The sequence below is a fragment of the Ignavibacteriales bacterium genome, from assembly GCA_016700155.1.
Classification (GTDB): Bacteria; Bacteroidota; Ignavibacteria; order Ignavibacteriales; family Ignavibacteriaceae.
The window spans coordinates 1326442-1557127 of the sequence record CP065001.1; the positions used below are offsets into that span (position 1 = coordinate 1326442).

Genomic DNA, 230686 nt, shown 5'->3' on the forward strand with positions numbered 1-230686 from the left:
TTTTGATCTGCAGCACTATATGAACCAGAACCAGATTATTGTAGTCAGAGTTGCGCCCCCGGGCAATCTGGCTGAATCAAATAATCCTGATCCTTTTCTTGCTGAATATCTCAAAGATATAGTTACTGTTGTTGAACAATATCAACCTACCAAAATAGTCTTTGACGAGCTTACACCTTTTATAGGGTTTAATGATGTAAATCTGCTCCAGGAAGTTTTCCTTCAAGCAACAGAGAGCATTGAAGAAGCATCGATTACAAGTTTATTTATTATTGGCGATCCTGCAACGCAAGGAGCCAGAACAATTACAGATGCTCTCGCTGCATATTCAACCGGTGTAATCTATCTTCAGAAAAAAGAAGATTCGCACAGACGTACACAAGGCGGCAGGATGATCATTACTCCGAACGTTGGTCATACCGAAGGTCAATTCAAAGCAGATTATCACATAGAACCATACAAAGGAGTTACAGTAGATTTTGAAGACAATAAAGATGTTGTAACCTCACCAAAAAAATATTCACGAACCGGCGATACACGTTATCGTTCTTTAAGTGAGATGGAGATTTCCAAGGAGGATATCTTTTTTTCAAATCTTTATACAATTAATGACTTCAGCCTGATTGTGAATAACCAGATTGCTCTTTTCAAAAGTACTGGTCAAGTATTCACAATGGTTTCATTTAGGCTTGATATGAGCGCGGAAACCAAAGGTATACTTACCCTGAATCAGCTTCAGAATGCAATAAGATTATCAACCGACAGAAAAGATAAGATCTGCGCAATGAAAAATAAAATTGTTGTTCTTATGACTAAAGAAGATCAAAAAGGACTAAACAGTTTACTTGCAAAGATTCGCAGCAACCTACCCGGAACAGATCCGGTTTACCTCAACAAAGCAATGCAATATATCTCTGTGTTTGCTGCAATTGTAAATGACAAAATTGAAAATGCGGATGATATGTTCCAGCAGCTTCTTGTTGATGAATCACAGGAAAAAGATCAGCCCGGATATTATTAACGGAAGATAGATGATCAAAAAAATAATCATCCTGTCTCTCTTAATTTATTCTATCCTTTTACCGCAGACTAATTCTGATGCGTTACGTCGTGAAGCACTTGACCATATGAAATTTGAAAGATATGGTGAAGCTATTGATCTGCTTAACAGGTACATTTCTGCAAACCCACGAAAAACCGACGGATATACATTTAGAGCTTTCTGTTATGAAAAGAGAGGTCTATATGAATCTGCTGTTTACGATCTGAGAACTGCTAACAAAATTAATTCGTCCGATAAATCAATTAATGAAAATCTATCCAGGGTCACTGAAACATGGTATGCATTGCTTCATAACAGGATAGCAGGATACAAGCGTGAAATAGCGATTGATCCTTCAATAGCCTCCAACTATCTTGAAATCGGCAAAGCATATAAAAATCTTGGTAACTGGTCGGAGGCTGAAGTCTGGTATGATAAGTACCTGACAATGGAACACGCATCATCAGATGAAATTCTTCGTTACTGTGAAATTCTGGCAGCATTAAATAAAATATCCAAGGGTGAACCAATTCTTAAAAAATACTGTGAACTAAATCCGGATGATCATAGACTGTGGTCGAGATATGGATATTTCACTCTGTGGCTTGGTAAAAATAAAATTGCAATTGATGCTTTTGAAAACTCTCTTAAATTCCGTCCATATTTTAAAGAGGCACTCGATGGACTTGCGCAGGCAAATGGTAAGGGCTTTACATACCTGGTCAATGATACAACAAAAAGAAATTACAGCACTGCCTCCAATAAAGGATATGCGATTGACAACTATATCCGGCGTTTGAAAAATAATCCAAACGATAATGCAACAAGAATATTGTTGATAAAAGAATTACTCCATGCAAACAGGTTTAATGAAGCTGAATCAGAACTTAAAGAACTTGGGAAGGATAAAAACTTCAAGAAAGAATTTGAACAGTTAGGTGCTGATCTGAAATTAAAGAAATCAACTTATTATAAAAATCATATCTCAGATTTAAAAGAAAAGTATGAAAGCAATAAGGAAGAGAAAGTTCTTCTTAAGCTTACGGCGGCATTTGTAAATATGAATGATTATTCATCCGCAAAAAAATATTATGAGGATTTTCTTTCAGCTTACCCGAATTCTGAAGCCGTTAGGTATCAGTTTGCAGTTCACTCAGGATGGTTTATGGATTACTGCACAGCAGGTGAGCAGATAGCAATACTCAACAGTCTTTTTCCTGAAAATACTGATTACAAATTGTTGAAATTAAAGTACTCTATTTGGACAGATCAATTCTCCAGCGATTTAATTACTGTTATAAATGAAATTCAGGATAAACAAATAAGTAATTCTGAATTTGAAGTGATTGCCGCGAATATTCTTGTAAAATTAGAAAAACCTGATCAGGCAGAACATTATATCCGGTTGGCAGAAAAAAATAACCCGCAGGATCCCCAGTTGGAACTTCTTAAAGGTCACCTTGAAAATTTAAGATCCAAAATTGAAGACAGAAATCTTTTTTCACTACTTGAAGAAGCACGGACAGCGGCTTTCCATAGGAATTGCATTAAAGCGATCGATCTTTATAAAAAATATCTTACCGCCCAGCCGGATGAATTGAATATCTTGCGGGAATTATCATCCTCATACGAATGTGACGGAAATTATAATAAAGCAATTTCAATTTATACTCAGATACTTGATAAAGAATTTTCTTTCACCGATGCACTTCAGCGAGCAAAACTTTATCTATGGAGCAGGGATTCTGTTTCTGCTTTAAGGGAATTCAAAAAACTTTATGCTGAAAATCCGGATAACAATGAAGTTAAACTGTTGCTTGGGGATGCATACTTAGCAAACGGTCTTGAACTAAATGCAAAAAACATTTATTCCGAAATGTTATTGCAAAATCCAGGTTCTTACATAATTAAAAAGAGAATGAATTGGCTTTCACCCGATGATGATTCTAATTCAAATAAATTTTTTACCAATTTAATGTTAATACCCGAAGCAAATTTTTTTAGTGATAATATAAGTCTGAGATACAAGACCCAGGGAATCGGTTTGCAGGTAGGATTAACGAAATTTATTGCAGCAGGAATTTCATTTTACAACGGAGATTTAAGATCTGATTCGGGTGATACAGATTTTAATATTATCAAAGGCACAGTTTATCTTAAATTAAATCGAATTGTTTCAGCTACAGCCGGTTTCGGCAGGACAAGATTTGAAAACGAATTTAACAGCAATATAACAGAAGTCTCTTTACGTGCTGAAGATGAAATGAAGTACACAATAATTGCATCATTTAATTCTTCTGATGCCAGCCACATTATGTACTCTCCGTTTCTTGTCGACGAAAGATTGAACGCAAAGAACTATTCTTTGAACGCAAAATATTTTGCGACAACAAATACTTTTCTTGCCGGAAGATTTATGTATAATTCTCTTTCAGATTCCAATGATGGATATCATCTTGATCTGAAGCTCGGTGAAAATTTTAACAACAGAATTTCCGCAGGGTATGTATATTCGTTTATTGATTATAAAAATAGATCGCTGCTTTACTGGAGTCCGGAAAATTTTGAAGCTCATAGTTTATGGGCTGACTGGAAATTTATTTCAAACAAAGAAACAGAAGCAGTGATCGGCGGAAAAGTCGGAATAATACCAGAGAATGATTTTATCCTGAGAGAAATTTCCGGTTCATTGAGCCATAAATTTTTCGATAAACTAACACTTCGACTCAGAGCTTCAGCAGGAAGCACAGTCAGACAGGAAACCGGTTATAGTTCAGTATCGTTTGGAATATCCGCGTTCTGGTCATTCTGATAGCATCTCTAAAATATGAGGGTGATTCAGCTATAGGATAACTATTGTTAATCGATCAACTTGGATTTAAGTGTTGTTGTTCTACATTGATACAAAATAATGAGCGTATCCAATAGTGCTACAAGTCGTTTTAGTTTTAGTTGAATCTAAAATCAAATAATGATGTTTTTGGTGGCATTATTATTGAAATTTTGCAAAAAAACGCAATTTCATGAAATCGAAAAATAAAGATCGTTTGCGGCGGACTGTTTTAGTTTTTAATAATAAAAGTGAACAGAACTCTGATAATAACTACAGCAGAAAGTATCTTCGCCGGATTATAGTTAGTGGGATGCTTTCATTAATACTATTGATGATTGTTATCTACACCTTACCTCAAACTGTACTTTCCGTCAGCTCATTATTTGAATATGCAACAATTGTTGCGTTAGTAATTTTCCTTTTCATTTTGCTGATAAGATATTTTGCCATTCTTGCAATGGCGTATCTTTATCTGAATGAATACACATTCAAATCAAAAAATGGTTTTCAACCTTTCGTTTCAATAATAATTCCTGTTTACAATGAAGAAAAAGTGATCAGGGAATCAATAAGATCATTACTAGAATTGAATTATTCCAACTATGAAATAATTATCGTTAATGATGGTTCAACAGATAACACAAAAGCAGTGGCAGAAGAACTGGTTGGTTTCAGGAAAGGGAAATTATCAGAAATTAAAATCTCCTTGATAAACAAACCAAACGGCGGTAAAGCAACTGCACTTAACTACGGTATAAAAGTCTCGGACGCTGAATATGTTTTGTGTATGGATGGTGATTCACAACTTTCACCGGATTCAATAAAGATGGCAATACGCCATTTTACAAATCCTGAAATTGGTGCTGTTGCCGGCAACGTTAAAGTTTTGAACAGAAGAAAATTCATTACAGACCTTCAGGCACTGGAGTATATCGAAGGTTTGAATATGGCAAGAAGCGCACAGAGTTTTGTTAAACTTGTTAATATTATTCCCGGTCCGATCGGGTTATTCCGCAAAAAAGCCATTCAGCAGGCAGGTTATTATTCCAGCGACACATTTGCTGAAGATGCAGATCTTACACTAAAGATTTTAGCAAACGGCTGGAAAATTTATTATGAACCTAAATCCATTTCATATACCGAAGCACCTGAAAAAATTCAGCAGCTGCTGAAGCAAAGGTACCGATGGACAAGAGGGATAATTCAGTCAATCAAAAAACATAAAAGATTGATGATCAATCCGACGATTAACTTCGGCGATACAGTAATTTTATGGATGATGTTTTATGAAGCGCTTATCTGGCCGGCAATGAATATCGCAGCAAATTTATTTTTCATTGTAGCCGCTGTGTTCTTTGGTTTTTCATCATTAATATTTTTCTGGTGGGCGGGGCTCGCACTTCTTGACCTGATAACTGCACTATACTGTGTTGCCGTTGAAAAAGAAGAAATCAGATTAATTGGTTACGCAATAATTTACAGGATGTTCTTTATCCTTATCATCGATATTTGTAAAGCTATGTCAACTATAGAAGAGTTCCTTGGTATAAGAATGGGCTGGGGAAAACTTGAACGCCTGGGGACAGCAAAAATTTAAAACTATTTTTATTCCGAAAGGTTTTTATGGAACTGATACCGATACTCTCAACAATAATACTGGTCGCAACCATCAGCACATTTCTGCTTGCGATAGGTGCTTACGTACTTTATAAGATCAGGGAAAGAAGGGGAGAACAATTTCAGACCGTTCCTCCGTCACAAGTAAAAGCTGAGCTTGTAACACCTGATGATGCGAACCTTCCTCAAAGTATTTATGTCGAGCAGCCTGCATACAGTGAGGGCTCACAAATGCATCAGCCGCTGTTCTTAAATTTTGAAGCAGACAGGGAACAGAAGCGTTCACCAAAATCAGTTCAGTTCGATGAAACAGGTTTTGAAACTGTTAAACCCAGAAGAAGTACTTCATATTCGAGATCATCACAAAATAAAAATACAGAAACAAAATTTCTTAAATATACTTCCGAAGGTTATGTATCAACAAAGGAAGATAAAGTTACCGGTGCAATGAAGTGGAGGTAATCACCAAAAAAAAAGGCGGAGTCAGCCATGGACTGATTTTACTTTTCGGTCTTACCATTCTTATTGCTTCAATCCTGATCTATCTCTTCATATTAAAAGGTGTATACGGCAGATTCTCAGCAAATGAACTAATTCCTGACACGGCTGTTTTGAAAAATGCTCTCTTTGGAGAGAAACCTAAAATTGCAGTTCTGTATTCACGATATACTGAGAATATGCTTCCGGCAGGCAGCACCTGGCTTAATGATAACATAATCACCTGGCGTAAATTTTTAAACAATACCCGTTATGATTATGATGTTATTTCAGATACTGATCTTGAAACAGGTGACATTTCACACTACAGCCTATTAGTTCTTCCGGGTTCAAAATCACTAAGTGACAGAGAAATTATTCGCATTAAAAAATTTATTGATGCCGGCGGAAGTATCTTTGCAACAAGCGGTATTGCATCATATTCAAATGACGGCAAATGGCGAGGCTGGGAATTTTTATCTGAAATATTTGGAATAAAATATTCGAAAGAAATTTCTAATGACGCAGCAACCAAAATTCATACATTGCGAGGAGGACTTAATTTAACCGCAAATATTCCAACCGGATTTCCTCTAAGAGTTGCGACCTGGGATCTGCCCATCGCTGCCGAAGTTTTAGACCCAAGATCAACACAAGTAAGTTTCTGGTATAACTATAAACTCGAAGGGGGATTATCACGCGAAGAAATTAAGCACAGTGCCGGAATTGTCAGCGGAACTTATGGCAGCGGAAGATTTGTATGGATGGGTTTTGAAATTAACTCAGTAATCGGAGTGCAGGAAGATTACGTTTACTTTGATCGGTTGTTTAACAATTCAATTAATTGGCTGACATATCAACCAATAGCTTACATAAAAGACTGGCCTGCTGATTTTAAAAGCGCCGCGATGATTACTCCTATGACTGGATCTGACCTGCAGAATACGGAGAATCTGTTAGAAGTACTTTCATCCGAAAAGGTAAAAGCATCTTTCATTGTTGATCCTTCTCTTTTAGCAGTTCAACAGAAATTAAATATTAATCTTAAAGCATATGGTGATATTTCAGCTCTGGTGGATATAGGTTACAGACCAACTGTAACTGACACATCATATAAACTAAATTCCTTACAACTTCAGCAGCAGAAATTAAAAAGTGCACAAAGCAGTCTTGAAAATTATTTTAAAACCGAAGTAAATGGATTCCTTCCTTACTACGGAACTTATGATAATAACACGATACAGGCAGCAGTTAATAATAATTACCAGTTTATTTTTGTCGATTCATTAACCGACCGTTCAGTGCCCAAAACATTACTCGCCGATGGCAAGAGAATAATTGTCTTCACTAAAACCGCGAGAGATGATTATGAAGTTATAAGAGACTATGGATTAACTGAAAAAGAATTTCAATTCTATACTTACCAGGAAGATATTGACAGAGTTTTATTTGAAGGAGGTTTATATATTTTTAAACCTCACAGCGAATATCAATGCAGACCTGAGAACGTAGAAGTTATACGCGATGTAATAAAAGAACTTAAAAGAAAAAATTTCTGGATTGCTACGGCATCAGAAATAGGAAATTGGTATAAGAGTAAAGACAGGGTAGAATTACGCGTTGACAAGAGAGGCAAAACCCGCGTTGTATTAAACGTTTCAAATTCGGGATCAGAAACACTGAATGATCTTGTCGTTGAAGTCGATCTTAATGATAACGCTGAACAAATCTCACTTGATGCAGAAATCATCGGGACCAAACCGGCAAAATTAAAACACTCGCCTGGAAGCAGAATAATTCAGCTTTATGTAGATGAATTAAAACCGGATGAATCACGCACATATTATATAGATTATAACAAACCGAATGTTTAATCAGATGAAAACATTCTTCAAAATATCAATCATAGTACTCTTTGCCTGCGTATCATCTTTCACCCAGGTAACAAAAAATAAAATTGCGCTGGTGATGAGCGATGAATCAAATCGTGTTTCCGCTATTAACCAAAAGAAAATTACAGATCAGGTAACCACGTGGGAATTGTTGTTGATGAAAAACAATATTGATTATGAAGTGTTTTCACAGGACGAAATTATTAATGCGGATCCGGAGAACTTTGATTTTCTTATTGTTGCAACTGACTTGACCTTTTCAGAAGAGCAATGGGACGCGCTAAAAAGTTTTGCTTCAGTTTCCGGTGGAATTTATTTTTCATCAAAGATCACAGTTGATGATAAAGATATAAAATTGAACTTTGTTCAATGTATAAAACAGTTGACCGGACTCGCAATTTCTGAATATAAAAATTCAAAAAAATTATCTGCGAGACAGGTTTTCACAGGAAGTAACAGATTGACAAAAGACATTAATGATGGTGAATCAATACTGCTTTCATTGTCAGATGAACTTTATTTATCAGATGAAGGAAATTCAAATTCATATCATATCGGTTATCTAGATAATCCGGAATCAAATGTATCAGCGTCTTCTATTGTGTATGGCTATCATGAAAACTTTAAATACGTATGGACCGGGTTTGATATTACACAAATAATTGGTGGTGTTACTGATTTAATTCTATTCGGCAGATTCTTTAATAATTGTGTCGACTGGTTTTATGAAAACAATTTCACACAGGCAGGAAAAACTTCCGGAATTTCAAAATATCAGCTTTCATTTTCTCCGGTTATCAATGGAAGAATTGATCAGACAGAAAAAATATTATCTGTTCTAAGCGACTCCAAAATAACCGCAGATTTTTTAGTTACTGAAACTGCAGTTGATGATTCAGTGCTCTTAAGCAATTTTATAGGATATGGGAATTTTGGGCTACTTATTCCTGATCTGAATAGTTCAATAGAAAATTTATCAGTGTTATTAAATACACTTGAAAAAAATACCGGCAAAAAAGTTGATTATATAAGCACATATTCTGTAAAAAATGTCATCGCATATAGTGAGCAACTCATTGAATCCGGTATTAATTCTGTATTCATTTCTGAAGGTGAAACCAGATTCACTCCATATTTTTTAGAGGAATCAAGAAATCTTTTGATAATTCCTGAATCCTATTGGCTGGATGTGAGCGAAGGTCAACTTAATAATATTCTAAATAAAGCAGGAAGCGTAAGTGGAAGTTATCATGACGGCTTTATGAATCTCCCAATGAACTTAGATTTATGCGATGAATCGACTATCAAAAATCTCAGAAAATATTTATCCGAATTATTTCAACAGAATTCTGGTAAATCTCATTCTATTCTATCAACGAATATAAGCTTAGTCAATGAATGGTACCGGTTAAAAAATGATGTCAACGTTAAAATCATAAGTGAAAGCAACTCCGAAATAAATATAGAACTAATCAATAAAAATGATTCTGGAGTAGATGATGTATTTTTTCTTATCTCAACAAAATCACTAACAAGCGAACCAATGCTTTATGAAGGCAATCGCGTGAGCAACCTGAACTTTGAATACAATAAATTGAAACAGGAATTAAGAATTTTTGTAGACCATCTTGATGCATATGAGACGAGAAGAATACGTGTTTCATTAAATGAAAATCTTTAATTTATATACGAAGTAATAATCCTTTAAATGTTAGCTGTGGAAACGATAAAAAATCCTTTTAGTAATGTACTTGGAAATATCAAAGACTCATTTATAGTTCTTGATATGAAGGGAAATATTTTATCGTTCAATAAAAGTGCAGCTTCATTATTCTTTCTGCCGGAAACACCGGGAAATTTTCTGGACTACTTAAATCCTGAAACTGCTGAAGATATAAATTCACTGCTGCTTAATATTAAAGAACAAAAGGATCTCCCGATTTCAGCATCATTGCATATGCATTTAAAGTCGGGCTCTGAATTCAATTGTACTGCAATTCTAAATCTTTATTCTGAAGAATCGGAAGATTTTGTGTTGTGTACCTTTTTGCCTGAAGAAAATATAATTCAGTTTAAGAATCGCTCCGAATTAAAAATTAAGACTGAAAATATTCTTTCCCTGATTTCTAATAAAGAAGTGCTTTCAATTCTTGATGAAATAAGAACCCATTTCCCGTTCACATTTGTCGGAAGAGAGAAGATACGCAGGCAGATAGATAAACTGGACGAATACGTTGTCATTAAAGATAAAACAGGAATCATTCTTCTTGCTAACAAAAAATACCTGAATAATTTATCCCTGAATGCAAAGCAGGTAGAAGGAAAGAATGAAAACTTTTTTATCCCGTCATACCTTAACACTTTGTACGAATCTGTGAACAGGTATGTGGTAGACTCGGGAAATTGTTTTACAACAGAAGGAATACCATACCCGGTTTTTCAGCAGGAAGGTTACCAGAATATTTTAATTCCGTTGAGTGATTCCGGTAACCGGGTTGCGGCAATAATATCTCTGACACAGGAAATAAAACCGGAAGCCGGAAGCGGAAACAAGTCAGCAACCTCCCAGGTACAAACTGCACTTGATGAAATTCCTTTGGCAGTACTTGTGACTGACAGGACGGGAATGATAAGAAATGTAAATGCTGATTTTTGTAATTTATTCTCGATTAACGTATCAAATATTACTAAAGAAACCCTCGCAACTTTAATTTCAAAGCGGTTTCATGATAGTTTTGCGGAATTTGTAAACGGTACTGAATTTGAAATAACATTTAATTACAAGTTCAGATCCGTAAACGCAGACAGCGAAGAAAAGATATTTATAAAGAATGTTAAAATTAAACGACAGAAAAATAATTCAGGAGAAGAGGCTTTCTGGTTCTTCTTTTCAGAAGCTGACCGGGAAGATGATCTGGAAAAATTAATAAAGAGAAGAGGAAGAATGTTTGAAGTATTAATTCAAAAAAACCCTGAACCGGTTTTTGTTTATGACAAAGAAAACCTGCGCTTTCTTGAAGTGAATGATGCGGCACTTCAGCTTTATGGTTATTCGCGTGAAGAATTTCTTCAAATGGATCTTACCGACCTTTATACGCATGAAGATATTCAGACATTACTTGATTCTTCCAGCAGCGCGATGAAAGAAGGAGTCTTTCACGGACCTTTCAGGCATAAAAAGAAAGACGGCACTTCAGTATTTGTTGAAATCAGTAAAACTTCATTTTCATTTTCCGGTAAAGATGCGCACTTCAATATAATCCGCGACGTTACCAGGCGTCTTGATCTTGAACTTCAATCACAGTTATTTAAATCAGCTTTTGATAATTCCAACGATCTTATTTTTATCACTGACTCTACAGGCTTCATTACATTTACTAACCAGGCGGTTACCAGACAATTAGGTTATACAAAGGATGACCTTCTAAAAAGTTCCTTCACTGCCATAGTCATTAATGATGAAAGAGGTACAGTCAATAAACAGATATTTCAGGCAGGGCTGAAGAAAACGGAAACGATTTCGGCAAACCTAAAATCAAAAAAAGGGGATTCTGTTGAAATAATACTTGCCGCCACTCCGGTTTTTAACTATCGGAATGAAATTGAATCATACAATATTGTAGGCAGTAAGATTCAGGAGTTTAAGACAGGTTCTGCTGATGAAATAAAATCAGTTTCACCGGAAAGCGGCATTGCTACAGATTCAGTTTTTCTTTCAAGTCTTTTTCATGAAATACTTACTCCGATGAATGTGATACTTGGATTTGTCCGTGAGTTAACTGAAAGCATGGAAGTAATGACTCCTGAGCAAAAGGAAGCTGCGGAGATTATCGATCAGAACAGAAGCAGTTTATTAAGTACAATGAACCTGATAATTGAGTACACAAATATTCAGCGGAACAATTTTGAATTTAATCCCGAAGAATTAAGTATAACTCAGATCATCGACGGGCTTCAGCAGGAACTTTCAGCTATTACACAATCAAGAGGAATTGAACTGGCGTTCGGTAAAATATCTAACTCATTAAAGTTTACAAACGACAAACAGAAGTTCCAGATATTGTTGTCACTCCTCGTTAAAATTGTTACAAGATTAAGTAAAGAGAAGAAAATTTATCTGTCAGCCTATCAGCACAATGAGGATTCGTTTATTGTGGTTGTAAAGGATAACTACTCGGAAATTTCTGATGTACTGAGTCAATCATTAAGCTCTCTTTTCCAGGGAGAAGAAAGTCTCATCATAAAAGATTTCGGAATACCCAAACTAAATTCACGTCTTGCAAAAATATTGTTAACCATGCTCGGCGGAAAATTCGCAGCATTTGAAAGCGACACAGAGAACTATGAATGTGGTTTTACATTCCCTCTGTTACATACTGCGGCAGTTCTTCCCGCTAAAGATGAAAAACCTGTTAAGGTAAAAGACGCTGTTGCTGATGAACCTGTTCAGTTTGATGAATCGTTCGATACTAAAAATTACCGCAGCAACATTTCAACAAAACATTCGGATGACCTTAATACTGAAGAGAAAGAATTCAGCGAAACAATTGTCGGGACAATTGAAAAAGACAATAAGTACAACAAGTTGTCTACTGTTGACCTTTCACAATTAAGCTGTCTTTACATTGAAGACCAGGTTGATTCACAAATCCTGTTCAAAGTTCAGTTGAAAGAATTAAGAGAAATTAAATTTGCAGTTAGTTTTGAAGAAGCGCTGCCTCTTCTTGACCAGCATCATTTTGATTTTATCGTTATGGATATAAATCTTCAGGGCGAATACAACGGTCTGGATGCTTTAAAGATAATCCATAAAATGCCTCAGTACGAAACCATACCCATTATTGCTGTCACGGCTTATGTATTACCCGGCGATAGGGAAAAATTTATCACTGTTGGTTTTAATGATTTTATCTCCAAACCGATTTTCAGAGATAAAATGCTGGAATCACTGGAGAAGATTTTTTAATCCCGGTTTCAGTTTCTTTCTAAAAATTTCCAGAAAAAACTTTTAGCAGATATTGACTATTCATATCTGCTTCTTTACATTTCACCATACAAATGTATGGTATTGTTAAGAGCAAGATAAAGATTAAGGCTAAGAGTAATATTTCAATAAAATCGTGATAAAAACGTTAATCTTTTTTTTAATCTTAGCTTAACTCTGCCAGCGTAATTTAACCGGAGTTTCAATTATGAAAAAAGAACTGACAGAAGTTCAAAGTAAAATCCTTGATTATCTTATCGATCAGAAAGTATCGAAAGGTATGCCGCCTACACTTGCAGAGATTGCTATAAAGTTCGGCTATAAAAACCGTGCAACGGCTCAGCAGCATTTGCAGGCAATAGAAAGAAAAGGATACATAAAAAAGAGTCCTAAAATATCGAGAGGTATTGAACTTAACTTAGAAGATAAGTTTTTCATTCCCCGTCCTGTCCTTGGTGAAGTTGCGGCGGGCAATCCGCTTACAATTTATCCGGACGCAATTGATACTATCGAACTGCCGACCATTGCAAGGATGCCCAAAGATTCTTTCCTGTTAAGAGTTAAAGGCGACAGCTTAAAAGATGCATACATTTTCAGCGGAGATATTGTTATTGTTAATCCAAATCTTGAAGCAAAGGACGGGCAGATTGTAGTTGCAATACTTGATGATGCCGCGGTAGTGAAAAGATTTTATAAAAAGAAAAATGAAATAGAATTAGTTTCAGAAAATCCTGAATACAAACCGATTGTAATTGATAAGAAGTATGCGTCATTCAAAGTAGTAGGTACTGTTGTAGGTGTTTACAGGAGTATGGGAAAAAAGGCAGGGTGAAATTTATTAATTGAAAAAGAAATCTCAGAGTTTTATTCTGTTTTCAACATTCAAAACAAAAGGTTAAAAATGAAAAAGAACATTTTAATTTTTCCGGTTATGGTTCTCTTAATTCTGATCGGCGGACAAAAATTATTTGCGCAATGTTCGGATGCCGGTGTTTGTTCAATCAGCGGGCATCATTCCGAAGAAGAAAGCACAACACCGCTTACAATTTCTGCTTCATATAAATTTGGAAGCAGCGGCAAAGATGAAGATGTAAAATTCCATTCCTTACAACTTGGAGCTGGTTATAACCTTTTTGACAACAGTTCGGTTCAGCTTTCACTTCCGTATAACATACAATCGGGTCCTGCCGGTAATGTAAGCGGAATAGGGGATTTGATTTTAAGCTGGACTCAAAAATTATTTTATGACGGCACTTCATCTCTTGATGCTTCTGTAGGAGTTAAACTGGCATTGGGTGATGATAACAAAGATAATCTTCCGCAGGTTTACCAAAGCAGTCTTGGCACAAACGATTTATTAATTGCTCTTAACTATACTTATGACAAAATAAGTATCGGCGCCGGTTATCAGCTTGCAGGCGGAAGAAACAATAACCTGCTTAAACTTGAAAGAGGCGATGACATTCTTTTGCGCGGCGCTTATGAGTTATCATTTGAAAAATTCCGTGTTGTTCCCCAATTACTTTTTATAAAACGGTTATCCAAATCAAGTATAGTAAATTTTCTTTCAATGGCACCGGCTGAAAGTTATATAGATGTTGAAAAGAGTGATCAGTCGCAGCTTAATCTGCTTACAATGATTGAATATTCCGTAAATGAAAACTATTCATTGTTTGCTGATGTTGCTGTTCCCTTCCTTAAAAGGGAAGTTAATGTTGATGGACTAACCCGTGCATTCAGTGCCTCAGTCGGGATTAAGTTATTAATTGAATAAACAGTAAAATATTTTTGATGCTTCATAGTTGAGTTAATGATTGAACTAAAATGTTAGAAAATGATTTTTCACCTGAACCGGATTTTTCTTTCAACCGTAATATTTCTTCACTGCCGGTAAAGCTTTACAGGGATATTCCAAGGCAGCAGAACGGTATTCCATTCGATATTTACAACTATGAATTTCTTTTTAGTGATGCTGAAACAGTTCGCTTAATACGGAACGGTTTAACTATAGGATGCTTTTATATAGAATCTCCCGGAATGCGCTCGTTATTAAAAAGACTTGATGTTGAAACTTTTGAAATGCTTACCGCCGCAAGTTCAATCATTCGTCCCGGTGTTGCGGAAAGCGGAATGATGCAGGAATTTATTGCGCGTCACAAAGATCCTTCAAGAAGAAAATATCTTCTTCCTGAAATGGAAAAAGTTCTTGGAGAAACTTATGGTGTGATGATCTACCAGGAAGATGTAATTAAAGTTGCTTACCACATTGCCGGCTTAACTCTTGATGAAGCGGATGTTCTGCGCAGGGCAATGAGCGGTAAAATGCGCTCGCATGAAGCGATGAAATTAATAGTACAAAGATTTTTTCAATCCTGCGAAGCTAAAAAAATACCTGCTGAAATATCAAAAGAACTTTGGCGGCAGATAGAATCATTTGCAGGTTATTCATTCTGCAAAGCTCACAGCGCAAGCTTCGCGCTTCTTTCTTTCCAGGTCGCTTATTTAAAGGCGCATTATCCGGCAGAGTTTCTGGCTTGTGTATTAAACAACGGCGGAGGTTTTTATTCAAGAGCAGTTTATATACAGGAAGCAAAACGTATCGGGATAAATATTCTTCTTCCCTGTGTTAATGAAAGTGAAAAAGAATACAGGGGCAAGGACAGGGAAATACGCATAGGACTAATGGCTGTAAAACACTTTTCCTATTCATCGGTAGAACAAATAGTCATGCAGAGGAAGGAATTCGGCAGGTTCGTTTCGCTCGCCGATTTTATTGTAAGGGCAAGGATAGGAATAAAAGAAACACAACTTCTTATCAAATGCGGGGCAATGGATTGTTTTGGAGAAACACGTCACACTCTTTTAAGGCTGACGGATATTTACTTCAACAAACTTAAAATGCTTGAAGAAGGTTACAATGATCTTTTCAGTTATGAGTCATTTGAACTTGAAGAGATTGTAAAAACAAAAAAAGATTTTTCGCTTGAAGAAAAATGTATTGCCGAGTATGAAGCCTTCGAGTATATGGTGACAAAACATCCGCTTGAGTTCTTTACCGAATGGGATAAAAAATTATCCTTAACTCATTCAGACCAGATGAAAAAGTATCCCGGCAAAAAAGTTAAGATGATAGGATGGTATATGTCATCAAAAAGGATAAGAACAAAAAAAGGTGATATAATGAAGTTCCTTTCCTTAGAAGATATGACAGGTACTTTTGAGGCGGTTATCTTTCCGCGCGCTTACAATAAGGTCGCCGAAAAAACTCTTTCAATGGGTCCTTATATAGTTGAAGGAAGAATCGATTCTCAAAACACCAGCAACATAATAGTAGAAGACCTTCAGATACTTGCCCACGAAACAGTTAAACTTGAAGCACAGAATGACAGCGCTGAAAAGTATTATACACCGGATGATGAAGGTCTGAGAGAAACAGACATTTATTTTGCAACATCTTTAAATGCGGAAAAACTAAGAACGGCTTATGCAGGGTAAGACAGAAAATGTTTTTTGTAAACAGCAGGAACCTTGACCAGGTTCATATTATTCAGGATTAAAAAAAATGTTCCCTCTTCACATGCATTCAAGTTATTCACTGCTCGAAGGTGTCATCACAATTGATGAGATACTAAGTAAAGCAGTTGAGTACGGATTAAAATCCGTTGCGCTTACAGATACGAACGGAATGTATGGACTGGTTTCTTTCTATAAAAAAGCAATGGAGAAAAAAATAAAGCCAATACTTGGCGCTTATATCGATCAGCCGGAGGCAGATAGTCATCCTGAATTTATTTCAGGATCAAAGGATGTAAAAAAAAACTATAAAGGCAGCCTGAGCCAGGTTCAGCATGACCTTCAATCAGTTTGTAATGACACTTCAGGTAGCACAAAAAGAATTTACGCTATCTTTCTCGCAAAAAATTTTAACGGTTATTCAGATATATGCAGAATTATAACTGCAAGAAAGCTGAAGGAAAATTTTTCTTTGTTCGAAGTTCTGCAGGATGAAATGCCTGATGTTTTTATCCTGACAAGTTCAATCGAACTTTTGCGGAACATTCCAAACTATAAAAATATTTTCGCTGAACTCATCATAACAAAAAAGAACAGGCTTAAAGCAAGGAGTCTGTATGACTTTGCAGTAGAAAAAAAAATCAGGTATGTGATCTCAAACCCTGTTTACTTTTCTGAACCAGAAGATTGCCAGCTTCATAAAGTTGTTACAGCAATAAAAAACAGAAGCACCGTTGATAACCTTTCTGATGATGACATTGTTGATGAAGAATTTTATTTCAAACATCCGGCAACATTCAGTCATCTTAAAGATAAACTGCCCGAAGCTTTTGCGAATATGGAATTTATAGCCGAACACTGCAATGTGGATCTTGGTCTTGGTAAACATAAAATCCCATCCTTCCCTGGTACTACAAAACAGTCTGCTTATTCGCTGCTGGTGGACGAGACTTATGAAGGGCTTGAAAGAAGATACGGGAAAACAGATGAGAGCGTTAAACACAGGCTAAATGAAGAACTGCATGTTATAAATGAGCTGGGACTTTCTGATTACTTTCTTGTCGTTTATGATATTTACCAGGAAGCAAAAAGAAGAAAGATGATGACGCTTACCAGGGGTTCGGCGGCGAACAGCCTTGTATGTTACTGCCTTGGTTTAACCGAAGTCGATCCGGTTAAGTATGATTTTTATTTTACAAGATTTCTTAACAAGAGCCGTTCCTCATTGCCTGATGTTGATATTGATTTTAGCTGGAAGGAACGTGATGAAATTGTTCAGTACATTTTTAATAAGTACGGCTACAGTAAAGTAGCATTCATATCAACTCATGTTACAATGAAAGCACGTTCTGCTTTCAGGGAAACAGCAAAAGTATATGGCTTTTCTGACAGGGAAATTTCGAAGTTAAGCAAGTTCATCCCATGGACTGATGCAAGAAACCTGCCTGATATTTCGCAGCGATTTCCTGAGGCACGTTCGCTTAATTTTAAAAATGAACCCTGGAAAAGTATAATTAACATTGCATCACGGCTTGCAAATTTTCCGCGTCATCTCAGTATTCATCCCGGCGGAATAGTTATCTCGCCATCGGCGATTACAACTTTTACTGCGCTTGAGTATGCTAAGAATAAAGGTGTCGGTTTAATAATAACCCAGCCTGATATGTACGGAGTTGAAGATCTTGGACTTGTAAAAATTGACCTGCTTAGTCAAAGATCATTAGGTGTGCTGAGAGATACAATTCAGCAGGTAGGGGAGAGCAGTTATTTTCTTTCAGCAGAAAAGCATCTTTATAATTAGAGGAGTTAACAGATGCAGAAACAATCAAACTGTTTTGGTGAGATAATTATTTCAGCTTAGTGCTTTTAGTTCTTTAGTTAATTCTTCTTTGAGAAAAGAAAATTTATTTGCCAGGTAATACTTTCTTTCTTTTTCATCAAGGATCGAACCAAGAGTTACTTTGTACTCCGGTTCTTTGAAATTATTTATAACATTTAATGAAGAAGATAATTTTTCTTTATCGGCTGGCAGGATTATGCCGCGCATAAGCAAAAACTCAATATCGAATGCATCACGGATTAGTTTTCGGGATGTGAGAGCTTCAATTTTATTTTTCATCATTTGGTTAAGTGTTAATGCTTTTAACTGAACCTGTTTATTTGTAAATCTTGAGAAAGCTATTTTGCGTTCCCACTCAAAGTCAGTTTGTTCTTTCCTGATTTCAATTTTCAGACTTCGGTTTATGCGTGAAGATTTAACTTCAAAAAGGATAGTATTCTTTTTGTTAGCTGAATCAGTCAGGATGTAATAATCATTCAATAATATTCTGCAGGAACTATATATCTTCTTAGGATCACTTTTAGAATCCAGCCAGAAATCGAGATCAGTTGAATACCTGTTAAGGTTATGACAAAGGCGAAGCATCGTGCCTCCTCCGAAGTAAAGTGAGTCAAGCACTCTTATACTGTTTAACAATTCAAGTACTTCAATTTCGAGTATTTCTAAATCTTGTAAGAGACGCATAGCTTCTCCCAATATTTAATAGTTCTTGGATTTGTGTTTTTTAAGAATGTATCAACTTCAGTACGATTAAGTTTACGAAAGTCTATTGCATTAAAATCACAATCATATTTGCCGATGGACGATAGATAAACAACATCGGCAAAAGCCTTTGCCGGGGATGCTATGAAAAAGTTTTCATTTAAAATAAAACCCGAATAAAATTCTTTGCTCACAATGAAATACCTAAACGCAGTTTCATTCACTTTTAATAATCGGCTTCTTTTTAATGCAACTGATTCAATAACATTTTGCTGCTGTTGAGTCGAAATATTATAATACATCAATGCAGTACTGAGTGATATATAAGACGGTGTTTGAAGAAGGTTTGCTGTCTGGAAAATCTCTATTTCATCAAGCTGTTTAAATTTTTCAGGAGTTATATAAAAGTTTTTTTTTATCCTGAGTAAAAGTCCTTGTTTAACATAACGATTTGCGGAAACTTTAGCGGAGTCTTTTTCAACAGATAAAATCCTTGAGATATCCTCAATGCTCAGTATCTTTTTTTCGCTCTTATTTAATTCATTTATTCTCATAGTCTAAATATAGATAATTGACAGTAGTGCTAACTTACTATATTTAGTATAAATATTCAATTTATGGTGTACTTATGCCCAAATATAACATAGGAACAGCAGGCTGGTCATATAAAGACTGGGTTCCGAACTTCTATCCTAAAAATCAGTCAGGTGGTTTTGACTGGCTGCAGTTTTATTCACATTACTTTAATTGTGTTGAAGTAAACTCGACTTACTATACTTATATCAGCCCAAAAATTGTTCATGGTTGGATAAACAAAGTACAGGATTCAGATGACTTTATCTTTCATATAAAACTTCATCAGGATTTTACTCACAAAAGAAAGTATGATGAACAAAGTATCAGTGCGGTTAGATTTAATCTTGAACTGTTAAAGAAATCTGAAAGACTTGGCGGATTATTGATACAGTTTCCTTATTCATTTTCGTTTGATGGAAATTCTGTACAGCATATTCAAAAACTGAAAAATATTTTTTCGGATATAAGCTGTTTTGTTGAAGTCCGTCATTCAAGCTGGAATAATAAAAGAGCGCTGGAATTCTTTGAAGAAGCTGACATAACATTTTGCACAATCGATCAGCCGCAGATTGGAAAGGCGATTGAGTTTGAACCGATAATAACGAATGATAAAGCATATATCCGGTTTCATGGGAGGAATGTTGAAGCATGGAAAAAATCCCTTGCAAATTTCGGGAAAGAGCAGAGTTATGAAGAACAAAGTTCGCGTTATAAATATTTATACTCACCAGGTGAGCTGGTTGAAATAGTGCAGAAGATAAAGTCGTTAAGCGAAAAAGTAAAAGAAGTAAATGTGATAATGAATAATCATCCGCAAGGTGATGCGATAGCAAATGCGTTTGAGTTGATACATCTGCTTGAAGAGAAAGATAAAGTCGTAATGCCACCAACTATAATTAAGGCGTACCCAAGGCTGGAAGAAGTTATGGTGAATTAAAAAAATAATCCCCTCCTCTTTGAGGAGGGGTGTTCCGATGAAATCGGAACGGGGTGGTGTAGTTATATGAAGCAAAACAAAGAAAAAATATTTAACAAAAAAGAAATTAAACCTAAAAGAAAAGAACTGAGGAATAATCTAACTTTTGCTGAAGTTATTTTTTGGCAAAATGTAAAAAACAAGCAGGTCGCTGGAAAAAAATTTAGAAGACAAACAAGTGTTGGTAATTATATTGTAGACTTTTATTGTTCTGAAGAAAAATTAGTAGTAGAACTTGATGGGGAAGTTCATTTTAATGAGGATGCTGTTAAATATGATAATGAAAGAACTAAGTTTCTTGAGTCAGTAGGATTGAAGGTTATTAGATTTGAGAACCTTGAAGTTTTGTCTGATATCGATGACGTTTTAAAGAGAGTTGCAGCATGCTTCAAGCAAAACACACCACCACCCCTGCTTTTGTCTTCGACAAAAGATTCCCCTCCTCAAAGAGGAGGGGATTGAAGAGTTTTTTATGCGAACAATATTTCATCTTGACCTTGACGCATTCTTTATTTCCGTAGAGAGAATTCTCGACCCCAAACTTAACGGCAAGCCTGTTGTAGTCGGTGGAGATCCTAAATACGGACGCGGTGTTGTTGCCGCCTGTTCTTATGAAGCACGTGCTTATGGGCTGCATTCTGCAATGCCTATTCGGCAGGCGTATAAACTCTGTCCGCATGCTATTTACATGCACGGACATGGTGATGAGTACACACATTTTTCTAAAGCCGTAAAAAATATTCTTGAACAGTATTCACCTCTGATTGAGCAGGCATCTATTGATGAGTTCTATTTGGATTTCACCGGCTGTCAGAAAATCTATGGGTCTATGTTTGCATTCGCATCGTTCATTCAATCTGAAATATGGAAAAAACTTTCACTGCCTTGTTCAATTGGAATTGGCAGTAACAAAACAATCGCAAAGATTGGTTCTGACTGCATGAAGCCGCAGGGTATTACATATATATTACCCGGGCTTGAAAAAGAGTTCCTTTCACCAATGCCTGTTGAAACAATTCCAGGAGTCGGTAAAGTACTTGCCAAAGATCTGCACAGCAAAGGATTCAGAACAATTGGTGATATATCTAAAACTCCGTCTGATTATTTCTCCGCAGCTTACGGAAAATACGGAGTTGATCTCTGGCGAAAAGCCAATGGTGAAGGAACGGAATATCTGACTATAGAAAGAGAACGAAAAAGTATTTCACGCGAAAATACTTTTGGTGAAGATATTATGAATATCGAAAAGATCAGAACATCTCTATTTTATCTTACAGGAAAAGTTTGTCACAGTCTTCGTAATAAAGAATTAATGGCATCAACAATAACAATCAAGTTGAGATATACAGATTTTGAGACAATGACAAGATCAAAAACAATAAAGATTACAGATGATGATAAAGTTATTTTTGAAATTGCCTGGGACCTAATGAAGAAAGCACATACACGAAGGGTTGGTGTAAGGTTAATTGGTGTTGGCGTAACTAACCTTACAACTTTTAGCGAACAGGAATACCTGTTTGAAGATTATGAAATGAAGAGAAAAAAAATGTTAAGAGCGGTTACGGGAGTAAGAGATAAATACGGATATAAATCGCTTTTATTTGCTGACGGAATGAAATTAAAATCTGAATAATCTCATCCGGGAGGCCAGTTCATTTTTCTGCCGCCAAGAAGATGCATATGCAAATGATACACATCCTGTCCGCCGTTTTTGCCACAGTTAATTACAAGTCTGAAACCTTCTTCAGAAATTCCCAGGTCTGAGGCAATTTTATTTGCAGCATCAAACAATTCACCAAGTAATTTGGAATGTTCGCTTCCTTTTAAGTCACTAACTTTAGGTATTTCAATTTTAGGAATTATAAGTATATGATGCGGTGCCTGAGGATTTATATCTTTAAAAGCTAGCACAGAATCAGATTCGAAAACGATTGCAGCAGGGATTTCTTTCCTGATGATTTTAGAAAAAATTGTCTCACTCATTTTCATTCACCTTTTTCGATGTCATACTTTTTCATTTTGTTATAGAGATGGCTTCTTTGAATATCAAGTATTTCAGCCGTCTTACTTATGTTCCAGTTATTAGCTTCAAGCTGTTTCAGGATAAAAGCTTTTTCCGCTTTCTCTTTAAATTCCTGGAACGAGTTGTTGATATCGATCAAATCGCCGATTGAATTTTTACTTGCAGAATACAAAAACTCTATATCTCTTTTTGTTATTTCAGACTTACCAACGATTATGATAATTCTTTCAACAGCATTACGGAGTTCACGGACGTTGCCTGTCCATTGCAAAGATTGTAAAAACTTAAATGCGTCTTCGGAAAACTTAACTGATGGCTTTTTGTGTTTTGAAACTATGTCATTTGCAAAATGCTCGATCAGGATTGGAATATCTTCCACTCTTTCTTTTAGGGGAGGAATATGGATCGGGATAACATTCAATCTGTGATAAAGGTCCTCCCTGAAATTTCCTTTTTCAATTTCGTCTTTGAGATTTTTATTAGTGGCAGAAATAATTCTTACATCAACTTCAATTTTTTTACCGCCGCCGACTCTTTCAATTTTTCCATCTTCAATAGCACGCAATACTTTTGCCTGAGCCTGTAAACTCATATCACCAATTTCATCAAGGAAGATTGTCCCTTTGTTAGCTAACTCAAATTTGCCAATGCGCTGCTGCACCGCACCTGTGAATGATCCTTTTTCATGACCGAATAATTCAGATTCAATTAATTCATTTGGAATAGCAGCGCAGTTAACTTCAATAAGTGGTTTTGCTTTTCGTTCACTCTTATTGTGAATGGCTCTGGCAACTAGTTCCTTACCTGTTCCGTTGTCTCCGGTTATTAAAACTCTTGTATCAAGAGGAGCGACCTTATCAACCATTTCAAGTATGTTTTGAATTGCTTTACTCTTTCCAAGAATTTTATTGTCGCCATGCAAAGATTTTTTATACTCGCGGTTTTCAGTAAGCAGGTTCGATTGCTCTACAGCATTACGGATACTGATTAAAAGTTTATCACGATCAATTGGTTTTTCAATAAAATCGAATGCACCAAGACGTGTAGCTTTAATTGCATTCTCTAAGCTTGCATGAGCTGAGATAATGATAACAGATAAAGTAGGTTTAATTTCTTTCACCTTGTTTAGCACTTCAAAGCCGGTCATTTCGGGCATCTGAATATCAAGCAGCAGAGCAGAGAAATCAGTTGCATTTACTTTTTCAATTCCCGCGGAAGCACTTGTTGAGTAATCTACATTATAGTCTTCATACTCAAGAATCATTTTAATGCTTTCGCATATCTGAAGTTCATCGTCTATTATAAGGATAGAATTCATTGTGTTGGTCTTATATAAAAAAGTGTTGGTTGAATTAATATGTGAGAAGGACGGACTTTATCATTTTCTTTTAACATTGAGCCAAACAGTTGTCCGAGTTTGTTGGTCTGCATATCACGCAAATCGATTGATGATTGTACTTTAAATTCCGCTTCAAAAACTTCCACAAAATAACCAATTAGATTTCCTAAATCAAAAATGGTTGAACCGTTCATCAAATAAGCTGAACCGAAAAAATGCGCACATTTATCCTTGTCTCCATATTCATTTTGCGGCGAATCAAAATAAAGATAACGGGGAAGTTTTTCGTTTTTTTCTAGAAAAGTTTTTTCATCCGCGGAAATGAGCGGATAATTCACAATGCTGCCGACTAAAGGTATCTGTATTGGAACTTCACGGTAGGGGACACAAGCAAATGCTAATGCTAACAATGCCTCCTGTGTATCACCGCAATTTTGTCTGACAGAAAAAACAAATATTGAATCAACGATCTGTAAATCACCTTTATCAGTGTTGCTTTCGAATGATGCTATATATTCGGAAATACTGTTAACATTTATTGAAAGTTTGCTTTGCTGGGGAAATATATCCATCGCCATAGAAAATATTGAAGCAACTAAAACAAACTTAAGAACGATTTTTTCAGGTGATTTTTGGAACAACTTTTTCAGAGATTTTTAGTAGCGAAAAAAAATAATAATTTGATATTAAAATAAATATTTACTTATGAAGTTATATAACCCGTTCAGTAAAAAGTATTCTCATCTTAAATAGTATGTCTGTAAAAAAAATAGTTAAACTTTTTCTAATCAATGTACTTATAGTAGTGCTAATGTTTATTCTTGCTGAGCTAAGTGTAAGGGTATTTCTGCCACAAATAAAATTGCCGGGGACTGAATCTACGCTTCTTCAAGACAGTATTTATTTTGATTCACAAGGGTTAAGAAAAAATGCAGTTGGTAAAAGCATGGGCGTTTTGAAGCAAACAACTGCAGTCAGAACCTGGAAGTATGTAAAAAATAATAATTCGAATAGAAGGACATTATTCCTTGGGGATTCAGTAACAATGGGGATAGGTATTGAGAATGATTCAACTTTTTGTGGATTAATAAATAACGCTGATACAAGTATCAGGGTATTTAATCCTGCGTTGATTGGTTATTCTGTTTATGATTATAAAAATATTGTACGAAAAATTCTGGTTGATGATGGAAATCAGAATAAGATTAGTGAAGTAATAGTTTGCTGGTGCCTTAATGATATTTATTCAAACGAAATAATTCAAAATGTTCCTCAGGCTACAGATGAAACATTATTGGGCAGGGTTTTAATATTCTTTAGAAGCAATTCGTACTTATACCAGTTTGTCAAAAATCTTTTTAGAGATAGATCGAAGGAATATTATTTGTTCGATGATAACTTTTATTCGAATAACAATAAAACGTTTCTGAAAGGATTAAAAGATCTTGATGAGATTATAACTTTGCTGAATTCAACCAATGTAAAATTAAAAGTTTTACTGCTGCCTTATGAGTTTCAGATAAGAGATAACAATTATCGAGAACTAAATAAACCTCAACATTTATTAAGTGAGTTTTTAAAATCCAGGGATGTAGAATTTTATGATATTGCCAAAGCTTTTGATGGTAATGATGAAAATATTTCTGACTATTATTTATATGGAGATGGGCTTCACTTTTCTGAAACAGGGCATAGAATCGTTGCTAATTACATTTTGAAAGAAATACTATACTAATCAATTATGTCTGAATTACACCCGGATTAAACTTAGGCATTTCAGGATTATTATTCGCAACTTCCAAGCACATTGATATCCATTCACGGGTAAAAGCAGGATCAATTATTTCATCAATCCAAAGTCGCGCGGAAGCATAAACCGGATTACTTTTTTCATCATAAGATTTAAGAATATCAGTGAGCAGTTTCTTTTTTTCTTCATCACTGAATTTATGTCCGCTCTTTTCTTCCTGTTTTAGTTTGATATCCATTAAAACACTGCTTGCCTGAGAGCCGCCCATTACAGAAATTTTTGCATTAGGATACGCAAATATAAATCTTGGATCATAAGCCTTACCGCACATTGCGTAATTGCCGGCACCAAAACTATTACCAACAATAATTGTTATCTTGGGAACAACAGAGTTCGCAACTGCATTAACCATCTTTGCGCCGTCCTTAATTATACCGCCTTGTTCTGCTTTGCTGCCTACCATGAACCCGGTAACGTCCTGTAAAAATATCAACGGGATTTTTTTCTGGTTGCAGTTCATAATAAACCGTGCAGCCTTATCTGCCGAATCAGAATAAATAACTCCACCGACCTGCATCTCGCCTTCCTCAGTTTTTACAACTGAACGCTGGTTTGCTACAATTCCAACAGCCCATCCATCTATCCTTGCGTAAGCAGTAATTATGGTTTTACCGTAACCGGATTTGTATTCGTCAAGTTCAGATTTATCAACCAAGCAGGATAACAAATCATAAGTATCGTATTGTTTTAAAGTATCCTCCGGCAGGATACCATAAATCTCTTTTGGTGAATGAAGAGGCTGACTGCTTTCAATTCTATCAAATCCTGCTTTATTATTTGTTCCGAATTTTTCTACAAGACTTCTTATCTGCTTTATACACTCTTCATCATTTTTCATGACGTAATCTGTAACACCGGAAATGTTGGATTGAACTTTTGCACCGCCGAGTGATTCATTGTCAATTACTTCACCAATTGCCGCTCTAACTAAATGTGAACCTGCAAGAAAAACAGAACCCTCACCTTCAACAATTAAGGCTTCATCACTCATTATCGGAAGGTAAGCTCCACCCGCAACACAAGGTCCCATTATAGCGGCAATCTGAGGAATTCCCATCGAGGACATTTTTGCATTATTGCGGAAAACTCGTCCAAAGTGTTCTTTGTCCGGGAAGATTTCATCCTGTAACGGAAGGAATACTCCGGCACTATCAACGAGATAAATTATCGGAAGATTGTTCTCCATTGCAATTTCCTGTGCACGAAGATTTTTTTTAGCGGTAACAGGAAACCACGCACCGGCTTTTACTGTTGCATCGTTAGCAACTATGACACAAAGTCTGTTGTGAATTCTTCCAATCCCATAAACTGTTCCTGATGAAGGTGCGCCTCCGTATTCACCGTACATTCCATATGCTGCAAATGTGCTTAGCTCATAAAATGATTTCGGATTATCAACTAATGAATTGATTCTTTCTCTTGCTGTTAGCTTACCTTTAGCTTTGTGTTTTTCAATTGCTTTCTGTCCGCCGCCGAGTTTTATTTTATCTTTTTCTGCTGAGAGTTTCCGCAAGAGTTCTTTTTGATAGTCATCCCGTTTGTGAAAGGATTCGGTTTCAGGATTTATTGAGCCAACTTTTTTCATATTGATAGATTTATTTCTTTGAAAAAGGTGAAAATAGTTACACGGAGAACCACTGAGAAAGCACAGAGAAACACGGAGATTAAGATTCTTTCAATAAATCCCGTGCAATTACTATTCTTTGAATTTCAGATGTACCCTCGCCGATGGTTAAAAGTTTTACATCACGATAAAATTTTTCAACAGGATATTCTTTTATGAAACCATATCCTCCGAAAATCTGTACAGCATCGTTTGCTGCTTTTTCGGCAATCTCACTCGCAAATAGTTTCGCTTCTGCTGCTTCTTTGGTATTCGGGATTCCGTTGTCTTTCATCCACGCTGCGCGATGTGTAAGTAATCTTGCGGCTTCAATATTGGTTGACATTTCTGCAAGCTTAAATTGAATTGCCTGAAAATGTGAAAGATGTTTTCCGAATTGTTGCCTCTCTTTTGAGTATTTGACTGAAGCATCAAGACAGCCCTGTGCAAGTCCGACGCTTAATGCGGCTATTGAAATTCTTCCACCCTCAAGTACTTTCATTGAGTTAATAAATCCCATTCCTTCATCACCGCAAAGGTTTGATAAAGGTACTTTACAATTTTCAAATGCGAGTTGTGTTGTATCGCTTGCACGCATTCCAAGTTTATTCTCTTTCTTGCCTATGATAAATCCCGGCATTCCCTTGTCTAAAATAAATGCTGAAATTCCTTTCTTACTTGCTTCCTTATTTGTGATTGCCATAACAACAGCTACTTCACCTACTGTACCATGAGTAGTAAACTGTTTGCTGCCATTTAAAATCCAGTTGCTACCATCTTTTACCGCGACGCTTTTTAACCCGGCTGCATCACTTCCTGAATATGATTCAGTTAATCCCCAGGCACCAATTTTTTTTCCGCTTGCGAGATCAGGAAGATATTTTTTCTTTTGTTCTTCACTGCCAAATAAATTTATGTGGTTGGTGCATAGTCCGTTGTGTGCTGCAACAGACAACGAAACTGAAGGATCAACTTTTGCTAACTCTTCAACAATTATAGCATACTCCATATAGCCAAGTCCGGCACCACCGTATTCTTCAGGAACAAGTATTCCCATGAAACCCAATTCGCCAAGTTTTTTCATTATCTCCATAGGGAATTTTTGTGATTCATCATACTCCATTATATATGGTCTGATGTGTTGTTCTGCGAAGTCACGGATTGTATTTTTTATTTCCAACTGGCTGTCAGTCAATTCGGAAATAAATTGAGTTGCTGTAATTTCCATTACATTCCTTTCCGGTTTATAAATAATTATTAATTGTCCCTCAGTAGAATCAGAAGGAAGATAGCACTGTTAACGGCGAACTAAATATGATTTTTAAAATTATCGACGATTTCTTCTGCTATATGGTAAGGGGAAAGATTTCCCAGAACTACTTTTTCTAATGATGAATTTAAGGAATTTTCTCCAACTTCACGCCACAACTTTTCACGAATTATTTCTTCAACAATTTCTTTTATTCTTATACGAGCCCGTTCTTCACGTTTCAATTGAAATTTACCCGATTCAATTAAATAATTGTTATGACGTTTTATCTCTGCAGCGATTTCATCAATGCCTTTATTCTCTAAAGCGATTGATTTAATTATTTCAGGCATCCAGGATTTTTCATCATGATCGCGCATCATTAAAATTGTTTTTAAAGTAGTAACTGCCTGCTGTGCTGAGGGTCTGTCACTCTTATTGACAACAAAAAAATCAGCAATCTCCATTAACCCCGCTTTCATTGCCTGAACTGCGTCACCGGATTCCGGAACAAGTACAACAATAGTTGTGTCAGCAGCATTTGCAATATCAAGTTCAGACTGACCAACACCAACTGTTTCAAAAATAATTATATCGAATCCGGCAGCGTCGAGTACATCAGCGGCATCAACAGCTTTTTTACTTAACCCGCCAAGGCTTCCGCGTGTTGCCATACTTCGGATAAAGACCCCCGGGTCCTGACCAATTTCTGACATTCGTACACGATCACCAAGCAATGCGCCGCCTGTAAATGGACTTGTGGGATCAACAGCAATTATTCCTACGGTTTTATTTTCACCACGGTATAATTTTGTAAGCTGATTTGTGATTGTACTTTTTCCAGCGCCGGGTGGTCCGGTTATTCCTATTCGATAGGCGTTACCAATCTTATGATAAATTTGTTTTAGAAGTTCAGCGGATTTTCTGTTTGAAGTTTCAACTACTGTTATAGCTCGCGCAACTGTTCGACGATTGTTGGATATAAGGTTATCAATAAATGTATTACTAATCATTGGATCTGTTACAAACACATTTCTAATTTAATTGAGTGCGGAAAAAATCAACTGTTTTTTGGAGTCCTTCTTCAACTTTAATTGATGGGCGCCAGTTTAGTTCTTTGTAAATTTTATCTGCGCTGATCACGCTTCGCATCTGCTCACCCGGTGCGGCAGGTCCGTGCTTTTCTGAAAAATTTGCGCCGGAGATAAGATTAATCTTTGAATAAAGTTCATTCACATCCGTTTCAATTCCGGTTCCTATGTTGTAAATAGAATTATTGTTATTGCTTAATGAAATTATATTCGCTCTAACAACATCACCAACAAAAACATAATCACGAGTTTGCTTTCCGGTTCCATTAATTGTCGGCTGATCTTTCTTTAATAAACGCGAAGCAAAGATTGCAACTACACCAGCCTCTCCGAAAGGATTTTGTCGGGGTCCATAAACATTTGAATAGCGGAGTATATTATAGTTCAATCCGTACTGTGCGTGATAAAAATAAATATATTTTTCTACTGCAAGCTTTGAAATACCATAGGGTGACAGAGGATTAGTTGGATGATTTTCATCAGCAGGGAAGTATGATTGTTCACCATAAACTGCTCCTCCCGTTGAGGCAAAAATTATTTTCTTAACTCCGGTTGAAATGCAGTTCTGTAAAAGATTAATTGTCCCGATGATATTGCAATCCGCATCGAATGAAGGATCAGCGACTGATCTTCTTACATCCATCTGCGCAGCGTGGTGATTTATCAGGTCAAATTTTTCATTATTAAATAATTCGGAAAGATCTTTATCGCGGATATCTGCTTTTACAAATTTTGCTTTGGGATTAATATTCTTTTCAAACCCGGTTATCAGGTTATCCAGGATAACTACATCGTGTCCTTCGTTAATATAACCGTCTGCAATTTGGGAAGCGATGAAACCGGCTCCCCCAGTAACTAAAATTTTCATTTATTCCTTATATAAATTTTGTGCGCTAATATATTCCATTACTTTTTGCGGGACAAGAAAATTAATGGGCAGATTTTTCTTCACCCTGTCCCTTATTTCTGAAGCGGAGATTTCAATCTGTGGTGTATCAAGCAACACAGCGTTTGAAAAATATTTGTCCGGATTTAGAGGATGTGATTTAATTTTCCTATCCATCACTACAAGCTTCGCAAGGTTTAGGATCTCATCGGGATCTTTCCAGGTACTAAATTCTATTAAGTTGTCATAACCTATAATCATTTCAATGATATTGGTTGAGCGCTTCAATTCACGTATAGTATCAATTGTATACGAAATACCACTTCTGTTAAGTTCAATTTCAGATACTTCAAAATGCTTAATACCATTGACAGCAAGTCTTAACATTTCTAAACGGTGTTGTGCTGATGAAATTTTCTTCCCTGTTTTATGAGGTGAGATCAGGTTAGGTACAAAAATAATTTTAGAAAGGTTTCTTACTTCGTATACAAATTGAGCAGTTATTAAATGACCGAGGTGAACGGGATCGAATGTTCCGCCGTAAACTCCAATTACACTCACCTTAACAATTCCTTGTATTCAATAAAAAGATTAGTAAACCTTTCGTGCATTTCCTGGCTGCAGTAAGTCCAGCTCTCTCTTCTTGATAAATCTTTATACAGAAGTTTAAAATCATCAAGGGTTAACACATTGATAAAATTTTTCATCATAAAAATGAAGTACCGGGAAGGTTCGACTCTTCTAAGCAGGTTATCAACGGTTAATGATTCTTTCTGGAAATCACCAAAAAAATCCCTGTTAAAATTATTAAAGCCAAGAAGTGAAATAGTCCCGTCATCTCCAGTGCCTACAACAAGGGTTTCGTCGTCTTTTGATAGTAGTCCGAATATTTTCTGAATATGCGAAAGGGAGATTCCAATAGTGTGTGAAAAGATCATAAGGTTCTTCGGTGTAAAGGAAAAATATTTTTCAGATAATACTTTCAGGCAGGATTCGGGATCATTCATATCGCTGTATAGTGTAGTGATATTTGCTTTTAGGATTTCGGACGGGACATAATTCTTGTCAGCATTATCAAAACATAATGTAAGGTTTAACCGAGGATTTAGAGTATAAAGGTTTTGAAAGTTTGTTGTGAACAATGTGCTGTTAAGCGCAAGACTGTCAAACTCACGCAGAAAGGAGTAGTTCCTCTGCTTTTGAGGATTGAAAATCGGTTCCTTTGAAAACAAAAATATTGATGAATTTCTTTTCATATAACTTTTATATCCCCCGCTGGTTTTCCTAACAGATTTCCTATAAAGTTTCTGTAATGTAAAACTTCCTGTTCATAATAAATTTTACTTGAACCATGAGAATTTTTAAGCTGCATTTTTCTAAAAGCCAGAGTGGTTGCAGCTTTAATATAAATGGTTCTTATATTTTCATCAACCCATCCGCGTTTGCGCCTTAATGATGAGTTAAGAATGCTAAGATGATCTATGGGTATTATACCATTATTAACTTCTTCTATAAGCTCTGTAAATAAAACTTTTTTCTCACTCATAACGGATAGTGAAAATACCACTGTGAATATTATCACTGTAAATCCCATGAAGAGAAATCCAAGCAATGCTGTTGATTCAAAACTTACGCTGAAGTTCCAGGCAAAATGTATAAACATTGCAGAAAATAATCCGGCAACTCCAAGTGCAAATTTTGAACCGGTAGTTTTAAATTTTGCGTAACCCAGGAAAGCACCGAATGTGGCTGTTGCTACGCAATGCATAACGGCTGAAAACAGTGTTCTTATTACAACAATCACTATCCAGTTTGCGACAGATGTGCCGTACGAAACAAAGTAGAAGAAGTTTTCAGTCATCCCGAAACCTAATCCAATTGCACCGCCGTAAACAATTCCATCTGTCATATTATCAAATTTAATATTTCTTATCGTCAGGAAAAGAAAGAATCCTTTTGTTATCTCTTCAACCAGCGGGGCAATAATAATTGTTTCGGTGCGAGCAAGTAAATCTTTATTTGACAAAAAATAAGAAACTAAAGATGAAAGAATGCTGCTGCCGATTACCGCAAGAATAATTGCGCCAAGCGCACCCCATAAAAAATTCAGCAGAACCAACCCGATTGGTTCACGGTCATACCTGTCAACAGCCCATATGATTGAGAGATAAAGTAACATAGGCACAACCGCAGCAACCGCTGATGCAAAGATTAACATTGCACCACTTCAACAGTTTGAAATATTTTTTTTATCAGCATATTTTAATATTGGAAGAGGTTGGAAAATATCAAAATTAAATTTATGGATGACATCGACCAATCAATCATCATTTTTCTTTTAGCCAGGATAACATTTCCTTAATGCGCGGGCGTTTTCCGTAAGACAATATACCTATCCTGAAAATCTTTGCGGAAATTGTTATCGTCACATAAATCGAAATGAACAGTACAAGTGATGTAAGAAAAAACTCGTAGTAATCAATTTCAGATATATTCAATCGAAGCATCATAATTGACGGCGTTGTTAACGGGAAATAGGAAAGTATTCTTATTATCAATGTATCAGGATTCTGTATTGCTGTTATTGCAAACACGATCGGAAGAATGAGTATCAAACTTATATAACTTGTTATCTGCTGCGCTTCCTGCTCAGTTGTAACCACTGAACCGATGCCAACAAAAATTGCGGTGTAAAAAACAAATCCCAGCAGAAAATAATAAAGCATTGGCAGAATATTGGTAAAGGCTTCAAAAGGTATTAAGGTGCTGCCTGCTAATATAGTCCCGATAACAGCCCATAAGAGCAGCTGAGTCAATCCCAGCATGCTGAGTCCTAATATTTTTCCAGCTAACAGTTCATCGGCGGTTGTACTCGAAATTAGTATCTCAATAAGTTTGTTTGATTTTTCTTCTACAAGACTTCTGATTAACATACCGCCTGAATAAAGTATCATCATCATAAGCAGCATAATAAATACGAATGATGAAAAAAATATGATGAGAAAATCGGATTGAGTTTCATTCCCGGCTTCATCAATTTTGATTGAAGAGAATTCAATATCCTTCGAGATATTTGATTTTTCTTCATCGGGTATTCCATACTTCTCAAGTGAGTAACTTATTCTTGTTTCATTAAATGCGTGTTCCAACCTGCGTATATCCCTGTTGCTTGCTGTGGATTTACTTCTGAATTCACCACGCACAGAATCAGTTCCACCGTTAATAATTAAAATGTATCCGTCGAGATAATCGGATATCACTTTCATATCAGCAGATGCTTTTAGATTTTCTTCTGTCCTGTTTTGCTGAGTAAGATCAATAAAAATATAATTTGGCTGACCGTTCTTTAAAATATAACCGTCAATTTTTGCAAGCATTCTTGTGTAAAAAATTTCAGAAGTATCAACTATGCCAATAGCCTTTGAAGTGTTTTCCTCCTGTTCGGCAAGTATCGATGGCAGAATTGAAAATAATATTATTATGCCGGGAGTGATGATCAGTGAGATGATGAACGCTCTTGTTTTTATTTTTTCCAAGAATTCCCAGCGGGCAATTGTTAATATCTTTCTCATTTAACCTCACCGGTTTTTGCCCTGTTGACCACATCAATAAATATCTGGTTCAGTGTCGGTTCAAGAATTGAGAAGTGAGTGATCGAGATTCTGTTAACGAGCAATTTCAGAAATTCTGATGGAGCTACTTCAGACTCTAATTTTATTTCCGCGTAGTTGCTGTAAACATCCAATTGTTTGATACCGGGAAGCGATCTTATTAGTTCAGGGTTGCCTTCAAAACCAATCTTAACATGATTCTCTGCAAAACTCTTTTTAATGCTTGCCAGACTTCCACTGCAGACATCTTTCCCTTTATCTATAAGGAGAATTTCAGAACATAATTTTTCGGCAGTATCCATCTGATGTGTTGAGAGAATAATGATCATTCCGGAACTAATGAATGAAAGCAGCAGATCCTTTATTTGCTGCTGATTGATTGGGTCAAATCCGCTGAAAGGTTCATCAAGTATTAAAAGCTGCGGATTGTGTATCACTGAACAAATGAATTGAATCTTCTGTTGGTTTCCTTTTGAGAGTTCCTCAATTCTTTTGTCTTTTAATCCTGAGATGTTCAATTGTTGAAGCCATTCCTTTGCCCGTTGAATTGAAGCATTCGCCGATAGTCCCTTCAATTGCGCAAAGTATTTTATTACATCTATGACTTTACTTTTTTTATAAAGCCCGCGTTCCTCCGGTAAATATCCGACTACATTATAAAAATGAGGTGAGACGTCTTTTCCGTCAAATCGAATTGAACCGGAAGTGGGTTTTATAATATTCAGTATTGCTCGGATTGTTGTTGTTTTACCGGCACCATTTGGTCCGATTAATCCAAAAATTTTTCCTCTGTCAACAGTAAATGAAATATCCCGGACAGCAACAAGGTCTTTATATTCTTTCCTAAGATTTTGAACAGTCAGCATTAAGTAGTTTAAGATTCGATAGCTTTTTAAAATTTTAATATTGAATAACTCGCTGGCAAATCTAACTAATTATAAAGAATTAAACGAGAATTGAGTTGAGAATCGCGTGTCAGCAATTTACTCTGTCTGCCGGTTCCTCAAAAATTATTTTTCCAGCCACAAGTAGGATGAAAAGAAATCGTCAAATTATATCATATGAAAATATTTAAGAACAAATAGGGAGCGAAGGATCGATGCAGATGAATAAGTTATTATTATTGATGATTATTTTTTCAGTCCAGGTGTTTAGTCAGAACTATAGCATGAAGATAAATCTCAGTGATGGCTCATCAGTTGACGTCAGTGTGGATGAAATAAAAAAGATAAGTTTTGTTATACCGACAGCCGTAGGTGATGACTCTCAAAAAGAAAAAATAAATTCTTTCCGATTAAATCAGAACTATCCTAATCCGTTTAATCCTTCAACAACAATTACCTACCAGATTCCGGATTACTCAAATGTAAAAGTGAATATCTATGACCTGAGCGGACAGCTTATTAAAGAATTAATCAATGAACCTCAAGGTAAAGGCGAATACAAAGTTGTTTGGGATGGAACAAATCAAAATAATTTTGCTGCAGCCAGCGGAGTTTACATCTATTTAGTAAGAAGCAATGATCGTCAGATTTCCAAACAAATGATCTTATTAAAGTAACCTGATTAAGAAGAGAGAAGAAATTGAAAAAAAATATTCTAACCATTATAACGCTATTTGTTTTTTCGTCTGTAACACTGCCACAATATTTAAAAGTAGAGAAACAAAACGGGGAAACACTTGAATACACTTTATCGGATATTGACAGTATTACCTTCAACATAGAAAGTCTTGAAAAACTAAGTACTCTAAACCAGATATTATCTTTTGACAAACTTATCATTCACAATTCCGGAGTAATAAACGAAATAGCAATTTCTGATATTGTTAACATTGCTTTCAATGATACAGGCACAGTTATTTATTTTCAGACGACGGGTGGGTTAAGTCAGTATAACATTTCAGAAGTCGATAGTATCACATTCAGCGGTATTTCTGATTCTACAGTTTACATAGTTTATAATGAATCGGGTGTCGGTGTTACAAATCCATTAGCAAGTCTTGGAGTTTTAATTGAAGTACAGGGATCAGATGTTGTTGTTAATTCAACAGCCGGGATAAGTGATATTAACTATGTTTTATCAGGTATGACTTCGGATGGTATGTTTAAAATTTACTCGGACAAAAAACTTAATCTTCATTTGAACAACGTTCAGATAACTAATAATGACGGACCTGCAATCAATATTCAGTCTAGTAAAAAAATAACAGTAGATATTGTCGAAGGCACAAACAATATTCTTACAGATGGAGTTGTCTATTCTACTCCACCCGATTCTGAAGATCAGGACGCAGCTTTTTTCAGTGAAGGACAATTAATTTTTACGGGTAACGGAATCCTTGAAATAAATGCAAACGGTACGGATCAGCACGGAATTAAGAGCGATGATTATATAGAAATTAATAGTGGCAGTATTAAGATAAATCATTCTGTAAAAGATGGAGTAAATGTCAATGATGGTTTTTATATGTTCGGTGGTAGTCTTGATATAACTGCCACCGGTGATGGAATAGATGCCGACGAAAACTTTATAGAAATTTATGATGGCTCAGTTACAGTACTAAGTTCTTCTCAGGATGTAAGCGCATTAAAAGCTGATAGTCTGATATCCATTTCAGGAGGTCTTATCGATATTACTGTTCAGGGTAATCAGTCTAAAGGATTAAATTCAAACCGAAATATTGAAATTAGCGGAGGCAATTTTCAGATCAATACTTCTGGTGGCGTAGTTCTTGAACCTTCTGGATTCGGTTTTAACCCTTCGTATTGTACCGCGATAAATGCTGATTCACTTGTTCGAATTGATTCTTGTACTGTAACGATCAGTACAAGCGGGGGAGGATCAAGAGGAATTTCTTGCGATGGACTAGTTATTATTGAATCAGGAACAATGAGTATAGTTTCAACGGGGAACGGAGCTACCTATACTAATTCAACAGGTCAGACAGATGCCTACACCGGACCTTGTATAAATTCTGATGGCAGGATTTATATATCGGGAGGTGAAACTTCATTGTCACATTCCGGAAGAGGTGGAAAAGGAATTTATTGCGACGCTCAAATAATTGTAGGATCAGTTGACTTACAGCCAACACTGAATGTTACAACAACTGGTCAATCCATCACAATTAGTAATGGAAATTATGCAGAAGCAAAAGCTATCTCAGCCGATAGTCTGATTAAAATTTACAATGGAAATATCACAATTTCCTCTGCGGATGATGGGATCAAATCAAAGACATACGTAGATATAAATGGCGGTACACTGAATATCAATAATTCCAAAGAAGGAATTGAAGCTCCGAATATTTTTGTTAATGGCGGAGAAGTAAGAGTTAATGCAACAGATGATGGATTTAACGCAACCTACGGCAATGGTGGTGAATTTGATGATGGAAGTAACCTAACTTTCAACAATGGTTATGTATATGTAAGTTCGACGCAGGGTGATGCCATAGACAGTAATGGCGATGTTAATTTTAACGGAGGGGTAATTATCGTGCACGGACCTCAATCATCACCTGAAGTCGGAATGGATTATAATGGAACTTGTAAGGTCACAGGTGGTTTTGTTGTAATCTCGGGGACAAACTCTAACATGACACAAGCTCCGGGAAACACTTCAACACAGCGTTCTGTTCTTTTAAGAACGTCACAGAGTCTTAATGCAGGAACACTTTTCCATCTCGAAGATACAAACGGGAATACTCTTTTAACCTTTGCACCAAACCGAAGATATTACTCAATAGTATTTTCTGATTCTGCATTAACAAATGGTACATCTTACAGAGTTTATACGGGTGGAAGTTCAACCGGAACATTAAAGGATGGATTGTATACCGGGGGTACTTATTCAGGTGGAACACTTCGTACTACATTTACGCTCAATAATATTGTGCAGACGGTCACATTTTAAAATTTAACCAATCAACCTTATTCAATAATACTGATGCCGGGTAAAAATAATTATCCGTCATTTTTTAAGAATCTTCATTTTGAAGCATCTGTATTAAGGAGTTATCACTTTTCAAATTAGATCTCTTGCAGATCGAATAGGTGACGTATTTAAGCGGCTGACGTAACTAAAACGAACAAGATTTCAATTATTAGATAAATTCTTAATATTTACGTTCGTTTGTTAAATTTTGGGGAACATCTCATACTCTTCTTACTTCTTTCATACATCAAAAAAGTTGTTTATCTTTGTAAGGATTGATATATTTCAGCTTGTTTTTGAAACTTTTTGTGACAAATGATGATAATCAAGATCAGCAGTCTCAGTGACGGTGAACATAACTTTGAATTTATTGAGAAGTCAGAAAATGTTGGTCTTACAAATCCATTTGAGGGTGATACCCGCATAGTTCTGAAGTTAAGGAAAACTCATTCCCAGGTTATTATTGACAATGAGCTTTCAATTAACTGTGGTTTTGAATGCGACAGGTGTGGTACTGAGTTCAAGCAGAACATTGTAACCAACTACCAGATAGTTTATTTGTTTGGAAAAGAGCCTGTTGAAAGTGATGCGGTCAATGTAATTTATCTGCCAGTTGATGCAGATAAAATCGATCTTAAACCTGAGATAATTGATTACGCTACACTTGCTGTACCTATGAAAAAATTATGCCGGGAAGATTGTAAAGGACTTTGTTACAAATGCGGAAAGAACCTGAATGCAGGTGAATGCGGCTGCTCTGAAAACACAACAGATATCAGGTGGCAGCCATTAGCAGATTTGAAAGATAAATTAAATAAAAAATAAATAACGGAACTACAATGCCAAATCCAAAACGTAAGTGGTCTAAAAGCAGAAGAGACAAAAGAAGAACACATTACAAAGCAACTGTACCTGCATTAAGCACCTGCTCTCATTGCGGTGAAATGAAATTATCTCATCGTGCCTGTCCTTCTTGCGGTTACTACAACGAACGATCAATGTTTTTACCGAAAAGCTAACTCATTAGTTTTTATTAATGAGCAATTCCGATCCATTACCCGGAAAATGCAGAATAGTGGTTGATGCTATGGGGGGCGATTTCGCCCCTCAGAATGCTGTTTTAGGCGCACTACAAGCATTTGAGGAACGAAAAGATTTTGAATTGACTTTAGTAGGTGATGAAAAAAAAATTTTGCAAGTGATCAAATCCAACAACCTCAACCAATCGGGAATAAATCTACATCGCACCTCTGAAATAATTGAAATGTCAGACAATCCTACCACAGCAATTAAGAAAAAGACAGATTCATCAATCGTTATCGGTGCTACACTTGTAAGAGATAAAAAAGCAGATGCCTTCGTTAGTGCCGGCAATACGGGTGCGATGATGGCTGCTTCAACATTGATAATCGGAAGGATTGCTGGTGTGGGCAGACCTACAATTGGGGCCTTGATGCCGAATGAGTCCGGGGTTTGTGCACTGTTTGATGTTGGTGCAAGTGTTGATTCAAAACCAAGACACTTACTTGAATATGCAGTGATGGGATCAATTTATGTCAAAGAACTTTTTGGCATTCAAAATCCGAAAGTCGGTGTGTTAAGTGTTGGTGAAGAAGACAGCAAGGGAAGCGAAGTTTCGCTTGCAGCGCTTGAACTTATACGCAAAACCAACCTCAATTGTATTGGTAATGTTGAGGGAAGGGATATTCTAAAAGGTACAGCACACGTGATCGTCTGTGATGGCTATGTAGGGAACATCCTTTTAAAATTCGGTGAAGGCGTGCTTAATCTCCTTAAGTATAAATTTAAAGACTATGCTTCACGCGGTTTTATTAATAAATTGAAAATCGGATTGATGAGAAATTCATTAAGAAGCATGCTAAAGGATTTCGATTACCAGGAATTTGGTGGTGTACCATTGCTTGGAGTTAACGGAATAAGTATTATTGGACATGGATCCAGTACACCTAAAGCCATAAAAAATATGGTAATCCGTGCCCAGGAAATGTATGCTAAGAGCCTTGTACAAAAGATAGAAAATTCAATTAAACAGTATTCGAGTCTATAAATTCCGGAATAATAAATGTCAAAGAAAAATAAATACAGTGCAGTGATTACAGGATTGGGAATGTACGTCCCGGAAAAAATTCTTGATAATGCCTATTTCGAAAAAATAATTGAAACAACTGATGAGTGGATAACAACCAGAACCGGTATTAAAGAAAGACGTGTTCTTGAAAACGGTGCAACGAGTGATCTCGCAATTCGTGCAGCCGAAGATTTACTAAAAACCACCAACATTAACGCTGATGAAATTGATGTTATAATAGTTGCGACTGTTACACCGGATATGTTCTTCCCGGCAACCGCGTGCCTTGTGCAGGATAAAATCGGGGCTAAAAATGCCTGGGGTTTTGATTTATCCGCAGCTTGTTCAGGATTTTTATTCGCATATCAGACGGGATGCTCATTAGTTGAATCAGGTGCCTATAAAAAAGTTATGGTGATAGGCGCAGACAAAATGAGTGCGATTGTTGATTACACTGACCGGAATAATTGTATTCTTTTTGGTGATGGTGCTGCAGCCATACTTCTTGAAGCAAGCGAAGATCTGTCAATTGGATTACAGGACTCACTTCTGAAAGTAGACGGAAGCGGCAGAGAAAGTCTCTATATGAAAGGTGGCGGAAGTCTGAATCCTTCTTCCTATAAAACAGTTGATAATAAAATGCATTACCTTTACCAGGATGGTAAAGCAGTTTTCAAAGTTGCAGTAAAAGGAATGGCGGATATTTCTTACGAGATAATGAAGAAAAATAATCTGACTTCTGATGATGTTGCCTATCTTGTTCCGCATCAGGCAAACCTGAGAATCATTTCTGCAACTGCTGAACGTATGGGAATTGAAAAAGAAAAAGTTATGATCAATATTGATAAGTACGGAAACACAACTGCCGCAACTATCCCGCTGTGTCTTGTTGAGTATTACAGGCAAGGTAAAATCAAAAAAGGTGATAAACTGATTCTTGCTGCCTTTGGCGCGGGATTCACTTGGGGATCGAGTTATCTTGTCTGGGGAATTTAATTTTTAAAAATTACTTTATACTTTATTGCTGATGAATAAAATTGGTTTTCTATTTCCGGGTCAGGGTTCCCAGTATGTTGGAATGGCAAAAGACCTGTACGAAAATTCCGTTGAAGCAAAAGAGATGATTAAAACCGCTGATGATGCACTGGAGATTAATTTATCTCATATCATATTCAACGGACCGGAAGAACATCTTAAGCAAACGGAATTTACCCAACCCGCAATATTTCTTCACAGTGTGGTCCTCTCAAGTATTATAAGAACAATTAGTCCATTCGCCGCAGCCGGACATTCTCTTGGTGAGTATTCTGCCTTAGTTGCAGCAGGGTCAATTCAGTTTTATGAAGCAATAAAATTAGTTCGTGAACGGGGAAAAGCGATGCAACAATCCGGCATTGATAATCCAGGTACAATGGCTGCAGTTGTTGGTTTAGAACAAGTTAAAGTTGAAGAGTTCTGTAAACAAGCTTCTGCCGAGGGTGTAGTGCAATGCGCAAATTTTAATTCGCCGGGACAGATTGTAATATCTGGTTCTGTTACCGGAGTTCATAAAGCAATGGAAATTTGTAAATCAAACGGCGCAAAAATGGTTAAGGAACTTGTAGTCAGCGGTGCGTTCCATTCACCTTTGATGAGTTCCGCAAAAGAAAAATTAAAAGAAGCACTGGACGCGACCAATTTTTATAACAGTAAATTTCCTGTTTATGCTAATGTTACCGCACAACCGGTTAACGACAAGGAAGAAATAAAAAAACTTTTGTACCAGCAGGTTACCTCGCCGGTTAGATGGGAAGAAACAATTCAGAATATGGTAAAAGATGGTATTACTGAATTTATCGAAATCGGTCCCGGTAAAGTTTTGCAGGGACTAGTAAAAAGAATAACCCCGGAAATTCCTTACTCCGGTATTGATAAATTTGCAGATGTGGAGAAGTTCCTTTGAACTCAAATGGTAAAGCAAAATATGTTAACGGATTAAAAATAGATCCAACGATTTTTACATTCACTTTTTCATGTAAATGTAATGGTGAATGCTGCCACTACGGTGTTTATACTGATTTGGATGAATCCAAAATGATTCTAGGAATAAAAGATAAAATCATTCCATTGATGGATGAAACTCAGTCAAAAAATACCGCAGACTGGTTTGAAGTTCCGGAAGAGGATTCGGATTTTCCTTCAGGCATAGCTGTCGGCACCAATATTATTAATAAAAAGTGTTCTTTCCTGGATAAAGATGGTTTGTGTACACTTCAAAAACTTGCCGGACTTGAGGGCAATCACAAATGGGATTATAAGCCTCAGTACTGTATACTTTTCCCATTAACTATTTTTGAAAACTCGCTTACTATAGATGATGAACACATAGACCGTCTTCATACCTGCAATAAAAATCCAAATACAACACAATCAATTTTTGATGCATGTCGTGAAGAAATAAGACACTTTTTTGGTGAAGAAGGATTTGCTGAGATTGAAGAATACAGGAAAGAATTCCTATCAGAACATTTTGCGGGAGTAGAAAAAAATGATAAGTAATCAGGATAACTCACATAATAAAAGGGCAATTGTTACAGGCGGAACAAGAGGGATAGGCAGAGCTATTGTGAAAGAACTTGCCTCAAGAAGCTGCTGCGGCGTATTGTTTTCAGATGTCGCGTTTGTTTACAATAGCTGCGATGAATGCGCAGATGAGTTAATGGCTGAAGTTGATTATCCCGGAATAAAAATACACGCGTTCAAAGCGGACGCTTCATCACTTACGGATGCGCAGGCATCAGTCGATGCAGCCATTGAAAAACTTGGGGGTGTTGATATACTTGTTAATAATGCCGGAATAACACGTGACAATTTACTTCTTAGAATGAGTGAAAAAGATTTTGATGATGTTATTAATGCAAATCTTAAAAGTGTATTCAACTACACCAAAGCAGTATTAAAACCAATGATTGCTCAGAGATATGGAAGAATAGTAAATATAGCTTCTGTCGTTGCTCTTATAGGAAATCCCGGACAGGCAAATTATGTAGCATCAAAGGCAGGTGTAATAGGGTTTACTAAATCAATGGCACGTGAACTTGCATCAAGAGGAATAACCGTTAACGCAATCGCTCCCGGTTTTATTGAAACAGATATGACCGGCAAACTAACTGACGAACAAAAACAAAAGCTTGTTCAGAATGTGCCGATGGGAAGAATGGGTAAACCCGAAGATATAGCGAAAGTAGTCGCATTTCTGTGCAGCAAAGACGCCGACTATATAACGGGACAGGTAATAGCTGTCGATGGCGGCATGACGATGTAACCATTTATTTTATATGGTAGGATGTGAAATTTTCTTAAATTTAAAACAGTAAATAATAACTCAATAAATAATTAACTAAAGGATAGGAGAATAAAATGGACGTTGAAGCTAAAGTTAAAGAGATTATAATAGACAAGTTAGGTGTTGAAGAATCTCAGATTACACCCGAAGCTTCTTTTACGAATGATTTAGGTGCAGATTCGCTTGATATAGTAGAACTAGTTATGGGATTTGAAAGTGCTTTCCAGGTATCAATTCCTGATGAAGATGCAGAGAAAATTGGAACAGTTGGAGACGCTATAAAATATCTAAAAGAAAAATTAAGCTGATTTTTTAATGTGCGGGTTTTTCCCGCACAAACAGCTTAATACCAATTTATTTCACTGAAAATTTCTCAGGAGTTTTGAATGAAGAGGCGAAGGGTAGTTGTAACCGGGATGGGTGCAATTACTCCTATTGGAATCGGAGTAGATCAGTTCTGGGAAGCAATGATGCAGGGGAAAACAGGTGCTAATTTAATTACAAAGTTCGACGCATCAGGCTTTGATACAAAATTTGCTTGCGAAGTAAAAAACTTTGATCCCCTAAACTACATAGATAAAAAAACTATTCGGCGAATGGATTTATTTACGCAATACTCCATTGCATCCGCTGAAATGGCTATTTCCCAATCCGGAATTAATCTTGAAAAAATCGATAATGAAAGATTCGGAGTAATTTACGGCAGTGGTATTGGAGGAATGGACACGCTTCAAAATCAGCATTGGATATATTTTGAATCTAAAGACCCGGGTAAAATAAGTCCGTTCTTCGTTCCAATGATGATCTCAGATATAGCTGCGGGACAGATATCAATCAAGTACAAACTTAAAGGTCCCAATTATGCAACTACATCGGCTTGCGCCACATCTTCGCATGCGATTGCAGACGCGTACATATTAATAGAAAGAGGCAGTGCCGACCTGATGATATGCGGAGGTTCAGAAGCTGCGATCACTGAAATGTCCATTGGCGGTTTCAATGCGATGAAAGCGCTTTCAACATGGAATGACAGGTATGCGGAAGCTTCAAGACCATTTGATATTGACAGAAACGGTTTTGTTATGGGCGAAGGTTCTGGTACACTCATACTTGAAGAATATGAACATGCTGTAAACAGAGGTGCAACAATATTTGCTGAAATTTCAGGAATCGGGCTTACCGGTGATGCACACCATATAACAGCCCCGGCTCCCGGCGGCGAAGGTGCGGTAAGATCAATGAAAGAAGCTTTGAGAGATGCGGGTATCAGCATAACCGATGTTGATTATATAAACGCACACGGCACATCAACTCCGCACAACGATATTAACGAGACTATGGCAATCAAAACTTTGTTTGGTGATCATGCAAATAAGTTAGTTGTCAGTTCAACAAAATCAATGACAGGTCACCTGCTTGGTGCTGCCGGCGGTGTTGAAGCAATTGCAACTGTGCTTGCTATAAAAAATGATATTGTCCCGCCAACAATAAATCTTACAAAAAATGATCCCCAGTGTGATCTGTTTTATAGCCCCGTAAAACCGACCAGCCGAAAAATAAATTATGCTATAAGCAATACATTTGGTTTTGGCGGACACAACGCTTCACTTTTATTCAAAAAGTTTGAGGAATAGTTTTGGCTGGATTCTTCTCCTGGTTGTTAAAAATAATCAAGCAACGGGAAGAAACAATCCGTTCAAAAAATATTTCAAGATTTTTAACTTCTCAGAAATTTGATGACCTTGAAAAATCAGCAGGCATAATTGTAAAAGACAAATCCTTTTACATACAGGCACTAATGCACAGGTCGTATCTTGAACAGAGTTCAGAGTATCTTGTATCAAACGAAAGACTTGAATTTTTAGGTGACTCAGTATTAAATCTTGCAGTGGCAGAATATCTGTTCAAATCGTTCCCTGAACAGAACGAAGGATTTCTAACAAAAGTAAGAGCAAAATTAGTTAACAGGGTCGCGCTTGCAGATGCTGCCGATGGAATAAATCTTTCCAGGTTTCTGCTGATAAGTAAAAATCTTTCCACCACTTTTTCTAACGGATCAAAAACTATTCTTGCCGACGCTTTCGAAGCATTGATCGGCGCAATTTATCTTGATGGCGGTCTCGATGCTGCCAAAGAATTCGTAAACCGTACTCTTATTATTCCAAATTCAAAAGCCGGTGACCATTTGATTGATGAAAACTTCAAAAGTCAGCTGCTTGAATATGCCCAGGCAAACAGGCTGGATAATCCAACTTATATAGTTGTGAAGGAAGAAGGTCCGCAGCACGACAGAATATTTACAATCAAAGTAATAATTGGTGACACTGAATATGGTACAGGTCAGGGCAAGAATAAAAAAAGCGCCGAACAGAACGCAGCACAAAGAGCATTAAAGAAAATTAATCAGCAGTTATCCTGATATTTTTAAGGAACACCACTGTAATTACCCTTCAAATTTTAGACTTCTTTTATAAAATAATTAGTTAAATTTGGTAACGAAAAATAGTTCTGTTTAAAATTATAATTTTTGTAGAGAGAGAAGACATATGCGTATCCCTGAACATCCTGATAAGTTTGTTGACAGACACATTGGACCGAATGATGATGAAGCTTTGGAGATGATTAAAGCAATTGGATTAGATTCAGTTGAAAGATTAATAAGCGAGACTATCCCGCCGCAGATAAGACTTGAAAAAAAATTAACCCTTGATGAACCACTCACAGAGTCACAATTCCTGGAAAAACTAAAATCTGTAGCTTCAAAAAATAAAATTTTTAAATCGTATATAGGTATGGGATATCATCCAACAATACTTCCTCTGGTAATTCAACGCAACCTGCTGGAAAACCCGGGATGGTATACTCAGTATACACCTTACCAGGCTGAAATTGCCCAGGGAAGACTTGAAGCATTGATTAATTTTCAAACTATGGTTATTGATCTTACAGGGTTACCTGTTGCCAATGCATCTTTGCTGGATGAAGGAACTGCAGCGGCTGAAGCAATGTCAATGTTCTATGCTTTAAGAAGTGTTAAAACTGCTAACAAGTTTTTTGTTTCCGAACTATGTTTTCCTCAAACAATTGATGTTCTGAAAACAAGATCTGCACCTCTTGGTATTGAGATTATGGTTGGTGACCACCAAAAATTAAAACTTACAGAAGATATTTTCGGAATACTTGTACAATACCCTGCCTGTAACGGGGAAGTTTATAACTACTCAGAACTTTTTTCGCAGGCAAAAGACAAAAAAATATTCAAAGCTGTTGCGGCAGATTTATTTAGTTTAACATTATTTACTTCTGCAGGTGAAATAGGTGCTGATGTAGCAGTTGGAACTTCACAACGGTTTGGTGTTCCAATGGGATATGGCGGACCACACGCAGCGTTTTTTGCAACAACAGATGAATTTAAAAGACATTTACCCGGAAGGATAATCGGGATATCAATTGATCAGCAGGGTAATCCCGCATACAGAATGGCTCTTCAAACACGCGAGCAGCATATCCGCCGTGAGAAAGCAACAAGTAACATTTGTACAGCACAGGTTCTGCTTGCAATCATATCTGCAATGTATGCAGTGTATCATGGTCCAAAAGGAATTAAAGCAATTGCTGAGAGAATACACTTATTCACAAAGTATCTTGACCATGCGATAATAAAACTTGGTTATAATCAGCAGAATAAAAATTATTTTGATACTCTTTCAATTTCATTTAATGATAATTCAAAACATTTGGTAAGTGAAATAAAATCACTTTCTGAAAAACATCAGATTAATTTCCGGTTTAGCCCTGACAATTCAATTAATATTTCGCTCAATGAATGTACTGAACTAAGTGATGTTATTGAAATTGTAAAGATCTTTGCGATTGTTGCCGGCAAAGAAATTAATGAAGACCTGCTTGTCAAAGAGTTTTTAAAAATAGGGATTGACATCCCATCTGCTTTTAAACGTAAAAGCAGTTACTTGAAACACCAGGTGTTCAACACATATCAGTCAGAAACTGAAATGATGCGTTACCTAAAAAGTTTAGAGAATAAGGATCTCTCACTTGTTCATTCAATGATACCATTAGGATCATGCACAATGAAACTTAATGCGGCAACTGAAATGATAGGTATAACGTGGCCTGAATTCTCAAACATTCACCCGTTTGCACCTGCTGAACAGGCTGAAGGCTATCATCAGTTATTTGCGGAACTCGAATCATCACTTGCGGAGATCACCGGTTTTGATGCAGTTTCACTACAGCCTAATGCAGGAGCGCAGGGTGAGTATGCGGGCTTACTTGTAATCCGCGAGTATCATATTCATAATGGTGATCATAACAGAAATGTTGTGCTTATCCCATCCTCTGCTCATGGCACTAACCCGGCAAGTGCGGTAATGGCAGGGATGAAGGTAGTCGTTGTAAATTGTGATAAGTATGGAAATGTTTCACTCGATGATCTGAAACTTAAGGCTGAACAAAATAAAGCGGTGCTTGCTGCTTTAATGATTACCTATCCTTCAACTCATGGTGTATTTGAACACAAGATAGTCGAAATTTGCGACATCATTCATGATAACGGAGGATTGGTATATATGGATGGCGCAAATCTAAATGCTCAGGTTGGATTAACAAGCCCCGGATTTATCGGAGCGGATGTTTGTCATCTTAATCTGCATAAAACATTTTGTATACCTCACGGCGGCGGTGGTCCGGGTATGGGACCTATTGCAGTCGCCCCGCATCTCACAAAATATTTACCTGGTCACTCAGTAATTAATATTAATCGTGATAAAAGTATCCCAGCAGTTTCTGCTGCACCCTGGGGCAGTGCAAACATATTAGTTATATCATATGCTTACATAAAAATGATGGGTGCTGTTGGACTAACAAAAGCTTCCGTTACAGCTATACTGAACGCAAACTATATTAAGGCAAAATTAGAATCACACTATGATGTTTTATATGCGGCTAAATCAGGGCACGTTGCTCACGAATTAATTTTTGATATGAGGAAATTTAAAACATCAGCTAATATTGAAGTGGAAGATATTGCTAAACGTTTGATGGATTATGGATATCACGCGCCAACTGTTTCTTTTCCTGTTCCGGGTACATTGATGGTTGAACCTACAGAGAGCGAATCGAAATCAGAACTTGACAAATTCATAAGTGCGATGATTTCCATCAGGGAGGAAATAAAGGAAATAGAATCCGGAATGTCTGATAGCCATGACAATGTTCTTAAAAATGCGCCTCATACTATTCAAACATTATTATCTTCAGATTGGAAACATACCTACTCACGTGAGAAAGCAGCTTTTCCTCTTCCCTGGACGAGAAACAATAAATTCTGGCCATCAGTTGGTCGTGTAAATAATGCATACGGTGACCGTAATCTTGTTTGCAGCTGCAACCCAATCTCTGATTACGCTGAAGAAATTGTATCCTAATATTAATCTGCCGTTAACTTTAGCGGCAGAAACATTTCTCAAACAATTTTCAAAATTGAACTCAATGATTAAATATCTGATGATATACATATTCCTGTTGAGCAATTTTTATACTGCAGCTCAGACGGATTCATCGATGATTAATTTTAAGCCCGCAGTAATAAAGGTTGATTCAATTCAGATCTTAGGGAATAAAATAACCGAACCCGATATAATACTAAGAGAAATGACTTTCAGAACAGGCGATACGATTTCGTATGATCAGCTAAAATATAACCGTGAGCGAATTTACAGTCTTGGAATATTTACTCATGTTGAGCTTAGTCTAACGGAAAGTGATAGCATAAATACATTGATCATTAGCGTTGAAGAAAGCTGGTACATTTATCCCATTCCGTTTGTTGAGCTTGAAGATAAAGACTGGAACAAAATCTCTTATGGTGTTTATCTTGTTGTGAAAAACTTCAGAGGTATGAATGAATCGATCAGCAGTCGTGCTGCACTTGGTTATGATCCTTCACTGAATTTAAGTTATACCAAACCTTATCTGATAAGAGAACATGAGATTTATTTCAGTTCAATCGTATCCTATGTTCACGCCCAGAATAAAAGTAATACTGCTGAATTGCTTTATGGCGGACAATTCGATCAGAAATTTATAAGTGCATCTGTTACTTTTGGAAAAAGGATGATGTTGTTTCACAGGGCAGGTATTAATTTATCATTCGACTATGTTGAAACACCTGGTTATGTAAGTATGATTTCTGCATCGGACGATAGAATAGATCATATCATCTCGCTAGGGTTTAACTATAACTATGATACAAGAGATCTTGCCCAGTTTCCTCGTAACGGAATTTTTGCTTCATTCGATTTTAAAACAAAAGGACTTGGTCTTGACGGCATAAATTATCAGGTGTTAAATGTCGATTTCCGTGAATACAGAAAATTATTTGATGAAGTTGGTGCAAAGTGGCGTTTCACATCGAGGATTACTTTGGGGAATAACATTCCATTTTATGACAGATCATTTCTTGGATTAGGTGAGAGGATAAGAGGATACTATAATAATGAACAGGAAGGTCATGAATATTACCTTGGATCGGTTGAAATCAATTATCCGTTAATTAAAGAATTGAATATTAATCTTGACTTTATTCCCGTTATTCCAAAACAACTTTTGACTTACCGTATCGCTTTATTCCTGGGTCTGTTTGCTGACACAGGCACTACCAGGTTACATGGTGAGGCATTGAGTTTAAAAAAATTAAATTCCGGTTATGGTACCGGTTTAACTCTGCTTGTTCTGCCTTATAATATATTAAGGATTGAACATGCGTTTGATGAATATGGAAATAATCAATGGGTATTGGATCTTGGAATTTCTTTCTGAAATAGAATTGTATTACTCACCAAATGTTATTGGTGAAAAAGTCAAAATTATTGGAGAAGAAGTAAGGCATATTTCAAAAGTGATGCGGCATAAGCCCGGTGATAAATTGTACACTACGGATGGCAAAGGATTTTTATATGAGGGTACAATTGAGAAAATCTCAAAAGATGAAATCGAGATCAATATTATTTCAAAGAAATATTTTGAAAATGTACTTGAGAATATTTGGTTTTGTCTGCCGAAAATAAAAAGTCAAGATCGTATTGAATTTGCGATTGAAAAATGTACAGAACTCGGCATAACAAATTTTATTTTCTACAATGCTGAGCGGGAAATAAAATCAAATCTTAAAAGAACTCGAATCGAGAAAGTAGCAATGTCAGCAATGAAACAATCCCTTCGATTGCATTTGCCCAAAATTGAAGAAGTAAATTCCATAACTGACCTTAATAAATTCAATCATAATTTAATTGTACTTGAACAGAAAAGTCCTTCCCGATTATCCGATTTAAAAATAATATCAGGTTCACAATTTTACTTTCTCTTTGGACCCGAAGGAGGCTTTTCTGAAAAAGAAACTTCCCTTATTTGTTCTGAAAATCATTATTCTCTTGGTCTCAGTCGTTTGAGAACTGAAACTGCGGCTGTATCTTGTGCTTCCATTATTCAAATGTTAATTTAAAACAAATTAAAATTAACCTTCAGAATATTTGAATGGTTCGGATTAGTTACTACGTATTTGCTGCTGTCTGTATGCTGGTATTAGCCGGATGCAGTAGTTCACCAAGATTCACATCTGAAGATAAAGATACTAATCATCAACCTCGTTATAGAAACGAACCTGAAGAATCTGGTTCAGATACAAGAACAAATAATAATCCCAAGGTTATTGAATCCACGACTGAGATCGCGTCATTTTATGCACATAAATTTCATGGAAAAAAAACTGCAAACGGTGAAACATATGATATGTATGCAATGACAGCGGCTCATATCAGCTATCCATTCAATACAGAAATTCGTGTTACAAATCTTTCCAACAACAAGCAAGTGATTTTAAGAATCAATGATAGAAAGCCGGATACAAATGGCAGGGCAGTTGACTTATCTTATCGCGCCGCTGAATTATTAGGAATGATTGATCAGGGAATTGCACAAGTCAGGGTGGAAGTACTAAAATGGGGGCAATAACCTGATTGTTTGTGTTCTTGTTGCAATTAAAACTTATTTCAATTCTTAAATAAAATCCGTGTAATGACTTTAAAAAAAACAACCCAGTGTTGGGGAAACACTGGGCGCGATCCATTTGCATCAAAGGGCAGGGGAGAACCCTTTGAAAGGATCATATAAAAAATTGTTTAGGATTGTTGGAAAGATAACAGCATTAGAAACAGAAGTCAATACTGTTTATAATTGAACGAAAATTTATTTTGAAATCACTGCGGTAGAAATACTTTTCCACCATTCATTTTTGATAATACCATATTTTGCTTTTTGCTTATTATCGAGCAGCTTTTCAACTTCTTCTTTCGCAGAATTTAATGAACTTTCACTTCTGTTGTTGAAGTATGAATGTAATATGTCCTTAACTTTTGTTACTTGTTCATTATTCAACAAAACTTTTTGTTCGAGTTTTGTAGTCAGGTTATCGACAACACTCTGTTGAGTTGAGTTTTGAGATTGACCAGAGATAGTTGCCGAACTCAAAATCATCAGAGCGAAAATAATTAGTGCTGTCAGATTTGTTTTGTTAACCTTTGTCATTTTTTTCTCCTATAATTAGAGAATCTATTTTAAAACTAATACCAGTTCGAGTTAATGTCAATGAAACAATATAGAATTATTATAAGAACTATTGTTTCTGCAAAATTTACATAACAACTCTCAGACCAGTTTTATAATTACTGCTATTTGACTATTTTTGCGCAGTAATTTTATTTAACAGGCAAAGACTAGTTGGAAGAAAAGGCTGAAAGACAGATAATATCATATTTAGAAAAACTGAAAGCACTAAACTATACAGTCGATGATTATAAAAAAGGGCAGTATAATTTTTATTCATTTCTCTATGATGGTGATAGAAAAGCTAAACTGACAGTCTATTATGGCAAGAATGGAATAAAAACTTTTCTTCAGGGCGATACTAGCCAGTCATTCACAAACTCAATTAATAGTATTATTGGTCTTGAAAATCCTGTAGCCCCCTCAACTGAGTTTAATGAGCCTGATGAGTACATTGGAACAGATGAATCAGGTAAGGGTGATTACTTTGGTCCTCTTGTAGTTGCCGGAGTATATCTCGACAAAGAAAATCAGAAGAAGCTTAGAGAAATAGGAGTTCGTGATAGTAAAGAAATTTCTGATAGTCAGATTAAGATTTTAGCAGCAAGAATCAATCGCATCATCAAGGATAATTATAATATAATCCTGATTACTCCGAATACATATAATAAACTTCACCTTCAAATGAAAAATGTAAACAGAATTCTTGGATGGGCACACGCTAAAGTAATTGAAAATATTTTAGAAAAAACTCAGGTACCAGAAGCAATAAGTGATAAGTTTGGTGATGAAAAACTTATTCTAAGTTCTTTACAGACCAAAGGAAAAAGTATAAAACTTTCACAATTTACCAGGGCAGAACGGTACGTAGCCGTTGCTGCTGCTTCTGTCTTAGCCAGAAAAAAATTTATAGATTGGTTTTCTTCATCAAAAGAAAAATATAATTTTGAACTGCCAAAAGGCGCTTCAAGTGAAGTTATAAAAAAAGGAAAAGAATTTGTCACAAGAATGGGAAAAGAAAAATTAAATGAAATTGCAAAAATTCATTTTAAAACAACGAAGCAAATATTAAACTAATTATCAGAGGTTCAAATATAAGATGTCAAACAGATCGAAAATAAAAAGAATTGGTGTATTGACTGGAGGCGGTGACTGCCCGGGTTTAAATGCGGTAATAAGAGGCGTGACCAAACCAGCAGAAGATTATGGTATGTCCGTATATGGAATCATAGACGGCTTTGAAGGATTAGTCGAAGGTAAAGCAAAAGAATTAACCAATGAAGATGTTTCAGGTATTTTGGCAAGAGGCGGCACGATACTCGGTTCTTCAAATAAGGGTGATCCATACCATTGGCCTGTTTCAAGAGATGGAAAAATAGAAATCTTTGATAAATCCAAGGAAGCGTTAAGAAATTATCAAGCCTGGGGACTCGATGCTCTGATTGCTATCGGCGGTGATGGAACAATGCATATCTGTGACAAACTTTCTGCCCTTGGTATGAATGTAATTGGAGTACCGAAAACAATTGATAACGATCTTGAAGCAACGGATCAAACATTCGGACATGACTCAGCAGTATATGTTGTTTCAATGGCATTGGATCGGTTACATACAACAGCGTCATCACATCACCGTGTTATTGTCGTGGAAGTAATGGGAAGATATGCCGGTTGGATTGCGTTGAATGGGGGTCTATCCGGAGGTGCGGATATAATTCTGATTCCCGAATTTCCATTTTCATGGGAAAAAGTTTATGATAAAATTTTACAGCGGGAATTACAGGGAAAAAAATTCAGCCTGGTTTGTGTTGCTGAAGGTGCAAAACCAATGGATGGTCAAATGGTAACTAAAGGAGAAGATATAAAGAGGACCGATCCGGTAAGACTTGGTGGTATTGGTGAACTGGTTGCAAAGAAAATTGAAGACAATACAGGAAGAGAAACACGTGTTACCGTGTTAGGGCATTTACAGAGAGGTGGAAGCCCAACTCCATATGACAGGATTCTTTCAACTAAGTTTGGTGCATTTGCTATTGAACTTGCGGCAAAGAAAAAATTCGGGCATATGGTTGCTTTGAAGGGTAGTGAAGTAAAGAATGTTCTGATCAAAGATGCAATTTCAAAGCAAAAATTAGTTAGCGTAGATAATCAGGCTGTTAAAGCAGCAAGAGCGATAGGAATTTCATTCGGAACTGAATAATTATATTGCAAAAATAAAATTGCATTATTGCTTTTAGAGCCTGATGCTCATATATTTGGAAGCGTTTTTTGAAAATGTTCCGGGGTCGTAGTTCAGTTGGTTAGAACGCCTGCCTGTCACGCAGGAGGTCGCGAGTTCGAGTCTCGTCGGCCCCGCCAGATAAAGCCCTGTAAGTTAAGCACTTACGGGGTTTTTGTTTTTTAAATTTTATGCCATTTTTGACCAGAGTACGTGAGTCTTCAACGAATAGCCTTAAAATATGTTGAAGTCTTCCTTCCTAAAAATCCTTAATTTTTTAATCTATGTATTTGGTTTTTTTGTCGCCAGAAAAACTCACAATATATCTTGAAGCCTGACGTGATGCTGGACCGAAATTTATAACAATCATGAATTGCGTGAATGGTTGTTAAGCCACACACGTAATAACAGGTAATAAACTTTCAAAGTAACTCAAAGATATAATGGTCCATCCGGTCCAACGGGTAATCCCAGCCACATCCAGATGACCAGAAGCAGCGTCCAGAATATAGTCAGAAGTATTGTGTAGGGAAGCATCGTTGAAATAATAGTTCCTATTCCATATTTCTCATCATACTTTTGTGCGAAGGCAACTATCAATGCAAAATAGCTCATCATCGGCGTGATAAGGTTTGTTACTGAATCACCGATACGGAATGCAGCTTGCGTCAAGGCCGGATGATATCCAAGCAACATAAACATCGGAATAAAAACAGGCGCCATAATTGCCCACTTTGCAGATGCACTTCCCATAAACATATTTATAAATGCCGCAAGTATAACAAATGCAACTATAAGTGGAATTCCTGTCAGTCCTATATTTTTTAGAAAGTCGGCACCTTCAATCGCAAAGATTAAACCAAGGTTACTATACCGGAAAAAATAAACGAACTGAGCCGCAAAAAATACCAGCACTATGTAAGTTGCCATCGTCCCCATCGACTTGATAATATGTTTCATCAGGTCTTTATCATTCTTGATTGATTTTACTACCCAGCCGTAAACTAGTCCGGGGATAAAAAAAAGAAGAAGTATTCCTGTGATTATTCCATCAAAAAAAGGTGAATGAAGGACTTCTTTAGTTTCAGGATTTCTGAATAGTCCATTTTCAGGAATTATCGATAACGCAAGTAGAATGGTGAGGACTAAAGCGGAGACACCAGCCCACCTTAATCCTTTTTTTTCGGACGGTGAGATCTGGTCAAGAGGGAGTTTTTCAGCATTGCCGGTATAAGTTTTTAGTCTCGGTTCAACAATTTTTTCCGTCACCCACGTACCGACTATAACTACAACAAAAGCGGAAACAAACATAAAATAAATATTGACGGCAGCATTAATTTTAATTTCCGGATTAATTATCTGTGCTGCTGATTGTGAAAGTCCCGCAAGAATTGGTTCTACAGAACCGATCATAAGATTAGCACCAAACCCACCGCTTACACCGCAGAATGCAGCCGCAAGTCCAGCCATTGGATGTCTGCCTAAAGCATAAAAAACCAGAGCACCTAATGGGATAAGGATAACATAACCCGCTTCTGAAGCAAGATGTGAAAGGATACCAGCGAGTACAAGTGTTCCTGTAATTAATTTTTTAGGTGCATTGAGTACAAGTGCGCGTATGAGAGAAGTGAACAACCCGGAACCTTCTGCAACGCCGATGCCGATCATTACAGCAAGTACATAACCGAGTGGAGGAAAGTTCACAAAGTTTGCTGTAATGTTTGTATAAATCCATCGCAGACCATCTTCACTAAGCAGACTGTTCACCGAAATTATGGAATCATTAGCGGGATGTGTAACCTGCCAGTTAAGTGTTTTACCTAACCAGGATAGTGCTGCAACCAGCACCGCAAGCAGTCCAAACAATGACGCCGGATGAGGAAGTTTATTCCCGACAATTTCTATATAATCAAGTGATTTGTTAAATAACCTGCCTGCAAGCGATCCGGTTTTCAATACATCCTCCTGAAAATTTATTGCGCAAGATAATGCATTTAGTCAATTGCAAAAAGAAATTTATTACTCCTTTTCCCGCTATTTAAAAACAAAAAGGCTGCTCATCACAAGCAGCCTCTTTAGAGGAAACGAACAATTTTATTTCATAAGTATCATCTTTTTTGTGGCAGAGAAAGAATTGCCGTCTTTACTTGCTGCATTCATTGTGTAATAGTAAACACCGCTGGAAAGTCCTGAAGCATTAAAATTAATTTCATGTACACCGGCAGAAAATTCTGTATTTACAATTTCAGAAATCTTTTGTCCGATAGTATTAAAAAGATTTATACTGACATCAGCATCAGCAGGCAACAGGAATTTTATTTTTGTAGAAGGGTTAAACGGGTTTGGATGATTCTGACTTAATTCAAATCTATCAGGAAGTCCGACATTAATTGAAACAACATTCAAATACATATAACTTCCATCAAAATCGGTTTGCTTTAACCTGTAATAGTAAACACCGGTTTCAACTGATTCATCAAAGAAAGTATACGTAGATGGAGAAGTAGTTGTGCCGTTACCCTGTATAAACTTAAGCTCAGAAAAATTTTCATTGTCTGAACTTCTTTCAATTGTAAAACCTTGATTATTAGTTTCAGTGGCTGTGACCCAGTTAAGCCTTACGCCTCCAAAAACTTTTTCAGCGGTAAAAGAAGCAAGTTCAACCGGTACTCCGTCAAGGATTGTAAAATTCACATTTGAAATATCAAAGAAAATATTTCCAACTGCTTCTACTTTAATTCTTGCCTGGCTTGTTGGCAGATTGGGAAGTGTAATCGCTTCCGACCCGTCATTTGGCGTGTTTGCAAGAACAACGAAATCGAATGTCTGTCCGCCATTTGTAGAAAGTAAAATCCTTACATTAGCACAATTGACCGGAGCAATGTTTGTACTTGAAACATCCCAGGTTATTGTTTGAACAGTGTTTCCTTCCCAGCTTACATTTGTGTTGGGTGATGTTACCACAAATGGTCCGGCTGTTCCATCAACATTAAATTGAAGCTGAGCATAATTAACTCCACCACCTCCGGCTCTGCCATCGCGGGCAACCAATCTGAAAGTCAAAGTACGTGCATATGATGGAAGTATCTCTCCTATAACTGTTGAGTTATTTAAAAGATTTTGCAGACGTGGAAAATATCTTGTGGGAGATGCAGTCGGGTTCCACACTCTGAATATAGGCGCATTGCCTGAAGGTGCCGGCGGTGCGCCTGCAGGACCAAGATCAAACTGTTCCCATGAGTAAGTAAGCGGATCACTATTCGGATCGGTTGCAGAGCCTGTCAATGAAAACGGAGTGCTTTTGGGAATTGTAAATCCACCGGTGGGAACGGAAACAGTAGGCGCATCATTACCTGTTGCAGTTGTTACAGGACATCCGTTGCCGAGTCCTGAATTTGTGTATGCAACTATCTCATCAAAATTAATTACATGAAAATAAGGATCACTATTACTCTGGAGATTTTGTGAACCGCAAATACCGGCATAAGCCATGATTGTTGAACCGCTTCCGGGTTCATAAGCGGTTGCTGCATTTCTGTTTCCACCTGAGCAGCTGCCCGCGTTGCCGTTGAATGAATGATTACCTGCAAATTGATGTCCCATTTCGTGAGCTACGTAATCAATATCAAATGGATCACCAACCGGAGAGCCGGAACCGGTAACACCGCGTGCCTTTAATCCCGCTCTGCATATTACGCCGAGTGATGCAACACCACCGCCGCCTGTACTAAACACATGTCCAAAATCGTAATTAGCTGTGCCAATATAATTATCAATTGTCGTCTGGTTTTGACCAAGCATTGTACTGCCGTTGTTATTTGTATACGGATCAGTGGACGCATTAGTAAAAATGAGTGTATCATTATTCGCGACTAAAACCATGCGAACGGCGACTTCTGTTTCATAAACTCCATTGACTCTGTTAACACTTGTAACGACAGCGGCTAATCCTAACGGAACTGTTCCGCCATGAAATGCGGTGTATTCACCAGTAGCAGCTACAGCGACTCTGTAAGTCCTTAGCTGAGGTCCGGTAGGTGTATCTATGTGCAAATGATTTAATGCTTCCAGTTCGGTTCTTACGTTGTCATCAATTTCAAGTGAACAATCAAAGTCTGTTCCTTCTTTTACAAAGTTCTTTGTAAAGTATGAAATGTAGTTTATCACATCGCCTTTATTATGGGGGTCAATAAAAACTCTTCCATTGGGTGAAAGTATCTGTGCATGAAAACCATGCGGCGTAACATCGAATCTTACGCTGGCAAGCTGATCATCTATTCCCTGACCTGCATAAGTTTTTATTTCAGGATATTTATCGGAAAGTTCAGGTGCCATTACAGGCGACTCAACAATTTTAAACTTTTGAAGACTTCCATCAGGCATTGGCAAAAAGATTACTGTTCTTGAAGAATTGATCTGAACTGAAAATTCCATCGGCACTGTTTTTAGAAATTCTTTCATTGATGCAACATCAAGCCTCGCAGTTCGATATGATTGCGGGATTATCAGTCTTTCACCGGTAAGTGAAATATCGGATTCATCAATAAACTGCCAGAAATTACCCTGCCTGTTTTGAGCGAAAGAATATACTGCTAACACAAGAAACAGAACTATAAACAATTTGCTGAATTGATTCATAACTACCTTGTAATAAGTTTATAAATGATTTTAGTTGCAGCAGAGTGGAAAATGTTGGAATGAAATTTTCATTTCAATTCTCATTTTAATCTAAAAACAATAGAGGAGAGTTCCAAAAAAAATTATTTCGGGACAATTTTATTGTCGACATACTTTCTGACTCGATCAACATAATCTGTTTCTATACCATCAACACCAAATTCAATTGCTTCCTGTATGGCTGATTCACTCTCAACACCCCATGCTATTACTTTATACCCATTGGACTGTGCATCCTGTACAAAAGATTTCGATAGAAAAAATCTGTGCGGCTGAAGGTAATCCGCATCAATATCAAAAATACTTCCGAAGGAGATTCCGGTGTCAACAATTAATCCAAGCCATGGAATTCTTAAAGCATAGACATAACACAGTTGTATTTCCGGCGCTATTTTTCTTAGTCTTTTAATCACATTCGGATTAAATGATTTCAAAATTGTCTGATCCTCAAGTCCGCTTCCTCTTATCATATTAACGACTCTCTGCTCGATTCCCGGATGATCGTCATCATCTGCTTTTAATTCGATAATGATTTTTATCGAATCATTGAGCAAAGCAAGCACTTCTTTAAGAGTCGGGATTCTTTCACCGGAAAAATTTTCATCGAACCAGTTCCCCGCATCAAGTTTCATTAATTCTTTATATGTTAACTCATCAACTTCTCCTTTTCCGTCAGTTGTCCTGTCAACAGACTCATCATGTAAAACGACTAACACACCGTCTTTAGTTTGACGCAAATCAATTTCAATTGCATCTGCACCTGATTCAATCGCCATTTTAAAAGCTGTGATCGTGTTTTCGGGGGCATACCCTGCTGCACCGAGGTGAGCAATTACTAACGGTTGAGCATGAAGTAATACTTCAAGACAAAGAAAAAGAAATATTATCTTATTCATTATTTGAATGAAAACTGTTTCTGATATTTGAATATAATAATCAGGTATACGTAAAAAAATAAAAATTTCTTGATTAACTAATCAGCATTAAGCATATTCATAGCCGTTCTCAACAATTAACAAAACCTTTAGGAGGGTGCTATGTTAAAGTTCGCGGGTGTATTTTGTTTATTTGTTATTATGATCTCAGCCACTGTTACAGCACAACAATGGAGTGCTGAACAGACTGACGTCTGGAAAGGTGTTCAGGCTTACTGGGACGCAGGAACTTCCGGAAATGTTTCTGCTATGATGGAATACTGGGATGATTCTTATTACGGCTGGTCCTATAACAACGAAGCTCCCGGTGTTAAAGCTGATATCACAAAAGCAATGAGCTACTGGTTAAAAAAAGGAAAGGAACAGTTTCATGTTCTTACTCCTGCCAGGATTTGGGTGAATGGTGATTTTGCCTATGTGCATTACTACTACTCACAGGTAATTGAACAAGCTGACGGAACACCAATGACAGAAAAAGGTAGATGGACTGATATACTTATGAAAAAAGGAGGGAAGTGGGTGCTGGTCGGGGATCACGGCGGAGAGATTGATGACGATTAATTAATTTAGTAAGGAAGGCAGTCACTAACGGCTGCCTTCCATTACTTGCAACAATCCTACTTTAACTTAAATTCAGGTATTCTTCCCGGTGTCCACGGTGCATCATACTTTTCAAGATCATCTTCAAGATTATTTATATCAACTGAATGAATCCTTTTAATTCTGTCGAGTACCGGAGGAAATTCTTCTGTTAAAATTTTATAAGCATTTTTTTCATTCATTGTAATAGGGGACGTTGACCTGTTGTGAACATAAACAAGTATTCCAAGTCTTTCATTGAATGTCGGAGGTGAAGGCGGTGTTTCTTCAGCGCTGGGTCTGTCTGAGTCACGTCTGAATAAGAGGCTGATATCTTTCAGTTCTTTCTCTATATTTTGAGCACGAAGCATCAGGTCAGGCGGGGCGAGTGGTGTACTCAACAATGCTATTTTAATTGCTTCAATTCTTTTCAGCAGATCATTTAAGAAATTCTCACTACCTCTTACAGTACGTAACATTTCATTAGCCTGTTTCTGGAATGCAACAAGTTCTTCTCTTTGTGCAATCGGAAGCGTGGTATTCATAAGCGGTTTTACTTTAAACTCAACGGGACTATCAAGTTCCTTTATTCCTTCTCTGCTTACAAGCGATAGTGATACTCTGTATTTGCCGGGCAGAACAAGCGTACTACTTCTTTGGTCAGCAGTGGGATTAAATTTGTCTCTGTCATTTACAGGATTAACTGAATGATAACTTAAATCCCAAACAATCCTGTTGATTCCTTTGGAAGCAGATTTTGTGAGTTTTCTTACAACACTTCCATTTTCATCTGTAATTGTTAAGATAACGTACGGTGCCTTTTCTTCCTTTTCCAAACGTAGTTCTTCATCAGTCGGCTGATAAATAGGTTCACCTTTTTTGAAAAGTTCTTTCTCTTTATCCTTTCTTATCTTGTTCAATGTTTTTGGAACATCCTTCAGATAAAATGAAATAACCGCACCAAACTCTGGATTAGATGCTTTGTAATAAGTATCTCCCTGACCGTAACGACCGCCCGATTGAATATATGTCAACGCATCTTTCACAGGAAAAAGATGAGCATCTTTTTTTGTCATACTTTCATTCAGATCCCGCAAAGGAGAATAATTATCAAGTATATAAAATCCTCTTCCGAATGTTGCCAGCACAAGATCATGTTCGCGTTTTTGTATTGCAATATCCTTAACTGAAATTGTAGGAATACCGTTCTTCAACTGTGTCCATATTTTTCCGCCGTCAGTGGTAAAGAAAATTCCAAATTCTGTTCCTGCAAAAAGTAAATCAGGATTAATAAAATCCTGTTCAATTGTATGAACGCTTCCATTCAACGGAAGATTTCCGGAGATGGAAGTCCATGATTTGCCTTTGTCATCACTTCGTAACACATAAGGTTTGAAATCATCTCTCTTTAAATTATTGAATGACGCAAACACAATATTTTCATTGAACTTTGAAGGAGCGATATCACTTACATATGTGAACTCTGGTACACCGGGAAAATCAGAAATTTTTCTCCAGGTTTTTGCGTCTTCGGAAACCTGTATCAGTCCGTCATCCGTTCCTGCATACAAAAGATTTTCTTTAACGGGAGACTCGCTTAAAGAAATTATCGTCCCGAAAAGAGAAGTCGATTTATCTTTGGCAACTGCATCAATACTCCAGAATTTTCCCATCACCTGCCACGTATTTCTATCAAGCTGACGTGTAAGGTCATCACTTATTCTTGTCCAGCTATCACCTCTGTCCTCACTTCTGAAAACAAAGTTAGCGGCAACATAAACTCTTTTATTATTGTGCGGGCTAATCAAGAGGGGAGTATCCCAATTCCATTTATATGTCAGTTCACCTTTTAATGGTTCAGGACGAATATCAATTGCTTCACCACTCTTGCGGTCATAACGTACCATGTTTCCGTACTGTGCTTCAGCATAAACTATGTTAGGATTCTCGGGATCGACAGCAGTCCAAAACCCGTCACCACCATTTGTAACGAACCAGTCATTATTAACAATTCCATCGGAACTGATTGTTTGTGAAGGTCCGCCCATGCTGTTATTATCCTGCGTACCGCCGTAGACATAATAGAATGGATAGCTGTTATCAACATTAACCCTGTAAAACTGGGTGATGGGAAGATTCTCTTTAAAATCGAAACTGGCACCGCAATCAAACGATTCATAAATGCCGCCGTCACCTCCAATCATGAAATGATCGGGGTTACCGGGATTAATCCACATAGCGTGATCATCAACATGCCTGTTCTTTGAGTTGATGGGCTTCCATGTTTTACCGGCATCAAGTGAAACTTTTGATACAACCTCTAACGAATAAATCTTATCCACATTTTTAGGGTCGCACACAATTTCATTAAAGTATTGTCCGGAAGAAGTATAATCACTCATCTTTTCCCATGTAGCACCACGGTTCACCGATCTGAAAAAACCACCTTTATCTTCAGCCGCTTCAAGAATAATATAAAGGACATCCGGATTAACAGGAGAGACAACTATATCCATTCCGCCTAAATCAACTTTAGGTAAACCGCTCATTATCTTATCCCAGTTCTCACCACCATCAACAGATTTATAAACTGCAGTTTCGGGTCCGCCGCCGATTTTTGTGAATACATGTCTTCTTCGTTGTTCAGAAGTTGCGTACATCACGTCAGGATTTCTTGGATCGAATGCGAGGTTGTTAACCCCGGTATGCTCACTGATATCTAAAACCTTTTTCCATGTTTTTCCGCCGTCAACAGTTTTGTATAATCCTCTCTCACCACCGGGTCCCCATGCCGAGCCTTCAGCAGCGACAAAAACTATATTCGAATTTCTTGGGTCAATAATAATTTCACCAATCTGCCGGGATTCTTTTAATCCCATATTTTTCCATGACTTTCCGCCATCAACAGATTTATAAACACCGTCACCATACCCTAAGGCTCTCTGATGATTATTTTCACCAGTACCAGCCCAGACAACAAACGGGTTGTTAGGATCAAGTGCCAGGCAGCCGATTGAGTAAGATCCGTGATTATCAAATATCGGTTCGAAGGTAGTGCCTGCATTATTTGTTTTCCAGATGTTACCGCTTGCAACAGCAACGTAATACTCACTGAAATTATTCGGATTAACAGCAAAGTCTGCAATTCTGCCTGAACAGAAAGCAGGACCTATGTTCCGCCATTTCAATCCGCCTACCAGATCTGAAAGCGATGAATCTTTTTTCTCATCATCATTTTGAGCAAATGAAATTGAACCGGCAGCAACTACCAGTAAAAACAGTATCGGAAATATTTTTTTCATAATTACCCGGGAAATATTAAATGTGAAATTAATTAAGTGCATTTTTATGTATGAATTTTTGATTGTTTATTTTTTTGCAAATCTAATGATGATTCACAAATCATACTATAAAAAAATGATTTATGGTTATGATTACCTCAATTTTTCTTCATTCAATATTGGATAAAGTAAAAGGGACAAACTTATATGACTTCACTTAAACCGGGCGATCTGGTTTTATTCTCTCATACAAGGTTTTTTGACAAACTCGTGAGGTGGTTCACAAACTCCGAGTTTTCTCATGCCGGAATCGTATATGAAATAGGAGAAAAATATATTTTAGTAGGAGAAGCGTGGGGAACCGGTTTTGATATACGCAAAAGAAGAGTAAAGGAAATATACTCCTGTCGCGTCCGAAGATCTTCAATTGATCTTGTTGATGTGTTGCCTGTGATTAAAAAGTATGTCGGTTCACCTTATGATAAACTGAACATTTTTGGATTAGTGTTTTATAAATACTTTAGGATAAAGTTTTTTGAAACATCCGCTAATAATCTTACCTGCAGTGAGGCTTCGGCAAGATTTTTTTATGACTCAAGTAACAAAGGAATTAATTTCGAAAAGGAATTCAGCAAACCATATGATTACATAACCCCCGCTGATCTTAGTCTGTCAAACCAGCTTTACGACCTTGACATTCACCTTTGATTATTGAATATCCCAGATGCTTGCATCGACTTTTAACTGTGAAAGTTTTTTCCCTGCATCCATGAAAATTGAAACGGGCACTGAAACTACCAGTTCAATACCATTGGAGTCAGCGTATTTTGAGAGTGCTTTTAATGTAATATCTTTTCCTTCAGACGTGAGTGTTGCGGACGTCTCAACTTCAACAATATAATTTTTACCGCTTTTAACTGCTGTTGCATCGGGCAGATATGGTTCATTTAAACCGTTGAGAATAATAGGCTCAACCTTTTCAGATTCTGAAAGCATGGATTTAATATTGGAAAAGTAATTATTCTTAAGGCGTTCTAACACCTTTTGAAGTAGTTCATCATGTTCATTCATTTTTACCTCTCAAAAGACTGGTTGATTAAACACAAGCCGAATATAAAAATTGGCTGCAAAAAAATCTTTCAGAATTTAAACTTTAAAAAAAGCCGGATGATAAATCACCCGGCTCCCAAATTCCCTGTTGCTAATGTATCAGAATTGCATAGCCTTACTTGAAGGGACAAGGAATTTGATGGGTAAAATTTTTCAGATTAAAATGCCACCAAAGTTAATTGCTATGTTCATGATATTTACTCATTAGTACGTTTTCCACCAAACCAACAAGTGCTTTTTTCTCAAATGGCTTAGAGAGGTAATAATCAAATCCTTCAGCCAGAAGTCTTGATTCATCTCCTGACATAGCAAATGCAGTAATTGCAACTATTGGAACATCACGGTAATTATCATTAAGCCTGATACGCTTTGCAGCCTCTATCCCATTTATTCCGGCACCTAGATTTATATCCATCAAGATAAGTGAGTATTGCTGGCTAATGGACATTTCCACGGCTGCTAATCCGCTTGCAGCATGATCAAGTTTACAAACATTTCTTAGATAAATAGTCGTCAGTTCTTTATTGAGAACGTCATCTTCGACAAGGAGGATTATTTCATTTTGAGTTGAAGTCTTAACCTGCTGTTTTTCAAGTACTAGCATTTCCATATTCATTACGCTCATTTTTCGTTTGACACACTTTATTATCGGATTTTTTGTCCAAAAGTTGAGCAAATGAATGAAAATTTAGTGAATCAAAAGGAAGGGGAGGCGGGCAAAATAAAATAGGGGAGACTAATTGATGAAATTTGCAATCTTTCTCAATAGCTGGTCCTTTGTTACCGGTTTAGATATATAATCATCCATCCCTGCATTTATTATCTTTCTCTTATCATCTTCCATAGCATATGCTGTTACAGCTATGATTGGAATGTTTTTATAAAGCTGATCCTCTTTTAACTGCATCGCAAGTTCAACACCGTCGAATGGTCGTTGAAGATTAATATCCATAAGAATAAGATCGATCTGATTGGACTGAAGCATGTTTACGGCATCTTCTTTGTTTTTTGCGCCAAGAACTTTGTACACATCAAATAGCAGCACTTCAACAAGTTCATAAGCATCAATAAGATCTTCTACATAGAGGATATTTTTTCGTTCTGTTAATTGCATAAAAAAATCAATTTATTGATAAAGTGGAATTTTGATTGTAACAGTAGTACCTAGATTCTTCTTACTCTGTATTGAAATTTGTCCTTCCATGAGTTCAATATATCGCTTAGTCAGTGCCAGACCAAGTCCGCTGCCTTCATATTTTCTGTTCCATCCCATGTTTTCCTGGCTGAATGTTTCGAAAAGATGTTTTTGATATTCTTCACTCATACCTATTCCTTCATCCGCAATTTTACAGATACCGAATTGATGATTCCGTTCAATAGTAATTTTTATTGTACCCTTATCACTATACTTGATTGCATTGTTTAAAACATTGGTAAGTACTCCATTTAAACAATACTCATCTGCACGCACATAAAAATCAGGATCGGGCAAATCACTTTTTACAGATAAACCTTTATCGTCAGCGAGTATTTTACAGATGTTCAGAGTATCAACTACTGATTTACCGATAAAAATCCTGGTTAGATTAACCGAAAATTCATTGGCTTCAATACGTGAAAGATCAAGGATAGCCGAGATTGTTGTTAAAAGCCGCTTACCTGCTTCTTCAACATAAGTAAAATATTTTTGAATGTTTGCCGCACTCTTTGAAAAAAATATCTCCTTCAAAACATAATTGAACCCGAGTATTGCATTCAAAGGGGTTCTTATTTCATGAGACATTGCTGCGAGAAAACCTGACTTCAGCCTGTTGGCTTCTTCAGCTTTTTCTTTTGCTTTGATTAATTCCGCCTCAGCTTTTTTTCGTTCGGTTATATCCCGCGTAGTTCCCTGGATGCCGGCAGGTTTTCCTTTTTCATCTTTAAGCAACGATGCATGAATTTCTACCGGTACTAAGTTTCCGTTTTTGTGAAAAAGTTCGCTTTCAAGAATAACACCTCTGTTAAAATCATTAGCTTGAACAGTTCTGATTATAATATCTTTTAATCTATCAAGCTGCTGCTTAGTTGTTAACTGCGCCAGACTGGTGTTGATGTGTTCTTCAGGAGTGTAACCCAGTGTTGTGGTGATGGCAGGATTTACATATCTGATGAACAAGTCCATATCCATTTGCCACATAATATCAAGTGTATTATCCGCAATAAACCTGTATTTCTTCTCACTTTCATCAATGGCTTTTTGTGCCTGTTTGAAATCAGTCATATCCCTGGCTATAGCGTAAAATACTTTTTTACCCGGTGATGAAGTCCCATTCCACATAAACCATTTGTAATTTCCATCTTTGCAGACGATCCTGTTTTCCAAAGAAAACTTTTCAAGTCCGTTTGAAATATGTTCAAGTAGTTGCCTGGTCGCCTGTTTATCATCTTCATAAACAAGTTCAATTAACTGTCTGGATAAAAGCTCAGTAATACTATAACCGGTTACGATTTCCCATGCAGGATTTAATTGCAGCAGTCTTCCGTTGAAGTCCGAAATACAAATCAGATCATAAGTAAGGTTAAAGATTCTGTCCCGTTCTTCCTTCGATTTTTTATGAAGCCGGTGAGATTCTGCCTCGCGAAGTTCACGTTCAATTGCAGTGATTAGTCTTGTAAGATTACCTTTCATTATATAGTCGTTTGCACCTGCCCGCATCATGGAAACGGCAAGTTCTTCTCCAATGGTTCCGGAAACAATAATGAAAGGAGTGTCAATACCGGCGTTCCGTGTGATCTTAAGTGCTTCACTGCCGCTGAAATGAGGCATTGCATAATCCGAAATGATTATATCCCATTCAACGCGATTTAGTTCTCTTCTAAAATCATCTTCAGTCTGCACTTGTGTATGCTCAAAATTTAACCCGGATTTTTTCAACGTCCGCATCAAGAGCAGTGCATCATCTTCGGAATCTTCAACAAGCAGTAGTTTAATATGTTCTTTCATTATTCCTGATTTCTTTTTACAGGAGGATTTTCATTTAACAGCAGCCAGTAGAGTCCAAGATTCTGAACAGCTTCAACAAATTTATTAAAGTCGACGGGCTTTCTGATATAACTGTTAGCACCAAGTCCATAGCTGGAAAGTATATCCTGTTCTTCTTTGGATGACGTGAGTATAACAACAGGCAGTAAGCGTGTGCTCTCGTTTGACCTGATTCTTTTTAGTGTTTCAAGCCCATCCATTTTGGGAAGTTTTAAATCAAGCAAAACCACGGTAGGCAGTTCATACATATCTCGATTTTCATATTTGTTTTTTGCGAACAGGTAATCGAGCGCCTCTACTCCATCTCCCGCGACGACAAGTTCATTTTTGATGTTGTTCTTTGCCAATGCCCGTTTCGTTAAAACGATATCATCAGGGTTATCTTCAACTAAAAGTATTATTCTTTTTTCCATGGTTCCTCCATGTTGTGCCCCTGTTATTCAGTGAATTGTTTAATAAGTCAATAGTTGTCAGAGCAATTAGAGCGGTCAGAACGCTTATAACTTTATTTACCTGTAAGGTGAGACTTGTTGTGAATGAGAAGAAGCTTTACAGATATGACTCAATATCCATAGCAGCCTGATTGACTATCAGTAACTTAAATAAAATTTCAAATAGCAATAATTATCAGCTAACAACCAATAGAAATTAAATTAAAAAAAAATAAAATTTCAAGTGGGTTTCCATTCAAAGAGAAAAATAAAAAGTACTTCCGCTTCCCTCAGCGCTTTCTGCCCAGATTTTACCTCCGTGTTTTGAAATTATCCTGTGACAAGTTGCCAGGCCGATACCTGTTCCGGGAAATTCATTTAAAGTATGTAATCTTTGAAAAGCGCCAAACAGCCTGTGAGCAAATTTCATATCGAATCCGGCTCCGTTATCTTTGACAAAAAATACTTTTTCTGATTCCTTTAATAATGAACCAAATTCAATTTCAGGAGAGGGAGTTTGTGCAGAATATTTAAATGCATTTCCCAATAGGTTTGTTATCACCAATTCCATTAATCTTGGATCGGCATTTACCTTAAGGTCTTCTTCAATATGAACCTTATAAACTTTTTCTTTATAGTCATTCTGAAGTTCATCAGCTATATGTCGTGCAATTTTACTTAAATCTACTTTTGAACGAACCAGTTCATGTCTTGATACTTTTGAGAGATTCAACAGGTCATCTATTAAGTGAGCCATACGCTGACTTGCGTTTCTGATTCTTCCAAGATAATCTCTTCCCGTTTCATCAAGGATATCATGATAGTCTTCAAATAAAGCCTGGCTGAAACCATCCAGACTTCTTAATGGTGATCGTAAATCATGCGATACTGAATAACTGAATGATTCAAGTTCTTTGTTAACGGATTGTAATTGAATCGTCCGTTCCTCAACCCTGTTCTCAAGTTCTTCGTTCATCTGGATAATTTTTTGTTCATTTAATTTTTGCAATGTAACATCGTTAGCAAGTACCAGTCTTGCTTTCTGCCCGATGTACTCAAGTTGATGTGAATAAATTTCAACAAAAATCTCTGTCTGATCTTTCTTTCGATGTTTCCAGATACCTGCATAACGTGGTCGCTCCTGATTGGAAGAAATGTATTCAGCCAGTCTTTCCCATTCATCCTGCGGACGAATATCCTTTATTGTCATGTTTAGAAATTCTTCCTTTGAATAACCATAATATTCAATTGCTGCATTGTTAACCTGGAGGAACTTTAAACTCTCTTCGGCAAAAATCCACATAGGGAGGGGGTTTGACTCAAATAAAAATTTATACCTGCTTTCGGATTCCTTTAAGTCTTCTTCAGCTTTTAATCGTTTTGTAATATCTCGAAGGATTACGGTGAAATATTTTTTATTACCAACTTCTACCTGTGAAATGGAGGCTTCGATTGGAAAGATTTCTCCGGATGATTTTAATCCATAAATTTTTCCAAGACTCCCCATTGTCCTGTTTGTAACACCGGTCATTCCGAATTTATTTATGTGATGAAAATGTTCGAGCCTGTAGTTTGGTGGTATCAGCATTTCAAGTGATTTGCCAATAACATCATTTTGGTTGTAGCCAAAGATGTCTTCTGCCGTACTGTTGAACAGAGTTATTTTCTGCTCCTCATCCACTGTGATAATAGCATCCATAGCTGAACTGATAATCGACGCAAATTTCTGCTGACTTTCAAGCAGTTGATGTTCTGCAAGTTTACGTTGAGTAATGTTTTGCGTAATAGTCATTCCGCCATAAATAAATCCATGCGAATCGTGCAGTGGTTTTATCTGGATTGTATAAGTAAAATATCCATAGATAAATTCCCTGAAGATCGTTTCGCCATTGAGAGCTCTTTTGTAAAGAGGTATAAGGAGGTTGCGCGTTTCTTCATCAAGAACTTCATACAAAGTTTTACCTTCGAAATCCTCCCGCTTCAGACCAAGACGCGACATCTCAGTACCGTCAGCAATAATAAACCGAAGATCCTTATCGAACAGGTACAGGTTTGTCTCAGGAATATTCGCTGCCAATGACCTGTAATGATTTTCTGATTGTTTTATTTTTTCTTCAGAAATTTTTCTTTCAGAAATATCCCGAACGATGCTGTGATAAAATTTTTTATCACCTTCTTTCAATAAACCCATTGAAACCTCTACAGGAAAGGCGGTGCCGTCTTTTCGCTGATGAGTAGTTTCAAATACAATTCCTTCCGCACTCTCTGCGAGTGCAATCTGGATGTCAAGTTGCTGAGCAGTCAACGGAGTTCTTAACTGCCGGATATTTAGTTTAATAATTTCATCGTATGAATATCCATAGACATCTAGAGCTTTCTTATTTGCCTCAATAATTTGTCCGTTCACATCCCAGAAAAATATGATGTCATTCGCCCTCTGGAATATCATTTCATAATGTTTTTGATATGAAGTTCCGCTTAACGAATTGTTCTCATCTTTGTTTTCATTTTTACTTTTTTTGTTAAACACTCCGAGTATTGTAAATAAGCAGATTGTGAGTAATACAGCGAACGCAAGAGACTGAAAAGTATCTTGGGATACAACTGTGATAAAAAAAGTTAGCGGATAGAATTTAATATCCATAGTTCATTCTTATTGTATTGGGTTGAGTTGTATCTGCTGGTTATAAACTATCTGAATTCAAAATTAAAATCAGAAGAAAAAATCAAACATTCAATTTTTTAAAGCAGCAGATTATTTTTATTGAAGGAGGGAAGGAAGGTTTTTAAAAGCCTTCCTTCGTGCTCTTAGTGTGCATTTATGAGGGTTATTCTATGAAGTCCGGGATACGATCCAGCATAACAAATCCAAGCGGTGTAAGCCACATATTTGATTTGACTATGTTTTCACGTACAAGTTCTTCTCTTTCTTCTGGAGAGAGCGTTTTCACAAAATCTTTAAATTTTAAAGCAACTATATCATAAGGTAAAACAGAAAATCCGTGTATTCCTTCCATCCAGTTTTTTACTTTGATGAAGACCGGGCTTGCATAAGTAATGTTATTTTCAGTTGAATACATACGTAACCTATAATTGAAATTAATCTTAATTCTAAGGCATATTACTTAAACGGGTAATAGCCACTATTATTATCGGATAAAAATCAGAAGAGTTTAGAGGTGTAAATTATTGCTGATTCTGAATAATCAGAAAATCATAATTTGGGGAATGAACGAACAGGAATGGGTTTCAATTTCCGTGTGTGTTGTACCGAGAACTTATAATACCCGAAAGGAAGCTTTTTATAAATGAAGGGCGGTTGAGGAACAAAAATAATTATTCTGTTCAGAATAGAAGAAATACCGGAATATATTTTAATCATAGTTTTATCTGCAAAATTCTTTATGGATATGGTAAGCGTTCATGAAACCTAATTTTCCCGCTTCAATAAAATCTGATTTACTTCCTTCTTCATCACCGTTTGTGCGCTTTAACATTGCCCTGTTGTTAAACGCTTCTGCGAGCTTAGGATTTAATTCAATCGCACGGTCATAGTCTATCTCAGCTCCGGCTATATCATTCAACAAAAGTTTTGTATTTCCTCTTTTGTAAAATGCTTCTGCAAATTTAGGATTGAATTCAATCGCCATATTAAATTCCTGTATGGCACCTTTAAGATCTTTTAATAATTTTTTGCAGTTACCGCGGCTGTAGTGTTCCAACGCCTTTTGATAAGTTACGTTGCCTTTTTTTCCAGTTTGCATGTACAAATCTCCTTTGTGAAAATTGATAACTCTCATTTTACCCCTGGAATAAGTTGTTGATACACTGTAAATTATTTTGAAGCTGAATTAATATTACAACTGGCGTGCCGTATCAATTATTTCCTTTTTGAAAGACATTTTAAGCCTTGTGGAATCAGTTTGGCTCAAGTTAAGACAGGGTATGTAGGGGGTTGCAAATTGAGGCTATTCTGCATTTTTCAAAAGAAAACCGGTAGTTTTTTGATCTTCTACCGGTTCTTAATCGAATTTTAAATAACCAGCTGCTACTTCATCAAACTCATTTTTTTAGTGAAAGTTTTATTCCCAACCTGGAGTTTGTAAAAATATATTCCACTCGGCAAGGAATTATTTACATGATAAACGAGTTGATGAGCACCTGCTTCCTGCCATTCATTAAGAAGAGTTTCTATTTCTTCACCGAGTGAATTATAAACTTTTAAAGTAACATAATCTCCCTGAGGGAGTTCCCAATTGATTGTAGTAGCAGGATTGAAAGGATTAGGATAATTCTGCGATAGTTTAAATTCTCCCGGTAAAGTGGTGACAAGAATTTCATTTGAATATGTAAATGTTCCATCGTAGTCAATTTGTTTAAGCCGATATTTATACACTGTAGAACTGTTAACAAAAAAATCTTCGTATAAGTAGTTGCTTGCCGTTGTACTGTTTCCTTTCCCGCTTATCAATGCAACTGAAGCCCATTCACTACTCTTATTCAATTCCAATCTCTGCAACTCAAATCCGGCATTATTAATTTCCGAAGCAGTAGTCCAGCAAAGAGTGATTTTATTTTTTTCATTCACAGCATAGAATGAAACAAGTTCAACCGGCACAACATTATCTACATCAGATAACGAAGCGAATGTACCGATACCAAGCTTTGCACACTTAAGAAAGTATGGAAAATTAAAATACTGGATCCTGTCACCCGTAGTATGATAACGAGGATTAAAATCTCCGTAGTAATTTTCAATTAATAAAATTGCCTGGTAACTTCTGTTCCAAAATGACGAATGATCACTTGCTGTTAGCCCGGGATTAATTGTTGATTGAACAAGTCCCATCCCGTAAGTATTATTAATTTCTATCATCTTATTTGAAAGTGTCATCGAGGCAGTACGTGTATGAATCTCAGCAACGTTATCATTGTTTCCATCGTAAGCTACCATATCAAAATTCAAAACTCCCTGAATATCCTCCGCATTTCTCCAGGCTGAATCTGCGTATGCTTTACTGCCGATCAACCCCTGTTCTTCTTCATCCCAGAGAGCAAAGATAATTGTGTACTTGGTTGAAACATCATTCATCACTCTTGCGGCTTCAAGCACCAGAGCGGTTCCGCTTGCATTATCATCAGCACCGGGTGCAATAGCTCCATTCGGCATTGAATCAAAGTGCCCGCAAATAATATACTTTTTATCAGGATATGTAGAGCCGGTTTTAACTGCATAAATGTTCTTACCCGTCACTGAAAATGACTGTTCATAAGTCACTAAGCCATAGCCCTGCAGTTTTTCTTTAATGTGTTGTGCTGCAAGATTATTTCCCGGATAATTTTTGTGCCTGGATACAATTGTTTGTGTCACTCCACCTACGATTACAGGAACTTCTCCTGAAAGTTCATTCACAAATTTAGTCAATGAATCAATGTTCACACGATTTATTATTGCCTCAACATCAGGATCAACCTGGGCAATTAAGGAATGACTTAGAAATAAAAATAAAAATAGACTGTAGAGTTGTTTCATAATTCACCTCTGAAGTTTGGAAACGGTATGACGAATCTATGATGTTGCATACAACTATCATTGATTTGATGAATTTTGCGACTGGTAAAAACCAATCCCCTTTATTTATCCGCCTGCATGACAATTAGTGCATAGCAGGTCTTCTATTTGCTCTCCTACATCAACCGGATGCTGGAATTTTAATCCTTTCAGATCTACACGTGTGTTGCCGAAGTTGTCTGTCTGCGAGATGATGGTATGACAACTGTTACAATCATTTGATATAACTTTTCCATCATCACTAACGTGATTACCGTCATGACAACGGAAACAGCCCGGTGTATAAACGTGTGAGATATTATCTGGAAAATGTTTCCAGTCAGCATTCATATAGGGAAAATAATTTCTTGAATATATTTTTTTTACCTGCTCGATATTCGATTCAATTTCATTTTTTCTGTCGCGATAGATCTTCGGATAGTTCGTCATATAGAAGTTATTAATTCCATAACTGATGCTGTCTAAAGCCGCCGTCTTTGTTGTATATCCTTTTTCAAGCGATTGCACAGAAATACTTTTAATAAACGGCAGACTCTTACTCATTTTCCCCTGAGATAAAAATAAGTTAACCATCTTATCAGGCTGGTGATAAATATGAGATGGTCTGTTATGACAATCTATACAATCCATTGTTCTAAGATTATCTGCATTAAAATTCTTCTCATCAAAGTTAACATCCTTTTGCCGGAAAATAGTTTCCTTGCCTTCTTTAGATGTTACCTTTACCCATGGAATTTCAAGCCTGCGTTCATCAGTATAAATGTATGAAATGATATTATCAGGATTAACATGCCAGTGAATGCCTTCTATCGAACCAAGCTCACTTCTGCCGCCGCCGATTTTAATCAGCATACTCAGATTTGATTCGGTATTATCTTCATCCGATAAATAATAAGTGTGATCGACTTTTTTCTCATTGTAAAAGTGTGATGGATTATGACACTGTTCACAAGTTCCTTCTGCGGGTCTTAATTCTTTTACTGGCGTAGGTATTGGTCTGGAATATTTGTTGAACAGAACTGAATAAACCTGGTATGCCCCGGAGAATTTTGATTTAACATACCAGCTTGTTCCCGAACCTATGTGACAGCCAACGCATCCGACCCTGGAATGCGGTGAATCAAGATATGCGGTGTATTCAGGCTCCATCACAGCGTGGCACACAGTTCCGCAGAACTCATCTGTTTCAGTATATTCATACGCTTTAAAACTTCCGAAGGCTGAGAACATCATCAAAATGATTGTGCCTAATGAGAATGTAACAAACATTGCCCGCTTTTTGGGATCGTTCAAATCAAGAACAGGTAATCTTTTTTCTCTTACCTTGCCGGATTTTTCTCTTTTACGTTCCCGGTAAATTCCAAAGGCAATAAGAAGCAGACCAAAAATTAAAATTGAGGGGATAATTATATAAGTGAGAATACCCATATAAGGATTCTCTTCCGAGCTGAAAAAGTCCAGAACAAACAGGAAGAGAATTAAACCAAAACTGATTAAAGAAATTCCGGCGCCGGTAAGAGTTATTGGATTGTAAACATAATGAGGAAATCTGTTTCGCATTTTATTCTCACTAAATAAGGAAAATATATTTTACTAACTCAGACCTGTTAACTGTTGTCTTCTTGTTCCGTATCGGTTGAAGTTTTTTGTCTCTCTTCAGCTTTTTGCTTTTTTATTCTTTCAAGTTCAAGCGGATGTTCTTCAACCATTTCCTCTTCGGTAATTGTTCCTTTAAACCAGGCAAGGCTCATTGGATATATATCAGGATTAAAAATCACAAAATAGAAATGCCAGACAACTATGGCGAGAAAAGCTAACCACGCTTCATAGTAGTGAATTGTTCGTGCAATATCCCAGTCAAGTTTTGAGAAGACACCGATATAATCAATGTAAACCCACATCAACAGACCTGTAAGAGTCATTACAATGGTTCCCCATATCAATGCCCAGTATTCAGCCTTTTCTATATAACTGAAACGGTCAAGCTTTGGTTTTGTTTTTGAAATTCCAAGATTATACTTGGCTACGCCTATAGCATCAATAAGGTCCTGGTATTTTGGGAAAAGATCTTTAATTAATTGTCTTCCTCTTTGAGTAAAAGCCACGTAATAAATATGATAGAGAGAAATTATAACCATAGCAACTGCAGCAATTCTGTGAATCCAGCTCCTGTATTCGACTGCATCAGTGGATATATCACGAATATGACTTACCCACCATGATTCAGGGTAACGAAGCATAAATCCGGTTATCACAAGAATTATAAAGCTAAGTGCCATTGTACCATGTTGTATTCTTTCGCTCAGGTTCATCCTTAAATACAATGAATGTCCATGATGCTCTTCTCTTATCTTACCGCGTTGTTTTAATTTTTTGATCTTTGCTTTTTTAATAAAGTCGAGAAGATTATGGACAAACATTCCGCCTAACACTGAGATCAAAAGAAAAATATATGTCGTAGATATCCAGTAAAGTATCGGTTCATCATCTTCTTCAAGTGTAACGTGGATAGTACCTTCCGTGAAAGTCGTATTCGCACCAGGGTGACAAGAACCGCACGTTTTTACCAGGTTATCTTTATGAACCATAGAGGTCGGGTCAGAAGAAGGTTTTATGTTATGAACGCCGTGACAACTTCCGCAGTTTGCAACAGCAGCAGAGCCGCCGGTCAATGCAAGTCCGTGATATGATTCAGAGAAAGTTTTATACCTGTTTGCTGAAAGTCCGTATTTCTCGGAGAGTTTTACTGATTCGTGGCAGGGCGAACAAATTTCTTTAGAAACATTTTGGAAGGCTACGGGCGCGTTAGGATCATCAGTCTTAAGAATGTTATGCTCACCATGACAGTTTGTACAGGAAGGTGCATCATTATTTCCTTTAAGAACAAACTGACCGTGAATACTTTCATAATACTCTTCTTTAATGGAACTATGACATTTACCACATGTCTCAGGAATGTTCAGCTTATAAACTGTCGAACGTGAATCAGTTCCCTTAATGATCTTATGTGAATCGTGACAATCGGTGCAGCTTGCGGCGTCACCATTTTTGTTATTATGTAACGCAAAGCCGTGAACACTTTTGTCGTAAGCATGAATAAATCCGGCAGACGGCGTGGTCCTTTTTCGTACATCATCGTCATCAAGGTGACACGATAAGCACAATTTTTCCTGTGCAATCTTCTTATCAACCTTGTTGTCGCCAAAAGATGATTTTGTAATTGCAGAGCTGTGACATGTTATACAACTTGGTGCGCCTGTATCACCATTTTTGAAAGCCTCAGAATGATTGGAAAGGCTGTAATGCTCGGAAGCATCCTTATGACATTTGCCGCATGATACTTCAATATTCTGCCTGTTCCATTTACTTTTTGGATTATCAACACGGACTACATCATGAATACCATGACAATTTTTACACGAAGTATCCGGGGTCTTTCCGGTTCCTTTTGATTTGATGATTTGCGGGTGAAACGAATGTTGTGTTAAAGCTTTTTGATGGCAGCCTGAACAGTCTATCTCTTTAATGTTTTCAGCGTGAGGAAGATTTTCAGGATCAAATCCTTTATGACAAGATACACAATTGAGTTTGGCGTGTACAGATGATTTGAGAGCGTCTTCTTTAACGAACAGTGAAATCTCTTTGCCGTTTTTCTCCATCGTTAGTTCATTGTCACTGTGACACATCAGGCAATCATCATTGGATTGTGCTGTTGCAAGAGGAGAGTAAACTAAGCATAAAAGAAAGATCAGGAATACAAAAGGATGATTTGCAATTTTAAACAAATTGTTTCCGGATTGACTTATCAGGTTTGCCTTCATAAAGAGTAAATATTTTTGAAAGGTAATTCTCGTTTAGTTTTTCTATTTCTTTAATGATACAAGCCAACTGACAAGAGCTTTAAGTTCTTCGTCTGTTCCCTTAAAAGCTGTCTTGTGATCTTTACCATCTAATTTTTCTGCTTTCTTTAAGTACTTAGTCAGAAAATCCGCAGTCCTGTTTGAACCTGTTACTGATAAATCAACAGCATCTTTTTTCTTTGAAGTTAATTCAACTGAGTTTACAGAATGACAGCTACCGCATTTTTTTTCAACAAATATTTTTTGACCTTCTGGTTCAGTATTCTGAGCATATGAATACGCGAATCCAAATAACAACACTATCGAAACAACAAACAGTAAGTACATCATCAGATTTTTCATTTTTCAAAACTCCATTTCGGTTTGTCTTTAATACGAATTCGCCTCACAATTACAAAGACAATACCACCTTTTAACCGAAAATATCGCTGATAATATCAACAATTTTTGAGTGAGCTTCTCATCTTTGAGAAGCTAAAAGTTATTATTTCGCAAGATTTAGAATGAAACCGCACCAATTGTTAGTCGGTTATCTGCAATATCCACTTGGAGTTGGGAATCAAGATAGATAAAAATTTATTAAATGTCCTTTAATTTTTTTTATCAAGAGGAACGTCAGACGGATGGAGTCAGTTTGCTTTCAAGTGTAGATAGTTTGGAACTGACTTCATTAAGATCGAATGGTTTATAAAATATAGAATCAACGAAATGACGGATGGATGATTCAGCTTCCTTGCTCTGAGGTTTAAACACATAGGTAAGTATAATCTTCATCGCCGGAGTTATCTTTTTTATTTCCTCTAGAAGATTTTTGGTTTTATCGGAAGGCTCCATATCCAGGATAACTGCATCACAATCAATGAGTGACTTCACGGCACTCACATCATTTGTTACACTTACTTTGTACTTGTCCTGCAAATACATCAGTATACTGTAACACATGCTGAAATCGGGACTATAAAAAACTATTTTCATAACTATTTAAGTAATTTTTCTATATGGCTATGATGAGCCGGTACGGATTTATTCCATTTATGTGCCAACATACTATCCTTAATCAGATTTAGTATTTATTAGCAAAGAGCGAAAAAATCGAAGTGAAATAATTAGAAAGGGGTTATATCGAAAGATGAAACACGTTTTCCATTCTCGTTTCTGAAAATAAAGAGGAGATTATTTATAATCTTTGAGAATAGGGCAAAAAAAAGTGTTTAGAAATTAAGCTTTTATATCAAGCTCTTTTAATTTTCTATATAAGGTAGAAAGACCTACCTGAAGTACTTCAGCAGCTTTTTCTTTGTTGTAATCATTTCCCGCTAAAGCTTTTAAAATGATCTCCCGTTCAAACTTCTTTGTAGATTCTTCCAATGAACCGCTAAGATTGAAGTCAACGGATTCAGCATTCGGACGGAATATCTGGGGAAGATCTTTAAGTGTAATGAATTCTTCTTTGCAGAATATTACTGCCCGTTCAATTATGTTTTCAAGTTCTCGGACTTCACCACGCCAGTCATAATTTATCAGTGCGCGCATCGCCTCACTGTCAATACCTTTAACATTCTTTTTCAAGTCTGTTCTGTATTTGTTCAGGAAGTGATCAGCCAGAAGCGGAATATCTTCTTCACGTTCTTTAAGAGAGGGTAGATTAATATCTATTACGTTTAACCTGTAGTACAGGTCTTCACGGAATCTTCCTGCCTTTACTTCTTCTTTCAGATCCCGGTTTGTTGTAGCAATAAATCTTACATTAACAGGAAGCGATAGAGTTGTACCAACAGGAGTGTATTCTTTTTCCTGCAATGCTCTGAGTAATTTTACCTGTAACTGTGGAGGCATCTCACTTATCTCATCGAGGAATAAAGTACCGCCGTCTGCGGCTTTCATATAACCTTCTTTGTCAGTGATTGCACCGGTGAATGCGCCTTTTTTATGTCCGAATAATTCGCTCTCAATCAGGTTCTCTGAAATAGCACCGCAGTTAACAGCAATGAATGGTTTGTTTTTTCTTCTGCTTTTAAAGTGTAAAGCGCGGGCAACAAGTTCTTTTCCTGTACCGCTGTTCCCGCTTATCAATACTGTTGAATCAGTTTCAGCAACCGTTTGAATCATATCATAAATTTTTTGTATAGCGGTACTTTTACCTACAATATTCTCAAAATCAAAATTGCGTTGTATTTCTTTTTTCAGAATCCTGTTCTCAAGAACAAGATCTTTAACTTCGAATAACCTCTTAACTTTAATTATCAGTTCATCAAATTCAACCGGTTTAAGTATATAGTCGCTTGCACCATTTCTTAATGCAGATATAGCCGTATCTAAAGAACCGAACGCTGTGATTATGATTATGGATGTCTGAATATTCAGCTTCTTGATTTCCTGTAACAGTTCAAGCCCTTTCATTTCAGGCATCTCAAGATCGGTTATAACAAGATCAAATGTCTCTTCGAGTATTTTATCGTAAGCTACTCTTCCGTTCTCAGCTTCCTGAACGTAATAACCTTCCTTCTTTAATATGAAGGAAAGTGATTCACGTATTATATCTTCATCATCAACAACTAAAATTCTTTCTGCCATTATTTTCCCTTTATGGATGTATTGGTAATGTAATGATAAAAGTCGTTCCTTTGTTCATTTGGCTTTTAACTTTTATATCTCCCTGGAAACTTTTTACAATTCCGTAACTGACCCAGAGTCCCAGCCCGGTTCCTTTACCTTCTTTTTTCGTAGTGAAGAATGGTTCAAATACTTTTGCATAATTTTCTTCACTTATACCTTTGCCTGAATCCGAAAAAGTTATTATTACAGTATCTTCAGAAGGATTAATATCTGACCTGGATGAGATACAATGTTTCCGTGCTTCATCAACTTCGGAAATTGCGTCAACGGCGTTTAGGAGAATGTTCACAAAGACCTGCTGTATCTGGTCGGCGATGAGAGGGAGGAGCGGGATCTTTTCATCAAGTTCGAGTTTAAATTCTATATCTTTTGCTTTTGTTCCAACCCTGGTTATCTCAACTGCTTCAATAATATTTTGATTGATGTCGGTCAGTCTTAATTCATAGTTAGATGGTCGGGAAAAATCAACAAGGTCACGTATGATCTTTGAAATCCTTGTGATCTGGCTTTTTACCAATCCAAGTTTTTCATTTATAAAAGGGTCCTGAGTTGAGCGCTGCGCAACCTGTACAAGGGCAGAAATTGATGCAAGCGGATTACCGACTTCGTGAGCAATACCTGCTGCGAGTGTTCCTATACTTTCCATTTTTTGTGTATGGATCAACTGTTTTTCCAAAACCCTTTTTTCGCTAAGGTCTCGGTGAACGCCGAAAAATCCTGTTACTTTTCCTTCACGATCAACGATAGGGGAGATAAGCAGTTGTGTATAGAACGGTTCACCATTCTTCTTTTTATTTTCAACCTCACCAACCCAGACTTTGCCGTCAGTGATTGTCTGCCACATTTTAGACCAGTATCGTTTGGAATTTTTTCCGCTGCCGAAGATACTTGGTTTTTGTCCAAGCAGTTCCTCCTTATTGAATCCGCTGACATGGCAGAACGAAGGATTAACATAAATCATTTTCCCTTCAAGGTCTGTTATCTGGAGCGGATTAACGGTATTCTCGGACACATAGTAAAACCTGAGAAGATCGTCTTCTTTTTTCCATTCTTCTGTTAAATCATGCGCGGTAAGAAAAACAAAATTTGCTTTAGCACTATTTTCCGGAGCTATGAAGAGTAGTTCAACATCATAAAGTGAATTGCCGTTAGTGAACTTTGAAGTTATTCTTTCACTCTTTCCGGTTTCAATACATTTGTTGAATGAGTTTAAAGTTTTATCCTTGTAAGAAGTTTCAAGCAAATCAGAAAATGGTTTTGCACCTTTTCCATTTAACCCAAATTTTGTTGAAGCTGATTGATTCGCTTTTAAGATTTCGCCATCTGATGATATAACGAAAAAGTAATCGACAAAACTATCAAATAGTCTGAAATCGAAATTGTATGTAGGTTGATTCATCCGGTTATACGGCAATTTTAAAAATTATCGTTACAAAAATACTAATTGGGATTTAGTTAAGAAAGTTATAAGATAAAACAGAAAACAAACCTGGTAAAGAAAAAGTTCTATTTATTTGAATTTATTATAAATATCCTTTTGCTTTCATCAATTCTGCGCAAAGAATCGCACCGCCGGCAGCGCCTCTGACTGTGTTATGCGAAAGTATTACAAACTTGTAATCAAGCAGTGTGTCTTTCCTTAATCTGCCGATGGAAACAGCCATGCCTTTATCAATGTTCCTGTGAATACGCGGCTGCGGATATTTTTCATTTTCAAAATAGTAAATAGGATTTAACGGCGCTAAAGGTAAACCAAGAACCTGCGGTTCAGCTTTAAACTTTTTCCACACATCAATTATTTCTTTTTCCGATGTTTGTTTTGTCAACTTAACCTGCACACATTCTGTATGTCCGTCAATAACCTGCACTCTGTTACATTGAGCACTAACTTTTAAATCCAAATCTTTTATTGACGTTGAATTAAGTGAGCCGAAAATTTTTCTTGGCTCTGCTTCCACTTTCGGTTCTTCACCTCCGATAAATGGAATTACATTATCAATACAATCAAGACTCGCAACGCCGGGATAGCCCGCGCCGGAAAGTGCCTGCATCGTTACTACATTCACAGCTTCCAAACCGAAATTGTCCAGCAGAGGTTTAAGAGCAATGACCAATCCAATCACAGAACAGTTGGGATTAGTCACAATACAGCCGCCGTTAAACTTTTGAATTTTTATAAGTTCAAGATGATCACCATTAACTTCGGGGACGAGCAACGGAACATCTATATCCATACGATGATTTTTTGAATTTGATACAACAATGTAACCGGCATTCGCAAAGGCAGTTTCCACTTCACCGGCTACTGAAGAATCAAGTCCGGAAAAAACTAACTTACTTTTTAAATTTGGTTCGCATGCTTTTACTACTAATTCTGAAACTGAATCCGGAATAGATGATGATAAAAACCAGTTCACGGCTTCTTTATATTTCTTACCTGCTGATTTTTCTGAAGCTGCGACTTCGGCAACTTCAAACCAGGGATGATTCGATAACAATTCAATAAACTTTTGACCGACACTTCCTGTTGCACCTAACACACCGACCTGAATTTTTGTATTTGTACTCATCTTTCCTGTTTTCTAATTTAAAAGTGATTTAATTTCGGATGTGAAAGTACAAATTTTTTAAATAAAGAGTAAGATGAAGAATTGCACAAGGCTGAAGTTAAGGCTAAGGCTGAGTGTTACTAAAGAAAGATGTCATCTTTTATTATTAGCTCTTAATCAAAAGGAATTTTATGAAAATAGGTTTAGTTCAGTATTCACCGGTGTGGGAAAATAAAAGCGCAAATCAGGAAAAAATTAATTCGCTCATCAAAAAGTGTAACGCAAAGTTTGATGTAATCGTTCTTCCTGAAATGACACTTACAGGTTTTACAATGAACAGCAAAAAAATGGCAGAGGTAAGCGAAGGAGACAGCTTCAAATATTTTTCTGATATGGCTGTAAAGAATAGTTGTGATGTGCTTGCTGGAATAATCGAAGTTGAAAATGATAAGTACTTTAACACGTTACTTCATATAACAAGTGATGGTATGCTAAAAAATCATTACAGAAAAATTCATCCGTTCTCATACTCAGATGAGAACCTTCACTATGAAAAAGGCAACACAACTGTGGTGACTAAAGTTCAGGAATTTAATACAGGATTGTCGATCTGTTATGACCTAAGGTTCCCCGAGCTATACAGACAATATGGAAAAGCACGGACAGAATTAATCGTTAACATTGCAAACTGGCCTGTGACAAGAATTGAACACTGGCGGACTTTACTTAAAGCCAGAGCAATAGAAAATCAATGTTATGTCGTGGGAGTTAACAGAGTTGGCGATGATCCCAAACTACATTACAACGGTTACTCAAGTGTTTTTGATCCTATGGGGAATGAACTACTCTCAGTTGAAAATGAAGAAGGAGTGTTTGTTGCCGAACTAAGTTTAGAAAAGGTAAAAGAAGTAAGAACTAAGTTTCCGTTTTTGGATGATATGAGATTGATTTAAGTATTCTTTGCGACTTAGCGTCTTTGCGTGAAGTCCTAAATTTTTTTTGTCTTAACCATCAACAAATGGAATGTCACCCCAACTGCAATTCCAAATAAGAGCAACTTTATATACAGCTCATCAGTAAGAAAAATTGCAGACAAAGAAATAGAAATCCACAACAAAGCGATATTTATAATTTTGGATTGAACTGTTAGCCCGGTTTTATTCTGGTAATTGTCTATATAACCGCCAAGCACTTTATGATTTCGAAGCCATTCATTTGCACGAGGTGAACTTTTAACAAAACAAATCGATGCAAGAATCAGGAAAATTGTCGTCGGCAGAAGCGGCAGAAAAATTCCGATTACCCCAATAGCAACCAGCAAAAAGCCTGCGGCAATGTATAGGTATTTAGCAACAGGAGAAACTACTTGAGTATATTCTTTTTGTTCTGACAACAATTTTTCCTTTGTAATTTTTTTCCTGATCGGTAACCCAAAAATAAAATTTTAAGTTAATATCACAAATTGAATTAGTTTATATTTGTATAAAAAAGATTTACCACAATCCGAATCTTAACGATATGATATCCATCAAAAGAAAAGTAAGCTTTTATGACTGCGATCCTGCAGGAATAATTTTCTATTCAAAAATATTTGACTATTGCCATTCAGCTTATGAAGAACTCATTAATAGTTTTAAGCTAAATGAAAGCTATTGGAATAATGAAGAATATATTGTCCCCATAATTAAAAGTGAAGCAACATATTCCAAAGCAATTAAGTATGGTGATGTGATTACAATTGAGCTAAATGTGACGCAAATAAAATCATCATCATTTGAACTTGAATATATCTGCAAAAATGAAAACGGGGAAGTAACCAACACTGTGATGACCGTTCACGTCTTTGTTGATAGAAAGAACTGGAAAAAGATTAATATCCCTGAAGTAATAAATAAAAAATTAAACGCTGTTTGAATTATAAAATGTAGGGGCGCATATTTTGCGCCCTGAAAATATTCAAAACGTCCCGATTATTTTTTCAGCCGCTTCTTCACCTGAGTTAATAGCACCTTCCATAAAACCCTGCCAGTCTGCGAGATGTTCACCGGCAAAATAAACTCGATCGTGGTTTTTATTTAGCTCAGCTCTTACTTCAAGCCATTGATGTTTATTGTAAATAGCATAAGCGCCCTGAGTAAAAGCATCAGAACCCCAATAGTAGCTTACGAGATTTTCCGCATATTTTTTCACATCACCGAATGCGGGTTGTAAAGCAGCACAAATCTCATCAATCTTTTTGTCTTGTTTCATCTTTGATAGAACATAAGCTCTGTCCCCAACTGCGTAGGATGTAAGTATTCCTTTTGTGCCGGTTTGATTTTTTGTTGAATGAAAAAAATAATGAGGTAGTGTATCAGTTATCATATCAAGTGATTCATTCTTCCAGAATCGCTCTTTAAAAAGTACAGATGATTTTATTATCCTTGAATACTGAAGTTCGTTTAATGCTTCGAGATAATTCTTAGATAACAATGGCTGCCAATCAATTTTTAATAACGCGTATGTTGGTATCGTGCATATCACATTGTCGCCTTCGTATGATGCGCCGTTATCACAGTGGACAAATACTTTCCCGCTTTTCTGTTCAACCTTTATTGCTTTGGTTTTAAGAATAATATTTTCATTACCGACTGCTTCAGCAAGCTTAAATATTATTTGACTGTTACCACCCTTGATATGAAAATCCATTTCATTCTTTTCACTTGATTCAGCATACTCAGCTATACCTGCATAAGCAGAGACCTGTCGTATTGTTTCGCCAAAATCTGTGCTGTCGAGAAGTTCTTTGAGTTCAAGATCTTTTTCGTTTATCCCGTTGTTTACAAGATATCTCCACCAATCAAGTTTGTCAAAATCTTTTTTGAGTTGTGAATCTTCAGGAAGATCATTGAAAGACTTTAGTAATGCTTCATATTTCTTATTCCACTCAGGAGAAAAATCCCATTCACCTGATTTTTTGTATTCACTATTCATGATCAAATCAGTTTCAAACTGGTGATTCTGTAGTTCCAATCCGAACTCTTTGCATAATTCTATTAATCTTGTGTGAGACATTCCAACCCATTCTGCACCAAGCTCGCAAGTCAGGTTTTCATCGGGAAAACTGTGAGTGAAGATTCTTCCGCCGATCCTGTTTCTTGCTTCGATCAGCGTAACATTTATTCCATTTTGTTTAAGCTTGTATGCGGCGGCAAGTCCCGATATTCCGGCTCCGATAATGATTACATTTTTAGATTTAATGTTCGCGAATGAAAATCGCGGAAGAATTATAGAACCGGCTGCAGCAACACCTGTAGTTTTAATGAAGTCTCGTCTCTTCATATCACTCCTTGATTGAAATGAAAAATATTTTTAACTGAAGGTTATAACTCTGAAGGATTGTGGAAGGAATTTAGTGAAAATTATTCAACAGTAAACATCGCACGGATTTTTTCTTTTTCGATTTTACTGAGTGGAGACTTTGGCAACTCATCAATGAAGATAAACTTTTTCGGAATTTTGAATGACGCAAGATTTTCTTTTAGAAAAATTTTCAATTCAGATTCAGAAAGACTAAAATTATTCTTTAATACAACTGCTGCACACACAACTTGTCCCCACTTCTCATCAGCAATTCCTACAACCGATGTTTCACTAACATATTCATTTGAGAGTATAACATTTTCTACTTCAAAAGTATTTACATTCTCACCACCTGTAACTATAATATCTGATCTGCGTGAAGTGATGAACAAAAATCCTTCATCATCCAGGTAGCCAAAATCACCAGTGTGATACAAGCCATCAACCAGAAGTTGTGATGTGAGTTCAGGATTATTTAAATATCCTGGCATAACGGAGTCAGATTTAATATGAATTTCACCTTCATTGTTACTACTTAATTCCTTTCCTGATTCATCAACAATTCTGATCTTGACATCATCAAATATTTTTCCGGATGAATTTATTTTTTCCGGATAATCATTAACGGAGAAACCTGCAACCATAGCGGAAGTTTCGGTTGAACCGTAAACCTTTGATACTTTCCATCCTTTATTTATAGCTTCCGTCATTAGTGATGATGAAGATGGTCCGCCGCCGATCAAACAATTTTTGATTGATGAAAATTCAAAATCAATTTTTAATAATTCTGAAAGTTGTGCGGCAACAAGTGAAATCAATGTCGGATGAAATTTTTCAATACTAACTGAAATTGACTTAGCATCAATATCTTCAGGGAGAATAACTGGAATTCCAAAAATCAACGAACGTGTTAAGATTGAAAATCCGCCAATGTGAAAGAAGGGAAGTGAGGCAAGCCATTTATCCGATTCAGTATGTTTGAGCAATTGATCAGAAGCCAGAGCACCTGCAAATAAATTTCTGAAACTAAGCTGAACTGCTTTAGGTTTACTTGAACTTCCTGATGTGAAAATGATAACAGCAATTTCTTCTTCGCCAGGAGTATTATGTTCTACTAATTCATGTTTATTAAAATCTTTTGAGGGGACAGAAATCGTTCTTATGGATTTTGCATTTAATCCGTTAAAAAGATTATCGGTTATTAAAAGACGACTATTCAGAAAATCAAGCTTAGCAAATAATTCAGAGTTAAGCTGTTTTGTACTTAATGGAACAGGCACTGCACCAACTCTCCACAATGAAATCACCGTTACAATAAAGTTGATATTGTTATCAAGCAAGATCGGGACCAATTCACCTTTTGAAACCCCGGAAGATTTTAGAGTATGTGCATACCTGTTTAATGAAAGTTCGAGTTCAAATGGAGTTAGAGAATTTTCATTGTTGATGAGAACCGGAGTGTTTTTATCGTAAATCGAAGAAGTGAAAAGGAGATTCTTAATACTTTTCATTATTTCTTCAAACTTATAAATCCATTTCTTATCGGAAGAATAAATTGTTCTATGTCTTCTTCAAAATATTCGCCGACACTTAAACCGTGGGCAACATCATCTTCAATACAAGCTGCAGCGAATGTTGCAAAAGCTCTCCCCACTGCTGATTCAAATGATGATGAGATTACGCATTTAATTCCTGATCGTTTTGCGTTATCAATTATCTGTAATGTCGGAATCAATCCGCCTATCATCATTGGTTTAAGGATAAGCACATCTGCAGTTCCGTTGATGATTATATCAAGCGCATCATCATTTGTTCTTAATGACTCATCAACTGCCAGGGGAATTTTAGTAAACGATTTTAGCTCTGACATTTCATCGTTACCAGCAACCGGTTGCTCAGCATATTCAATATCAAATTCTTCAAGCCTGTTAAGAAAAACTTTTGCGCCTTCAACATTCCATTTTCCATTTGAGTCAATTCGTAATGAGATTATATTCCCGAATTCTTCACGCAGTTTTTTTATAAGGTTATAATCGTCTTCAAAATTATCACGACCTGATTTTACTTTTACAGTTGAATATCCTTTAGCTAAAAATGATTTGACTTCATCAAGGGCTTCCTCAGTGCTTACCATCCCAAGTACTGCATTCACTTTTACAATATCTTTTGGATTCACGCTAAGTAATTCCGAAAGATGCATGTTCATTTCAGAACAAACGAGTGAAAGCAATGCCTGTTCTACACCATGCCTTAAAGCAGGGAAGTGGTGAAGTGGTTTTAAACTTTCTTCTATGCTGTTTAGCGGATCGAGTTTGTCAATCTTAACATGCAATTCACTCTTTGATAATGCGAGTTCGGCTTCTTCATAAGTTTCAGAACTAAATTCAGGAAAGGGTGCACAATCACCAACACCCGATTTACCATTTTCGCTTGTAAGACTTACAATGAATCCTTTTCGCGAATTAAAACTAATGCCTGATGTAGCAAATGTTTTTTTCAATTTAAATTCATAAGGAAGATAACTTAGCTCGAGTTTTTTCATATTGCCAATCCTATAGAAAACAGAACTCCGTACATTGCTGAAAATTTAGCGGTGAGTTCAAGTGTTTTGTTTAACTGTGTCCCGTTAAGAGTGTATAACATTCTCGTAAGAATAAATGCCAGCGGAATTAATATATATGTTAAAAAAATCCAGTAACCAAAATTATATTGTGCGTACAGCACGAGCGGAACTAAAAATGAAATAACATTAAAAAAGATAAACTCATAAATCGAAAAAGTTTTACCAAGTTTTACCGCAAGTGTATTTTTTCCCGCTGCTCTATCTTCGTCTATATCTCTGAAATTATTTACAACGAGAATGTTAGTGATCAATGCGCCAACAGGAACCGAAGTCATCACAGCGATAAATGATATTTCATTTGTATGCAAATAAAATGTGCCGACAGTTCCAACCAACCCAAAGAATATAAACGATGCGATGTCACCAAGCCCTTTATAAGCCAGCGGGAACGGTCCTGCTGTATATGCTATACCAGCAATGATTGAGAGTATCCCGATAATCAATATCAGTATCCCTGAAGTAAATACTAAATAAAGTCCAAGAAGAAAAGCTAAACCGAACACAACTGCAATTCCGGTTTTCATTTCATTAATTGAAATTAAACCACTTGCTAAAACTCTTGCCGGACCTTTACGTTTGTCGGTATCAGCGCCTTTATAAAAATCGAACAGATCATTTGTAAAATTTGTTCCGACCTGAATCAGTATTGAGCAGAGAAGTGCGATTGCAGATAGATGCCATTCAAATTTATTTTGATTAATTGCTAATGCAGATCCAACCATCACAGGAACAAATGCTGCTAACAAAGTTTTTGGTCTGCTTGCTAAAATCCAGGAGTTAAATTTTGATGTTACAACCTTTACCATAATTAATAGAGATTAGACCATAGGTTATTTAGCGGTCGCAAATTGCGACTACATTTAAACTTATAATCATAAATTTATTTTAATGTTTATTAAAATCTAATAGAACACTGATTTAACTGATCAGACTGATTAAAACTGTCTGCAAAAATCAGTTCCATCTGCATTATCTGTGTTCTATTTCTTCTACGGCAGCTTCGGAAATTTTTTGAAATCCGGTTTACGTTTTTCAAGGTAAGCTTTCTTTCCTTCCTGTGCTTCCTCACTCATATAATATAAAAGTGTTGCGTTGCCCGCAAGTTCCTGTATTCCTTGCTGTCCGTCAAGCTCAGCATTGAATGCGGACTTTAAAATTCTTAGTGACATTGGACTATGCTGCAATATTTGTTTAGCCCATTCAACACCTTCTTCTTCAAGTTGTTCAACAGGAACAACTTTGTTTACCAATCCCATAGCCTCGGCTTCCAGTGCATTATATTGTTTGCAGAGATACCAGATTTCCCTGGCTTTTTTCTGACCAACAATTCTTGCAAGATAACTTGAACCGAATCCGCCATCAAAGCTGCCTACCTTTGGACCGGTTTGACCGAAGATTGCATTATCTGCGGCAATTGTAAGATCACAAACAACATGAAGAACGTGTCCGCCGCCTATTGCATAACCGGCAACAAGAGCTATAACAGGTTTGGGAATACTTCGAATTAATTTTTGAAGATCAAGAACATTTAATCTTGGAACGCCATCATCTTTACCAACATAACCTTTATCACCACGAATTCTTTGATCACCGCCTGAACAGAAAGCGTACTTACCATCTTTAGCTGGTCCTTTTCCTGTTAAAAGTATTACACCTATTTTCTGATCCTCACGAGCATCAACAAATGCGTCAATCATTTCCTTAACAGTTTCAGGGCGGAATGCATTTCTTACTTCGGGTCTGTTGATTGTTACTTTAGCAATCCCTTCCATCTTTTCATATATGATGTCGTTATAGTCTCTGACATTTTTCCAGTTGAATGACATATTCTTAATTCATCCTTTTATTAAAAAATCCTAAAGCAAAATATTGAAAACTTTTGTGAATTAGAATGTAATTGGAGATTTATTAATGATTGAGATATAAGATTCTGTACCTTCAAGATGCACATTATGTCCAACACCACTCACAATACTATGAACAGCATTTGACAGTATTTTAGCCATCTCAAAATTTATTTCAGTGAATTTTTTATCTAACTCACCGGTAATGAGCAAGGTTGGAACTATGATATCTTTTAACTGCTCGTACACGTGAGGCATTACACCTGTCCCAAATCCTTTGAGGGAATTTGCAAGTCCTGTTTTATTGTTTAATAATTTTCTTTCACGAATCTCATTTAGTTTGTGAGCAGGTAATTTTTTTTGGGTCCCGAAAATTTCGAGGTTCATCCATTTATCAACAAAATATTCAATCGGATTAGTTAAAATAAATTGAGCAAGATTATTATCTGATTCAACGCGTTGTGTTCTTTCTACTTCATCTTTAATTCCAGGAGAAGTACTCTCAAGAATTAGCGCTTTTACTTTCTCGGGATACTTAACGGAAAAAGTCAAAGCAGCTCTTCCGCCCATTGAATAACCGAGTAAACATACTTTCCTGTCAGTGAAGTGATTTATAACATCAAGAATTTGTTTCGAGATTGCATCCGCAGTATAGAGAGAAATATCGTCAGGGGAGTCACTTTTGCCGTGACCAATTAAGTCTACCGCAATTGTAAAAAATTCCGGTGATAAATTTTCAATCAATTCAGTCCAATCGAGTGATGAACCGGTAAATCCGTGAAGAAGTACTAAAATATTTGTGTCGGAATTTAAATTGCCCTTTACATAAACATTTATGTTAACACCGGAAGAATTAATCAGCATTTTTCAAACTCATTTCAGCCTGAGCAATTTTTCTAAACTCCACTCTTGACTTAAGTGATTTTTTTGAATCTGTTTTTACTTCAAGAACAACCTGCAACTTCGACTTAACAGCTTGCTTAAACCATTTCACTAATTGTGCTGAGGATCTTATGTGAGCGTACTTAACTCCAAATGACCGAACAATTGATTTATAATCCAGGTTTTGCGCGGTTATAAAATACTCTTCGAAATGCTTGCGGCTTTTTGATATTGGGAGCGCCCGAAATAGACCTCCGCCGTTATTGTTAATCAACACGACTATAAACGGAGTTTTTACTTTTTTAAGATTGACTAAAGAATTGATATCGTAATAAAAAGAAAGATCGCCGGTTATTAGTACTGTCGGTTGTTTTGAATCAAGGGCAACACCGATTGCGGTTGATGTAATACCATCTATACCGCTGGCGCCGCGGTTGTTGTAAACCCTGATATCTTTATCAGTCTTTGAACCAAAAGTATCGAGGTCTCGCACCGGCGTACTGTTTGAGATAAACAAGTTTGATTTGTCAGGCAAATTATTTATCACTTCAGTCAGCACTCTTACTTCATTTGAAAAATCTTTTAATGAAAAATATTTTGTCTTTAATTTTTCAGACTGCTTATCAAGTTGAAGTAATTTTTCATTTCTTTTATCGATTTGACGGATGGATTTTTCTTTACTCAACTCGTGAATAAATTTTTCAAGAAAAATTTCAGGAGGACATTGAAGAATTTTATGTGCAGTTCCCTGCGGGTCGAACCTGTCACCAAATTCATTGATGATATATCTTTTTGAATTTACAGATGCAAAAAAATCTTCAATCACCTTTGAAGTTGGCGTCCTGCCTAATTGTATAATCAGATCAGGATTAATTTTGTTTATTAACTCAGGTGAACTAAGAATTGTGTTATAGTTGGTAATCACATTTGATTTATTGTGAACACCAAACCGCAATTGTGAACAGCCATCAGAGAGTATAGGGTAGCCTGTAAGTTGTGAAAAAGCTGCCGTTAATCTTCGAAGCCTGTATCTTGGTTCACCGGGACCAAAAATTATCATTCCATACGGAGTGTGCATTATTTCTTTAAGAAGATTTCTTTCCCAAAGGTCAAATGTTTTTGATTTATTCCTTGTAATGATTGGTTTTTGAGCGAAGGTAAAAATAGATTTAACCTGACTATCGGAAATACTATCAGTAAAAGATTTTGGCTCAAGTGGTTTTTCAAAAGGGAAGTTAATATGAACTGGTCCGCGATCCGTAAATAATCCTATACCTAAAGCCTTTCTGACTTTACTCAGGAAAGAAAGTATATCCTTATTTTTAGTCGATGGTAAACCCGCATCAAAAAAAAATCTTATGTGATTTGCATAAATATTATTCTGATTGATTGTCTGGTTTGCACCGGTATTAACAAGATAATCAGGTCGGTCTGCAGAACAAATAACAAGCGGGATTCTTTGTTGAAAGGCTTCAATAATTGCAGGATAAAATTCGGCAACAGCAGTACCGGAAGTACATACCAATGCTACTGCGGTCCCGGAAGACTTGGCAAGTCCAAGTGCGATAAATGCAGAATTTCTTTCATCAACATTAATAAATGTTTTTATTTTTTTGTTTGAAGCGAAAGCAAGAGTAAGTGGAGTACTTCTTGAACCGGGAGAGATACAACAATATTTAATTCCAGCAGCAGCGAGAGTTTCTACAAAAGCTTCACACCATAAATAGTTCCGGTTAACTTTTTGCATTTCAGGAAAAGACGGAGAGAATGGATTTTAACTTTATTTCTGTTTCAGAGTATTCTTCGTCGGGATTACTGTCAGGTACAATTCCGGCACCAGAATATGCAAGCACCCGGCTGCCAATGCTTAACCCTGAACGAATTCCCACAACAAGTTCAACTGAGTTATTAAAATTGAACCAGCCGATTATACCTGAATACAAACCTCTCTGATCAGTTTCAAGGTCTTCAATAATATTTAAAGCCGTTTCTTTCGGAACGCCACAAACAGCAGGAGTGGGAAAAAGATCTTTAACCAATCCGAAAATATTTGATGCTGATGAATTGTGACACGTTATTCTTGTATAAAGGTGCTGAATATTTTTCAACTTGCGAACTGTAAGCTGTTCAACTGCAGGGACTGATCCTGAATAAGTCTTTAATGAATTGATGATATGCTCGGTGACCAGATTATGTTCACGAAGGTTTTTATCGCTCTTCAATAAATCGGATTCAAGCTGTTTATCCTCGGCATCATCTTTACCACGCACTGATGAGCCGGCAAGAGCACCTGTTGTAAATTCATTGTCATTCAGTTTCAATAGTAATTCAGGTGATGCGCCGAAGAATGCTGATTTATTATTCCGGTAAATAAAAATATAACAACCGTCATTAGACAACCGTAGTTTATCTTTTACAAATCCTAATGACGGCTCATCTGTAAGCTGTAATTCAACCCTTCTTGATATCACTGCTTTCTTAAGTGACCCATCTTCCAGTTTATCTATGAGCTGCTGAACAATGGTCTTCCATTTTTTTTTATCTTTAGGTGTATTACCTGAAACGGCTTTAATTGTAACTGAACTAGTTTCGTCATCCTTAGTCTTTAAAATGATTTCCAGCTTAGACTTTAGTTTCTTTACAACTCTGTCTTCCGATGAAGTTGAAGGTACAAGTGAATTGAAAATCAGAAATACTTTTTCTGACTGCTTGAAAAAAATAATTTCCGGCAGAAACCATGTTGAATCATTAAAATCTTTCCAGTCATTATCTGAATGCTCAACTGTGAATTTCATTGCACCGACAAATAAAGGAAATTGCATCCCGTTATAGTCAGACTGATTTGAAATAAATTTTTCCCGCCAGCCTTTTAGTTTTTTTTCAGTGGCAGCAAATCTGCCGTCACCATTCTCAGCAACAGTTAGAATTTCATCAAGCGCAAGAAATGAAAACTTTTCAACCGGATTATTATAATAAAATGATCTTGGAAATAATTTTGAAAGCGAATCGATTTTCTTTTCAAAGTCAAAACCCGGAATTGGTATGATGAAATTAATCAACACCTGTCCATCGGGTGCATCTTTTATTTTTGATTTGGAACCGGCAAGAAAATTATTTAAAGAAGAAATTATTTCTGTTGATATGTCCTGCATTGAATATTCTGATATTTTTTTCTCAAATATAATTTTTATTAAAAAAGATTCAAATGAAGAATATTTTAAGTTTGATAATAAACTCTCTAAAAATGGATGTCAGTTTCCACAGTCTCCAATAATCTTAAGTAACTTTCATATCTTTCTGTGCTGATAAGCCCATCATCCACTGCTGTTATAACGGCACAACCGGGTTCGTGGCTGTGAGTACAGGTATTAAATCTGCAATTATTGCTGAACTTTGTGAACTCAATATAATAATGACCAAGGTTTTCTTTACTCACACCAAAAGGTTCAATTTCGCGAATGCCCGGAGTATCTATAACATAAGTATCAATATCTGTTTTAAGCATCGTTGCGGTTACTGTGGTATGCGTCCCTTTAACAGTGAATGTTGAAACATTACCTGTCGCAAGATTAAAACCCGGAAATACAATATTAAGCAGCGATGATTTTCCAACACCTGAATGACCAAAGAACAAACTGACTTTTGATTTGATTTCAGATTTTAGCTGATCTATTCCAATATTGGATGTTACGCTCGTAAGAAAAACCCGGTAGCCAATGCCTGTATAAAGATCAATCCAGAAATCCATTTGTTCATCACGAATTAAATCGGATTTGTTGATGATGATACTTGCAGGTATCTGTGAACTTTCTGCAAGAACAAGAAACCTGTCTACAACCTTGTTGTTAAATACCGGTTCATCGACGCTTGTAACAACAAACAACTCATCGATGTTAGAAGCGATAATCTGTTCAAGTCTTTCACCTCTTACACCTGCGCCTTTCAGTTTTGGGGCTTTACGAGATAAATAATTATTCCTAGGATTAATTGAAGTGATAACTCCTGTGTTGTCATTGTTTAATTGAATTTCAACTCTGTCTCCAACAACAACAATATCCGTGTTATAGAGTTTATCTTTTTTGTGAAGTAGATCTTTTTTGAATTTTCCCGGCAGTGAACAGCGTAGATTTTCCCCCTCATCACTTATGAAGTAATAATCCTTACTCTCAATTCTGCAGATTGTGCCTTTGATTTCTTTCTCCTGAAAATAAAAAACGCCATAAAAATATGGCGCTTAATTAATAATATCAAACTTCAAATTTATTGTCTAGAACCTGTATGTAAACGACAGCATAAGATGATCGTTTGTAAGCTTTTGGAAGGTACGTGATTGAATTTCTCCGTTAGGTCCGCTGTAATTATCTCCGAAATCTTCCCACCAACCATGTGCATAACCTATATCAATCCCGATCATTTCACTGGTAAGAAATCCTAATCCGGCAGTGAGATATTTTTTATCAAATGTTGATGGATCTTCTTTATAAGCAGATGGAATGGTGAAGTAACCGCCTCTTAGTCTTAAGCCGATAACCGGAATGGTATATTCCGCACCGACATTATACGCGAGTACGGTACCGAGCTGATCTTTTATTAACTTATTTTGATTTGCGAAGTAACTATCTGAAATTCCTTGCGGGTTATCGAATTCAAGTTCTGAATAATTTGTCAAAGACACCTCAGCATTTGCAACAAGTCCTGCCAGGTTAATCGAAAAACCTGCTGAGAAAGTAAATGGAGTGATGATATCGAATTCAACTTCGTCTGAGTAATCTTCCGGGTTTAATTCATAAAAAGTAGTCGCAAATTCACTGCTGCCGTTTACAGTAAACTTCTCTTTAACAGTATAATATTTGGGGAATTGTATAGTTGCACCGAATCTGGCAAAATCATGAAATTGATAAAGCATTCCAAGTTTGAAATCCCACCCGGAAAGTTCCCAGTCAAGGACGCGATTCAGTTCAAATGTTTTAAAACCCATTGTTTCAGGATAACCGGGAGCTGTTTCAACATTAGCATAAATCCCTATGTTATCATCCTCGAAATAATCATTAACGGAATTATAATCGCCGCTTATGATACTTAGGTTTCCACCAATAAAAAAGTTTTTTTGAATTTCTATTGCACCCGAAAATGTCCAGTTATCAACTGAGCCTTCGGTTAATATATCCCCGCTCTGGTTTAACCTTCCATTGATTACAGATACATACCCGCTGTCATCACTTAGAAAAAGATCATAAGGAATGTTGGTGTTCTCAAGATCCTGGATTAGAGAGTTATTGTTGGGATTGAACCCGTCGAATTTAAGTGCTGATGTAAAATCTTTGGTGCGGTGATAAGAAAGTCCAAATACCAGACTTCCTCTCATCGTTGGAAAGGGGAAAGCAAAACTAAGTCTGTTCAATTGTGTAGTGCTGTTTGAATAGTCGGACTTATTATTAAAAAATGTTGCCTCATTATTTACAATGTTGTGTTCGATTCCGCCTGAAAACTCAAGTCGTTTTATTAAACCGAATCCGGCAGGATTAAAAAATGATGCAGAAGCATCATCACTTATTGCTATATAACTGTTACCCATACCTAAAGCTCTTGCGTTTGAGCCGAGACCATTAATTCCTAAACGGAGAGCATCATTAATATTTTGTCCGAATGAATACGATGCAATTATGATGCTTAGAATTACAATCCATAATTTTGAGTTTTGTGTGAACATTATCTTCTTTTCCCGTCTGAATTTCTATTTCCGTCATTATTCCTGGTTGAATTCTGGGAACTTCCGGAATTATTTGTTCGGTTTGTATTATCAGTTTGAATTGTTCTGTCCGTATTTCCTGAATTTGAATTTCCATTTGAGGACTGAGAACTACCATCCCTGGTAGGAGGAGGAGTTGTTAAGACTTCATTGGGATTTCTTGAATTTCCTGAAACCCTTCCGCCTCCATCATTTCGCAGAGTATTTATTGCGGGATTCTTGTCTCTGTCAATGGTTCTTTCTTTTGTTGGGGGAGTAATACTTAACCACCAAGGATAGTTATAAAAGTAATCATAATGTCCGTAGTATTGACCATCGTAATAATTATCATATGATACTTCTGAATTACTTTCATCCGGAAAATCCATATCAGGTTCCCACACAACAGTGTAACATCCTGTAACAGGAATTAAGAATAAAAATACAATCAGAATTAATGCTTGCTTTTTCATAATTATCTCCTGCGGTCGCGTGAACCGCTGTTCTGACTTCCGTTATTTCTTGGAGGATTAGTATTAGTTCTCGGTGGAGTATTATTCTGTCTTGGAGGATTATACTGCTGTCTCGGAGGATTTGTATTCCTGTTCGTTCCGACGTTTGGTGATTTAGTATTTCCTCTTGTATCACGGTTTACACCAGGGCTCTTTCTTTTTTCCGGTGTTTTAAATTTTTGATTATCTCTTCCGGTATTTTGATTACCATTATTTCTCTTCACATCACGCTGTTCGGTTTTCTTTCTATCTAAAACCCTTGGAGGCGTAACCTTTCTTTCTTTATCTAATGACTCTCGTTTATTTCTATCAGTAGTAACTTTACGATCTTTGTTCCGCGTTGTTGTTAATACATCTCGTGTAGTCCTTGTTCTATTTATAGCATCTCTGTCTTTTAGATCACGATCTCTCTCATTTAATGCTGTCCTGTTTTTATCTCTGATAGATGTTGGGTTTCGCATAAGATCTCTATCCCGTGATCCTCTGTTACCATCAACAAGTGAACGATTGTTATCTCTTGTAAGATTTCCACGCGTCACAAAACTATTTCTCAACCCATCGTTGTTTCTTAATCTGTATTGATCGCGTGTCCTGTCCCTGTAAATCCCTCCGTTGTTATCCCAATGGGAATAGTAATATCCTGGATAATAGTTATACCATGGGTAGTAGTATACATAAACAGGAGAATAATAGAAGGGTGAGCACCAACCAGGATACCAAACCGACCAATAAAAAGGATCCCAGCAAAACGGATCATAGTAGGAATATCCCCAATATGCACCAACATAAACTGATGGATGATAACCCCAATAATATCTTCTGTATGTCGGGTAACCGCCGAAGTAATAATTATTTTCAACTACAGTTTCTGAATCTTCATACTCGGTTTGCTCATCACCATAATATGAAGTGTCATCTTCTGTATCATCGCTGTAAACTGTTTGATCATCATTCCAGTCCCTTCGGTACACATCATCCTGGTAATCTCTGGTTGCCAGTTGTGTGTAACAGCCAGTAAATGTCAGGATAACCAACGGTAGCACTACTAAAACTATTTGTCTCAAATCCTTCATTTTGATTTCCTCCATAAAAACTGGTTTAAATTCTGCAAAAATCACGCCTGATAAAATATAGAAATGAATGCCTGGGGAGAATTGATTTTTGCTTTGTGTACACTAAAATGAACTTCATTGTACAATCGAGTTAACAGATTTTTTAATATCTGGTCAGAAAATACTCTTGATATACTCAATTCGTAGCGATCTGTCCGCACTGCTCGGTTTCCATTTTTTATTATCAAGAAGGTCTCTTAGATCAAATCCGAGAGTAAAGCCCTCACCGACTGACCATCTTACTCCGATATTTAAATAGCCATTTCCTTTTCCATAATAAATATTGGAGTTATCATTCAGTGAAAAATTATAATCTGCAACCAATGAAAAAACTGGACCGAGTGTTTTTTCAATACCTGCAAAAAAGTTCAGATAGTTATCACCATCTTTATTTTCAAGAGAATAGTTCACTGTGCCATGAATACTCATATAACCAAGTAAATCAAAATTCTTACTTACTGCTCCAAAAAATCCAGGTGATTTTATCGCGTAACGGTTATCATCGCTGAAGTATTCGCCTTTTCCCTGTGAATCAAATCCTAAAGTGATTGCCGGAATTGTTGTTGATTCATTTAAAACACGGACTCGTAAATTTACTCCGGGAAGTTTGTACCATCGTGGTGAACCTGCGCCGATTATGTTTGCGCCGCCGTATGAAATTCCGAAACTAATATTTGTGAAAACTCCTACTTCCATTTTCGAAACTACAACACCTTCCGGCAGCACATCGGTAGTAATACCGACAAAACCTTTTTCAAGAATTCCTGCGGTCGGCATATCAACAAGTGAGCGATACTCAAACTTTGCAGTCTCACCGGCTGAGCCTTGTGCAAATCCTTTGCATGAAATTAAAACAATGAATAATGAAGGAAGGATTATCAGCTTTTTCATAAATCCTCTGTAATGTAAATATGAATTTTCATCCGCAGCAAAAATACAAATTATTTTTGATGATGTTCATCTATCATCAAAGTTAAATTCGGTTGAACCGGTACTCTTACTTCACTTGGGAGTAGTGCTTTCTCCGGCTTTATAAGTACAACGACCATTCCGGGAGTGTCTTTCGCTTTCAGTTTCAGCATACCTGATTCAGATTTCATATCAACTATATCTACCAATTCTTTTCCTGAAGTGATTTCAAAGGTCGCATTTATTTTTCTGAATGGGGCTTTCATACCAAATCCATTAATCGGATATACTTCAATCAGAACCGTTGATGAATTATCAGCAAAGAGTTGCTCTGGTGTTACCCTAATTTCAACTTCGTAAATGTTTGTCACATACATCATTACGAAAACAGTTAGTAGTATCAAAACCGGTACAAGAATGTAGATAATAGTTTTCCTCATTTAGTGTAATTTATATTTCATTACTTTGACGTGAGCCCGTTTTCTTTACCGACATCATCAAAGCAGTTACAATCTTAAAAATTATTTCGTCCGGTACTCCGTCAAAGTGTGATGATTTGAATCTCATATCACATTGATCGTTTACATAATCAATTACAACAAACTTGTTACTGTTTGTCAAAACAATTTCCGTTGAAAAAAAATCCAGTTGACTAATTCCTGCAATTGTTTTTGTAATCGAAATCAGTTTCCTCAGACTTAAGTTTTTGGTTTCCTCAGGCGTTATGACCTGATAAATATGACTAATATCATCCCACCATACCGGTATTGCCTTACCAAAAGCCCAGAAAGATCTGAACCATGCACGTTTATCATTCAGAATTTTGGGTATGATTTTTTCCTGAAGAATATACTTATCACTTTTATGATTGATGCGTTCCTGAAGAACTTCTTTTAGAGATTCAGCACCTGTAACAACTCCAACACCACCGCCTGTGGTGTTGCAAGGCTTGATTATAAACGGTCGCCCGAGTATTGCGAGATCCTGGACTGATAACAGAATATTTTCCTTGTGGTTGTACGGAGGGATAATTATAGAATGCGGAACTTCGAGTCCGCTAGTTATAAATTCCAGATGCATACTGGCTTTGTCAATCGAGTGCTGCACATTTTTATAAGGATTAAAAATTCTTATCTTTTTTTTAGAAAGCAATCGGGCGAGTTCCTCAAATTCTTCAGCAACATCGGATGCACGATCGAGATAAGAGTGGAATAATAATTTCCTGGACTTTACCTTTTCAGTTACTTCTTCAATATTGTGATAACGAATGATATATGTAGACAGCCCTTCATTCTGTAATACGTGTTCAATGAGGCTAACGAAATCCTCATCATATTCCCATACATATGAAATGGCAAGATCGAATATGTCCATAGTATTTTACAATTTTTACAAAGATATTGTTTGCTATATTTGCAAGCAAGAAATCAAAATGAATAAACATTCAGATATTAATTTAATCAATGACTTAAGTAAGTTCAGGATATTATGTACAGAACTCTGATTTTAATATTGGCACTTTTTATCGCGGGTTGTGCCTCGGAAAGTAAAATAGGTAAAAGTGAAGATACCGGATCAAATGAAAAGGTTATTTCCGCAGGCGACTCAAAGAAAAAAGCTCTGGAACATTTTATTGCCGGTTCTACTGCTGAAACTAAAGGTGATTATGCAACCGCAATTCTAGAATTTCAGGATGCACTACGCTTGGATCCTGATGCTGGCATTCATTACGCTCTTGCAAAAAATTATTTATACCTGAACAGATTGCCGCTTGCTCTTCAGCATTCCAAAAAATCAGTTGAAATGGATTCAACCCCAGTTGAGTATTATGAATTACTTGCGGATATTTTCTCAGTAACAAGACAATATGATTCTGCGGCAGTAGTACTTGAAAAATTAATTAGTAAAGATTCGTTAAGATTCAATTCTTATTACAAGCTTGCACGCATTTATGAAACTTCAAAACCATTGCAGGCAATAACAATCTATGAAAGACTTTCTGCTATTGTTGGACCCGAGTGGAGTATCCTTGTCCGTGTTGCAGAACTTTATGAACAGCTTGGCAGGAATGAAGATGCTATAAGAACTATTGAAGAATTGTTGGAAATTGATCCTGCAAATATCCCGCTTCAAAAACTACTTTCTGAGTTGTACCAAAGAGTTAAACGCTATGATGAAGCCATCGCGGTAATTGAAGAAATTCTTGAATTAACTCCTGATGATCTGGATGCCCGTGAAAGAAAAGCACAAATATTTATTGAGCAGGGTAATTGGAATGCAGCAGCGGATGAATATTCTTATTTCCTTAGTAACAAAGATATTCCACTCGAATCAAAAATAAGGATTGGTTCGGCTTACTTTGCACGTTCGCTTAATGACAGCACATTAACACCCACAACCAAAAAGTTTTTTGAAACGATTGATAAAGATACAACCGACTGGCAGGTGAAAATGTTTCTCGGTGCCATTGCCATAAACGAAAAAAATGATTCCAGCGCAATCAAATATTTTGAAGAAGTTACACAACTTGCTAACTGGAATGTTGAAGGATGGATAAGACTTGGCGGACTTTATTTTGATAACGGAAAATATAAAGAAGCCGCAAAGTTAATGCACGAAGCAATTCTTCAATTTCCTGATGAGTTTGCAATCAACTTAATATTGGGATTATCACTGGCTCAGGATAATCAGCACGAGCAGGCACTTGAACATCTTAAAAAATCTGTTGATCTGAACCCGCAGGATTTGAATGCTCTCTCAGCTTATGCTTACACATTAAGCCAGCTTAAACAAAATGAAGATGCTATAAGTTATCTTAAAAAAGCACTGTTAATCAGTCCGGATGATGTAAACATATTAGGTACACTGGGCTTGATATACAATTCACTTGAGATGTGGAATGAGTGTGACAGCACTTACTCAAGAGCGCTTGAAATAGATTCTATGAACGCGTTGGTAAATAACAATTATGCATATTCACTTTCAGAAAGAGGAGTGAATCTTGAAGCTGCATTAAGTATGGTCAAGATCTCAATCGAAGCTGAACCAGACAACACTTCTTACCTTGATACTATAGGCTGGGTTTACTATAAACTTGGAAATTACGAACAGGCAAAACATTATCTTGAAAAAGCTATTGAAATAGGAGGTGAAAGACCTGTGATGCTCGATCATCTCGGAGATGTTCTGTTCAAGATGGGACAGCGCGAATACGCTTTGGAACTATGGCAGAAGGCTTATGATCTTGATACAAGTAACCAGGAAATCAAAACAAAAATTGAAAAAGGTGAAATTTGAAAAAGTACTTTGTAATTCTTATTGCTTTACTCAACACAATAATTTTATTTGATGGATGTGTTCCTTCAAAACCAACTGAGGAAGTTGAGATTCTTTCATCTGAAAGATTAATCAATAAACTTGAAGTGAACAGAAGACGTATAAAAAATTTTGAAGGTACCGGTACCTTGACGGTTAAATCGAACCAGTTAGATAACCCAGCTTCATTTCGTGTGGTACTTCAAAAGCCTGATTCAATCTATCTTTCTATAATGGGTCCGTTCGGGATTGAACTCGCTCAGGCATTAGTGACAAATGATAATTTTATCTTTTATGATGTACTTCAGAATACATCCTATGAAGGCAAACCTGATGATGACGTGTTGAGAACCATATTTAAAATTAATCTTGGCTTTAATGAATTGATGGACTCTTTCATCGGTTCAGTTAATCTGACAGAAAATCTTTATAAAAATCCGGACGATTATGAAGTTGTATATGATAAGTACCTGCTTACCTATGTCGACAGGGAAAGAGAGAAGGTGAGTAAGTATGAAGTTGATGTGAGGGAACTCGCTATCACAAACTACAAAATAACTGATCTTAAGGGTGAAGTATTATTAGAGGGTCAATATTCCAAATTCAATACTCTCGAAACAGTAGCTATTCCATATCATATTATCGTTCAGAATAAAACAGAAAACCAGCGCGTTACTATCGATTATAAAAATGTCAGAACTAACGGGAATGATATCTATATTGATTTCAAACTACCCGGTGATGTGACAAGGATTAAATGGTAATAAGAATTAAATATATTCTCCCGGTTTTACTCCCTGCGCTGTTTATCATCTATTCACAGGAAGAGATAAAAGAAAAACAGGATGAACTTTCCGATATTAAAAATGAGATTGTTCAGCTTGAAAATGAATTGAAACAAAAAAATAAAAAAGAAAAAGAGTCTTACACTGTTCTTGAGAAATACAACCGCCAGAGTTTTCTAATTAACAAAGTAATTTCCCAATTGAGAAGTGAAGAACAACTCAAATCATCGCAGATATATTTTACTGAATCTGAAATCGACAGCCTGACTGATGCAATTAAAAGACTTCAGGAAAACTATTCACATTATGTCGTTTCAGTTTATAAATACGGACAGCCGAATGAATTACTAAGCCTGATTGATGCTGAATCCTTTAACCAGGCTTTACTCAGATTGAAATACCTTCGCGAATTTTCAAAACGGCGCCAGAATGATTTAACAAATTTTAACGAGAGCAAAGAACAATTAATCGCAGCTAAAGCAAAACTTGAACAGGAGAAAAGAGAAAAGACGGAACTGGTTTCAAAGAAAGTTGATGAAGAAAAGAATCTATCCGCTAAGCTTACAGAGCGAAAAAAAATTCTTGCAGCTATCAGGACAGACAAGAATGAATTGAAAAAAGAGATAGAAGCTAAAAAACAGGCAGAAGTAAAAATTAAAAATCTTATCACCAAACTGATAGAAGATGCCGAACGTAGAAAACGGGAAGAGCAAAGACTTCTGGCAGAAAAAAATAAAAACCTAAAACCCGGCGATAAAAAAGAAACAAATATTAAAAACGAAAATGATTCATCATCCGATTTTAATATTGATACAAAGGGGCTTTCATCTTTTGCAGCATTAAGAGGTAAACTGAACTGGCCGATAATGAACGGAAAAGTTTTCAGAAAGTTTGGTGAAAGCCGGAACCAAAAACTTAATACAGTTACTCTCAACTATGGGATCGACATTAAAGCATCTACCGATCTGAATGTAAAGGCAGTTGCGGAAGGTGTTGTTTCAGCCATTGACTGGATTCCGGGTTACGGAAGTGTTATAATCATCACGCATAAGGATGAGTTCAGGACAGTTTACAGCCACCTCTCAGAAATTTTTGTCAATGAGGGTGACAAAGTAAAACAGGGTACTTTAATTGCAAAAGTTGGTGAGAGTTTGGACGGAAATGTATTGCATTTCGAAATCTGGAATTCACGGGTTTATCAGAATCCGGAAACGTGGCTTGCAAGAAAATAATCTTCTGATAAAATATTGAAGAACCCGTTTAAAAATAGGGAAGGGGAAAAGAAAAATTTAATAAAGAATTTTTCTTCACTGACACTTCTGCAGATATCAAACTATCTTATCCCTATGGTCACATTGCCGTATATTGTAAGAGTTCTTGGTCCGGAAAAATTTGGACTCGTTAATTTTGCTACAGCGTTTTCGGCTTACTTCGCACTAATTACTGATTATGGATTTACACTTTCCGCTACTAAAGATATTTCAGTTAACAGAAATGATAAAGCAAAGCTTAATGAGATATATTCTTCTGTGCTTGGTGTAAAAATTTATTTGTTCCTGCTTTCGGCAATCTTTTTCCTTGTTATCCTTCTTACGTTTGAAATATTTTATAAAGATCTATTACTCTACATCCTTGCTTTTGCTACAGTTATTGGCTCAACATTTTTTCCTGTTTGGTTTTTCCAGGGCATTGAAAAAATGAAATATATATTATTCATTAATATTTCAGTAAGAGCATTGTTTACAGGTTTGATATTCGTTCTAATCAGATCAGAAAATGACTATATGATGCTTACCGCAATAAACTCATCAACTCAAATTGTAATCGCGGTGGTCGGATTATTTATAGTGCACAGAACTTTTTCAGTCAAATTCAGTTTCCCATCTTACTCCGAAATGAAATACCAATTAAAAAGCGGCTGGAGTATTTTCTTATCGCAGGTTTCAATTAACTTATACACAACTTCAAATGCATTTATACTTGGATTGTTTACCAACAATACTGTAGTTGGATATTATACCGCTGCTGACAAAATCCGATCTGCACTTCAGGCAATGATGAACCCGTTATTGCAAACTGTATTCCCTTACGTCAATCATCTATTATCCGTTTCACAGGAAGCCTTCATCAACTTCAATAAAAAAATACTCCGCATCGCACTTGTCGGCGGAATTTCAATTTCATTGACCCTGTTTTTTTTCGCCGGTCAACTGGTGGATATAATTTTGGGTGAAGGTTACAATCAATCTGTACTTGTACTTAAGATTATTGCATGGCTGCCATTCCTGATTACATTCAGTAATGTTACCGGTGTGCAGACAATGCTACCTTTGAAACGAGAAAAAGCATTTGCTGTTATTCTGTTAGTTGCGGGAATATTGAATGTGATGGTTTCTTTTATTCTGGTTCCGGTTTATTTTGAAGTTGGAACATCGGTTTCTGTCGTGATAACCGAAACTTTTGTCACAGCATCTTTCTTATTCTATTTGATCAAAAGAAAAATCAAGATTATATGAATTGCGATTATCTTATAGTAGGCGCGGGTTTTGCCGGATCGGTATTAGCTGAAAGGATCGCATCGCAGCTTGACAAAAAAGTAATCATCGTGGAAAAACGTAACCATATCGGCGGTAACGCGTTTGATGAATATGATGAATATGGTATTCTTGTTCATAGATACGGTCCTCATCTTTTTCACACCAACAGCAAAGAAGTTTTTGATTACCTCTCTCAGTTCACTGAGTGGCGAAAATACGAACACATGGTCCTGGCAAGAACAGGAAATGAGTTTTATCCGATACCAATAAACAGAATTACAATAAATAAGTTTTATGAATTGAATCTGAAAAATGAAACTGAAACTGAAGGATTCTTTAGCAGGATTAAAGAGAGCAGGTTTCCCATAAAAAATTCTGAAGACATTATAGTGAACCAGGTCGGACAGGAATTGTTTGAAAAATTTTTTAAACATTACACATTCAAACAATGGAATTTGTATCCGGAGGATTTATCACCGACAGTATGCGGAAGAATACCTGTTAGAACTAATGACGATTGCAGATATTTCACTGACAAGTTTCAGTTTATGCCGCTTGAGGGTTATACAAAAATGTTTGAAAGGATGCTTGCTCACAAAAACATTGAGGTTGTTCTTAATACAGATTACAAATCCATTCTTGATTCAATTCACTTTAATAAAATGATCTATACCGGACCCGCTGATTATTTTTTCAATTATGAATTCGGAAAGCTGCCTTACAGATCGATCAGGTTTGAATATGAAAATCACAAAACCGGTTCATTCCAGCCTGTCGCGCAGGTTAACTATGTAGACGCACAGCCGCCATACACAAGAGTTGTTGAGCATAACAAATTGAGTGGTCAAACGACTGAATCTACAACTGTCTCGTTTGAATTTCCCACGGCTGACGGCGATCCTTATTACCCGGTTCCGACGAACAGTAACAGGGAAGTTTATAAAAGAATTAAGGTTGAAGTTGATAAACTTACAAACGTAATTTTTATCGGCAGGCTTGCTGAATATCAATACTTCAATATGGACCAGGTTGTCGCTGCAGCTTTGAACAAATTCATAGAAATATCGAAACAATGAAAAAAAAAGTTGCCGCTGTTGTTGTAACATTTAATAGACTTGAACTGCTTAAAGAATGTATCTCAAGCATTCGAAAACAAACATATGCAGTAAATGAAATTATAGTTGTAAATAATTCAAGTACAGATGGAACAAATGAATGGTTAACTACCCAAAACGACTTAACTGTAATAACACAGGAAAACAGCGGCAGTGCCGGCGGACAATTTACCGGAATCAAAACTGCTTATGAAAATGGGAATGAATTTGTTTGGTGTATTGATACAGATATTGTCTTTGAAAGTGACGCTCTGGAAAAGATGTTTGGCAGTGATCTCACTGAAGAAGTAAGTACAGGATTCATCAGTAGTACAATTTATTTTACCGATGGAAATCTTGCTTACCCGAACATTCCCGAACTCGTTGAACCTTACAGTTTATTGAATTCGATAACTTCGGAAAAACCGGTACCGGTTCTTTCAGCATCATTCGGCTCTTTGCTTATCCGGAAGGATGTGATAAAAAAAGCTGGTTATCCTTGCAGAGATTTTTTTATCTGGGGTGATGATGCAGAGTACACTTTGAGGATAATAAAACAAGGCTACAAAGGGTTTATGATTGTTAACAGCAAGGCAACCCATTACTGCGGTACAAACAATCCAAAACCATATCTCAATCTTAAAACTTCGGACATCAAGTTTCAGTTTGGTGTTAGAAATATGGTTTGTGTTGCAATACTCCGGAATAGTATTACTCATTCTTCAAGGTTAAGAGGTTATTTAAGCGGATTGTTATTTGTCATCAGATTATACAGAGACCAATTATTTCACTCAGGAAAACCTTCACTGAAATACCTTTACAATTTTCTGATTCTTTATTTGAAAGGAATTTTTTTCAAACCCAAGATAGAATTCCCTGAGAAATAAAATGAATCTTAAAACTAAAAACTGGTTTGAAAGAAAAAGACAGGATCTCGATTTATTTTATATCAAACTACGCGCGTACATTTTTCAAATCTCTTATTCTTTTTTCGTAAAAATATTCCTGGTAAAAAACAGTGAAAGTAAGTCGGCAAATATTCTTATCGTCAATACAGAAAAACTTGGGGACCTGGTTTTATCTCTTCAGTTTATCAGTAATGTTGTATCAGTTGAAAATGGTAAAAATGTTTTTCTGCTGACCGATATTAAATTCAATAACGGATATTTTTCTGAAAACAAACCATTTAAGACCTTCGCAGTTGATACGAAAAAATACAAACGGTCACTTACTTACCGTATAGTTATTCTTAATTCATTAAGAAAATTTAATTTCAAAAAAGTACTGAATATCAGTCCTTCCCGCGGCATACTCAACGATGAAATTACCCTGAACTGCCTTGCACGATTTACTACAGGTGTGGTTAGTTTTTCGAAATACCTGCCTAGTCCAATTCTTAAACAAAATAATGCGAGGTATAATTTTGTTTTGCATTCCGATGAAATTAATGAAAGCACAAGATTGCATTTACTCTTTCAGAGTGTTTATGGATCAGTATATTCAAAGCAGAATAGTTTTACGGAATTAATTTCGTGTAAAGAAACCCAGCTTGATTTAGCTGACAAATTCATTCTTATAGCTCCGTCCTCGTCAGAGAGTATCAGAAACTGGTCAACAGAAAAATTTAAAATGTTAGCAAATAAACTTGCAGAAAAATCCCGGGTCATACTGTTAGGGACAGAAGAGCAGACATCAATTATTAATTTTATTTCGGATGGAAATAGGATTAAAGGGTATGCCGGTAACTTTTCATTTGCTGAATGTGTTTACCTCATTAAGAATTCTTCTCTGTTCATCGGTCTTGATTCAGGATTTACACACATCGCGCAGTTATTTGGAAAACCCTATGTTGCTATTATCGGCGGTGGTAACTTTAACAGATTTTTCCCTTATACTGAAAGTGAAAACTCTTCTTGCGAATACTTCCAACTTGATTGTTTTAATTGCGAATGGAATTGTTCTTATATACAACCGTACTGTCTCTCACTTGTAGAGGTTGAGCAGGTTTATAAAAATTGCATTGAGTTAATGGAAAGAAACTAACGTGAACATTTTATTTATATCACCAGATTTCAATTATGCCTGTGGTGTGAGTAAGCATGTTTACATTCTGATAAAAAGACTTTGCAATAACCCGCAATACAAAATCTTTTTTATTACAAATTCAGGTGACTCGCTTGACAGGTTAACAGCGATTAATAATCTGAAATTTTCCAGGATGAATTTCAAAAAAGATCATTCAAATCCGTTTCTGCTTATAAAAAATTTAGTAAGCCTTTTCCTTTTTTGCAGACGCAATAAGATCGAATTGATCCACACTCATCATCGATACCCCGAATTAATTTCTGTTTTGGCTGCTAAGTTGCTGCGTATAAAAACTATAACCACAGTCCACAGTTTTGTTGCCGGTATGAATAATATCAGCTTCAGGTCGGATAAAATTATTGCTGTAAGCAGGTCAATTGAAGATCACTTAATTAAGAATTTCCCTCACTCCCGAAACAAAATCGTAACTCTCTACAATTGTATAGATGAATCTTTTTATAGTGATGTAGAATACCATCCCGACGATTTAAGGAGGTCTTTAAAGTATGATAGCAGCGATAAAATAATTCTGTTCGCAGGAAGAATAAGCAGGATAAAAGGAAGTGATGTGCTCATCAAAGCATTTAATAAGATTGACAAATCATTAAACGCAAAACTTATTTTGATTGGAACAATTACAGATAACGATCTGGATGTCGAGCTAAGAAATAACGAATCAATTAAAATTCTTAGCCCTCAAAGAGATTTGAGACATTATTTCAAAATTGCTGACGTAGTTGTTCTTCCTTCAATTGAAGATCCTTTCCCTTATGTGATGATTGAAGCCGGGGCTATGAAAAAAGTGTTCATCGGATCAAGGACGGGCGGAATAGGGGAATTCATAGATGATAATGTAAATGGTATTCTTGTCACGCCTGGCAGTAGTGATGATTTATCGTCAAAGCTTGAAAATGTTCTAAAAAATTTACCTTCGATATCGAAAATGGGAGAAGAGCTATTTCAAAAAGTTAAATCCAGTTGTGATTGTGAAAAATATTTTTCAGAACTATCCGGCATTTATAATACTCTTATTAAAGAAGGTTAAATGCGTTTTGCAATCTGATATCAGGAAATATAATTTGTTCGGGGTTACATTTTCTAACCTGGATTATAACAGTATTGTCAGGTTAACTGAAGATTCAATTAGTAATGATGAAAAGATTTCAATCGGGTATGTTAACCCACATACAGTAAGATACGCTTCAAAAAATAATATTCTGAAAGAGAACATAAATTCATTCACATATAATCATATAGACGGGAAGGGGATGGAGATTGCCTGCAGAATATTTTTCCCGCACGATGACTTTAAAAGATTAAACTGGACTGATGAGGCAAAAAAATATTTAAAACAGTCGGAAGAAAGCGAATGGAAAATATTTTTTTTAGGCTCGGATGAGCAGACAATTACTACAGCAATTAAAAAAATAAAATCTGATTTCCCTGAACTGAAAATTGCAGGACACCTGAACGGGTTTGAAGATATTAATGATTCAACTGTTAAAAAAATAAATGAAAGTACGGCAAATATATTGTGGGTGGGTCTTGGTTCACTTCGCCAGGAAAAATGGATAGTTGATAATATTAACAGTCTTAATTGTAATGTTATTCAATCCGTTGGTGATTTGTTCGGAAGTCTTGCCGGGAAACGTTTCCGGGGTCCGGTGCTATTTCAAAAACTCGGACTTGAATGGATGTTCAGATTGATTCAGCATCCGATCAAATATTTTGACAGGTACGCAATCGGAGTTCCCGTATTTTTCTTTATGATCTTAAAACAAATTCTTAGCCGTAATGATAAATCCATTTCAAATGACTGATGGGCAAGAGATGCTTTTTTTTATTATAATTATGCAGGCACCTTTACAATATTAAGAAGGTTCGTCAATGGTTGAAATTCATCATCAAACAATTATTTGAGATTAGATGAATAAAAAAATAAAGCACTTTGTCTTAATCTCTTTGTTATTCCTAACCGGATATAAACTGCCCGCACAGGTGATTGATCCTGAAAAAGTCAGGACTAATTCATCGGGATTAGAATTTAATTTCGTAAATACTTTAGAGGCATTACTCAGGAATGATGATGGAACTTATACGCTGGAATTTCCTGAAGGAATAAATGAAGACTCACCGGGTAAACCTGTTTTTCCGCAACGAAGTTTTATTGTTGCGATTCCTCCTTATTCAAAACTAAATGTGAATCTTAATTCAAAAGTCGAAAAGGAAATTGAAAACATAAATTTCCAGGTTAGTCCTGCAATCAGACTTAATCCTGATTCATCATTATCGCTGGTTAAGAATGATTTGGAGTTAAAATACTTTTCCGGTGATCTTTATCCCGAACAGGAAGTTGAAGTCATAGATTATTTCTGGCTAAGGAATTTTTATTGCGCTGTTGTTCAGTTAAATCCATACCGGCTTAACTGGAAAAATAAATCTTTGACAGTTATTGAATCGGGGAAAGCCGAATTGAGTTTTTCTGATATCAAACCCTTCATAAAAAATGTTGAACCTATGAGCATCTTTGAAAAGGATTTGAACTCAGTCATTCTGAATTATGAACAGGCATTGGACTTCAGGAGTAAAGTGAAACCTACCGATAGTCAAACCGATTCGTATAGCTGGATTGATTACAGTAAAACACATTATAAACTGGCTATAATTAATGATGGCATTTATAGAATAACTTATAATGATCTTATTTCTTACGGTATAAATCCGTCTTCAGTCAACCCATTGACTATAAAGCTTTTTGAAAAAGGTGAACAGATACCTTTAAGAGTTTTCGGTGAAGCAGATCAGTCATTCGATCCTGATGATTACATAGAGTTCTGGTCGACAAAAAATTACAGCGGTGATGATTATCATTCAATTGTAAATACGGGTCAGGAATACCTTAACTACATGAACCGTTATACAGATACAACATTTGCCTGGCTTGTATGGGGCGGCGATAATGGTTTACGGTTGAATGAGACTGCGGGAATTCTTGCAGCTGTTACTGATACTATTACCAGCCATCTTGCAAAACTTCATTTCGAAGATGAGCAGCGTATATGGTATTACGATGCCGAACTTCCAAGGACTCAGTTACCTTTCTGGCAGGAACATAAAGTGTGGACATGGCTTACACTGAGTAATAACCAGGTTCAACAAATAAATTTTCAGGCGACCGATTTTGTACCATCAACATCGGTAAAGACTTCAGTAAGATTGATAAGTAATGCTGGCAATATTGTTATACAAACGCATAAACATGGTTCAAGTATTAATTCAACGTCTGTACAGGATTCAGTAACTTTTGATTACAGGGCTACCGTTAACTTCAATTCAGTTTTTTCATCATCTCAACTTCAACAAGGGAATAATGCCTTCAGGGTTTTCGGACTGGCAACTTCTGCGTTATTTCACAGGTCACTTATCGACTGGATTGAAATTGACTACCACAGGCAGAATATAGCAGTTAATGATTCCCTGACTATTATTATCCCTGATTCGATTCCAACCGGCATCAGAAATGTTAAACTCACAAATATTACTTCACCGGATACTTCAATCCTGATCTATAAGGTAATGCCGGATATAAAAAGGATCAGTTCATTTTCTTTGATTGGTAATGAACTGGTCTTTAGTGATACTGTTACGGGCGGTGATAAATATTTCATTATGAAAACATCCGGTGTAAGAACACCAATCTTTAAATATCAAAAGCAATTTGTTAATCTTCCCGATCCTTCAAGAGGTGCTGATTATATATTGATAAGTAATAGAGTTCTTGCGGCTTCCATGCAGCAATATGTTCAGTTCATTGATCAGCAGTATGATGTAAGAACTTCTTTAATTTATATCGATGACATTTATGATGAATTTTCTTTCGGTGAAAACAACGCGGAATCTATCAAAGAATTTTTAATAACGGCGAATCAAAACTGGACTTCACCATCTCCGACTTATCTCGTTCTTGCCGGTGATGCAAATTATGATTATAAAGAAAAATGGAATCCTGCTCCTTCTCCGCGTAAGCAGAATCTTGTTCCATCTTATGGTTTCCCGGTAAGCGATAATTGGTATGCGTGCTGGGATTCGACAAACATAAATATTCCACAAATGTATGTCAGCAGAATCTCCGCGAATAATGACAGTGAAATACTGAACTTCTTACAAAAGCATCAGAATTATGTAGGAAGAAGGTTTGATGACTATAACAAACGCTTCACATTTTACAGCGGCGGTGATCCGTCAAATATTTCGGAACTAGCCCAGATCAAAGCAGCGAATGATTCACTGTTAAATAATATCGTGCGTCCTTCACCTGTTGGCGGAAAAGGAATTCACTTTTACAAAACCGTAAGTCCGCCGACTAACTTTGGTCCATACACAGTTGAAGAGATACGTAATGCTGTTGACAGCAGCGGATTGTTTATCTCTTACATCGGGCACAGTGGAACAAGAACTTGGGACAATGGAATCACGGAAGTTGAAGACATAAAGAACGCTTTCATAGACCGCAATCCGTTGATTTCGGACTTCGGATGTTCTACAGGTAAATTTGCTGAGCCTGATGTTGATGCGTTTGGTGAGTTGTTTGTTTTTCAGTCAGCTAACGGACAGGCGATAAGTTATCTCGGCAACTCAAGTCTTGGTTATGTTTCAACTTCATTACGTTATCCGGGTTTGTTCTACAAACTTCTTCTGGTCGACTCGGTAACAAACATCAGCAAAGCACACTTCCAGGGAAAAATAAATCAGCTTAACCTTTATGGATTTAATGAAGTGAACAGGGTGTTTAATTATTGTAATCTTTTGTTCACCGACCCGCTGATAGAATTTGCGATTCCTGTTAAACCGAATTTTGTGTTAGCGGGCAATTCTGTGGTCTTAAACAATTCTCAGTTGAATGATCTTAATGATTCAATTTTTGTTTCTGTCAGGATAAAGAATTGGGGCAGGGTAGTTTTAGATTCACTTACAGTATCCGCAGAGAATAAATTTGGTGATTCCGTAATCTTCACGTCAACATTCAAAATTGCTTCGCCGGTGCTTGAGTCAGAAACAGGATTTTATGTAACAACTAACGCACTGCTCGGTCAGCATTCGCTTACAATCAGGCTCGACCCCGATAACAACATCGATGAAATATATGAAGATGATAATGAAGCAATAGTTGAATTCACAATTTATTCAACTTCATTAAGAGCGGTGGAGAGTGAACATTTTTATACGACAGGTAAAGACACTATTAAACTTCTTAATCCAACTTATGAAAATATTTCCGGCATAAGTGATCTGATTTTTTCTATAGCAGATAACGAACAGTTTAACAGCGCAAGTGAATACCAGGTTTCCCTGACAGATCTGTTTACTAAAGTACCGCTCCAAAGTCTCGTTGATGATCAGCGATACTGGTACAGAGCAAGACTTAATGCCAGCCAGGTTGAATGGTCATCAGCATTTTCGTTTAAGAATATTAGTCATCAATACGATTGGTTCGTTGACAGATCACACAAGAGCCAGGACTTTTCATTTAAGAATGTTGAATTTGACAGCGTTAGTAATTCCTGGAAAATAAATGAGTCGACGAATCAATTAAAAATAACTTCCGCCGGTTCTAATGACGGAAAATTTGCGTCAATGTTATTTAATAGTGAAGAACGTTTACCCAATACATTCTTCTGGGGAATGGTTAGTGCAGAGATTGATTCAATCACACTCGAACCGACAAACATCAGGTATTTTGCTGCGCCTAATACTATAACGCAAAACGCTGATTCTATCATTGCTTACATTGCGTCATTACCGGATGGAAAATTATTAGCGCTTGCAATAAGTGATGATGCTGCACAAACAGTGCTGGGATTTAGCGGCGGTACTGCTGTCAGGCAGGCAATCGAAACACTTGGCAGTTTGTACATTGATAGTGTCAGGTACAGAGAATCGTGGTGCTTACTTGGTGTTAAGGGCGCACCGATGGGATCGGTACCTGAATCATATAAAAAACTTTTCCAGGGACCCGCAATTATTGATACATCCCAGTTGGTTGTTAATGAAACGGGACATATAGTATTTCCATCTATTACCAAAAGCACATTTTGGTTTGATATATTTAAAAAAGATTCCCTGCCCACCGGCTCATCTGTTGAGTACATCCCGCTCGGTATAACCTCCGCGAAAGATGTCGATACATTATCAGCGATTGCATTTCCCGGGGATAGTGCTTCAATCAGTTTTATTGACGCATCGGTTTATCCTGAAGTAAAAATGCTTGTGAAATTATCAGCTAATGAATTGAAAGAATCACCCGGAATTATTTCACTCGGTGTAAACTTTCAGTCGGTGCCCGAACTGGCTGTAAACTACCAGGTTGTAAATACAAATAAAGACAGCCTTGTGCAGGGAGAATCCATATCGATTAATTATGACATTTATAATGTCGGAGATTCTCCGGCTGACTCTTTCAATGTTCGGCTGCTGGTTATAAAACCTGATAACAGTTCAATTACAATTTCAGATAGTATGGTAACTGTTCTTGACCAGGATCAGAAAATAAATTTTTCTGGAACTTATCTTAGCAATATTGCAGATGGTTTTGGAGATATGTTATTCCGAATCCTTTTAGATAGTGAAAGCAAAATTCCGGAACTTTATAAGGATAATAATTTATTCGAAAAAGGGTTTTATGTTATACGTGATACGCTCACTTCGATAAGTGAATCAGCAGTTTCGGTTACATTTGACGGAAAAGAAATTTATGACGGTGATTATGTTTCTTCAAAGCCTGAGATTATAATTAATCTTAACTACCCGGTTTGGTTCCCGTTAGAAGATACTACATCGCTTCTGATTTTCCTGGATACTGAAGAAATAACTTTTTCAAGACTTGATACTGATTATGATACTGTAAACCGTATTGCTCAGTATAAATTCAATCCTGCAATTGTGACCGGTGAAAACAGGTTGAGGATTTTTGCAAAAGATGTGAGGGGAATTCCCGGATCGACACCAATCTTTGAGAGATATTTTTCAGTATCTGATCAACTCAAAATTGAAAATGCGTATAACTATCCTAATCCTTTCTCCGAGTCAACTTATTTTACTTTTACACTTCCATCGGTACCTGAAGAATTGAAAATAATTATCTATACAGTTGCCGGAAGAAAAATTCGGGAAATGACTTTTACATCACAACAATTAATTCCAGGATTCAATTCGCTTTTCTGGGATGGTAAAGATCAGGATGGCGACATACTTGCTAATGGAGTTTACTTTGCAAAACTAATTCTGACAACACCTGATAAAAATTATCATATAACTCAAAAACTTTCGGTTATAAGATGAAATTAGTTTGCAGGATATCAATAGCGGTTTCAGTATTATTAATCACGCTGACAAATGTAAGCAACGGACAAAACTCATTCTCCAAAATAAAAAATAATAAACCGCTGCCGGTTGAACTGGTTTATTTCTATGCTACGGTAATCAGTAACGGTGTTCAGCTTAATTTTGGCACTGCTACTGAAACCAATAATTATGGCTTTGATGTAGAACGATCTGATTCAGCTTTTAACTTTTCGGCGATCGGTTTTGTGGAAGGCAACGGAAATAGTAATTCCCCGAAACACTATCAGTACATTGACACACTTGTTGAAATGACTGGTGTAGTCCATTACCGACTGAAGCAGATTGATTTTACAGGTTCGTTTGAATATTCTGATACTGTTGTGGTTGATTTCATTTCATCGGTAGAATTAATTGATGATGAAATCCCGGGAGAATTTTATCTATCGAATGCTTATCCCAATCCATTTAATCACCAGACGAAGATTGAATTTTCAATTCCTTATGTATCAACAATTACGCTTGAGGTGTTTAATTCTTCAGGAGAAATTGTCAATAGGGTTTTGACAGATTCATTCCCGGCAGGTACATACTCAACTACTATTGATTTAAAGGAAGCTGTATCAGGAATGTATTTTGTAAGGTTAAGTTCAGATAATCATTCTTCAGTAATAAAAGTTATTCTACTCAAGTAAATGATTTTAACAGATCATTTTATATTTTGCATTTAAGTTTTATCAACATACATAAGGCAGAAAATGAAAAAAATAGTTGTGCTACTATTCGCTGTTTTGTTTTCATTGGACACTTTTGCTCAGTTTAATCAGTATCCCAAACAGGATGAAGGACATTTAACAGGCGGACTCGGTTTAATGTGGATTGATGGTAAACCGCATTATCGTTTTAGCTTCAGACCTGAAATATCCTTTGCTAATTTCGGTGTAGGTCTTGATCTTAATCTTGATTTCGATTCAGATGGAAAATTAAGAAAAGAAAATTTTAACGAAACCTCGGACTATCTGAGTCTTATAAGATATGCCAGGTATGGTGTAAAGAATGATCCTGTCTATGTAAAAGTCGGTGCGCTGGACTATCATACTCTTGGACATGGAAGTATAATGTACCTCTATAATAACAGTCCTTCCTTTGATACAAGAAAAATAGGAATGGTATTGGATATCGATTTCGGACAGTTTGGTTTCGAATCGATCTACAGTCAGTTTGCAGAAGCAGGAATTTTGGGACTGAGAGGTTATGTTCGTCCTTTGCAGTTTACAGAACTTGGGATGATACCCGTAATAGGCGGAGTTGAAGTCGGAGCGACAGTAGTTTCCGATCTGCATGAAAATGCCGGTGTGGTGAGAGGATTTTATAATCCAATTACAAAAAAGTTTGAAACTACACAGGATGAAGGCTCAATGACTATAATCGGGTTTGATATTGGTTTCCCGCTTGTCAGAACCGATATACTTGATCTTACATTGTATGCAGACTATGCAAAGATACTCAATTTCGGTAGCGGTGTTGCAACAGGTATTAAAGCTGAATTAAGTGGTTTAGGACTTGTATCGCTTTTTGCAAAACTTGAGAGAAGGTTTAACAATAAACAGTATATCCCATCTTACTTCAATTCATTTTATGAGATTGAAAGATTTAAAGCAGACTCAACTTCCGGTGGTGCATTCTCAAGCAAAGCTGCTCAGTTAACAAACCTTACTGAGACAGCAAATGGATTTTACGGAGAACTCGGCGTTGATGTTTTAGGATTGTTCAATATCATAGGCAGTTATCAAAGACTTGATAAATATCCCACCAGCGGAATACTTCATCTTGGAACCGAGATCGCACCTGAAGAAGCACCTTTCGTTGCACGTGCGGGTTATGACAAAATAAATATTAAGGATGAAGTCGACTTGTTCAAACTTGATGACCGTTCTTACCTTTTTTTCGAGTTGGGATATAAACCATATCCGTTTATGCTTGTCTCATTGGTTTATCACTGGACGTTTACACCTGTCCGAGATGCTGATGATAACATTCTTGAATATGAACCGCAGAAAAGAATTGAGCCAAGAATATCATTTATTTACCCGTTTAGTTTTTGATCGACAATTAAGTTTTCAATCACGGAGGAAAATTCAGAGTAATACTGAGTTTTCCTCTTCCATTAAAAAACTGCCTTAAATATTTTTCTCCAGCATCTCTTTCAATTCATCCACTGAATGAAAAACATAATCGCTTTTGTGTTTAATAACTTCCGATTTGGAATAACTATCCCATAATACCGAAGCAATACTAACCCCAGCAGCGCGTGCAGCTTTAATATCGGAAACGGCATCGCCGATCATTAAAACATCATCAGGATTTAAATTATACTCTACAACAAATTTATTAATACCTTCAGGAGAAGGTTTATGCTCCGCAACATCGTCACCTGTTACTATCATATTGAAATAATTTATTATTCCAAGCTGACTTAATGTAATGATTGCAGAATCACGACCCTTACCGGTGTAAATGGAGATCGGAATATTTTTTTGCTTTATTGATTCAAGCACTTCCTTAATGCCGGGATACAAATCAGCCATATGATGATTATCCCTGTAAAAAGAATAGTATTCCTCGCGGGCTGTGTTATAATTATCACCGCACCAGTCTTTGAGTATTACATCCTCTGTCGGACCGAACAATGCAATGATCTCTTTCGGAGTAAGATTTTTCCCGAGATATTTATTTGTGATAAAATTGAAAGAAGCGAATATCAGTTCATTTGTTGATGTGAGCGTTCCATCTATATCAAAAATTATCCCCTTAAATTTCGGCATAAATCCTCAGTATGATTTTAAATTCATTTTTTAAGATTGAAACAATAAATTATTCCATCAGAATTTGATGTAACAAAAACATCATCGTAAAAGTGAAATACCTGGTTTAATCTTGAGTTCCCGGTAAACATTATTTTCTTTTGATTATATGATTTATCCACCAGAAGCAGAGTACCATTTTTTAATGGGAGTAAAATATTTTCATTCCATACTTTAATCTCTAATGGTGTTGTATCAAACCCGTTTTTCAGATCAAGTTCTTTTATAAGCTTCCCATCAGCCGAGGAAATGATATTAAGTTTGTCACGGAATGATTTAATATATACTTGTTTTTTATCCTGGCTGATTCCAGCAGATTCCCATGCACTAAATTCCTTTTTCCAGTTTAATGTGCCGAGAAGTAAATCAATTGCATAAACATTTTTATCAGGCGATGTTATAAATACATTTTTTCCGTCACTCACCGGTGTGCATCTGGCAGGCGCAAAATAAAAATTATTTCCGGACGACCATTTCCAGTTTAAGATTCCGCTTCTGCTGTCTACACAATAAAGATTGGAATCCCAGCTCCCGAAAATAATCCTGTTGTTAATAACCATCGGTTCAGATTCAATCATGTCAGTGGCTGAACTGTTCTGCCATAACAACTCAAATGAATAAATATTGTAGCAGTAAACATTGCCGTTAACTGTTCCCAAAATCACTACCCGGATTTTTCCTTCCGGTACTTCTATGGACGCACTTGTTAAGCGTGAAGTTATCGGTTCTCCAACTCCGATTGTAAGGAAAACATCTCCCGTATTAGCGTTAAGTGAAATGAGATCTCCTTCCAAAGTGCCGGTTACAAGCAGATCACCTTCTTTAACAAGATTGTTGATCGAGCTGCCGCCTATTTTAGTTTTCCATTTTACTTGCCCTGATCTTGTCAGGCAGGTTATTTCTCCGTCAGGTGTTGAAGCAAATATCAGATCATCCTTAACTACAAGAGAATTATTAATCGAGTTATTCAAATCATATTTCCACATCAGTTGGCTCTCCCAGCTAACGAAATCAATTGAATCTATCACATTGAATGAAGCGGGAGAATTTATTGACTGGTTTATAATTGTGTTTTCTTTCCCCGATTTGAACGATTCTATTAATTGCAGAGTATCATCAGAAGTGTCCAGAATAAAATAACTCCACTCCTTATTCTTCGAAGTGAAGCCTTTTGCATTAATCGTTATTACACTATTTACTGTTGTTGCTTTCGTTTCATCACCTTCAGAAGATAAAATGAACAAGACATTTTTATTCAATAGTGCATTTGTCACCTTGAACCAGTTGTCGACAGTCTGATTCAATGGTTGATTCAGAAAAAGTATAACAGGAATATTATCGGGAAAAGTATCGCTGAGCGATTTTAACCACTCGAGGTCTTCACGTCTGAAATGCCCGCCCTCACCGCGCCGTTCAATTGCGGAAGTCATTCCTATAAATACAGCATCATTTTGTTTTAAATAAAACTTATCATCATTAAATATATTTTTGAAAATTTCTGAATTACCATTTAGCCAGTTATAGTCGTTGGTGCCGGGGATAAAATAAAATTTTTTCTCTATTGTATCAGTGACAGCTTTAAGAGACAAAAATTGTTCTTCACTACTGTTCAAAGAAATGTTCCCGGTGACTATGATATTCTCTATATCATTTCGTTGAGATATATTCGAAAGAATTTCCCGGAACTTCATATCGTTACTCTCTGAGCCTGCCTGCGGGTCAAATATCCACGCGGTTTTATTCTGCGAATAGATTGTTGCGGCAAAAGAGAGAAAGAATAACAGAAGATAAAATTTTTTCATAAAGTATTTAGCATTAATTTCACTGATCAAAATTAACGATTTTAATTCAAACTTAAATCCATTTAGATGAACAGATTGAGGAAGAAGACAATTGAGTTATCCTAAAATATTTTTGAAAAAGAACGAAGACCGAAGAATCAGATCGGGTCATTTATGGATTTTCAGCAACGAGATCGAAAAAACAGATGGCAATCCTGAAAGCGGAGATATTGTTTCAGTATATGATCATCGTGATGAAATAGTTGCGCAGGGATTTTACAATAAAAATTCTCTCATATCAGTCCGGATCCTCAGCCGCAATATCATCGATGATCTTCAAAAACTGTTTGCAGATAGATTAGCTAATGCTTATAAGTTGAGAAAATCTTTTTATCCTTCAAGAGATTCATTCAGATTAGTATTCAGTGAAAGTGATTATTTGCCGGGACTGATTATCGACAAATACAATAAGACATTTGTGCTGCAGGTTTATTCTGCCGGGATGGAGAAAAATATACAGTTAATTATCCGGATACTTAAAGATGAATACAGCGCAGAAAATATCTTCGCAATGAATGAAGAACATTTCAGGGTAATGGAAGGATTATCAACTGATAACACGATTTATTATGGTAAGATTGATAATGAAATAATCGAGGATGGATCAATAAAATATAAAGTTGATTTTGCAAGTGGTCACAAAACCGGATTTTATTTTGATCAGTCGGATAACAGATTTTTTATAGAAAAAATATGTAAAGAAAAATCTGTACTGGATGCTTTCTGTAATTCAGGAGGATTTGGACTGCACTCACTTAAAAGCGGTGCGGACAGAGTGACTTTTGTTGACTCGTCTGCAGCAGCGATAGAATTGGTTAAAGTCAATCTTGAACTGAATATGTTCACTGATAAATATGATCTTGTAACCAGTGATGTGTTTGACTACTTATCAGACTGCATAAATGGAAATAAAAATTTTGATGTGGTTATGATCGATCCGCCGGCATTCGCCAAGAACAAAAAAAATATTAACCAGGCTAAAAAAGGATATGAAAAGCTTAACAGGCTGGCGTTAACATTAATTAACAATTATGGTTTTCTGGTAACATCATCTTGTTCTTATCATCTGCCGGAGAGTGAATTTATATCAATAATAAACTCAGCAGCTGTTAAAACAGGGAGAGAAATTCAATTAATTCATTTCAACAGGGCATCCTTTGATCATCCGGCTTTACCTGCTATGCATGAAACTTCGTACCTTAAGTTTGCTATTTTCATGGTCAGGTAAAAAGTTTGACACTAAATTTCTTGAAATAATACCGCAACATTTTTAAGTTTGCACGCGTCTAAAAACATTACTTTAATCGTGATCTTAATTAAAAATTAAGGAGAGAAATAATCTTGGACATCACCGTTTTGAATGAAAAAATAAAGCAGGAAAGCGCGTTCATTGACCTGTTGATGAATGAAATCGGCAAAGTGATTGTCGGACAAAAGGCAATGGTAGAAAGACTTGTAATTGGATTACTCGGCAACGGTCATATACTATTGGAAGGCGTTCCAGGGCTTGCCAAAACCCTTGCAATAAAAACACTCGCTTCATCAATGAAAGCAGGATTTCAAAGAATCCAATTTACTCCTGATCTTCTGCCTGCCGATCTTATAGGCACGATGATTTATAATCAGAAAGAGGGAAACTTTTTCATACGGAAAGGTCCCATCTTTTCAAACTTTATACTTGCAGATGAAATCAACCGTGCGCCTGCCAAAGTACAAAGCGCATTGCTTGAAGCTATGCAGGAACGACAGGTAACTATTGGTGAGCAGACATTTAAACTGGATGAACCGTTTCTTGTTCTTGCTACACAAAATCCTATTGAGCAGGAAGGAACTTATCCTTTACCCGAAGCACAGGTTGACAGGTTTATGTTGAAAGTGAAAATAACATATCCGTCAAGAGAAGAAGAATTAAAAATTGTAAGACAGAATATTAATGACGAAGCAGCGGAGGTTAAACCCGTAATAACTCCGGCTGATATAATCAACGGAAGAAAATTAGTCGGTGAAGTTTACATCGATGAAAAAATTGAAAAGTATATCCTGGATATTGTATTTGCTACGCGTAGCCCAAAAACATTCGGACTTCAAAATCTTACGAACATTATAAGTTATGGTGCATCACCCCGTGCAAGTATAAATCTTGCACTTGGCGCAAAAGCCATGGCATTTATTAAACGGCGCGGTTATGTTATTCCTGAAGATGTTCGTTCGATATGTTATGATGTACTCCGTCACCGTATCGCAGTCACTTATGAAGCTGAAGCAGAAGAAATAACAACTGAGAATGTTATCAGCGAAATCCTGAACAAGATAGAAGTACCGTAAGATGATAGGCAAAGAACTTCTTAAACAGGTCAGGCAAATTGAGATACGTACCAGAGGACTTGTTAACCAGGTTTTTTCGGGTGAGTACCATTCTGTCTTCAAAGGAAGAGGAATGGAATTTTCGGAAGTACGTGAATATCAGTTCGGTGATGATATAAGAAATATTGACTGGAATGTTACCGCACGCTTCGGGCATCCTTTCATAAAAATATTTGAAGAGGAACGTGAGCTTACTGTGATTTTAATGGTTGATCTCAGCGGCTCACTTATCTTTGGAAGTATCGAAAAAACCAAGCAAAGAATTGCTGCTGAGCTGAGTGCGATTCTTGCTTTTTCTGCTTTAAAGAACAATGACAAAGTCGGGCTGATTTTGTTCACCGATAAAATCGAAAAGTTTGTGCCTCCAAGAAAAGGGAAGAAACATGTGCTCAGAATTATACGTGAAGTACTCTCATTCAGACCTGAAGGGAAAACCACAAATCTAAAAAGCGCACTTGAATACATGAATAATGCTGTCAAAAAGAAAAGCATCGTCTTTCTTCTTTCAGATTTTATGGATAGCGGTTATGATAAGATTTTAAGTGTCGTTGGTAAAAAGCATGACCTTATTGGTGTCGTCATCAATGACAAACGTGAAAAATATATACCCAAACTAGGACTTGTAAAATTTGTAGATGCTGAAACAGGTGAACAACGCTGGATAGATACAAGCAGCCGGAATTTCCAGATCTCGATGGAAGAATTACGTAAACGAAATGAACAGTCAATGAAATCTTTGTTTATGAAAACAAGACTCGATAGTATTATTGTTCAGACAGGTGAAGATTATGTAAAACCTCTTGTTCAGTTTTTTAAAATGCGTGAGAGAAGATGGTGAAAATAGTTTCAGTACTTCTTCTTCTTTTCATATCTGCGTCTGTACTGACAGGTCAGACCGCCAAAGTTACAGCCAAAGTTGACACAACTGACTATCTTGTTGGTGATCTGATAAATCTGTCAATAAAAGTTGAAACCGCAAAAAATTTTCTAGTGAATCCTCCTGCAATTAAAGATACACTTGAAGGACTTGAAGTATTAAGTCAATCCCAATCCGAAATTGAGGAAAGCGCGAATAATAAAGTTATCATTTACAACTATACTTTGGCTGGATATGATTCTCTGCAGGTGGACATCAAGCCGATAGAAATTATACTTCAGGATAAGAACGATACGACAAAAATTTATGCTTACTCCAACGCACTTTCTCTTAATGTAAACCGTGTTGAAGTAGATAAATCAAAAGAGATAAAGGATATTAAAGAGCCGATAAGAATTCCCCTTGATTGGAAAATATTGTTGTTGTGGGCAGCAGGTATCATTCTTCTGCTTGCGATTGGCTTTTATTTGTTTAAAAAGTTCCGTAAGAAAAAATTAAATGAAGTTGAAGTTACTCCCGTTGTTGTACTTCCGCCGGATGTAGTAGCATTAAGTGAGTTAGATAATCTTGGACAAAAAAAATTATGGCAGAGCGGTTTCATTAAAGAATATCACTCGGAAATAACCGGAATTATCAGAAAATATTTTGAAGGCAGATTTAAATTTCCAGCGCTTGAATTATCTACCACGGAAGTTATGAATGCCTTGGACCATATCCGTGCCGGGAAAAAAATAGTTGAAGTGACTTCTGATTTTCTTAGTAATGCCGACCTGGTAAAATTCGCAAAATATAAACCGATGAACGAGATAAATGAAGAAATGATGAAGCAGGCATATCAGATTGTGGAAGTAACCAAAATTGTAACTCAACCTGAGGAAGAACACTCAAATGTTTAGTGATGTTACATTTGCATATCCATGGGTTCTTTATCTTTTGCTGATAATACCGCTGATGCTGTTCTGGTATTTCTTTAAAGGTAAAAAAAATGAACCTTCAATAACGTTCTCTTCAATCAATATTATCCGCACTGAAAAAACTACAATAAGAGAGAAGCTCAGACATCTGCCAATAATTTTACGCGGAATTATAGTAGCACTTGTTATAATTGCTTTAGCCAGACCTCAGACATTTTCATCGGGTGAAAATATTTACAGCGAAGGAATTGATATTGCAATGGTGCTGGATATTTCCGGCAGTATGCTTGCAGAAGATCTAAAACCAAACAGGCTTGAAGCGGCTAAAGGTGTAATCGATAAATTTGTCCAGGGCAGAACTACTGACAGAATCGGTCTGGTTATTTTTGCCAGGGAAGCATTTACGCAATGTCCGCTCACAGTCGATTATTCGGTGCTTCGGGGACTTTTAGGTGATATTAAAAGCGGAATGGTTGAAGATGGTACGGCAATAGGCAATGCAATTGCAAACGGTGTAAACAGGCTTAAAGAAAGCGAAGCTAAAAGCAGAATAATTATTTTATTGACTGATGGTGTTAACAACAGCGGCGAAGTTGATCCGATTTCTGCTGCACAGATAGCCCAGACGTACGGTATCAGGATTTATACTATTGGAGTCGGAACAAGAGGTGAAGCACCATATCCTGTTCAAACTCCATTTGGAATAAGATACCAGATGGTTCCTGTTGAGATTGATGAAGATGTATTGAAAAAAATTTCTACTTCAACTGATGGTCAGTATTTCAGAGCGACGAATAACAGGACCCTTGCTGAGATTTATGATAAGATAAATCAGCTTGAAAAAACGAGGGTCGAAATTACATCTTACAGAAACGCTAAAGAACTTTTTTATCCATGGCTTGGTGCGGGAATTCTTCTTTTATTATTTGAAGCTGGACTCGCAAGAACTTTACTAAAAAAATTACCTTAGAGATATGTTTAGATTTGCACATCCGGAATATTTAAATGCTCTTTATCTTTTACCAGTATTGATCCTGCTGTACTGGTATCTGCAAATAGCCCGGAACAGATTAATAAAAAATTTCGCTGATGAAAAACTGCATAAGACTCTTCTGCCTTCGTTCAGTTCATTGAAACGTCACACCAAATTTGGATTGGTAATGCTTGCTTTGCTTTTCTTAATAACGGCTATTTCAAACCCGCAGGTAGGCAGCAGACTGCAGGAAGTAAAGCAGACAGGAATAGATGTGATCATTTGCCTGGATGTATCATACAGTATGATGGCTGAGGATATAAAACCTAACAGGATGGAGAAAGCAAAATTTCAAATAGCGAACCTGATAAAAAAATTGAAAGGGGACAGAATAGGGCTGATAGTTTTTTCAGGTGCAGCTTATGTCCAGATTCCTTTAACAACAGATTACTCTGCGGCTAATCTATTCTTGTCAGCGGTTGATGTCAGTTCTGTACCGCAGCAGGGCACTTCGATCAGTTCGGCGATTGCACTCGCGACAAAATCATTTGACCAAAAAACAGAAACTGAAAAAGCAATCATTGTTATAACTGATGGAGAAGATCACGAAGGTGATATCGAAGCGGCTTTGTCAGAAGCTGTTACTGCGGGAATAAAAATATTTACCATTGGTTTAGGTTCAACAACAGGTGTACCCATTCCTGTGTATGACAGGAATGGTCAGTCTGCCGGATTTAAAACAGATAACAGCGGAAATACTGTCCTGACAAAACTGAACGAAAGTATTTTACAGGACATCGCCTCAAAAGCTAATGGTGTTTATTACAGAGGTACAAATTATGATGATAACCTTGACCAGATTTACGATAAACTATCGTCACTGGAAAAATCTGAGTTCGGTACAAAAAAAGTGACTGATTACGAAGACAGGTTTTATTATTTTTTAATACCTGCTCTCTTACTGTTGGTGATGGAATTTTTTATTTCAGAAAGAAAATCTGCTATGTTCGGAAAACTTAGCAGTGTGGTTTTCAACAGTTCAAAGGTTGGCAAGAATGAAAATGTATAAGCTATTATTTTTCTCTGTTGTAATTATTTTATTCGGTTGTACGATAAGCATTCACGCTCAGTCTCTCAGAACACTTAATAATGATGGTGTGGATAATTATAAAGAGGGTAAGTACACTGATGCCGAAGTGAATTTTAAGAAAGGTCATGAGAAGGAACCCGGTTATGTAACCACATTTAATCTTGGTGACGCATATTACAAACAGAAACGATATGACGAAGCAATCAAATCATACGAGAATGCTTTAACACAGCACGACGATAAAGAATTTAAATCGAAAGTTCATCATAATATCGGTAATTCATATTTACAGTCTCAAAAGTACAAAGAAAGCATTCAGGCTTATAAAGAGGCGCTCAAGCTTAATCCTGACGATAATGAAACTAAGTATAATTTATCCTATGCATTATCGATGTTAAATGATCAGCAGAATAAGCAGCAACAAAAAGATGATCAGAATAAAAATGATCAGAACAAAGATCAGCAGAAAGATCAGGACAATAAAAACCAGGATCAGCAGAAACAGAACAATGAAAACAAAGGACAGAATGATCAAAACAGACCTGATCAGAATCAAACAACAAAGCAGGATAATCTTAAACAGCCTCAGCAGAATAAAATATCAAAAGCTGAAGCTGAGCGTATATTGAATGCTCTGAAAAACAGCGAACAGGATCTGCAGAAGAAATTAAGAAAGCAGAAAGGCACCCCTGTTAAAACGGAAAAAGACTGGTGATATGCTTCAGCAAACCGTAAAAATATTTTTTTTAATTCTGGTAATTAGTTTTTCTTCAATTGCCCAATCCTTTGAAGCAAGTGTAAATAATACAAAAGTTGGAGCAGGCGACAGATTCCAGGTATCATTTACATTTTCCGGTGAAGATATTAACAGCCTTAAAAATTTTTCTCCGCCGGATTTTAGCGGGTTTATGGTTTTATCCGGACCAAATCAATCAACCAGTATGCAGATCATTAACGGTGCTGTATCTGCATCAAAAACTTTATCTTATATTTTGCAACCTAAGAGTGAAGGTAACTTCACGATTGAATCCGCCTCAATTGATTTCAAAGGATCAATACTTAAAACGAAGCCGATAAAAATTGAAGTAGCAAAAGGCACAGTCAAGCAGGATAATTCCAGTAACAAATCTTCGGTTTCTAATGAAGAGATTGCAAAAAATTTATTCATAAGGGCTACAATTGACAAATCACGCGCGTATGTTGGTGAACAGGTTACAGTTGTTTATAAGCTTTACACACGACTGAATATTGCTGCTCAAATGTCAGTTTCAAAAATTCCACAGTACCGGGGATTCTGGGCTGAAGAACTTGAAACATCAAACAATCTTTCATATTCGATAGAAGTTCTGGACGGCAGGCAATTCCGGGTTGCCGTGCTCAAACGTGTGGCGTTGTTTCCATCTCAATCAGGTGAGCTATCAGTAACACCATTCCAGTTGACCGTTCCTGTTCAAATACAAAAAGAAAGAAGATCGAATAATATTTTCGATGACTTCTTCAGTGATCCTTTTGGAAGAAATGAAATCGTAAATGTTGAGGTGAAATCGAATACACTTAATGTAAAAGTGAATCCGCTTCCCGAAGATGGAAAACCTGAATCATTCAACGGAGCAGTCGGCAACTTTACTTTGAATGCTAAGCTGGATAAACAGGAGACGAAAGCAAATGAACCCGTTGCACTAAAAATAAGTATTGCCGGCACCGGCAACATAAGTCTTATTGAACTTAACGAGTTAAATCTGCCGCCGGGAATTGAAAAGTATGATCCGCAATCAGATGAACAAATAAATCGCTCAGCGAAAGTCGGCGGTAAAAAAAATCTTGAATATTTACTTGTCCCGCGCGCAGTTGGAAAAAAAGAGATACCTGCAATTGAGTTTTCATTCTTTAATCCTTCTGATGAAAAATACGTTACTCTTTCCGCTGGGGGGTTTAATCTGAATGTGTTGGAAGGTGAAGGCGGCGAGATTTACACATCCACATCCAAAGAAGGTATAAAAATGCTTGGAAGGGATATTCGTTTTATAAAGACAGATACCGGTTCAATATCAAAAGGCAGCGGGATACTTTTGCATCAAACAGGATTTTTATTGGCAGTATTTTTCCCGATGATCATTGCGGTTGGAGCGATTTCCTGGAAAGTAAGGAAAGATAAATTGTCCGGTGATGTTCGCAGGTTGAAGTTTGTTCAGGCTGAAAAGATTGCAAAGTCTCGTTTGAAGAATGCAAAAAAACTCCTTGAAACAAAACAGCAGCAGAGTTTCTATAATGAAATTTCTCAAGCGCTGTTTGGCTACCTGGAAGATAAACTGCAAATTCCTAAATCCGAATTTACTCTTGAGCGTGCTGTTGAGGAACTTGAATTGAAAAAGTTAAATCCGGAATTGATAAACGATATGAAAACATCGATAGAAAAATGTGAATACGTGAGATTTGCTCCAAGAAGTAATGGTCAGGCTGAAATGAACGAAATGTATTCACGATTATCCAACGTTATAATCGGAATAGAAAAAACTCTTTCATCGAAATGATAATGAAAAGATTAACAATCATATTACTGATATTACTTGCAGTTAATCTGTTGATGGTAAGTGATTCAAGCGCTGTTCAGCAAGTTGATGCTGAATCATCTTTAAAAAAAGCAAATGAACTGTACATAAATAAAAATTATGATTCAGCCATAAGCGAGTATGAAAAATTAGTATCTGAAGGATTTGAAAGTGTTGAGTTGTTTTATAATCTTGGAAATGCATACTACAGGTCAGGCAGATATGGTTATGCTGTTTTGAATTATGAACGTGCATTAAAATTATCTCCGGCAGACGAAGATGTAATTCATAACATCGCACTGGTTAACTCACAATTAGTTGATAAAGTTGACACGCTTCCAAAGTTTTTTCTGTTTCAATGGTGGGAAAGTTTACTTGCTGTATTTTCATTAAGCGGCTGGACGACCATTGCTTATATACTCCTAATTTTGGTTTTATTAGCTGCTATAGGGTACTTTTTTTCAATCACTTTGGTTCAACAAAAAATATCAGTTGTATCAGGCATTGTTTCGATTATTTTACTTCTTTTATCTGTTTCGATATTAATAGTCAGGCTTAACAGGGAAGTCAATTTAAAAGCAGGTGTAGTTGTTGAACAGGCAGTCACAGTAAAATTAGCTCCTGATGAAAAAAGTAACGATGGTTTTATAATCCACGAAGGATTGAAAGTAAAAGTTGAAGACCGGATAGATGACTGGCTGAAGATCAGGCTTGAGGACGGAAAAATCGGCTGGATTCCGGGGGATAAAGTCCGGGTCATTTAAATAGGGCTCAAAAATTCCTTTGCGCATCGGCAATATTTTTTTAGATTGAACTATCAATAATTGGAAAATGTTACGCAACTAACTGTTAGCAAATAATTTTAATCAAATAAAAAATAAAGGAACAAAAATGAAACTACTCACATTATGCTTTGTACTTCTTGCAGGGACTCTGTTGTTTGCACAGTCGAAAGAAAGTAACTGCTGCTCTGACGATAAAAAAGACGGAGTTACTAAAAAGATGTGTGAAGTACCTGAAACCACATCAAAAGTTGAAGTAAAAAAGGAAGTGACCACAACATCAACAGCTCCTGCAACTACAGTTGATAAATCACAAACTGTTGAAGTAAGCAAACAAGTTGGTAAACAGGAAAAAGTTCTTGTCGACGAACAAAAGAAAAAAGATTGCTGTACAGTTGAGAAGAAAGACAAAGTAAAAGAAAAAGAGAAAGAATAATTTTATTCATTTGTTGTTAGTCCCGGTTGTTTAAAATAACCGGGATTTTTTTTGCCCGGACCCTTATTTGATTGAAAAACTATTACTCTTAATTTTAAGTATGGATTCCAAAAAATATAATAATACCAAACTCGCAATAGGAATATCAAAAAGTATTGTAGTATTTGTACTGATTTTTTTATTCGTGTTTCTTGATTACAGTCTTAAACTTGACAACTACCTTTTTCAAACATTTGAAAATCCCTATCTGCGATTCATCATTTTTATTTTGATAATCGGGTTTGCGGGTTCAATACTTTTTTCTCCGCTGAGTTATTACTCCGGTTTTTATCTTGAGCATAAGTATAACCTATCAAACCAGAATATCTGGAAGTGGATCCTGGAAAATCTTAAGGGATTAGTTGTATCGTTGGCAGTTGGAATTCCGGTGTTGTTGATCTTTTACTATTCACTTGAAAAATTTAATACTGACTGGTGGCTGCCGTTTTCCATCGCAATGTTTTTTATATCTGTTGTATTAGCCAGGATTGCGCCGATAGTCATCCTTCCTTTATTCTACAAAATTATTCCAATTGAAAATGATGAACTTAAATTCAGAATCTCTGAGCTATCAAAGGACGCGGGTCTGAAAATAGACAATGTTTACAAGTTTGATATGAGTAAGAATACAAGGAAAGCGAATGCTGCTTTTACAGGTATAGGTAAATCAAAGAGGATAATATTAGGCGACACATTGCTTGAAAAGTACTCGAATGATGAGATCGAAACTGTACTGGCTCATGAAATGGGACATTACAAAAAGAAACACATTGTGAAAGGTATTTTCTTCAACACTGCTTTAAGTTTTATAACATTTTTTGTCATTGCGAAATTATATGAACATTCTATCGCCCTGTTCGGATTTAATTCCTTAACACAAATTGGAGCATTGCCACTCCTTACTTTATGGGCTATGGTTGTGGGATTATTCCTTACACCTCTTGGAAATATTCTTTCAAGGAAATATGAATATGAAGCTGATGAATATGCAGTAACTGCAACCAGCAAAGCTGATGATTTTATCTCCACTTTAAACAAACTGAGCGAACAAAACCTTGGTGATAAGCAACCTCATCCTTTTGTTGAATGGTTTTTCTACAGTCATCCTTCTATTGAAAAGAGAATCAAAGCAATAAAAGAATTTGCAGGTACGAACAATTATCGAAACACAGAGTTAGCAGGTAAAAGTTGACAACTTATATCAGAATATTTTTTATAGTTTTATTCACAATTATCTGTTCAGTATTTGCGATAATATTTGCTCTGGCAGATAAAAGTTATCGCTCATATTTCTGGCTTTCAAAAATATTCTCAGGTGGAGTTTTATGGATCAGCGGAATCAAACTTAACGTAACAGGAATTGAGAATTTCCAGCCTGAAGGAACATATATTCTTGTCTCTAATCATAGCAGCCAGTTTGATATACCCGCAATGCAGTATGCAATACCAGTCAGAATGAGTATTGTGTTTAAACAGGAACTCGTAAAAATTCCGTTGTTCGGGTGGCAGTTGTATTTAGGACCTTACGTAATGATAAACAGAAAAAAAGCTGATGAAGCTGTAAAGAGTATCGAGCGCGCAAAGTTTCTGATGAAAGAAAAAAAAGTTTCAATCCTGTTATTTGCTGAAGGAACAAGAAGCAGGGATGGCGAAATTCAGCCGTTCAAACGCGGCGCTTTTTATCTTGCATCAAGAGTCGGGCAGCCTATAATTCCTGTCACAATTTCAGGCGCACAAAAAATATTGCCTAAGGGCTCATTAAGAATTAATCCGGGAACATTGTCGATACACTTTGATAAACCGATCTATACAACCGGAAAGGAATCAAGGCAGGAAGAATTAAATCTTATGCAGCAGGTAAGAGAAGTGGTTTTAAAAAATTATCAGTCGGTGGTATAATATGTCAGTAACAAGAAAAGATGTTGAGCATATTGCTAAACTTGCAAAATTAAAATTTGATGATTCAGAAATTGAAAAACTTACTTCTGAAATGAATAATATTCTTCTTTATATGGAAAAGCTTAATGAAGTTGATACAAGCTCTGTTGAACCGCTTTCTCATCCTGTTGAAATGAACAATGTTTTTCGTGAAGATATTAAAGGAAAGAGCTTATCAGCAGAAGAAGCACTTAAGAATGCTCCATCAAAAGATGATAAATATTTTCACGTTCCTAAAGTAATCGGCTGAATCACTTGTGCTGAAATAAATTAATTTACAGGTAAGTTCCGGTATGGAAAAACAAATGGTTGTAGGAATAATTCCTGCCCGCTTTGCATCTACAAGACTTCTTGGCAAACCTCTTGCGGATATTGGCGGTAAACCTATGATTCAGCACACATACGAAAGTTCGCTCAAATCAAAGCTGCTTAATAAAGTTATTATTGCTGTAGATGATACGAAGGTTGAAGAAGCGGCTAAAAATTTCGGCGCTAACGTTTTAATGACACCAAAAGATATTCCCACAGGCTCCGACAGACTCGCATATGTAATTAAAGATATTCCCGAAGCAAAAATTATTGTGAACATACAAGGTGATGAACCATTTATTAATGGGACAATGATTGACCAGGCAATTGAGCCGTTGTTATTTGACAGATCGATCAGTATTTCAACATTGGCAAAAAAAATTGAAACTGTTGAAGAGCTTAAATCTCCGTCAATCCCTAAAGTTGTTTTTGATTATAATAACTTTGCAATGTATTTCTCACGCTCTCCAATTCCTTTTGTACGTGATGCCCGTTCATATCTAGAACGGATACAAAAAACAGATATATATAAACATATAGGACTATATGTTTACAGACGTGAAGCATTACTTAAATTCACAAGACTTGAAGCCACTGACCTGGAACAGACAGAGAAACTTGAACAGTTGAGAATGCTCGAAAACGGGATGAAGATAAAAATTGTAGTAACAGAATTTGATACACTCTCAGTTGACACGCCTGATGATCTTTCACGGGCAAGAAAATATTATTCACAATTAAAGAAGACAAAATGATGTCAAGTATCTCACGGATAAAACTGACAAATATTCCGACCCCGCTTCAGCAGGTAACATTTGAGAATCAAAAATTTTTTATCAAACGGGATGATCTTACCGGAATTGAGCTAAGCGGCAACAAAGTAAGAAAACTTGAATACCTGTTATCTCAGGCAAAAAAAGAAAAAGCAGAATATATTTTTACCTGCGGAGGTGAACAGTCAAATCACGCACGCGCAACTGTAATTGCTGCCTCTCAATTAGGACTTAAAACAAAATTATTCTTATGGGGAAAAGCTGCTAAATCTTTTTCAGGCAATTCTTTCTTTTATAAGTATTTCAATGCTGAAATAAAATTTCTTGACAGGAAAGAATATGAAAATGTTAATGAGATAATGACTGCTGAAAGAAATAAGTATGTAAAAGAAGGAAAGAATGTTTTTGTCATTCCCGAAGGCGGGTCCACCTCAATTGGAATTATGGGCTATATGGATTTTGTCGATGAATTACAGAAACAGATTGATCTATCCAGAATCAAGGGAATTGTTTTAGCAGCTGGCAGCGGCGGCACTGCAGCGGGTATTATTGCTGGTTTTACGCACAAAAAAATTAAAGCAAAAGTATACGCAGTCAATGTCTTGTACTCCAAAGAGGAAATCAGAAAAAAAATTCTAATGCTTGCTGAAGCGTGTCTGCTTGAAAATAATATAATGACAAAAATTAATCCCGAGCAGCTCGTGGTTGTTGACGGGTATTCAAAAGAGGGATATAAAAATATTACTCGCAAAAAATTATCATTGATTAAAAAGTTTGCTCTTGAAACAGGAATCATACTTGATCCTGCATACACAGGCAAAGCTTTCAACGCATACTATGATTTATTCATTAGTCAGCATAAGTGCGGCGGAAATATTTTTCTGCATACAGGTGGAATATGGGGAGTAATGAGTAAAAGCAAAGAATACCTATCAATCAAATAAACTCTAAATGGAAATTTTCTGATGAAGAAAGAAAAATATTCAGTAGGTGTTGATCTTGGCGGAACTAATATCAAGATAGGAATCGTTTCTAATTCCGGCAGAATAATTTCCAAAACATCGTTGAAGACAGAAGCAGATAAAGGTCCGGTTCACATTATAAACCAGATAATTGCGGGTATTGATTCAGTACTTGAAAACCGGGATATGAAAATTAAAGGAATAGGGATTGGATTTCCCGGCACAGTATCTAATAAAAGCGGATTAGTACAAAGCCCTCCGAATCTTCCCGGCTGGGGCAAAGTTGATATCAGGAAAAAGATTGAGAAAAAGTTTAATAAGAAAGTTGTCCTCGAAAATGACGCAAACGCTGCTGCGATTGGCGAGCTTATTTTTGGTGCAGGCAGAAAATATGATTCATTTATTATGGTGACACTTGGAACAGGTGTTGGCGGCGGAATAGTTATCAATAAAAAAATATTTCATGGGGAGTCGGGAGCTGCCGGAGAACTTGGTCACGTTATAATAGATAGTAATGGTGCTTCCTGCAATTGCGGGTCCACCGGATGTGTGGAAGCTTATGCCGGTAATAACTATTTGAAGAACAGAGTTAAGGAAGAACTGCCGGCAAACAATGACTCAAAACTCTGGGAAATTATCGGGAGCGATCTTCAAAACGTTTCTCCAAAAAATATTCAAAGGGCTGCGGAGGAAAATGATAAGTATGCATCCGGCGTCATTACTGATCTTGGTGTTTATATCGGGACAGCTCTAACTTCTGTCAGTAATATTCTTGATATAACCACGTTCATTATTGGCGGCGGAATATCCGGATTTGGTACTCCTTTATTATCATCGATAAAGGATACAATCGTAAGTAAAGTTCTTTTCCCTAAACGTAAAAGAATAAAAATTATTCCTGCGCGATTAAAGAATGATGCGGGTATAAAAGGTGCATCAGCACTGGTGTTCTATAAGTCCTGAAAAGTTTTGTCATATTAAATAAAGCGGGATATTTATATTTTCGTATATGAAAATAATCGTTCCTCTTGTTATTCTGTTTTTTAACCTTCAACTGTTTGCGCAGGATGTTGACTCGCTGAAACTTGTCGACTCACTTTTCACTTCTTTAAATGATTCTCTTAATGTTGTTGATTCTCTCAAATCAAAGAAATCGGATGTTGATACAATAATTTATGTCAGTTCGGAGGATTCACTCATCTTCAATGTGAAAAACAAAAAGATGAATATTTATGGGAACGGCGAACTTAAGTATAAAGAGACGGATTTGAAGAGCGCTTCAATGTTAGTTGACTTCAACACAAGTACAATTGAAGCTATAGGTGTTGAGAGTGATTCAGCTGAAGGGAAATATGACGGCACTCCCGTGCTGGTCGAAAAAGGCGAAACATACGAAGGCTTCAGGATGAAGTATAACTTCAAGACACAGCAGGGATTTATTTCATCGGCAGGAACTGAAGATGATGGGACGAAATATTCCGGTGCCAAAATTAAAAAGATGGATAAGGAAACATATTTTATTGAAGATGGAATTTATACTACCTGTACAGAGGATTGTCCGCATTATCATTTTTCTGCAAAGCATATGAAGGTGATTAATAAGGAACAGATAATTGCTGAGTGGATATGGATAAACTTTGGAGGTGTTCCATTTCCAGTACCCATACCGTTTGCGGTTTTCCCGATTGAGAAGGGAAGAAGAAGCGGAATAATTCCTCCGGCATTCGGTGATGATGGAACTTATGGAAGATACTTTTCCCGTTTTGGATATTTTTGGGCGATCAGTGATTATATGGATCTGAACCTGACCGCAGACTATTATACCCGCGGCAGTTACAATCTTAACAGCCGTTTCCGGTATGCACAACGATATAGTTATACAGGAAATCTTGAAACAGGTTACTCATTCTTTAAGACCGGCGAAAGTACTGATGAAAATAAAGATGAACGGACAGACTGGAGAATAAGGTGGAATCATAATCAAAGTATTACACCTACTTTACGGTTTGATGCCAATCTTGAATTCATTTCAGGAAATTATTTAAGAAGAAACGTAACTGATTTTAATGAACTTCTTAGGAATGATATTTTTTCAAATGCAACCGTATTTAAGTCCTGGGAAGAATCAGGAATAAGTTTATCGGGAAGTTACAGCCGGACTCAATCACTCGAAAGCGGAAATATTAATGAAGTACTTCCAAGTATTTCTTTCAGCAAATCGCAGATGTATCCGTTTCAACGAAAAGGCGGTTCGGGAGAAAAAAAATGGTATGAAACTTTTGGAGTCAGTTATAACTCGCAACTTCAGAATAACCGGGTAAAGACAGATGGTGACCTACGTATAAGAGGCGGTATTCAGCATAACATCTCAACAAGCTTTGCCCCTAAAATCGGTTATTTTAGTTTTACACCAAGTTTCAGATACCAGGAAAAATGGTACAACAAGATGGTTGAGAAAAGTGTCACAGGTATTGATACCGCGGGAAGAGACGTTGTAACAACCGATGATGTTTATAAAATTAATATGGTAAGAACATTCGGATTGGGATTAAGCGCGTCGACAAAAATTTATGGTATGTTCCAGCCTAATTCGCTTGGCGTAAGTGCGATCAGGCACACAATAAGCCCGACAATTTCATATAACTACACTCCTGATTTCTCGACACCATTCTGGGATTATTACTCTTCTTATGTAAATTCAAAGGGCGAGGAAGTTAAGTACAGTAAGTTTGAACGTGAAATTTTCGGCGGTGCTTCAAACCAGGAACAGCAGAATATTTCGTTTTCTGTCTCAAACATATTTGAAATGAAAACCGCTGTTGATCCTACAGATACAACATCCAGAGAAAATAAAATTCAACTGCTGAATCTTAATGCCTCTGTCGGTTATAACTTTGCCGCCGACAGTCTGAAATTTTCTGACATCAGTTTAAATTACAGAACACAAATCGGGCAGTACTTAAGTTTTTCCGGTTCCTCAACTTATACACTTTACGATTACAGTGAAGAAAGCAATAGGATCAATAAATTTCTTATCAACCAGGGAAAAGGATTGCTAAGACTTACGAATTTTAATTTTTCAATTTCGACAAGTCTTTCAGGAGACAGGCTCACTTCGGGTGACGGAAGTGATTATGTACCTCAGCAGCAGAATGATCAATATCAATTGGGTAATACAGGGAATGTTTACCAGGGTATTTACAACGAGAAGGATGCTGACTTCTCCATACCATGGGATATTTCACTTAACTATAACTATTCAGTCAACAAGCCAACACCGCTAAAGATGACAAAATTTTCAGGGCTAAGCGGAAGTGTTAATTTCAATATTACAAAGAACTGGAAATTCTCATTCGCCGGCAGTTATGATCTTGAAAGAAAAGAATTTGCAGCACCACAAATAAAAATATCTCGTGATCTTCATTGCTGGTTAATGAATTTTACGTGGCAGCCGCTTGGAATTTACCGGGGCTATAGGTTCGAAATAAGAGTCAAAGCTCCGCAGCTACAAGATCTGAAAGTAACCAAGCGCGATGAATTTTTTGATGGAAGATAATCCTTCGAATGAAGACTTATATAATCGACGGTAATAATCTGATTGGCAAAAGCAAGCAGCTTGCAAATCTTCAAAAGAAAGACGGGGAGGCATCCAGGGAAAAACTTGTAAACATCATCAACAATTATTTTCATGATAAAAATCATAAAGTGTTTATTCATTTTGATGGATTTGAATCATCGCCTTTAAATTCAACCAAATCAAAAATTGTATACTCGGATTCAAAAGAAGCTGACCATAAAATAAAAGAACAGATCGAGCACACCCAAAACAAAAAAAATGTTATAGTTGTTACATCGGATTCAAATCTTCAACAGTTTGCAAAGGTTTGCAGATGTGAATATTTGTCCAGCGAAAACTTTTTGCAAAGTATTTATGCGGATAAAACCGATGATGAGGAAACCCGCCGGAAAGAAATTGATGATAATGATGAGTTCAAAAGATTATTCGGTGTTTAGGCTAAGTCCCGTTTTATAAAGCTTTTTAACTATACCTGTATCCAATCACCTTATTTTTATTTTGAAGACCGGATTGATATTCTGATCAAAGAAAGTAAGTAACTATTTGCTATGAAAATATCTGTTTGATGTGACTACTTGCTGACTGAGAATGTGATAAAAACTTTAACTAATACATCTCCGAAATATTTAAAACTTATGTTGTAAACTTGAAAATATTTAATATTTTAGGACAGAAATTCTTACGCTTCTTGACGGGGAATTTACCCCAAACACTAAAACATAAAAATTATATCAAATTATTTTCCTGCGGTACATGTTTACTGCCAAGCCGTAAAAAAATAAGGGAGACGGATAAATCAAAAATCAATTTTATAACAAGAAAAATTTTATTTAACTCTAATTTCAATTCATAAAAAAAAGAGAGGTAAAATGAAGATGCCGCGTACTATTTTATTTCAGTGTTTATCATTTTTGTTGATAACTGCTGTACTACTATGCGGAGATGCATTCGCACAGTACATCGATGATCCTAACATTGATAATGTTCCTGTTTGGATGCTCGATGAATATGTCCCTACATCATTTGAACTTGATGTTATAACCACTCCTGATGGTTATGATAATTTTGATATCGGTACCGCTTTTGCAGAACCGCACATATCAACTAATCCCCTGAATCCTCTTCAGTTTTTCGGAGCCTACAATACAAACACCGCATACAGATCTAATAACGGACATGACTGGACTACCTCTACTCCTCCTTTCGGTGTTTCAGCAAACGGAGATCCTGTAACTGCTTATGATAGTCTTGGGAATTTATATTATGAAACAATGTTCGGCGGTATAACAGGTTGTAAAGTTATCAGGTCAACAGATAACGGTGCTACCTGGGGTGCTTCAGTAACTGCTATAAACGGTAATGATAAAAACTGGATTGCCGCTGATCAGTCAGCAGGTCCTTACTCAAATTACGTTTACACCACAATGACAAACAGCGGATCTGGTAATTTTGCGCGCAGTACAAATTTTGGAACATCATTCACTAATACCGCAACCTTTGCAACTCAAACATTACCGGGAATGATGGTTGCCGTTGGTCCGAATACAGTCGGCGGTGATGTACCCGGCGGATGTGTTTATGTAGTTACTCACTCCGGTACAAATGCAGCCGGTATTTATACGTTCTATCGTTCAACAAACGGCGGACTTAATTTTACTCAGCAATCACAGCATCAGTTTTCAAATCTGATAGGAACCCAGATAAGTGGAAGATCAACAGTGCAGGGAATGAGATGCCGTCCTTATCCTTTCATCGCTGCTGATAATAGTTATGGTCCATACCGCGGAAGATTGTACCTGGTTTATGCTTCAAATAATCCAGCCGGCGACGGAAACAGATCTGATATTTTTTTACGTTATTCTACAGACCAGGGCGCAACATGGTCAAGTGCGACTGTAGTTAATGATGATCCAAATTCACAGAATAATTTCCAGTTCCACCCTGCAATCTGGTGTGACAAACAAAACGGAAGATTATATGTGAAATTTTATGACACAAGAAATGTTCCTACCCGCGATAGTATGGATGTTTACGCTACTTACACTGATGATGGTGGTCAGACATTTGCACCAAATCAGAGAGTTACAAACAGGCATTTCAGAATTAATTTAAGCGGTGGCTCAGGACCAAACTACCAGGGTGATTATGATGCTATAACTTCTTCAGGCAATCAGGCTCTGGCTATGTGGACAGATTTCCGCAACGGCGGATACGGTAGCTTTGTAGGATATTTCCCTGACTTTGCAATGCTGATGTCGCATTCTGCTGATACAGTCTATGTTGACAATGACAGTACTATGTTTACCGTTAATGTACCTGGCGTAAAATTATACGATGATGTTGCGAACTTTACGGCTGTAGTTACACCTACACCAGCTTCAGGTACAATTACCGTTACACCTGTTGGATCAGGATCGCTTTCAACTTTTCCGGGTGCGGTTCAATTCTGGGCGAGAACATCCGGCAGCGTAACTCCCGGTAACTATACAATAACATTTACCGGAGCCGGTCCGCAAGGTATTCCTGTTCATAGAAGAACTGTAACACTACACGTTTCAAATGTAATACCTGTTGAGATGGTATCGTTTAATGCTTCTATCTCAAATGAATCTGTGGATCTTAGCTGGGTTACAGCAACTGAATTAAATAACAGAGGATTTGAGGTTGAACGTTCGATTGAAAATAATTCAAAACGAACTGAGTATGAAAAGATTGGATTTGTTGATGGTTACGGAACAACCGCATCACAACAGGTTTATTCGTTTTCAGATAAGCAGGTATCACAACCCGGAAGATATTTCTACAGGCTTAAACAAGTTGATTACGATGGTTCATTTGAATACTCAACTGAACTAGCTGTTGATGTTAATAAACCGCTGGTCTTTAATTTAGATCAGAATTACCCGAATCCGTTTAACCCGTCAACTACAATAAAATACTCTGTTCCTGTAACTGAACATGTAACAATAAAAGTATTTGATATTCTCGGCAATGAAGTAACCACACTCGTTAATGAGCAGAAAGAAGCCGCGACTTATGAAATAACATTTGATGCTAGCCAGCTTTCAAGCGGTGTATACTTCTATAAGATTAATGCCGGAAGTTTCAGCGATACAAAAAAACTTATGCTGATGAAGTAGGTTAACGTCAAACGTCAGACGTGAGAAGTCAGACGGTTGTAAAATTCAATTAGTATTAAGGCGATCAGTTTGATCGCCTTTTTTATTTCCCACTCGCAAATCAATTTATAAAAGATTAAGTTACAACCAGTGGTTAAAAACCGACGGGTAACTTTATGAAACCAAATAAGTTTCTTCTTCTTTTCCTCTCCCTGTACATTGTAAATTGTACATTATACATTACCCACGCTACAACACGCTATGTAAGCAAAACCGGCAGCAGCACACCGCCATACATAAGCTGGGAAACTGCTGCGGACAGCATACAGAAGTGCATTAACATCTCTCAGTTTGGTGATACTATTTATGTTGCAAATGGTGTTTACAAAGAGCAGGTAATTATGATACCTGGCTTGTCACTTATTGGTGCGGGGATGGATAGTTGTGTGATTGATACGAGAGAACTTGTTACAAATTCTCAATATCGCGCTGTAGAGGTTAGGGATAGCTGTCACTTCAAAGGATTTCATATTATTCCATATTATAATTCCGATATGGCATATGGCATATACGGAGTAGGTAGTAATTTTATTACAGAAAACAAAGTAACAAATGGCATAGGTGGAATATATTCAGGGTTGTATTCAACAGTCTATAAAAATGTCATAATAGATAACCGGGTAGAAATTTATGTCTTCAATTCTAATGCAATTGTTCGTCAAAACTACATTACTCAAAATAATTATCAGGGAGGTTCGGGTATTCATATTGAGGGATTTAATTATTCATTCACCCCTATAATTGATTCAAACTATATAGAAACAAACGAAATTGGGATTCGAGGGATTGACCAACTGGGAGGTGCAAGACCTATAATTGCACACAATACAATTGTAATGAGACACGGTCAGTGGGGAATAAGTTTATACGTATCTGACTCAGCAAAGGTTTACAATAATCTTATATATGCAGAAAGTGGAGTAGAAGGAATACGTATTAACGGAGTGCCATACATTGACCTTCAGAATAACTTTGTAACCGGAAACCTCGGTACAGGAATAGTAATAGGACCTGCACCCAATGTAGCAAAGCACAATGTTGTAATCGGTACAAACACAGGTATTGCAAAATATTCAACAGAACCCAATCCGTTAATTCAATACAATAATGTATGGAACACCAACACAATAAATTATTCTAACTTTACACCTGACAGCACCAACTTATCATTTGACCCGATGGTAGTTAATGATGACACAACACAAGGCGAGCTGGATTTCCATTTGCAGAAATATTCTCCATTGATAGACGCGGGTGCCCCAAATATGAAAGACAAAGACAGCAGCAGGATAGACATCGGTTTATATGGAGGATTGTATGGAGAAGTTTATAACTACCAGGATTTAGCACCACGTCCACCAAGAAATGTACTTGCACTATTTGATTCAGGAACGATAACAGTTAGGTGGAACAGGAACACTGAAGCGGACTTTAACGAGTATAAGCTTTTCAGGGATACAGTCGCAGACTTTACAGCAGACAGCACAACACTTGTGTTAAACCTTACCGATACAGCCTATTCACATCTTACTCCACCAAATGTTGAGACTTATTATTACAAACTAACAGCAGTTGATAACCAGGGAAATGAATCAGGGGTAAGTGAAGAGATTGCAGTAAAACTCACGGCAATAGATGACAATCCCACAATTGTAAGTGACTACCGGCTTTATCAGAACTATCCAAACCCGTTTAACCCATCAACAATTATTGCATATAAATTGAAAGAATCAGGTTATGTAAAGTTATATGTCTATGATATCAAAGGAGAGTTAGTGAGAGTGTTGGTAAACCAGTGGCAGGAAAGAGGTTATTATGAAGTTGTGTTTCACCCAAACACAGAAGAGAGGCAAAGAGCGAACGGTTACAAAATGCTGGTTGGAAAAACATACAGTGATATAGCAACAGGAGTTTATATATACCAGATAATGGTAAAAAGTGAAAACAACATTCCTGTGTTTAGTGATACAGGAAAAATGATGCTCTTAAAGTAAAACTGTATTCAGTAAGTGAAAATTTTAGGCGATCAGTAATGATCGCCTTTTTTATTTTATCATCGAATATAAGTCAGGTATTTTATAAGTTTAGTATTAACAAAGGTATTATTATTAAAATTGTTCCTGTTGGATTCATTTTTATTCAGAGGTAGTAATGAAAAAACTAAGTTTAATTTTTTTAGTTGCGGTTTGTTTTCAGTTCACACTCGCCCAGCATAAAACTGAAATAAGAGAAATCAGTGATGACGGCAAATTCACTAATAGTTATATCAAAGGTCAATCCGGTGAAGTGATACAGACATCTACACGCTTAGCTGCACCATTTGGAACAGCGCCTGACTGGCAGGCACAACGTGACCGTCAGATAGGCGGACTTGCCTGGGGCGATTATGATGGTGATGGCGATCTTGATCTTGCGGCAGGCTGTTATTTCAGTAACTCATTCCCTCCAATTAATGATTATGAAACAATGATATTCAGAAACGACGGCGGAGTGCTTGATACTTTACCGGCATGGATTTCAACTGATGAACGATCAACAACAGACGTGAAGTTTGCTGATGTGAACAAAGATGGTTTGGTTGATCTTCTTGCCGCTAACGGTAATGAAGGTTATGTGCCGTCAGTCATTTATATGAATTCTCAAACGGGACTTGAAACAACGCCTTCATGGATTTCAAATGATGCTGCATGGACGGTTGGTGCTGCATTTCATGATGTCGACGGAGATGGTGATCTTGATCTGGCTTTTGCCAACCAGGGTAATTCTGTAATTCCAACCAAGCCGATTCAGATTTTCTTCAACAACAATGGTGTTCTTTCAAATACGCCGGGCTATTCTTCTGCGGATGAAATGATAACTAATACCGTAGCATTTGCTGATATGGATAATAACTCAGTCAGAGATAGTATGATGACATTAATTACATCTGTTCCATCGAGTGTCCTTCATCTACAATTAACGAACATTGTAAAAATTGATTCGATAAGAATTAACGGTGTGATCACCACAAACTATTGTTATGATGCACTTAATGGCTGGGTGTCATTCGGGATGAATATTGATCCCGGTGATATGATTGAAATGCGATTCAAATATATGACTAAAGGCGATATGGCAGCCTGCAAGTGGGTTAACTATCAAAGCGGAATCTACTTTAACAGCAATGGTGTTATGTCAACGCTTCCGGGATGGACAGTCGGAAATACTATTTCACAGAAAGGATGTGCCTGGGCTGATTATGATAACGACGGATATCTTGATCTTGCATTAGGCGGAAGCGGCAATTCAACTGTCATATATAAAAACATAAATGGCGTTATGAGTTCATCACCTGTTTGGAGTTCAGCAAGTACAAGTACATCATCTCAGGATTTGATTTGGGGTGACGTAAACAGGGATGGATTTCCTGATCTGGCTGTTGTTCATTTCGGGAACCGAAGAACAGAAATCTTTATGAACGACAATGGTGTAATTGAAACCACTCCGTCCTGGACTTATATAGCATCGTCATCATCAAATGCGATTGCGTTTGGTGATGTGAATGGGGACGGCTTTTTAGATCTTGCTATCGGTACTGCAAGAGAACCCGTTATGGTTTTTATTAATACATCAGTAATCCCCGTTGAACTGACATCATTTTCCTTGGAAGTAAATGGAAGTGATGTAACTTTGCATTGGCAGACATCATCCGAGATAAATAATTCAGGATTTGAAATTGAAAGAAAAAATTTGTCATCGGATCGATGGGATAGAATTGGTTTTGTAAATGGATACGGTACTACAACTCAAGTTCACAACTACAGTTATCCTGACTTGGAATTGCAGCAGGGGAAATATCAATACAGGTTGAAACAAATCGATCTTGATGGCACATTCAAATATTCACATACAGTAAACGTTGAAATAGCTCCGGTGAATATTTTTAAGCTTCAACAGAATTATCCCAATCCTTTTAATCCTTCAACAATAATTTCATATTCAATACCTTCAGTGGCAACGAGGGAAGCCTCATCTCTGCGGGTTGTTCTGAGAGTCTTCGATATACTTGGAAGAGAAGTTGCTGAATTAGTCAATGAGGAAAAATCATCAGGACAATATGAAGCAGTGTTTAACGCTGAAGGATTATCAAGCGGAATTTATATGTACTCACTTGCCGTTCAATCTAACGGTGAGACTTTATTCCGTCAATCAAAACAAATGATACTGATTAAATAGTAATTTCAGTAAGTTTGGATAGAGCATCGGCGGATTTATTTCCGCCGGTAATATTTTTAATAATTTTCCGGGGTAACTAATGAAAAAATTTTTCCTTTTCGTAATCCTGCTTTTTTCATTTTCTTCAATACACTTCACATTTGCTCAAAACATTGTCGATGAAATCTTTAAAGACAAAACCGAAATATATTTCAACTTTAATGTCGCGGATAAATGGGAAATAAACTCTCTCACAAAAGTTATTTCAATTGATGAAGTAAATGGTGCAGAAGTTTATGCGTATGCCAACCGCAAAGAGTTTACTGAATTCCTTAAGCTTAATTATAATTACAAAATCCTTCCGCATCCGGGAACACTAATAAACCCGGAAATGAGTGATGACATTGATGAGATAGCTGAGTGGGATTCATACCCGACATATGACGCATACGTCAATATGATGAATATGTTTTCGATCAACTATCCCGGCATCTGCAAAATCGTTGATGCAGGAACTACCATACAGGGAAGGAAAATACTATTTGCTGTTATATCTGATAACGTAATGATTCACGAAGCTGAACCTCAGTTTATGTTTTCTTCCAGTATGCATGGCGATGAAACTACAGGATATGTATTGATGCTCAGGTTAATAGATTCTCTTCTCAGTACTTATTCAACTGATGCAAGAATTAATAATCTTGTTAACAATCTGGAAATCTGGATAAACCCACTTGGAAATCCCGATGGAACATACAGAACAGGCAATTCAACAGTGAATGGCGCGACGCGCTATAACGCAAACAATATCGATATCAATCGTAATTTTCCTGACCCTGCTGATGGACCGCATCCTGATGGAAATGCATGGCAGCCGGAAACAATCGCGATGATGAATCTTGCTTATGCAAATAACTTTGTACTTTCCGCAAATTTTCATGGCGGTACTGAAGTAGTGAACTACCCCTGGGATACATGGGCAAGACTTCACGCTGATGATAGCTGGTGGCAGTATATATCACATCTGTACGCAGACACATGTCAGGCAAACAGTCCTTCAAATTATATGAACGGATATAATGATGGAATCACAAATGGTTATGCCTGGTATAGGATTACAGGGGGGAGACAGGACTTCTTTACATATTTTGCAAACGGAAGAGAACTGACAGTTGAAATTTCCGATACCAAATTATTATCACCTTCTTTACTTCCGGCACATTGGAACTACAACAGAAAATCATTTCTTAGATATATGGAACATTCTCTGCATGGCATCAGAGGTTTAATTACGGATACAACAGGAAATCCTTTGAAAGCAAAGATCACTGTACTCAGTCACGATATGGACAGCTCATTTGTTTATTCCGATTCATTGACAGGTGTTTATACAAGAATGATCTTCGCGGGTACATATAACCTGAAAATAACAGCGCCCGGTTATTATGATCAGATAATTAACGGTGTTACTGTTCAAAATTTAACACCGACTATCCTGGATATCGAACTTGTTCCTACTTCAGTTGTTCCTGTTGAACTGAGTTCCTTTTCTGCTGAGATTGCTGATCATTCCGTAGTTCTTAAGTGGTCAACTAGTTCTGAACTAAACAATGCCGGATTTGAACTTCAGCGAAACAGTGATGATACTGAATGGGATGTGATTTCATTTATTAATGGTGCCGGCACAACAACTGAAATACAGAATTATACTTTTGCAGATGAAAATCTTTCTTCCGGAAAGTATCAATACAGGTTAAGGCAAATAGATTTTAGCGGCTCATATACCTTTTCAGAAGTTATTGAAATTGAAATTTTATCTCCTGATAAATTTTCTCTACATCAAAACTATCCTAATCCATTTAACCCTGCAACAAAGATCAAGTATAGTCTGGATGAGAATGACAATATGTCTTTATCAAATCAATGGGTAAGTCTGAAGGTATATGATATTTTAGGAAATGAAATTGCTACACTTGTAAACGAAGAAAAACCTGCTGGTGTTTATGAGGTTGAATTTAATTCCACAGCAAACATGGCGAGTGGTTTTTATATTTATCGTTTAGTTGTGAATGGAAATAGTTTTACCCGTAAAATGATGCTGCTGAAATAACCAAAAAAAAATCTTTTTATATCATAATATTTTTTTTAATTTGAGGTGTAGTGATGATTCACTCACCTCATTTTTTTACCATTACAGAATCTGAACATGAAAATAACTGCTACAATCATATGTGTTTTTGTTTCTTTTGTATTCTATGCGTTCTCAGGACTTTATGAAAACGCAAGAATCGGCGGTACCCAGTTAAACGGCAACGGCTGCGTGTGTCACAATCTGTATGAAAGCCCGCTTGTCCACGTGTGGATTGATGGTCCTGATACACTTGCTGCCGGTCAAACCGGGATTTATCGCATGTATATGTATGGCGGACCTGCAGAAGCCGGTGGTTATAATGTTGCAGGAAGATTTGGTGTGATGGGTCTTTTGGATACACTCTCTGTCTGGGATTACCGCGAGCCAGGCGAATTGACCCAGGCTTTTCCGCTTCCGTTTCCAACTACTCAGGATACAATCTTCTGGGAGTTTGCATATACTGCCTCTGATTCATCATCGACAGATACTTTATACTCCTGCGGCTTAAGTTTAGTATGGGATGCTGTTCCTGATTCAAATGATAAGTGGGCATTTGGTCCAAAGTTTCCTTTGACAATAACTGAAGGTAATACACCGGTTGAATTAGCATCATTCACATTAACACAAACAAAAAATGGAAATACACTTGAATGGTTGACTGCAAGCGAAATCAACAACAGCGGATTTGAAATTCAGCGGGCGACAAGTGAACAAAATTTTGAACTGAATAATTATTCCACTATCGGGTTCGTAAAGGGTAACGGGACAACAACAAATCCGAACTCGTATTCTTTCTTTGATGATGCACACGGTAATTTTTCTTACAGGTTAAAGCAAATCGATCTTGATGGTAAGTATACTTATTCAAAAGTTATTACAGTTGAATCAGCTTCAACAGTTGATGCGTTTGAATTGGATCAGAATTTTCCTAATCCGTTTAATCCAACCACAAAAATATTAGTCAATATGAGTATGAAGACTCAGGCTTCATTGAATATATATAATGCTAATGGCGAATTTATAAAAAATCTTTTTGATGGAATTTTGGAAGAGGGTCGACACGAATTTGTTTTCAATGCTGAAAATCTTGCGAGCGGGATATATTATTACTCGCTCGAAAGTTCAGGTAAGAGAATAACAAAAAAAATGCTGCTGCTTAAATAATTAAAAAGCAGTGTGAAAGATTAAAATAAAACTTGAAGGTCTGTCAACCGGATTATCGACACCAGCAGAAAATCCCCAGCTAACTTCTTCCTCGATTTGTTTATTATGTGATGCAACCAACCTTACGGCGTTAATAGCGCTTGCAATTCTGTTCACAAGCATAGCACCTACGATAAATCTCAAATTGTTATAAGCCTGTTCACTTGAAACCCAAAGCCCCCTGTAAGTTCTCCTGTTGTCATTTGTTTTCCAGTCCCATGCCGAAGCAGGGCTCGTTAACATATCACTGAAATTTCTTTCAAGTGCTTTTTCACGATTGTATTGCTCAACACTGATATACTCGCTGATTGTAGCAAAATAATCTTCATCCTTGCCGGCTGTGTTTACTCCACCGTTGGAGGCAGCAAATGAAACATAACGGTCTTTCTGCCAATTGCCGTAACTATTCATTCCGATGTAAGTCAGCCATAGCCCGCCTTCCGCAATTGTAAAATATTTACCGCTTGAGTAAGAGCCTGAGTACAGTTCACCCATCCCGGGCAGAAGAAGAGAATAAATTATTGCGAGTCCGGCACTTTTCTTTACTTTAACATCAGTCGCCACCAGTGGTTGATTGTCAGCATTAACAGTTGATTTTAATTCTTGTTCAAGCTGAAGTCTTGATAACGTAGCATCTGATTGTGCAATAGTGAATGAGTAAGAAAGCAAAAATAAAACAGCAAATATTTTCATTTTTTTAATTTCAATTTTAGAATTAAGAAGCTAATAAGTCAATTGAATTTTTCGTATCCATTATGTTACAGGAACATAAATCTCCGTCTAAGGAGTTAAGTCTAACAGTAATAAGTTTGTTTTCAAAAATATTTTTCGCCGGGTGTGCAACCCTGATATAGTTTGAAGTGAACCCTTTTATTAAGCCGTCATTGCAGGATTCAAATAAAACTGTTTGATCTGTTCCGATCATACTTTTATAAAATTCATGCTTTTTCTTGATGCCTAATATCCTAAGCCTGTTATTCCTTTCGCGCCGCTCAGCCACATCTACTTTTCCACTCATCGAAATAGCTTTTGTATCCGGTCTTTCTGAGTACGTAAAAACATGAAGATATGATACAGGAAGATCTTTTAAGAAATTATATGTTGTCATGAAATCATTTTCATCTTCACCGGGAAAACCAACAATAACATCAACGCCGATTCCGGCATCGGGAATTTTATTTTTTACTCGTTCAATAACATGTTGATAATCCGAAGTGGTGTATCTTCGCTGCATTAACTTAAGAATTTTAGGACTGCCGCTCTGCAGAGGGATATGAAAATGATTACATAATTTTTCAGAATCTGAAGTAAGATCAATGATCTCTTCATTCAACAAATTTGGTTCAATAGAACTTATCCTTATCCTGAAATCACCATCAACCTGAACAAATTTTTCGAGGAGTTTTATAAGCGGGTAATTAATGGAATTACCGTAGTCACCGACATTAACACCTGTGAGAATTATTTCTTTGTATCCGGCATCAACAAGATTTTTTAATTCATCAACTGCTTTTTCAGGATTCATACTTCTGCTGATACCTCGCGCTAATGGTATCGTGCAAAAAGAACATTTATAATCACAGCCATCCTGAATTTTAAAGTAAGCTCTAGTACGGGAATCTGCATCGCCTGAATGCGCAATCCCAAACTCATTTATGCCTTTTATTTCATTTACATAAATGCAGGCAAGGTCTTTCTTCTCAAAATCTTTGATGAAGGAAAACAACTGGAACTTTTCATTACTGCCCAGGACGGCATCAACACCTTTTATCGATGATATTTCCCCCGGTCGCAATTGTGCATAACAACCGGTTACAATAATGTATGCATCCGGATTTTTTCGTTCGATCCTTCTAACAATCTGGCGGCATTCTTTTTCAGCGTTCTCAGTCACAGTACATGTATTCAGAACATATACATCCGCAGAATCGTTAAAATCTACTACGTCAAATCCGTGCTTGAGAAAGTCATCACCGATTGACGATGTTTCTGCAAAGTTTAATTTACATCCAAGTGTATGTAATGCGACTTTTCGTTTCATTTGATTTAAATAAAAAGAAAGCGGGCACATATCCGCTTTCTTAACTTAACATTAGTGTAATTAGTTGTTCTTTTCAGCCTGAGAAGAACTTTCTTCAGTTACCTCAAAGATAGGGAAGTCTGAAGTGTCAACTGTTCCGGTTTCTGAATTAAGTATTTCCTGAACAGAAATTTTATCAAGCTTATGATTATTCAGATAAGTCTTGATTTCATCTTCAGATTTTTCCTTCAATGCTGCTGTTGCACTAAGAACAATTTTTTTGTTTTCCTTATCGAATTCAATAACCTTTAAAGGTATTACTGAATCAACAGGGAAATGGTTGGCAACATTTTTTATTTTCGATGTAGAAAGTTGAGTAGCGGGAACAAATCCGTCAACACTGCCGGGTAATTCCGCAATCAATCCTTTTTCGATTATTCTAACAACCTTTCCATCTGTTGTTGCTCCGAGTGAATACTGCTTTTCAAAACCATCCCACGGATTATCAGTAACTTGTTTATGTCCGAGAGATATTTTTCTTTGTTCAACATCAACACCCAGAACGATAACTTCAAGCTTTTCACCTTTCTTAACAACTTCGCCGGGATGACGGATTTTCTTTGTCCATGAAAGGTCAGAGATATGTACAAGACCATCAACACCTGGCTCAAGTTCAACGAACACACCAAAATTGGTAAGGTTTCTTGCGATACCGGTATGTCTGGAACCCACAGGATATTTCTGCATTAAAGTTTCCCATGGATCCGGTTCAAGTTGTTTGATTCCGAGAGAAATTTTCTTTTCATCTTTATCAAGCGAAAGGATTACTGCTTCAACAATTTGTCCCATTGCAACAATTTGTGACGGGTGCTTGATATGCTGGGTCCAGCTCATTTCAGAATTGTGAATGAGCCCTTCAATACCTTTTTCAATTTCGATGAAAGCGCCATAGTCAGTAAGAGAAACAACACGTCCCGATACTTTATCACCGATTTTGTATTTGTTATCAATATCTTCCCAGGGATGCGGAAGAAGTTTTTTGAGTGAGAGGGAAATTCTCTTCTTCTCTTCGTCAAAGTCTGTAACAACTACTTTTATTGTCTGATCTAATTTCACTACTTCATTCGGATGATTAATTCGTCCCCAGCTTAAATCGGTAATATGAACCAAGCCATCAACACCGCCTAAGTCGACGAACACACCGAAGTCCGTAATTGCTTTTACGATACCTTCAAGTATCTGTCCTTTTTCAAGTCCATGTAAAATTGCATGTCTTTGATCTGAGATTTCTTCTTCGACGAGAACTTTATGTGATACGACAACATTTTCGGTTGGTATGTTAACTTTAACAACTTTGAAATCCATTGTCTGACCGACAAATGCATCAAAATCTCTGATTGGTCTGATATCGATTTGTGAACCGGGTAGAAACGCTTCCATTCCGATAAGGTCAACGACCATTCCGCCTTTAATTCTTTTAAGAATTTTACCTTGAATGATTTCACCGGTTTCGTGTGCTTTAACAACTCGGTCCCAGATTCTAAGGAAGTCTGCACGTTGTTTGCTGAGAACCAGGTTTCCTTCCTGATCTTCTACGCTTTCAAGTACGACTTCAATTTCTTTTCCGACTTTTATTTCTTCATTTTCATGAAATTCGCCTTTAGGAATAGATCCTTCTGACTTGAATCCAACGTCAAGGATTACATTATCTCCCTGTATACGAACTATTTTGCCTTTAATCAGTTCACCTTCTTTAACATCTCTGAAAGAATCTGAATAAAGGTTTGCGAGAGCTAAGAATTCTTCACGTGAATATTCTTCGTCATTGAACTTACGTGCTTTTTCGTAGTCATCGTTTGTCACAACTTTTTTAATCGTTTCGGACATCGGTCCTCCTGAATTTTTTTGCATCATCAGTGTATTAGCCGCTTACAAAGATGCTGCAGGTTTTTAGTTTAACATATTAATTAATTGCGGCTTAAGTGTTTTCTAACTTTAGTTCCATTCCTTTTTTTGAGGCTGCTTCTTTTACTTTTTCGATAATGATATTTACCTGTTCTTCAATAGTCACATAAGAAGTATCGACTTCAACAGCGTCAGCCGGTTTTATCAAAGGGCTTACTTCTCTCGTGGAATCGATCTTATCCCTGTGAAGCAGATTTTCTTTTATTGTTTCAACGGGTACGGACATTCCTTTATCAATAAACTCAAGTGATCTTCTTTTCGTTCTTTCATCAATTGTGGCAGTTAAAAAGATTTTTACATCAGCATCAGGAAAAACCACGCTGCCGATATCTCTTCCTTCCATGACCACACTCTGGTCACCGTGACCCATTTGTCTTTGCTTTTCAACTAATGCTTTTCTTACACCCTGGATTTTACTTACATCACTAACTTTTGAATTTATCTCAGGTGTGCGTATTTCATTAGTAACATCTTCACCATTAATTGAAACTCTTGTTGAACCTTCAATATATTTCAGAACAATCAAAGCTTTTTCGGCTAACAATTCTATTTCTTTTTGATCAGAAAGAACATTCTGCTTCATTGCTAAATAAGTTACCGCACGGTACATGGCTCCGGTGTCGATATACAAAAATCCCAGTTTTTGAGCAACAAGTCTGGCTGACGTACTTTTTCCGGAACCGGCAGGACCGTCAATAGCAATGACTAACTTTTTTAACATAGGACTTCAAAAATATGGATTATTCTTCCAACTTCCTAAATTATTCTTGGGGGGATTCTCCCATGAATAGTCTGATAATCAAGCTAAAATAAAGGTAATCAGGGGTTAACTATTTTACCGCCGAGTTCAGTAATAATAGCCAATTGAAATTCATCAGGGATTCCATTTTGATTTGTATCGGGAAACGCAGGGATTTCAGATGATTCATCTGTGGATTTTTTTTCTGTTTCAACGACTTTAAAAGATATTTTCCTGCCAAAATATTCCTGTGCTTTAGCTGAAAGAAAATCATTATGCTGTGAGAGTGTGATAGTGGCATGTGGTTGTCCTGATTCAACTACGAGTAAATTTCCTTCAAGTTTTACAGGTCTGAAATCTCTTACTAATGGTCCTACCGTCCAATTGCGCTCAGCAGAAACGGCATCGACATAGTTTTTCCAGTTTGCGACAATTCTATCAAAACTGAAAACTGGTTGAGAAGCGGAAATATTCTGTTCAACAGCTTCCTGAACTAGTTCTTTTTGTCCTTCAATTTTTTTAGAAGATTTTTTCGAATCTGATGTGTGTTTAATTTTTATTTTAGGTTCGCTAACCTGATTAGCTGTCGGTTCTACTGTAACCTGCTTTTTTTTTTGCTCTACTTCAGGAAGGTTTGATAACAAATCAGATATCGTAGAAGTTCGTTCAAGCGAAATAAGATGACTAAGAGCAATCTCAACTTTTAATTTATGGTTTTGAGAAAATCTTATTTCCTGAAGTACCTTATTCAGATAATTAAGAAGGCGCAGTATGTCGCTCTCAGAATATCTGTCAATATATTCAAGGTACCGCATTTTGTAAACTTCAGCGGATTCAACAAGGTCGGATTTATGCGTTAATACAACTGTCAGAATGTTTCTGAAATGTTCAATCAACCCATCAATCAAATCAGAAAAACTCCACCCTTTTTCGTATACATAATTTGTCACATCAAAAACTACATTGAAGTTTTTATCTAGAACTGCATCGCTTATCTTGAAAAAAATATCCTCGTCAATAAGGTTTAACATCTCCGATGCAGATTCAGCATCGATTTTATTTCCGCAAAACGCTACAACCTGATCGAAATAACTTTCTGCATCTCTTAAAGCTCCATCAGCTTTTTTCGCAATGATCGTCAGCGTTTTATCATCGATCACTATTTTTTCTGAATCCGCAATTTTTTTCAATAACTCTTTTGTTGTATTGAGTTGAATCCGCCGGAAATCAAACCGCTGACATCTTGAGATAATTGTTAAAGGTACTTTCTGAATATCCGTTGTCGCAAAAATAAAAATTGTGTGAGCAGGCGGTTCTTCCAATGTTTTGAGGAAAGCATTGAATGATTCCTTTGTTAGCATGTGAACTTCATCAATGATGTACACTTTATATTTGCCTTTTGTTGGTGCGTACTTCACCGACTCACGTAAACTTCTTATTTCATCAATACCACGATTGGACGCGCCATCAATTTCAATTATATCAAACGATTGTGAGTTTTTGATCGACCTGCACATCTCGCATTCGTTACAAGGTTCGCTGTCTTTTGGGTTAAGACAGTTTAAAGCTTTTGCAAGAAGTCTTGCAGTTGTAGTTTTTCCGACACCTCTTGGTCCGGTAAATAAATAGGCATGCGCAATACGGCTATTTTTAATTGCATTTTTTAATGTTGATGTAATATGTTCCTGTCCAACAACTTCACCAAAAGTTGAAGGTCTCCATTTACGTGCTGTTACCTGAAACTCCATTTAGTCTCTTTCAATTAAAAATATTTTCAGAAAGATATATACACATTTCATTTAAGTACCTGCTGTCAATTTCGTTGAATGAATCATACTGGTTACTATCAAGATCAAGTACTCCAAGTAATTTACCGTTTTTTAAAAGCGGGATGACAATCTCAGATTTTGAGTCAACATCACAAAAAATATGTCCCGGAAATTTATTTACATCAGGGACGATTATTGTTTTTAGATCCTCTGCAGCTTTGCCGCACACTCCTTTACCAATTTCTATAGTAGTGCAGGCGACTTTTCCCTGGAATGGACCAAGATACAATTGTCTGCCGTCAAAAAGATAAAAACCCACCCAACTGATTTTTTCAAACGACTGCTTCAAAATTGCCGTGAAGTTTGAAAGATTGGAGATAAAATTTTCCTCACTATTAACCAGTGATTTTATCTGCGGCAGCAAAGCTGAATATTGCTCCTCAAGTGACGAATCTTTATTAACTAAGATTGCTTCAGCCACTTACTTTTTCCTTTTGGAATTTTGTTTTAGTTCTGCTTTCTTGTTCCATTTTTGCTTCGGGAAAACGTAAACTAACGCATCTTCCATTTTCTCAATCGGAATTATCTTTAATCCTTCTTTAACCTGCTCGGATATTTCCTTCAGATCAACCTCATTATCTTTAGGGATAAGAACGGTGCCTATTCCATTCCTCTTAGCTGCTAAAAGTTTTTCATTTAAACCACCGATAGGGAGGATGTTTCCACGTAAAGTAATTTCACCAGTCATCGCTACATCATTTGAAGCAGGTTTTCCGCTTACTGCAGATAACATTGCCATTGCCATTGTAATCCCCGCAGATGGACCATCCTTTGGTATTGCACCTTCAGGAAGATGTATGTGGATTTCTTTCCCCTTAAAGAAATCAGGATTCAATCCTAAGCCTTTTGCTGTTGAACGAATGTAGCTAAGTGCGGCTTGTGCTGATTCTTTCATTACGTTTCCAAGCTGACCGGTAAGATTTAATTTACCGCCCCCATTCATAATAGTTACATCAACTGTTAGAATTTCACCGCCGACACTTGTCCATGCCAAACCTGTGACACTTCCGACTTTCAGTTCTTTGTTATGTTTTAGATGACGATACCTTGGGTTCTTCAAATATTCATCCACCAGGGATTCATCAACAACATATTTTGTTTTCTTTTTATGTTTTCCGTTCTGGGATTCTTTTATAACAATATCACGAGCAAGTTTTCTGCATACCGAGGCAAGTTCTCTTTCCAAATTTCTTACGCCGGCTTCACGTGTGTACTCTGTAATTATTTTTTTTATTGATTCATCCCTGAAGACAACATTTTTTTTATCAAGACCGTGTGCTTCAAGCTGTTTCGGTACAATGTGTCTTTTCGCTATCTCGATTTTGTCATACTCAAGATAGCCGGATAGTTCGATGATCTCCATTCTATCCTGTAGCGGCAGGGGAATATTATAACGGACATTTGCGGTAGTGATAAACATTACCTGCGACAGATCATAATCAACTTCAAGATAATGATCATTAAAAGTATGGTTCTGTTCAGGATCAAGAACTTCGAGCATAGCAGACGATGGATCGCCTCTGAAGTCCATACTCATTTTATCGATCTCATCGAGAAGCATAACAGGATTTATTGTTCCTGCTTTCTTCATTGACTGAATTATTTTTCCCGGCATTGAACCGATGTATGTTCTTCTGTGTCCGCGTATTTCAGCTTCATCTCTAACTCCGCCTAAACTGATTCTTACAAACTTTCTCCCGAGTGCCCGGGCGATCGATTTGCCTAGTGAAGTTTTTCCAACTCCGGGAGGTCCTACAAAACAAAGTATCTGACCGCGCATTTGTTTTACAAGATTAAGAACAGCAATGTGTTCAATTATTCTTTCTTTTGGTTTTTCAAGTCCGAAATGATCTTCATCCAGAATCTTTTGCACGTGCTTTATTTTAAGGTCATCCTTTGTTCGCTTTGACCATGGTACTTCTGTAAGCCAATCAAGATAATTTCTGATCACAGTTGATTCAGGCGACATTGGCGGAGTTTTTTTAAGTTTATTGAACTCTTCAATCGCTTTATTCTCAGCATCCTTAGGCATCTTTGCTTTTTTTATCTGATCACGGATCTTTGCAAACTCAGGGGAGACATCATCTTCATCGCCTAATTCATCCTGAAGAATTTTTATTTGCTCCTGGATAATAAATTTTCGCTGTGTCTTTGCAATATTCTCCTGAACTTTATTGTCAATTTCCTTTTCGATTTTCAGAATATCGATTTCTGAATTAAGGATTTTTATTATTTCATAATACTGTTCCTTGAGCGAATACTTTTGAAGAATAGTCTGTTTCACGTCTATCGATTGGTTGATGTTGGCGGCAACATAAAATAGTTTCCGGTCAACTTCTTCAATATTTTCATACGCTGTTATGGTTTCATTCGGGATGTTTCGGCTTATCTTCACATAACTCTTAAAAAGCTGGGACATTTGCCGTTCAAGCGCGTGCATTTCATGATCATTGATTGTTTCAGTTAAAAGTATTTCAATCTTTGCTTCAAAAAATTCTTTCCTTTCAGTAAACTCCTTTATTCTGCCTTGTAACATTCCGTCAACAAGTATTTTCATCAGCCCATTCGGAAGTTTTAATATCTGAACTATCTTTGCGATTGTTCCTTCTATATAAATATCATCTTTTTTCGGATCGTCTATATTTGATTTTTTTTGAGTTGAAAGAAAAATAAACTTCGTTTTCTCTAGTGCGTAGTTAGCCGCGCGAATGGATTGTTCCCTTCCTACAAGTACCGGAAAAATCATATAAGGAAAGATTACGATATCCCTTAAAGGAAGAACGGGGAGTACTTCGGGAATACTGTCAACTACTGTATTTTCTGTATGGTTAGTAACTACTGTTTCACTAAAATTATCCAATAAGAACTCCTTTTTATAATTCAATTTTGCTGTTGAAAATATACCAAATAAAGATTGGGCATTCAAGGAACTGAAGCGTGAGTTGATTTTGATAAAAAGAATTATTCTTCAATGTGAAGATAAACACAGGTTAATTTTTTCGTTGATAATCTGAGTGATTATATTTGACCATTAAAAAGGGAAAATTATGATTGAAGATATAATTCAGATTTCAAAAGCAGCGGGGGAGATAATCAGGGATGGATTTGGAAAGAATGTCGGAATTGATTTCAAAACTAATGAATCAAACTTAGTCACTGAAACTGATAAAGCCTCAGAAAAACTTATTAAAGAATTCATTGAAAGAAAATATCCAACTCACAGTATACTTGCTGAGGAAAGCGGAAGGCTCGATAAATCAGGTGAGTATGTCTGGGTAGTTGATCCCCTCGATGGTACGACAAACTTTGCGCATAAGTTCCCGATTTTTTCTGTATCGATAGGTGTACAAAAAAATGGTAGAACAGTTGCAGGTGTTGTTTATGATGTTATGCAGGATAACATTTATGCAGCGGAAATCGGTGGTGGTGCATTCATTAATGGAATAAAAATTTCTGTAAGCGAAACGAAATCACTTGGCAGAAGTTTACTTGTTACGGGATTTCCTTATAACATTTCAGATAATCCGGAAAATGCTTTTCAAAAGTTTGCTGCGTTAACAAAAGCATCACGTGGAATGCGAAGACTTGGTTCCGCAGCAATAGATTTTTGTTACGTTGCAAGGGGAGTGTTTGATGGATTCTGGGAAGTATTTCTCAATCCATGGGATATCTGTGCAGGCAAATTAATACTTGAAGAAGCCGGTGGCATTGTTACTGATTTTATCGGCACAGAAATTAATATCGACTCAAAAAGAATTTTAGCAAGCAACGGAAAAATTCACGGGCAAATGGTCGAGATACTTTCAGCTAATTAGTTCAGTTATCAGCGTACATCGATTCGATCAGATGTTTGTAATGCTCTTCAACAAATTTTCTCTTGACGCTAAGTTTTGGAGTAATCTCTCCAGTTTCAATCGAGAATGGTTTGTCAAGCAGTACAAACTTTCTGACTTTTTCATAATTAGCCACTTGCTTTTGCAGAGCAAGCATTTCTTTCTGAACAAGGTCATATATCTGCTTATTGTTTGCTAACTCATTTACATTTTTGTACGGTATTTTATGTGAATCAGCAAATTCCTTTATCGCTTCAAAGTCAGGTACAATCAATGCGCTAAGGTACATTCTTCTGTCACCGATCAGTATAAACTGATCTATATATTTACTGGCAAGAAAAATATTTTCTATTTGTGTCGGGGCAATATATTTTCCTGTAGAAGTTTTAAATAGATGTTTTTTTCTGTCAGTAATTCTTAAAAAACCTTCCGAATCGAATTCACCGATATCACCCGTGTGCAGCCAGCCATTCTTAATCGTTTCATCAGTTTCTTTTTTATTTTTATAATAACCTTGCATGATATTCGGACCGCGTGCTAATATCTCACCATCGGGTGCAATTTTAATTTCTATGTCGGGGAATGCAACTCCTACTGTTCCAAATTTATAACTATCAATTCTGTTTGCGGAAATAACCGGGGCAGATTCTGTTAAACCGTAACCCTCAAGAATAAGTATTCCTATTGCTTCAAAAAATTCTCCGAGTTCTTTTGATAATGGTGCTCCTCCGGAAATAAAGAAACGTAATTTCCCACCTGTTTTTTCTTTGATCTTTTTAAAGACAAGTTTATCTGCAAGTTTATTTTTGAAATTTAAAGTGACGGGAATGCTACCGCTCCTTCTTGCTTTTGCATAGGCCTTTCCCGTTTCGATTGCCCAGTTAAATATTTTTTGTTTTTTCTCCGGTTGGGATTCAACATTCTTTATAATCTTTGAATGGATTCGTTCAAATAATCTCGGAACTGTTGTGAGAATTGTTGGCTTAATCTCAAGCAGATTTTGAGAAACAGTTTCAATACTCTCCGCGTAACAAATCATTCCGCCGGATGAGAACGCTGTATAGTATCCTCCCATTCTTTCGAAGATATGACATAAGGGCAGGAAGGAAAGAAAAATATCATCTTTATTAATCGGATATGCTTTTAAGGCGGAATTAACATTCGATAAAATATTTTTGTGTGTTAGCATCACGCCTTTGGGTTCACCTGTAGTTCCTGAAGTGTAAATGATAGTGCATAAATCATTTTCCTTAACCTGGCTTATGCTTTCAGAAAGATGATGCGAGTGATGCTGTTTATAAATTTTTCCCATCTCCTGTACATCGGTAAATGTATATAGAGATGATTCTTCAGTCAACATATCCTTTTCATTTAAAAGGATTATGTGATTAAGATATTTCAGTTTGTCTTTAGTCTTTAAAACTTTATTCAACTGAAGTTTATTCGAAAGGATTATCGCTTTGGATTCAGAATTATTAAGAATGAACTCAATTGAATCAGCAGTTAAGGACGGGTATAACGGAACATCGATAGCGCCTAACGCAAGGATTGCCATATCGGTATAAACCCACTCCGGTCTATTCTCGGATAGAATCGCTACTTTATCACCACGCTTAATACCAAGTGCAGCGAGTCCATAAGCCAGCAGTTCGGTTTGTTCACCGAACTCATTATAAGTGATTCCCTGATATTCGTTATTAACTTTTCTTTGCATCAGGAATCTCGGATTATCTTTTCCATATTCCTGTGTTAGAAAAACAAACAGTTCAGGTATAGTTTTGCAAGCCTTTAATAACGCCATTCCCTCTCCTTTGTTGTGCGCTACAACTAAAATTTTCGGACTTATTATAACAATATTTTGTGATTTGGAAAAACAGTTATTTATTAGTCAATGTTCAAACTGTTGATGAATTAAACACTGGTTTATCCAGTCCGGTTTTAGGAATTTGGCTATTCTGCTGGTGTAAGTCATTCCTTAAACTTAAAATTGAATCTCAAAGTCAAATGCCGTAATTTTTCAACCACAATTTTTAATTTTAAGGATATCAAATGTCAAACGCTTATTTCAAAGTACCCCAGCCGATTAATGAACAAGTAAAATCTTATAAACCAGGTTCGCCGGAAAGGGAAGAATTAAAAAAGAAATTAGTTGAATTAAAATCCAAACAAATAGAAGTACCGCTTATTATCGGCGGCGAAGAAGTTAGAACAGGCAACACCGAAAAAATGGTTATCCCTCATAATCATAGTCACGTTCTTGGTGTTTATCATAAAGCAGGGAAGAAAGAAGTTGATATGGCAGTCGAAGCCGCGCTTGAAGCCCGCAAAACCTGGTCAGAAATGCCGTGGGAACATCGGGTATCAATATTCTTAAAAATTGCTGAACTCTTAGCCGGACCCTGGCGCGCAACAATCAATGCTGCAACAATGCTTGGTCAATCTAAAACTGTTTACCAGGCAGAGATTGATTCTGCCGCAGAACTAATAGACTTCTACCGCTTCAACAGTTTTTATATGGCTCAGCTTATGCAAGATCAGCCATACTCAGGCAGCGGAATGTGGAACCGTTTGGAATACCGTCCGCTTGAAGGATTTATTTTCTCAGTAACACCATTCAACTTTACGTCAATAGCCGGTAACCTTCCTACAGCACCGGCAATTGTAGGAAATGTTAGTTTGTGGAAGCCCGCATCAAGTGCAGTTTATTCCGCTTACTGGCTGATGAAATTATTTGAAGAAGCAGGATTACCAAAAGGAGTTATTAACTTTGTTCCCGGTTCAGGCGGACAGGTTGGAACACCGGCATTCACAAATACGAATCTTGCCGGAGTTCATTTTACTGGTTCGACAGAAGTTTTTCAAAATATGTGGAAGACAATTTCAGATAACTTAAAGAATATGAAATACTATCCCCGTATTGTTGGAGAAACAGGTGGTAAGGATTTTATATTCGTTCATAACTCAGCAGATGTTGATGCACTTGTAGTTGCAGCACTTCGCGGCGCATTTGAATACCAGGGACAAAAATGTTCAGCAGCGTCAAGAATGTATGTACCCAAATCACTTTGGAAAGAATTCAAAGAAAAATATGTCGCTGAGATCAACAAAATAAAAATGGGTGATATAGAAGACTTTACAAACTTTATGGGTGCTGTAATTGACAAAGGTGCTTTCAAATCAATTACTGAGTATATCAAATACGCAAAAGAGTCAAAGGATGCAGAGATCATTACAGGTGGAAATTTTGATGATTCAAAAGGATATTTTATTGAACCGACAACGATTGTAACAACTAACCCTAAATTCAAATCGATGGAAGAAGAAATTTTCGGTCCTGTTCTTACAATATATGTTTATGAAGATGATAAGCTTGATGAAACATTAACTCTTTGCGATGAAACTTCTCCTTATGCTTTAACAGGAGCTATCTTTGCACAGGATAGACATGCAATTGTTAAAATGTCAAACAGGCTCAGAAATGCTTCGGGTAATTTTTATATAAATGATAAACCAACCGGCGCAGTTGTCGGTCAACAGCCGTTTGGCGGCGGCAGAGCATCTGGTACAAATGATAAAGCCGGAAGTGCGATGAACCTGATGAGATGGATGACAGCAAGGACAATAAAAGAAACGTTCGATCCTCCGAAAGATTGGCGTTATCCGTTTATGAGTGAAAAATAGAAATTGAATTTTTATCTCTTAGTTATATTATAATTAGGATTATTTTTTTGATATTCTTTACAAAGTGGTTGAAACATTAACTTTAATAAATCAATGGATGCTAAATGAAAATACATGAGTATCAGGCTAAAGAAACACTTAAGAAATTTGGTGTTCCTGTTCAGGATGGAATTGCTGTTAAAAACATGATTGAATTTGATGAAGCAATTTCTCAGTTACAATCACGGGGAATTAATCAGTTTGTTGTTAAGTCACAGATTCACGCCGGAGGCAGGGGAAAAGGTAAAGTTTATAATTTCAGAGAACGCGATAATCTTGTTTTAGAAGGCGGAATTAAGTTTACAACATCACCTGAAAAAGCCGCTGAGTATGCTGAGAAAATCCTTGGAAATATATTAGTAACTCATCAATCAGGACCCGAAGGAAAAGTAGTAAAAACTCTTTTCATTGCCGAAGGGTTAGACTATAAAAAAGAATTATATCTTGGAATATTATTAGACCGATCTGTATCTAAGAATGTAATTATGGCTTCAACAGAAGGCGGTGTTGAGATTGAAAAAGTTGCCGAGGAAACTCCTGAAAAAATAATTAAAGAATGGATTGAACCCGGTATAGGACTTCAATCCTTTCAGGCACGTAAATTAGCTTTTGCACTCGGACTTGAAGGAAACGCTTTTAAAAGTTTTATTCCCTTTATAAAAACACTTTACAAAGCTTATGAAGCGACAGATGCATCACTTCTTGAAATTAATCCATTGGTAATTACAAATGATGATAAAGTGGTTGCTCTTGATGCTAAAATGAATTTTGATGACAATGCACTTTTCAGGCATCCTGAAATTATGGAATACAGGGATCTAGACGAAGAAGATCCATTGGAAGTTAAAGCCTCAAAATTCAATCTTAACTATATAAAACTTGATGGCAATGTGGGCTGTATGGTTAACGGTGCCGGACTTGCGATGGGAACTATGGATATTATAAAACTTGCAGGCGGTGAACCAGCTAACTTTCTTGATGTTGGCGGCGGTGCAAATAAAGAAACTGTTGCAAATGGTTTTAAGATCATACTTTCAGATCCAAATGTAAAAGCTATACTCATAAATATTTTTGGCGGAATAGTAAGATGTGACAGAGTTGCTCAAGGCGTTATTGATGCCGCCACGGAAATGCATGTTCATGTTCCTATTGTTGTAAGACTGGAAGGTACAAATGCGGGAGAAGCAGGGGTTCTGCTTCGCGAATCAGGTTTGAATTTTGAAGTAGCAACCAGCCTTAAAGATGCGGCTGAAAAAGTGACAGCAGTTCTCAATAATTGACAGAAGGTAAATATTTCGTTTAAAAAAAGCTCTGTTTTGACTTATTTTCGAACAGGGCTTTATTTTTATCAGATAATTCATCCGGCATAATAATTTCCCTTTTAAAATCAACTTGCATTTCTGTTTTATTAGTTATAGATTTTTTTCGGTTAAACTTAAACACGGAGACTGAATGGCATACTTCGATTCTGATTTCACACAAGATGAAAATCTTTTTGAAAAAAAGAAAAATATTGATGATGAAATCAGAAAATGCAGGGAGACAATAGAGAAGGGGAACATATACAATTCCTTACAAATGGTTGAAGAAATGATTCAGTTGTGCCTCGAGAATGAGAGGTCAATGGATGGATTATTTTTCGCCGAATGTCTAATCGAACTTTCCCCTTACAATTCTGAATACTGGCTGCGCAAAGGTGTCTTTCTGAATTCACTTTTTAGATTCGATGATGCTGTGCAAAGTTTTGAAAAAGCTTTATCACTTAATCCAGGGGATACTGAAGTTCTTATTGAAAAAGCTGCCGCTGAAGAAAGTCTTGGAATGATTGAATCCGCTGAAGAATCACTAAAGAAAGCGCTAGATATTGAACCTGATAATGAAGAAGCAATATTCAGTCTGGGACTATTAAATCAACGTGAAGAAAAATTTAATGAAGCAATAACATTTTTTCTGAAAGCTATTGAAATAGATCAGGAATATTCCGAAGCATTGTATGAAATCGGATTCTGCTATGAAAATATCGGTAAGTATGAAGAGGCATTGCAATCTTACGATAAATATCTTGAGTTAGAACCCTACAGCGCAAACGGCTGGTATAACAGAGGTATCGTGCTTGTTAAACTTAATCATCTGGAAAAAGCTATTGATAGTTATGACCTTGCAACCGCGCTTAGAGATGATTTCTCAAGTGCCTGGTTTAACAAGGGCAATGCACTTGCAGATCTTGGAAGATTCAAACAGGCAATTGAATGTTTTAAGAAAGCACATGAAGAAGACCAGTTTGATGAATCAGCATGTTTTAATATTGCCAACATTTATGAAGAACTCGGTGATATCCCAAATGCAGTTAAATACTATACTGATGCGATAAAAATTAATAACGAGTACTATGAAGCATTCCTTGCAAGAGGTTTCTGCCACGATACCGCGGGCAAATATCATCTCGCACTCAAGGATTTTAATAAAGCAATTTCTCTTTCACAGGACAGTGCGGAAGCCTGGTATGCAAAAGCTGATCTTGAATATTCACTTGGTCAACTAAAAGATGCCGCTGAAAGTTACCGCGCAGCTTTAAAAATTGAGCCTGATAACTATGAGGTTTGGTGTAATCTTGCAGAAACACTTTTGGAATTGGGTGACTGGCTTGACTCTTTAGGCGCGTTTGAACATTGTATAAGAATAAATCCTGGTGATGCTAACTCCTATTACGGTAAAGCTAAAATAAATTTTATTTTAAGCAGGACGCAGGAAGCTGTTGATTGTTTAAAAACAGCATTCATACTTGACCCCGGGAAAAAATCAGAGTTTGCAGCCGAGTACCCGGAGATTAAATCATCAAAATTATTTAAAAAATTACTCGGCGAAATTTAATTCTGTCATTCTTCACTTATCAAAATAGTGGGTATTACCCGGTTCGTAATTAATTCAAATGCGGATATGACAAAGAACTCCAATCATTCCAATACAAAACTGCTTGGCTTACTTGGGCACCCAATAAGACAATCCTATTCACCCTTTATTCACAACGTAGCTTCGGAATTGCTCAACCTTGATTACATATATCTTCCGTTTGATGTTCCAACTTCAAACCTGAAAAATGCTATTAAGGGAATGATAGCTCTTGGTATAAGAGGATTTAATATCACGATTCCGCACAAGGAAAATATTCTGCCTCATCTGAATAATCTTTCTGAGGAAGCATCTCTTATCGGCTCGGTTAATACTATTGTGAATGAGTTAGGAAAACTTAACGGTTACAATACGGATGTTCATGGAATACTGGAAAGTTTATCGCCTTACAAAGATGAAATAACCGGAAGTCAGGTTACCATTATAGGAAGCGGAGGTTCTGCCAGGGCTGTTCTATATACTTTGATTAGACATCTGAAACCCAAAAAAATATTTTTAATCAACAGAACTGAACAGAGAGCTGAACATCTTAAAAATTATTTTCGTGATAAGATGAAATATACATCCATAAGATGTGCTGAGTTTTACCCGCCTTCAATGGTTGATGTATTGAATTCCTCCAAACTGGTTGTGAACGCTACTCCGGTTGGTATGATTCCAAAATCAGATGATACAATCACTACACTTGGTGAATCGTTTACGAAAGGTCAAATTGTTTTTGACCTTGTTTACAATCCGACACAAACAAAGTTATTGAAACTGGCTTCAGGCGAAGGCGCCGTAACACTGGATGGATTAAAGATGCTTATTCACCAGGCAGCAAAATCGTTTGAATTGTGGACAGGTGAGAAGATGCCCATCGAGCAGGTTTATAAGTCATTGCAGCTTTATCTTGCCAACTGAAACTTAAGTAAGATGTGATAAAGCCTGTTTAAATCTTATCATCGCTTCCTTAATATTTTCCATCGATGTAGCATAAGACAAACGCAGGAACCCATCAGCACCAAATGCGCTTCCTGGGACAGCAGCAATTTTGGCTTCATATAAAATGTGCATAGCAAAATCAAAGGAATGTTCAATCTTCAGCACCGAAGTTTTCTTACCAAAATAGGCTGAGACATTAGGAAATAAAAAGAATGCACCTTCAGGTTTGTAACAGGTAATTCCGGGTATTGAAAGCAGCTGATCATACATGTAATCTCTTCTTATTTTGAATTCATCAAGCATTTCATTGATAACGTATTGAGGACCTGCGAGCGCTTCAATAGCTGCAGTCTGTGATACCGAAGAAGCATTGGAAGTGGAATGACTTTGAATTTTATTAATGCCTTCAATAATGTGTTCATCACCGGCGGTAAACCCGATTCTCCATCCTGTCATTGAATACGCTTTTGAAACTCCGTTAACAAGCATAGTTTTTTCTTTCATCTTTTTGCTGGTGGAAGGGAAACTGACAAATTCAAATTTATCGTAAACTAATTTTTCATATATCTCATCAGCGATAACTAATATTTTTTTATCATCAATTACTTCAGCAAGTTCATGTAGTTCTGTTTTACTATAAGCAGATCCTGTCGGATTGGAAGGATTACAGAGTATAAATATTTTTGTTTTAGAAGTTATTGTTTTTTCTAATTCGCCAGGAGTTAACTTAAATCCATTCTTTTCAGATGTTGAAGGGAAAACTGAAATCCCATTTGCCATGCTCACCATATCCGGATACGAAACCCAGTAAGGCGAGGGGATTATAACTTCATCACCCTCATTTACAGATGCCATAATTGTATTGAACACACTTTGTTTGGCACCGTTACTCACGATGATCTCTTTCAGATTGTAATCAAGATTGTTATCTCTTTTCAGCTTCGCTTGAATGGCTTTTCTTAATTCAATAGTTCCGGCGTTTATTGTGTACTTGGTGTGGTTTTCATCGATCGCTTTTTTAGCTGCTTCTTTTATGTTATGTGGTGTAGGGAAATCCGGTTCACCGACACTAAGATCGATAACATTTATCCCCTCTGCGCGCATTCTTTTGGCTTCAGCAGCAACCTGCATTGTTGGTGAAACAGTGATTCGATTTATTCTTTCAGATACCAAGATTTACTCCTTTACTTTATTAGATATAGCTTACCACACTTTGTTGAAAATAAGATAACACAATCCGGGAAATTGAAATCGGCTCGCGGAGAACTCTGGCAAATATAATACAACAGTAACGAGATAGAAATAAGTTAGAAAAATATTTTGTAAAAAAGTTCGGGAAGAAATTGTTGATAAGGTAACTTCAATAAAAAGATCACTGTGTAGTAGAATTATTAATTAGAAACTGTTGAATGATGCATTTTATGAAACAGGCTAGTTGAACACACAATTAATCAGGTGTAAAAAATCTTACACTTATTCAGGAATATTTAATGAAAACATTTTTTATTCGTTAATTATGGTGAAAAATTTTACACGTGATAAAAAAAATATTTAAAGAGAATAAAAAAGTTTGGCAAGTATAAAATTGAATTAGTATGTTTCAACCGGCAATTCTACACCCCACCTTGAACTGACTAAATCATAGTAGAATTGCTAACCCCCAGCCCGGAGTGTTCCTGCCCGTCGCTCCGGGCATTTTTATTTTAAACAATCTCTTCGAATAGCATTAATCCAATTGGTTATTGGTTTGGTTTGATCGTCTTTGAAGTGAAGCTAAAGAGGAATGTCTTACTGAATTCGTTTCAGCATCTAAAACACATTGACAAAAAATTAATTCTACCAAAAGAGGTTATTGATGATCAGTACTTATGATTCCACCACTTTAATAATTCGGGTTTAGGATTTTTAGTTTCAGCATAATAAACAGCACAACGGAAAACATATAACAGGCATCGGTCCTGTACAACGCCTGCAAACTTGTTGGACTTATCGTACAGCTTTTGCGGATCTTTTCCTTTTAGATCACTGACTGATTTTATCCCGATGTCAATTAAATTCTGTGCGATTGATTTTCCAACACCGGGGATTTCCATAAGAGTCTTTACTATCGTATTTGATTGAGCTTGCATTTCACAAATTGAAAAAATTATATCTGTCTAAAGTGAGACTCATCTTAACAATTAATAGCAACGCTAGATGAGTCTCACTTTTAGCAAATAACTGATGGCTCATTTAAGCAAAATCATTTTTTTAGTTTCTGAAAAACTACTGCTCTGAATTCTATAAAAATATATTCCGCTCGGCAAGTTGTCTGCATCGAAATTTCCAATATATTCTTAAATCATAAACCAAGATATGATTTCCAATTTTCAAAATGATAAACTTTAATAGCAAGAATAAATATTAGTAACAATATCTTTCCAATTAGATATTCTGTTAACACCCAGTATAGAAAAGCATTATTTGATTCCTTATGCTTGGCTGCAATTCTGATCCAGTCCTTTTTAAAACGTATACCTAGTAATACTGATGTACTGAAATGAATTGAATGCAACCATTTTGCAATCTCTGGAATTTTTGGTGATATCCTCATATGATCAATAAATTTCAATCCAAACTTATTCTTAGATGGAAACTTTATATTGTAATGCGGGATTAGTTCCAGATCTGCATCAAACTCCTTGTTCTGTACATATGCAACAATATTATAAAAGAATAGGTACCATAGAAAGAAGAATAAGATTATAAAAACAAACACAGGAAATAGTAAATATCTAAGGGGTTGATAACCATATCCAAATGATACTCCGTATAACCATTGTGAAAACTCACCTAGAATTATTTCTTTTTGCCAAGCCAACTCATATAAAACATCATCCGCAGATGATTTGTCATTTTGGGAAAGAAAATTTTTTGCAAGCGTTTTATAAATTTCTTCTATTATTTTGTAGTCATCATCGGAATTTCCTGTGGAGCGCTTCAATTTAATCTTTGGGCTATCTTTACCTTTCATCTGGTCCCAATAAAAAACTAATTCCCCTTGGTCGAAATAAATATTTTCCAGAAAAATTGTATTACAATTGTCTAGATTAATTCTCCTTAGATCAAGTCCTTTTTCAAATTTTGAATTTGATATGTCAAAAGTATCCTCAATGATTATCCTTGCAAACTCTGGTTTTGAATTAAAGGTGATTTTGTCAAGTATTAGATTGCGAATCCGGGAATCACTTAAAATAATTGGGGCTTCAGATTTGGTGTTAGATAAAATTAAACTTGATTCAAAATTCGAACTATCGATTTCAAGTCCGTATTTATAGTAATTAATACTTAAATCGACGGTATCATTAAATATAGAATTAATGATACTTAATCTTGAAGTAAGAAAGCTGTCCGAATTACAGCCGAAGTAGTTTTCAAATTTACAATTTGAAATTTGACTCCAACCTATAAAATTGTTTCCGAATAGCCTAACACCTTCAACGAAGTGAAGTTTATCAAAACCAAATATGTTAGTTATTGTAGAACCAGTGATTAGAATATACTTTTCAATTTTTCTAGTTGAATCGTTGAAAGGTAGGTCAACCCAAAGTCCCTCAGCCTCGATATTTAATAACCAAATCATTTCTAATTCCCAAGACTTGATCATTTTAGAAACTCTGTCGACAACTAAATTAGTATCCTTAACCAAGAAGAAATTATTTGCATTAACTACTCCTTCTTTATCGAATTTACCTCCTAATCCAATAAATTCCGAAGTATCGTTGTTAAACCAAGCATGACCGAAACTATATTCCCTCAACTCAGGAGATTTTTGCTGAGAGATTCCAGCTTGAGTAATTATTAGTATTAATATTAAAACAATATTTGAATAATTTAGTATTGATGCTTTAGTACAACCATTAAGAATATCTATCATTGAATTGCCCTTCATATGAACTCACTATTTGTTTGTGCTAACATACATTCGTAAGAATTTTAAATCAACCTGAAAGTTACCTGATTATTTGGGTTGATTCTAAGTCAACAGAATTTGGGATTGACTAATAAATTATCCGAAAATAAAAAAGGCGATTCATCCGAATCGCCTTAATTCTGTCTTCAGACTTCTGTCTTCTTACTTCTACTCCTTCTTCATCCTCTTCGGTCCTGCTGCTTTTACTTCATCCGAGCAGCCGTCTGAAAAGAGTTTAAAGTTTTCTATGAATCTTGCAGCAAGTGCGTCATACTTCTTCCAGTATTCATCTTTGCTGCCCCAGGAGTTTGATGGTTCAAGCACATCATCCGGTACTTCAGGACAAGTGAGCGGTACTTCAAAGCCGAACAGTTTATCCTTGCGGTATTTTACTTTGTCAAGTTGTCCTTCCAACGCAGCGTTGAGAAGATTTCTTGTGTGACGAATACTTATTCGTTTGCCAACGCCGAATCTTCCTCCAACCCAGCCTGTGTTGACAAGCCACACATTCGCTTTGTGCTTTAACATTCTTTGTTTCAACATTGCCGCATATTCAAAAGGATGACGAACCATAAACGGCGCACCGAAACATGCACTGAATGTAATTTGTGGCTCGATTCCCAAGCCAATTTCAGTTCCCGCTATCTTTGATGTGTAACCGCTTATGAAATGATATTGTGCCTGTTCAGGATTTAATCTTGCAATTGGCGGCATTACACCGGAAGCATCACACGTTAAGAAAATAATATTCTTCGGATGTGTTCTTACATATCCATCAGGTACAACATTAGGAATGAATTCAAGCGGATAAGAACATCTTGTGTTTTCAGTTATGTGATCATCATCAAGATCAATGTTACGACTTACAGGATCGTAAACAACATTTTCGAGTATTGTTCCGAATCTCCTTGTCGTTGCATAGATCTCAGGTTCATGTTCAGCAGAGAGACGAATTACTTTTGCATAACATCCGCCTTCAAAGTTAAACACACCCTGGCTGCTCCATCCGTGTTCATCATCACCGATTAATTTTCTTTTTGGATCTGCAGATAGTGTTGTCTTTCCTGTTCCGCTTAATCCAAAGAACAACGCTACGTCACCATCTTTTCCAACATTTGCTGAGCAGTGCATCGGCAGCACATCTTCAAATGTTAAAAGGAAATTAAGAAGAGTGAATACAGATTTTTTTATTTCACCGCCGTAAAGTGTGTTTGCAATAACCGCTGTCCTTTGTTCGAAGTTAAGTATGATAGCAGTTTCAGTTCTTGTTCCGTCGATTGCAGGATCGACTTTAAAACCGGGTAATGCAATCACAGTAAAGTCAGGAATAAATTTTTTCAACTCATCCCTGTTCTCTGTTGTGATGAACATATTCCTGGCAAATAAACTATGCCATGCTTTCTCAGTGATGATCCTTATCGGCATCCTGTAATCAGGGTCAGCACCGGCATAACAATCCTGCACAAATAATTCTTCACCTTGCAGCCACGACTGAACTCTACCCATCAACTGGTTAAATTTTTCTGAACTGAATGGACGATTGTAAACTCCCCACCAAATCTTGTCGTTCGTACTTTGTTCCTGCACGATGAATTTATCTGCCGCAGCGCGTGCAGTATGTTTGCCGGTATGTATTACAAGCGGACCTTGTTTGGAAAGTTTTCCTTCGTTACGAAAAATAATTTCTTCATATAATGCTTCATCAGGAAGATTCCAGAAGACCTGGTCAAGATCGGTAAATCCCTGGTTCTTCAATCTGAAGTCTGAAGCAAGCTCCATTGCCTGCTTTGTTGCGGGCGTATTGAATTCTAAATATTTACTCATGACCAGTCCCTCACTAATTTTCTGTCGCCGATGTAAAGTTCATTTGGGGAATCAGGATCGAGTGCCCATTTCATTCTCTCAATACCTTCCTGGATATCTTTTATTCCACCACAGTAACTCAGGCGAAGATATCCGTCAAGACCGAATTCTTTTCCCGGTACTGTTAAGACCTGGACTTTATCAATTAAAAATTCTGAAAGTTTGTTTGAGTCTTTATTGTAAACTGAAAAATCCGCGAAGCAATAAAATGTTCCGTCAGGTTTTGTTACTCTTACACCGTTAAATGATTTAAGAAGATCGATCATCACATTGCGGTTATTCTCAAGAGTTGCGCGAAGGCTTTCAACTCCTGATTGAATACCATTGATTGCACCAACTGCGGCTTTCTGTAAAAGTACAGATGGACCAGAAGTCTGATGTCCCTGTATATTGCTCATGGCTTCAATTACTTTTTTATTACCGACAGCCCAGCCGATTCTGTATCCTGTCATCGCGTATTGTTTTGAAACTCCGTTGATGATAATGATCTTTGAGTTTTCGTCCTGCTTCTTCGCGAACTTAAAAACGTTGATCGGTTTTTTACCATCGAATACTAACCTGTGATAGATGTCATCCATAATCAGCCAGATATCTTTCTTTTCACAGAACTCAACTACTTCGCCGATAAAATCTTCCGAGTACATTGCGCCGGTAGGATTGTTCGGACTGTTAATGATTATCGCTTTCGTATATGAACCAACACGGCTGGTAATATCATTTATTGTTGGATAGAAAGTTCCGTCTTCAGGAAGTGCTGCAACCGGAATTGCGCCGACAAGTTTTGCCATATCCGGATAACTAACCCAGTAAGGTGCGGGATATAAAATTTCTTCCTGCGGATTTAGTATTGCCTGCATAGCAACCATTATTGCCTGCTTTGCGCCGCTTGATGCAATTACATTTAACGGACCAACCTTTCTTTCATAGTACTCTTCTGTATAACGAATGATAGCTTGTTTGAGAGCAGGTATTCCGTCAGCAGGTGCATAACGAACTTCGCCCGTATTAACGTGAGCAACAGTTGCAAGCAAAGCATCCATCGGTGCTTTGCTTTTTGGTTCGCCTCCGCCGAGATGAATTACCGGGTCACCTTTTTCTTTCAGTATGGCAAATTTCTCGTTTAGTTTGAGAGTGGGGGAGGCTTTGATCGATTTGGCTATTAAACTTAGACTCATAATGGTCCCCGTCGTTAGTAAAACTTATACAAATTGAAATTATTTACACTGGCAAATTATTTTTAGTTGTGATGAAAGGCAAGAAGAATCTGAGGTTAATGACTGTTCAGATAATCTTTTTATGATAACCCTTTGAGTGGTGAAGAATGCAAAAATTTTATGTAGATTAATATTATATGAATTCGAAGAAGGCTTCGCAATATTTATAAAATGTATTGAGTTTGAAATTAAAATTCACTTAATTTCAAACAAGTTTTCTCTGGATTATTAACGAGGGCACTTATGAAAAAATTTTTGTTAATTATTGCAACAATTTTTTTAGGCTTCATCACTTCTACTTTTTCACAAATATCATTTGAATGGATTAAAACATTTAATGGTCCAAACAATGGGTATGATAACCTAAGTGCAATAGCTCTAGATGATTCAGGCAATATTTATGTCACTGGCAATGCTTCAAAATGTACGACCCTTAAATATAATCCCTTAGGTGAAATTCAATGGATAAGAGAATATGATAATCCAGATAGTAATGGAGTTCTTTCAGTTGGAATCAGTATAGACAATTTTAATAACGTATTTGTTATTGGCAAGCATTTCCAAAATTCCGTTGGTTACCATATTCCAGTGATTGTTAAATATAATAGTGATGGCGAAATAATCTGGGAAAAGGAATTGTTAATTCAAGTTTCATGGCCACTTTTCTTAAAATTTGATTCCGTTGGTAATATATATTTAGTTGGAGAAGTTTATCAAAATGGAAACGACATGTTCGTTACTAAATTAAATTTAAATGGTAATCAGGAATGGTATAAGAACTTTGATATCAGTGGAGATCATGATCTATTATGGGATGCTACCATTGACACAAATGGGAATGTTTACTTGCTTGGAAGCATTGACGGAAATATTCTGGATATAGTTACTTTGAAAATTGATACAAATGGTGAGACAATATGGAGTCAAATATTCGATGGTGGATTTGGAGATCTTCCGAGTGCCATAACATTATTAGATGACAATAAAAATTTGATAGTAGTTGGCGATTCGGATGGAGGTAATAATCTATTGATAATCAAATATGATAGTGCGGGTGTCCCGATATGGACAAAAACTTTTAATACAAATGGGAGTTCTGATCATCATAATTGTAGGGTTTTAAGAGACGCTGAAAATAATATTTACATTACTGGTGCTTGCTACCAAAATGGTTGGAAAATCTTGACAGTCAAATACAACTCCGATGGTGAAATGCAATGGTATAATATGTTTCAACCACCAAGTTCTAATATCATTAATAATATTTTCATTCAGAGTGGCGATGACGGAAAAATATTTGTTGCAGGAAATGCTGGATATTACTCTATTCCTTATAATATTTATGATTTCATAACGATTGAGTATAATAAACTTGGAGAACTTGAAAGATTTGTAAAATACAATGGTACTGGGAATGGTGACGATCAAGTTTCCGGGATGGTTAGCGATCGATTCGGAAACATTTTTGTAGCTGGCACTAGTTACCGGAGTGGAACCTATGATGATTATCTAATAATTAAATATAACCCAACTATTACTGATTTGGAAGATGATAAAGAAACACTTATTGAAGACTATTATCTACTACAAAACTACCCTAATCCGTTTAATCCAAAGACAAAGATAAGTTGGCAGTCACCAGTTGGCAGTCATCAAAGATTAAAGGTATATGATATGTTGGGAAATGAAGTATCAACACTTGTAGATGAATTTAGAGAAGCAGGCAGGTATGAAACAGAGTTTGATGCAAGTAATTTATCAAGTGGAGTTTATTTTTATCAGCTCTGTTCCGGTAATATTATGTTTACTAAAAAAATGTTGCTAATTAAATAATAGATGTAGTAATCGAATAATCCTTTATAATTTTTAGTGAGTTAACAATTTTAGCTGCTCAAGTTTCTCTTTCCAAAATTTTTTTTGTTTAGCTGCTAAGGTTTCATTTTTAATTTTGTTATGCTCAAGCATTACCTGTGATTTGTCTTTCCCTTTGGAATAAAAATTAACTTCAAGGTTTGTTGCGTCTTTCAACCAGGAAATTCTTATCGACTTATTCTTTGTCGCTTTCCTTATTTCAATCTTTTGTTTGCCGAGCCACTTTGTTCTAAGCTCATCATTAGTCCAGAGTGAAAATAATTTGCTGACAGGTAAGTCGACAGTCTTACTTCCACTGATTTGAAATCCTTTCTCTGTTTCGTGTACTTTTCTTAATCCCCGCGCTTGTTCATATCCGACGGTTATCATCTGCTGCCACCAGCTTCCGATTCCATAATTTTCTTTAAGCACCGCTACAATTTCTTTGTGATTCATTTTTTTTGCACCCGCTTTATCGAGTACTTTTATCCATTCATTCCAGTCCTTCCCGGTTTTTGATTTAACTGCTTCACCACTTATTCCGCCAACTTTTTCAAAACTCATTGTTTCTCCTTTCTATTTTCTCTGTGTAACTCCGTGTATTCTCTGTGGCTCTCCGTGAAAGAATTACACGGAGAACCACGGAGTAAAAATCAGAGAACCACGGAGATTTCTCTGGCTTTGCCATCGAAATGACAAATCTAAATTATTTCATTTTCCCGGAAAGTAATTCATCACTTAATCTTGTTGCTCTATAGAGATCTCTTATCGCTTCTATCATTCCTGATGAATGAACACTTACAGTTCTGTTTGCTTCTGTTGTATAAATATATCTCGCGGACAAACTTTCAATATTACCATCGAAGGCAAGACCAACTATTTCCGCATCACGATTAATTACCGGGCTGCCTGAGTTGCCGCCGATTATATCATTTGTCGAAATAAAATTTAACGGTGTGCTCAAGTCAAATTCTTCGGGAAGATTTTCCCACATTGGTGAAAGGTTAAAAGGAAATTTTTTGTCATAAGAATAGTAATGATCAAGCACTCCGTAAAATGTTGTTTTAAGCGGAGCTTTTGTTCCGTTGTAATCATAACTTTTCATTACTCCATCAGCGATGCGTAAAGTGAATGTTGCATCAGGAGGAATAACATCACCGTAAACTTTATATAATGCTTCACCAAGAAGCTGGTTATTAATTGCTTCTCTGTTCTGGATTTCAATTTCCTTTTTGGAAATTTCCGCGAGTCTTTCCCTGGTGCTTACTCTGAATTTTATGAATGGATCATTTGAATTTAAAATTTCATCCGGTGTTAGTTTGCATAGTTCATCAACTTTTTCTTTTGAAGTCAGTAGTGAACGGTTCATAATAGATTCGATAATATTTCCTCCGGTATTACTACCAACAAAATCCTTTACAAATTTATTTTCACTTCCAAGGTTTCTTTCAAATAAATTCAATTGAAGTTCAAAAAGTTTTTCCTGTAAAGATTCATCAATGTATTCAGGAAATATTTTTGAGATTGTTTCCTTTAATGCATCACCTCTGAATTCGGGTTTTCTTTTATCTTCATCGAGTTTAAGCTGGTCTGCAAACTGAATTACATCCCTGGCAATCCTGAAATAAACAGGCGAATAAAATGAACTGAGACTGTATGAAAATAATTCACGGGCGTGTAATGATGCTTCATTTCTCGATTGACTTATTTCATTCCAGATGTGTCCATATTTTTTGTTCAGTTCAATGTTACTTTGGACAGCTTCTTTAAACTCCTTCTCAAAATTTACTTTCCTCGCCATAAGATATGGATCGAGCAAGCCCTTATATGTGCCTTCATAAACTTTCAAACCATTACCGATTGAATATAACCTTGCAACCATCTCAAAATTTTCCGCATTATCCGCCATGACCATTTCCTCGTAAATCGCATAAAGATCTTTAAATAACGCGACTGTCATCGGTGTTTGTATATCACGTGCAAACTGAATCTGTGCAATAGTATGGATACGTGTAGTTGTCCCGGGATTTCCAACCACGAAGATAGGTTCATCTTCAACTGCACCATTATCACTCCATTCAAAATAGTTTTCGGTTTTTACAGGTTTACCGTTTTCATAGGCACGGAAGAAAGCGCAATCCAATCCGTAACGGGGATATGTAAAGTTGTCGTAATCACCGCCAAGTTTCGCTGTTCGAAGGTCAGGAACGAAAACTAATCTGATGTCATTATATCTTTTGTAACCGTAGAGTGAATACTTGCCGCCGTTGTAAAGTGTCACCACTTTGTAATACAGATCGGGATTTTTTTCTTTACCGGCGGTTTCAATTTCAAGGATACGTTTTCTTTTCAATTCAACTTTTTCATCATCATTTGCTCCCGCGTTCATTGATGATTTTATATCATCAGTTACATCTTCAATTAAGATTAACTGGTCAACAAATAATCCGGGCATTTGTCTTTCTTCTTCTGAAGTAGCGGCGTAAAAACCATCACGTAACAAATCTTCTCCCTCTTTTTGAACATCCGGAAGATCACCTCGTGTGCAGTGATGATTTGTCATTATCAATCCATCACCGGAAACAAATGAAGCGGAACAACCATTACCATATCGCAGTGCGGACTTTTGAACTTTGTCTAACCATTCTTTTGATGGTGAGAAATCATATTCTTCTTTAAAATATTCCAGAGGAGGAAAATCGAATGTCCACATCTTTCCCATATCAAATCGTTGAGGTTTAACAGTATCAGGGTTTAATGTGAGATAAAAGTTGTTGTAATTTGTCTCCTGAGCAAAATTCTGAAAACAAATACCGATCAAAAAAACGAAAAGCAGGAAGGTAAAATTTCGGTTATTCATAGTTTATAATGTTTTGTAGTTATAAAAAATTAACAATTATTAATGACAAATTTTTTTGCAAGATAAAAATTTTTTGTAAAAATATGTTTACCGTTCAACATAAACAGTTACTCATCAAAAGAATTCCGCTTCACTTAAATATTATAGTTTGCCTTTTCCTTCTGCTTGGGCTAAATTTATCTGCAAGAATCAATTAACTTTTTTGAATAGATATTATGTCTGAATACCCGATAAGAATTCTTGCGGCTATAATGTTCACAGATATGGTGGGCTACACTGCTATGATGCAGGAGAATGAGGGAAGGGCAAAACATATTCGCGATAAACACCGCAACGTCCTCGAAGACGCGATGATGCAGCACAACGGTCGCATTTTACAATACTATGGCGATGGTACTTTATCAATTTTCGGAAGTGTAATTGAAGCGGTTAAGTGTGCGATTGAAATTCAGAAGAAACTTCTCATAGAACCAAGAATTCCCGTACGCATAGGTATTCATGCCGGAGATATTGTGTATGATGATGACGGCGTGTATGGTGATGCAGTGAATGTCACCTCAAGAATTGAAACAAAAGGTATTGGTGGTTCCGTCTTAATTTCCGAAAGAGTTTATGATGAGATACGAAATCATCCGGGTCTCGACGCAGTTTCGCTCGGCAAGTTCGAATTAAAGAACGTTAAAAAACCAGTAGAAATATTTGCTATTAAAGCTGAAGAATTAGTTGTTCCGTCAGTGAATGAGGTGCAGAAGAATAATCCGCTTAATAAACCAAGTGTTGCCGTACTTCCATTTATTAACATGAGCGCCGATCCTGAAAATGAATATTTCAGCGATGGAATTACGGAAGAGATATTAAACGCGCTGACTAAAGTAGAAGGACTTCTTGTCACATCAAGAACTTCATCCTTCGCTTTCAAAGGAAAGAATGAAGATATACGGGATATTGGTAAACACCTCAATGTAACAACTGTGATAGAGGGCAGCGTAAGAAAATCTGGTGAACGTGTACGCGTTACTGCCCAGTTGATAAATACAAATGACGGTTATCACGAATGGTCAGAAACTTATGACAGGCATGTAAAAGATATCTTTGAAGTTCAGGATGAGATATCAAGAACCATCGCAAATAAACTCCGGCAAAAACTGGCATACACAGATGTTTCACATCCGCTGGTGAAAGCAGCCACAAAAAATATTGAAGCTTATAACCTCATGCTGAAAGCACGTTACTACTGGAATAAATGGACACCGATGGATGTAAAAAAAGCAATTTCAATTTATGAAGAAGCAATAGAACTTGATAAATCATTTTCTCCTGCATATTCAGGGATTGCGAGTTGTTATATATATCTTGGCGCTATCGGATTTCTTAAACCGACAATTGCATACCCAAGGGCAAAAGAATATGCACTTAAGGCAATGGAATTAGATGACTCACGCACAGAGAACTTGATAAGCATTGCACTCGTACAGTTATTTTATGATTGGGACTGGGAAGAATCAAAGAAATCTTTTGATAAAGCTTTCAATCTGGGAGAGACAAACGCAAACCTCCATTATACTTATTCTCTTTATCTTACTGCGGTCGGTAAAACACATGAAGCATTGACGGAAATGGAAATAGCTTATAAGCTTGATCCTTTATCATTGCCGATAAATGGTGCGTTAGTAGATGCGTACTTTTCAAACGGAAGAATTGAGGATGCGATTGAACATAGTTTTAAAATACTTGAACTCGATCCTAACTTTCGCACCTCGTTGTATTCGCTTGGGTTTTTATATCTTCACAAAGGCGATACTGAAAATGCATTTAAATATCTCCATGCTGCCCAGGAAAAAACGGGTGACAAGCGAAAAGGTATTACTCCATTAGGTTTTGCTTATGCAGTTACAGGTCAGACTGAAAAAGCTCTTGAGTGCATAAAATTACTTAAAGAACGGGAATCAATGGAAGAGACAAGTTCTCTTTGCATGGATTTTGCCATTATCTATACCGGACTTAAAGATTACGATAAAGTATTTCATTATCTTGAAATTGCTTTTAATGAACGGCTCGGCGGACTGATATTCCTCGCAGTGCATCCAAACTGGAGAATGCTGCACAATGATCCGAGAATGGAAAGTATCATGAACAGAATGGGTCTTTCAAAATTTTTTAGTTAAGTTTATCCGGCTTTCCTTTGTCATTTTCAAATATCAATTATGAAGCGATTGCAAATTTACACTGTGCCTTTAATCATCTTGTGTGTTTCCGCATTCACCCTAAGCACTGAAAGTATTTTAGAAAATTATAATCTTTCATCATCTCCGAAATCTGTTCATCTCACCGGTTCACTTACAGAAATATCAGGAATTGCCTTTACACCGGATAACAGACTATTTGCGCACCAGGATGAATCGGCTGTAATTTATGAACTGAACATCGGTAATGGAAAAATTAATAAATGGTTTAATGTCGGCAGGTTTGTGCTGACAGATGATTTTGAAGATATAGCTATAATCAATGTGACATTTTACCTGGTTACCAGCAGAGGTGATCTTTACCGATTTTACGAACAGCCTGACAGAGGTTACTCACAGTACACAAAATTTTCGACGGGATTAAAACCTGAATATGATGTCGAAGGATTATGTTATGATCCTGAAACTCACAGCTTGTTACTTGCCTGCAAAGGCAGTCCTGATAAAAAAACTGAGTTTAAATATGTATACTCATTCGATCTTAATTCAAAAAAACTTTTGACAAAACCACGTTTTCAGCTTTCATTAAAAGAGATTAAAAATAAATCAGGTATTAAAAATTTTTCACCGACAGGAATTGAACGTAATCCTGTATCGGGAACATTTTTTATAATTTCATCAAATGAAAATGCAATCATTGAAATTTCAAAAGACGGCAGGTTACTTGCTTTTTCAAAACTTGATAAATCAATTCATAAACAGCCGGAAGGAATTTCATTCAGTAAGGATAATTCACTTTTCATTTCGGATGAAGGAAATAAATCTGAAGCAAGACTTTCAAAATATTCATTCACAAAATAATGGAAAATCATGAGCAGGGCTGGAAAATCTAAATCCAAAAAATTTCGCGTCGTTCTTTTAGTCCTGATCGCTTATACCGTTGCAATTTATTTTTTTGCCGGAAGCAGTTTGGAAGGAACTTATGTTTATCCCGGACATGCGTTTAACAAAGGTTCCGACTCAGATAAAGATGAAGTGCTCTCAAGAATATTATTAATTGGTGATGCAGGCGCGCCTGCTGAAACAGGTGAAGAACCTGTATTGAATGCACTAACAATGCAGGCGTCTATAATCCCTGAAAAAACTCAGATTATTTTTTTGGGAGACAATATCTATCCGCGCGGACTTCCCGATGATGGTGATCCTGAGAGAGCTGATGCAGAAAGAAGATTGGTGCAGCAGATATATGTTGCCGAGAAAAGTAAAGCCGGAGGTATTTTCATTCCCGGAAATCATGATTGGGATAAAGATGGAGAAGCAGGCTGGGGAAGAATTCTGAATCAACAAAAATTTATTGATGGGTTGAATTTACCTAAGATTAAATTTTCTCCTAAAGCGGGATGTCCCGGACCTGAAGTATTTGATATTAACAGTAAAGTGCGATTGATAATACTTGATACACAATGGTGGCTGCATCAGTACGGCAAACCAGAAGCAAGCGACAGTGTGTGTTATCCATGTACCGAAGATGAAATCATTGCATCGTTAGATTCAGGTATTCAATCAGCGAACGGCAGATTTGTTGTTGTGGCTGCACATCATCCTCTTGAAACTTACGGTCATCACGGCGGATACTTTGAATGGAAGGATCACATTTTTCCTTTAAGACATATTAATGAAAACCTTTGGATTCCGCTTCCTGTCATAGGCTCTTTATATCCGCTTCTTCGGAACATGGGAATCGCAAATGTTGATCTTTCGCATAAAAGTTATCAGAATCTTAAAACAAAACTCGAAAAAGTTTTTACAAAGTATCCTTCATCATTAATTTATGTTACCGGTCATGAACATTCACTACAGGTATTAAATGGAATTTCCGATAATCTGTACCTTGTCAGCGGGTACGGAACTTCAGATCATCGCGAAGGTCTTATGACGGGTGATAAGACTTTATTCGCAGCATCTTACCCGGGATTTATGCAGCTTGATTTTCTAAAGAGCGGAAAGATCAGGCTGGATGTATTCAGTCCGACAATGTCTGACGGCGGTCCTGAAACAAGATTCAGCCGATGGGTGAGAGATTAATTAAAATGAAGAAAGCGGAACACATCTCTCAAATAAAATCATGTGTATATAAATGTGTTTTAATCATCCTTCTTAATTTCAGTTTTATATTTCCGCAGCAAAATAATTCTGTCCAGAAAATTGTAGTAACTCCGGGCGCTGAATATGAAGCCGGTTTTTTGCATGAGTTTTTTTTCGGAAGTCATTGGAGAGATGTATGGACGACTCCACTAGAAGTTGAGGTTCTTGATTTAGATAAATTTGAAGGCGGAATTGTACCAATCAAAAAGGGAGGCGGATTTCAAACAAAATCTTTACAGTTCAAAACTAAAGATGGATTCATCTGGAAGTTTCGTTCAATCAATAAAGACCCGAAAAAAGTTCTTCCCGAAGATCTGCGTAACTCACTAGCTGGTGATGTTATTCAGGATCAGATCAGTTCGTCAAATCCGTTTGCGGCATTAGTAGTCGTTCCATTGCTTAACGCTGTTGGAGTGCTTCAGGCAGAACCAAAGCTCATAGTCATTCCCGATGATGAAAAACTCGGTGAGTTCAGGAATGAATTTGCCGGTGTACTTGGCATGATTGAACTTCATCCTGATGAGAATGAATTTCTCGATACGGTTTTTGCCGGAGCTGAAAAAATATCCGGGACATTTAATCTTCTTGACAGACTCGCAGAAAAGAGAGATGAGAAAGTTCTTTCAACTGATTTTTTAAAAGCACGGTTGATGGATATTTTTATCGGCGATTGGGACAGGCACACTGATCAATGGAGATGGGCAAAATACGCAGCTGGTGATGGTGAAGTCTGGAAACCAATTCCACGTGACCGTGACCAGGCATTTGCAAAACTAGATGGTGTACTTCCTTTTGTTGCACGCACAATAGTTCCACAATTAAATCATTTTGATTATGATATTCCGCCGGTAAAGTTCATCACCTGGAGCGGAAGATTTCTTGACAGAAGATTTTTATCCGAACTTACTAAGACTCAATGGGATTCAGTTACAAATTTTGTAATCCAACACATCACAGATGAAGTTATAGATGAGGCTGTGAACAGGCTTCCAGCCGAACATCATCAAATTACCGGAAAGGAAATAAAAGAAAAACTTATCTACAGGAGAAGCCGGCTTTCAGAAATATCAGAAGATTTTTTCGAAAGGATTAATGAGATAGTTGAAATTTACTGCACTGAGAAAGATGACTACATTCAGGTGAACAGGCTGGATGATGAACAAACTGAAGTCGCGATATTCAAACGTGATAAGTCTTCAGGCAAAAAAGAAGGTCAGGCACTTTACCACAAAATCTTTGATAATGATCTCACGAGTGAAATAAGGCTGTATCTGCTTGATGGAGATGATTATGCTCTACTCACTGGTGACGTAAATACAAGTCCACTAGTAAGAATTATCGGCGATGAAGGAAAAGATACTTTTGCTGACAGTTCAAATGTAAGCGGATATTTTCTCGCTTTCACCCCTGTGCCTGATGCTGAAAATAAAACTGAAATTTATGACAGCGGAAAGAAAACTGACATCGTTTTCGGCAGCGGCACATATTATAACGATGATGAACAACCATCACCAGTAGATGATTTTGAAAAGTATGAACCAAAAAAATTGGACAGGGGACATGATTTTTATATTATTCCCGTAATCAATTATGACAGCGATAACGGTTTTATACTTGGTGCCGGTCCGCTGATCTATAAGTATAATTTCCGTGTTGACCCTTATGAGTACAGGATCAAATTACTCGGTTCATACACTTCAATACCAAACAGCTATAGTGTAGAATTTAATTCAAAGTTTTATTCCCTGATCAAAGGTACCCGGATAGATCTTCGTGTATATAAAAGTGAATTAAGTCTCACAAAATATTTCGGGTACGGAAATGAAAGTTTTTTCAGTAAAGATTTAGAGGGACAGGGATTTTATGAACTCGACCGTGAACAATTTCAATTTTCTCCTTCAATCGGAATACTGCTCGGATCAAACTCCGTATTCTCAGCCGGGTTTACATACGAATATTCAAACTCAAAATTAAAGAGCGATACACTTATTTATCTCTTCCCTTATGGCGAATATGGAAATGGAAGTATCAGATCACTAACACTGCATTCACAATTTCAGTATGATGACAGGGACAATGAAGATAACCCTCATTCGGGATTTTTAATCAATGTGTCCGCAAGTATTACTCCGGATATCCTGGATGTAAAACAGAATTATTACAAAGCGGGATTTGAAATAAGAAAATATTTTCTGTTAGATTTTATAACCGAAAACATCCTGGCATTAAGAACGATTGGTGAAAAATTGTGGGGCGAGTACCCGTTCTATGAATCTGTATTTCTTGGTGGAAGTGAGAACCTGCGTGGTTACATCAGGGAAAGGTTTTCAGGTGATGCGGGGCTGCTCGGGCAGTTGGAGTTAAGATCATTTTTAACCGACGTTAAGCTAATATTAAAAGGTAAAATGGGGTTAAGTACTTTTGTTGAAGCAGGAAGAGTTTTTACAAAGAATATTAAATCGGAGAAATGGCATCCTTCATTCGGCGGAGGATTATGGGTTTCTTATTTAGACAGAATGCTGAACATTACTTTAACTTTGGCGAAGTCTGATGAGAGTTTACAATTCTACTTTGGAACTGCTTTTATGTTTTGATTCTATCCAGACTAATATTTATGACTAATGAATGAATACAAAATTTTCTGCTTCGGAGTTAAATAAACTAAAGACAGTTTTAACAGTTTCAATTGCAGGAATCATCATAGGCATTCTGTTTGCGAACATCGCATTCGGGTTTACTTTTTACAGGGTTGTTAAGGGCGCGTTAATAGGTTTTCTTATAACTTCGATCAGTTCATGGGTTGAACTGTTTTACTTTCAGAAAAAATTGATAAGGTTAAATTTTTCTGCTGAACTTTTACTAAGAACAATTTTTTATATAGTCCTTATCACATTTACAACACTAACTGTTGTTGTGATTCATGAAAGTCTTGAAGATGAAATGACTTTAAGCGATGCTTTGTTGGGCAGCGATGTAGCTGATTTTATCAGCACTGATTTTACTTACATTTTTATTTTTGCAATCGCTGGAAGTCTTATCATTAATTTTACCTGGCAAATAAGCAGGATGCTGGGAAAAGGTGTTCTGACAAATGTTATTCTTGGCAGGTATAGACGTCCGGCGATAGAAAAAAAAGTCTTTATGTTTCTTGATCTTAAATCATCAACTATGCTTGCAGAAAAACTGGATCCTTACTCTTACAGCAGACTGCTTCAGGAATTCTTTAATGACATTACTGATCCTGTGATTAATCATTCCGGGCAGATTTACCAGTATGTTGGCGATGAAGTTGTGCTGATGTGGAACGCGGATGACGGAATTAAGAATAATAATTGCGTTAACTGCTTCCGCTCAATTTTGAGTAATATTTCCCGGAAGCAAGAACAGTATCTTAACCACTTCGCATTTGTTCCTGAGTTTAAAGCCGGGATTCATATCGGCGATGCTGTTGTTACTGAGGTTGGTGAACTTAAGAAAGAAATAGTTTATCACGGTGATGTGCTAAACACTGCTTCACGTATTCAATCAGAGTGCAACAAACTTGGAGTCTCATTACTAATTTCAAATGATGTGGCGAAAGCTCTTAATAACGACGAGAGTATTCAACTTAAATCAGAGGGAAAAATTCTGCTTAAGGGGAAGGAGAAAGAGGTTGAATTATTCTCTGTTCAGTTTACCGGGGGTATGATTTAAATAATCATAAACAGCGTATTGAGCCCGCACCTTTTTAACTGCTGTTGACTTTCTGAACAGGTTTTTTTGTTTCATATCAATTAACCTTGCTTTAACATTATCCCGCAATTGAATGTTAATAATATTTTTTAATATCCTTTTTATACTTGTATCATAAACCGGGAAACAGATTTCTATTCTCCTGTTTAAATTACGACCCATCAAATCCGCAGACGCAACATAGTATAAAGTATTTCCATTATTGTTAAATATGTAAATCCTTGCATGCTCAAGGTATCGATCAACAATGCTTGTAACTTTAATATTTTCACTATGACCTTTTACACCGGGTACAAGGCAGCAAATTCCTCGGACAATAATATTAATTTTCACACCCGCATTTGAAGCTTCATAAAGTTTTTTAATTATCTTTTTATCCTCAAGACTATTAAGCTTTAAAATTATTGAGGCTTTTTTGTTCTGCTGAGCATACAGAATTTCATTATCAATTAATTCCTCTATGCCTGACCTTAAATTAAATGGTGCCGTCAGTAAATAGCTGAAACTTTCTTTAAGACTTTTTCTTGTCAGAATTCTGAAAACTTTTTTGCATTCTTTGGTTATCCTTTCATCACTTGTGAATAGCCCAAAATCGGAATAAACAAGAGCAGTCTTTTCATTAAAATTTCCTGTTGAGAGGTATGCGTACATTTTTATCGAATTTTTTTCTTCTCTTTCAACAAGGCAAATTTTTGAATGTACCTTCATACCCGGAAAACTGTAATGAACATCAACACCTGATTTAGAAAGCGCCAATGCCCATGATAAATTTGCCTCTTCATCAAATCTTGCTTTCACTTCTACAAATGCGGTCACAGTCTTGCCATTGTTCGATGCTTTAATAAGTGCTTCCGCTATTTTGGATGAAGATGCAATCCTGTAAAGAGTGATTGAAATAGATTTAACCTTGGGATCATCTGCAGCTTCATTCAAAAATTTAATTACGGGGTCGTATGAATGGTAAGGAAAGTGAAGCAGCAAATCCTTTCGGGATATTAATTTGAAAGCTGATTTATTTTTATCAGACAATACACTTTGCAAAGCCGGCATTGGTTCGTAGTACAATTCAGTTTTATTTATAAATGGGAAACTGAAAAAATCGTGGAAGTTGTGATAACGTCCGCCGGGAATTAAATCATCTATTGTGAGAGAGAGTGAATCACTAAGAAATTTTAGAAACTCTGCCGGCATAGATTTGTCATATAAAAAACGGCAGGGAAGGCCAGTCTTTCTTTTCGACAATCCCTTATGAATTTTTTCAAGAAGGTTGCCGGAGAATTCATCGTCAATATAAAGCTCGGCATCACGTGTTAATTTTATTGAATATGCAGATTCAACATAATACCCGGGAAAAATATTTTTTAAGTGCATGCGGATGATGTCATCAAGGAATATCACGTAACGGTTTTCACTGTTTTCTTCTAGCAATAAAAATCTTTTTAATTTGTCTGAAGGAATTTCCACAAGTGCATACTTACTTTTTACCGAATTGGTCCCATCCGGTTTTTTCAATTTTAGTTTAACTGCAAAATAAATATGACGGTTATGGAGGAATGTTGTGATTTTATTTCCATCAAGAATTACCGGTTGAATAGCAGGCAAGACCTGGTTTCTAAAATATTCAGTTACTTCACTAAAAAATTTTTCCGGAAGTGAATTATCATCGACAATGTGAATACCATTTGCGGCAAGCTGAGGTATGATCCTTGTATTATAAATAAATCCGAACTTCTCCTGCTGTTGATGAACAGTGCTGTGGATTTTCTTTAAAAGTTTTTCAGGATTAAAAGATAATTTCTTTTGGGTGTTCTTTTTTAATTCAAGTAAACTTCTTATTGAAGCAACTCTCACTCTGAAAAATTCATCGAGGTTTGATGAATAAATAGCCAGGAATTTTATCCGCTCGAACAACGGAACCGATTCATCTTCAGATTCCTGCAGAACCCTGTGATTAAATGATAGCCAGCTTAACTCCCTGTCAAAATTTTTTTTTGGTGATTTATTTGTCATACTTGTTTTAAGTTCAGGTTATTATCAAGGTGTGTGCTTCTTTGGATAATCGAACCACAATATTTCGCAGCTTTCTCTCACAACATCTTTCCAGGTGTTTACATTCAATTTTAAACAAACTACTCCTGTGGTTGGAATGTTTTCAATGCCTCCGTCAGAAATAAAATTAACAAAATTTGTAAGACCCGGATTATGCCCGAATATCATCACTGAATTTATATAGTCTTCAACTTCTGAAATTACATTCAGTATATCCAGTGAGTCAGCTTCATATAAATTTTCATCAGCTTTTATTCTTGAGTTTAGATATCCTAAAATTTCAGCAAAACATTCGGCGGTTGTAAATGCCCGGTTAGCAGGGCTTGCGATAATAACCTCTGGAAGGATTTTTTTCTTCAATAAAATTTCAGCCATAAACGGAGCGTTCTTTTTCCCGCGTCTATTCAACGGTCTGTCAAAGTCATCAAGTGAAGGATTAGACCAGCTTGATTTTGCATGCCTGACTACATAAAGCATTTTCATATTAAAACTATTCGATAAGGGGACTGAGGTTTGTACCGCCTGGATGAAGCATTATTGCGATGGTAAATGCAAGCACCGAAATGATAAGTCCGTACATAAAAATATTATAACAAATTCTCAGGTACTGATATTTTCTTCCGACGACCTGTCCGAGAAAATAAAAATCTTTTATCATGCTTCGGTAAAGGTAGTCCTGGTCTTTCATCAACTCCAGCATACCCCACTCAAAATTTTTCAGATCCATTTTGAAAAAGTTTCCAAAGAACAAAAGGTTTGCACGTTTCTGTTCAATATCCTCTTTTGTAAATATTCCGGATGTTATTTTAGGTCTTGTAGCAACTGTCGCAAAAATTAATGTAGTTAAACTTACAATTGTAATAACAGCAGTCGGAACAATAAGATGGGGATTTGAATCAAGCTTTCGTGCAAGCACAGCTATTATAGCAGTCAGCAGCAGGGTATTTACGCTGATCATAATATTGGCTTTGTTGTCCGCCATTGCGCTGAACTCGACGTGTGTGCGCATTGTGTTCCTGAACATTGTTTCAATACCGCGTTCAGGCAGTTTTTCTTTTTTGGGTTTATCCTCAACAGGATTAATTTTTGTTGCATCATTTGAAATGGCTGACGGCTGATCCATAATTTCTTTCTTTAATTTTTTTTGAAGCTTGGAAAGATTGGCATCTTTTTGTTCGTCGAATAAAAGTTTTGCGCACTTTGTATGGAATTTAGTTTTGTTAAGAAATTCAATATTAATTTTATACCAGTCCGTGTCAGAAAATTTTTTCCCTGCCATAGTTTCCCATTCCGCACGAAGTAACTGTGTGCGTGCGTTGTATCCTTTTCTGCCAAGGTGTGCAAGGTCCGCGTCACAGAGTACCTGCTCTGAAATGTCTGAAGGTGATTGAGGAATTTGTGTGCTGAGTATCATCTTTCCGACTTTTTCAATTTTATTTTCAGGAAATGAAATCTGTTTCAGGAAAGATTTACTTAGCTCGACGCTCTTTTGTTCATGCTCTTCATAGTTTTCAGTCAAACCAAGATCATGCATCCAGGCGGCAATTAATGTCAGTTCCATTTCCGCATCTGTTAAATTAGAATGCTTTCCTATTTCCTTAACCGATTCAACAACTTCTGTAGTGTGAGCAAGATTGTGATACACACAGCCTGCAGGCAGTTTTTCTGAAAGAAGTTTTGTAGCGTACTCGGCAACTTTGTTAACAAAGGAAGTCATGTTAACCCTCAAAAGTGATTTGAAGTAAACTTAGAGATTTTTATTCAAAAAGAAAATCGAATAGTCTGATGAATAATTTTTAAAAGCTGATTAGAAGTGAAACGCCGTTTGGGTTAGGCATCAGGTTTATTTTTACTTGCTCATTCTCAGGAACATGTCTCTCATTCTCTCTGTTAACTACAAACAGTCCTGTCCCAAGCCCTAATAATCCGCCTATCACAACGTCTGAAAAGAAATGCTGGTTGTTATAAACTCGTGAGAAAGCAGTTATAGAAGCTAATCCATAAAATCCAATTCTTGCCCAGAGATTATCAAACCGTTCGGCTAATACTGTGGATAAGGCGAATGCGACAACTGTATGCCCCGAAGGAAATGATTGAAATTCATTATCGATATTAAAACCCTTAAACGCCCATTCACCTTCATTATAATACGGACGTACTCTTCCGGCAATGTATCTTGCAATCATAACTGTAATTCCCGAGTAAGTAAGGCTCTCCAAAAGCAAACGACCTGTCACCCGAACATCATCTTCCCGCGAAAGTAATCCGGTTACATATACCCCGGCACTGAATAAATTAGCGTAGGTTACGACACCATAGCTTGTACCTATATCCCAAAAATCATCATTGAATGAACTGATAGTATTTCTTCCAACTTTATTTTTTATCTCTTCATCAAGACTAATCATTAATAATGTAGTACCGGTAAGCCCTGCTGTTAATAACCAATCGTTGGTATCAAACCGTAAGGGGAGCGTGAAGTAACTGCCGGCATCTTCAAGAAAAATTTTTCCGTCATACAATAAATCATCTGCAATTGAAGAACGAATATTAGAAGTATCCTGTGAATGAATTGAAATTCCATACACAAACAAAAGTGCTGAAATTATTTTTGTGTTAAATGTACAATACTTCGGGAAAAACATGTTAGTACTTAAATGATTTTGTGATAATTTTAAGTATGAATAAATTGCTTTAAAAATAAAATTAATTCGTCATCAAAATAACATACTTGAACACAAAAACAGACTATGAAAAAAAATATAAAACCAGAATTGTCATCATTAATAAGATTACCCGCTGAATGGGAAAAACACCAAGCTACATGGATCGGCTGGCCTCACAATAAAGAAGACTGGCCAGGAAAGTTTGCACCAATCCCCTGGGTGTATGGCGAAATTGTTCGTTACATTTCAAGAGGTGAAAAAGTACGAATCGTTGTTGAATCAAAAGAACACGAAGCAAAGGCTAAAAAAGTTCTAAAGTCAGTTGATGCTGTTATGGAGAATGTTGAGTTCTATCAACTAAAAACTAACAGGGGATGGACACGGGATTCCGGACCAGCATTTGTTAAAGATGGAGATCAAACTGTTCTGATAAATTTTGGATTTAACGCCTGGGCTAAGTACGATAATTTTAAGAAGGATGAAAAATTTCCACCCTTCATTTCTAAAAAATTAAAACTGCCTTTAGTTGAAGCACTGCACAATAATAAAAAAGTAATTCTTGAAGGGGGGAGTATTGATATAAATGGAAATGGAACACTCATCACAACAGAAGAATGTCTGATGGATACAAAAGTCCAGGTAAGAAATCCCGGATTTGCAAAAAAAGATTATGAAGAAGTATTCAGAAAATACCTCGGAATCAAAAATGTTATATGGTTAGGAAAGGGAATAGCAGGGGATGATACGCACGGACACGTTGATGACTTATGCAGGTTTGTAAATAAAAATACAGTTGTTCTAGTCAGAGAAAAAAATCAGGCAGATAAAAATTATAAACCACTCGAAGAAAACTTTGAACACAGCAAAGACATGAAACTCGAAGATGGTTCTCCGCTAAATGTTGTTGAGTTACCTATGCCTTCACCGGTTGTGTTCAAAGGAGAAAGACTGCCGGCAAGTTATGCAAATTTTTATTTTACTAATTATGCTGTGCTTGTGCCTACATTCAATGATGTGAATGACAGAAAAGCACTTGGTATTTTATCAGAGTTAATAACTGACAGACCTGTAATCGGCATTCACGCTGTTGATCTTGTCTGGGGATTGGGAACGATACATTGCCTGACGCATGAGCAGGTTGTTTAACCTCTCTCAATACCTTAGTTATAAGTGAGATAAAAAAATAATTTGCATCTGTCATTTTTTTTTTTTTTTTTCTTTATTACAGCAGGTAAATAAAATTTATTTAACGGGGGTTAAAGTATGTCAGTAAAAATCCCGGCATTTACAGCCACAGTCATTTCGAACGAGCTTGTGTTTTCACCAGGCGAGAGAGAAATCTTAAGCAATTTCATCACACCTTACAAACAAACCAAAGGAGAAAAAACTATGCAGTAACTAAAACAAATATTGTTTAAGTTTTAAATGAACTCATTAATAATGAGGATAAAATGAACTCAACATTTACAAAGCCAAAGCGGCAAACAAATAAAAAATTAGTCCCGCCTGCACAAATGTTACGGCGGGCAAGCTTTCTCTTGCTCTTATTTTTTCTCTCCAATGCCTTCTCTTGCAAAGAAGACCCTCCTGTTATCCCGCCACCTCCACCACCAGTTCTCAAAGACACGCTTACAGTTGCAATCACCGATGTCACGCACCGAAGCCTTTCTGTGAATGTACAATGTACAATGTACAATGTACAATCCCTGGTGAGGTTATACAGATTATTTAACAGCAATGAAACACTCGTCTCTGAATTCCCGATAACTATACAAGACACAACCATAATAGATGACAACAACGGAACCGGTTTACAGCTAAACACAAACTACTTTTACTACGCTGTAAGAATAGACACGCTTGACGAAAGAAAAGACAGCAGCAACTTTGTTGAAGCAGCAACACTTGATACAACCAGTCACAACTACACCTGGCAGGAGTTTGTAATAGGTGAATGGCAAAGCTCACTTTATGATGTTTGGGGTACAGATGAAAATAATGTTTGGGCTGTGGGAGGACTAACCATAGGTGGAAAATTCTACGGTGCAATGCATTGGGATGGTACCGATTGGACACCTGATAGCACAGTAGGAGGAAGTGCAATTTTTGGATTTTCAGCAAATGATATTTGGGTAGCAGGTGGTGGAATATTTCATTACGATGGTCAGAACTGGAATGATATGCTATTTGTTGATCCTCTTTTTATAAACAACATTCCTTACACCTCAATCTGGGGTACAAGCAGCAGCAACCTGTATCTTGGAAACCAATGGGGAAAAATAATTCATTGGGATGGGAGTAAGGCGAGAGTTATTCAATCTTATGATGGAACTTATATAACTGACATTTCAGGTATCGAAAATGTAGGATTATATTTAGTTGGTCAGCCTAACACTTCTTCTGGTAATAATATTATTAGTTTCTTTAACGGTATTCAATGGGTGAACATTAATGATCAATCCGTTCTTAATACATATCCTAGAACTATCAAAATGTTCAATAAGAATATGGTGTTTATAGGAGGAAACAACTTATTTGAAAAACAAGGTCAGAGTTGGACATATAGATCAATTGGAAACTATGGTACTATAGAAAAAATATCAGGTTCAAAAAGTAATAACATATTTACAGTCGGTTTTTTCAAAGAATTGTATCACTTCAATGGTATCACCTGGCACTTTTATGAAGAACTAAAGGCTCAGCACGGTGTGTTTAATGGAGTGATTACTTTAGGTAGTAAAGTATTTATTGCAGGACAAAATCAAAATATGACTTCCGCAGTAATTTTAATTGGTAATAATTAGGAGGGAAAAATGAAACTGATAATCGTGATTTTAGTATTTGTAAATTCAATTCTTTATTCTCAACATCAACCTGAAATCTATATTAACGTCTATGATTACTTTCTTAGAGATTGGGATATCCGTGCATCAGCAATTAGTAATGTTTATAATAGACAAAGAGATTTCACGCCATTATATCAAACCGCAAATGAATTTATTCCTGCAAATGGTTTGGCACGTTATGGATTTGATTTCATTACAGATAATACTGGTTTTGGTACGTGGGAAATCATCGCCTTTGGCACATATACCATTTCCTTCTTTCCAGAGGATAGTGAAGAAGAAATCTGGAGTGTCACAATTGATTTCAGATACTGCGATCCTTTGTATACTTTTCAAGATATTTATCTCTCACTATATATCGATCAAAATAATAACATTTCATTCAGCTGGCATTGGAGTGCGTATCCTCCAAACTTTATCAACAATAATTCATCATTAAACTATTGGGAAATGGTTAATTTTTCTTCAAACCAGGAATGTTTTGATGCAGAATTTTATTCACACAATTATTTAGCCCGCTTAACAGGGCTTGAGGATTATGGTGTTCTATATATTGACAATGAGAGTTACAATTCTGGCACTGATTTATTTCAAACGATAAAGGGGAACACTCACAATTTTAGAACATATCCAACCCCGATTGAAAATGAAAATTTTTTGTTCAGAAACTGGAATATCTTTCAAGGCTCATTTGAAAATCCGAATGACATAAGGATTATAAATAACAGTGATATTGAAGCATACTTTTATCCCACCCAACCTCTCACTGTCACAAACAGCCTCGAAGGTGGGACTGGTGGAAATTATAATTTAACCTGGACTAACAAATCATTAATTCCCGAACTCTGGCAATATGGTGCGGTTTATAATGCATTCGATTTTAATTTAAATAATCAGGATAGATATAATATTGAAGCCCCGGCTTTAACTAATGTATTAGGAACAAACTGGCACTTCAAACATTGGGAAAATGGTTGGACAAGTAGTACCCGAAACAATTTAATAATACCCGATTCTATACCAGCCTTGGGTATTTCACAGCCAACTACAAGGGACATTTAAGAAGCAACACATCATCAGCATACAACCCAACTCAACGCAAAATGTGGAGGTTAAACAGCGGAGATTACCACACCATCTATGAATCAATAGACAAACTCTGGGCAACAATAAGTTCTGAATCTAACTTTTTAGGTCAATGGCAGGAAGAGCAGGATATACTTTTGAATTTGGACTTTCCCTCCACAGCAAAAGCAAAAAATCCATCTATCGATGTAATCGGAGATTCAGTACATATAGTATTTGAATATCTTGAATCAGAAAATGCGACCACTGCTCAAATTTATTATGCTACTGCAAACTTTGACCGACTTGTTTTAATCGATTCATACCCGGCTGCTTTCTTTGGACAGGCAAAACCAGTGATAGCAAGGTTTTATAATACAGGAATTGATGAAATATTTTTTCTGTATAAAAAGAATAACACCGAAGGCATCTATTACAAACGAAGATATTTAGATGTTAATTATTACTGGCAATCCGGAATTTTGCCAAATACAAATAGTGAGTGTATAAATCCGGCCATTACTGCTATTCACGGCAACAGTGAGTGCCCCATTCATATCGTTTGGCAGGAAGGGCTTCAGATAAGATATCAACTATCAAAATATTACCCGGTAAGAGGTCATTATTTCTATGAAAAAATTTCTAAAGGCAGCGGCTATACACATAATTATTCTCCTTCAATTAGTATTACCGGAAATGGCACAGTGATTACGGTATGGACAGTTAATAATCAAAGTGGTATTGAAAAAAGAACTTTAAAAGAAAATGATGCAGTTGTGTACAAAGCAATGGCAAGAGTTATGCAGAACGGCGTGTGGGGAAACTTTTTTATAGCCGGGGATAATGTAGCCAACACAACAAACAATTCAACTTCATCATCTACTTCCGAATCTGTAATTGCCTGGTCAGAGAACAGTGGTGCAAATGCAAAATGGGTAAGAAGAGTCGGAACAGAATATAGCTGCCTGTTTTCACTCAGCCCTTCCGGATCAGTGCCGGTAATCTGTAATAGTCCTGATCTCATATCTGCTAAGGCTTTGGTCTTCAATCAGTCATCTCTACCTTACGTAATAGAAAAGAGCACAACCAACTTTAGTACTGCCTGTGAAGGCGGCGGAGGCGGAGGAGATCAGGGGAAAATTACAAATGAAGATGGAACAATGTATGGCAGACGCGGTATTGTAATGAAAAATGGTGTAGAGTTCATTTTCAATATTGGTGATGTTGTTGTAGATGACAGTGTGATGAATTTTATCCCAAGAGCTGATACAATTGCTTATACTGATTATACTCAACTAAATGATGTTGTAAGAACAGTTCCGTTTCAACTAAATCAGAATTCAGAATTTTATTTTAGTAATCTTTATTACACTCTTTACGGCGAAGTTGCAGATACAGCCTTAACCGAAATCGATGCTGTTTCATTCAGGGTAGAACTAGTTGACCAATTTACTCAAACTGTTGTAGGTACATTTGATGATATTACTTATAATAAAAACAATCTTGAGAAGTATGAAAATATTTCTTACCAGGTAAATTGTTCAAACATTCAACCTGGAGAATATTATCTTAGATTGGTTACAACGGCTGTGGGTTCAACGGAATATAATCTGGCAAATGTTCAAACAAGCACATCTAATCTGGCTAAGAAGAATTACGAAACTATATTCTTTGATGGAAAAGGATTACCGGAAGAATATTCTCTTGAACAAAATTATCCTAATCCGTTTAACCCTACTACACTTATTAATTACCAAATACCAAAAGATGGACTAGTAACAATAAAAGTCTATGATATAATAGGTAAGGAAGTAACAACACTGGTGAATGAAACCAAATCTGTTGGAAGATACTCGATAAATTTTGATGGCAGCAATTTGGCTAGTGGTGTTTATATCTATCAATTAAGATCGGGTGATTTTGTTTCATCTAAGAAGATGATGCTGATTAAGTAAACTTTGTAAGAATCATCAAAACACCGGCTAATGGCTGGGCTTTATTATTCCCACTTGGAATCAGTTAATACTATTCTATTTTTTCCTTCCCAATCTCATCCGCAAGCATTTTATTTATTGATGCTGCGGCTCTTCTGCCTTCTCCCATTGCGAGTATAACCGTTGCGGCACCGAGTACAATATCACCGCCTGCAAAAATTCTGTCAACACTTGTCTTTTGGGTTTCATCAACTAAAATGTTACCCCATTTATTAACATTTATTTCAGGTGTTGTCTGGCTTATTAATGGATTACTTCCGTTGCCAATCGCGACAATAATTGTATCAACATCAAGTATGAATTCACTTCCGGGTATAACAACAGGGCGTCTTCTTCCGGATGAATCAGGTTCGCCTAATTCATAGCGCAAACATTCCATCGCGTTAACACGACCTTTTTCATTTCCCAAAATCTTTTTGGCATTTTGAAGGAAATAAAACTCGATGCCTTCTTCTTTTGCATGCGCGACTTCTTCTTTACGCGCGGGCATTTCAACTTCTGTTCGCCGGTAAACAACATAAACATTTTCAGCGCCGAGACGTTTTGCCATTCTTGCGGCATCCATAGCAACATTTCCGCCGCCAAGTACTGCAACATTTTTTGAAGGATAGATCGGGGTGTCTGCTTTTCCTTTTTCAAACGCACGCATAAGATTTGCACGTGTAAGGTATTCGTTTGCTGAAAAAACTCCGACTAAATTTTCACCTTCAATATTCATAAACATAGGAAGTCCCGCACCGGTACCAACGAACACAGCGTGATAACCATCTTTGTTAATCAGGTCCATTAATTTTCTTGTTTTGCCGACAACAAAATTTGTCTGGAACTCAACTCCCATTTGTGTAAGAGTATCAATCTCTCTGTCGATAATATCATTCGGTAATCTAAATTCAGGAATTCCGTAACGAAGTACACCACCGAGTTTATGGAATGCTTCAAACACTGTAACGTGATGACCTTCTCTTCTGCAGTCAGCGGCGACAACAAGTCCTGCAGGACCGCTTCCCACAACCGCAACTTTTTTCCCGGTTTCATGTTTTACTTCAGGTATAGAAATTTTTCCGGTTGATCTTTCCCAATCAGCGATGAACCTTTCAAGCCTGCCGATTGCAACAGCTTTATCTACATCTTTCAATGCTTTGCCTACCATACAGGTTTGCTGACATTGAACTTCCTGCGGACAAACTCTTCCGCATATAGCTGGAAGCAGACTTGCTTCTTTAATTACTGCGGCAGCATTTTCAAATTCAGCATGTGCTATGTGATTAATGAAACGCGGAATATCTATTCTAACAGGGCAATCATCAACGCAGGTTTTTTTAACACATTGCAGACATCTCATTGCTTCAATACGTGCCTGTTCAATCGTATATCCGAGTGCAACTTCATCAAGATTTTTAATTCGAACTTCCGGTTCCTGTGAAGGCATTTCCTGCGAAGGTATTGCTGTACGTTCTTTATTTTTTAATTCATCATATTTGTCAAGATAGTTGACGATCAGTTCTTTTGCTTCGATTGACAACTGTTCCGCAGATTTGTGATTCATATTCCCCGTTCCTTTCTATCAATTTCAGATTCAAGGTAGCAGTTGTGCATTTCCTTCTCAAATTCTTTATATGAATTAAGTCTTGAGATCATATTATCAAAATCAACTTTGTGCGCATCGAACTCAGGACCATCAACGCAAACAAATTTTGCTTCGTTAGCAACGTTAACCCTGCATCCTCCGCACATACCTGTGCCATCAACCATAATAGTATTTAGAGATACTTGTGTAAATACATTAAAAGGTCTTGTTGTCTCAGCGCAGAATTTCATCATAACAGGCGGACCGATAGCGATAACCATATCCGGTTTTGGATTTCTTTCACAAATTTCTTTTAAAGGTTCAGTGACAAGTGATTTCCTTCCATAAGAACCATCATCAGTACAGACAATAAATTCATCCGCGATTGTTTTCATTTCATCTTCAAGAATTAGCAGATCTTTATTTCTTGCACCTATGATTGTTATAACTTTATTGCCGGCATCTTTTAATGCCTCTGCAATAGGATGAAGTGGAGCTACACCAATACCGCCGCCTACACATACAACAGTACCAAACTTTTCTATGTGAGTCGGTTTTCCAAGTGGACCAACAAGAGCAGGAAGTTCATCACCCTCATTAAGTTTGGAAAGCTGTTGAGTAGTTTTTCCAACAACCTGGAATATGATCGTGATACTTCCTTCAACAGGATCTGCATCAGCGATAGTCAGCGGGATACGTTCACCATAATCATCATCTACCTGAAGAATTATAAATTGTCCTGCTGATCTTTCCTGTGAAATAAGAGGTGAGTGAAGTTTCATCAGAAAAACATCTTGTGAAAGCTGTTTTTTATAGAGGATTTTATTCATATCCTGTCTCCGCCTGGGTTCATAAAATTTCTTAATGCAAAGATATGGGAATTTTGTCCCTAATAAAAAAAATTTATTACTTTGTTAAACAGATAGCATCGTAATTGATTGAATTACATCTAACAAATGATTTTGCGCAGTTGAATTGAATTGTTAAATTAATTCAGCCAGAAAATAATAAGGAGAAAAAATTGATAATAGCCGTCCCAAAAGAAATTATGGAGGGAGAGAACAGAGTTGCCCTCGTTCCTGATACCGCCTCAAAATTAATTAAAGCTGGTTTTGAAATTCATATTGAAAGTGATGCCGGAATTAATTCCGGTTTTACAAATGAAAGTTATTCTTCAGCAGGAGTAAAAGTTATTTCAGATTTAAATGAGCTGTATAATACTGCTGATGTTGTGTTAAAAGTTCAAAGACCGATGGAACATCCTGCAAAAGGCAAACACGAACTTGATCTGATTAAAAAGGGATCAATCCTGATCACCTTCCTTTATCCTCTACACTATTTTGATCTGGCAAAAACCTGTGCAGAAAAAGGTGTTAATGTTATTTCAATGGATTTTATTCCACGCACTACACTCGCGCAAAAAATGGATGCACTAAGCTCACAGGCTAATATAGCTGGTTATAAGAGTGTTATACTTGCCGCTAATCATCTTGGAAAAATATTCCCGTTGCTAATGACAGCCGCAGGAACAATCTCTCCTGCAAAGGTAGTTATTATGGGTGCTGGTGTTGCAGGTTTACAGGCATTGGGAACCGCGAAAAGACTTGGTGCTGTAGTTGAAGTGTCAGATGTTCGCCCCGCAGTTAAAGAAGAGGTTCAGAGTCTTGGTGGAAAATTTATTGAAGTAAAAACAGATGAGTCAATGCAGGATGCCGGCGGTTATGCGAAGGAAGCTTCTGAAGAATTTTTAAAGAAACAAAAAGAACTACTTTTTAAACATATAACTGAAGCAGACATAGTAATTACAACAGCATTAGTTCCCGGTAAAAAAGCTCCGGTGCTTGTTACTGAAGAGATGGTAAAGGATATGCGACCGGGAAGTGTTGTGCTTGACATGGCTGTTGAGTTTGGCGGCAACTGTGAAGTAAGCGAAAAAGGAAAAACAGTTGTTAAACATGGAGTGACAATAATCGGTGAGCCAAATCTTCCAAGCCTCGTTCCAACCCACTCAAGCGAAGTTTATTCAAAAAATCTTCTTAACCTTATAAACCATATTGGTAAAGAAGGAAAGATAGAGTTAAAACTTGATGATGAAATTGTAAAAGGGTCACTGATAACTTACAATGGTGAAGTTGTTAATCCCCGTATTAAAGAATTACTAAACAAATGATTTTAATTAATTAAGAAAAGGGAAATCAATTATGGATGGAAGTATCCTTATGCTTATTTACGTATTCGTACTGGCAATATTTGTCGGCTTCGAATTGATAACTAAAGTTCCTCCAACTCTTCACACACCGTTAATGTCGGGTTCAAATGCGATATCGGGTATAACGATTGTCGGTGCGCTGCTAAGTGCCGGTATGGAAGAGTTTACTATAAGCACAATACTCGGAATGATTGCAGTTATTTTTGCAATGATTAATGTTGTCGGCGGTTTTATGGTTACTGACCGCATGTTAAAAATGTTTAAGAAGAAGTGAGATAAACATGACAATATTAATAGAAATTACATACCTGCTTTCCTCAATATTATTCATCTTCGGGATAAAAAAATTAGGTTCCCCCAAAACTGCAGTTCGCGGAAATCAATTAGCAGCATTGGGAATGCTTCTGGCTATTGTAGCAACTTTAGTCGATAAACATATTGTTACTTATGAATGGATACTGATCGGATTAGCGATAGGTTCATTGATCGGTGCGGTACTGGCAATTAAAGTTCAGATGACAGGTATGCCGCAAATGGTAGGACTGCTTAACGGTTTTGGAGGTGCGGCTTCAACGCTTGTAGCATTATCTGAGTATTATAAGATTGCACCTTACATAGCAGTTGATACAGGAATAGCAATTGTTCTAAGTTTACTTATCGGCGGAATAACTTTTACGGGATCTTTAATTGCATTCGGAAAATTACAGGGAATTGTAACCGGTAAAGTTGTTAAGTACCCGATGCAGCATCCTTTAAATCTGCTGCTGCTGCTTTTTGTTGTTGGTTCCGGTGTTTACATAGTGATGAACCCTGATATGCCAGACTTTTTACTTGCAATAACCGGAGTGTCATTAATTTTAGGTGTGTTGTTAGTGCTTCCTATCGGCGGTGCTGATATGCCTGTCGCAATTTCTTTACTCAATTCATATTCAGGTATTGCTGCTTCAACAACGGGATTTGTACTACGCAACAATGAATTAATTATTGCAGGTGCTTTGGTAGGTGCGTCCGGAATAATTCTTACACTTATTATGTGCCGCGGTATGAACCGTTCATTGATGAATGTGCTTCTTGGCGGCTGGGCAAGTGCCGGAGGAAGCGGAACTTCAACAACAGCTTCACCTAAAGGTGATGTTAAGTCAGTTGACAGTGAAGAGCTCGCAATGATTTTTGATTCAGCAAGCAACGTTATAATTATTCCAGGTTATGGAATGGCTGTAGCTCAGGCACAGCATGCGATTCGTGATCTGACTAATGTTCTTGAAGCAAAGGGAATAAAAGTTCGTTTCGCTATTCATCCTGTTGCCGGAAGAATGCCCGGACATATGAATGTTCTTTTAGCTGAAGCAAACGTTCCTTATGATAAATTATATGCGCTTGAAGATATTAATGATGACTTCTCAAATAACGATGTCGCGTTGATAATCGGAGCGAATGACGTTGTAAATCCCGCTGCGCGGCATGATCAGAACAGCCCGATTTTTGGAATGCCCATACTTAATGCTGATTATTCCAAAACAGTCGTTATAAATAAACGATCTATGAGCGCTGGTTATGCAGGAATTGATAATGAATTATTCTTCTATCCGAACACTTTGATGTATTTTGGCGATGCGAAAGACGCTATAACTAAGTTGACAAACGAAATAAAAAATCTTTAAAAGATTTTAGGTCATTCATTTATTCAGAATCCTGCTCTGGTTTAGGGCAGGATTTTTTATTATTGTTAACAAGATAATTTTTCCGGTTTATTAAACTGACAATAATGAAATCAATTTTTATCCTTTTCATTTTATTACAAGGCTTAATCTTTGGGCAGGAAAAATCATTCCGGTTTGAACTATTCAGAGTCGACATCACAGATAGCGGTTTTATAGTTCTTACTGAAAATGATTCAATCATATTTCAACAAAGTTTCAAAAGTTTTTCGTGGCTTGCCAAGGATCTTGACCTGGATTTAAATGATGAGTTTATAATAATTGAGAATGATTCACTTACTCACTCAGGTCACATAATTTATCTTTACAACACACTGGACGATTTTTTTCTGGTCGATTCAATTGTTGCGGGAAAAACAGAGCCGACAATTATAGATTCAGATGAAATACAATACCCGGTATTAGTTAGCGGCAATCCTGATTTTGATATTTTTTTCTCTGATCTGTACGATAACTACGAGCCGATAAATATATGGAAGTATGAACAAGGCGAGCTTTTCCTTGCTAACGAAGAAATCTATGACCTGTTCATATCTGAAAATGAGAATCTGACTGACCTTCTTACAACTGAACTTTCACCATCAATGATTAATTGCTCATCAGTAAAACCGTTTCTGTCGGTGATAGCTTCTTTATATGCAAATTATCTTAACGCAGGTGAAAATTCTGTCGCTGTTCAGACTCTGAAAAAATACTACCCCTGTGATGATTATGAAAATTTTAAACAAACTCTTGACGAACTTTTATTTATAAAGGAATAAAAATGAAAATTGACTGGAATGAATTTCTTGGTAAAACCATAAACGTAACTATGCACGAAAATTATGGCTACAGCTTTGACGCAAAGTCAGATGCGCCTGTTTATGAGATTGTATTCAAGAGCGGGGTTTTGAGTTCTGCTTATGATGAAGGTCTGCTTCTTGAAACACAAAGAGAGGGTGAGCAGATAAGGATTTTTATTCCTCATGGTTCAATCAAATGCGTGGAAATATTTAATATCTGAAGGGCAATAAATTGAAATCATATATCGTTTCACTTCTGTTTTCTTTCACATCATTGCTTACTGCTGCTGATGTGGAAATAAAATCGTTACGTACATATCCTTACGGCAATGAAGCAGGGTTCCCGGTTATCGTTTATAACCAGGGGCAGGGTGGTCTTTTAACAATTGAGTTTGATGTTAAGTCAAATTCAGTTCCCGATTTTCATATTGTCTTTAAGTTGTGTGACAGGAACTGGCAGCCGCTTAACAATGCTTTTCTCGCAAATCATGGTAAGAACACAGCGTACATTCTCGACTATGCAAGTTTGCCGGGCACGGTGGAAGATGCACGTTACCATTTTGTAAATCATTTTCCTGATGATCAGGGATATGTGGAATTTCCTTATTCAGGCAAATGGATTTATTTTATAACAGATGCGTTTGACGAAAGTATTATTTACGGGAGCGGAAAATTTTATGTTGTTTATTCTGAGCTGCCGTTATCACCGGGAATTAAAAAAGAACAGCTTGAAGATAAAATTTATTTTCCTTCAGACCTTGCCAAAGTTTTTAATTTAACAACTTCATTTAATCTTTCGGATGAATACTCTCCTTCATTTGTAAAAGGTGTTGAAATAGTTGAGAACAGAAAAGTTAATGAACCCGTTTTTGTTGGACGCGATTTCAATACTAACACCAGGCAGTTCTACTGGGATGGCAACAGGAATTTTACATTTACCGCTCGTGATCTTAGACCCGGGAATGGATTGAGAACAACTGATTTCAGGAATACTAAAAAATTCGGTTCAAAAAATATTAGAGCACAATTTGACGGACTTGAATATTCAAGATATCATAGATCACCTTTAAACGATTTGAATGGATCATCTATACTTACGGATTTTAATGATGCTTATGCCACATATATGGTCGTTAATTTCTCTGTTCGTCCGCCTGAAGAATTAAAACGAACCGTCTATCTGGTCGGAGCGTTTAATGAGTGGCAGCTTCTTCCTGTGTATGAGATGAAAGAATCAGCAGGTATTTTTTCAATTGATGTAAATCTAAAAAGAGGTGCGTACGATTATCAGTATGTTTTTGCTGATGATGTGAACGGAGAAATTAAAAACGCTGACTGGTATTCACTCGAAGGAAATAACTGGGAAGCATCAAATGAATATCATATTTTTTTATATTACACATCACCGGATTTTGGTGGTTATGATAAAATAATCGGTTACTCAACAATTACGAGCAAACAAAAATGAAAAACTTAAAAACCGGGGTTATCGGGACCGGGCATCTTGGCAAACTTCACATCAAAATGTTTAAACAGATTACTAACTGTGAACTTATAGGAATTTTTGACAGTGATCTTAATCATGCAAAAGCTGCGGCTGATGAATTCGATATAAGATTATTTGGTAAACTTGATGACCTGTTAAATGAAGTTGAAGCTGTTTCAATTGCCGCAACAACAACCGCGCATTATGAACTCGCAAAACTTTGTCTGCTGAAGAACATTGATGTGTTTATAGAAAAACCTATCACTGCTACAATATCACAGGCTGAAGAGCTGGTTGCAATTGCAGCTGATAAAAAGAAAATCCTGCAGGTCGGACATATTGAAAGATTTAATCCCGCTCTTCTTTCACTTGAAAAATATATCGTTCAGCCAATGTTTATTCAAACTGACAGGTTGGCGCAATTTAATCCAAGAGGAACTGATGTTGCGGTAGTGCTTGATTTGATGATACATGATATTGACATCATACTTAGTCTGGTAAAAAGTGACGTGATCAATGTCGAAGCAAGCGGAGTAGCGGTAGTATCTGATACACTTGATATCGCTAATGCAAGACTTCAGTTTGCTAACGGCGCAGTTGCAAATGTAACAGCAAGCAGAATATCCCAGAAAAAAATGAGGAAGATGAGAATATTCCAGCGTGATAATTATATAAGTCTTGATTTTGTAACCGGAGTTTCTGAAGTGTACAGGTTACTGCCGGTAAGTGAATATGTAGATTCATCATTCATTTCATTCGGTGAAATAGGTATAGGTGAAAAAAAGAAACGGCTTGTTTATGAACAGCCTGAAATGAAAGAGGTTAATGCTTTAAAGTATGAACTTGAATTATTTGTCAACACTGTGCTTAATAAACATAAGCCTGTTGTATCGGGTGAAGATGGATTACGCGCACTTAAAGTAGCCGAAATCATAATTCAGAAAATCGAAGAATCACAAAAATTAATTGACGGCAACTGAATTAAAATCCGGAGTTAAAATTATGAATAGAAAATTACGTCTGATAACCTTCTTTATTGTTAGCCTGACATTTGCATTTTCAAATATAAGCTGCAGTGTATTTCAAACGATACAAAACCTGTCACGGCTAAAGTTTAAACTTGGTGCTGTAAACCAGTTTACATTTAACGGGGTTAACATCTCCAACAAAAATAAACTTGGAGATTTCAGTGCTATGGAAATTATTTCTATCACGTCGGCAGTAGCGAATGGTAAACTTCCCGTTTCATTTACATTAAACATTGATGCGTTGAATCCGAATGATGGTAAAGGCGGACATCCGAGAACAAATGTTTCATTAACTTCATTTCCCTGGCGGTTGTTGATTGATGATAAGGAAACTATTTCAGGTAATATAAGTCAGCCTGTTCAGGTACCGGGAACGGGAGAAACTTCTATTATTCCGCTACAGATGAATTTGGATCTCGCATCTTTCTTTAAGGATAAAGGATATGAATCACTCATTAATCTAGCTCTCAATATCGGAGGTAAGGGTGGTTCTTCATCAAAACTTACGTTGTACGCAAAACCGGTTGTCGGTACATCAGTCGGCAATATATCTTATCCGAATGAACTGAAAATTGTTAACTATGAATTCACGAATTAAAATAAAACTATAACAAAACGGTTTAACACATTTGTTTTGCCGGAAAGGTTAATATTCTTTTGCTTTGCCAAATAGGAATATTAACCTTATTTTTTATGTATGGATTGTGTCTTTTGTAACATAGTCAAACGAACTATGCCGGCAGAAATTGTGTTTGAGAATGACAGTATACTTTCATTTCTTGACATAAGACCTGTAAACCACGGTCATACACTTGTTATACCAAAACTTCATTATGAAAATTTTCTTTCAGTTCCAATTGATGAAATCAAGGAACTCACTACCACAACTCAATCCATAGCGGAAGCATTAAAAAAAAGTTTAAAGGCAGATGGTTTTAATCTTATTGTTAATCATGGAGCCGCTGCGGGACAGACTATTTTTCATTTTCACTTTCATATTATACCAAGGTACTTTAATGATTTTAAATTCAAGCCGGTATTTAAATCTTATGAAGGTGATACAATGAAATCTTTCGCAGATAAAATCCGAACAGAACTAAATATTTAACAGAGGAAAAATGGAAAAGAAAATCAGGGTATTGGTCGCAAAAGCAGGACTCGACGGTCATGACAGGGGAGCAAAAGTAATCGCAGCGGCTTTGCGCGATGCGGGTATGGAAGTTATTTATACTGGTCTCCGTCAAACACCTGAAATGATAGTTGAAGCGGCAATTCAGGAAGACGTTGATGTGATTGGTATCAGTATTTTATCAGGCGCACATATGACGATCTTTCCTAAAATAAAAAAGCTTATGGATGAAAAAGGAATCAGTGATGTTTTGTTAACCGGCGGAGGCATTATTCCTGATGAAGATGCCGCCGAGTTGAAAAAAATGGGAGTCGGTGAATTGTTTACTCCCGGTGCGGTTACAACAACAATCGCTGAATATATCAAGGAGTGGTGTAAATCAAATCCACGAGACTGATAATTCCTTTTCAACATTTTTGTTCAATTAAATTTAAAGGGAAATAAAATGAAAAAATTATTACTGTTGATGTTGTTTGTATTTACTTCAACAATTTTTTCACAAACATTAGTACACTACTATGAGTTCCCGAGATACAACTCTTACAATTCATTCTGGGGAATTACGGAAGCAAGCGATACATTCTGGATTGGTTCCGATTATGAAGGATTGTTGTACAAAGTCACCAAACAAGGGGTGATAAGGGACAGTCTCGTTACACCATTTAATTACAATCATGGATTGGAGTGGGATGGAACTGATTTCTGGATTGCCGAACAGTTCAGGACTGCCGGTGCAAGGATTTATAAGATCACAACTAACGGAACCATAATTGACAGTATATATCTCCCTTCATTAATTGGCGGCGCATCTGGCGGAGTAGGTGATATTGCACTGGATGGAAACTCACTCTGGTTTTCTATTTACTCTCCTGATTTTACAAGCTACCCGTTTGCTTATGCATATGAAATGGATATTACGTCAAGAACGATTATCGATACTATTCCGTTAAGAGGAAGGCAGGTTCAGGGAATAACCGTAAAAGGAGACACTATCTTTTATGTGAATGAAGCTTTTCATTCCGGTGATCCGGAAAAAATATATGCTTATAGTAAAATTACAGGCGACACTGTGATGGCATTTGACGTACCTGATCCGGACCAGGATTGTAATCCAAGAGGATTATACTGGGATGGAGAACTACTGTGGCTGATTGCTGATAGAATCGGCAACAACCAGTTTTTATACAGGGCGCTTTATGCTTATGATATTTTTGGTGCAGGTACACCTGTTATCAGTACTATAAATGCTATCGATTTTGATGATGTGATTATTGGTTCACCTGAAAATTATCTGTTTAACGTCAACAACAACGGCACCGGAACTTTATTTATTGATTCAATGAAGATTGACAATGCTCTGTTTACAGTTTCACCAGTTGCTAACCACGATACCATAAATCCTGGTGCATTTAAAGATTACACAGTTACGTTTAATCCCGTTGCATACGGAAACCAGGTTGGCACTCTTTCGATTTATAGTAATGCTCCGGGATCTCCTGTAAAAACGATCTCATTATCAGCCCGCGGAATATTCGGTCCCGCACATATTTCATTTTCTGAAAGTCCGGTTAACTTCGGTGCTAAAAGAATAAACAGTACTTCCTATAAAAGTATTATTATCAGTAATGAAGGTTCTGGCAATTTAACAATTGATTCTGTCCGACTTGCAGGCGTAGATTTTTACTTACAGAATTTAACAACTCCAGTTACTATTGATTCAGTTTCTGCATCTTCATTCAGAGTATGGTTCAATCCTGAAACTGTTTCAGCATACGGCGATTCAATCGTGTTTTATTCCAACGCTTCTAATGGAGCGGTAAGAAGTCTGTTATTAAACGGAAATGGAATTGTAACAGATACAACTCTTGGTACAATTTTATGGGAAGGTGTTATTCCAGATAATCCGGCAACAACGTTCGATGATCTTACAATCCGTTCTATGCGTCAGATTCAGGATATAACCGGCGACGGTGTTATGGATTTGATTGTAGCATCTGAAAACTACTGGACGATAGCTTATAACGGAAACAGTTCCGGCACAAGTGATATAATCTGGATGTTCTCATCATATCCAAATAACAATAACGCCGGTTCAGTTGATTATATACAAGGATTACAGATCGCATCTGATTTAAATTCTGATGGAGTTAACGATGTGGTAATCGGTACAGGCGGAGGTAATGAATTTGTTTATGCACTTAACGGATTAACCGGCGAAAAATTATGGGAACACGGAGACTCAATCAACTTTGGCAATGGTGATATTATGGGACTGGATGTAAGCAGGGACTTTAACGGTGACGGTGTTCCCGATGTACTTGCTAATGCCAGCGGTAATGAATCGACGGGAGAAGGTAGGTTTTCTGTTTTACTTCTTGATGGCAGAACAGGTTCTCTGATATGGACAATCAACCAGGCAGCACAACAGAAATTAAAGTATATGGTTGCTGCAACTGAAACCGGTGGTGCAGCAGGTTCAAGAGTCGGAACATTAAATGAAGTTATCGGTTTTGACAAACAGGGAAATATAAAATGGATTTTCCCGACTACCGGTACACCGTGGACAGTTTATGGAATTGAAGACATTGGCGGCAGCAGTGTTTCGGATGTTATTGTCGGCACTACTACAGGACTTGTATACGCTTTATCAGGAGATTCAGGAAATGTAATCTGGTCACGCAATCTTGGAAATGTTTTTATTGAGGACCTGAGAATTACAACCGATATTACGGCAAATGGTAAGAGCGATATACTCGTCAGCGGTATTAATCCAAATATATTTTTACTTGAAGGAACAAACGGAGATATTATCTGGCAGAATGGTACCGGAGGAAACATACTTGGTATAAATGAAATCGGTGATATAGACGGTGACGGATTACCCGATATGGTAACGTCATCATTAAATAATGCGGTTCATATCTGGCAGTCAAGATACGGCACCCAACTCTTTCAATACTTATTTGGTGGAGGCGGAACAGGAACTGCGGCAGAACACACGGTGAAAATGGATGACATTGATGGTAACGGAAGTTTTGAATTTACATCGGCATGCCGTACAGGAAGAATTGTAGCATTCTCAGGTGGAAGTGCAATTGATGTGCCTGTAGAGATGACAACATTCGCTGCTAATGCTAATGGTAATTCAGTTACTCTGAGCTGGTCGACAGCTACTGAACTGAACAACAGAGGTTTTTATGTTGAGAGAAGAAGTGATGTGAGCGCTTATAAGGAAATCGGGTTTGTTGAAGGGCACGGGTCTGTGACGAATCCTGTTCAATACCAGTACGCTGATAAAAACTTAACATCTGGAAAATATTTTTATCGATTAAGGCAGACGGATTTTGATGGATCATATGAGTATTCAATTGAATTGGAAGTTAATGTCGGGCTGCCAATAGATTATTCACTGGATCAGAATTATCCGAATCCGTTCAATCCTTCGACAAAAATAAAATATTCAATCCCAACAGCAGGTACAGTTAAACTTGTTATCTACAACCTGCTTGGTGAACAAATAACAACACTCGTCAATCAAAATGTTGAACCTGGATTCTATACAGTCGAATGGAATGGTACAAACAATTTTGGTGTCAGCGTTCCATCTGGTATTTATTTCTACAGGATTGAATCAGGAAATTATGTAAATGTTAAGAAGATGCTGATGGTTAAATGATGTAATCATTTAACCAGAAGTCCCTTTGGGACTGATGGTTAAGTAATGTACAGTGTATAATGTACAATGTACAATTAAGAAATTGAGGCGATTCAACTTGAATCGCCTTAATTTTTTACATCTCATAAAGATGGTTAGAATTTATGCCCACCACCAAAATCTGCATTTGACTCAATAATTTTTATTATCAATCCCACAGCAAAGATTGCAATAAAAATACCCAGAACTAATCCACCGGTATCAAACCTTTCGTAGCCGGCAACTTCTATGTCATCAGGATTTAACCTGTAACTTTCACTTTCAATTATTTTAAGAAGAGCTTTTTCGCCGGCATAATTAACAGGAGCTTTGCTGAGCTGATCCCGTGTCGAACATTTTAACAACAGAGTATCACCAATAACTTCCCAGCTATAGCAATAATAACAATCGACGTTTTCAATAACTATGTTGGCGTCAAGTTCATCTGCTGAGTCTTGATTGGAGAGAATAAATTTTCTTCCGTCTTTTGTTATAACCGGAAGGGTTTTGTCAAAAGAATGATTTTTTATTTCTTCGGTGGAGATTATATCATATGTCCGGCAGCCCGTATACTGAAAAAGTATCAAAGGGACAAGAATAGCTGCAACTAATTTTTTTAACTCTGCCATTATCAATTTCCTCCCGCAATAATATTTAAATGACCTACTTTAATAGTAACATTTTACGAGTCAGGCTGAAGGAACCTGAAGTTAATCGATAGAAATAAACTCCGCTTGGCAATGATCTAGCATCAAAAACAACTTTGTAATTACCAGCAGGCTTATAATCTTCAATGAGTTCTGCAATGTGATTTCCAAGTACGTCATAAACATTTAAACTCACTCGAGATAATGAACTATAGTCCTTCTCAGGTATGGGTATATTATAAATTATTGTTGTGGTAGGGTTGAAAGGATTTGGGTAATTTTGGTGAAGTAAAAATCCCGAAGGTAAAATATTTGAGTTTTCATTAATACTTACTAAACCATCGGTTGAAATCTGAAGGATGTGCCCAAAATATCCTGCAGTAGTAGCTTTATTAGAATCGGTCATGAATACCGAATTAAGCAGAATACCATCTCCTAAATTTCGTTCTGTCCAAGTATTGCCTGAATTAGATGTGGTTAAAATTATTCCTACATGCCCGGCAATCGCACCATTGTTTTCATTACTAAAATGGACAGATTTCAAGTCATTGGTACTACCGTTTCCAATTGAATGCCAATCTTGTCCACTATTAGTTGTACGAAAAATAGCTCCATCTTCTCCCACTGCAATATAAGTACTATCATTTAAGTTACCTACCGAATTAAAAAATGCAGGGAGATCATTAGATAATAAATTCCATACTGTACCTCCATTTGTTGTATTTAATATTTTACTGCCTCCAACAGCAATACCATTGTTCATATCCGAGAATGCAAAAGAATTAATTCCACTCACAACATCCGCAGTGATGATATTCCAGTTATTTCCTGAATCTGAGGTCAGCAATATTTTATCTCCACCCATTGCTATAGCTTTATCTTCATCAAATAAATGTATAATACTTAATTCTACATTTGTAGCAGTGCTCTGATTATCCCATGTCAGTCCCCCATCAACTGTCCAGAGAATAGTTCCATTTGATCCGACGATTGCACCTTCGTATTCATTGATAAATGAAACCGATTTTAACCAATTAGTTGTTCCGCTGCTTAGTTCAACCCAATGTGATGATGCATTCGAAGTTTTTAGAATACAACCTTGCAATCCTACTGCAAAGCCAGTGGTTTCATTTACAAAAGAAATTCCGAATAATGAGTTTATACTTCCAGAGGATAAACTTATCCAATCATTCCCAAAATTTTCCGATCGAATAATTTTGCCATACCGACCTATCGCCATTGCGCATGAATCCCCCAATTTTGAGATTCCTACTAAGTTTAAATTGGTTGTACTATTTCTACTCGTCCAATTTTCACCACTATTACTAGTTTTAATCACTGTACCATTAAAACCTACGGCAATACCGTTCAAATGATTAAACATAGTTATATCGGTGAGACTATAAATTATTCCGGTCGTTTTAGCTTGCCAATTCTCACCACCATCAGTGGTTTTAAAAACGGTTCCTCCCCCACCAACAGCAATCGCTAAATCCGATGATATATATGACACTGCAAATAGTGATTGTGGGTAAGGTGGATTCTGGGTTACCCATTGTATTCCTCCATCTGATGTTTTTAAAATTGTACCATTAATACCCACGATCATTCCATGAAGAGTATCTGCGAATTTTATGTCAAAAAGATAATTTTGAGTGACGCCTGATAGGTTGTTCCAATTATTTCCTCCATCTGAAGTGATAAGTATTATGCCTTGTGCCCCAATTGCAACTGCCTTATTAACTGTAATAAATTCAATACCTGTGAGTGCTACAGTTGTTCCTGAATTCAATTGTTCCCAGCTATTTCCTCCATCTGTAGTTTTTATTATAGTACCTGACCAACCAACTGCGATTCCGTGTAGTGAATCTTTGAAACTGACGTCCTCCAATAATTCGTTAGTTCCGCTTGATTGGAACCTCCAGCTAACACCACCATCATTTGTTTTTATTATGGTTCCACTCTCACCGACTAGAACGCATGTTGATGAATCCATCACTGATATTCCAATCAAACTATGACCTTGTGGTAATGGATTTTGCCAAATAAAACCACTTTGTGCGAAGCCTGTAATTGTAAGTAAAATAAAAAAGTAGGTAAATCTCATTTTCTGCCTCGTAATAAATATTTGATTATTAATCAGTGCTAAATGAAAAATAAATTTATTAAGTTCTAAAATACATTCATTAAATAATAAAATTTATTATAATTATTTTTGGATACAATTTAAAATTTTTTTCGCCATTTGCTTCATGTTTGTCATTTTATAAGTAACATTTTTCGTGACTGACTGAATGAACCGGCGTTTATCCGATAGACATATACACCACTGCTTAATGATGCGGCTTCAAAAACTACTTTGTGTTTACCAGCTGTTTTATGTTCGTCGATTAAAGTTATGATTTCATTTCCAAGCAGATCAAATACTTTCAATGATACATTCCCATCATTGGGTATTTGAAAATTAATCACTGTATGCGGATTGAAAGGGTTAGGATAATTCTGTTCAAGTTTAAAACTTAATATTGAATTCACTGTCGCTTCAACCTGGGATGAATATTCAAACGAACCATCAAAATCAATTTGTTTCAGGCGGTAGATATATTCACCAGCCGGTAAATGACTATCATCAAATGAATACGATTGTAATTGTGTCGAAGTCCCTTTGCCTTGAACGAATCCAATTGCATTCCAGTTTGGTTCTGATGAATTCTTTCTCTCAATCTCAAATCCCTTATTGTTTAATTCAGTTGCCGTTGTCCACTTAATCAAAACATTTTCATTATCGACCGAGGCTGTGAAACTACTGAGTTCTACTGGGATCTGAGTATCAGTGAAAATGTAAACACCTCCGTTTGTAGTTCCGGTTACACAGACCATAATCTTATTCTCGTATGTCAGTATTTTATTTGAGCTGAAAGTCAGGTTATGATTCGCGAAACTTACTCCTCCGTCGGTTGATTTAAACACACCTCCATTACCAGAGATATAAATATCATCTACTATATCAAGTGTTCCGCCTCTCATCGCTCCGGGCTGATTTGCAGTTGTGGTCCACGTCGCACCGCCATCAGTTGATTTTGTAAACGGGTAAGGGGAGAGTGTTGTGGGAATATAAAGTTCGCTTGAATTGGTTTGCAAAACATCCCATACATTTACGGAGTTTGTTGAAGACCCGAATGTCACACCACCATCAGTGGAAATAAAGAAACCGTTTGCTGATGTTGATGACGCTCCTGCATAAATAATATCCGGATTGAATTTATCAACTGCGATTGTTACGATTGAAAGAGTCTGCAATGCTGTATTTGTGAATGTAGCACCGAAGTCTGTACTTCTCCAAACACCGCCGGTTGTAGCTCCTGCAAAAATATGTCCGCTTCTACCGCAGGCAACAGTGTTCAATGTATTGTTCCCAAATGTTGAAGATGGGATAAGTGTAAAGGTTTGTCCGCCATCAGTTGAGTAAACCATCCCGTTTGATGAGTTTGCAGCGTAAATATTATTTAATGAATCGCACGCGATTCCAAGATAGTTTGAAGTACCGGTTGAAAAAATATTCGTCCATGATTCACCTGCATCTGTTGATTTGAAGATTCCGCGTGCACTGCCTGTGGTTCCGGCATAAATATTACCAGCAAAGTCTTTACCTATTGACCACATTGAAAAGCCCTCAACTTTTCTCACCCAGGTTTGAGAGTAGTTAAATTGTGCGGTGACTGTCAGGAGTATAATTGTTAGCAGAAAAATTATACGGAAGAAAAAGTATAATAATTTCATCAGTGTTTATCCTTTAAACTAATTTGATGATTGATTCGATTTATTATACCCCTACTTTTATATGAGTGAATGGTTGCAGGTGAAATTATTTATTAAACCCGTCAATTACAAGGATTGCATGTAATGAATATTAAGGGCTAAAAAATCCCGCCGAAAGGCGGGATATGTATTGAACATCTGAATGACTATTTAATTCTTACAAAATTTTTCACACACCATCCTAAAGCCCATCCTTCGGTTTCATTAGTATAATACTCAGTGCACTGTTGCGGCGCATTAAGTTTTAATCCGTCATCTTTGGATTTTATCCTGTCATTAATTTCAGACGTAATCTTACTAAGGAATTCAAAAGCAGTTTGATATCCAACATTGGGGTCTCTAAGATAAACACGACAAAAATGTTCCTGCTTTCCAGATGAATATGGATACCAGCTTTTTCCACTATCAGTTGTATGTATTATTGCACAATGTATATCCATACTTGAAAATAATTCACTCGTGTTTATTTCTGAAATAATTTTAGTGTCGTCCAATTTCCATGTAATTCCATTGTTGGTTGATGTGAAGCGTTCACTTTCAGTTGATATTGCAATGACTGTTGCATCTGTAAAAAAGAAAATCGTATATATTTTTTCGCCTGCAATTGCTGATTCCCAGTAGTCATAATCCTGCGCTATATTTTTAGAATAAAATATCAATGCGGCTAGTATTGAACAGAAAATTATTTTCATAATTGCCTCCTGAGACAATATCACATTTGTTAAAAAACAATTTACTCTAAGGGCTGACCGGTTGATGAATAATATTAGTTATTAATAATCTTTTGGTGCTAAGTATTAAATCATAATACAGGTTGAATTCTCATTTCATTCTCATTCACCCCGGTCTGATAAAAAACTGTCTGAACTAACTATAGAAACTGATTTGATAGTTACACTGTTCAGTGATATTAAATATGCTATGCGTATTCTGATATCTTTCCTGTTTGTAACCGAATATTCCTTTTGAAGAATTCCCGTTCCATCTTCACTCATAAACAAATCGTCTTCAGAATAATCTTTAATTTGCCAGCAAAGATGGACCAGCCCAAGCCTGTCACAAAGAACAGCATTAATATCGAGAGTAAGCCGGATGGTTTGACATGCCGTAACGAGTGAATTTGCCGGAATAATTTGATGTGTGTAGAATATCATTCCGTTTAACTGACATATTCCGCTGTATGGATCCTGAAGCTCACAGCAGATTTCCATTTTTTTGATCCCTTCTTTCGAAATTTCAGAATTCGAAGTGGTCTCATTTGGCAGTGGTTCGCTGCAGCCTGTGATAATTAAAATCAACAGGATCATTATTGAATTAATTATAGTTTTCATTTTGATTCCTCATTTTATTACAGGATGGTGTTTGATTAAACACCATCCCTTGTTAAAAATCTATCTGCAAAAGTTGTTGCTTGACCGACGATAACTTTGATTCATCATTGATTAATATTGACTTACATTTGCATGAGGTGTGAACACGCTGCAGCATAATTTTATTTCTTTAATTGATACTGATGACCGTGTTACTTCATACATACAACTAAGATATACTTTTGGGAAGCCATAAATTTTGTATTTCTTTGTTATGAATACTGATCTTGCACCATTCGAAGGTATATTGAATCTATCAAATGATTCAGCCCTGATTGTAAAATTGGGAAACAAATCCTGGTCAGCGGGCTTTAATAGTCTTGCATCGATTTTGATTTTAAGAGTAGTATTTTCAAAATCCTGGTACTGCGCCGTATGATCCGGAAAGTGGTGTAGAGTATAAATTATATTACCCGTCAAGATATAGTAGAGATTTTGACCAAAACCCTGCGTGGGATCCTGAAGTAAAACATCCAGCTTTATAGTGTTCTCAGTCGAAGGTGTTTTATTAATAGAGAAGTTTTGTTGAGTGTCATTCTGAGGATTATCCATTATTGGATTTTCCTGACAAGCAGTAAAAACTGCTGCGCTTAGTAATGCTAAGCAGAAATTTAAATATTTCATGACCCGCTCCTTTTTGTTAAAAAATGTTTATTAAAAGAACCGGTACAAAAAAACAAAATATGGGAGGGGAGTGCCTATCAGGTATGATTCAATTACGTGTAATTATGTTGCAAATTTTAGTGCAGTTGAATATTTGATGAAATTTTAAGCAGACATCAGGATAGAAATAAATTATTTTGTCATTTCACTCGGTGCGTAACCGAATTCTTCCTTAAAACAATGACTGAAATAAGAGGGGCTGTTGAAACCTACTGAATATGCAATTTCAGATACGTTATTCTCATTATTTTTTAACATTACTTTTGCTTTTGACAAACGAATCGACCTTAAATAAACGCTGCATGATTTTCCTGTAAGCGCTTTAATTTTTCTGAACATTTGAGAGCGGCTCATTCCGACTTCATTTCCAAAATCTTCAATAGTAAACTCTTCTTCTGAAATATGCTCTTCAATTACTTTTAATACTCTTTGCATAAACTCTGCATCTATTCCCTTTAACTTTTTTCTGCTGACCGGTATAGCAGCCAAATTATCTGCATTAAATATTTCCTGAAGTTTTTTTCTAATTGAAATAAGATTAATAATTCTTGCCATCAATTCGTGGGCATCAAATGGTTTTGTAAGATAGTCATCTGCACCTGTTTCAAGTCCGGCTATCCTATCCTCGCTGCCGGATCTTGCAGTTAGCAGTATTACCGGTATATGACTTGTTCTTTGATCAGCTTTAAGTTTTTGGGTCATTGCATTACCATCCATGATAGGCATCATCACATCACTGATAATAAGGTCCGGTATTATATCACATGCTTTTAAAATTCCAAGTTCACCGTTTTCTGCTTCTTCGTAATGGAAGGAATCACCGAGTGCATCTTTGATAAATTCCCGTACATCATAATTGTCTTCAACTATTAAAAGAATATTTTTTGTTGTCGGTGCAGATGACTTTTCGTCACCAGTTAAATGAATAAATTCATGTTTATCAATGTTCGACTTTGACTCCGTGTATACGTGGAACTCAGAATCAATTTCAGACTCCGAGAGATGATTCTTTCCCAGAGGGAAAGTCAGTTTAAACTCTGTCCATTCGTTCTTCCGGCTTGTGACCTGGATTTGACCATGATGCAGTTCCACCAATTCCTTAACTAATGACAGACCTATTCCCGTGCCTCCGGGATTTTTATTACTTAGGTTATTCACCTGGTAAAACCTGTCAAAAACTTTCGGCAGTTCATTAGCATCCATACCAACCCCGGTATCCCTTATTGATAAAGTCATATTATGTTCATTGGTTGTGAGGCAGATAGATATTTCCTTTCCGTTTGGTGTGAATTTAAAAGCGTTTGATAAAAGATTTTTCAGAATGGTTTCCATTTTTGATTTATCGAAAAAAATCAGTAATTCATCTGAAGGAACATCAAGTTTCAGTGTCAATGAATTTATAACAGCTAAAGATTCGAAAGACATCACCATTCCTTTCAAAAAAGGAATAAAGTTCTGTTCGGATGCTTGTAATTGCAGCTTTCCTGAATCGAGTTTTGACAGTTCAAGCAACTGATTAATTAAACTCAACAGATTATTTGCATTTTGTTTAATCAAACCGACATTCTTTTTTAGTTCGTCTTTAGATTGTGAATTAAGAATTTGTTCTGCGGGTCCGACTATCAGCGTCAAAGGAGTACGAAACTCGTGAGAAATATTTGCAAAAAATCGTGATTTAATATTGTCAACTTCTTCGAGCTTCTCAGCGTGTTCGTGTTCAAGTTTCAACTGATGTTTTAATCTCTGCCTCTTTAGATCATACGTTCGTACAGAAAATAGAATCGCAAATATTACAAGAGCATATCCTGAATATGCCCAGTTTGTTTTCCACCAGGGAGGAGAGATTATGATTGATACTGAAGTAGGTTTATCATTCCAAATACCATCTCTGTTAGTACTTTTAACATTGAATATATATGTTCCATGACTAAGGTTAGTATATGTAGCAACTCTTCTATCAGATTCAACCACAGTCCATTCTTCATCAAAGCCTTCAAGTTTATACGCATATCGGATATTGCCCGGTGAAGAATATTCAAGAGCAGAGAATTCCAATGAAAAGACATAATCCTCATGGGTTAAATTAATATTATCTAATTCAGCAATTGAATTTTTTAGGATTGTCCTGTCAAGAATTTTATCATAACCAATCTGGACAGGTTTATTGAACAAATTAAATTTTGTCAATACCACATTAATAGTATTCGTATCATCAGAAATTTCATCGGGGTTAAAAACAGTTAAACCATTTACGCCCCCAAAATACATCTTACCACTATTACCCTTGAAATACGCCCACTGATTAAATTCTTCGTTGAGTATTCCGTCATTTGTATTATAATTTCTGATTCTTCCGCTGCGGTAGTTGAACCTGCACAAGCCTTTGTTTGTACTTATCCAAAGATTATTATGGTTGTCTTCAAGTAAACCATAGATTGTATTGTTAGGTAATCCTTCATTTGTAGTATACCTGATAAATTTTCTGCTCTGTTTACTGAATTTATTTAGTCCATTGTATGTACCGACCCAAATTGTTCCTTGAGAATCCTGCATTATCGATGAAATATTTTTATCACTCAGACTTGCAGTGTCATCCTTAGTATAGTGATAGGATACGGATTGCCCGGTAGCTTTATTGTATGCGAATAATCCGCTTCCGTAAGTACCAATCCAGATGATTCCATCGCTATCTTCAAACATAGAATATATCCCAGCTTCAGTTCTTCCCAGTGGATCGTTAGGATTATAGATAATTTTTGAAAATGTACCTTTCTTTGAGCTGAATTTATTTAGTCCGCCGCCAAATGAACCAATCCATATATCACCATCGATATCTTCAAACATTACTGATACTGCATCAATACTAAGACTGTTTGGATTACGTGGGTCATGCTGATAGCGAATGAATTTTCCTGTCTTGCTGTTGTACCTGCAGACACCTGCACCATCTGTTCCGATCCAGATCTTGCCTTCTCGATCTTCAAGCAATGAGTAGATACCATCACTGGAAATACTGTTATTATCCAATGGGTCATATCGGAAGTGTGTCCAGCTGTTATTCCGTGTATCATATCTGTTTAAACCACTTACATCAGTTCCAAGCCACACATTTCCATTTCGATCTTCGATTATTGCATAAATACCATCAGCACTCAGACTGTTTTTATTTTCAGGGTCGTGTCTGTAATGACGAAACTTACAATCAGGAATTAATTTATTAAGACCATCAGTCCAGGTACCAATCCACAGCACATTTTTGTTATCGTGAAATAATGCATATACCGTGTTATCTCCAATGCTGCCGGGATCTCGTGAGTTATGAACAAATTTATAAAAGGTTTTAGTTGCCGGTTCAAATAGATTTAAACCGCTGGTGTATGTGCCCACCCAAAGTCTTTTTGCCTGATCCTGGTGAAGTGAGAGTATTGAATTATCACTTAGAGAACCCGGATTATCGGGTTGATTTACAAAATTAGTAATTTCGTTTTTAAGGATATCCAACCGAAATAATCCATCGCCTAAAGATCCTATCCACAGAACATCATCTTCTGAAAGAAATAAGCAGCAGATGTGTTCTACACTTTGGTTTTTATTGAATGGTGATGCAAGTGTGTATCTTATAAATTCATTTGATGCCAGGTCAAGTTTATTAAGACCGCCTGTTTTTGTTCCAATCCATACAACATTTCTCTTTTCATCGTAAGCAAGTGATGATATAATGTTTGAACTGATCGAGTTTGTTGTACTGGAATCAAAAAAATATTTATCAAAGGTTTTTCTATTTACATCATACTTGTTAAGTCCATTAGAGGTGCCGACCCAAATATTGCCCTTCTTATCACAAGCCAACGCATAAATGTTATCACTGCTTGTTGCTTCACTGCTATTTACATCAACAGGGATACGAATAAATGATTCCGTTTGCCGATTAAATTTATTTAACCCGCCGGTATAAGTTCCAATCCAAAGATCACCTTTTGTATCTTCCTGAATTGCATAAATTGCATTGGCGCTAAGGCTTAATGAATCGGTAAGATCGTTTGTGAATACTTTAAAATTGTAACCGTCAAATCTGTTTAATCCTTCGTGGGTTCCAACCCATAGTAAACCTCGGCTATCCTGCATTATGGATAGCACTGTATTAGCAGAGAGTCCGTTGGCTGATGTGATATGTTCAAAGGAATATCTGCTTTGCTGTGCAAATTCAATCCTGATAAATAATAAAATGAATACAAGAATTTTAATACATATCAGGACTTTATAAGATATGCTCTTTAAATTCATAAAATGAGTTAATCAGATTTTGAACTCTGGTCAATTTCGCAACTAATTTGTTTCGAAGTACATTCTCCTCAAGACCCGCCTTGACAATGATAATCTTCGCTGGAGTCGTTTGCCCAGGAGGAATCGGTATTTGAGGGCTGTCACTATCCGCATCATAGTAATGAATACCCTGGCAGTTGATACCAAATATATCTGCATCTGCAGGGGTTGTTCTGACTTCCAGATCTACCGGAGCTTGGGGTGTAACGGTTATTGAATTTTGATCATAATCACCGGTGCTAAAAAAAGGTGTAATAATAAATTGAGCATTTTGCGCAGCGAAATGTAAGGTATCCCCATCCTCGACATTTACCTGCTCAGGGACAACTGTATCACCGCTCTCTGAATGATTCAATAGAATATTAAATGTTGACATTTTTTTCTCCTTGTAATTTTTAATTAGTTATTTGTAATACAAACTATTGTTGAACTCACAAAATTCGTAATCTAAAATTATCCTGGAAATATTTGGTAGACCCTGACAGTCGTGGAGTGCACAATTTCAGAGAAGTTACTTCGTAAAAAAAATTGCCGTTAATTCTTAGCAGGAAGAGTAAACGTAATTCGTTTTACAAAGCTGAAGAAAATGACTATGAACAACTATCAAATATTTTTTTCAAAAGTCAAAGATTATCGATTTACGATTCACAATTATTGCTATTGGGATAATAAAAAACCCCGCTGGCTTGCGGGGTTCTATAAAGAATCTAATCAGATTTTTATTTCAGTATAACCATCTTCTTAACAGAAGTGAATTCACCAGCCTGTAAACGATATATGTACATACCGCCTGCATAACCGGATGCATTCCAATCATACTTGTAGTAACCAGCTTCAAGCTGCTGATTTACAATTGTTGTTACTTCAGCGCCAAGTGCATCGTAAACTTTAAGTGTTACAACTGCATCTTTTGGAAGAGCAAACTTAATTGTTGTTGAAGGGTTAAATGGATTAGGATAATTCTGTTCCAATTCAAATGATTGAATTAATTTATGATAATCAATTTCTATAATACCTGAGTATTGAAAACTTCCATTATAGTCGATTTGCTTTAATCTGTATTGGTACGTACCGTTAAAAATATTTTTATCTCTAAACGAATAGTCAACTACTTGCGTGCTGTTTCCGGTTCCTTCAACGAACCCCATTTCAATCCAATCATTATTTTGATTAGTTGTGCCGTCATCACCGGAGAAGGAATTTACTTTTCTTCTTTCTATTATAAAACCATAATTGTTTTCTTCACTTGCTGTACTCCAGTTCAAAAAAATAACATCATTACGAACCTCTGCAGAAAAATTTATTAGCTCAACCGGAATTGATTCAGAGATTTTGAGTAACCAGACATCGTGCACACCCGCACCATATGAAAGAGTGTGGCCGGTTACAACAAAGCTACCATCAATCGTTTCAATTACTGAATAGGCAATTTCAGAACTTGTACCACCAAATGTTTTACTCCACATCTGGTTCCCGGCATAGTCCGTTTTTACAAGCCACAAATCATCTCCGCCGGCGCCGAATGATAATGTGTATCCAGCTATTATAAAACCACTGTCACTTGTTACATCAATAGAGTAACCATAATCTCTGCCTGTTCCACCAAACGTCTTCATCCATGACTGGTTGCCGATGCTGTCGGTTTTTATGAGCAGCATATCATCCAATCCCGCACCAAATGATGATGTATATCCTGTAAGTATATATCCGTTATCAACCGTTTGTTGGACAGAGTAAGCTCTGTCAACATCTGCACCGCCAAAGTATTTGTTCCATTGTTCATTTCCTGCTGAATCGGTTTTAACAAGCCAGGCATTTCCAAGAGCACCAGGACCCTGAGAAAAAGTCCAGCCCGCTATTATAAATCCGTTATCAGATGTATTTTGAATTTCCCATGCACCGTCAGAACTAAGCCCACCAAGATTTTTTTGCCAAACTAAGTTTCCTGCAACATCTGTTTTTACCAGGTAAAGATCTCTTCCTCCTGAAGTGAAAGATGATGTCACGCCTGCAATTACAAATCCATCGTCACTTGATTGAATCACTGAGTAGCCTTCGTCGTCACTATTTCCTCCAAAAGTTTTTTGCCACTGCAGACTGCCAAGTGAATCAGTCTTAACAAGATAAACATCCTTTACACCTGCACCGAATGAATTTGTTAGTCCTGCAATTATGTATCCACCGTCATTAGATTGTTTAACGCAGTGCCCTTCATCATCACTATTTCCGCCTAAAGCATTATTCCAGATTTGATTTCCATTTTCATCCGTTTTTATCAACCATAAATTTCTTCCGCTCATCGTTCCGAATGAACGAGTATAACCTGTTATGATATATCCACCGTCTGATGTTTGTTCTACTGAATGACCGATATCTATATTTGTTCCACCAAATGTTTTTGTCCATATAGAATCAACAGTTTGAGGAATAATTTCAGTTGTTAGAAACATTAAAGACATCACAATCAGTTTAATGAATTTTAAAGAAGTGAAAACACGATTCATATTTCCTCCCGAAAAATTATTCATTGAGTAATGGTTGAATCATTTATTCTTTGATTCAGATTTCATTAAAAACAAAACAAATTCAGTCTCACGTAATCGTTCATTCTTAAATTACCAAAATTCTATCTGACTTATTCTTGAAGAATAAAAAACCCCGCTGGCTTGCGGGGTTCTATAAAGAATCTAATCAGATTTTTATTTCAGTATAACCATCTTCTTAACAGAAGTGAATTCACCAGCCTGTAAGCGATAAATATACATACCACTTGCGTAACCGGATGCGTTCCAATCATACTTATAATAACCAGCTTCAAGCTGTTGATTTACAATTGTTGTTACTTCAGCACCAAGTGCATCGTAAACTTTAAGAGTTACAACTGCATCTTTTGGAAGAGCAAACTTAATTGTTGTTGAAGGGTTAAATGGATTAGGATAGTTCTGTGAAAGTTCGAACTCAACCGGAACAGGTGAGTATTCTACGCTTACAACATTTGAGTAAGCGAATGTTCCATCAAAGTCCATTTGCTTTAACCTGTAATAGAGTGTCCCTTCAACTTCGATCTTTGAATCCGTAAAAGAATATAACTGGGTTTCAGTTGTTGTTCCTTTACCTTTCATGTCACCGATCTTTGAATAATTTTTCCCGTCAACACTTCGTTCAACTTCAAAGCCCATATTATTCAATTCACTTGCCGTTGACCATTTAAGTGTAACAGTATTTTCTTTCACAGTAGCGTCGAAAGTTGCCAACTCAACCGGCACAGGCAGCACTCCAAAGAAATCGAGCATCCTCATCATTAGACTGTCTTTATTTGATGGTGATGTTCCATTTACAAGACCTGCGAACTCAAATGCTGACCCGATGGTTCTGTAAGTTCCGCCGTTGTACTGAACTGTAACACCATACGCAGGTGAAACATTGTTGAACATCATTACAGCAGGCGCGATAGCTGAGATATGATCGATGTAGCTGTTGTCACCATTGTATGTGAATGTCATTGTCTGTCCAAGAGAATTTGTCTGACCTAGCACTGTGCCTAAGTCTCCTGTACCATCGGAAATACCATTGATCATGAACATTGGATGAACAGGTGTAGCATCATCATAATACCAGGTATCACCACCTTCCATATACAATTTTCCGCCTGCAGTCAGGTAGTCAGCTAATTGCTGACCTTCTGCCGTTGATAGTACATGGTTGTTAGTGTATATACCGAGGCAAACAAAAATTGATGAATATAAATTCAGGTCGGTAGGGAATGAAGTTACAAGCTGTGAAGATTGTCCGCAGTTTGTAACACACTGCTGTATTGTCGTAGCTGAGTTATGATTTTCATCCATGTCTATGATAAGAACAGGAATCTGACCAACAACGATGTTGAAGTTTCCAGTTCCTGCAACACCTAAGTTTCCTTCAAAGTCAATTTCGAACGATACAGTATGACCCGCAGGAGTTGAAGATGAAGCAGTAACACTGTACTCTTTGGAAATCACAGCATTTGTATCAACATCACCATACACAAGATTATTAGTGTTGATAGTTAAATACGGATCTATACAAGCCAGGTTTCCGCTCACATTAAATGCTTTGGAAGTTCCTGAGTTGGTTAATGAAATAGTTATTGTCGCGGTTTCGCCCGGATCAATTTTACCATTGTTGTTTCCTGTAGGATCCTGAATCGTAAATCCGTTGTATTCAAGAACAGGTGAGTGAGCAGTTATTGAGAAATAACTTGTCCATTGATTTGCACCGTCTGTCGCAACAAGTGTAAAGTTGCATGAATGATTGTCGGGCACACTTGAAGATACAGTAATCTGGAATGCATCGAGAATCCATTTTGATTCACCGGCAACAAAATCACCGAATGATTCAACTGAATCTGAAATTGATATATACTGATCTTCAGATCTTAACACTGCACTGACATTAGTAGCAGGCTGAGTACCGACATTTTCAAGTCTCATATCAAGGAACGGATTTTCACCATAGTCAAGAAGTCCGTTGCCATTTCCACCATCTACTGAAACACCGGGACCATCAGCAATGCTCAGAGAATCAAATACAACATAAGCACCTGCCGGCGGGATTACAGGAACAACTGAGGTGTATCTGTAATAATTTTGTTTTGTAACAGTCACTACAAGATTGTCGCCTGGTGAAAGCATCGGTATGTTTATGTTCACTGGTGAGCCTGTACCATCTGCAGAACCGATTAAGTTTCCGTTTAATGAAAGACCAATGAGTGAATAAGCATCTGATGTGACAGTAAATGTTGAAGAACCACTGATTATTACAGGGTTGTGAACAACTGTCAGGTTTTGCGGCATCTCTGAATAGACTGTTGTGAACGCGTCACCGTGATGATGAAAAAGGTAATACGTCACTTCTTTGTTGCTGGTATTATACGGCCAGCTTGATGACTGCAGAAAATATTTACCTGCAACATTACCGAATGCTGGAAGAATGTTAACCGGACCTGCTGTTCCAAATGTCGGCATAAACTGAGGCCAGAAATAATCCATCATACCCCAAAGGTAGGTATCATTTACGAATGAATATGAAACTTCAGTAGCCGCGATTAAGCCAAGTGCGCCTTTTGAATGACGATGAAATGCTTCAGCAAAACATTCACCGGAGTAATCGAACTTTCCTGTGAGACAGTTTATCGATAGAATAAAAGGCAGATCATTATTATTTAAACCAATGAGATTTGAATTGCTGTAAGCGGGTTCGCCCCAGCCATTTTCAGCACCGTGATCTCTGTGTGAAAGCATAAATGCACCACTATTAATATCATTATTAATGCGTGTTGCATTTCCTCCCCAGTCAGTTAAGTGGGCGGGTGTTGAAGGAATGTAATTCGTACCGGATGGTCCAAAATAACTGACTATCTGGCTTGTATTCTGATTCGAAGACCAGGAAGTACTTGGAGTGCCTGAATAAATTGCGTTCTCTCTTACAGGATGTTTTCCAAGACTGTACTGCCAGAAACCATTTACAATTTCAGAACACAACTGGAACCATCTTTCAGTCTGCCAGCCCATTGCCGTGATTGGTTTATCATAAAAGTTTACATTGGTGGAAGGTGTTCTTTCATTCTTCAACATCTTACCAACTATAGTTGCAAGGTGTGATTCATTCTGAGCTGTAATTCTTGCAAAAGCAATTTCTGCCATGTGATCTCCATTTACATCCGCGTAAATGTGATCCGATTTGCAATAAGAATTATAGATCGGCGAACTAATTCCATTGCCTGTAGCCGCGCCTGTTCCGTAGTCAGCTAATAAAAGAACAGCGACAGGTGGAATTGTCCATGTGTTATATGCGTTATTGATGTATGATTCAATTGCAGTGGTCGTATTCCCACCGATTTGTGTAAGGGTAACTACACCTGTTCTGATACCTTGCTGATTTCTGAAATTTTTTATCGTATCAGCCCAAGCCAGGTAAGTAGGATTATCAGGACTAACAATTATGTATTCAAAATCCTGATCAAGTACATCTGTAATATTTTGATTTTTATAATCGATTACTGGAAGTGTATTGTAGTTAACCAAAGCATCGCGCAATATCGGGTCAAACCAGCGGTTTCTTAAACGTGTTTCACCGAATTGTCCGTTACCGCCGTTGAATGTCACTTCAATTTTTAAATCTTTATAAACAACAAGTTCTTTGCTTACAGGATTATATTGAAAAGGAGTAATACCTATAAGAACTACATCAACTCCTCTGATCTGTGTTTGTTCCGAAAGCTGAACAGGACTTGATGGATAGTACCTGTCAGATGAATATACCTGGGTGTTTCTTTCATAGTGAAGCGGTCCGACTTCGGTATCTTTTGGAATACGAGGCGCTGGTGCGACTTCAACGTTTGTGAAAGTTTCTGTTCTTTGTGATATAACTCTGAACGAAGCATTTGAACCATGCGGGATTGCAATGTATTTACCGATTCCTGCAAGATCAGGATAACCTTCATTGTTTGGTAAAAAAACATCCGGCAGATGAATTGTCTTTTGTGTTAGTCCATTAATCTCAACATCATCCATCTGGAATTGTGTTACAGAATAGTTAAGCGAAACACTGTTCGAAGATTGTCTTTCTACAGTAAGTCCCTGACTTCCCCAGCTATCCGAGTATGTATAAACCTGTGCATTTGTTATTGAAGCGGCAATCAGGATTGAGCATACGAATAACAGAAAGGAGTTAAAAGAAAAGAGTGAGCGGTTTTTTCTCATGGTACAACCTCTTTAGTAAAACATAGTACTTATTTTTTCCCCAGAAATATTTAACGGATATTGGGTGATCCGCATACGAAACTTAGCATTATAATTTTTTAATCAGAACAAAAAAATATTTTTTCCGATAACGTTTAACAACAATTGCTAACTCAACACTATAATGCCTCTGAATATCCTTTGCAATTCTTAAACCAGATGGTTATCGATTGTACATTGTAAATTGTTAATTCTACATTATCCTTTGTGCATTGAATTGATATTAAAACTCTCATTGACTAATTTTAATACACATTTTAGATAAAATATTTTTTCAAAAAGGAGTTCTTGTATGGCAATTAAAGTTGGAATAAATGGATTCGGAAGAATAGGTCGTTTGGTATTTCAGGCTATTTACGAAAAAGGATTATTAGGAAAAACCATTGACGTAGTTGCTGTGGTTGACATAAGCACAGACGCAAAGTATTTCGCCTATCAGTTAAAATATGATTCCGTGCACGGGAAGTTTGCGGGTAAATTAAGTACTGAAAAAAGCAGCCCTGAATTAGCTGATGATGATACATTCATTGTCGACGGATATAAAACAAAATGCGTTATGGCAACCAAAGATCCGTCACAGCTTCCCTGGAAAGAGCTTGGCGTTGATTATGTTATTGAATCAACAGGAATCTTTACACATTCAGATCAGGCTAAAGGACATCTTGCAGCAGGCGCAAAAAAAGTTATTATATCAGCACCGGGCAAAGGTGAAGTTAAAACAGTTGTACTTGGTGTTAATGATCAGGAAATCGATCTGTCAAAACATGATATTATTTCAAACGCATCATGCACAACAAACTGTTTAGCTCCTGTTGTTCATGTTCTTCTTAAAGAAGGAATTGGAATTGAAACAGGTTTGATGACAACAATTCACGCATATACCGCAACACAAAAAACTGTTGACGGTCCTTCAAAGAAAGACTGGAGAGGCGGAAGAGCAGCTGCAATAAATATTATCCCTTCGTCAACTGGTGCTGCAAAAGCTGTCGGCGAAGTTCTTCCTGCAACAAAAGGTAAATTAACCGGAATGTCATTCCGTGTACCCACCGCAGATGTTTCTGTTGTTGATTTAACTTTCCGTTCAGTTAAAGAAACTTCAATTGCTGAAATTGATTC

The 230686-nt window shown here is 36.7% G+C and carries 184 protein-coding genes and 1 tRNA gene (2 of these 185 running past the window's edge); 100 read left to right on the forward strand and 85 right to left on the reverse strand.

Going from position 1 to position 230686, the window contains the following annotated elements; translation table 11 throughout:
• The 11 genes from IPM56_05485 to IPM56_05535 all read left to right on the forward strand — a co-directional run.
• Nucleotides 1-1021, forward strand: partial view of a hypothetical protein gene (locus tag IPM56_05485; protein ID QQS37409.1) — the 3' portion only. It extends 224 nt beyond the left edge of the window; only the last 1021 of its 1245 coding nucleotides appear in the window; the start codon falls outside the window, past its left edge; the stop codon is at nucleotides 1019-1021.
• 10 nt (nucleotides 1022-1031) lie between these two features.
• Nucleotides 1032-3854: a tetratricopeptide repeat protein gene (locus IPM56_05490; GenBank protein ID QQS37410.1), complete on the forward strand. Its 2823-nt coding sequence runs from the start codon at nucleotides 1032-1034 to the stop codon at nucleotides 3852-3854.
• 352 nt (nucleotides 3855-4206) lie between these two features.
• Nucleotides 4207-5472 carry a glycosyltransferase gene (locus IPM56_05495; GenBank protein ID QQS38229.1) on the forward strand — a complete coding sequence of 422 codons (1266 nt, stop codon included), beginning with the start codon at nucleotides 4207-4209 and terminating at the stop codon, nucleotides 5470-5472.
• A 26-nt stretch (nucleotides 5473-5498) separates the two neighbouring features.
• Nucleotides 5499-5954, forward strand: coding sequence for a hypothetical protein (locus IPM56_05500; protein ID QQS37411.1), 456 nt, complete (start codon nucleotides 5499-5501; stop codon nucleotides 5952-5954).
• Nucleotides 5945-7843: a hypothetical protein gene (locus IPM56_05505; GenBank protein QQS37412.1), complete on the forward strand. Its 1899-nt coding sequence runs from the start codon at nucleotides 5945-5947 to the stop codon at nucleotides 7841-7843. Before IPM56_05500 ends, IPM56_05505 begins: the two co-directional genes overlap by 10 nt.
• 4 nt (nucleotides 7844-7847) lie before the next feature.
• Nucleotides 7848-9542, forward strand: a complete 1695-nt coding sequence (locus tag IPM56_05510; GenBank protein QQS37413.1) for a hypothetical protein — start codon at nucleotides 7848-7850, stop codon at nucleotides 9540-9542.
• Between the two features lie 27 nt (nucleotides 9543-9569).
• Entirely contained in the window at nucleotides 9570-12827 is a 3258-nt protein-coding gene (locus IPM56_05515) for a PAS domain-containing protein (GenBank protein ID QQS37414.1), read from the forward strand.
• Between the two features lie 226 nt (nucleotides 12828-13053).
• Nucleotides 13054-13677: a transcriptional repressor LexA gene (lexA, locus tag IPM56_05520; protein ID QQS37415.1), complete on the forward strand. Its 624-nt coding sequence runs from the start codon at nucleotides 13054-13056 to the stop codon at nucleotides 13675-13677.
• Nucleotides 13678-13746: 69 nt separating this feature from the next.
• On the forward strand, nucleotides 13747-14619 hold the full coding sequence (locus tag IPM56_05525; GenBank protein QQS37416.1) for a hypothetical protein: 873 nt from the start codon (nucleotides 13747-13749) through the stop codon (nucleotides 14617-14619).
• 50 nt (nucleotides 14620-14669) lie between these two features.
• Nucleotides 14670-16340, forward strand: coding sequence for a hypothetical protein (locus tag IPM56_05530; GenBank protein QQS37417.1), 1671 nt, complete (start codon nucleotides 14670-14672; stop codon nucleotides 16338-16340).
• Between the two features lie 67 nt (nucleotides 16341-16407).
• On the forward strand, nucleotides 16408-18159 hold the full coding sequence (locus IPM56_05535) for a DNA polymerase III subunit alpha (protein QQS37418.1): 1752 nt from the start codon (nucleotides 16408-16410) through the stop codon (nucleotides 18157-18159).
• Nucleotides 18160-18210: 51 nt separating this feature from the next.
• On the opposite strand, the gene IPM56_05540 is transcribed toward IPM56_05535, so the two are convergent.
• Nucleotides 18211-18882, reverse strand: a complete 672-nt coding sequence (locus IPM56_05540) for a nucleotidyl transferase AbiEii/AbiGii toxin family protein (GenBank protein ID QQS37419.1) — start codon at nucleotides 18880-18882, stop codon at nucleotides 18211-18213.
• Nucleotides 18861-19454, reverse strand: coding sequence for a hypothetical protein (locus IPM56_05545; GenBank protein ID QQS37420.1), 594 nt, complete (start codon nucleotides 19452-19454; stop codon nucleotides 18861-18863). The genes IPM56_05540 and IPM56_05545 overlap by 22 nt, the downstream gene beginning before the upstream one ends.
• Nucleotides 19455-19528: 74 nt before the next feature.
• Between IPM56_05545 and IPM56_05550 the strand changes: the two genes are divergently transcribed.
• The 3 genes from IPM56_05550 (at nucleotide 19529) to dinB (ending at nucleotide 22088) form a co-directional block, all read left to right on the forward strand.
• A complete protein-coding gene (locus IPM56_05550) occupies nucleotides 19529-20413 on the forward strand; it encodes a DUF72 domain-containing protein (protein QQS37421.1) in 885 nt (294 codons plus the stop codon).
• Nucleotides 20414-20479: 66 nt separating this feature from the next.
• On the forward strand, nucleotides 20480-20914 hold the full coding sequence (locus tag IPM56_05555) for an endonuclease domain-containing protein (GenBank protein QQS37422.1): 435 nt from the start codon (nucleotides 20480-20482) through the stop codon (nucleotides 20912-20914).
• 10 nt (nucleotides 20915-20924) lie between these two features.
• Nucleotides 20925-22088, forward strand: a complete 1164-nt coding sequence (gene dinB / locus IPM56_05560) for a DNA polymerase IV (protein QQS37423.1) — start codon at nucleotides 20925-20927, stop codon at nucleotides 22086-22088.
• A gap of 2 nt (nucleotides 22089-22090) precedes the next feature.
• Here dinB and IPM56_05565 read toward each other — a convergent pair whose 3' ends face one another.
• The 3 genes from IPM56_05565 to IPM56_05575 are packed head-to-tail and all read right to left on the reverse strand — an operon-like array spanning nucleotide 22091 to nucleotide 24458.
• A complete protein-coding gene (locus IPM56_05565; GenBank protein ID QQS37424.1) occupies nucleotides 22091-22438 on the reverse strand; it encodes a histidine triad nucleotide-binding protein in 348 nt (115 codons plus the stop codon).
• A 2-nt stretch (nucleotides 22439-22440) separates the two neighbouring features.
• Nucleotides 22441-23796 (reverse strand): sigma-54-dependent Fis family transcriptional regulator, encoded by a 1356-nt coding sequence (locus tag IPM56_05570; protein ID QQS37425.1) that lies wholly within the window; start codon nucleotides 23794-23796, stop codon nucleotides 22441-22443.
• Nucleotides 23793-24458, reverse strand: a complete 666-nt coding sequence (locus IPM56_05575) for a hypothetical protein (protein ID QQS37426.1) — start codon at nucleotides 24456-24458, stop codon at nucleotides 23793-23795. The genes IPM56_05570 and IPM56_05575 overlap by 4 nt, the downstream gene beginning before the upstream one ends.
• Before the next feature lie 113 nt (nucleotides 24459-24571).
• Here IPM56_05575 and IPM56_05580 point away from each other — a divergent pair, with 113 nt between their 5' ends.
• On the forward strand, nucleotides 24572-25552 hold the full coding sequence (locus IPM56_05580; GenBank protein ID QQS37427.1) for an SGNH/GDSL hydrolase family protein: 981 nt from the start codon (nucleotides 24572-24574) through the stop codon (nucleotides 25550-25552).
• A gap of 4 nt (nucleotides 25553-25556) precedes the next feature.
• Here IPM56_05580 and IPM56_05585 read toward each other — a convergent pair whose 3' ends face one another.
• The 9 genes from IPM56_05585 to IPM56_05625 form a co-directional block, all read right to left on the reverse strand.
• Nucleotides 25557-27212, reverse strand: a complete 1656-nt coding sequence (locus IPM56_05585; protein QQS37428.1) for an acyl-CoA carboxylase subunit beta — start codon at nucleotides 27210-27212, stop codon at nucleotides 25557-25559.
• 79 nt (nucleotides 27213-27291) lie between these two features.
• Nucleotides 27292-28458 (reverse strand): acyl-CoA dehydrogenase family protein, encoded by a 1167-nt coding sequence (locus tag IPM56_05590; protein QQS37429.1) that lies wholly within the window; start codon nucleotides 28456-28458, stop codon nucleotides 27292-27294.
• Nucleotides 28459-28538: 80 nt separating this feature from the next.
• Nucleotides 28539-29492 carry a methylmalonyl Co-A mutase-associated GTPase MeaB gene (gene meaB, locus IPM56_05595; protein QQS37430.1) on the reverse strand — a complete coding sequence of 318 codons (954 nt, stop codon included), beginning with the start codon at nucleotides 29490-29492 and terminating at the stop codon, nucleotides 28539-28541.
• Between the two features lie 22 nt (nucleotides 29493-29514).
• Complete coding sequence (locus tag IPM56_05600) at nucleotides 29515-30438, reverse strand: NAD-dependent epimerase/dehydratase family protein (protein QQS37431.1); 924 nt, start codon at nucleotides 30436-30438, stop codon at nucleotides 29515-29517.
• Complete coding sequence (nadD, locus tag IPM56_05605; protein ID QQS37432.1) at nucleotides 30439-31017, reverse strand: nicotinate (nicotinamide) nucleotide adenylyltransferase; 579 nt, start codon at nucleotides 31015-31017, stop codon at nucleotides 30439-30441.
• Entirely contained in the window at nucleotides 31014-31712 is a 699-nt protein-coding gene (locus IPM56_05610) for a hypothetical protein (GenBank protein ID QQS37433.1), read from the reverse strand. Before IPM56_05610 ends, nadD begins: the two co-directional genes overlap by 4 nt.
• Nucleotides 31709-32674, reverse strand: coding sequence for a PrsW family intramembrane metalloprotease (locus tag IPM56_05615; protein QQS37434.1), 966 nt, complete (start codon nucleotides 32672-32674; stop codon nucleotides 31709-31711). Before IPM56_05615 ends, IPM56_05610 begins: the two co-directional genes overlap by 4 nt.
• Before the next feature lie 109 nt (nucleotides 32675-32783).
• Nucleotides 32784-34028 (reverse strand): ABC transporter permease, encoded by a 1245-nt coding sequence (locus IPM56_05620; GenBank protein QQS37435.1) that lies wholly within the window; start codon nucleotides 34026-34028, stop codon nucleotides 32784-32786.
• Nucleotides 34025-34933, reverse strand: a complete 909-nt coding sequence (locus tag IPM56_05625) for an ATP-binding cassette domain-containing protein (protein ID QQS37436.1) — start codon at nucleotides 34931-34933, stop codon at nucleotides 34025-34027. Before IPM56_05625 ends, IPM56_05620 begins: the two co-directional genes overlap by 4 nt.
• 239 nt (nucleotides 34934-35172) lie before the next feature.
• On the opposite strand from IPM56_05625, the gene IPM56_05630 reads away from it, so the two are divergent.
• The 16 genes from IPM56_05630 (at nucleotide 35173) to IPM56_05705 (ending at nucleotide 51451) form a co-directional block, all read left to right on the forward strand.
• Nucleotides 35173-35628 carry a T9SS type A sorting domain-containing protein gene (locus tag IPM56_05630; protein ID QQS37437.1) on the forward strand — a complete coding sequence of 152 codons (456 nt, stop codon included), beginning with the start codon at nucleotides 35173-35175 and terminating at the stop codon, nucleotides 35626-35628.
• 23 nt (nucleotides 35629-35651) lie between these two features.
• Nucleotides 35652-37985, forward strand: coding sequence for a carbohydrate-binding domain-containing protein (locus tag IPM56_05635; protein QQS37438.1), 2334 nt, complete (start codon nucleotides 35652-35654; stop codon nucleotides 37983-37985).
• Nucleotides 37986-38324: 339 nt separating this feature from the next.
• A complete protein-coding gene (locus IPM56_05640; protein ID QQS38230.1) occupies nucleotides 38325-38831 on the forward strand; it encodes a DUF177 domain-containing protein in 507 nt (168 codons plus the stop codon).
• A 14-nt stretch (nucleotides 38832-38845) separates the two neighbouring features.
• On the forward strand, nucleotides 38846-39025 hold the full coding sequence (gene rpmF, locus IPM56_05645) for a 50S ribosomal protein L32 (protein ID QQS37439.1): 180 nt from the start codon (nucleotides 38846-38848) through the stop codon (nucleotides 39023-39025).
• A gap of 17 nt (nucleotides 39026-39042) precedes the next feature.
• Nucleotides 39043-40074 (forward strand): phosphate acyltransferase PlsX, encoded by a 1032-nt coding sequence (plsX, locus tag IPM56_05650; GenBank protein ID QQS37440.1) that lies wholly within the window; start codon nucleotides 39043-39045, stop codon nucleotides 40072-40074.
• A gap of 15 nt (nucleotides 40075-40089) precedes the next feature.
• Nucleotides 40090-41091, forward strand: coding sequence for a ketoacyl-ACP synthase III (locus IPM56_05655; GenBank protein ID QQS37441.1), 1002 nt, complete (start codon nucleotides 40090-40092; stop codon nucleotides 41089-41091).
• A gap of 31 nt (nucleotides 41092-41122) precedes the next feature.
• Nucleotides 41123-42037: an ACP S-malonyltransferase gene (gene fabD, locus IPM56_05660; protein ID QQS37442.1), complete on the forward strand. Its 915-nt coding sequence runs from the start codon at nucleotides 41123-41125 to the stop codon at nucleotides 42035-42037.
• A complete protein-coding gene (locus IPM56_05665) occupies nucleotides 42034-42633 on the forward strand; it encodes a DUF3109 family protein (protein ID QQS37443.1) in 600 nt (199 codons plus the stop codon). Before fabD ends, IPM56_05665 begins: the two co-directional genes overlap by 4 nt.
• The gene (fabG, locus tag IPM56_05670) at nucleotides 42623-43399 is read left to right on the forward strand and encodes a 3-oxoacyl-[acyl-carrier-protein] reductase (GenBank protein QQS37444.1); all 777 of its coding nucleotides are present in this window, start codon (nucleotides 42623-42625) and stop codon (nucleotides 43397-43399) included. Before IPM56_05665 ends, fabG begins: the two co-directional genes overlap by 11 nt.
• Before the next feature lie 95 nt (nucleotides 43400-43494).
• Nucleotides 43495-43728: an acyl carrier protein gene (locus IPM56_05675; GenBank protein ID QQS37445.1), complete on the forward strand. Its 234-nt coding sequence runs from the start codon at nucleotides 43495-43497 to the stop codon at nucleotides 43726-43728.
• 78 nt (nucleotides 43729-43806) lie between these two features.
• Nucleotides 43807-45054, forward strand: a complete 1248-nt coding sequence (gene fabF, locus IPM56_05680; GenBank protein ID QQS37446.1) for a beta-ketoacyl-ACP synthase II — start codon at nucleotides 43807-43809, stop codon at nucleotides 45052-45054.
• Between the two features lie 2 nt (nucleotides 45055-45056).
• Nucleotides 45057-45839 (forward strand): ribonuclease III, encoded by a 783-nt coding sequence (gene rnc / locus IPM56_05685; GenBank protein QQS37447.1) that lies wholly within the window; start codon nucleotides 45057-45059, stop codon nucleotides 45837-45839.
• Nucleotides 45840-45966: 127 nt separating this feature from the next.
• The gene (gene gcvP, locus IPM56_05690) at nucleotides 45967-48867 is read left to right on the forward strand and encodes an aminomethyl-transferring glycine dehydrogenase (protein QQS37448.1); all 2901 of its coding nucleotides are present in this window, start codon (nucleotides 45967-45969) and stop codon (nucleotides 48865-48867) included.
• A 136-nt stretch (nucleotides 48868-49003) separates the two neighbouring features.
• Complete coding sequence (locus tag IPM56_05695; GenBank protein ID QQS37449.1) at nucleotides 49004-50260, forward strand: BamA/TamA family outer membrane protein; 1257 nt, start codon at nucleotides 49004-49006, stop codon at nucleotides 50258-50260.
• Nucleotides 50244-50942, forward strand: a complete 699-nt coding sequence (locus IPM56_05700; GenBank protein ID QQS37450.1) for a 16S rRNA (uracil(1498)-N(3))-methyltransferase — start codon at nucleotides 50244-50246, stop codon at nucleotides 50940-50942. Before IPM56_05695 ends, IPM56_05700 begins: the two co-directional genes overlap by 17 nt.
• 71 nt (nucleotides 50943-51013) lie before the next feature.
• Nucleotides 51014-51451 carry a septal ring lytic transglycosylase RlpA family protein gene (locus IPM56_05705; GenBank protein ID QQS38231.1) on the forward strand — a complete coding sequence of 146 codons (438 nt, stop codon included), beginning with the start codon at nucleotides 51014-51016 and terminating at the stop codon, nucleotides 51449-51451.
• Between the two features lie 234 nt (nucleotides 51452-51685).
• On the opposite strand, the gene IPM56_05710 is transcribed toward IPM56_05705, so the two are convergent.
• Nucleotides 51686-52024, reverse strand: a complete 339-nt coding sequence (locus IPM56_05710; protein QQS37451.1) for a hypothetical protein — start codon at nucleotides 52022-52024, stop codon at nucleotides 51686-51688.
• 192 nt (nucleotides 52025-52216) lie between these two features.
• On the opposite strand from IPM56_05710, the gene rnhC reads away from it, so the two are divergent.
• The 3 genes from rnhC to IPM56_05725 all read left to right on the forward strand — a co-directional run bounded on the left by rnhC (nucleotide 52217) and on the right by IPM56_05725 (nucleotide 54400).
• On the forward strand, nucleotides 52217-53119 hold the full coding sequence (gene rnhC, locus IPM56_05715) for a ribonuclease HIII (GenBank protein QQS37452.1): 903 nt from the start codon (nucleotides 52217-52219) through the stop codon (nucleotides 53117-53119).
• A 22-nt stretch (nucleotides 53120-53141) separates the two neighbouring features.
• Nucleotides 53142-54242: an ATP-dependent 6-phosphofructokinase gene (locus IPM56_05720; protein ID QQS37453.1), complete on the forward strand. Its 1101-nt coding sequence runs from the start codon at nucleotides 53142-53144 to the stop codon at nucleotides 54240-54242.
• Between the two features lie 81 nt (nucleotides 54243-54323).
• Nucleotides 54324-54400, forward strand: a tRNA-Asp gene (locus tag IPM56_05725).
• A gap of 292 nt (nucleotides 54401-54692) precedes the next feature.
• On the opposite strand, the gene IPM56_05730 is transcribed toward IPM56_05725, so the two are convergent.
• The 3 genes from IPM56_05730 to IPM56_05740 all read right to left on the reverse strand — a co-directional run bounded on the left by IPM56_05730 (nucleotide 54693) and on the right by IPM56_05740 (nucleotide 59833).
• Nucleotides 54693-56216: an AbgT family transporter gene (locus IPM56_05730; protein QQS37454.1), complete on the reverse strand. Its 1524-nt coding sequence runs from the start codon at nucleotides 56214-56216 to the stop codon at nucleotides 54693-54695.
• Between the two features lie 138 nt (nucleotides 56217-56354).
• The gene (locus IPM56_05735; GenBank protein QQS37455.1) at nucleotides 56355-58898 is read right to left on the reverse strand and encodes a hypothetical protein; all 2544 of its coding nucleotides are present in this window, start codon (nucleotides 58896-58898) and stop codon (nucleotides 56355-56357) included.
• Between the two features lie 122 nt (nucleotides 58899-59020).
• The gene (locus IPM56_05740; GenBank protein QQS37456.1) at nucleotides 59021-59833 is read right to left on the reverse strand and encodes a glycerophosphodiester phosphodiesterase; all 813 of its coding nucleotides are present in this window, start codon (nucleotides 59831-59833) and stop codon (nucleotides 59021-59023) included.
• A gap of 141 nt (nucleotides 59834-59974) precedes the next feature.
• On the opposite strand from IPM56_05740, the gene IPM56_05745 reads away from it, so the two are divergent.
• Nucleotides 59975-60433, forward strand: coding sequence for a nuclear transport factor 2 family protein (locus IPM56_05745; GenBank protein QQS37457.1), 459 nt, complete (start codon nucleotides 59975-59977; stop codon nucleotides 60431-60433).
• A 56-nt stretch (nucleotides 60434-60489) separates the two neighbouring features.
• Here the strand turns inward: IPM56_05745 and IPM56_05750 are convergent, their stop codons facing one another.
• A complete protein-coding gene (locus IPM56_05750; protein ID QQS37458.1) occupies nucleotides 60490-63753 on the reverse strand; it encodes a glycosyl hydrolase in 3264 nt (1087 codons plus the stop codon).
• Between the two features lie 186 nt (nucleotides 63754-63939).
• On the opposite strand from IPM56_05750, the gene IPM56_05755 reads away from it, so the two are divergent.
• Nucleotides 63940-64440, forward strand: coding sequence for a hypothetical protein (locus tag IPM56_05755; GenBank protein ID QQS37459.1), 501 nt, complete (start codon nucleotides 63940-63942; stop codon nucleotides 64438-64440).
• Here the strand turns inward: IPM56_05755 and IPM56_05760 are convergent, their stop codons facing one another.
• The 16 genes from IPM56_05760 to asd all read right to left on the reverse strand — a co-directional run bounded on the left by IPM56_05760 (nucleotide 64441) and on the right by asd (nucleotide 82916).
• Nucleotides 64441-64803: a hypothetical protein gene (locus tag IPM56_05760; GenBank protein QQS37460.1), complete on the reverse strand. Its 363-nt coding sequence runs from the start codon at nucleotides 64801-64803 to the stop codon at nucleotides 64441-64443.
• A 214-nt stretch (nucleotides 64804-65017) separates the two neighbouring features.
• Nucleotides 65018-65452: a response regulator gene (locus IPM56_05765; GenBank protein ID QQS37461.1), complete on the reverse strand. Its 435-nt coding sequence runs from the start codon at nucleotides 65450-65452 to the stop codon at nucleotides 65018-65020.
• A 126-nt stretch (nucleotides 65453-65578) separates the two neighbouring features.
• The gene (locus IPM56_05770; GenBank protein ID QQS37462.1) at nucleotides 65579-65956 is read right to left on the reverse strand and encodes a response regulator; all 378 of its coding nucleotides are present in this window, start codon (nucleotides 65954-65956) and stop codon (nucleotides 65579-65581) included.
• A 12-nt stretch (nucleotides 65957-65968) separates the two neighbouring features.
• A complete protein-coding gene (locus IPM56_05775; protein QQS37463.1) occupies nucleotides 65969-67828 on the reverse strand; it encodes a PAS domain S-box protein in 1860 nt (619 codons plus the stop codon).
• On the reverse strand, nucleotides 67828-68280 hold the full coding sequence (locus tag IPM56_05780) for a response regulator (GenBank protein QQS37464.1): 453 nt from the start codon (nucleotides 68278-68280) through the stop codon (nucleotides 67828-67830). The genes IPM56_05775 and IPM56_05780 overlap by 1 nt, the downstream gene beginning before the upstream one ends.
• 274 nt (nucleotides 68281-68554) lie before the next feature.
• A complete protein-coding gene (locus IPM56_05785) occupies nucleotides 68555-70942 on the reverse strand; it encodes a PAS domain S-box protein (protein ID QQS37465.1) in 2388 nt (795 codons plus the stop codon).
• A 184-nt stretch (nucleotides 70943-71126) separates the two neighbouring features.
• On the reverse strand, nucleotides 71127-71378 hold the full coding sequence (locus tag IPM56_05790; GenBank protein ID QQS37466.1) for a hypothetical protein: 252 nt from the start codon (nucleotides 71376-71378) through the stop codon (nucleotides 71127-71129).
• Nucleotides 71379-71684: 306 nt separating this feature from the next.
• Nucleotides 71685-72062, reverse strand: coding sequence for a tetratricopeptide repeat protein (locus IPM56_05795; GenBank protein ID QQS37467.1), 378 nt, complete (start codon nucleotides 72060-72062; stop codon nucleotides 71685-71687).
• A gap of 284 nt (nucleotides 72063-72346) precedes the next feature.
• Nucleotides 72347-73831 carry a M20/M25/M40 family metallo-hydrolase gene (locus IPM56_05800; protein QQS37468.1) on the reverse strand — a complete coding sequence of 495 codons (1485 nt, stop codon included), beginning with the start codon at nucleotides 73829-73831 and terminating at the stop codon, nucleotides 72347-72349.
• A gap of 105 nt (nucleotides 73832-73936) precedes the next feature.
• Nucleotides 73937-75430, reverse strand: coding sequence for a NapC/NirT family cytochrome c (locus IPM56_05805; protein ID QQS37469.1), 1494 nt, complete (start codon nucleotides 75428-75430; stop codon nucleotides 73937-73939).
• A 47-nt stretch (nucleotides 75431-75477) separates the two neighbouring features.
• Entirely contained in the window at nucleotides 75478-77691 is a 2214-nt protein-coding gene (locus IPM56_05810) for a cytochrome c3 family protein (protein ID QQS37470.1), read from the reverse strand.
• Nucleotides 77692-77733: 42 nt separating this feature from the next.
• Complete coding sequence (locus IPM56_05815; GenBank protein QQS37471.1) at nucleotides 77734-78072, reverse strand: cytochrome c; 339 nt, start codon at nucleotides 78070-78072, stop codon at nucleotides 77734-77736.
• A 273-nt stretch (nucleotides 78073-78345) separates the two neighbouring features.
• The gene (locus IPM56_05820; GenBank protein ID QQS37472.1) at nucleotides 78346-78705 is read right to left on the reverse strand and encodes a hypothetical protein; all 360 of its coding nucleotides are present in this window, start codon (nucleotides 78703-78705) and stop codon (nucleotides 78346-78348) included.
• A 243-nt stretch (nucleotides 78706-78948) separates the two neighbouring features.
• Entirely contained in the window at nucleotides 78949-80304 is a 1356-nt protein-coding gene (locus IPM56_05825; GenBank protein QQS37473.1) for a sigma-54-dependent Fis family transcriptional regulator, read from the reverse strand.
• 10 nt (nucleotides 80305-80314) lie between these two features.
• The gene (locus IPM56_05830; protein QQS37474.1) at nucleotides 80315-81745 is read right to left on the reverse strand and encodes a PAS domain-containing protein; all 1431 of its coding nucleotides are present in this window, start codon (nucleotides 81743-81745) and stop codon (nucleotides 80315-80317) included.
• Between the two features lie 124 nt (nucleotides 81746-81869).
• Nucleotides 81870-82916, reverse strand: a complete 1047-nt coding sequence (asd, locus tag IPM56_05835) for an aspartate-semialdehyde dehydrogenase (protein QQS37475.1) — start codon at nucleotides 82914-82916, stop codon at nucleotides 81870-81872.
• A gap of 170 nt (nucleotides 82917-83086) precedes the next feature.
• Here asd and IPM56_05840 point away from each other — a divergent pair, with 170 nt between their 5' ends.
• Nucleotides 83087-83848 (forward strand): carbon-nitrogen family hydrolase, encoded by a 762-nt coding sequence (locus IPM56_05840; GenBank protein ID QQS37476.1) that lies wholly within the window; start codon nucleotides 83087-83089, stop codon nucleotides 83846-83848.
• 35 nt (nucleotides 83849-83883) lie between these two features.
• Here IPM56_05840 and IPM56_05845 read toward each other — a convergent pair whose 3' ends face one another.
• The gene (locus IPM56_05845) at nucleotides 83884-84291 is read right to left on the reverse strand and encodes a YbaN family protein (protein QQS37477.1); all 408 of its coding nucleotides are present in this window, start codon (nucleotides 84289-84291) and stop codon (nucleotides 83884-83886) included.
• Nucleotides 84292-84413: 122 nt separating this feature from the next.
• On the opposite strand from IPM56_05845, the gene IPM56_05850 reads away from it, so the two are divergent.
• Nucleotides 84414-84809 (forward strand): acyl-CoA thioesterase, encoded by a 396-nt coding sequence (locus IPM56_05850; protein QQS37478.1) that lies wholly within the window; start codon nucleotides 84414-84416, stop codon nucleotides 84807-84809.
• A 42-nt stretch (nucleotides 84810-84851) separates the two neighbouring features.
• On the opposite strand, the gene IPM56_05855 is transcribed toward IPM56_05850, so the two are convergent.
• The 15 genes from IPM56_05855 to IPM56_05925 form a co-directional block, all read right to left on the reverse strand.
• Nucleotides 84852-86216 carry an FAD-dependent oxidoreductase gene (locus tag IPM56_05855; GenBank protein QQS37479.1) on the reverse strand — a complete coding sequence of 455 codons (1365 nt, stop codon included), beginning with the start codon at nucleotides 86214-86216 and terminating at the stop codon, nucleotides 84852-84854.
• A gap of 80 nt (nucleotides 86217-86296) precedes the next feature.
• Complete coding sequence (menE, locus tag IPM56_05860; GenBank protein QQS37480.1) at nucleotides 86297-87748, reverse strand: o-succinylbenzoate--CoA ligase; 1452 nt, start codon at nucleotides 87746-87748, stop codon at nucleotides 86297-86299.
• Complete coding sequence (menC, locus tag IPM56_05865) at nucleotides 87748-88779, reverse strand: o-succinylbenzoate synthase (GenBank protein ID QQS37481.1); 1032 nt, start codon at nucleotides 88777-88779, stop codon at nucleotides 87748-87750. Before menC ends, menE begins: the two co-directional genes overlap by 1 nt.
• Nucleotides 88776-89666: a 1,4-dihydroxy-2-naphthoate polyprenyltransferase gene (locus tag IPM56_05870; protein QQS37482.1), complete on the reverse strand. Its 891-nt coding sequence runs from the start codon at nucleotides 89664-89666 to the stop codon at nucleotides 88776-88778. The genes menC and IPM56_05870 overlap by 4 nt, the downstream gene beginning before the upstream one ends.
• 183 nt (nucleotides 89667-89849) lie before the next feature.
• Entirely contained in the window at nucleotides 89850-90686 is an 837-nt protein-coding gene (gene menB / locus IPM56_05875) for a 1,4-dihydroxy-2-naphthoyl-CoA synthase (GenBank protein QQS37483.1), read from the reverse strand.
• A gap of 60 nt (nucleotides 90687-90746) precedes the next feature.
• A complete protein-coding gene (gene menH, locus IPM56_05880; protein ID QQS37484.1) occupies nucleotides 90747-91568 on the reverse strand; it encodes a 2-succinyl-6-hydroxy-2,4-cyclohexadiene-1-carboxylate synthase in 822 nt (273 codons plus the stop codon).
• Nucleotides 91558-93333, reverse strand: coding sequence for a 2-succinyl-5-enolpyruvyl-6-hydroxy-3-cyclohexene-1-carboxylic-acid synthase (gene menD / locus IPM56_05885; GenBank protein ID QQS37485.1), 1776 nt, complete (start codon nucleotides 93331-93333; stop codon nucleotides 91558-91560). The genes menH and menD overlap by 11 nt, the downstream gene beginning before the upstream one ends.
• A gap of 1 nt (nucleotide 93334) precedes the next feature.
• Complete coding sequence (locus IPM56_05890; GenBank protein QQS37486.1) at nucleotides 93335-94738, reverse strand: isochorismate synthase; 1404 nt, start codon at nucleotides 94736-94738, stop codon at nucleotides 93335-93337.
• 86 nt (nucleotides 94739-94824) lie between these two features.
• The gene (rsgA, locus tag IPM56_05895) at nucleotides 94825-95766 is read right to left on the reverse strand and encodes a ribosome small subunit-dependent GTPase A (protein QQS38232.1); all 942 of its coding nucleotides are present in this window, start codon (nucleotides 95764-95766) and stop codon (nucleotides 94825-94827) included.
• 87 nt (nucleotides 95767-95853) lie between these two features.
• A complete protein-coding gene (locus tag IPM56_05900) occupies nucleotides 95854-97296 on the reverse strand; it encodes a hypothetical protein (protein QQS37487.1) in 1443 nt (480 codons plus the stop codon).
• On the reverse strand, nucleotides 97296-97787 hold the full coding sequence (locus IPM56_05905; GenBank protein QQS37488.1) for a hypothetical protein: 492 nt from the start codon (nucleotides 97785-97787) through the stop codon (nucleotides 97296-97298). The genes IPM56_05900 and IPM56_05905 overlap by 1 nt, the downstream gene beginning before the upstream one ends.
• A gap of 2 nt (nucleotides 97788-97789) precedes the next feature.
• A complete protein-coding gene (locus IPM56_05910) occupies nucleotides 97790-98899 on the reverse strand; it encodes a hypothetical protein (GenBank protein ID QQS37489.1) in 1110 nt (369 codons plus the stop codon).
• 153 nt (nucleotides 98900-99052) lie between these two features.
• Nucleotides 99053-99829: a hypothetical protein gene (locus tag IPM56_05915; GenBank protein QQS37490.1), complete on the reverse strand. Its 777-nt coding sequence runs from the start codon at nucleotides 99827-99829 to the stop codon at nucleotides 99053-99055.
• Nucleotides 99830-99879: 50 nt separating this feature from the next.
• Nucleotides 99880-100287: a hypothetical protein gene (locus IPM56_05920; GenBank protein QQS37491.1), complete on the reverse strand. Its 408-nt coding sequence runs from the start codon at nucleotides 100285-100287 to the stop codon at nucleotides 99880-99882.
• A 10-nt stretch (nucleotides 100288-100297) separates the two neighbouring features.
• On the reverse strand, nucleotides 100298-101221 hold the full coding sequence (locus IPM56_05925) for a hypothetical protein (GenBank protein QQS37492.1): 924 nt from the start codon (nucleotides 101219-101221) through the stop codon (nucleotides 100298-100300).
• Between the two features lie 114 nt (nucleotides 101222-101335).
• On the opposite strand from IPM56_05925, the gene IPM56_05930 reads away from it, so the two are divergent.
• The 12 genes from IPM56_05930 (at nucleotide 101336) to IPM56_05985 (ending at nucleotide 119106) form a co-directional block, all read left to right on the forward strand.
• Complete coding sequence (locus IPM56_05930) at nucleotides 101336-103144, forward strand: tetratricopeptide repeat protein (GenBank protein QQS37493.1); 1809 nt, start codon at nucleotides 101336-101338, stop codon at nucleotides 103142-103144.
• Nucleotides 103141-103926, forward strand: a complete 786-nt coding sequence (locus tag IPM56_05935; protein QQS37494.1) for a DUF4292 domain-containing protein — start codon at nucleotides 103141-103143, stop codon at nucleotides 103924-103926. Before IPM56_05930 ends, IPM56_05935 begins: the two co-directional genes overlap by 4 nt.
• Nucleotides 103920-105179: a peptidoglycan DD-metalloendopeptidase family protein gene (locus tag IPM56_05940; protein QQS37495.1), complete on the forward strand. Its 1260-nt coding sequence runs from the start codon at nucleotides 103920-103922 to the stop codon at nucleotides 105177-105179. The genes IPM56_05935 and IPM56_05940 overlap by 7 nt, the downstream gene beginning before the upstream one ends.
• Nucleotides 105180-105194: 15 nt before the next feature.
• Complete coding sequence (locus IPM56_05945; protein QQS37496.1) at nucleotides 105195-106463, forward strand: flippase; 1269 nt, start codon at nucleotides 105195-105197, stop codon at nucleotides 106461-106463.
• On the forward strand, nucleotides 106460-107560 hold the full coding sequence (gene glf, locus IPM56_05950; protein ID QQS37497.1) for a UDP-galactopyranose mutase: 1101 nt from the start codon (nucleotides 106460-106462) through the stop codon (nucleotides 107558-107560). The genes IPM56_05945 and glf overlap by 4 nt, the downstream gene beginning before the upstream one ends.
• Nucleotides 107557-108465 (forward strand): glycosyltransferase, encoded by a 909-nt coding sequence (locus IPM56_05955; GenBank protein QQS37498.1) that lies wholly within the window; start codon nucleotides 107557-107559, stop codon nucleotides 108463-108465. Before glf ends, IPM56_05955 begins: the two co-directional genes overlap by 4 nt.
• Nucleotide 108466: 1 nt before the next feature.
• Nucleotides 108467-109621: a hypothetical protein gene (locus IPM56_05960; protein ID QQS37499.1), complete on the forward strand. Its 1155-nt coding sequence runs from the start codon at nucleotides 108467-108469 to the stop codon at nucleotides 109619-109621.
• A 1-nt stretch (nucleotide 109622) separates the two neighbouring features.
• Nucleotides 109623-110708: a glycosyltransferase family 4 protein gene (locus IPM56_05965; protein QQS37500.1), complete on the forward strand. Its 1086-nt coding sequence runs from the start codon at nucleotides 109623-109625 to the stop codon at nucleotides 110706-110708.
• A 34-nt stretch (nucleotides 110709-110742) separates the two neighbouring features.
• A complete protein-coding gene (locus tag IPM56_05970; GenBank protein QQS37501.1) occupies nucleotides 110743-111483 on the forward strand; it encodes a WecB/TagA/CpsF family glycosyltransferase in 741 nt (246 codons plus the stop codon).
• A gap of 106 nt (nucleotides 111484-111589) precedes the next feature.
• Complete coding sequence (locus IPM56_05975; protein QQS37502.1) at nucleotides 111590-117001, forward strand: hypothetical protein; 5412 nt, start codon at nucleotides 111590-111592, stop codon at nucleotides 116999-117001.
• Nucleotides 116998-117696 (forward strand): T9SS type A sorting domain-containing protein, encoded by a 699-nt coding sequence (locus tag IPM56_05980; protein QQS37503.1) that lies wholly within the window; start codon nucleotides 116998-117000, stop codon nucleotides 117694-117696. The genes IPM56_05975 and IPM56_05980 overlap by 4 nt, the downstream gene beginning before the upstream one ends.
• 63 nt (nucleotides 117697-117759) lie before the next feature.
• Nucleotides 117760-119106, forward strand: a complete 1347-nt coding sequence (locus IPM56_05985) for a hypothetical protein (protein ID QQS37504.1) — start codon at nucleotides 117760-117762, stop codon at nucleotides 119104-119106.
• 75 nt (nucleotides 119107-119181) lie between these two features.
• On the opposite strand, the gene IPM56_05990 is transcribed toward IPM56_05985, so the two are convergent.
• Entirely contained in the window at nucleotides 119182-119826 is a 645-nt protein-coding gene (locus IPM56_05990; GenBank protein QQS37505.1) for an HAD family hydrolase, read from the reverse strand.
• A 23-nt stretch (nucleotides 119827-119849) separates the two neighbouring features.
• Nucleotides 119850-121667 (reverse strand): PQQ-binding-like beta-propeller repeat protein, encoded by a 1818-nt coding sequence (locus IPM56_05995; GenBank protein QQS37506.1) that lies wholly within the window; start codon nucleotides 121665-121667, stop codon nucleotides 119850-119852.
• 91 nt (nucleotides 121668-121758) lie between these two features.
• On the opposite strand from IPM56_05995, the gene IPM56_06000 reads away from it, so the two are divergent.
• From IPM56_06000 to IPM56_06110, 23 genes are all read left to right on the forward strand, one after another.
• Nucleotides 121759-122934: a class I SAM-dependent rRNA methyltransferase gene (locus tag IPM56_06000; protein QQS37507.1), complete on the forward strand. Its 1176-nt coding sequence runs from the start codon at nucleotides 121759-121761 to the stop codon at nucleotides 122932-122934.
• A 173-nt stretch (nucleotides 122935-123107) separates the two neighbouring features.
• Nucleotides 123108-124031 carry an AAA family ATPase gene (locus IPM56_06005; protein ID QQS38233.1) on the forward strand — a complete coding sequence of 308 codons (924 nt, stop codon included), beginning with the start codon at nucleotides 123108-123110 and terminating at the stop codon, nucleotides 124029-124031.
• Nucleotide 124032: 1 nt separating this feature from the next.
• Complete coding sequence (locus tag IPM56_06010) at nucleotides 124033-124908, forward strand: DUF58 domain-containing protein (GenBank protein QQS37508.1); 876 nt, start codon at nucleotides 124033-124035, stop codon at nucleotides 124906-124908.
• Nucleotides 124902-125843 carry a hypothetical protein gene (locus IPM56_06015; protein QQS37509.1) on the forward strand — a complete coding sequence of 314 codons (942 nt, stop codon included), beginning with the start codon at nucleotides 124902-124904 and terminating at the stop codon, nucleotides 125841-125843. The genes IPM56_06010 and IPM56_06015 overlap by 7 nt, the downstream gene beginning before the upstream one ends.
• Nucleotides 125836-126831, forward strand: coding sequence for a VWA domain-containing protein (locus IPM56_06020; protein ID QQS37510.1), 996 nt, complete (start codon nucleotides 125836-125838; stop codon nucleotides 126829-126831). Before IPM56_06015 ends, IPM56_06020 begins: the two co-directional genes overlap by 8 nt.
• 4 nt (nucleotides 126832-126835) lie before the next feature.
• Entirely contained in the window at nucleotides 126836-127903 is a 1068-nt protein-coding gene (locus tag IPM56_06025; protein QQS37511.1) for a VWA domain-containing protein, read from the forward strand.
• On the forward strand, nucleotides 127896-128639 hold the full coding sequence (locus IPM56_06030; GenBank protein QQS37512.1) for a tetratricopeptide repeat protein: 744 nt from the start codon (nucleotides 127896-127898) through the stop codon (nucleotides 128637-128639). The genes IPM56_06025 and IPM56_06030 overlap by 8 nt, the downstream gene beginning before the upstream one ends.
• A 1-nt stretch (nucleotide 128640) precedes the next feature.
• Entirely contained in the window at nucleotides 128641-130455 is a 1815-nt protein-coding gene (locus IPM56_06035; protein ID QQS37513.1) for a protein BatD, read from the forward strand.
• 2 nt (nucleotides 130456-130457) lie between these two features.
• Nucleotides 130458-131237, forward strand: a complete 780-nt coding sequence (locus IPM56_06040; protein QQS37514.1) for a tetratricopeptide repeat protein — start codon at nucleotides 130458-130460, stop codon at nucleotides 131235-131237.
• A 127-nt stretch (nucleotides 131238-131364) separates the two neighbouring features.
• Nucleotides 131365-131691 carry a hypothetical protein gene (locus IPM56_06045; protein QQS37515.1) on the forward strand — a complete coding sequence of 109 codons (327 nt, stop codon included), beginning with the start codon at nucleotides 131365-131367 and terminating at the stop codon, nucleotides 131689-131691.
• Nucleotides 131692-131791: 100 nt separating this feature from the next.
• Entirely contained in the window at nucleotides 131792-132922 is a 1131-nt protein-coding gene (locus IPM56_06050; protein ID QQS38234.1) for a M48 family metallopeptidase, read from the forward strand.
• The gene (locus IPM56_06055) at nucleotides 132919-133629 is read left to right on the forward strand and encodes a 1-acyl-sn-glycerol-3-phosphate acyltransferase (protein ID QQS37516.1); all 711 of its coding nucleotides are present in this window, start codon (nucleotides 132919-132921) and stop codon (nucleotides 133627-133629) included. Before IPM56_06050 ends, IPM56_06055 begins: the two co-directional genes overlap by 4 nt.
• Before the next feature lies 1 nt (nucleotide 133630).
• Nucleotides 133631-133918 (forward strand): Asp-tRNA(Asn)/Glu-tRNA(Gln) amidotransferase subunit GatC, encoded by a 288-nt coding sequence (gatC, locus tag IPM56_06060; GenBank protein QQS37517.1) that lies wholly within the window; start codon nucleotides 133631-133633, stop codon nucleotides 133916-133918.
• Nucleotides 133919-133961: 43 nt separating this feature from the next.
• A complete protein-coding gene (gene kdsB, locus IPM56_06065; protein ID QQS37518.1) occupies nucleotides 133962-134732 on the forward strand; it encodes a 3-deoxy-manno-octulosonate cytidylyltransferase in 771 nt (256 codons plus the stop codon).
• On the forward strand, nucleotides 134729-135694 hold the full coding sequence (locus tag IPM56_06070) for a pyridoxal-phosphate dependent enzyme (protein QQS37519.1): 966 nt from the start codon (nucleotides 134729-134731) through the stop codon (nucleotides 135692-135694). The genes kdsB and IPM56_06070 overlap by 4 nt, the downstream gene beginning before the upstream one ends.
• A gap of 21 nt (nucleotides 135695-135715) precedes the next feature.
• Nucleotides 135716-136675, forward strand: a complete 960-nt coding sequence (locus IPM56_06075) for an ROK family protein (protein QQS37520.1) — start codon at nucleotides 135716-135718, stop codon at nucleotides 136673-136675.
• Nucleotides 136676-136721: 46 nt separating this feature from the next.
• Nucleotides 136722-139268 (forward strand): LPS-assembly protein LptD, encoded by a 2547-nt coding sequence (locus IPM56_06080; GenBank protein ID QQS37521.1) that lies wholly within the window; start codon nucleotides 136722-136724, stop codon nucleotides 139266-139268.
• Between the two features lie 8 nt (nucleotides 139269-139276).
• The gene (locus tag IPM56_06085; protein QQS37522.1) at nucleotides 139277-139726 is read left to right on the forward strand and encodes an NYN domain-containing protein; all 450 of its coding nucleotides are present in this window, start codon (nucleotides 139277-139279) and stop codon (nucleotides 139724-139726) included.
• Between the two features lie 2139 nt (nucleotides 139727-141865).
• The gene (locus IPM56_06090; protein QQS38235.1) at nucleotides 141866-142429 is read left to right on the forward strand and encodes a T9SS type A sorting domain-containing protein; all 564 of its coding nucleotides are present in this window, start codon (nucleotides 141866-141868) and stop codon (nucleotides 142427-142429) included.
• Between the two features lie 155 nt (nucleotides 142430-142584).
• Nucleotides 142585-144462 (forward strand): right-handed parallel beta-helix repeat-containing protein, encoded by a 1878-nt coding sequence (locus IPM56_06095; protein ID QQS37523.1) that lies wholly within the window; start codon nucleotides 142585-142587, stop codon nucleotides 144460-144462.
• 157 nt (nucleotides 144463-144619) lie between these two features.
• Nucleotides 144620-146683 carry a VCBS repeat-containing protein gene (locus IPM56_06100; GenBank protein QQS37524.1) on the forward strand — a complete coding sequence of 688 codons (2064 nt, stop codon included), beginning with the start codon at nucleotides 144620-144622 and terminating at the stop codon, nucleotides 146681-146683.
• 79 nt (nucleotides 146684-146762) lie between these two features.
• The gene (locus tag IPM56_06105; GenBank protein ID QQS37525.1) at nucleotides 146763-148772 is read left to right on the forward strand and encodes a T9SS type A sorting domain-containing protein; all 2010 of its coding nucleotides are present in this window, start codon (nucleotides 146763-146765) and stop codon (nucleotides 148770-148772) included.
• A gap of 96 nt (nucleotides 148773-148868) precedes the next feature.
• Complete coding sequence (locus tag IPM56_06110) at nucleotides 148869-149957, forward strand: T9SS type A sorting domain-containing protein (GenBank protein QQS37526.1); 1089 nt, start codon at nucleotides 148869-148871, stop codon at nucleotides 149955-149957.
• Here the strand turns inward: IPM56_06110 and IPM56_06115 are convergent, their stop codons facing one another.
• The 7 genes from IPM56_06115 to lon all read right to left on the reverse strand — a co-directional run bounded on the left by IPM56_06115 (nucleotide 149958) and on the right by lon (nucleotide 159409).
• On the reverse strand, nucleotides 149958-150689 hold the full coding sequence (locus IPM56_06115) for a hypothetical protein (protein ID QQS37527.1): 732 nt from the start codon (nucleotides 150687-150689) through the stop codon (nucleotides 149958-149960).
• Between the two features lie 22 nt (nucleotides 150690-150711).
• A complete protein-coding gene (gene mtaB, locus IPM56_06120; GenBank protein ID QQS37528.1) occupies nucleotides 150712-152037 on the reverse strand; it encodes a tRNA (N(6)-L-threonylcarbamoyladenosine(37)-C(2))-methylthiotransferase MtaB in 1326 nt (441 codons plus the stop codon).
• A 60-nt stretch (nucleotides 152038-152097) separates the two neighbouring features.
• On the reverse strand, nucleotides 152098-153903 hold the full coding sequence (gene rpsA / locus IPM56_06125) for a 30S ribosomal protein S1 (protein ID QQS37529.1): 1806 nt from the start codon (nucleotides 153901-153903) through the stop codon (nucleotides 152098-152100).
• A 91-nt stretch (nucleotides 153904-153994) separates the two neighbouring features.
• A complete protein-coding gene (locus IPM56_06130; GenBank protein ID QQS37530.1) occupies nucleotides 153995-154702 on the reverse strand; it encodes a (d)CMP kinase in 708 nt (235 codons plus the stop codon).
• A 98-nt stretch (nucleotides 154703-154800) separates the two neighbouring features.
• Nucleotides 154801-156468 carry a DNA polymerase III subunit gamma/tau gene (dnaX, locus tag IPM56_06135; GenBank protein ID QQS37531.1) on the reverse strand — a complete coding sequence of 556 codons (1668 nt, stop codon included), beginning with the start codon at nucleotides 156466-156468 and terminating at the stop codon, nucleotides 154801-154803.
• Nucleotides 156469-156478: 10 nt separating this feature from the next.
• The gene (locus IPM56_06140) at nucleotides 156479-156970 is read right to left on the reverse strand and encodes a GAF domain-containing protein (GenBank protein ID QQS37532.1); all 492 of its coding nucleotides are present in this window, start codon (nucleotides 156968-156970) and stop codon (nucleotides 156479-156481) included.
• Nucleotides 156971-159409 (reverse strand): endopeptidase La, encoded by a 2439-nt coding sequence (gene lon, locus IPM56_06145; GenBank protein ID QQS37533.1) that lies wholly within the window; start codon nucleotides 159407-159409, stop codon nucleotides 156971-156973.
• Between the two features lie 187 nt (nucleotides 159410-159596).
• On the opposite strand from lon, the gene IPM56_06150 reads away from it, so the two are divergent.
• Nucleotides 159597-160364: an inositol monophosphatase gene (locus IPM56_06150; GenBank protein QQS37534.1), complete on the forward strand. Its 768-nt coding sequence runs from the start codon at nucleotides 159597-159599 to the stop codon at nucleotides 160362-160364.
• Nucleotide 160365: 1 nt separating this feature from the next.
• On the opposite strand, the gene IPM56_06155 is transcribed toward IPM56_06150, so the two are convergent.
• The gene (locus IPM56_06155; GenBank protein ID QQS37535.1) at nucleotides 160366-162183 is read right to left on the reverse strand and encodes a long-chain fatty acid--CoA ligase; all 1818 of its coding nucleotides are present in this window, start codon (nucleotides 162181-162183) and stop codon (nucleotides 160366-160368) included.
• 248 nt (nucleotides 162184-162431) lie between these two features.
• Here IPM56_06155 and pruA point away from each other — a divergent pair, with 248 nt between their 5' ends.
• From pruA to IPM56_06175, 4 genes are all read left to right on the forward strand, one after another.
• Nucleotides 162432-164063, forward strand: coding sequence for an L-glutamate gamma-semialdehyde dehydrogenase (gene pruA / locus IPM56_06160; GenBank protein ID QQS37536.1), 1632 nt, complete (start codon nucleotides 162432-162434; stop codon nucleotides 164061-164063).
• 104 nt (nucleotides 164064-164167) lie between these two features.
• Entirely contained in the window at nucleotides 164168-165382 is a 1215-nt protein-coding gene (sucC, locus tag IPM56_06165; protein QQS37537.1) for an ADP-forming succinate--CoA ligase subunit beta, read from the forward strand.
• A 172-nt stretch (nucleotides 165383-165554) separates the two neighbouring features.
• A complete protein-coding gene (locus tag IPM56_06170; GenBank protein QQS37538.1) occupies nucleotides 165555-166973 on the forward strand; it encodes a tetratricopeptide repeat protein in 1419 nt (472 codons plus the stop codon).
• Between the two features lie 66 nt (nucleotides 166974-167039).
• Nucleotides 167040-167915, forward strand: a complete 876-nt coding sequence (locus IPM56_06175) for a shikimate dehydrogenase (GenBank protein QQS37539.1) — start codon at nucleotides 167040-167042, stop codon at nucleotides 167913-167915.
• 3 nt (nucleotides 167916-167918) lie between these two features.
• Here the strand turns inward: IPM56_06175 and IPM56_06180 are convergent, their stop codons facing one another.
• The 6 genes from IPM56_06180 to IPM56_06205 form a co-directional block, all read right to left on the reverse strand.
• Nucleotides 167919-169112, reverse strand: a complete 1194-nt coding sequence (locus IPM56_06180; GenBank protein QQS38236.1) for a pyridoxal phosphate-dependent aminotransferase — start codon at nucleotides 169110-169112, stop codon at nucleotides 167919-167921.
• Nucleotides 169113-169795: 683 nt separating this feature from the next.
• Nucleotides 169796-170029: a pathogenicity locus gene (locus IPM56_06185; protein QQS37540.1), complete on the reverse strand. Its 234-nt coding sequence runs from the start codon at nucleotides 170027-170029 to the stop codon at nucleotides 169796-169798.
• A 135-nt stretch (nucleotides 170030-170164) separates the two neighbouring features.
• Nucleotides 170165-170266, reverse strand: a complete 102-nt coding sequence (locus IPM56_06190; protein QQS38237.1) for a T9SS type A sorting domain-containing protein — start codon at nucleotides 170264-170266, stop codon at nucleotides 170165-170167.
• An 11-nt stretch (nucleotides 170267-170277) separates the two neighbouring features.
• Nucleotides 170278-171852 carry a hypothetical protein gene (locus tag IPM56_06195; protein ID QQS37541.1) on the reverse strand — a complete coding sequence of 525 codons (1575 nt, stop codon included), beginning with the start codon at nucleotides 171850-171852 and terminating at the stop codon, nucleotides 170278-170280.
• A gap of 204 nt (nucleotides 171853-172056) precedes the next feature.
• Nucleotides 172057-173712 carry a phosphoenolpyruvate carboxykinase (ATP) gene (pckA, locus tag IPM56_06200; GenBank protein QQS37542.1) on the reverse strand — a complete coding sequence of 552 codons (1656 nt, stop codon included), beginning with the start codon at nucleotides 173710-173712 and terminating at the stop codon, nucleotides 172057-172059.
• Nucleotides 173709-174926, reverse strand: a complete 1218-nt coding sequence (locus tag IPM56_06205) for an aminotransferase class I/II-fold pyridoxal phosphate-dependent enzyme (protein QQS37543.1) — start codon at nucleotides 174924-174926, stop codon at nucleotides 173709-173711. The genes pckA and IPM56_06205 overlap by 4 nt, the downstream gene beginning before the upstream one ends.
• 282 nt (nucleotides 174927-175208) lie before the next feature.
• Here IPM56_06205 and IPM56_06210 point away from each other — a divergent pair, with 282 nt between their 5' ends.
• Complete coding sequence (locus tag IPM56_06210; protein QQS37544.1) at nucleotides 175209-176798, forward strand: SBBP repeat-containing protein; 1590 nt, start codon at nucleotides 175209-175211, stop codon at nucleotides 176796-176798.
• A gap of 33 nt (nucleotides 176799-176831) precedes the next feature.
• Here IPM56_06210 and IPM56_06215 read toward each other — a convergent pair whose 3' ends face one another.
• Both IPM56_06215 and IPM56_06220 read right to left on the reverse strand, forming a co-directional pair.
• On the reverse strand, nucleotides 176832-177380 hold the full coding sequence (locus tag IPM56_06215) for a DUF4287 domain-containing protein (protein ID QQS37545.1): 549 nt from the start codon (nucleotides 177378-177380) through the stop codon (nucleotides 176832-176834).
• 142 nt (nucleotides 177381-177522) lie between these two features.
• Entirely contained in the window at nucleotides 177523-179676 is a 2154-nt protein-coding gene (locus IPM56_06220) for a S46 family peptidase (protein ID QQS37546.1), read from the reverse strand.
• A 215-nt stretch (nucleotides 179677-179891) separates the two neighbouring features.
• On the opposite strand from IPM56_06220, the gene IPM56_06225 reads away from it, so the two are divergent.
• Genes IPM56_06225 through IPM56_06245 form a run of 5 tightly spaced genes read left to right on the forward strand, consistent with a single transcriptional unit; the run spans nucleotide 179892 to nucleotide 187697 of the window.
• The gene (locus IPM56_06225; GenBank protein ID QQS37547.1) at nucleotides 179892-181841 is read left to right on the forward strand and encodes a guanylate cyclase; all 1950 of its coding nucleotides are present in this window, start codon (nucleotides 179892-179894) and stop codon (nucleotides 181839-181841) included.
• Nucleotides 181842-181880: 39 nt separating this feature from the next.
• Nucleotides 181881-182720: an SdiA-regulated domain-containing protein gene (locus IPM56_06230; GenBank protein QQS37548.1), complete on the forward strand. Its 840-nt coding sequence runs from the start codon at nucleotides 181881-181883 to the stop codon at nucleotides 182718-182720.
• 9 nt (nucleotides 182721-182729) lie between these two features.
• Nucleotides 182730-183944, forward strand: coding sequence for a metallophosphoesterase (locus IPM56_06235; protein QQS37549.1), 1215 nt, complete (start codon nucleotides 182730-182732; stop codon nucleotides 183942-183944).
• 5 nt (nucleotides 183945-183949) lie between these two features.
• The gene (locus IPM56_06240; protein QQS37550.1) at nucleotides 183950-186598 is read left to right on the forward strand and encodes a BamA/TamA family outer membrane protein; all 2649 of its coding nucleotides are present in this window, start codon (nucleotides 183950-183952) and stop codon (nucleotides 186596-186598) included.
• A 31-nt stretch (nucleotides 186599-186629) separates the two neighbouring features.
• Nucleotides 186630-187697, forward strand: coding sequence for an adenylate/guanylate cyclase domain-containing protein (locus IPM56_06245; protein ID QQS37551.1), 1068 nt, complete (start codon nucleotides 186630-186632; stop codon nucleotides 187695-187697).
• On the opposite strand, the gene ppk1 is transcribed toward IPM56_06245, so the two are convergent.
• The 4 genes from ppk1 to IPM56_06265 all read right to left on the reverse strand — a co-directional run bounded on the left by ppk1 (nucleotide 187662) and on the right by IPM56_06265 (nucleotide 192430).
• On the reverse strand, nucleotides 187662-189746 hold the full coding sequence (ppk1, locus tag IPM56_06250) for a polyphosphate kinase 1 (protein ID QQS37552.1): 2085 nt from the start codon (nucleotides 189744-189746) through the stop codon (nucleotides 187662-187664). The two genes, IPM56_06245 and ppk1, sit on opposite strands and share 36 nt — an antisense overlap.
• A 24-nt stretch (nucleotides 189747-189770) precedes the next feature.
• Nucleotides 189771-190268, reverse strand: a complete 498-nt coding sequence (locus IPM56_06255) for a histidine phosphatase family protein (protein ID QQS37553.1) — start codon at nucleotides 190266-190268, stop codon at nucleotides 189771-189773.
• A 7-nt stretch (nucleotides 190269-190275) separates the two neighbouring features.
• Nucleotides 190276-191502, reverse strand: coding sequence for an HD domain-containing protein (locus IPM56_06260; protein ID QQS37554.1), 1227 nt, complete (start codon nucleotides 191500-191502; stop codon nucleotides 190276-190278).
• 79 nt (nucleotides 191503-191581) lie between these two features.
• Nucleotides 191582-192430, reverse strand: a complete 849-nt coding sequence (locus IPM56_06265) for a phosphatase PAP2 family protein (GenBank protein QQS37555.1) — start codon at nucleotides 192428-192430, stop codon at nucleotides 191582-191584.
• A gap of 105 nt (nucleotides 192431-192535) precedes the next feature.
• Between IPM56_06265 and IPM56_06270 the strand changes: the two genes are divergently transcribed.
• The 4 genes from IPM56_06270 (at nucleotide 192536) to IPM56_06285 (ending at nucleotide 198317) form a co-directional block, all read left to right on the forward strand.
• Nucleotides 192536-193597, forward strand: a complete 1062-nt coding sequence (locus tag IPM56_06270) for an agmatine deiminase family protein (GenBank protein QQS37556.1) — start codon at nucleotides 192536-192538, stop codon at nucleotides 193595-193597.
• A 305-nt stretch (nucleotides 193598-193902) separates the two neighbouring features.
• The gene (locus tag IPM56_06275) at nucleotides 193903-195255 is read left to right on the forward strand and encodes a hypothetical protein (GenBank protein QQS37557.1); all 1353 of its coding nucleotides are present in this window, start codon (nucleotides 193903-193905) and stop codon (nucleotides 195253-195255) included.
• 9 nt (nucleotides 195256-195264) lie between these two features.
• Nucleotides 195265-196359, forward strand: a complete 1095-nt coding sequence (locus IPM56_06280; GenBank protein ID QQS37558.1) for a hypothetical protein — start codon at nucleotides 195265-195267, stop codon at nucleotides 196357-196359.
• 1247 nt (nucleotides 196360-197606) lie between these two features.
• Nucleotides 197607-198317, forward strand: coding sequence for a T9SS type A sorting domain-containing protein (locus IPM56_06285; GenBank protein QQS38238.1), 711 nt, complete (start codon nucleotides 197607-197609; stop codon nucleotides 198315-198317).
• 70 nt (nucleotides 198318-198387) lie between these two features.
• Here the strand turns inward: IPM56_06285 and gltA are convergent, their stop codons facing one another.
• Together gltA and IPM56_06295 are read right to left on the reverse strand one after the other, a co-directional pair.
• On the reverse strand, nucleotides 198388-199902 hold the full coding sequence (gene gltA / locus IPM56_06290; GenBank protein ID QQS37559.1) for an NADPH-dependent glutamate synthase: 1515 nt from the start codon (nucleotides 199900-199902) through the stop codon (nucleotides 198388-198390).
• Entirely contained in the window at nucleotides 199899-200753 is an 855-nt protein-coding gene (locus tag IPM56_06295; protein QQS37560.1) for a sulfide/dihydroorotate dehydrogenase-like FAD/NAD-binding protein, read from the reverse strand. The genes gltA and IPM56_06295 overlap by 4 nt, the downstream gene beginning before the upstream one ends.
• A 191-nt stretch (nucleotides 200754-200944) precedes the next feature.
• Between IPM56_06295 and IPM56_06300 the strand changes: the two genes are divergently transcribed.
• The 11 genes from IPM56_06300 to IPM56_06350 all read left to right on the forward strand — a co-directional run bounded on the left by IPM56_06300 (nucleotide 200945) and on the right by IPM56_06350 (nucleotide 211951).
• Nucleotides 200945-202093, forward strand: a complete 1149-nt coding sequence (locus IPM56_06300; GenBank protein ID QQS37561.1) for a Re/Si-specific NAD(P)(+) transhydrogenase subunit alpha — start codon at nucleotides 200945-200947, stop codon at nucleotides 202091-202093.
• A 31-nt stretch (nucleotides 202094-202124) separates the two neighbouring features.
• On the forward strand, nucleotides 202125-202406 hold the full coding sequence (locus IPM56_06305) for an NAD(P) transhydrogenase subunit alpha (protein QQS37562.1): 282 nt from the start codon (nucleotides 202125-202127) through the stop codon (nucleotides 202404-202406).
• A gap of 7 nt (nucleotides 202407-202413) precedes the next feature.
• On the forward strand, nucleotides 202414-203793 hold the full coding sequence (locus tag IPM56_06310) for an NAD(P)(+) transhydrogenase (Re/Si-specific) subunit beta (protein ID QQS37563.1): 1380 nt from the start codon (nucleotides 202414-202416) through the stop codon (nucleotides 203791-203793).
• A 104-nt stretch (nucleotides 203794-203897) separates the two neighbouring features.
• A complete protein-coding gene (locus tag IPM56_06315; protein ID QQS37564.1) occupies nucleotides 203898-204611 on the forward strand; it encodes a hypothetical protein in 714 nt (237 codons plus the stop codon).
• Between the two features lie 2 nt (nucleotides 204612-204613).
• On the forward strand, nucleotides 204614-204853 hold the full coding sequence (locus IPM56_06320) for a hypothetical protein (protein ID QQS37565.1): 240 nt from the start codon (nucleotides 204614-204616) through the stop codon (nucleotides 204851-204853).
• Between the two features lie 11 nt (nucleotides 204854-204864).
• On the forward strand, nucleotides 204865-206100 hold the full coding sequence (locus IPM56_06325) for a DUF5103 domain-containing protein (protein ID QQS37566.1): 1236 nt from the start codon (nucleotides 204865-204867) through the stop codon (nucleotides 206098-206100).
• A complete protein-coding gene (locus IPM56_06330; protein ID QQS37567.1) occupies nucleotides 206097-207098 on the forward strand; it encodes a Gfo/Idh/MocA family oxidoreductase in 1002 nt (333 codons plus the stop codon). The genes IPM56_06325 and IPM56_06330 overlap by 4 nt, the downstream gene beginning before the upstream one ends.
• A gap of 22 nt (nucleotides 207099-207120) precedes the next feature.
• Nucleotides 207121-207744, forward strand: coding sequence for a hypothetical protein (locus tag IPM56_06335; protein ID QQS37568.1), 624 nt, complete (start codon nucleotides 207121-207123; stop codon nucleotides 207742-207744).
• A 135-nt stretch (nucleotides 207745-207879) separates the two neighbouring features.
• The gene (locus IPM56_06340; protein QQS37569.1) at nucleotides 207880-208254 is read left to right on the forward strand and encodes an HIT domain-containing protein; all 375 of its coding nucleotides are present in this window, start codon (nucleotides 207880-207882) and stop codon (nucleotides 208252-208254) included.
• A gap of 10 nt (nucleotides 208255-208264) precedes the next feature.
• Nucleotides 208265-208672: a cobalamin B12-binding domain-containing protein gene (locus tag IPM56_06345; protein ID QQS37570.1), complete on the forward strand. Its 408-nt coding sequence runs from the start codon at nucleotides 208265-208267 to the stop codon at nucleotides 208670-208672.
• Nucleotides 208673-208720: 48 nt separating this feature from the next.
• Nucleotides 208721-211951: a choice-of-anchor D domain-containing protein gene (locus IPM56_06350; GenBank protein ID QQS37571.1), complete on the forward strand. Its 3231-nt coding sequence runs from the start codon at nucleotides 208721-208723 to the stop codon at nucleotides 211949-211951.
• Nucleotides 211952-212085: 134 nt separating this feature from the next.
• On the opposite strand, the gene IPM56_06355 is transcribed toward IPM56_06350, so the two are convergent.
• From IPM56_06355 to IPM56_06400, 10 genes are all read right to left on the reverse strand, one after another.
• A complete protein-coding gene (locus tag IPM56_06355; GenBank protein ID QQS37572.1) occupies nucleotides 212086-212598 on the reverse strand; it encodes a hypothetical protein in 513 nt (170 codons plus the stop codon).
• A 34-nt stretch (nucleotides 212599-212632) separates the two neighbouring features.
• Complete coding sequence (locus tag IPM56_06360) at nucleotides 212633-214723, reverse strand: T9SS type A sorting domain-containing protein (protein QQS37573.1); 2091 nt, start codon at nucleotides 214721-214723, stop codon at nucleotides 212633-212635.
• A gap of 152 nt (nucleotides 214724-214875) precedes the next feature.
• The gene (locus tag IPM56_06365) at nucleotides 214876-216396 is read right to left on the reverse strand and encodes a T9SS type A sorting domain-containing protein (protein ID QQS37574.1); all 1521 of its coding nucleotides are present in this window, start codon (nucleotides 216394-216396) and stop codon (nucleotides 214876-214878) included.
• 185 nt (nucleotides 216397-216581) lie between these two features.
• Entirely contained in the window at nucleotides 216582-217127 is a 546-nt protein-coding gene (locus IPM56_06370; GenBank protein ID QQS37575.1) for a hypothetical protein, read from the reverse strand.
• 141 nt (nucleotides 217128-217268) lie between these two features.
• Nucleotides 217269-217766: a hypothetical protein gene (locus IPM56_06375; GenBank protein QQS37576.1), complete on the reverse strand. Its 498-nt coding sequence runs from the start codon at nucleotides 217764-217766 to the stop codon at nucleotides 217269-217271.
• 111 nt (nucleotides 217767-217877) lie between these two features.
• Complete coding sequence (locus tag IPM56_06380) at nucleotides 217878-218429, reverse strand: hypothetical protein (protein QQS37577.1); 552 nt, start codon at nucleotides 218427-218429, stop codon at nucleotides 217878-217880.
• Nucleotides 218430-218600: 171 nt separating this feature from the next.
• Nucleotides 218601-222752, reverse strand: coding sequence for a response regulator (locus IPM56_06385; protein ID QQS37578.1), 4152 nt, complete (start codon nucleotides 222750-222752; stop codon nucleotides 218601-218603).
• Nucleotides 222727-223167, reverse strand: coding sequence for a hypothetical protein (locus IPM56_06390; protein QQS37579.1), 441 nt, complete (start codon nucleotides 223165-223167; stop codon nucleotides 222727-222729). Before IPM56_06390 ends, IPM56_06385 begins: the two co-directional genes overlap by 26 nt.
• A gap of 343 nt (nucleotides 223168-223510) precedes the next feature.
• Complete coding sequence (locus tag IPM56_06395) at nucleotides 223511-225295, reverse strand: T9SS type A sorting domain-containing protein (protein ID QQS37580.1); 1785 nt, start codon at nucleotides 225293-225295, stop codon at nucleotides 223511-223513.
• Nucleotides 225296-225490: 195 nt separating this feature from the next.
• Complete coding sequence (locus IPM56_06400; GenBank protein QQS37581.1) at nucleotides 225491-229531, reverse strand: T9SS type A sorting domain-containing protein; 4041 nt, start codon at nucleotides 229529-229531, stop codon at nucleotides 225491-225493.
• 331 nt (nucleotides 229532-229862) lie between these two features.
• On the opposite strand from IPM56_06400, the gene gap reads away from it, so the two are divergent.
• Nucleotides 229863-230686, forward strand: the 5' portion of a protein-coding gene (gene gap, locus IPM56_06405; GenBank protein ID QQS37582.1) for a type I glyceraldehyde-3-phosphate dehydrogenase. Its footprint extends 235 nt past the window's final position; only the first 824 of its 1059 coding nucleotides appear in the window; its start codon is at nucleotides 229863-229865; the stop codon falls past the right edge of the window.

Excerpts from the sequence above, each read along its gene's own strand:
- pckA (QQS37542.1), bottom strand. The coding sequence starts at position 173,712 with ATGAGTAAATATTTAGAATTCAATACGCCCGCAACAAAGCAGGCAATG.
- IPM56_06110 (QQS37526.1), top strand. The coding sequence starts at position 148,869 with ATGAAAATAACTGCTACAATCATATGTGTTTTTGTTTCTTTTGTATTC.
- lexA (QQS37415.1), top strand. The coding sequence starts at position 13,054 with ATGAAAAAAGAACTGACAGAAGTTCAAAGTAAAATCCTTGATTATCTT.
- IPM56_05955 (QQS37498.1), top strand. The coding sequence starts at position 107,557 with ATGAAAAAAAAAGTTGCCGCTGTTGTTGTAACATTTAATAGACTTGAA.
- IPM56_06215 (QQS37545.1), bottom strand. The coding sequence starts at position 177,380 with ATGAGTTTTGAAAAAGTTGGCGGAATAAGTGGTGAAGCAGTTAAATCA.
- IPM56_05600 (QQS37431.1), bottom strand. The coding sequence starts at position 30,438 with ATGAAAATTTTAGTTACTGGGGGAGCCGGTTTCATCGCTTCCCAAATT.
- IPM56_06340 (QQS37569.1), top strand. The coding sequence starts at position 207,880 with ATGCCGGCAGAAATTGTGTTTGAGAATGACAGTATACTTTCATTTCTT.
- IPM56_06020 (QQS37510.1), top strand. The coding sequence starts at position 125,836 with ATGTTTAGTGATGTTACATTTGCATATCCATGGGTTCTTTATCTTTTG.
- IPM56_05630 (QQS37437.1), top strand. The coding sequence starts at position 35,173 with ATGAATAAGTTATTATTATTGATGATTATTTTTTCAGTCCAGGTGTTT.
- IPM56_05565 (QQS37424.1), bottom strand. The coding sequence starts at position 22,438 with ATGAGTGAGACAATTTTTTCTAAAATCATCAGGAAAGAAATCCCTGCT.
- IPM56_06150 (QQS37534.1), top strand. The coding sequence starts at position 159,597 with ATGATTGAAGATATAATTCAGATTTCAAAAGCAGCGGGGGAGATAATC.
- IPM56_05745 (QQS37457.1), top strand. The coding sequence starts at position 59,975 with ATGTTAAAGTTCGCGGGTGTATTTTGTTTATTTGTTATTATGATCTCA.
- IPM56_05695 (QQS37449.1), top strand. The coding sequence starts at position 49,004 with ATGATTAATTTTAAGCCCGCAGTAATAAAGGTTGATTCAATTCAGATC.
- IPM56_06380 (QQS37577.1), bottom strand. The coding sequence starts at position 218,429 with ATGAAATATTTAAATTTCTGCTTAGCATTACTAAGCGCAGCAGTTTTT.
- fabF (QQS37446.1), top strand. The coding sequence starts at position 43,807 with ATGAAGAGGCGAAGGGTAGTTGTAACCGGGATGGGTGCAATTACTCCT.
- IPM56_05915 (QQS37490.1), bottom strand. The coding sequence starts at position 99,829 with ATGAAAAAGCTGATAATCCTTCCTTCATTATTCATTGTTTTAATTTCA.
- IPM56_06185 (QQS37540.1), bottom strand. The coding sequence starts at position 170,029 with ATGGAAATCCCCGGTGTTGGAAAATCAATCGCACAGAATTTAATTGAC.
- IPM56_06280 (QQS37558.1), top strand. The coding sequence starts at position 195,265 with ATGAAACTGATAATCGTGATTTTAGTATTTGTAAATTCAATTCTTTAT.
- gltA (QQS37559.1), bottom strand. The coding sequence starts at position 199,902 with ATGAATCACAAATCTGCGGAACAGTTGTCAATCGAAGCAAAAGAACTG.
- IPM56_05785 (QQS37465.1), bottom strand. The coding sequence starts at position 70,942 with ATGGATATTAAATTCTATCCGCTAACTTTTTTTATCACAGTTGTATCC.
- gatC (QQS37517.1), top strand. The coding sequence starts at position 133,631 with ATGTCAGTAACAAGAAAAGATGTTGAGCATATTGCTAAACTTGCAAAA.
- IPM56_05490 (QQS37410.1), top strand. The coding sequence starts at position 1,032 with ATGATCAAAAAAATAATCATCCTGTCTCTCTTAATTTATTCTATCCTT.
- IPM56_06045 (QQS37515.1), top strand. The coding sequence starts at position 131,365 with ATGAAACTACTCACATTATGCTTTGTACTTCTTGCAGGGACTCTGTTG.
- fabD (QQS37442.1), top strand. The coding sequence starts at position 41,123 with ATGAATAAAATTGGTTTTCTATTTCCGGGTCAGGGTTCCCAGTATGTT.
- IPM56_06315 (QQS37564.1), top strand. The coding sequence starts at position 203,898 with ATGAAATCAATTTTTATCCTTTTCATTTTATTACAAGGCTTAATCTTT.
- IPM56_06220 (QQS37546.1), bottom strand. The coding sequence starts at position 179,676 with ATGAATAACCGAAATTTTACCTTCCTGCTTTTCGTTTTTTTGATCGGT.
- menD (QQS37485.1), bottom strand. The coding sequence starts at position 93,333 with ATGCAAAAAGTTAACCGGAACTATTTATGGTGTGAAGCTTTTGTAGAA.
- IPM56_06155 (QQS37535.1), bottom strand. The coding sequence starts at position 162,183 with ATGGCGTTATTAAAGGCTTGCAAAACTATACCTGAACTGTTTGTTTTT.
- IPM56_06355 (QQS37572.1), bottom strand. The coding sequence starts at position 212,598 with ATGGCAGAGTTAAAAAAATTAGTTGCAGCTATTCTTGTCCCTTTGATA.
- IPM56_05790 (QQS37466.1), bottom strand. The coding sequence starts at position 71,378 with ATGTATTCAACTGAAAATAACATTACTTATGCAAGCCCGGTCTTCATC.
- IPM56_05810 (QQS37470.1), bottom strand. The coding sequence starts at position 77,691 with ATGAAGGCAAACCTGATAAGTCAATCCGGAAACAATTTGTTTAAAATT.
- IPM56_05830 (QQS37474.1), bottom strand. The coding sequence starts at position 81,745 with ATGAATCAACCTACATACAATTTCGATTTCAGACTATTTGATAGTTTT.
- rpmF (QQS37439.1), top strand. The coding sequence starts at position 38,846 with ATGCCAAATCCAAAACGTAAGTGGTCTAAAAGCAGAAGAGACAAAAGA.
- IPM56_05740 (QQS37456.1), bottom strand. The coding sequence starts at position 59,833 with ATGAATAAGATAATATTTCTTTTTCTTTGTCTTGAAGTATTACTTCAT.
- IPM56_06390 (QQS37579.1), bottom strand. The coding sequence starts at position 223,167 with ATGTCAACATTTAATATTCTATTGAATCATTCAGAGAGCGGTGATACA.
- IPM56_06085 (QQS37522.1), top strand. The coding sequence starts at position 139,277 with ATGAAGACTTATATAATCGACGGTAATAATCTGATTGGCAAAAGCAAG.
- IPM56_06275 (QQS37557.1), top strand. The coding sequence starts at position 193,903 with ATGAACTCAACATTTACAAAGCCAAAGCGGCAAACAAATAAAAAATTA.
- pruA (QQS37536.1), top strand. The coding sequence starts at position 162,432 with ATGTCAAACGCTTATTTCAAAGTACCCCAGCCGATTAATGAACAAGTA.
- IPM56_06335 (QQS37568.1), top strand. The coding sequence starts at position 207,121 with ATGAATAGAAAATTACGTCTGATAACCTTCTTTATTGTTAGCCTGACA.
- IPM56_06025 (QQS37511.1), top strand. The coding sequence starts at position 126,836 with ATGTTTAGATTTGCACATCCGGAATATTTAAATGCTCTTTATCTTTTA.
- IPM56_05850 (QQS37478.1), top strand. The coding sequence starts at position 84,414 with ATGATATCCATCAAAAGAAAAGTAAGCTTTTATGACTGCGATCCTGCA.
- IPM56_06365 (QQS37574.1), bottom strand. The coding sequence starts at position 216,396 with ATGAAATTATTATACTTTTTCTTCCGTATAATTTTTCTGCTAACAATT.
- IPM56_06205 (QQS37543.1), bottom strand. The coding sequence starts at position 174,926 with ATGAGTCTAAGTTTAATAGCCAAATCGATCAAAGCCTCCCCCACTCTC.
- IPM56_06330 (QQS37567.1), top strand. The coding sequence starts at position 206,097 with ATGAAAAACTTAAAAACCGGGGTTATCGGGACCGGGCATCTTGGCAAA.
- IPM56_06260 (QQS37554.1), bottom strand. The coding sequence starts at position 191,502 with ATGACTTCCTTTGTTAACAAAGTTGCCGAGTACGCTACAAAACTTCTT.
- IPM56_05775 (QQS37463.1), bottom strand. The coding sequence starts at position 67,828 with ATGAAAGAACATATTAAACTACTGCTTGTTGAAGATTCCGAAGATGAT.
- IPM56_06050 (QQS38234.1), top strand. The coding sequence starts at position 131,792 with ATGGATTCCAAAAAATATAATAATACCAAACTCGCAATAGGAATATCA.
- IPM56_06075 (QQS37520.1), top strand. The coding sequence starts at position 135,716 with ATGAAGAAAGAAAAATATTCAGTAGGTGTTGATCTTGGCGGAACTAAT.
- meaB (QQS37430.1), bottom strand. The coding sequence starts at position 29,492 with ATGATTAGTAATACATTTATTGATAACCTTATATCCAACAATCGTCGA.
- IPM56_05755 (QQS37459.1), top strand. The coding sequence starts at position 63,940 with ATGACTTCACTTAAACCGGGCGATCTGGTTTTATTCTCTCATACAAGG.
- IPM56_05905 (QQS37488.1), bottom strand. The coding sequence starts at position 97,787 with ATGAAAAAGCAAGCATTAATTCTGATTGTATTTTTATTCTTAATTCCT.
- IPM56_05930 (QQS37493.1), top strand. The coding sequence starts at position 101,336 with ATGTACAGAACTCTGATTTTAATATTGGCACTTTTTATCGCGGGTTGT.
- IPM56_06080 (QQS37521.1), top strand. The coding sequence starts at position 136,722 with ATGAAAATAATCGTTCCTCTTGTTATTCTGTTTTTTAACCTTCAACTG.
- IPM56_05705 (QQS38231.1), top strand. The coding sequence starts at position 51,014 with ATGCTGGTATTAGCCGGATGCAGTAGTTCACCAAGATTCACATCTGAA.
- IPM56_06240 (QQS37550.1), top strand. The coding sequence starts at position 183,950 with ATGAAGAAAGCGGAACACATCTCTCAAATAAAATCATGTGTATATAAA.
- IPM56_06345 (QQS37570.1), top strand. The coding sequence starts at position 208,265 with ATGGAAAAGAAAATCAGGGTATTGGTCGCAAAAGCAGGACTCGACGGT.
- IPM56_05980 (QQS37503.1), top strand. The coding sequence starts at position 116,998 with ATGAAATTAGTTTGCAGGATATCAATAGCGGTTTCAGTATTATTAATC.
- IPM56_05815 (QQS37471.1), bottom strand. The coding sequence starts at position 78,072 with ATGAAAAATCTGATGATGTACTTACTGTTTGTTGTTTCGATAGTGTTG.
- IPM56_05515 (QQS37414.1), top strand. The coding sequence starts at position 9,570 with ATGTTAGCTGTGGAAACGATAAAAAATCCTTTTAGTAATGTACTTGGA.
- IPM56_05710 (QQS37451.1), bottom strand. The coding sequence starts at position 52,024 with ATGACAAAGGTTAACAAAACAAATCTGACAGCACTAATTATTTTCGCT.
- IPM56_05840 (QQS37476.1), top strand. The coding sequence starts at position 83,087 with ATGAAAATAGGTTTAGTTCAGTATTCACCGGTGTGGGAAAATAAAAGC.
- IPM56_06265 (QQS37555.1), bottom strand. The coding sequence starts at position 192,430 with ATGTTTTTCCCGAAGTATTGTACATTTAACACAAAAATAATTTCAGCA.
- IPM56_05500 (QQS37411.1), top strand. The coding sequence starts at position 5,499 with ATGGAACTGATACCGATACTCTCAACAATAATACTGGTCGCAACCATC.
- IPM56_05675 (QQS37445.1), top strand. The coding sequence starts at position 43,495 with ATGGACGTTGAAGCTAAAGTTAAAGAGATTATAATAGACAAGTTAGGT.
- IPM56_06070 (QQS37519.1), top strand. The coding sequence starts at position 134,729 with ATGATGTCAAGTATCTCACGGATAAAACTGACAAATATTCCGACCCCG.
- IPM56_05770 (QQS37462.1), bottom strand. The coding sequence starts at position 65,956 with ATGCAATTAACAGAACGAAAAAATATCCTCTATGTAGAAGATCTTATT.
- dnaX (QQS37531.1), bottom strand. The coding sequence starts at position 156,468 with ATGGAGTTTCAGGTAACAGCACGTAAATGGAGACCTTCAACTTTTGGT.
- IPM56_06350 (QQS37571.1), top strand. The coding sequence starts at position 208,721 with ATGAAAAAATTATTACTGTTGATGTTGTTTGTATTTACTTCAACAATT.
- IPM56_05990 (QQS37505.1), bottom strand. The coding sequence starts at position 119,826 with ATGCCGAAATTTAAGGGGATAATTTTTGATATAGATGGAACGCTCACA.
- IPM56_05985 (QQS37504.1), top strand. The coding sequence starts at position 117,760 with ATGAAAAAAATAGTTGTGCTACTATTCGCTGTTTTGTTTTCATTGGAC.
- IPM56_06255 (QQS37553.1), bottom strand. The coding sequence starts at position 190,268 with ATGAAAATGCTTTATGTAGTCAGGCATGCAAAATCAAGCTGGTCTAAT.
- IPM56_05855 (QQS37479.1), bottom strand. The coding sequence starts at position 86,216 with ATGAAGAGACGAGACTTCATTAAAACTACAGGTGTTGCTGCAGCCGGT.
- IPM56_06360 (QQS37573.1), bottom strand. The coding sequence starts at position 214,723 with ATGAGATTTACCTACTTTTTTATTTTACTTACAATTACAGGCTTCGCA.
- IPM56_06130 (QQS37530.1), bottom strand. The coding sequence starts at position 154,702 with ATGTTAAAAAAGTTAGTCATTGCTATTGACGGTCCTGCCGGTTCCGGA.
- IPM56_05995 (QQS37506.1), bottom strand. The coding sequence starts at position 121,667 with ATGAAAAAATTTTATCTTCTGTTATTCTTTCTCTCTTTTGCCGCAACA.
- menB (QQS37483.1), bottom strand. The coding sequence starts at position 90,686 with ATGTCATTCAACTGGAAAAATGTCAGAGACTATAACGACATCATATAT.
- IPM56_05870 (QQS37482.1), bottom strand. The coding sequence starts at position 89,666 with ATGGTAAAGGTTGTAACATCAAAATTTAACTCCTGGATTTTAGCAAGC.
- IPM56_06095 (QQS37523.1), top strand. The coding sequence starts at position 142,585 with ATGAAACCAAATAAGTTTCTTCTTCTTTTCCTCTCCCTGTACATTGTA.
- IPM56_05570 (QQS37425.1), bottom strand. The coding sequence starts at position 23,796 with ATGAATTCTATCCTTATAATAGACGATGAACTTCAGATATGCGAAAGC.
- IPM56_06030 (QQS37512.1), top strand. The coding sequence starts at position 127,896 with ATGTATAAGCTATTATTTTTCTCTGTTGTAATTATTTTATTCGGTTGT.
- IPM56_06385 (QQS37578.1), bottom strand. The coding sequence starts at position 222,752 with ATGAATTTAAAGAGCATATCTTATAAAGTCCTGATATGTATTAAAATT.
- IPM56_05825 (QQS37473.1), bottom strand. The coding sequence starts at position 80,304 with ATGGCAGAAAGAATTTTAGTTGTTGATGATGAAGATATAATACGTGAA.
- IPM56_05625 (QQS37436.1), bottom strand. The coding sequence starts at position 34,933 with ATGCTGACTGTTCAAAATCTTAGGAAAGAATATAAAGACCTTGTTGCT.
- IPM56_05525 (QQS37416.1), top strand. The coding sequence starts at position 13,747 with ATGAAAAAGAACATTTTAATTTTTCCGGTTATGGTTCTCTTAATTCTG.
- IPM56_05920 (QQS37491.1), bottom strand. The coding sequence starts at position 100,287 with ATGAGGAAAACTATTATCTACATTCTTGTACCGGTTTTGATACTACTA.
- IPM56_06005 (QQS38233.1), top strand. The coding sequence starts at position 123,108 with ATGAATGAAATCGGCAAAGTGATTGTCGGACAAAAGGCAATGGTAGAA.
- IPM56_06235 (QQS37549.1), top strand. The coding sequence starts at position 182,730 with ATGAGCAGGGCTGGAAAATCTAAATCCAAAAAATTTCGCGTCGTTCTT.
- IPM56_05585 (QQS37428.1), bottom strand. The coding sequence starts at position 27,212 with ATGAAAAAAGTTGGCTCAATAAATCCTGAAACCGAATCCTTTCACAAA.
- IPM56_05890 (QQS37486.1), bottom strand. The coding sequence starts at position 94,738 with ATGCAGGACATATCAACAGAAATAATTTCTTCTTTAAATAATTTTCTT.
- rpsA (QQS37529.1), bottom strand. The coding sequence starts at position 153,903 with ATGTCCGAAACGATTAAAAAAGTTGTGACAAACGATGACTACGAAAAA.
- sucC (QQS37537.1), top strand. The coding sequence starts at position 164,168 with ATGAAAATACATGAGTATCAGGCTAAAGAAACACTTAAGAAATTTGGT.
- IPM56_05640 (QQS38230.1), top strand. The coding sequence starts at position 38,325 with ATGATAATCAAGATCAGCAGTCTCAGTGACGGTGAACATAACTTTGAA.
- IPM56_06305 (QQS37562.1), top strand. The coding sequence starts at position 202,125 with ATGGATGGAAGTATCCTTATGCTTATTTACGTATTCGTACTGGCAATA.
- IPM56_06100 (QQS37524.1), top strand. The coding sequence starts at position 144,620 with ATGAAAAAACTAAGTTTAATTTTTTTAGTTGCGGTTTGTTTTCAGTTC.
- IPM56_06040 (QQS37514.1), top strand. The coding sequence starts at position 130,458 with ATGAAAAGATTAACAATCATATTACTGATATTACTTGCAGTTAATCTG.
- IPM56_06010 (QQS37508.1), top strand. The coding sequence starts at position 124,033 with ATGATAGGCAAAGAACTTCTTAAACAGGTCAGGCAAATTGAGATACGT.
- IPM56_05975 (QQS37502.1), top strand. The coding sequence starts at position 111,590 with ATGAATAAAAAAATAAAGCACTTTGTCTTAATCTCTTTGTTATTCCTA.
- IPM56_05735 (QQS37455.1), bottom strand. The coding sequence starts at position 58,898 with ATGAATCAATTCAGCAAATTGTTTATAGTTCTGTTTCTTGTGTTAGCA.
- IPM56_05805 (QQS37469.1), bottom strand. The coding sequence starts at position 75,430 with ATGCGAAACAGATTTCCTCATTATGTTTACAATCCAATAACTCTTACC.
- IPM56_05495 (QQS38229.1), top strand. The coding sequence starts at position 4,207 with ATGATTGTTATCTACACCTTACCTCAAACTGTACTTTCCGTCAGCTCA.
- IPM56_06375 (QQS37576.1), bottom strand. The coding sequence starts at position 217,766 with ATGAAAACTATAATTAATTCAATAATGATCCTGTTGATTTTAATTATC.
- IPM56_05550 (QQS37421.1), top strand. The coding sequence starts at position 19,529 with ATGCCCAAATATAACATAGGAACAGCAGGCTGGTCATATAAAGACTGG.
- IPM56_06370 (QQS37575.1), bottom strand. The coding sequence starts at position 217,127 with ATGAAAATAATTTTCTGTTCAATACTAGCCGCATTGATATTTTATTCT.
- IPM56_06245 (QQS37551.1), top strand. The coding sequence starts at position 186,630 with ATGAATACAAAATTTTCTGCTTCGGAGTTAAATAAACTAAAGACAGTT.
- IPM56_05760 (QQS37460.1), bottom strand. The coding sequence starts at position 64,803 with ATGAATGAACATGATGAACTACTTCAAAAGGTGTTAGAACGCCTTAAG.
- glf (QQS37497.1), top strand. The coding sequence starts at position 106,460 with ATGAATTGCGATTATCTTATAGTAGGCGCGGGTTTTGCCGGATCGGTA.
- ppk1 (QQS37552.1), bottom strand. The coding sequence starts at position 189,746 with ATGACAAATAAATCACCAAAAAAAAATTTTGACAGGGAGTTAAGCTGG.
- IPM56_05555 (QQS37422.1), top strand. The coding sequence starts at position 20,480 with ATGAAGCAAAACAAAGAAAAAATATTTAACAAAAAAGAAATTAAACCT.
- IPM56_05610 (QQS37433.1), bottom strand. The coding sequence starts at position 31,712 with ATGAAAAGAAATTCATCAATATTTTTGTTTTCAAAGGAACCGATTTTC.
- IPM56_05960 (QQS37499.1), top strand. The coding sequence starts at position 108,467 with ATGAATCTTAAAACTAAAAACTGGTTTGAAAGAAAAAGACAGGATCTC.
- IPM56_06310 (QQS37563.1), top strand. The coding sequence starts at position 202,414 with ATGACAATATTAATAGAAATTACATACCTGCTTTCCTCAATATTATTC.
- IPM56_06225 (QQS37547.1), top strand. The coding sequence starts at position 179,892 with ATGTCTGAATACCCGATAAGAATTCTTGCGGCTATAATGTTCACAGAT.
- IPM56_05620 (QQS37435.1), bottom strand. The coding sequence starts at position 34,028 with ATGAGAAAGATATTAACAATTGCCCGCTGGGAATTCTTGGAAAAAATA.
- IPM56_05940 (QQS37495.1), top strand. The coding sequence starts at position 103,920 with ATGGTAATAAGAATTAAATATATTCTCCCGGTTTTACTCCCTGCGCTG.
- IPM56_05800 (QQS37468.1), bottom strand. The coding sequence starts at position 73,831 with ATGAAACAACTCTACAGTCTATTTTTATTTTTATTTCTAAGTCATTCC.
- IPM56_06210 (QQS37544.1), top strand. The coding sequence starts at position 175,209 with ATGAAAAAATTTTTGTTAATTATTGCAACAATTTTTTTAGGCTTCATC.
- IPM56_06105 (QQS37525.1), top strand. The coding sequence starts at position 146,763 with ATGAAAAAATTTTTCCTTTTCGTAATCCTGCTTTTTTCATTTTCTTCA.
- mtaB (QQS37528.1), bottom strand. The coding sequence starts at position 152,037 with ATGAAACGAAAAGTCGCATTACATACACTTGGATGTAAATTAAACTTT.
- IPM56_05750 (QQS37458.1), bottom strand. The coding sequence starts at position 63,753 with ATGAAAAAAATATTTCCGATACTGTTTTTACTGGTAGTTGCTGCCGGT.
- IPM56_05820 (QQS37472.1), bottom strand. The coding sequence starts at position 78,705 with ATGAAAATAGTTTTTTATAGTCCCGATTTCAGCATGTGTTACAGTATA.
- IPM56_06090 (QQS38235.1), top strand. The coding sequence starts at position 141,866 with ATGGTATCGTTTAATGCTTCTATCTCAAATGAATCTGTGGATCTTAGC.
- IPM56_06195 (QQS37541.1), bottom strand. The coding sequence starts at position 171,852 with ATGATAGATATTCTTAATGGTTGTACTAAAGCATCAATACTAAATTAT.
- IPM56_05765 (QQS37461.1), bottom strand. The coding sequence starts at position 65,452 with ATGGAAATGCTAGTACTTGAAAAACAGCAGGTTAAGACTTCAACTCAA.
- IPM56_05535 (QQS37418.1), top strand. The coding sequence starts at position 16,408 with ATGTTCCCTCTTCACATGCATTCAAGTTATTCACTGCTCGAAGGTGTC.
- IPM56_06395 (QQS37580.1), bottom strand. The coding sequence starts at position 225,295 with ATGAATCGTGTTTTCACTTCTTTAAAATTCATTAAACTGATTGTGATG.
- gcvP (QQS37448.1), top strand. The coding sequence starts at position 45,967 with ATGCGTATCCCTGAACATCCTGATAAGTTTGTTGACAGACACATTGGA.
- dinB (QQS37423.1), top strand. The coding sequence starts at position 20,925 with ATGCGAACAATATTTCATCTTGACCTTGACGCATTCTTTATTTCCGTA.
- IPM56_05615 (QQS37434.1), bottom strand. The coding sequence starts at position 32,674 with ATGTTAATCTTTGCATCAGCGGTTGCTGCGGTTGTGCCTATGTTACTT.
- asd (QQS37475.1), bottom strand. The coding sequence starts at position 82,916 with ATGAGTACAAATACAAAAATTCAGGTCGGTGTGTTAGGTGCAACAGGA.
- IPM56_06400 (QQS37581.1), bottom strand. The coding sequence starts at position 229,531 with ATGAGAAAAAACCGCTCACTCTTTTCTTTTAACTCCTTTCTGTTATTC.
- IPM56_06015 (QQS37509.1), top strand. The coding sequence starts at position 124,902 with ATGGTGAAAATAGTTTCAGTACTTCTTCTTCTTTTCATATCTGCGTCT.
- IPM56_05590 (QQS37429.1), bottom strand. The coding sequence starts at position 28,458 with ATGGAAATTACAGCAACTCAATTTATTTCCGAATTGACTGACAGCCAG.
- IPM56_05900 (QQS37487.1), bottom strand. The coding sequence starts at position 97,296 with ATGTTCACACAAAACTCAAAATTATGGATTGTAATTCTAAGCATCATA.
- IPM56_05510 (QQS37413.1), top strand. The coding sequence starts at position 7,848 with ATGAAAACATTCTTCAAAATATCAATCATAGTACTCTTTGCCTGCGTA.
- IPM56_05655 (QQS37441.1), top strand. The coding sequence starts at position 40,090 with ATGTCAAAGAAAAATAAATACAGTGCAGTGATTACAGGATTGGGAATG.
- IPM56_06115 (QQS37527.1), bottom strand. The coding sequence starts at position 150,689 with ATGAAAATATTTGCTGTTTTATTTTTGCTTTCTTACTCATTCACTATT.
- IPM56_05545 (QQS37420.1), bottom strand. The coding sequence starts at position 19,454 with ATGAGAATAAATGAATTAAATAAGAGCGAAAAAAAGATACTGAGCATT.
- fabG (QQS37444.1), top strand. The coding sequence starts at position 42,623 with ATGATAAGTAATCAGGATAACTCACATAATAAAAGGGCAATTGTTACA.
- IPM56_05720 (QQS37453.1), top strand. The coding sequence starts at position 53,142 with ATGTCAAACAGATCGAAAATAAAAAGAATTGGTGTATTGACTGGAGGC.
- menE (QQS37480.1), bottom strand. The coding sequence starts at position 87,748 with ATGAAAAGTATTAAGAATCTCCTTTTCACTTCTTCGATTTACGATAAA.
- plsX (QQS37440.1), top strand. The coding sequence starts at position 39,043 with ATGAGCAATTCCGATCCATTACCCGGAAAATGCAGAATAGTGGTTGAT.
- IPM56_06285 (QQS38238.1), top strand. The coding sequence starts at position 197,607 with ATGAATTTTATCCCAAGAGCTGATACAATTGCTTATACTGATTATACT.
- IPM56_05795 (QQS37467.1), bottom strand. The coding sequence starts at position 72,062 with ATGCAAACTGGAAAAAAAGGCAACGTAACTTATCAAAAGGCGTTGGAA.
- IPM56_05540 (QQS37419.1), bottom strand. The coding sequence starts at position 18,882 with ATGCGTCTCTTACAAGATTTAGAAATACTCGAAATTGAAGTACTTGAA.
- IPM56_05910 (QQS37489.1), bottom strand. The coding sequence starts at position 98,899 with ATGAAGGATTTGAGACAAATAGTTTTAGTAGTGCTACCGTTGGTTATC.
- kdsB (QQS37518.1), top strand. The coding sequence starts at position 133,962 with ATGGAAAAACAAATGGTTGTAGGAATAATTCCTGCCCGCTTTGCATCT.
- IPM56_06295 (QQS37560.1), bottom strand. The coding sequence starts at position 200,753 with ATGAATAAAATCCTCTATAAAAAACAGCTTTCACAAGATGTTTTTCTG.
- IPM56_05925 (QQS37492.1), bottom strand. The coding sequence starts at position 101,221 with ATGGACATATTCGATCTTGCCATTTCATATGTATGGGAATATGATGAG.
- menC (QQS37481.1), bottom strand. The coding sequence starts at position 88,779 with ATGAAAAAACTCGAGCTAAGTTATCTTCCTTATGAATTTAAATTGAAA.
- IPM56_06230 (QQS37548.1), top strand. The coding sequence starts at position 181,881 with ATGAAGCGATTGCAAATTTACACTGTGCCTTTAATCATCTTGTGTGTT.
- IPM56_05580 (QQS37427.1), top strand. The coding sequence starts at position 24,572 with ATGTCTGTAAAAAAAATAGTTAAACTTTTTCTAATCAATGTACTTATA.
- IPM56_06170 (QQS37538.1), top strand. The coding sequence starts at position 165,555 with ATGGCATACTTCGATTCTGATTTCACACAAGATGAAAATCTTTTTGAA.
- IPM56_06320 (QQS37565.1), top strand. The coding sequence starts at position 204,614 with ATGAAAATTGACTGGAATGAATTTCTTGGTAAAACCATAAACGTAACT.
- IPM56_06175 (QQS37539.1), top strand. The coding sequence starts at position 167,040 with ATGACAAAGAACTCCAATCATTCCAATACAAAACTGCTTGGCTTACTT.
- IPM56_06035 (QQS37513.1), top strand. The coding sequence starts at position 128,641 with ATGCTTCAGCAAACCGTAAAAATATTTTTTTTAATTCTGGTAATTAGT.
- IPM56_06270 (QQS37556.1), top strand. The coding sequence starts at position 192,536 with ATGAAAAAAAATATAAAACCAGAATTGTCATCATTAATAAGATTACCC.
- IPM56_05530 (QQS37417.1), top strand. The coding sequence starts at position 14,670 with ATGTTAGAAAATGATTTTTCACCTGAACCGGATTTTTCTTTCAACCGT.
- IPM56_05780 (QQS37464.1), bottom strand. The coding sequence starts at position 68,280 with ATGGAAAAAAGAATAATACTTTTAGTTGAAGATAACCCTGATGATATC.
- menH (QQS37484.1), bottom strand. The coding sequence starts at position 91,568 with ATGCTGATTAATTCTTCCGGTGTTAACATAAATGTTTATGTAAAGGGC.